We start from the raw sequence: 230,686 nt of genomic DNA, 5'->3' as shown, positions 1-230,686 counted from the left end.
AGATGGTGGAGCTGGGGGAATTTGGTGATGAGTATCTGGCCCAACAGTCCCTGCGCACGCTGACCAACGCCAGCCGTCGCGCGCCGTATGACATCAAGCTGCCGCTGACCATCTACAACACCTCCTGCTATCGCGGCATTCCGGGCAAGTACATTGCCGCCGGGCCGCTGGCGTCGCGTTGGTTACAGCAGCAGTTCACCAGCGACGCCACCCTCACCCGCTCTGGCGCGCAGGTGCTTGGCGAACCCGCCGCCGGATATCTGTCGCATACCGGTTACGCCGCATTACCGAAAGCGCCCTATCGCTATCAGGAGATGCTGGGCGTGATCTGGCGCGAAAACCCGTCCTGCTATCTGCAGGACGGCGAGCAGGCGGTGCTGATGGCGGCGCTGATGGAGACCGACAACGCCGGACGCCCGCTGATTGACGCGTGGATTGCGCATTCGGGATTAACCGCCGAAGCCTGGCTGGAAAAACTGTTCGATGCCACGGTGATCCCGTTCTATCACCTGCTCTGCCGCTACGGCGTGGCGCTCATCGCCCACGGCCAGAACGTGACGCTGGTGATGAAAGACTACGTACCGCAGCGCATTCTGCTGAAGGATTTCCAGGGTGATATGCGGCTGGTGGATGAAGATTTCCCGCAGGCGGAAAGCCTGCCGCAACAGGTGAAAGCCGTTACGGCGCGTCTGAGCGCGGAGTACATCATTCACGACCTGCAAACCGGCAACTTCGTGACGGTGCTGCGTTTTATCTCGCGTCTCACGCAGCAAAGCGGTGTCAGCGAAACCCGCTTCTACCAGATCCTGGCGCAGGTTTTGCGCCGTTATATGGCCGCGCATCCGGATCTTGCAGAACGTTTCGCGAAATTCGACCTGTTTAAGCCGCAGATCATTCGCGTGATCCTCAACCCGGTAAAACTCACCTTCTCCGAACACGACGGTGGCAGCCGCATGCTGCCGAACTACGTCTGCGATCTCGATAACCCCCTTTTTCTGGTCTCCCAGGAGTCAGCGCAATGAAAACGTATGATTTCATCGGCATTGGTATTGGCCCGTTTAACCTCAGCATCGCAGCCCTTGCAGAGGGGCTGGACGGATTTAGCTCACTGTTCCTTGAACGCAAGCCGCATTTCTCCTGGCACCCGGGGATGATGGTCCCGGACTGCCACATGCAAACCAGCTTCCTGAAGGATCTGGTCAGCGCCGTGGAGCCGACCAACCGTCACAGCTTTCTCAACTACCTGGTGCAGCGTAAAAAGTTCTACCGTTTTCTGACCACCGAGCAGCGCACCGTCTCCCGCGAAGAGTTTGCTGATTACCTGAGCTGGGCGGCGGAAAACCTCACCAACCTCGCCTTCAGCCAGCAGGTGCAGCAGGTGAGTTTTGATGAGAAAAAGGGCCTGTTTGAAGTAGTAACCCAGCGCGATCGCTTCCTGGCGCGCCATGTCTGCGTGGGGATTGGCAAACAGATCAACCTCCCCGACTGCGTGACCGCGCAGGATGACAGCTGCTTCCACGCCAGCGAGATGATGCTGCGCACGCCAGATTTGGCGGGCAAACGGGTGACCGTCGTTGGCGGCGGCCAGAGCGGTGCCGATCTGTTTTTGAATATCTTCCGCGGGGAGTGGGGTCAGCCGCTGAGCCTGAACTGGGTGTCACGCCGCAACAACTACAACGCCCTGGATGAGGCCGCGTTTGCCAACGAGTATTTCACGCCGGAGTACGTGGACAGCTTCTCCACGCTTGGTGAAGAGGCCCGTCGTCAGATGCTGCACGAGCAGAAGATGACCTCTGACGGTATCACCACCGAGTCCCTGCTGGCGATTTACCGCGCCATGTACCACCGCTTCGAAGTGCTGCGAGAAAAACCCTGGGCGCACCTGATGCCGTCCCGCTCGGTGACCGCCCTCACGCGACTGCCAAACGGGCAGCGCCTGACGCTACAGCATCACCTCGACGGCGGCCGCGAACAGCTGGAGAGCGACGTGGTGATCTTTGCCACCGGCTACCGCGCCGCGCCGCCTGCGTTTCTGGCGCCGCTCTCCCATCGTCTGCACCTGGATGCCGATGAAGCCTTCCATATCAACAACGATTTCACCCTTGAATGGGACGGCCCGCAGAGCAACCGCCTGTTTGCCGTGAATGCCGGGATGCACCGTCTCGGCATTGCCGAACCCCAGCTTAGCCTGATGGCCTGGCGCGCCGCGCGAATTCTCAATCGCGCGCACGACGACGAGCCGTTTGAGCTGGCCACCACCCCCGGCGTGATCCACTGGCGTAGCACCACCAGCGTGGATAACAGCCAGGTTTTTAAATCATTAGCACAGACCACCGAGTACTGACGCACACAATCAGGATCAACATAACAATGAAACGTTCTCATCTTTGGGTTTTAAATCCGTGCTTGCTTGCCATGCTTTCGACCTCTGCGTGGGCAGAAGAACAAAAGGAAGAAAATATCGTTGTCTCCGCCAGCCGCGCGCACCGCAGCGTGGCGGAGATGGCGCAGACCACCTGGGTTATTGAGCGTTCTGAAATTGAGCAGCAGGTTCAGGGCGGGAAAGAGATTAAAGACGTGCTGGCGCAGCTGATCCCGGGCATGGACGTCAGCAGCCAGGGGCGCACCAACTACGGTATGAACCTGCGCGGCCGTTCAATGATGGTGATGGTGGACGGCGTGCGTCTGAACTCCTCCCGCAGCGACAGCCGTCAGCTTGACTCTATCGATCCGTTCAACATCGACCGTATCGAAGTGATTTCCGGCGCCACCTCGCTGTACGGCGGCGGCAGTACCGGCGGCCTGGTGAACATCGTCACCAAAAAAGGTCAGCCGGAGACGGAAGTCGAATTCCAGACCGGGGCAAAAAGCGGGTTTAACAGCCACAACGACCACGATGAGAACGTGTCGGCGGCGGTCAGTGGCGGTAATGATAATGCGTCTGGTCGCCTGTCCGTTTCTTATCAGCGTTACGGCGGCTGGTATGACGGCAACGGCGACGAGGTGATTATCGATAACACCCAGACCGGCTTACAGTATTCCGACCGTATTGATGTGATGGGCACCGGCACCATCAACATTGACGATCACCAGCAGCTGCAGTTAACCACCCAGTACTACAAGAGCGAATCCGATGGCAAGCATGGCCTGTACCTCGGGAAGAACTTCTCGGCAGTAACGGGTGATGCCACTGCGTATAACAAAAACAACCTGGACTCTGACCGTATTCCCGGAACCGAGCGCCATCTGATTAACCTGCAGTACTCTAATACCGATTTCTGGGGACAGGATCTGGTCGCGCAGATCTACTACCGTGACGAGAGTCTGACCTACTACCCGTTCCCGACCCTGAGCAAAGGGACGGTCACCAGCATCGGAGCCTCTCAGCAGAAGACCGATTTCTACGGCGGTAAGCTGACGCTGAACAGCAAGCCGGTGGATGATTTAACCCTGACCTGGGGCGTGGATGCCGACCATGAAACCTTCGATGCCAACCAGCAGTTCTTCGACCTGAGTAAAGCGGCGGCGAGCGGCGGCATGAAGCTGGACAATGCGTACAACGTTGGGCGTTATCCGGGTTACAGCATTACCAACCTCGCCCCGTTCCTGCAGGCGAGCTATGACATTGACGCCATCACCCTGAGCGGCGGCGTGCGTTACCAGTATACCGAAAACAAGGTGGATGACTTTGTTGGTTACGCCCAGCAGCAGGCTATCGCCACCGGTAAGGCTACCTCCGCAGACGCGGTACCGGGCGGGAAGACCAATTACAACAACTTCCTGTTTAACGCCGGGATCCTTGGCCGCCTGACCGAACAGCAGCAGCTGTGGTTTAACTTCTCCCAGGGCTTCGAAATCCCGGACCTGGCGAAGTACTACGGCTCCGGCACCTATCAGCTGGTTGACGGGCACTATCGCCTGCTGAACAGCGTGAACGTTAACGACTCGACGCTGGACGGCATTAAGGTTAACGCTTACGAGCTGGGCTGGCGCTACACCGGCGATAACCTGCGCACGCAGGTTGCGGCGTACTACTCGCTCTCGGATAAAACCATCACCATCAACAAAACCGATATGACCATCAACCTGGAAGATGACAAACGTCGTATCTACGGGGTGGAAGGTCAGGTGGACTATTTCTTCACCGACAGCGACTGGAGCACCGGCGCGAACTTTAACGCCATTAAGTCTGAAACCCGTGAAAACGGTAAATGGGAGAAGCTGACGGTAGACAGCGCCAGCCCGTCGAAAGCCAGCGCCTGGGTCAACTGGGCGCCGGGCGACTGGACCCTGCGCGTGCAGAGTACCCAGACCTTTGACGTCTCTGATGCCGACGGTAAGAAGATCGATGGCTATAACACGGTCGACTTCCTGGGCAGCTACGCCCTGCCGGTGGGTAAAGTGAGCTTCAGCGTGGAAAACGTGCTGGACAAAGACTACACCACCGCCTGGGGACAGCGCGCACCAGGGCTGTATAGCCCAACGTATGGCGCTCCGGGTCTGTATACCTATAAAGGCCGTGGACGTACGTTTGGTCTGAACTACTCCGTGCTGTTCTAAACAGCTGCGCCGCCTGCCCGCAGGCGGCGCATCCTGCTGTGTAATTTCACCGCAAATTTACTATTAAATCAGCGATTTGCTGAAATTGTCGGCAAACGATCAAAAAGGGTGTTTTCACCCTTTGACAAGGCGTACCGAGGTCGCTACTATGCGCCTCGTTCACACGATTCCTCTGTAGTTCAGTCGGTAGAACGGCGGACTGTTAATCCGTATGTCACTGGTTCGAGTCCAGTCAGAGGAGCCAAATTTAAGAAGCCCGCTTAAGTAAAGTTAAGCGGGCTTCTTGTTTTGTGAATTTATCCTATCATATCAAAAATATCAGCTCAGAATGGCTTGCTATATTGCCATCACTTCATTCACGCTAGGCTCAGGTATACGTCCCACACACTTGCTAATCAAGGCTTACATATCAACACTTCTGATTTACTAACAGCGAATAACGTCCGTTTTTTATTCTTGCATCATCCAGCGAAAGGGCAAAATCCGCTACTCGAGCAAAGCTTTCTCCGCTGGTGATGGGAACGACAAAGGGCAGTCGGGTGAACTGATTAAACAGTATTGCAATTAGTGAGTAGCAGTAAATGAAGGGGCTAGAAGCAGATCACATTAGATAAAAATTCCCCATATGAGCCCTTCATAACAGAAAAGGTTTAATACTCTGCTCGCTTGTACAGCGTTATTGTGAAATGTGATGAATGTCAATAAGTTGTATAATGTGTCCAGCAGTTAATAAAACAGCCACCCAATAAAGAAAAAATGCCGTACTATCTCTGACAGAAGTTAGAAAATTCAGGTGCAGCTTTCCTTTTTGCTGGAATATTTGGGCTATTCAACACGAAGCATTTTGTAACTATGAACTCAACCTTCTATCTTGAACGTAATTTTACGTACGGTGATAAGACGTACACAGAGACAGAGTTGCTGGCGGCATCAACGCACATTGTTGTGTTAGCAGAACCCGGTGGCGGGAAAACGGAGCTGATGAAAAGCATCGCTCGTAAACTGAACACTTCTGTCTTAAATGCCAGCGTATTTGCATACGTGGGAGCAGATAAAGAAAATAGCCCACTGGTAATTGATGCCGTTGATGAGGTCGCCAGGATCGATCAATCGGGTATTCATAAACTCCTCGCGCTAGCCAGAACATCAAAACCAACTCGCGTAATCATGTCCAGCAGGTCAAGCGAATGGGGGCTGGCTTCTACCGGTATTTTTGAGAAATTTCTTGGTTTCTCCCCTATGATTGTGAGGCTGAGAGAATTCGATCAAAACGAACAACACGCCATCTTTAAGCACCATGCGCCAGAAGAAGACTTCTTTACATTCCAGAACGAAGTAGCACAGTTTAATTTAGAAATGTTGTTACCAAACCCTCAGTTTCTGAAAATGTTCACCGATGCTTATCTAGAAAGTGGCAGGCGATTTGCTAACAAACGTTCAATCTTTGCTTTAGCGGTCGAACGACTGGCTAAGGAAGTCAACCCAGATATCCCTAAAGCCTCTATATCTCTTTCAGTTGCACAGAAGATTTCATTTTCTTCCGAGGTTTATGTCAAACTTCTGTTGTCAGGCGCAGAGGGAGTCAGCACCATAGACGCGACGGCAAGCCGGATGTATCCCATGCTGCCAGCATTATTTAGCGGCAGTACTGCCTGTTACGACATATTGTCAACTCAGCTTTTCAAACCCGGAGATAAGGAAGACCAGCACCGCCCGGTTCATAAGATCGTCGCTGAGTACTGCGCAGCGGATTATCTTATTAAACGCATAACCGACCCTGGGGATGTTCTCACTTTAACAAAGTGCTTGCCTGTTATTGCACCGAACGGAACTGCCAGGGATGAGTTGAGAGGTCTGCTCGGATGGATGGCAGCATTAGGCAACAAATCAGTACAGGAATCCATTATTGAGCTTGACGCCTATGCGGTTCTCGCAAACGGCGATCCATCACAGCTTGAACGCTCATCGAAACGACAACTTCTTCATCGACTCAAAGAGATTGAAGCCGCAGACCCTTACTTTCGTCGGAGCGATTTCTGGCGTCGGTTCAGCGCGGCTGGTTTTTTCACTCAAGACGTTATTGAAGAAATAAAGCCTCTTTTAATGATGGGTAATGATGGTCATTTACGTGATTTAATTTTAGAACTTCTGACAGACTCACAGGTAAACAGTCAGTTGACGCCTGAATTAAGTCTGCTTACCTTAAACCCCAACGAGTCTGAACACATTCGTACCTTGGCAAGTAGATGCTTACTCAATGTCAAACAATACGATTTCATTGGCGCTTTAGCCGTTTTGATTTTTGAGGCAAGTAACATTTCACTCAATATTGCCGCTAAAGCCATCGAAGTCACAGGGCCAGAAAAATTTAAGCACACATATCTCTCTGGATTCTTACGCGTCTGTGCGAACCTCTACCCTGCTCAAAAAGAACAATTTGAAAGAGTTGTCGGCTCTCGTTATTTTATTAAAAAGCTCATTTCATGTTTTTCACAACATACTCTCGAATCTCTTCTGGATGAGCTGACCCATAACCTTCATTGCCACTGTGGAAAAAAACCCTATGAATGTGATTGTCGCAATGGGATAAGCAAGATCGTCGGTTCAATGGTCGATCGCTATTTTGAACTGACTCAAGCACCGTTTGACCCTGTCAGGATCTGGCAATGGATAGGTAATCTCAATTTCCATCGCCAATGCCAACCCGATCAAAGCAAATCGGTACAGGTGCTTCGGGAAAATGACACACTTCGTCAGGAGATCATTGCTTATGTATTCAGGCCATTAACGGATCGTAAAGAGATATTCAATATAAGAGTAGAAAAATTCGACGGACACCTGCATTCACATTCAGGCCTTCATTTATGGAGGAATGACTATAAATTCATCCTCAATCTGGCGTTTGAAACAGATAACGTTGACCTGTGGGCGAGTTTTCTTGTCAACCATCAACGTTACAAAAACAAGGAAGAATATGGCCCTGATGATTTGCGGACACAAATGCGTCAGCACGCCCTTTCCAAACCCGCATTTATGCGCGAATGGGCCCGATACAACAATGCAATGAAATTATCCGAACAGGAGCACCAGTTATGGAGATTCAGACATAGCCGAAGCAGGAAACGTCATGACAAGAAACAACAAGAGATTCACGCTAAAAACATACAATTTGTTAATGAAAACAGAGATCTTGTAGAACGTGGTCGTCACTGGAGTTGTCTGGTGCGTTTTGCAGAACTTGTGCTCATGCATCCAGAAAGAATTGAATTAGAATTTGGTGACGAGAAACTGGTTCGGACTGCTTTAAGAAATTGTCTGGATTTTATTACTCCCGTGGTTCCCACCCTACCCGAACTAGCGGCTCTACAATGTGAATCTAAGCACAGGTATTCTGAGACAGTTTTATATGCAGCCTGTCTGGAGATTTTACGTGCAGAAGGCGATCTTGAATGCGTCAATACCGAATTACTTATAGCATTAAGAACCAACATTCATATGGGATATGACTCAGTTTCGACGGAAGAACGTAACGCTCTACAGACTGAAATAGACCGCCTCATTTTTCCTGATAGTGAAAGTGCTGAAAAATATCTCCAGCAATACGTTGAACCCCAACTAGCTCAATCATGCCCTCACCCTGAAATCTGGATGTTAAGTGGGGAAGAGGTCTTTCGTCATTCACGCGCTAAACTTTCGATTGAATGGCTTCGTCGTTTTACTGATTTATCCCTTAATTCAGTAGATGAACTTTTTGAAATTGCTGCTCAATACGGCGATCGTGAGGATTTAAAAGAGATTATTGCAGAGCGTTGCTCAGATGTGATGTCAGGCTGGCCTAATCCGACAGAAAATGAGGATATTGAACGCAAGCGACTATTCTGGATGGTACGTGGGTTCTACTTTCTGGAGAATATTACGGATACATATTGGGCATGGCTAAAATCAGACAAAGATAATTTACTACATTTTTATGAACGTTCTGGGCGCCTGAGCCGAAGTGAGCACCGTGCCTGGCCGGAACTGACCTCAATCAAAATTGAAGCCATTTTAGATGCTTTCATTGAACAATGGTCGCGCGTTGACCTACCGGATCATTGGGACAGTGATAGTCCAGAAGAGGAAAAAGCCTACCGCTTTTTGACTGATTTAATGTGGTCAATTGAATCAGATATTCCTGACAATGCAATACCCGTACTGGGTCGCCTTCTTGCCGATCCACGTTTCACGAGCCAGCATAAAGGACTGCAAAGTATATATGCCGGTCAGCTCAGGAAAAAAGCGCTCAGGGATTTTGAACCGCCGACGCCAGATGAAATAGTTCAACATCTGGATTGTGATTCAGTGGTTACTGTTGAAAGCCTGCGTCAATTAGTTCTTCAGGAGCTTAATGATTTCCAGAAAGCGATTGCTGGCGGGGAGTTTAACTCAGCAGATCGCTTCTATGAGAAAAATGAACGCCTTGATGAGGTAAAGTCCACAGAGATTATTGCGGAACGCCTGAATTTAAGACTTCAGCCTCAGGGCATTTCTATAACTCCTGAGCATCAGTTGAAAGGGAAAAACAGGAGTGATTTCACGGCATCTAAATTGATTGGCGGAAGAAGACGACTGCTCGTTACGGAAGTCAAAGGCCAGTGGCACAGAGAGTTATATTCTGCCGCTTCAGCCCAACTCTATGACCGTTATGCCATTCATCCTGATGCCGAGCAGCAGGGTATCTTTCTTGTCATATGGTTTGGAGAAAGCGAAACCGTCGCTGGCCGCAAAACTCACGGAATTAAAACCGCGCAGGAGCTTAAAATCAGTATTGAAGCAGTATTACCGGCTGAACTTCGTAGTTTAATTGATGTTTTCGTTTTAGATGTTTCACGGCCCCGTAAGCATTAACATAAGTTACATCGAACATAAATATCCGATATCACCACAGGTGTAAGATCAGGCGTTTACCACTGGCATAAAGAAGTTGTTGAAAAGTATTGGTCATTCTGGTGGTCTTGACTGGTAGCTGATTAAGGTTTAGCTCATTTATTAGCCAGTTACTGACAAAGGCGATCCCAGTCCAGGGAGCCAAATTTGAAAAGCCTGCTTTTAAAGCAGGCTTTTTGCTTTTGTGCGTCTCTGGCGATTAACTCAAAATCGCATCCAGTCTGGCAAGCACCTCATTTACGACGGCGTCGGGCACGCGTTCCAGCCTTTTGCCGTTCCGGGCCGCCATATCGATGGTTCTGGGCTGGTCGCAGCGAATAATGCCCATTGTTTTTGTCCCTGCCCCATCCAGTGAAACGGTGAAACCTGCTGTACGAGCAAAGTTACCGCCGCTGGTGACGGGCACCACTACCGGTAGCCGGGTCACCTTGTTAAACGATGCCTTCGATACGATGAGTACCGGACGTTTTCCACTTTGCTCGTGGCCAGCAATCGGATCCAGTGAAACAAGCCAGATTTCCCCTCGGTCCATTTACAGGATCTCCTTTCCTGTTGCAGGCGCATCAATCCATTCCCGATCCTCTTCGCTCATTTCAGCATGGGGATCGCACTGCGCCAGCAGTTCCTCCAGCGAATAATGTGGCCGTTTCTGGGGTTCAATTATCAGGCAGCCATTATCAATCGTCATTCCCACTTCGCTGTCTATCGACAGCTCCAGCGTTTTCAGCACGGCGGGAGGAACCGCCAGCATGATGGAACCGCCAACCTTTTTCAGGCGAGTTGTATACATAGAGCACCTCCGGATATTATATTTTAATATAACATCCACGGCAGAATGTGCACAATTATTCATCAAATTCATGGTGATTTCCTTTGCGTAATTAAATGTGGAGAAAGCGGGCGGGAACGTAGCTCGTGGCAGGAAGGCCGATGATAGAAAATTGTTTATGTGCTTCAAAGGAATATGGCGGATCGGTTAAACGAAATGCGAGGCGGTTTCAGAATTGAAGCCGTGTCGGCGAAGTGACAGCGATCGAGCGAATGAAGAGAGCCAAAGTTGAAAAGCCTGCTTTTAAAGCAGGCTTTTTGCTTTTGTGCGTTCGGAAAAACTGCCGGGTGGCGGCTTCGCCTTACCCGTCCTACGGGACTGTAGGCCCGGTAAGCGCTGTCTTATCTTTCGACTGGCGCAAAGACCCCTGACGCTCACGGCAGCCTGGCAACCACCTTAATCTCGAACTGGAATCCGTACAGCCACGTTACGCCGATCCCGGTCAACGTTGGGTAAGGCGCTTCCCCCCAATATTCTGGCAGGATACTCCAGATAGCGTCGAGGTTTGACTCGGGATCGACGACAAAAAGGGTAACGTCAACCACGTCATCGAACGTGCAGCCCGCAGCGGCGAGGACAGCATTAAGATTATTGAATGCCAGCCTGACCTGCGCTTTTAGATCGGGCTCAGGCGAACCATCCTCACGGCTACCAACCTGCCCCGAGACAAACAAGGAACCGTTAGATTTGATGGCCGGTGAATAGCGATTGCGCTCATAGAGCGCCTGGCGTCCTGAGGGAAAAACGGCTTCGCGTGCTGTCATATTTACACCTTTGCAATGGGGCGAAATCTGCCCAATGAACTTAAAGACACTTTACAGGTGCAGGATCGGGCGGATAAACAAGCGACTTTGTCCATCATTGTTTGTAATATCCAAACAATCGGTGAAAAGAGAGGATAAGGAATGGATCGTTTCGATGCGATGCGCGCCTTTGCTCGCGTGGTAGAGGCAGGTAGCTTCACAAAGGCTGCCCAAACGCTTCATATGAGCAAAACCACGGTGACGCAGCTTATTCAGCAGCTGGAAGCGCGCCTGCGCGTCAGATTGCTCCATCGCACCACCCGCAAGCTCAGCGTCACTCCCGATGGCGCGGTCTACTACGAACGCGTCATCCGCCTGCTGGCGGACATGGAAGATGCTGAAAACAGTCTGTCCAGTGCGGCAATTACGCCCAGGGGACGGCTACGGGTGGATGTGCCCAGTCCGCTGGCCCGCCTCATCCTGGTGCCGGCGCTACCGGCGTTCCACGCACGCTACCCTGACATTCAGTTCGACATGGGAGTGAGCGACCGGGTGGTGGACCTGATTGGCGACAACGTGGATTGCGTGCTGCGCGGCGGTGCAATCCATGACCAGTCCCTGATTGCTCGCCATGTCGGTGATTTGCAAATCGGCGTCTACGCCGCCCCCGGTTATGTGGAACGCCTTGGTACCCCTGCGCATCCGCGAGAGCTGGAAAACACCGACCATCGCATCGTGGGATTCTTGTCCTCACGCACCGGTAAGATTGATCCTCTGGTACTGCGCAGTGAGAGTGAACGTATTGAAATCACGGGCAGCTATGTACTCGCCGTGGATGATGGCAATGCTTACCTCGAAGCCGGGTTAGCCGGGTTAGGCGTGATTGCGCTGCCAGTCTATATGGCGGCAGCGCATCAGGCTCGTGGTGCCTTGATTCCGCTATTTGAACACTGGCGTCTTGCTCCAATGCCCCTGTACCTGGCATTTCCGCCGAACCGCCATGTCAACGCCAGACTGCGCGTATTTATTGATTGGATCGTTGAATTGATGCAGCAGCATGTCCCCAACGTCAACATAGCCGTAAAGCTATAGCAGCGATTATCCTGAGAGAACGTGTATGTTCCATGTGTTGTTATGTGAAAGCTGACGACGTGCAGGAATATTTCGGTGAATCCCCCGTCAGGCATTCACCGTATTGCGGGCAGTATCGAAAAAAATTCAGGACTCCGTGAGCTGACGCCAGGCCGCCACTTCCTCATCGAGCCATTCGGCGAAGAGAGCCACCTCCGGTTTCGTCTCCGTTAATTGCGATGTCACCAGCCAGTAAGGCCAGGGGTATGGCGCGGTGATGGAGGTTAACTGGACCAACTCGCCCCGGGTGATGGCATCCTGAACCAGAGAACGACGCTCCAGCGCGATACCTTTCCCGAGCCGAACCGCCTCAAGGATGATATTGGAGTCGTTAATACATAACCCGCCAGGGACGATTTCTCTCTCAAGCCCTGCATTCACACACCACGTTTTCCACGACTCCATCGAAAAAATAATATGACTCTTCGCGATCTCGGCCGGGGTGGCGGGTAATTCACCGCCGTTATAGGAGGGGGCAGCCACCACGATCAGCTCATCGGAAAAAAGATAATGGCTTTTACTCTCTTCCCAGTTTCCCCTCCCCATCCGTATCGCGATATCTATTCCTTCCTGCTGCAGACTGGTGATGTTCAGGCTCGCCTGGATCCGCAGCGTGATAAGAGGATATTTCGCCCGAAAACGCTCCAGCCGCGGCAATAACCAGTGGCATCCAAAAGAGGGCACCATCGCCAGCGTCAGCTCCTGCTTTCTCGGCTTCACCTGCACGGGCCGGGTAGCATCTGCGATATGGTTCAGCGCCTCGCGTACCTGTAACGCGTAAAGCCGCCCCTCTTCGTTGATCTGTACCCCTCGGCCATGACGGATAAACAGCTTCACACCCACCATTTCCTCCAGCACTTTAATCTGCTGGCTGATGGCGGAATGGGTCACATGTAGCTCTTTCGCCGCAAGCGTTACGCTACCCAGGCGAGCCACCGCTTCAAAACTACGCAGACTGGCGATAGGTGGAAAATCCGACATGAAAAACTCCCTGAACCGAACACAATCTCAAAACGGCGGCCTGGCGATATGTCAGTAATACTAACCCTGGCAGTAAGATATTGAAGATATTCGTCATGACGAATGTATCGTAATGTCTGTTCAGAAGCTTCAAAAGCATGTCATTTCAAAGAGACAGGAAAACGGGAATTATGATTAAGCTTATTGGCATGATGGATTCACCTTACGTACGTCGCGTGGCGATTTCCCTTGAACTGTATGGCGTTGAGTTTGAAAGTCAGCCGCTGTCAGTCTTTAGCACGTTTGAGGCATTTTCCCGGATCAACCCGGTGGTCAAAGCGCCAACGTTGATTCTGGAGAATGAAATTCGCCTGATGGACTCGTCGCTGATACTCCATTATTTTGAGGCTCAGGCTTCCCCCGAGCGAAGACTCCTGCCCGTGAAGCCGGACGCGCTGGCAAGCGTTCTCCAGACGCTGGGCTTCATCCTCTCCGCCTCAGACAAAGCCGTGCAACATGTGTATGAATACCATCAGCGCCCGGCGGAAAAGCAGCACGGCTCATGGATTGAACGCATTACCATCCAGTTGCTGGCAGCCTGCAGGGAATGGAATACGCTGCTGGAGGCGCGACCGATAAGTGCGGTTCCCGATCAGGTTGCCGTCACCAGTACGGTGGTCTGGACGTTTATTCAGTCGATGATCCCACGCGTTGTCAACGCAGCGGATTTCAGGAATATTCAGGCGATTGCCGACACATTCGAAACGCAGGCGGCTTTTAAAAAATATCCTTTCAATTAACTGGCAGGCCCGGTAAGCACAGATCACCGGGCCTTATCGCACCTAAATCTGATAATCAATCGCCACTTCTTCTGGCTCCATCACCTGGCGTTTGATTTCGTCAACGGACAGCCCGGCGTTGCAGAGTTCGATAAAGCGCCACACATAGTTGCGCTGGAGCTGTCCACGCTTGAGGCCGAGCCATACGGTATTCGCATCAAACAGATGACGCGTATCCAGGCGCACCAGGTTCCCGACTTCGCGCTCGCCGCCGGACTGTTCCGCCACCAGGCCAATTCCCAGCCCCAGCTCGACGTAGGTTTTGATCACATCGGAATCCTGCGCGCTGAGCACCACATCTGGCGTTAAGCCTTTGCGGTTGAACGCCTCATCGATACGCGATCGCCCGGTAATGCCCTGGCGGTAGGTAATCAGCGGCCATTTTGCAATCTCTTCCAGCGTCAGGGGAGAGGCCTGATTCAGGGGGTGATCGACAGGGAGGAGTAAGCTGTGGTGCCAGCGGAACCAGGGGAAAGCCACCAGCAGCGGGTCGTTGCTCAGGCGCTCACTGGCGATACCGATATCTGCCCCACCGTTTTGCAGCAGAACTTCAATTTCCTGTGGCGTGCCCTGAATAAGCTCCAGACGCACCTCAGGGAAGAGTTCGCGGAAGGCTTTAATCACTGGCGGCAGGCTGTAGCGGGCCTGGGTGTGGGTGGTGGCGATGGTGAGCACGCCGGAGGCGTCATTGGTAAAGAGATCCGCCAGGCGGCGGACATTGCTGGCCTCGTTGAGGATCCGCTCAGCGATGGTCAGCAATGCTTTACCTGGCTCCGTCATGCCAAGCAGACGCTTGCCGCGACGGATAAAAATCTCAATGCCAAGCTCCTCTTCCAGCTCGCGAATATGGCGGCTGACGCCCGACTGGGAGGTATATAGCATATTGGCGACTTCGGTCAGGTTGTAGTCCCGCCTGGCCGCCTCACGGATAATTTTAAGTTGCTGGAAATTCACGATTCACTCCGGCGCATCTGACATAGCTCTATTGTTAGAGTCAGCTGAGCTGCAGAACAAATAATAAAAACCAGCATCTTATGCTTTTATGGAATATTAACTCACGAGCTGCAGTTCACGATTCTCCAGCGATGGCTTACTGACCAGCGACATCAAAATTTCTTTCACCGCCTGCGCCTGTGGCGACAGCGAGCCGCGGGCGGACATGTTCAGCGACAGCGGCAGGCTCATCGAAGGCGTGGTGATGCGTGCCATCCAGCCATTTGCGGCGCTGCAGAGCGAGCGCGCGGCGGATTCCGGCAGCACCGTGACGCCCATCCCGCTGGCAATCGCCGCGGTCAGCGTGGAGATGGAGTCAATTTCACCGATGATTTTTGCCGTCAGGCGGCGCAGGGAAAACGCTTCGTCCACGCGTACGCGCACGGCGCTGTAATCACGCGGCAGGAAAAGATTCATCTCGGCAACGGCGGTGAGATCAACGCTCTGCCCCGGACAGTCGCGGGTACCCACGAGATACAGATCTTCTTTCAGCAGCGGCTGGCTGGTGATCCCGGCAACCGGAGAACGATCGTAAAGAACCGCCATATCCAGCTGGCCATTGAGCAGTTTGTCATTCAGGACAGAGCCGCTGTTCTCGTGCAGATAAACCAGCACTTCCGGCAGTTCCGCGCGTACTGCCTGCAGCAGTGGCATCGTAATTGAGGACGCTGCGGTCCCCGGCGCCAGCCCGATGGAAACGTGTCCGCTCAGCGTCTGGCCAACATTATGCACCGCCAGCTGCGCCTGTTCGCACTGGCGAAGAATGGTGCGCGCGTGGGTATACAGGATCTTGCCTGCTTCCGTTGGGGTCACGCCACGTTTGGTACGGATCAACAGCTGCTGATCCATTTCGCCTTCCAGAGTAGCCACCTGCTGGCTCAGCGCAGGCTGCGCGATATGCAGCACTTCCGCCGCTTGAGTCAGGCTGCCGATATCGACGATTTTTACGAAGTATTTCAGTCGTCTTAAGTTCATTTTGCCCCCTGTTCGAAATGCTGTGCCGGTACTGGCTGTTGTTGTTAAACAGGTTTTGCAATATGAATGCCAGTTTTACCAGCAGGTCAGATTTGTTCGCTAAGCGCCTGAAAATAAGGAAACCTAATCATAGACGCTGGTTTTATTACTGAAACAGCGGTTTATGATCTGCCCCATAAGAGGTATATCCGCACCACAACGGTGCATTACGTTGGCAAAATCGCCACTTTGCTGAAATTGTCAGCAAACAGATGCAAAGCGTGGTTTCACCCTTTGACAAGGCGTACGCAGGTCGCTACTATGCGCCCCGTTCACACGATTCCTCTGTAGTTCAGTCGGTAGAACGGCGGACTGTTAATCCGTATGTCACTGGTTCGAGTCCAGTCAGAGGAGCCAAATTTGAAAAGCCTGCTTTTAAAGCAGGCTTTTTGCTTTTGTGCAGATGATAAAAACTGCCCGGTGGCGCTACGCTTACCCGGCAAAAGTAGCGTCACATGCCAAGCTTAACCGGCATCCCCGATCGCCGCTCCAGTTCGGCTCCGGCCCCCTCATTGATTAGCTGCGCCCGCAACGCGGGAGTCATCGGCAGCGGCACCTTATTGGTTGATTCAAATTCGGCACGGTTACGCGAGAGCGGCTCGTGCACTTCCACCCAGCGGCTGCCGTCCGGCTCCGTTGTCACTTTTACGGGCTGATCGATAAGCTGCACGCGCGTGCCTGTCGGCACATTGTCGAAAAGGTATTTGATATCGTGATTACGCAGGCGAATGCAGCCCTGACTGACGCGCAGACCGATGCCGAAATTCGAGTTGGTACCGTGAATGGCATAAAGCCTGCCAATATAGATCGCGTACAACCCCATCGGGTTATCCGGCCCGGCGGGTACGAATGCGGGCAGCGTTTTCCCCTCTTTCGCATATTCACGCCGGGTGTTTGGCGTGGGCGACCAGGTTGGCCCTTCCTGCTTGCGCTCGACGGCTGTCACCCAGTTGCGTGGCGTTTCGCGCCCGGCCTGGCCAATACCGATGGGAAACACTTCAACGGTATTGCTGCCTGGCGGGTAATAGTAAAGGCGCATTTCCGCCACGTTTACCACGATGCCTTTGCGCACCGTATCGGGAAGAATGAGCTGCTGAGGTACCACCAGTCGGGTCCCGGATTGCGGTAAAAACGGGTCAACACCCGGGTTCGCCTCCAGCATGTTACTCAGCCCCTGCCCGTGCTGCGCGGCAAACGCTTCGAGCGGCAAGGTGTTCCCCTGTGGAACGGTAACAGTTATGGGTTCCCCCACCAGACGGCCACCATCAGAGGGTAATGGATAGGTTACGGCAAACGCCTCCGGAACAACGGCGCAAAGCGTAAGAACGAACGAGGCGAATCGAATCATAATGTCCTGTGTTCAAGCCTGCCGTCAGGCAGGCTGTTTGAGTTAATGCGATTACGCCACCGTTTTACGCCACCTGCGCGTTAGCGGTTTTTCCACTTCGACAATCAGGAACATCGCAAAGCCAATCAGGAACGTGATGACCCAGTAGCGGAACGGCAGTGCTTCGGTACCGAACAGCGTCTGCATGAAAGGCGCGTAGATAATAAGCAACTGTAGCACCAGTAATACACCGCTCACCACCCAAATACCTTTATTTGCCAGTAAGCCTTTGCTCAGGGAAAAACCGTCCGACACGCGGCAGTTAAGCATATAGAACCACTGCGCCGTCACCAGCATTTGCAGCAACACTGTACGGATAAACTCCGGTGAATAACCACGCGGCTGTAACCAGGCTTCCAGCACAAAGGCACTGATGGCAATCATCAGGCCAACGAAGACCACTCGCCAGATGGCAAAGCCGTCCATCACATGCAAATTTGGTTTACGCGGCGGACGGTTCATAATGTCCTTTTCACCTGCCTCAAACGCCAGCCCAAAGGAGAGCGTTGCCGATGTCGCCATGTTCATCCACAGGATCAGCACGGGCGTTAATGGGATCAGATTCCCTGCCAACAGAGCGATGATGATGAGCAATGCCTGGGCGATGTTGCTGGGAATAATGAACAGAATGGTCTTTTTCAGATTATCATAAACGCGACGCCCTTCGTTTACGGCCCTGGCAATGGTGGCAAAGTTGTCATCCGTGAGCACCATGTCAGCGGCCTCCTTGGTGACTTCCGTGCCCTTAATCCCCATCGCAATACCCACATCCGCGCGCTTGAGCGCAGGGGCATCGTTCACGCCGTCTCCGGTCATCCCCACCACCTCCTGCTTGCTTTGCAGGGCTTGTACCAGACGGAATTTATCTTCCGGGCTGGTTCGGGCAAAGATATCGTATTGTTGAGCCGCCTCGCTCAGCTGCCGGTCATCCATAGCCTCAAGCTCACGACCCGTAATGGCGCTTGCCGCATTACCTATACCCAGCATTTGGCCAATGCTCATCGCCGTTTGCGGGTGATCCCCGGTGATCATCTTCACGCGAATACCGGCCTGCAGGCAGTCGGCAATGGCGGTTATCGCCTCGGGACGCGGTGGATCCATCATACCGGCAATTCCGAGCAGAATGACGCCCTCCTGCAAGTCTGAGTGATCCAGTTCGCGTTGCCCGCTGACGGCAGGCTTCCAGGCAGCGGCCACCATACGCAACCCCTCCCGGGCATACTCTTCAATTTTGCCTTCCCAGTAAGACTGATCAAAAGGCTGCAACCCGGTGTTGGTCTGCTGGAACTGGCACAGGCGGAAAAGGACGTCCGGCGCACCGGTGATGAGGATCACCTCCTCATCGCCCAGGCGATAGAGTGTAGACATGTATTTATATTGCGAATCAAAGGGGATTTTACTGCGCATTTCGGTGTTAAGCGGCGGGAGCGGGATTTTCGCCGCCAGCACCTTCAGCGCGCCCTCTGTCGGTCCACCGGTGATTTTCCACAGTCCCTGCTCGTCTTTGATCAATTGACTGTCATTGCAGAGGTCAATGGTACGCAGATAGCGTTCCAGCAGGGAGCCCTGCGTAACGCTGACGGGTGTTGGGTCGTCAACGGGATGAATATTACCCACCGGCTCGTAACTGTCCCCCTCCACGCGATAGGTGGTGTCAGCGGTAATCAATGCTTTGACCGTCATTTCATTCATGGTCAGGGTACCGGTTTTATCCGAGCAGATAACCGTCATCGCGCCCAGCGTTTCCACCGTCGGCAGCTTACGAATAATGGCCTTGCGACGCGCCATAGCCTGTACGCCAAGCGAGAGAATGATGGAAATGATGGCCGGCAGGCCTTCCGGTACCGCCGCAACAGCAAGGCTGATAAGCGACAGCACCAACTCGGAAACCGCCATATCACGGAAAAGCAAACTAAAGACAAAAAGCGCCACCATCATCACCAGGATGGTGATGAAGATGGTCTTTCCGAGCTTATCCATTTGTACCATCAGCGGCGTACGATGCTTTTCAATGTCGGACATCATCTGATTAATATGGCCAAGCTCTGTCTCGCCACCGGTCGCCACGACTACCCCTTTGCCACCGCCGGAACTGACGGTGGTGCCTGAATAGAGCAGGTTATACCGGTCACCTAAAGGGAGTTCTCCGGTTAACGCATCGCTGTTTTTCTCAACTACGGTGGATTCACCGGTCAGGATGGCCTCCTCCACGCGAAGGTTATGCGCTTCGATCACGCGCAGATCCGCGGGGATACGATCCCCGGCGCGGATCACCACAATGTCGCCCGGCACTAGCGCTGTAGTAGGGATCGTTTCATGATTGCCCTGACGCACCACCACGGCTTCGCTGGAGAGCATATTGCGAATACTTTGCAGCGATTTTTCAGCATTGCTCTCCTGAATATGGCCAATCAACGCGTTAATAACAGCCACGCCGAGGATCACAAACATATCGACCCAATGCCCCATAATGAGCTTGAGTAACGCTGCTACCAGCAGCACGTAAATCAGGACATCGTTAAAATGGGCCAGGAAATTCAGCCACGCGGGCTTACCCTTTTTCTGCGGTAACGCATTCTCACCATACTGCTGGAGTCGGGCGGATGCCTCAGTGCTGCTCAGTCCCTCCGCAGTGGAGTCGACATTAGCCAGGGTGTCGTCAACAGTTTGTTGATAATACGGACGATCAGATTTTCCTGTTTTCATCGTTCCTTCCTCAGGTTCTTTTCAGAAATCACCTTGCTTTCATGCTATTAACGAATAACGAAAACAGGAACATGTGCATAACGAACAATACTTGCCGCCTCTGACCCTAACAAATGGGTTTGAATATTGGGGTTGCGGGAGCCGACAATAATTGCCCCAGCGGCAAGTTCATCTGCCAGCTTAATAACTTCATCACGTACATTCCCACTCCGAACATGAAGATGAACGTGTTCCTCAGGCAGATTCAGTTTTTTGACCAGGGCAGACAGCTTTTCTTTCGAATTATTAATCATATATTCATCCATTTTGCGCGCATCTGAAATAAAACCACGCGTCAGTTCGGCTGAAAATTTGGGCATGACGTGCAGCAAATGAATGTCACCCGATGCGCTTTGCGCCAGAAAATGAGCGTGCTCTAGCGCTTTGTCTGCCAGACTTGTCTCGTAGACATCCACCGGAACCAGAATGTTTTTATACATATCGTGCATCCTTTTTGTAACTAATATGATTGTGGCTGGAGCAAAAAAAGCATTAAATGCAGGGACTTGCTCTTAATGCCCGTTACAGGGAAAAGAGATGAATGATATTAAACGTAGCACAGGAATATCAGGATTAACGTGCCCCCACTGATAATGGTTATTTAACATTTATCTTTTCTCCAACTATGCTCATTGAAAGACGCTGCTTACGGCTCATGGAGGAATGAATGTACGGTTTAAGCCTTTTTCGTCTAGGTTTGTTTATCGCGCTTGCCATTATTGCCAGCACGGCAATTGGCCTATTTACCTATATGGTCGTCACTGTTCTGGCAGAATAGTGTCACCCCCTGCCCTTCTTACGGAATAAATAAAACAGTTATTTATTAGGGGAATACAGTGAACCGCTACCTCTCTCTTTTACCGTTCGTTATGTTAACGCTCACGGCGTGCGACCCGAAACCCAGGCAAGATGCTCCCCTGCCGCGCATGGTAAAAGTGGCGGAGGTGGCTGTTCCCGGTCATGCCCGGCAGCGCGTCTTTCCCGCCCGTATTGAATCAGGTGATGCGACCGACCTCTCCTTCAAGCGCGCGGGTCAAATCGAAGCACTGGATATACGTCAGGGCGCAACCATCAAGCAGGGGCAACAGCTAGCCAGATTAAACGCCCGTGAAGCGCAGCAGCGGGTTAACGACAGACAAACGGCGGCGACGCTGGCCCAGCGGCAGTTCGATCGCTTCCAGACGCTGGCGGGCCGCCAGGCTATCTCTAAAGCAGAAATGGACATACAGCGCGCGAACCGCGATTCGGCGAATGCGGCGCTGCAGATTGCCCGTGAAGAGCTGAATCAGATGACGCTCGTCGCCCCCTTTAGTGGAACAGTGGCCAGCGTGCATGTGCGAAAGCATCAGGTGGTATCGGCCGGTCAGCCCATTGCGACCCTGACCCGCACCGACCTGCTGGACGTGGTGTTTAGTCTTCCTGAGAACCTGTTTAAGACCTTTGATATCCGTAACGCGCAATATCGTCCCGTGGTAAGAATTAACGCCTTCCCGGATCGGGAGTTTACCGCTGTCTACAAAGAGCACTCAGGCAGTAGCGACAGTAACACCCTGACCTGGCAGGTGATACTCACCATGCCGCGCCCGGATGATTTTCCCGTGGTGGGAGGCGTAAGCGGTACGGTTACCATCAATTTAACCAACCTCCCGGCCGGTGCGGGCCCTCAGGCGCTGGTTGTACCGGTTGAGGCGGTCTTTAACCCGAATAACAGCCCGCGCAATGAGCCGCACGTCTGGGTCGTGGCGGGAGAAGGCGATGCGCTCCATCTTGAAGACCGCAAGGTCAGCGTGGGGCAAGTAACCACTGAGGGCGTGATAATCACCCGAGGGCTTAAAGCAGGCGAGCGTGTCGTGGCAGCTGGCGTGGGTGAACTTCATGCTAATCAGCCGGTACGTATCTGGACGCGTGAACGGGGACTGTAATGGATATCTCTCGCCAGTTTATCAATAACCCCATTCGCGTCTGGCTGACGATCCTGCTGCTGGGCGTGGGCGGCATTTTCGCCCTGCTGAACATTGGCAGGCTGGAAGATCCCGCCTTTACCATAAAAACCGCGGTGGTGATCACCCACTATCCCGGCGCCTCCGCTCAGCAGGTTGAAGAGGAGGTCACGCTACCGCTAGAGAATGCCCTTCAGCAGCTGCCCTATCTGGACAACGTGAGCTCCATCTCTTCCAACGGCCTGTCGCAAATCACCGTGAACATCGCCTCACGTTATCATTCGAACGAACTGCCGCAGATCTGGGACGAACTGCGCCGTCGCGTGGGCGATGCTTCGCGCCAGTTCCCGCCCGGCGTCGTGACGCCCTTCGTGAATGATGATTTTGGCGATGTGTTCGGCTTTTTCTTCGCGATTTCCGGGGATGAATTCAGCAATCCTGAACTGGTGAGATATGCCGAGCAGCTGCGGCGCGAACTGATTCTGGTCCCCGGCGTCGGTAAGGTTGCCATCGGCGGGGCCATCAGCCAGCAGGTCAATATCGATATATCCCTGACCAAAATGGCGGCCCGCGGCATCACGCTGAACCAGCTTTCCGCCCTGCTCAGCAGGCTTAACGTCGTTTCCAGCGCCGGAGAAATCACCTCGGGAACGGAATCCATTCGTCTGCATCCAACCGGTGAGTTCGAAAATCTTGATGAACTGGCGGATCTCATCATTACCCCTTCCGGCACCGGGGCGGCGACGCGTCTGCGGGATATCGCCACGCTGTCGCGCGGGCTGAACGAATCGCCCGCCAGTATCTATCATGCCAACGGCAGGAAAGCCGTTACCATGGGCGTCTCGTTTATTCCCGGCGTGAACGTGATCGACGTGGGACACGCGCTGGAGGCAAAGCTCAACCAGATGTCAGCGGAAAAACCGGCAGGGATACACATCGACCTGTTCTACGATCAGGCCGCCGAAGTGGGGCACTCTGTAAATGGTTTTATCATTAACTTCCTGATGGCGCTGGCGATTGTTATCGGCGTGCTGCTGATCTTTATGGGTGTCCGCAGCGGGATCATCATCGCGTTTTCCCTCGCACTTAACGTGCTGGGCACGCTGCTCATCATGTATCTGTGGGGTATTGAGCTGCAGCGCATCTCGCTCGGCGCGCTGATTATCGCCCTCAGTATGCTGGTGGATAATGCCATCGTGATCGTTGAAGGGGTGCTGATTGCGCGTCAGCAAGGTTCCCCGCTGTTAACCGCCATTAACTACATCATCCGTCGTTCCGCCCTGCCGCTGCTGGGGGCGACGGTGATCGCCATCCTCGCGTTTGCGCCTATCGGGCTGTCCCAGGACTCTACCGGGGAATACTGTAAATCCCTGTTCCAGGTACTGCTGATTTCCCTGATGCTGAGCTGGTTCTCGGCGCTCACCATCACGCCGGTGCTGATCACATGGTGGTTGTTTAAAAACGACAGCGCGCCGGAAAAAAGTGACGAGGCAGACCCTTACGACAAACGCCTCTATCGACTTTACCGGCGCCTGCTTAACGCGCTGCTGCACCGGAAAGCGCCGACGCTCATCGTGATGGCTGCGCTGCTGGCAGCGTCAGTCTGGGGTTTTGGTGCCGTGCGGCAAAACTTCTTCCCGTCGTCAAATACGCCCATTTTCTTTGTCGACCTCTGGCTACCCTACGGCACCGATATTAAATGGACCGAGAAGATGACCGGCGATATCGAGAAAACCATCAACGGCCAGCCCGGCGTGGAAACCACCGTCTCAACCATCGGTCAGGGCAGCATGCGGTTTATTCTGACCTACAGCGGACAGCGGCAGTACAGCAACTATGCCCAAATCATGGTAAGAATGGATGACCAGCGCAACATCTCCGCATTGACGCGCCACGTCGATGAGTACATTGCGCGAAACTATCCGCAGGTAAACGCCAGCACCAAACGCGTGATGTTTGGTCCCTCTGGCGACAGCGCCATTGAGGTGCGCATCAAGGGCCCCGATCCTGACAGGTTGCGTCTGATTGCCAGCCAGGTGGACGAGATCCTGGCGCGCGACCCGGCCACGGCAAGCGTGAGAAACGACTGGCAAAACCGCAGCAAGGTGCTCCGTCCGCAGTACGTCGCCGCACTGGGACGCGAGCTTGGCGTGGATAAGCAGGACGTCGACAACGCGCTGGAGATGAATTTCTCCGGCAGCCGGGCGGGATTATATCGGGAAGGCAGTGACCTGCTTCCGGTCGTGGTACGCCCGCCGGAACGCGAACGGCTGGACGCGAATCACCTGAACAACGTGCTGGTATGGAGTCAGACCCGGCAGCAGTATATCCCGCTGAGTAATGTCGTCAGCCGCTTCTCGCTGGAATGGGAAGATCCGCTTATTTTGCGACGCGACCGCTCGCGGGTGCTGACCGTTCAGACCGACCCCGATCCGCTTAGCCAGCAAACGTCAGGCGATATTCTCGCCCGGGTGAAGCCGCGCATTGACGCCCTCGCCCTGCCCCACGGCTACAGCATTGAGTGGGGAGGCGATGCGGAAAACTCCAGCGAAGCACAACAGGGGATCTTTACCACGCTGCCGATCGGGTTCCTGGTGATGTTTGTCATCACCGTTTTGATGTTCAGCTCGGTGAAAAACGCCGTTGCCATCTGGCTGACCGTGCCGCTGGCGCTGATTGGCGTCACGCCGGGATTCTTAATCACTGGTATTCCGTTCGGCTTTATGGCGCTGATTGGCCTGCTGAGCCTGAGCGGGATGCTGATCCGCAACGGCATTGTGCTGGTGGAAGAGATCGAGCAGCAGAAAGCGCATAAAGGTCAGCACGAGGCGATTGTTTATGCTGCCACCTCGCGCCTGCGCCCCATTCTGCTCACCGCATTTACCACCGTACTGGGCCTGGCTCCGCTGCTGCTGGACGTTTTCTTCCAGAGCATGGCCGTTGTGATTATGTTTGGACTGGGGTTTGCTACAATCCTGACGCTGCTGGTACTTCCCGTAATTTACGCGTGCTTCCATCGTAAGGACAAAGCGGAACAACAATGAATGCGACAGGCCTGAACATTATCAAGACGCTGGGCTGTATGACGGCGGTAACCTTTTTCACCATCTACAATACGTGGGATCATTATGATTATGACTATCACTGGATCCTGGGGTTTTTAACCTTTATCTCGACCATCGCCACGCCGCTGTTTTTTGTGGTCGCGGGCTACCTCGACGGCCAGTCCCGGCACGGCACCCGCTGGCAACTGGGCAAAATTAAAAGCCTGGTGATTGTCTTTCTGTTCTGGATAACGATCTATTACCTGTGGGAGCCGTATCAACGCGGGTATTTAATTCAGCCGTGGTTCGTGTTTGCGTTTGTGGTTATTTACAGCTTCCACCCGGTGGTGGAGTGGCTTAGCCAGCGGCGCGCGTTGTTCTGCGGCGTAATTGCCTGTCTGCTGCTCTTCTCCTACGGGTATGATTTACTTTCAGCGCTCTATCCCGACGTCCACCTCCTTTCCCTTTCGCCACAGTACCGCCTGTGGACGTGGTTACTGTTTTACCTGACGGGGCAGCTTTTCTGCGATCCCAACATCTCCGGGTGGATTAGCCGCAAGAATGTGGTCAGGACGGCGGTAATCGCCATCCCGTTTATTTATCTCTTCACCTGGTTTTACGAGCGCCACTTCTTTTTTGCCCTGTTCAAGGCCGACAGAAACGCCTTTATTCTTACAGGTTCGCAAATCTACATTCTGATTATTGCGCTGGTGATTGCGGCGAATGGTGTGCGCTTTCGCCGCAATGCTGAGTTTAAAGAGTCGGTCCTGGCCGCCATCAGCAAAACGATGACCGGCGTGTACATTGTCCACTACTCGGTGTTTCACCTGCTGACAGCGCTGATACCGGTGACGTCTCTCGGCATGAAGCTGACGCTAATCGTCCTCACCTTCATCACCTCAGTTCTGTTTTCCATGCTGATACTGTCTAACGCGGTGGCAAAAAAGGTGATCACCCTTTAAAAGCCGAGACGCAGCCAGGCAAAGAGCACGTTACCGTTGTTATAGGTTCCAGGAATATAAGTGAACTGGACGGTAACGCGCTTATACCCGGCAGAGAACAGCGGGAAGATAAACGGCAGGGGCACATAGTTAGCAAAATCATCGCGCGCCGTGATGCCCGCTGCGGCACCGAGCCCAAGCCGGAAGTCCTGGGCATTATCCAGGTACCAGCCCTTCTCCCAGCCGTAGCCCATCGCGGGTTGCCATTCATTGTGCGAATCTTTGAACATCATGGCGAAGAGCGCGCTCCAGTTGCCCTCTTCGTTATAGCGGGACACGCCCAGTCCCCCGCCCCACGGCATTTCGTTATAATTGTCGGTTTTTTCTTTGTCGTACATAAAACGGGCGTGCCAGCTCAGAAACGGAAGGTAAAGATCGTATCGCTCTGGTTGATGCCAGGTCTGGGAAATATCCTCCGTCAGCGCATTCCACCAGCGGCTGATACGCTGCTCACCATAAACGCCGGGTTCCGCATGAAGCGGGAAAATAAATACAAACAGTGCCATCCAAAGTGCTGGAAAGAGGCGTTGCATAGATATTTCCTCAGCTTAAGTCACACAGTATCTCTAATACTTTAAACCATTCAGCACGAACCGGTGCCAAACAGACCGATTTATATTGCGGCCCGTGCAGATGAAATTTTTTTATTCAGCACCCTCAGGAAGGATAAAAACGTTTTCTCATGTCCCCTGTCGCGGTAGTCTCATATCTTCCGCCAATAACGCGGCGGCTATGTGAGTAACCTTTTCTTATACCAATAAATAAAAAATCAGTGCAGACAGGACAACTATGGACTCCACCCTCATCTCCACACGTCCCGGCGAGGGGACACCTTGCCTTAACCGTGCCCGCCGCGCTGCCTTTGGCAGCTTCGCCGGGGCCGTCGTGGACTGGTATGATTTTTTGCTCTACGGCATCACCGCCGCTCTGGTGTTTAACCGCGAATTCTTTCCGCAAATTAGCCCGGCTATGGGCACGCTCGCCGCGTTTGCCACCTTTGGCGTCGGGTTTCTGTTCCGCCCGCTGGGCGGGGTGATCTTCGGCCACTTCGGCGACCGCCTTGGCCGCAAACGTATGCTGATGCTCACCGTCTGGATGATGGGGATCGCCACTGCGCTGATCGGTATTTTGCCGTCGTTTGCCACGATTGGCTGGTGGGCTCCGGTACTGCTGGTCACCCTGCGCGCCATTCAGGGCTTTGCCGTGGGCGGCGAATGGGGCGGCGCGGCGCTGTTATCGGTCGAAAGTGCACCGAAAAACAAGAAAGCGTTCTACAGCAGCGGCGTGCAGGTCGGCTACGGCGTGGGTCTGTTGCTCTCCACCGGGCTGGTGTCGCTTATCAGTCACTTCACTACCGATGCGCAGTTTCTGAGCTGGGGCTGGCGCATTCCGTTCATCTTCAGCATCGTGCTGGTTATCGCCGCGCTGTGGATCCGTAACGGAATGGAAGAGTCCGCCGAGTTTGAACAGCAGCGGGAAAACCCCGTTGCCAGAAAACGGCTGCCGGTGATGGAGGCGCTCATCCGCCATCCTGGCGCTTTTCTGAAAATTATCGCCCTGCGCCTGTGTGAACTGCTGACGATGTATATCGTTACCGCATTTGCCCTCAACTATTCCACGCAGAACCTTGGCCTTCCCCGTGAGCTGTTCCTGAATATCGGTCTGCTGGTGGGCGGGATCAGCTGTCTGACAATCCCCTGCTTCGCCTGGCTCGCGGACCGGTTTGGCCGTCGCCGCGTCTATATTACCGGTGCGCTGATTGGATCCCTCAGCGCCTGGCCGTTCTTTATGGCACTGGAGGCGCAGTCGGTCTTCTGGATAGTCTTCTTTGCCATTATGCTCGCCAACATTGCCCACGACATGGTGGTCTGCGTGCAGCAACCGATGTTTACCGAACTGTTCGGCGCCAGCTACCGCTACAGTGGGGCGGGTGTGGGATACCAGGTGGCGAGCGTCGTGGGCGGCGGATTTACGCCGTTTATTGCCGCCGCACTGGTAACGTTCTCCGGCGGAAACTGGCACAGCGTGGCGATCTACCTGCTGGCAGGCTGCCTGCTGTCGGCCGCCACAGCGCTGGTGATGAAAGAGACACACCATCCCTGATCTCCCTTTTGTTTCACAGGCGTGTGACATACTATCGGGTATAGCAGCACACCTGTGGAACAAGGAGACAGACATGAATAATAAGGGCTCCAGCCTGACCCCGGCTCAGGCACTGGAAAAACTCGACGCGCTGTACGAACAGTCCGTCAATGCGCTGCGCAGCGCCATCAGTGAGTACATCGAAACAGGGAAACTTCCCGATGAAAAGGCCAGAACCCAGGGCCTTTTTGTTTATCCATCGCTCTCTGTCACCTGGGACGGCAGCGCCAGCACCACGCCAAAGACCCGTGCCTACGCGCGTTTTACCCACTCCGGCTGCTACAGCACCACCGTGACCCGCCCTGCGTTGTTCCGTCCTTACCTTGAGGAACAACTCACTCTGCTCTATCAGGACTACGGCGCACACATTGCCGTTGAGCCATCACAGCATGAAATCCCGTATCCGTACGTGATTGACGGTTCGGCGTTAACGCTCGATCGCTCCATGAGCGCAGGGCTGACGCGCCATTTCCCAACAACCGAGCTGTCGCAGATTGGCGATGAGACCGCCGACGGCATTTATCATCCGGCGGAATTTTCTCCCTTGTCGCATTTCGACGCCCGCCGGGTGGATTTCTCCCTGGCGCGCCTGCGCCACTACACCGGGACGCCAGCCGAACATTTCCAGCCGTTTGTGCTGTTTACCAACTACACCCGCTATGTCGACGAGTTTGTCCGCTGGGGCTGTAGCCAGATCCTGGATCCGGAGAGCCCTTATATCGCCCTCTCCTGCGCGGGCGGGATCTGGATCACCGCGGAAACCGAAGCGCCTGAGCAGGCTATCTCCGATCTGGCGTGGAAGAAGCACCAGATGCCAGCCTGGCACCTGATCACCGCCGACGGCCAGGGCATCACGCTTATCAACATCGGTGTGGGTCCGTCAAACGCCAAAACCATCTGCGACCATCTGGCGGTGCTGCGCCCGGACGTCTGGCTGATGATTGGTCATTGCGGCGGGCTGCGTGAAAGCCAGCTGATTGGCGACTACGTGCTGGCCCACGCCTACCTGCGTGATGACCACGTGCTTGACGCCGTGCTCCCGCCGGACATCCCGATCCCGAGCATCGCCGAAGTGCAGCGCGCGCTGTACGACGCCACCAAAGAGGTGAGCGGCATGCCGGGTGAAGAGGTCAAACAGCGTCTGCGTACCGGCACGGTCGTCACGACAGATGACCGTAACTGGGAGCTGCGTTACTCCGCCTCTGCCCTGCGCTTTAACCTGAGCCGCGCGGTGGCGATTGATATGGAAAGTGCCACCATTGCCGCACAAGGTTATCGCTTCCGTGTGCCTTACGGCACGCTGCTGTGCGTTTCCGATAAACCGCTGCACGGTGAAATCAAGCTTCCGGGACAGGCAAACCGGTTCTACGAAGGGGCGATATCCGAACACCTGCAAATCGGCATTCGTGCCATTGATTTACTGCGGGCGGAAGGTGACCGGCTGCACTCGCGCAAGCTGCGTACCTTTAACGAACCGCCATTCCGCTGATAACAATAAGGAAAAATAATGCACAACACATCACCGTTATCGGCCCTGCGTCAGTGGCTACAGGAAAATCAACTCGACGGGATGATCGTCCCGCGCGCGGATGCCTGGCAGAGCGAATACTGCGCACCGTATGATGAAAAACTGGCCTGGCTCACCGGCTTCGACGGCTCGGCGGGGCTGGCGCTGGTGCTAAAAGACAAAGCCCTGCTTTTTGTCGATGGCCGCTATCAGGTTCAGGCCCGCGTGCAGGTCAACATGGATGAAGTAGAGATCCACCATCTGCACAACGAGCCGCTGGCACAATGGCTGACGGCAAATGTTGAAGCTGGCACGCGTATTGGTTTTGAAGCGCTGCTGATGACCAATGCCGACTATGAGACGCTGTCTGCGACACCGTGTGAGATGGTGCCGCTTAACCAGTCACCGTTTGATACGTTATGGACCGATCGCCCTGCCGCTCCGGCGGGGCTTATCCGCGAGATGCCGGTTGAAATCAGTGGCGAAAGCAGCGCCGATAAACGTCAGCGCGTCGCCGCCGTGCTGGCCGCGAACAATGCCGATTATCTGGCCGTGACCCTGCCGGATAACATTGCCTGGCTGCTTAACGTGCGCGGTTCAGATATTCCCACCAGCCCGGTTCCGCTCTCCTTTGCCCTGCTGAGTCGGGACGGTAGCGTCGAGTGGTTTGTTAACGACAATAAACTCAGTGACCTGCCTGATAGCGTGCGAAACGCGTTCACCATTGCGCCGCAGGATGCCTTTATTGAACGCTGCCAGCACCTTTCTCACGGTAAACGGGTCATGCTAGATGCCGGTTCAGCGCCAGTGGCCCTGCGTTTTGCCATTGAGCCAGACGGTGACATTCTCTGGCAAACCGACCCTATCACCCTGATGAAGGCCAATAAAAATCCGGTAGAACTGACGGGTTACCGGGAGTGTCATCATCAGGACGGTGCCGCGTGGGTCAATTTCCTGGCCTGGCTGAGCCGTGAAGTGCCCGCACGTGCGGCAGCAGGTCAGCCGGTGACAGAGCTGGAGGCCCAGGCACAGCAACTCGCGTTTCGCGAGCGGCAGCCCGGTTTCATTGAGCAAAGTTTTGCGACCATTTCGGCCTCGTCCAGCAATGCGGCAATGTGCCACTACCACTCAAGCGAAGCCAGCAACAAGCCCATCGGCCATGACCACTTCTATCTGAATGATTCCGGTGGTCAGTACCATAACGGTACCACTGACGCCACGCGTACCCTGGCATGGGGCAAGGTCAGCCCGCAGCAGCGATTACACTACACCGCCGTGCTGAAAGGCTTTCTGTCGCTGATTACCCTGCAGTTCCCGTCCGGCACTCAGGGGCATCAGCTGGATGCCTTTGCACGTCGACCGCTCTGGGAGTTGGGGCTGGATTTCGATCACGGAACGGGTCATGGCGTGGGTCATCAATTGCTCATCCATGAGAACCCACATCGTATTGCCAAAAAGGTCAACCCATGGCCGCTGGTGGCAGGCAATATTATGACCATCGAGCCGGGATACTATCTGGCGGACAGCCATGGGATCCGCATTGAAAACCAGGTCGAGATTGTGGAGAGCCGTCCTGGATTCTGCAAGTTTGCCTCGCTGACGCTGATCCCAATCGATCTCAGCCAGGTCGAACTCAATCTGTTGAACGAGCAGGAAAAGCAGTGGCTGGATGAGTATCACCAGCAGGTGCGCGAGGCACTGTCACCGTTGGTGGAGAGCGACGCGCGTCCGTGGCTGGTGGAAGCGACAGCACCGATTCGTGTTAACCGGTAGTGCGGTTTATTGCCGGGTGGCGGCTTCCAGAACGCACAAAAGCAAAAAGCCTGCTTTAAAAGCAGGCTTTTCAAATTTGGCTCCTCTGACTGGACTCGAACCAGTGACATACGGATTAACAGTCCGCCGTTCTACCGACTGAACTACAGAGGAATCGTGTGAACGGGGCGCATATTATCGATGCTACCCGAGGTTGTCAAAGGCAGAATGCAGATTTCCGATCGTTTGCCGATTTATTCAACATTTCGCACATTTGTCAGGCATTGTGTCGCGGATATTTCCAGAGCCAGCGCCCACTTACCATCCGCCAGTAGAACAATGCCCCACGCACGGCCCAGTCAAGGAACATCCCCAGCCAGACACCGACAACCCCCATACCGAGCATGACCCCCAGCGTATAACCCGCCACCACGCGGCAACCCCACATACCGAGCATGGATACCCACATCGCAAAGCGGGCATCGCGGGCCCCTTTTAACCCGGCAGGGAGTACCCAGGAGGCCGCCCAGATGGGCATAAAGGCCGCGTTGAGCCAAATGAGGATCTTAACGACCTCTTTGACATCGTCTTCGTGGGTATAGAACGAGGCCATCAGCCCGGCAAAGGGGGCACTCCCCCAGGCAATGAGCGTCAGACCGATGGTCGACAGCCAGAAGACATGGCGCAGCTGCCGCTCCGCCTGCCCTATCTGCCCTTTACCGAGTCGTTTACCGGTGATAATGGTGGAGGCCGACCCGAGGGCGTTGCCCGGCAGGTTAATCAGGGAGGCGATGGAAAAGGCTATAAAGTTACCGGCAATCACATCTGTCCCCATACCGGCAACAAACATCTGGGTAAGCAGTTTACCGCCGTTGAACAGTACCGACTCGATACTGGCAGGAATACCAATCCCCATCACTTCCCAGATAATGGCGAAGTTAAAGGGTCGGAAGTAGCTTTTTAACGTGAGGCGCAGCGACGGCGTAATCCCCGCCATCAACACCCCGAGGATGGCTGCCGCACCAATGTAGCGGGAGATGGTGAGCCCCAGGCCTGCGCCAACAAATCCCATTCCCTCCCAGGAGAAAACACCGTAGATCAGGACACTACTGATCATGATATTCAGGATGTTCATTCCGCCGTTGATCAGCAAAGGAATTTTGGTGTTGCCTGCCCCGCGCAGCGCGCCGCTACCGATCAGCGCGATGGCCGCGGCCGGATAGCTTAAGACCGTCATTTCCAGATAGGTCAGCGCCAGATCCTTAACTTCATTCGTCGCTTCACCCGCGACAAAATCGATTATCTCTTTGCCGAAATAGTGGATCACCGCCGCCAGGATGATTGAAAAAATGGTCATGATCATCAGCGACTGCCGGGCGGCTTCGCGCGCACGCTTCGGATCCAGCTTGCCCAGGCTAAAGGCCACCACCACCGTGGTGCCAAGATCGATAGCGGCAAAGAAAGACATCACCACCATGTTAAAACTGTCCGCCAGCCCAACCCCGGCCATCGCCTCTTTACCCAGCCAGCTCACCAGGAAGGTGCTCAACACCCCCATCAGCAGAACGCAGGTATTCTCCAGAAAAATAGGTACGGCAAGCGGGGTGATTTCACGCCAGAACAGAACACGATAACTTTTACGTTTTGCATACCATGGCGTGCGCATAATCGCCTGGCGGAGAGTGGCAGTAACGTTCAAAATGGACCTTAGCGAGAAAAGTTGAAACTCCATTTCAAATGATGGGGGAGAAAAGCTCATCCTGCAAAGTATTTTCCATAAAAAGATGTCTGGATTTGCAACAAACTGATGACAGAATCGGCAATCGATCGCTAATCACTAAGATCAGGTTTGACAAAAGTTTTTTCGCCGCTAAGATAAGCCTCCACAACGATTCCTCTGTAGTTCAGTCGGTAGAACGGCGGACTGTTAATCCGTATGTCACTGGTTCGAGTCCAGTCAGAGGAGCCACATTCTGAAAAGCCCGCTTTTAAAGCGGGCTTTTTGCTTTTCTGGTGAGGAAAACATGGACTCTTTGTTTGTCTACGGTACGTTACGCCCGGGTCACTCAAATGCACATATTCTCGAAAACATCGGCGGCGAATGGCAGGCCGGTTTTGTCACCGGGACGTTTTATGCGCGTGGCTGGGGTGCTGCGGCGGATTTTCCGGGTATCGTGCTGCACGCCGATGGTCCGTGCGTAGAAGGCTATCTCTTTACCTCCAGCAACCTCCAGGCACACTGGCCGATGCTGGATGAATTTGAAGACGGTTACGATCGGGTCGAGGTCATGGTGACCACCGCCGAAGGTGACCAGGTTAAGGCCTGGATCTACCAGCTACAGCCGCGCTCTGTGTAATAAAAAAGGCTCTCTGTCACCAGAGAGCCTTTTTTTGCAATCAGCTGCGATTATTCGCTTTTGGCTTCAGCGTTTTTGATTTCGCCCATCACTTTCAGCTTCTTGGAGATGTCACGACGCTCTTTAGACAGCTCAGCGTTTTTGATGATGTAATCATCAACGCGGTCTTCGTAGTCGCTCTTCATGCTGGCGATGATACCCTGGATGGCTTCAACGCTCATACCTGGCTTGATGTAGTCGCTCAGGTTATCCAGCAGCAGAACACGTTTCTGGTTGTCACGGATCTTCTTCTCAACGTCCTGGATTTCACGCTGCAGTTTGTTTTTGCGGCGGAACAGGCGGACGAATTCCAGAACATCCTGGAACGAAGGCTTGGTAGTTTCCATTTTTACACCCCTGATAATGTGAGATTCGGATTCGTTAAAGCAACCGTTGTAACAGTAACCTTACTGACAGCGGTTGCGAATGACAATGAGTATATCGTTTAAAACTATCATAACCCCAATTGATGCTGAATCGAAGCAGCAGCCGTCACATATGGCGATAGCTGCTCTTTATTTGCGCAATGCCCGGCAAATGAGATGCGACAGCAACTCAAGCTGACGCGCCAGTTCCATGCTCAGCCAGACGTAGCCATGAATTGGGGTTTCCGCCACGTTGTCGCTCTGACGCTCGTTGATCAGCTGTTTCAGTTCGGCAACGATCTCATTCAGACGCTCGCTGTTCGCGAGGATAGGTTGCGGGTTACCTTCATAAAGGGCATGAGCGATGGTCAGCAGGGTTTGTTGCGTCATCTGCTGCGTCTCCTTCAGCGTCTGTGCGTTCAGCATCAACAGATGGCTGGGGCGTGAGGCCCAGTGTGCGTTGATTTGCAGCTCAAGCATGCAGACCAGATTGCGGCTCACGGTCTGGATAGCTTCGAAAATCGATTTCTGGATATGGGTCTCTTTGCTGGCCGGGGTAATCAGACCGCGCATTCTGACCACATCATTAAGGATCTGCTGGAGGTGCTTCTCCAGCCGGGGACGTTCTACCAGATTCGGTGAAAAACCGGCCTGGTAGACGCGGTTAAAGGCGGTGACGTAGTTTGCCATCTGGATGCGCCAGTGCAGGAAAGCGCGCTGCGGCCAGATACCGGTGAACAGCATCGCCAGCAGTGAACCAAGGATGACATCCCCGCTTCGCCACAGTGCCGTGGTCATATCACCCGCTGGCGCGCCGACCACCACGGCGAGGGTGATACCAATCAGCAGTGCCTGATAGGGCTTTTTACCCAGCGCCAGCCAGCCGCAGAGGAACATGGCGACACCGCACCAGGCCAGCATCACCGGAAATGAAATCAGCTCCAGCTTCAGGGCAATCAGCCCAAGGACTGAGCCTAAAACCGTACCGCCAATGCGCTCGAAGGCGCGGGGGACAACGTTCCCCCAAAACGAGATTGGCCCCATGACGACCACCAGCGTGATCAGCGGCCACGTTCCTTCAGGAACATCCAGCAAACGGACCAGCACAAACGTCAGAAGGAATGCCAGCGCAATACGGCACCCGTGGACCACGCGATAGTGTTTATACAGCCGAATTTCGAAAGATGTTAATGATTTGTCGGGACGCACACCCGCTCTCCAGCTACACGGCAAATCACAATTGTACTGCGTTTTCAGCCGGACGGATCACATCCGGCTGAAAAACCCTACAGTCGACAGGACTATCTCGCTTTATGCTCTACGGCGATAAACATTTCGATGTCCCAGTATCCGTCAGCGTTGCCATCATTGAGATAGCGCTCGAAGCACGGTTTAAGCGCCATCTGGTATTTATTGTCCTGCAGGAGGGAATTAAAGAACTGATACCACGGGGTGGCGAAGTCGTAGTTTTCAACACGTGCTTTCGCGACGGCGTAATCTCCGGCAGCAATTTCCGTCATCATGACGCCTTCGCTGTTTTCCGGGATCACGAAATCGTCCGGCACCGTAACGGCCGTATCGCAGCGCAGTTTTTCTGCCGGGACTTCGTCCGGATTATCGTAGTACACCGCAACCCACTCCAGTGGCTGAATGTGACGGCCATCGACCCACATGACCAGCTGTTCGAAGCCCTGTTTTACCGTGTGTTCCCATGGCCCGACCAGGTGAAAACCGGCAATCTTACGTTTCTTTTCCTGCCTGATGCTGTAATCCATACTGCCTCCATTTATTACTGTATATTTATACACTATAAAGCAGAATTTATATTATCGGCAAACGGGGAGTGTTTATTATGTGAGCAGACTCGCAACCCTGCCAGTCTGCTCAAAAAGGTTAGATTTTGTGGTGCAGATAATCACTTAGACGGGAGAAAAGGCCACCTTTATCAACACGCTCAAGCGTCACCAGCGGCCAGTGAGCGACCACCTTGTCACGGTCGTATAACTGGATTTCGCCGACCCGCTGATGCGCGGCAATCGGCGCTTCCAGCTCTTTTTTATCCAGCACGTATTTTGCCTTGATGTTCGGTACTTCAGCTTTCGGTAATGCCAGCCAGAAATCCTGGTCGGTGCCCAGGTTCACCTGTTCTTTATCGCCGTACCAGATCCGCTCGGTGCCCACTTTTTTACCGTTATGCAGGATCTGCACGGTATCAAAATTCTGTTGCCCCCAGTGCAGCAGTTTACGGGCCTGATCCTCACGTCCTTTCGGACTGTCTGCCCCCATCACCACGGCGATCAAGCGACGCTGACCGTCCACGGCGGAAGCAATCAGGTTAAATCCGGCCCCTGACGTGTGCCCCGTTTTCAGACCATCTACGTTCATGGTCTTATCCCACAGCAGGCCGTTACGGTTTTGCTGCGTGATCCCGTTCCAGGTCAGGCTCTTTTCGCTGTACATATGGTAAAACTCAGGCTCGCCGTGGATGATGGCCCTGGACAGCACGGCCAGGTCATACGCAGAACTGTGCTGGCCCGGGGCATCCAGACCATGAACGGTTTCAAAGTGCGTATCGCGCAGATTCAGCTTTTGCACATAGTCGTTCATCATCTTTACGAACTGCGGCTGACCACCGGCCACGTGATCCGCCAGCGCCACACAGGCATCGTTGCCGGAATCCACAATCAGGCCGCGGCTGAGATCGCGCACAGAAACGCGGTCACCCTCTTTCAGGAACATCAGTGACGAACCATCAAATACCGGGTTACCTTTTGCCCACGCGTCGCGCCCGACGGTGACAATGTCATCCGGGGAAATGCGGTGGCTATCAATAGCGCGGTCAACAACGTAGCCGGTCATCAGCTTGGTAAGGCTCGCCGGATTGCGTTGTTGATGTTCGTTGCCCGCCGTTAAGATTTGACCCGTAGTGTAATCCATCAGTACCCAGGAACCGGCCTGAATGGCCGGGGGCTGCGGCGAAAAATCCAGTGGATCGGCCGCAAAAGCAGATGAGACACTCGAAGCGAGTAAAGAAACAGCAATAAACAGACGGCGTTTCAACGGTATATCCTCAGGTCATTAAAAATCGATGACCTTTTTACGGGAGTTCTGTTGTCGTTACCTGGCTTAATTGCAAAAAAATGTGACAGGAAGCATGTTTTGCCCTGAAGTACGCTCGCAAATTTGCAGCATGACGGTGCTTTTTATTCGGTCTGCTCCTCACGATCGTTTACCATAGTGGTGTCACTTTTTAACAGGATGGTATTACTGGTGTCTGACTCTGCCGCACGCCCGACTTTTTTGTTCCACGACTATGAAACCTTCGGCACCCACCCGGCGCTGGATCGGCCGGCGCAGTTTGCCGCCATCCGTACCGACGACGAATTCAATATCATTGGCGAGCCAGAGGTTTTTTACTGCAAACCTGCCGATGACTACCTGCCGCAGCCCGGCGCGGTCATGGTCACCGGGATAACCCCCCAGGAAGCGCGGGAAAAAGGCGTTAACGAGGCAGAGTTCGCCCGCCGTATCCACGATCTGTTTACCGTTCCCCATACCTGCGTGGTTGGGTACAACAATATCCGTTTCGATGATGAAGTGACGCGCAACATTTTCTACCGCAACTTCTACGATCCCTACGCCTGGAGCTGGCAGAACCGCAATTCGCGCTGGGATTTACTCGACATTATGCGCGCTTGCTATGCGCTGCGTCCGGAGGGGATTAACTGGCCGGAGAACGAAGACGGATTGCCAAGCTTCCGGCTGGAGCACCTGACGCGCGCCAACGGCATTGAGCACAGTAATGCCCACGACGCGATGGCCGACGTCTACGCCACCATTGCCATGGCGAAGCTGGTCAAAACCGCACAACCTCGTCTGTTTGAGTATCTGTTGAGTCATCGCAGCAAGCAGAAACTGATGACGCTGATTGATGTGCCGCAGATGAAACCGCTGGTGCATATCTCCGGCATGTTTGGTGCCTGGCGCGGCAACACAAGCTGGGTGGCACCGCTGGCCTGGCACCCGGATAACCGTAACGCGGTCATCATGGTGGATTTAGCCGGGGATATCTCCCCGCTGCTGGAGCTCGACAGCGATACCTTGCGTGAGCGCCTCTATACCCCGAAAGATGCGCTGGGAGATCTGCCCGCGGTGCCGGTCAAACTGGTGCATATCAATAAATGTCCGGTATTGGCGCAGGCCAATACGCTGCGCCCGGAGGATGCCGACAGGCTCGGGATCAACCGTCAGCACTGCCTGGATAACCTTAAAGTACTGCGCGAAAATCCGCAGGTGCGCGAGAAAGTCGTCGCCATATTTGCCGAAGCCGAGCCATTCGTGCCGTCCGAAAACGTGGATGCGCAGCTGTATAACGGCTTCTTCAGCGATGCCGACCGGGCTGCCATGAACATCGTGCTGCAGACCGAACCGCGTAACCTGCCCGCGCTGGACATCACCTTTGCGGATAAACGCATTGAGAAGCTGATGTTTAACTACCGCGCGCGTAACTATCCCGGCACGCTGGATGAAGCTGAGCAGGAACGCTGGCTGCAGCATCGGCGTAATGTGTTTACGCCGGAATATCTGCACGGGTATGCGCAGGAGCTGGAGATGCTTTACGGCCAATACGAAGGGAATGAAGAGAAGCAAGCGCTACTGAAAGCACTGTTCAAGTACGTACAAGAGATCGTCTGAAATTCAGCGATAAAAAAACCGGAGCCGATGGTCTCCGGTTTTTTTTGCCCGGTGGCGCTGCGCTTACGCGGGCCTACGGGTTTTGTCGGTCGGGTAAGCGTAGCCGCCACCCGACACGGTATTACGCAACGTCTTCGTACTGAGGTACCGGGTTACGGAAGCTCTTCGTGACGCAGGCCAGATAAACGAGACCGATACCCGCCCAAATCAGGCCAAGCACCATTGAGCTCTCTTCCAGGTTAACCCACAGTGCACCCACAGTCAGCGCACCGCACATCGGCAGGAACAGATACTGGAAGTGATCTTTCAGCGTTTTGTTACGCTTTTCACGGATCCAGAACTGAGAGATAACCGACAGGTTAACAAAGGTGAACGCCACCAGCGCACCGAAGTTAATCAGCGCAGTTGCCATCACCAGGTCAAAGTTGATTGCCAGCAGCGCAATCGCACCTACCAGGATGATGTTCATCGCCGGCGTACGCCAGGTTGGATGCACGTAGCCGAAGAAGCTTTTCGGGAATACGCCATCACGACCCATTACGTACATCAGACGCGCAACGCCTGCGTGCGCGGCCATACCCGATGCCAGTACGGTGATGGTGGAGAAAATCAGCGCGCCAACCTGGAATGCTTTACCCGCCACGTAGAGCATAATTTCCGGCTGAGAGGCATCCGGATCCTTGAAGCGGGAGATATCCGGGAAGTACAGCTGCAGGAAATAGGTCGAGAAGATAAAGATCAGACCGCCAATCAGCGCCGTCAGGAAGATAGCACGCGGAATAACACGCTCTGCATCTTTGGTTTCTTCAGACAGGTTGCTGATACCGTCAAAACCGGTAAAGGAGAAGCACAGAATGGTTGCCCCGGTAATCATCGGGATCACATGCGCATCACCAGACCAGAACGGCTTGCTGCTCGCCAGGGTGCCTGCGCCTTCGCCATTGAATACGCCATAAATGACCATACCGAGGATCACGGCAATCAGGACAACCTGAAGCACAACGATAACGGAGTTAAAGTTGGCAACAGATTTGATGCTGCGCAGGTTAAAGGCCGTCATAAAGGCCACCAGCGCCACGACGAACATCCAGGATGGGATCGACGGCACCAGTGCTTCAAAGTAAATTTTCGCCAGCAGAATGTTGATCATCGGCGCGAACAGATAGTCGAGCAGCGACGACCAGCCCACCATAAAGCCAACGGTAGGACTGATGGATTTCTGGGCATAGGTGTAGGCAGAACCGGCAGACGGATAACGACGAACCAGTTTACCGTAGCTCAGTGCGGTAAAGAGGATCGCGACCAGCGCGAAGGCGTACGCGGTCGGCACATGACCGTCTGTGAGGCCTGATACGATACCGAATGTATCGAACAGCGTCATTGGTTGCATATAGGCAAGGCCCATCATAACAACCGGAATCAACGTAAGTGTTTTACGTAATTCCACGCGAGAGGTGTTTGGAGTTGCGTTATGCGACATAGTTATTCTCCTTTACGGTGATAACCGCCACGTAAGCGAAAAATTGCCCCATTTCTTTCTTCCTCAGCGACAACAACTGTCGGATTTTAGTAAATATCTATCCGGTACGAAGCCCGGCCTCTTGGTTTTTAGTTTCGTTTCATACATGCAAAAAAAAATAACCGACGCCTTTTATATCGTCGATTATTCATTTGGTTGCTGCGGCGCATTTTGCCCCACATCAGATACAAAACGCAATACTTTACAAAGGCATTGTAAATTTTCCTGCGCTAACTGGCTGATTTCTCGACACCACTCTGCGTGTAGACGGCAGCGATAGCACTATTTGCTAAAATTTCGTCCCGCCACCAGGCGCTGGCTAACCCCGCTGTTTGTTCATTCCAGCCAACCCACACCGATTCGTTACTGCTTTGAGCCAGCACCTGTTTTTCAACCAGCGCCCCGCTATCAAGGAACCGCTGTGCCAGGTAGCGGGGCAAATAGCCACACCCCAGCCCACTGATTTGCAATTCCAGCTTGGTTTTAAAATCAAAAACGGTGATGGCCTCTTGCTCATCAAGCAACTGCGACGAGACGGCGCATTCCGGGCGTGAGCTGTCGCCCACCACGATGGCGCGGTAACTTTTAATAATGCGCCGATTAATGGGCTCCGGCTCCCGGGCCAGCGGATGATGTGGAGCGACCGCGAAAACTTGCTCCAGTATCCCGAGGCGGGCAAATCCAAAATCGCTCAGCTGAGGTGGTTCATGTAATGCGCCGACGATGATATCCGCCCTGCCCTGAACCAGGGCCTCCCAGGAGCCGCCCAGCACACCATTAATGAAAATCAGCCGGGTTACGCTGTGGCGCTGATAAAACGCCTCAATCAGCGGCGTCAGGAGAGAAAACGGAAAGGTATCGTCAACACCAATCACCAGTTCATTTTCCCAGCCCTGATGAAGTTTGATGGCCTGTTTTTCCAGTTCGCGGACGGTGTGCAGAACTTCACGCCCTTTTTCCAGCAGCATCTGTCCGGTGCGGGTAAAGCGAGCCCGGTGGCCGGAGCGATCGAGGATCTGGATATTCAGATCGCTTTCCAGTTTATGAACGGTATAGCTCAGCGCTGAGGGGGTTTTGTAGAGCTTCGCCGAGGCAGCCGCAAAGCTGCCTTCTTTTTCCAGTGCATCCAGAATAATAAGAACATCCAGCAGCGGTTTCATGTTCGCCCCCTTCCGGTGTGCGATCGTCTCCGCTGCGGGACTTATGCCATGGGCATCACCAGCGGATCGGGATATTGATACTCAAACCCCAGCTCATGACAAATGCGATTGCCATCAACAATTTTGCCTTTACTTCCGTCCTTCGCGTCACCAAAAACGGGTGGCGCCAGGCCCAGCTGACGCGCCATTAGCGGGTAAAATGTACTACGCGCAGGATGAGAGGGCGCACATATATTATAGATGTGCCCACCCTTTGGAGCCTGTAAGAGAAGCTCAATTGCGCCAATAACGTCCTCTAAATGCACCAGATTGACAACATGTTGCCCATCAGGGGCTGACTTGCCGGCAAAAAAGCGTCCCGGATGCCGGCCTGGGCCAACCAGCCCCGCCAGACGCACGATATCGACCTGCGTACCCGGCAGGTTGTGCAGCCAGTCTTCCAGCTCTTTCAACACCTTGCCGCTCGCGGTGACAGGATGGCGCTCGGTGCCCTCTTTCACTACCCCTTCCACATCGCCATAGACCGATGTTGAGCTGGTAAAGATTATACGCGGTACATGGTGCGCCAGCGCGCTGTCGACAATCTCCTGCATCGCCTGCAGATAAAATGATTCGCCCGGACCGCTGCGTCGTGCGGGAAGCGTAATGACCAGCGCATCAACATTCATCAGCGTGTCCAGATCGTCAGCATCACACACCAGCTCAGGTTCAAGACGCAGTTCGACGCCATCAATACCGCACATGCGCGCCGCCTCTACCCCGTCCGCCGTGGTTTTGCTCCCGGTCACTTGCCAGCCTTTCGCGGCTAATGACATCGCCAGCGGCATTCCCAGCCACCCTAAACCGACAATCGCGACCTTTTTCATGCGAATTCTCCTGACTCTCACTCGTCTGTCTTAAGGCTACGCCAGCCCGGCAGAACACACAATTCATAGCGTCAATATGAAATGAATTAATGATCAAAAAAAGCCCTTGCAATCTGTCATACAACTGGTTTAGGTTAAAAGACATCAAATGAATAAGCATTCATCGAGAATATTTATATGACACGCGTTCAATTTAAACACCACCATCATCACCATCATCCTGACTAGTCTTTCAGGCGATGTGTGCTGGAAGACGTTTGGATCTTCCAGTGGTGCATGAACGCATGAGAAAGCCCCCGGAAGATCTTCTTCCGGGGGCTTTTTTTTGGACCAAATTCAGACAGGTTAACGAGGAACACAGAATGTTAGATAACTCACGTTTACGCATAGCTATTCAAAAATCAGGCCGTTTGAGTGATGATTCACGCGAACTGCTGGCCCGCTGCGGGATTAAAATCAACCTGCACACCCAGCGCCTGATTGCTCTGGCTGAAAACATGCCCATCGACATTCTGCGCGTGCGTGATGACGATATCCCGGGACTGGTAATGGACGGTGTCGTTGACCTTGGCATCATCGGTGAAAACGTGCTGGAAGAAGAGCTCCTGACCCGTCGCGCTCAGGGTGAAGATCCGCGCTATTTTACCCTGCGTCGCCTGGACTTCGGTGGCTGCCGCCTGTCGCTGGCGACACCGGTTGATGAAGCCTGGGACGGCCCGGCCGCGCTGAACGGCAAACGTATCGCGACCTCCTATCCTCACCTGTTAAAACGCTATCTGGATCAGAAAGGCGTGCAGTTTAAATCCTGTCTGCTGAACGGTTCTGTCGAAGTCGCGCCGCGTGCGGGTCTGGCAGACGCCATCTGCGACCTCGTCTCCACCGGTGCTACCCTGGAAGCGAACGGCCTGCGCGAAGTGGAAGTCATTTACCGCTCCAAAGCGTGCCTGATCCAGCGTGACGGCGAGATGGCCGATGCCAAACAGCAGCTGATCGACAAACTGCTGACCCGTATTCAGGGGGTGATTCAGGCGCGTGAATCCAAGTACATCATGATGCATGCACCAACCGAACGTCTGGACGAAGTGATTGCCCTGCTGCCAGGCGCTGAGCGCCCTACCATCCTGCCACTGGCGGGCGATCAGCAGCGTGTGGCGATGCACATGGTCAGTAGCGAAACGCTGTTCTGGGAAACCATGGAAAAACTGAAGGCACTGGGCGCCAGCTCCATTCTGGTGCTGCCAATTGAGAAGATGATGGAGTAACGGCCATGAGCTTTAACACGATCATCACCTGGAATGAGTGTACTGACGAACAGCAGCGCGAGTTGTTAATGCGCCCGGCCATCAGCGCCTCCGAAAGCATCACCCGTACCGTGACGGAGATCCTCAATAACGTCAAAACCCGCGGCGACGACGCGCTGCGGGAATACAGCGCAAAGTTTGATAAAACGGAAGTTAACGCCTTAAAGGTTACCGAACAGGAAATCATTGATGCCAGCAATCGTCTGGGTGATGACATCAAACAGGCAATGGCCGTCGCGGTGAAAAACATCGAGACCTTCCACGTCGCGCAGAAATTACAGACCGTCGATGTGGAAACGCTGCCGGGTGTGCGATGCCAGCAGGTGACCCGCCCGGTCGCCTCGGTGGGCCTCTATATCCCTGGCGGCTCCGCCCCGCTGTTCTCTACCGTATTAATGCTGGCCACCCCGGCGCGTATCGCCGGTTGCCAGAAAGTGGTGCTCTGCTCCCCACCGCCGATTGCCGATGAAATTCTGTATGCTGCAAAACTCTGCGGTGTGCAGGACGTGTTTAAAGTCGGTGGTGCGCAGGCGATTTCTGCCCTCGCGTTTGGCACTGAATCTGTTCCGAAGGTCGACAAAATTTTTGGCCCGGGCAACGCCTTTGTCACCGAAGCCAAGCGCCAGGTCAGCCAGCGTATTGATGGCGCGGCCATTGATATGCCCGCGGGTCCGTCTGAAGTGCTGGTGATTGCCGACAGCGGCGCCACGCCGGATTTTGTGGCGTCGGATCTGTTATCCCAGGCGGAACACGGCCCGGATTCGCAGGTGATTTTATTGACGCCAGATGCCGATATGGCTAAACGCGTGGGTGAAGCCGTAGAGCGTCAGCTTGCCGACCTGCCGCGCGCCGACACGGCACGCCAGGCGCTATCCGCCAGCCGCCTGATTGTGGCGCGCGATCTGGACCAGTGCATCGCTATCTCCAACCAGTACGGCCCGGAGCACCTGATTATTCAGACCCGCAACGCGCGCGACCTGGTCGACAGTATCACCAGCGCAGGGTCTGTTTTCCTCGGCGACTGGTCCCCGGAGTCCGCTGGCGACTACGCCTCCGGCACCAACCACGTTCTGCCGACATATGGTTACACCTCGACCTGTTCCAGCCTGGGCCTGGCCGATTTCCAGAAACGCATGACCGTGCAGGAGTTGTCCCGCGAAGGATTTGCCTCGCTGGCGTCCACCATCGAGACGCTGGCCGCCGCCGAACGCCTGACCGCTCACAAAAACGCCGTTACGCTGCGTGTTGCAGCCCTGAAGGAGCAAGCATGAACATTGAAGAATTAGCGCGGGAAAATGTCCGTCGACTGACGCCTTATCAGTCTGCTCGTCGCCTGGGCGGCAACGGTGATGTCTGGCTGAACGCCAACGAATTCCCGACAGCGGTACAGTTTGAGCTGTCACAGCAGACGCTGAACCGTTATCCGGAGTGCCAGCCAAAAGCAGTCATTGAAAACTATGCGCAATATGCAGGCGTGAAGCCGGAGCAGGTGCTGGTCAGCCGCGGTGCGGATGAAGGTATTGAGCTGTTGATCCGCGCGTTCTGCGAGCCGGGTAAAGATGCGGTGATGTACTGCCAGCCCACCTACGGCATGTACAGCGTCAGCGCGGAAACCTTTGGCGTGGCGTGCCGTAACGTGCTCTCCCTGGAGAACTGGCAGCTGGACCTGCAGGGAATTGCCGACAATCTGGACGGCGTGAAGGTGGTCTTTGTCTGTAGCCCCAACAACCCGACCGGGCAGATTATCAACCCTCAGGATATCCGTACCCTGCTGGAGATGACCCGCGGCAAAGCACTGGTGGTCGCCGACGAAGCCTATATTGAGTTCTGCCCTCAGGCGACGCTGGCTGGCTGGCTGGAAGAGTACCCACACCTGGTGGTGCTGCGTACGCTGTCGAAAGCCTTTGCGCTCGCAGGTCTGCGCTGCGGGTTTACGCTGGCCAATAAAGAGGTGATCGACCTGCTGCTGAAAGTGATCGCCCCGTACCCGCTTTCTACTCCCGTGGCTGACATTGCCGCTCAGGCCCTGACCCCGCAAGGGATCAATGCAATGCGTGAGCGTGTGGCACAAATCCTGGAAGAGCGACAGTACCTGGTGACCGCCCTGAAAGCGATCCCTTGTGTAGAGCAGGTGTTCGACTCTGAAACCAACTACCTCCTGGTTCGCTTTACCGCCTCCAGTGCCGTATTTAAATCTTTATGGGATCAGGGCATTATCTTACGTGATCAAAATAAACAACCTTCTCTGAGCGGCTGCCTGCGTATTACCGTCGGCACCCGTGCAGAGAGCCAGCGCGTGATTGACGCACTGAAAGCGGAGAAAGTATGAGCCAGAAGATCCTCTTTATCGACCGAGACGGCACCCTGATTTCGGAGCCACCCACCGATTTTCAGGTCGATCGTTTCGACAAACTGGCTTTTGAACCAGACGTGATCCCGGTGCTGCTGAAACTGCAGAAAGCCGGATACAAGCTGGTGATGATCACCAACCAGGACGGACTGGGTACCGACAGCTTCCCGCAGGCCGACTTTGACGGCCCGCATAATCTGATGATGCAGGTACTCACCTCTCAGGGCGTGGTATTTGATGAGGTGCTGATTTGCCCACACCTGCCTGCCGATGCGTGCGACTGCCGCAAGCCGAAGGTGAAACTGGTAGAACGCTATATGCAGGAAGATGTCCTGGATAAAGCCAACAGCTATGTCATTGGCGATCGCGCCACCGATATTACGCTTGCCGAAAACATGGGGCTAGCCGGGCTGCGCTACAACCGCGACGATCTCAACTGGGCGAAGATTGGTGAGCAGCTCACCAAACGTGACCGCTACTCGCATGTAGAACGCAACACCAAAGAGACACAGATTGACGTGAAGGTGTGGCTGGATCGCGAAGGCGGCAGCAAGATCCACACTGGGGTGGGTTTCTTCGACCATATGCTGGATCAGATTGCCACCCACGGCGGCTTCCGCATGGAGATTACGGTAAAAGGCGATCTCTACATTGACGATCACCACACCGTTGAAGACACCGGTCTGGCGCTGGGCGAAGCGCTGAAGCTGGCCCTGGGCGACAAACGTGGCATCAACCGTTTTGGGTTTGTTCTGCCCATGGATGAGTGCCTGGCGCGTTGTGCGATGGACATCTCCGGTCGTCCGCATCTGGAATATAAAGCCGATTTCACCTACCAGCGCGTGGGCGATCTCAGCACCGAAATGGTGGAGCACTTCTTCCGTTCATTGTCCTACACCATGGGCCTGACGCTGCATCTGAAGACCAAAGGCAAGAACGACCACCACCGAGTGGAGAGCCTGTTCAAGGCCTTTGGCCGTACCCTGCGCCAGGCAATTCGTGTGGAAGGTGACGCCCTGCCCTCATCAAAAGGAGTGCTGTAATGAATGTGGTGATTCTGGATACCGGATGCGCCAACCTGAACTCCGTGAAATCGGCCATTGCGCGCCACGGCTACGAGCCGGTGGTGAGCCGTGACCCGGACGTAGTGCTGCGCGCCGACAAACTCTTCCTGCCTGGTGTAGGCACCGCGCAGGCGGCGATGGATCAGATCCACGAGCGTGAACTGGTCGATCTCATCAAAGCCTGTACCCAGCCAGTGCTCGGGATTTGCCTGGGGATGCAGCTGCTCGGCCGTCGTAGTGAAGAGAGCAACGGCGTCGATCTGCTGGGTATTATTGAAGAAGACGTGCCAAAAATGGCCGATCATGGTTTACCACTGCCGCACATGGGCTGGAACCGCGTTTATGCGAAAGCGGGTGACAGACTGTTTCGCGGCATTGAGGATGGCGCTTACTTCTACTTTGTGCACAGCTACGCCATGCCGGTGAATCCCTACACCATCGCCCAGTGCAATTATGGCGAGGCGTTTACCGCGGCAGTGCAGAAAGATAACTTCTTCGGCGTGCAGTTTCACCCGGAACGTTCGGGTGCCGCAGGCGCTCAGCTGCTGAAAAACTTCCTGGAGATGTGATGATTATTCCCGCTTTAGACTTAATTGACGGCACGGTTGTTCGTCTTCATCAGGGTGATTACGGCCAGCAGCGCGACTACGGTAACGATCCGCTGCCCCGCCTGCAGGATTATGCCGCTCAGGGTGCGCAGGTGTTGCACCTGGTGGATTTAACGGGCGCGAAAGATCCGGCAAAACGCCAGATCCCACTGTTAAAAAAACTGGTGGCGGGCGTGGATGTCCCCGTACAGGTTGGTGGCGGTGTGCGCACGGAAGATGACGTTGCGGCACTGCTGGACGCCGGCGTGGCGCGCGTGGTGGTCGGCTCGACGGCGGTCAAAGACCCCGACACGGTGAAAAGCTGGTTCCGCCGCTTTGGTTCTGACGCGCTGGTGCTGGCCCTGGATGTCCGCATCGACGAACAGGGCAATAAGCAGGTTGCGGTCAGCGGCTGGCAGGAAAACTCCGGCGTGACGCTGGAAGAACTGGTCGATATGTATCTGCCCGTTGGCCTGAAGCACGTGCTGTGCACGGATATCTCCCGCGACGGCACGCTGGCAGGCTCTAACGTTTCTTTATATCAAGAAGTTTGCACCCGCTATCCGCAGGTGGCGTTTCAGTCCTCTGGCGGCATAGGTGATATTAACGACATCGCCGCGCTGCGCGGTACCGGTGTGAAGGGTGTAATTGTTGGCCGGGCCCTGCTGGAAGGAAAATTTACTGTGACGGAGGCGATTCAATGCTGGCAAAACGGATAATCCCTTGCCTGGACGTACGTGACGGCCAGGTCGTAAAAGGCGTGCAGTTCCGCAACCACGAGATCATCGGCGACATCGTCCCGCTGGCGAAACGGTATGCCGATGAAGGCGCAGACGAACTGGTATTTTACGATATCACCGCCTCCAGCGATGGCCGCGTGGTAGACAAAAGCTGGGTCGCGCGTGTCGCAGAAGTGATTGATATCCCCTTCTGCGTGGCGGGCGGGATTAAGTCTGCAGAAGATGCGGCGAAAATCCTCTCCTTCGGTGCCGACAAAATTTCAATCAACTCCCCTGCGCTGGCTGACCCGGAGCTGATTACCCGTCTGGCCGATCGCTTTGGCGTGCAGTGTATTGTTGTCGGTATCGACACCTGGTATGACGCAGCCACCGGCAAGTATCACGTCAACCAGTATACTGGCGATGAGAGCCGTACCCGCGTGACCCAATGGGAGACGCTGGACTGGGTGCAGGAAGTCCAGAAACGTGGCGCGGGCGAAATCGTACTGAACATGATGAACCAGGACGGCGTGCGTAACGGTTACGATCTGGAACAGCTGAAAAAAGTGCGTGCGGTTTGTCACGTACCGCTGATCGCCTCCGGCGGCGCGGGCACTATGAAACACTTCCTGGAAGCCTTCCGCGATGCGAACGTTGACGGTGCGCTGGCGGCGTCCGTGTTCCACAAACAGATTATCAATATTGGTGAGTTAAAAACGTACCTGGCCGACCAGGGCGTGGAGATCAGGGTATGTTAACAGAGCAACAACAGGCGCAGCTGGACTGGGAAAAAACTGACGGATTACTGCCCGTGGTTGTCCAGCATGCCGTTTCCGGTGAAGTGCTGATGCTGGGATACATGAACCAGGAGGCGCTGGCAAAAACGGTCGACAGCGGCAAAGTGACCTTTTACTCGCGCACGAAACAGCGCCTGTGGACCAAAGGGGAGACCTCAGGCCACTTCCTGAATGTGGTTAGCATTACGCCGGATTGCGATAACGATACTCTGCTGGTTCTGGCTAACCCCATCGGCCCGACCTGCCATAAAGGTACCAGCAGCTGCTTCGGAGAGGCTAGCCACCAATGGTTATTCCTGTATCAACTGGAGCAGTTACTGGCTGAGCGTAAAACGGCAGATCCTTCCAGCTCGTATACGGCGAAGCTGTATGCAAGCGGCACCAAGCGTATTGCGCAGAAAGTGGGTGAAGAAGGCGTTGAGACCGCGCTGGCCGCGACGGTACATGACCGCGAAGAGCTGACCAACGAAGCGTCTGATTTGATGTATCACCTGCTGGTGCTGCTGCAGGATCAGGAGCTGGATTTAACGGCGGTGATTGAGAATCTTCGTAAGCGGCATAAATAAAAAACCGGGGAATTTCCCCGGTTTTTTTATCTGCAAGTCAGGCTTTTGGTTTGTAGTTACGCAACGCGTTGTGACCGAGAACCACACCAGAACCGATAATCCCACCGAGCAAGACTGCCAGTATTAACGTGATGGCCTTTTTCGGGCTATCACGATAGACGGGAAGATCCGGCTTCATGACGTAACGATAGACATGGATGGTATCCGGGTTCACGTTCAACTTCTCGATATCCAGTAAGTTTTGCTTAGTCTGGTAGTAAGCGCCAGAGAAGACCAGCGGACGAGACGCTTCGTTATCAATCATTGATTTCAGCGCTTCGCTCCCCAGCAGGAACATGGTTTCCTGAGTCACATCCTGGGTTTGCTGGATCTGCGGAGTGGTAATTTTCGCCGCTTCCGCGTTCTTAAGCGCCTCAGAAATCTGTTTAATACGCAGTTCTTTCTGCTCCTGAGCAACTTTCTCCTGGTTTTCAAGGGAGTCGTTCAGGCTGGTGATCTGCTGCTTAATGTTGTCTTTGAGGTCGAGAGCAAGTTCCTTCGCCGTTTGCTCGTCTACATGTTGGATGTACTGCGCCAACTGCTTTTGCGCCGCTTCAGCCGACTCCCCGGTATAGGAGACGCTTAACGGCAGCGGTTGCCCCTTGACGGTAGCATCGATGGTCAACTTTTCTGGAATCTCCTGGTTTTCGAGCGCCTGAGCTAAAGCAGAAAACGAGGAATTGAAACGGCCAATGGCACGGTTTTGGATATCCTGCATTGAAGGAGCAGCACTACCGTAAAGGATATTCAGTGCATTCGCATAAGTGGCAATCTGTGCCGCATCAGGCTGGGAAATAATCGCCGACGAGGTCCATTTTTCTTTTGCAACGGTGATGTAAATACCCGCAATGACGATAAAAACAGCCATAAAAGCGCCAATTACCCACTTTCCACGCCACAGCTGTAGCACTAAATCAAGTAAATCAATTTGCTCCGGACCATTACTGCTATTAACCGGAGTATTGTTGTTCTGCGTCATACAATCCCTAACAGATGAAAAAGGGCAAAAATAGTGATGTCTACATAGTGTATCTGTTGCCAGCGATTTTTCTATCAGAATCCGATGAGTTATATCGGAAAGATGGGTTATATAACTCGTGGCCAACGCGCTATCATATAGGAATTCTGATGTCTCAGGCATCGACAAGAACGAAGAGTTAACGAGGAAGATATGAAATTTTTGGTTACGGGCGCGGCAGGTTTTATCGGATCCCATGTCAGCAAACGCTTGCTGGATGACGGGCATGAGGTTGTCGGTATTGATAATCTGAATGACTACTACGACGTCAATCTCAAGCTGGCACGTCTGGATTTATTGAAATCCGGGAATTTCATCTTCCACAAGATAGAGTTAGCCGATCGTGAAGCCATGGCAGCGCTGTTTGCCACTGAGAAGTTTGATCGCGTGATTCATCTGGCCGCGCAGGCAGGCGTGCGCTACTCGCTGGAAAACCCGCACGCGTATGCGGATGCTAACCTGGTCGGTCACCTTAACGTGCTGGAAGGGTGTCGTCATAACAAGGTACAGCACCTGCTGTATGCCTCATCAAGTTCAGTTTATGGTCTGAACCGCAAGATGCCGTTCTCCACTGACGACTCCGTAGACCACCCCGTGTCACTGTACGCGGCGACCAAAAAAGCCAACGAGCTGATGTCGCATACCTACTCTCATCTGTACAACCTGCCGACCACCGGCCTGCGTTTCTTTACCGTATATGGCCCGTGGGGCCGTCCGGATATGGCGCTGTTTAAGTTTACAAAGGCGATGATCGAAGGCAAAAGCATCGATGTTTACAACTACGGCAAGATGAAGCGTGACTTCACTTACATTGATGACATCGCTGAAGCCATTATGCGTTTGCAGGATGTCATTCCTCAGGCCGATGCAGGCTGGACCGTCGAAACCGGTTCCCCGGCGACCAGCTCCGCGCCTTATCGGGTTTACAACATTGGTAACAGCTCTCCGGTCGAGCTTATGGATTACATTACGGCGCTGGAAGAAGCTCTCGGCAAAGAAGCAGAGAAAAACATGATGCCGATTCAACCGGGTGACGTGCTGGAAACCAGCGCGGACACGAAAGCGTTGTATGACGTTATTGGTTTTAAACCGCAGACTTCAGTCAAAGACGGGGTGAAAAACTTTGTCGACTGGTATCGCGCGTTCTACAAGGTCTGAAAATAAAAAAACCCGGCAACATGGCCGGGTTTTTTACGCGCGTTAAAATAATCAATCGCTACCGAACAGATCGCGGGTATACACTTTATCCGCCACGTCTGCCAGTTCTGCTGCCATGCGGTTAGAGATAATCACATCCGCTTCTTGCTTGAATGCATCCAGATCGCGAATCACGCGTGAATGGAAGAACTCATCTTCCTGCATTGCAGGTTCATAAATAATGACCTGCACACCCTTGGCTTTAATACGCTTCATGATCCCCTGAATGGAAGAGGCGCGGAAGTTATCGGAACCGCTCTTCATGATCAGACGATACACACCCACAACTTTCGGCTGACGTGCGAGGATGGAATCAGAAATGAAATCCTTACGCGTGCGGTTGGCATCCACAATGGCTGAAATCAGGTTGTTTGGCACAGCCTGATAGTTGGCCAGCAGCTGCTTGGTATCTTTTGGCAGGCAGTAACCACCGTAGCCAAATGACGGGTTGTTATAGTGGTTACCAATGCGCGGATCGAGACAAACACCTTCGATGATCTGGCGGGTGTTCAACCCCAGGCTCTCTGCGTAGCTATCCAGCTCGTTGAAGTAAGCGACACGCATTGCCAGGTAGGTATTGGCGAAAAGCTTAATCGCCTCCGCTTCTGTGGAGTCGGTAAACAGTACCGGAATATCTTTCTTGATGGCGCCTTCCTGCAGCAGCGCGGCAAAACGTTCCGCGCGCTCAGAACGCTCACCAATCACGATACGGGAAGGATGCAGGTTATCGTATAACGCCCTGCCCTCGCGCAGGAACTCTGGCGAGAAGAAGACGTTATCGATGCCCAACTCTTCTTTGATGGATTTAGTGAAACCTACCGGAATGGTTGACTTAATCACCATCACCGCTTTCGGGTTGATTGCGATAACGTCTTTAATGACCGCTTCTACAGTGGATGTGTTGAAGTAGTTAGTTTTCGGATCGTAGTCGGTAGGAGTGGCAATGATGACGTAATCCGCATTACGGTATGCATCTTCTTTGTCCGTAGTGGCGCGGAAATTCAGTTCTTTGTGAGTGAGATAATCCTGGATTTCTTTGTCAACAATTGGCGATTTCTTCTGGTTAAGCATATCCACTTTGGACTGCACGATATCCAGCGCAACCACTTCATGGTTCTGGGCAATCAGAATACCGTTCGAGAGTCCAACATAGCCTGTTCCGGAGATTGTTATTTTCATTCGCTAATGACTTCTGTGAGTTAACTGTTGTGATGGCCGCCAGACCATCGCGATAAACCTGACTGTTGGGCTTTGTACCTCCTGGCCCACAGAACTGTCAAGGCAAACCAGGAGTAATCCCTGTACTCGGGATGACATTCAGACTACTTCGAATATCAGGAGCGAGATTTCACGTAAAAAAAACCCGGAGACAGGCTCCGGGTTGAGATTACAAAGCGTTATTTTATTCCATCCATTCGGTATGGAACACACCTTCTTTATCTGTACGTTTATACGTATGAGCACCGAAGTAGTCACGCTGCGCCTGGATCAGGTTGGCAGGCAGTACGGCAGCGCGATAGCTGTCGTAGTACGCTACTGCAGCAGAGAAGGTCGGCACCGGAATACCGTTCTGTACAGCGTAAGCAACCACATCACGCAGCGCCTGCTGGTATTCGTCAGCAATCTTCTTGAAGTACGGTGCCAGCAGCAAGTTCGCGATGCCTGCATTTTCCGCATAGGCATCAGTAATTTTCTGCAGGAACTGGGCGCGGATGATGCAACCTGCACGGAAGATCTTCGCGATTTCACCGTAGTTCAGATCCCAGTTGTTTTCGTCAGAAGCCGCGCGCAACTGAGAGAAACCTTGCGCGTAAGAGACGATTTTACCCAGGTACAGAGCACGACGAACCTTCTCAACGAATTCCGCTTTGTCACCAGCTGGTTTAGCCTGCGGACCAGACAGCACTTTGGAAGCCGCAACGCGCTGATCTTTCAGAGAAGAGATGTAGCGAGCGAATACGGATTCGGTGATCAGAGACAGCGGTTCGCCCAGGTCCAGAGAGCTCTGGCTGGTCCATTTGCCGGTACCTTTGTTCGCCGCTTCGTCAAGAATCACATCGACCAGGTATTTACCCTCTTCATCTTTCTTCGTGAAGATATCTTTGGTGATGTCGATCAGATAGCTGTTCAGTTCACCTTTGTTCCACTCGGTGAAGGTCTCTGCGAGTTCTTCGTTGGAGAGGTTCAGGCCACCCTTCAGCAGAGAGTAGGCTTCAGCAATCAGCTGCATATCGCCGTATTCGATGCCGTTGTGAACCATCTTAACATAATGGCCTGCACCATCCGGACCGATATAGGTCACACACGGCTCACCGTCTTCCGCAACCGCAGCGATTTTGGTCAGGATTGGCGCAACCAGTTCATACGCTTCTTTCTGGCCGCCAGGCATGATAGATGGGCCTTTCAGCGCGCCCTCTTCACCACCGGAGACACCGGTACCGATGAAGTTGAAGCCTTCAGCAGAGAGTTCACGGTTACGACGAATGGTGTCCTGGAAGAAGGTGTTACCACCATCAATGATGATGTCTCCTTTTTCCAGATAAGGTTTCAGGGAATCTATGGCTGCATCGGTACCTGCGCCCGCTTTCACCATTAACAGGATACGACGAGGCGTTTCCAGAGATTCAACAAACTCTTTAACCGTATAGAAAGGAACCAGTTTCTTACCCGGATTCTCAGCGATGACTTCTTCGGTCTTATCACGGGAGCGGTTGAAAACGGAGACGGTATAACCACGGCTTTCGATGTTGAGCGCCAGGTTGCGCCCCATCACTGCCATACCGACAACGCCGATCTGTTGCTTAGACATTACATACTCCTGTCAGGTGTTTTTTACTGCACATTAATAAAATAGTTCAACACAAAGCAATATCATAACTTATCATGGCTGGAAAATACGAAACAGACTATTTAGTTTTATATCTTTGATAAAAGCTCTTTTAGTAAAAGTCCCTTCGCATCCTTCTCCGACAGCAGCGGTTCTACTTCGGGCCAGTTAATGCCTACATCGGGATCATTCCAGAGTAAGCAACCTTCGTCTTCTGGATGATAATAGTCGGTGCATTTATATTCAAAATCAGCGATTTCGGATAACACCAGGAAGCCATGGGCTAAACCAGGCGGGATCCAGAATTGTTTTTTATTACTCTCAGAAAGAAGTACCCCTTCCCATTGGCCAAAGGTTGGTGAATCTGGGCGGATATCAACCGCGACGTCAAATACTTCCCCGCGAACGACACGGACAAGCTTACCTTGTGGAAAAGTCTTTTGGAAATGCATCCCACGTAATACGTTTTGTCTGGAGCGAGAATAATTGTCTTGCACAAAGGAGACATCCTCCCCAAGAATTTCAGCGTAGCGTTTTTTCTCAAAAACCTCTAAAAAAAAACCACGCTCATCACCGAAAACTTTAGGCTCAATGATCTTACAACCAGCCACGGAAGTATCATGCACTAACATACAATCTCCAGATTAAACAGTTAACCATCGTTTAGATTCAACGTCGTATTTTTTAATTATTTTCGCGGGAATACCGGAAATCACACAATAATCAGGAAAATCACCTTTCACAACTGAATTTGCACCAACTATACATTGTTTACCCAACGTTGTTCCTGCGAGTATTTTAGCTCCAGCCCCAATAAAACAATTTTCTCCGATAGTTGTTCTTTTGTTATTCATTGGCTGTTGATAAATAGGAACATTAATATCAGTAAAATTATGGTCAGAGTTAGTTATAAGAACATTTGCAGAAATCACAGTCCCTTTCTTTATAACCAATTCGCTTCCTAATGAAACCAGATGAAAAAACTGTCCTATTGAGACATCATCTTCAATAGTTACTGTGCCTGTGTCTAATATTTCGAATCGCCACATTGGATAAAGTCGAAATTTATGGCCCACACTAACTTTATTCAAGCCCGTAAAATAGATTGGCTTCCCAATATATCCGTATACACCTGCATTTTTGAAAAGAAAAAATTTATAGAGGAAACTCCTGAAAAACCACAATATTTTAATGTACATTTTCACTTATCCACTTGGCAATATTACGCGGTGCAGGACCTTTTATATCTCTAAAATGACCGGGTACAAAATAATGATTAAAAAGATAAATTAAATATAATTTCCTAAGAGTAAAAGCTTCTTCAGTTGGTTCAGACGCAGCATTTGCAAGAAGCTGCATAAGGTTTTCACCATTAAATTTATAGCATAAGGGAAACTGATCATAATAAGCATTACCCAGCACTACAACAGGCTTTCCTATCTCTATAGATTCTAATCCTACTGTAGAATTATTGACAACGACAACATCTGCAACATTCATCGCGTCAGCCAAACGAGCCGAGTAATCAAAATAGATATTGCTGTGCTCATTAATATAAGCATACAATTCAGATTCGTAGAGTTGCTTATATAAAGGATGTTCCCGGACAACCAAGATACTGCCTTCCGGCATCGCGCGGTGCACGGCTTTTACAATTTCAAAATGATTATTAAAATAGGGACTATGATAAATCATATTGACATCATCAGGAACCTGGAGGACGAGGAGATATATGTTCTGCATATTTCCCGCCTTACCTGGAAATCGGCTTGACGTCAGACTTTCATAAAATTGTTTCGCAACAAGTTTACGTTTCGGCCTTATATGTTCGATGGGTTGAAGAAATGGTAAAAATTTCTCTATAAAAATATCTACAATGCGGTATTTTTTATAACCAGTCCATTTCTCTTCTCTAAATGGAATAATTTCTTCATTTGCATCTATGCTATCAATATTAATAGTATCAATGTCTCTGCATGAACAGTTCGCATTAACACCATTTTTATCCAGGATAGTCCGACCTAGTGGTGCCTGTTCGAAATGCAATATCTGTAGAGTTCGCTGCTTAGCTATAAATTGCAGGATCTCGACAGGCATACGAGAATCGCCACTGGCAATAATTAAATCTGGCTCGTAATTGTTTATTAAACTTTCGAGATAAATATAGTACTTACATGCCTGTTTCAATAATTTTGTTTTATCAATACCTGGATTCAATTTTACATGATATTGGATAAACTGCTCCAACATTTCTGGTTTAATTTCATTTTGACCAGTATGAGAAAACTCCTGCGAAGCAACCCAAGGCAGATAAATCGATTTTTGCCCATGAGTTAATGAGTATATATATCCGCTCAAATGCAAATTAATATGCAGAAAAGAATAATCTGCAGATATTTTCAAAGTCTCCTCTTTGATTTCTTTAAAGAAACGTGAGAAATCGGCATAATATCCAATTGTTAATATTTTCTTCATAATTTTTAAGCTTTCACATTTATTCGACTAGCGATTCTATCCATGAACTTAATTTGTACTTTCCTATAACCTCAGGAGAATACGGTTTAAAAGGAGTAGCCAAAAAAGCAGACTCAAAGTCAATATTATAGCGATTGATGATATACACATTATCTGGATGATATAAATCATAATTAATAATATCTTTATTAGTTGTAATGAGCTTAATCCCAGAAGCAAGCACTTCGAATGTTCTCATTGTTAAACCATTTTGTTTATCATGCTCTATATCTATAACTGCTTTTGTCGAGGAAAAAATATCAAGAATTTCTTCAACTGAAAGTGACTTAAAACTAAATGTATAATCTTTGTATTGGGCAAAATTCACATCCGTTAAACGACGGACCCAATAAATAATTCGACTTTGGATGAATAGATAATAAAAAAAATTCTTTTTTTCCTGTTCTGACCAAGTTCTGAAATATTCTACTACCTTCATTCGTTGACTATGAACTGTGCCAATAAAAACAAAATCATAATCACGTTTTAATTTTAGATTAATGTTTTCATACTCATTTGAATAAAAGAGGGGCAGAAATTTAAAATTCTTGAGTTGTGCTGCATCTGAACGATCGAAAGTGAAGCATTTATTATAATATTTTAAAGTTGTCTTTATGAGTGGTTTGTTATCAATAGAATCCCACAAATATAATCTAATATCGACATCTGGTGAAATACAACGTAAAGTCTGGAAAAACCGTTCGCCAAAGCCCTCAGGGTTAACGAAAAGTATTTTCGAGAAGTTGTTATTCTTTATCAATTCAAGAATAGTTGAATGATGATTCTTCAGTTGATTACGTATTAAAAAAGTAAATCCTAAACGGATTAATAATTTTGTAAGAAAAGTGTTAGAAGGCCTTGTGTCACTGAAAGTAACATCCCATCCCTGAACTTCCAGTTCTCTTTGTATTTTTTTTTCATAGCCGAAGAATACGGGAGATATTAAAAGTATTTTTTTGCGCACAACTTCATCCATTACTCAACCTCGAACCCTAACACAGATTTATACGGTAGTAAGTTTTTCTCTAACCCTGTCATATAAACAGCAACAAAATACAAGGAAAAATACATAATCAATGACAACACGAACACTGTTCGTGATTTGTTATTACTACACAACCTAACCAATAATGGCAATGTGAATACCTTCGCGAGGATGAAATAATACTCTACGCGAAGCATGATTCTTAATTCTAAGGCCATGGTCAAAGTTATGAGAGATAAATAAGTTATATTAAAAAGGATCTGCTCATTACGTGTAATAACGACTCTATTTTTATACAGTATAAGTAATAAAATAGGTATGCATTGATATATATAACTAAAAATACCTTTGGTACTTAAAGCATTTAGGAACTCACCATCTCTAAAGTTTACATAAATGCCGCCATACCCTGGTATACTGCCTAAAAGAATAAGTAAACTGTTCTTGATAAATGGGACTTCAAGACTTAATGTCGCAACCAGTACAATGATATAAATGAGGAAATATTTTCTTGTACTGAGTTTCAGTTGTATGACAAAGTACAATGGAATCAGAATGCACGCGGACTTATGAAACAATATGCCAACAGCATTATAGCAAGAATATCGAATGAATTTTTTCTGAACGATAAACACCACTGACAAATAAAATAATGCTACTGCAATATTTTGACGTAAATAATTGAATCCCCCTTCGATTAGACCGTAAGGCATAATTATGAAAATTAGCAGATTCAACACCGCCACATTTTTATAGCGAATAAATATGCGATAGATAAAAAATATATAGATCGAAGTCAGTGAAAAATAAAATACAGAGAATGGAAAATCATTTGCTCTAAAGAAATATCCAAACTGACGAAACAAAAACTCTTGAAGAAAAAAATTCTCATTAAGTGAATCATACATAAATTTATATGATTCATAATCAGGACCAACATTAGCGCTGAAAGAAACTATGAGCCAGATTGCTATGAATGAAAAAAAGACAAGCAGCTTTTCGAATTTCTGAAAAACAGGAATTGTTGCAGTCAACAGGAGTAAAACAATAAATACACTAACTGCAATATATATAATCATGCAGCAACCTTTTTATTTTTTATTTTCTTAAGAATGTAATTTCTTATCTTTGGATCGCTTAATATAAACGCTAACCCGGTGATGCAGTATATTCCGCTTTTAATTAAAAAAGCTTGATCACGAAAATAAATAGCAATTGCGATACAAAACACAATACGTATAAGTTCAAAGGGACCTGCCACAAGTTTTAAAACTGGCCCCTTAAACATGATAAAAATAAACGCCATCATCTTAGAAATAAAAAGTCCAATGCCAAGAGCAAGAGCTGCTCCTGTTAAACCATATAAAGGAATTAACATATAACATAACGTAATATTTATCATTGCGCTTAGAAGAAGGAATGCGAGATTATATTTCGCATAGCCATTCATTGTCATCCATTCGCTTACCGCTCCCCAACAGCTGATAAGTATATAAGATACGGATACCAATAAAAAGGCATAATCGCCCCGAACGTATTCTTTACCAAATAGTGCAAGGATTTCTCGGCTGAAAATAATGAAGAAAAGGCCACCTAACGTGGTCAGCGTCATTGCCAGTGATAAATTCAAACGATAGGAATCATGTTTCTCTTGATGGTTGAAGTATTGGTATAATTTTGGCTCAAAGGATTTTGATAAGGCAATATAGGGGAACAGACAGACGATGGCCAAGGAGGTCACAATGTCATATACAGCCACATCTACAACTGAGGACAGTTTACCAAGGATTAAAACATCTATCTTGCCTGCAATGGCAAGCATAATCGAGTTAACGCCCAGACTTAATGCATACCCAAATCGTTTGACAAAACTTTTGATAGATGGAGCAGTCCACTCAACCACAGAAGATAAATAATATATCAAGATTCCTAGAAGAAGAATCTGTGACAATATCATACTCCAGGCTAACCCTGCAAAACCGTTGTAGCCTAATACAATAAATATTACTAAAAACGGAAAACGCAGAAATCGCTGTAATAAATTTGACAATATAAAACTGGAGTTAACAAAGCCCTTTAATCTGACTACTGGCGTCAATAGATTATAGGCGGCCCATAAAGGGATCATCAATAATGATAAATGATAACTGTCTTTACTAACTTGATTACTCAATAGAGTTCTAATAAAAAAACCATCGAAGATGTATAAGATGATGCAACCGATAGCAATAAGCAGCAAGCCACTCATCGCCTCTTCGAAAATAACACTGTCCTTTTGCTCTTTTTGGTAAAAATAGAGTACAGAACTGTCTCTACCTAACATTAAGGCTAATACGAGTATCGAGATCAAAGCAAAGGTTAATCTAAACTCTCCATAAACTTGCTCTGTAACATTATTCGTTATATATATTGTTGTTAGGAACATAATTATATTACCCGCAAGGTTAGTTCCTAAACCAACAACAACATTATTAACCTTTTCGATTTTAGCAAGCAAACTGTTTCCTAAACTCATGGATCATCTCAATTAAAAGGCTTTCTACTTTTCGCGGAGAGAAATTTAACGATTTATATTTGGTTATATTAATCACGGGAAAACGATCTTCGCTATTAATCGGGTGCCACACAGATTTGCATTTCGTGTATGCTTCAATGATGTCTACTAATTTCTTTGCACAAACATTTTCACCTGAAGCGATGTTATACGTACCAGTAACGTTGTTCTGAATGCCTTTGAATATAAAATCGACTAAATCATCTATATAAATATAATCCTTCTCATAATCTTGAGAAACGAAAAGGTTAATTTCCCCTTTTGTAACTGCATCGCGAACTAATGAGGGCAGGAAAAGTGGACTGTTGAACGCCTTTCCATAAACATTTGAGGGTCGAACAATCAAACAAGGTTTGTTTTGTGCGAGGGCAACACTTTCGCCCAGTAATTTTACCTGATTGAATAAGCAGCGTTTATCGTCGAACGAAAGATGCAATGTTGCTGTCTCAGATGATTCAGCATTATCAAGATAAACTCGTGTAGAAGAAACATAAACTAATGAATCATAATCTGCAGTTTTTACAATATTACGCAACGCATCAACATGAGAGTAAATAACATCATCGGTTCGCCTGCAATCACCAACACCGCAACAGTAAATTACTGTGCCCAGTGATTGACCTGAAAAATCTGAACATTGCCAATTACCCTTTGCGACGACAAATCCTGCTTTTTCGAATTTGTCATACACTGCCGAACCGATAAAACCGCCGGCCCCAAAAACAGTGATTTTATTGTTACTCATTTGATTGACCTTAAATGCTTATAAACTTTGCATTGCGTTTTATTAAGACTTCATAACTATAAATCATGTTCAACCATTCGTAAAAGATAAGCTCCGTAATCATTTTTACCTAACGGTTTAGCAAGATCACGTACTTGTTCGGCAGTAATGAACCCTTTACGATAAGCGATTTCTTCAGGGCAAGATACTTTCAGCCCCTGACGAGTCTCGAGCGTTCTGATGAAGTTACTTGCTTCGATTAAACTTTCATGTGTTCCGGTATCAAGCCAGGCATAACCACGCCCCATCAGTGCAACAGATAGTTCATCCTGCTGCATATAGATATTATTGATATCTGTAATTTCTAATTCACCGCGTGCTGAAGGCTTTAATTTTTTTGCCATCTCAATCACCTGACGATCGTAGAAATAAAGACCTGTTGCAGCATAGTTACTCTTTGGTTGAGTTGGTTTCTCTTCAAGAGAAATCACTTTGCCTTGCTTATCAAATTCGATTACGCCATACCGTTCTGGATCAGTTACATGATATGCAAAGACTGTTGCCCCCGACTGACGCTGCATAGCTATTTCAAGTTCTTTCGGCAAATCATGCCCATAAAAAATATTATCGCCAAGAATCAGGGCACAGCAATCGTCGCCGATAAATTCTTCCCCAATGATAAAAGCCTGAGCAAGACCGTCTGGACTTTCCTGTACTTTATACTGAAGATTAATTCCCCATTTACTTCCGTCACCTAATAAATGCTGAAATCGAGGTGTTTCAAGAGGAGTGCTTATGATTAATATATCACGGATACCTGCAAGCATTAATGTAGACAAAGGATAATAGATCATTGGCTTGTCGTATACTGGTAGCAATTGTTTGCTCACGGCCATTGTTACGGGATATAAACGAGTGCCTGATCCGCCAGCGAGAATAATACCTTTGCGTCTTTCCATTTTCATTTTCACTTAATTCGTTAGATTTATCTTTAAAAACGTTAAAATGCTCGTTTATCTATTATCGTAGTTCTTTTTTACCCAATTTTGATATGAGCCATTCACAACATTTTTTACCCAAACTTGATTATTCAAATACCATTCCACAGTTTTACGAATCCCACTTTCAAACGTCTCTTCCGGCTTCCATGCCAGCTCAACACCAATTTTATGTGCGTCAATCGCGTAGCGGCGGTCATGCCCTGGGCGGTCAGCAACATAAGTGATCTGGTCGCGATACGACCCCTCTTTCGGAACAATTTCATCCAGCAGATCACAAATGGTGTGCACCACGTCCAGATTTTGCTTTTCGTTATGCCCGCCGATGTTGTAAGTCTCACCCGGTTTACCCTGAGTTACGACAATGTACAGCGCACGCGCATGGTCTTCAACGTACAGCCAGTCGCGGATCTGGTCGCCTTTGCCATAAATTGGCAGCGGTTTACCGTCCAGGGCATTCAAAATCACCAGCGGGATCAGTTTCTCAGGGAAATGATACGGGCCGTAGTTATTGGAGCAGTTAGTGACGATGGTCGGGAACCCATAGGTACGCAGCCATGCGCGAACCAGGTGATCGCTGGACGCTTTAGACGCAGAATACGGGCTGCTCGGCGCATAAGCTGTGGTTTCGGTAAAGAGCGGCAGATCAGTAGAAACCGGGTACTCGTCCGGGTGCGGCAAATCGCCATACACTTCATCGGTAGAGATATGATGGAAACGAAACGCCTTCTTCGCCGCATCATCTAAAGTGGACCAGTAAGCACGAGCCGCTTCCAGCAATATATAGGTACCGACAATATTGGTTTCAATAAACGCGGCCGGGCCGGTGATGGAACGATCGACATGACTCTCAGCCGCCAGGTGCATAACGGCATCCGGCTTATGCTCAGCAAAGATACGATCCATGGCACTCTTGTCGCAAATGTCCGCATGCTCAAAGACATATCTGGCGCTATCACTCACTTCGGTAAGTGACTCCAGGTTGCCGGCATACGTCAGTTTGTCCACATTGACGACTTCATCCTGGGTATTTTTAATAATATGTCGTACCACTGCTGAGCCGATAAAGCCGGCCCCGCCCGTCACAAGAATTTTCACGTGATCTGTTCCGTCTATTGAATTTGTCGAGATATTGGCGTTCTGATACCGGATAATTAATATCGGCTTCAGAAATTTTGCACGCTACCGCCCCTGGCTTAACAGCTACCAGTGCACTGAGCGAAGTTTGAATAAATGATTTTTCTGGTCTGGATTCAGACAAAAACTGGCGTTAATTGTCGTCCTAAATGACCTCAGAAACAAGCACAAATCGTCACAAATCTGACCAGATTTAAATCAGATAAATCCATGTTATCATTAGAATTAATAACGAAAAACGGCAGTCATCATTTTGGTTATGTTGCAACATACCCAATGATGACTGCCGCTTGCGTAAATCAAGTAAGATAAAATCAGTCGTTAGCTAACAACTTCTCAATCCGGCTTCTGAACTTCGCCCCTTCCTTCAGGTTACGCAGTCCATAGTTCACAAATGCCTGCATATAGCCCAGCTTTTTACCGCAGTCGTAGCTCTCACCGGTCATCAGCATCGCGTCAACAGACTGCTTTTTCGCCAGCTCGGCAATCGCATCGGTCAACTGGATACGGTCCCAGGCGCCTGGCTCGGTTTTTTCCAGCTCGGCCCAGATATCCGCGTTCAGGACATAACGGCCAACCGCCATCAGGTCAGAATCCAGCGTCTGCGGCTGATCCGGCTTTTCGATAAACTCAACGATGCGGCTCACCTGCCCTTCTGTCTCCAGCGCTTCTTTAGTCTGGATTACAGAGTACTCAGAGAGATCGCCTTTCATGCGTTTCGCCAGCACCTGGCTGCGGCCTGTTTCGTTGAAACGCGCCACCATCGCCGCCAGGTTGTAGCGCAGCGGATCCGCAGAAGCGGTATCGATGATGATATCCGGCAGGACCACGATGAACGGGTTGTCGCCCACGACCGGACGAGCACACAGGATGGAGTGACCCAGGCCCAGCGGTTGCGCCTGACGGACGTTCATGATGGTCACGCCAGGAGGACAAATAGACTGCACTTCGGCCAGCAGTTGACGTTTAACACGCTGCTCCAGCAGCGCTTCGAGTTCGTAAGAGGTGTCGAAGTGGTTTTCTACCGCATTCTTGGACGAGTGCGTAACCAGAACGATTTCTTTGATCCCTGCAGCAACAATCTCGTCGACGATGTATTGAATCATCGGCTTGTCGACGATCGGTAGCATCTCTTTTGGAATGGCTTTTGTGGCTGGCAGCATATGCATGCCCAGTCCGGCTACCGGAATGACTGCTTTCAAATTAATCATTATTTCTTCCACCTTAAAATGGTTGACGAATTATAGCTCTTAAACCTGTTTTCGCCAGCATGATTTGCCGTAATCCTGAAGGGATATTACGCCTTAGCATCACAAATTACAGTAGTTGTAATCTGAATAGAATGCGATTCCATGCCAGGAATAGTCGCAAAAAAGCCTGCTGACGATTATCTGTGCGGAAGTGCGAAGTTCAGCCGTTCCGTATTCACCACATGCTGATCCACCCGGTCAATATCCACCGAGCTCTGCCCCTTCTCATTCACTGCTTTGATGTTTGCCAGCGACAGCAACGTCTCGTCTTTCGCCATGAATTTACCCCGTACATCCTTACGCAGGTCGAAGTTCAGCTTGAGGGCCGGCCCGATTGCCGCTTCCTGCATCACATTGATATTGCGTAAGAAAAGGTGCTGAGGTTTGTTATGCAGCTCTAGCGTCGCGCGCTGCATCTCGACGTTGGTGATGGCCACAAACGAGGTCGCATTACCGGATGAAATTTGTATGCCGCGCAACTTATAGGCAAGCTGGCTATTATTCAGACGAATATCGTTAAGCTTGAAGTTCTGCGGAATCGACAGGTAGTCGCCTTTAATCACACCGTAACCGATTAACATTCCGGCACTATTGACCATATCGACATTATCAATAACGAAATTATCACAGCCATAAATTGCTACGGTGGCATTGTCTATTCCCGCCTTTTTACTGAAATCAGGCGTAATATTTTTGGCTTTAATATTGCGAATAATAAAGTGCTTACCGTTCTCGACGTGGACCAACTGGCGGCAGTTGCTGCCGGTGATATTGGCCACCACAAAGTTCTTCACGGTCTGCTTTTCCGGGTAGTCGTTGTCGTAGGTACTGCCCGCAAGGCCAATACCAATCCCCCAGTTAATCTTCCCGTTGGTACAGTTGATGTTGTCGATCACATGGTCGGAGATCAGGATATTTCGATCATTGATGGCCACGTTCCACTCGATCGCATCGCCCTGCAGGTGGCTGAATTTGCTGTTGGTGATGCGGGCGCCGTCCACCTGGTTATGAAACCCCTGGCGCAGGATGGCGTAATTGGCCTGGCTCACGCGGATGTTATCAATAACCAGATTACGCATCACGCTGGGCTTTTTGCCGCCAATGTAGATTTGCGTTACCGGGCCAAATCCGCTCATCGCCAGCCCTTTGATCACACAGTCTGAGCCGCGAACGTCAAGGGTTATGTTTTCGGTACGGCCTTCGCCCTCACCGATGACTTTGCTGCCCTCCTGCAGGACAAAGCGCCCCCGGCCATTGCCGGTTAATGCCCCACGAATCAGCAGCGTTTTGCCGTCAGGAATGAAAATGCCCGTGTTGATGTTTTTGCAGGTGAGCCCTGCAGGGACAACGACGGTGTCGCCTTCGCTAAACGCCTGCTTAAAGGCGGCGATCCAGTCGTTGTTATTGTACTGATTAACAGAGACCGTCTTGCCGGTTGCCGCCCGCGCAACGCGGGACGACAGCAGCGGCATTGCCGCCAGGACGGACAGAGAAGAGACAAAGCTGCGTCGGGTAATCTTTTTCAGCATACAACCTCGGCGTTACAACGTTTGCAGCAGGCTCGCTAACTGGCGATTGATCACCTGCTGGTTAAAATCTGCCTCGACTTTTTGTCGGGCATTGTGCAGCACGGGCTCCAGCGTCTGCTGGTCGATATCGCTAAACGCGGCCAGCCGATCTGCCAGGGCCATGGCGTTATTTTCGGGGACCAGCCAGCCGGAATGGTCAGACTTGATCAGCTCCGGGATCCCGCTATGCAGGGTCGATACCACCGGGATCCCCACGGCCATCGCTTCCATCAGCGCCACCGGAATGCCTTCCATGTCGCCATCGGCACCGGTAACAGACGGCAGCAGAAACACGTCGGCTTCATCGAGCATGGCCTTCACCTCGTGGCTCGGCTTAAAGCCCGGCATCTCCACGTGCGCTTCCAGCTGATATTGTTCAATAAGCGTACGCAGACGTCGCTCCCACGGGCCGATACCCAGAATGCGATAGTGGAAATCCACGCCGCGCGCCTTTAACTGACGGCAGGCTTCAATCGCCACATGCAGCCCTTTCTTCTCGGTCAGTCGGGCAACGGAGATAATCTGCAGCGGTTTACCCGGCACCTTGACCGGACGGCGGGTAAAGCGCGCCAAATCCACGCCCATCCGCGAAACGGTGATTTTCTCGCCCGGGCAGCCCATGTTTTTGAGGCGTCCGGCCCACAGATCGCTGATGGGCAGCATCATGTCGCCGCGCTGGAACAGCTGCTGATACTCCGGGGTGTAATGGTTCAGCACCTCACGGCTGGAGATATCGATACCGTGGAAGATCGTGGCGATCTTCCCGTCAATGACCCCCAGCTCGCGCAGTTTGGCTGCGGTCACTCCCGCAGGGCCAAAGTGGGCGATAAACACATCAGCACGGTACGGCTGCGCCGTTTGCCCGCAGATGGCCGACAGGATCAGATTGCGCGACTCCGCGCCATAGCGGGAGATGTTCAGCGCACGCCAGGTTGACGCGCGATGGAGCCCGCGTAAGGTCTGGCTGGCGCGGTAGCGCAGTTTGTTCACTTTTCCGGAGGGCTCATCCTGCAGCCAGCGGGTTTTCGCCTCCAGCCCATACTGGGTATACGCCGCATGGGTGTTTTGTGTATCGCCCTTTTGCAGGGCGATAATTTCCACGTCATATCCCATATCGATAAACGCGGTGATTTGATTGAGTACAAAGGTTTCAGACGACAGTGGAAATTTCAGTAAGAAGAAACCAACCTTCATTTCCCCTCCCGCACGCGGTCAAGCACCGATTTCACCATCCCCATCCCCTTTTCGCGCTCGGCTTTTACCGCCACGGCCAGGCGCTCATTGACGGCGGGCAGTTGCCCAAGGGTGTCGCCCACCATTGCGCCGAGCGAGCCATCCAGCAGATGACGGATATCCACGGCCATTTCCGGCATCCCCAGTTGCTGCATAATCCCGGCAGATTTGTGCTCATAGTTAATGGCAATGGCCGGCGTGCCGAAGTTCATCGAGATGATGGCAGAGTGCAGACGGGTGCCCACGGTCAGGTCACAAGCAGAGAGCAGTTTGCCCATCTCCAGATCGTTCAGTTCGTCCATCACCACGTGATACCGTGACGGATCGTTCACCAGATGACGCAGGTTCAGTGCCACCATGCGATCGTCCTTGTTGTAGCTATCGATACCGGTACAGGTGGAGAGCGCCAGCACCTGATAACCGCTGTCCAGCACGCGGTTTACGACCTCGGCAAAGGCCTTCTCGTAGGCGGCCTGAGTCGTACCTAAACGCTTATCAAAAGGCGCCAGCTCACGCAGGGTAATGGCGACAGTTTTCTGTTTCGCCGCCACGTCCAGCCAGTGTTGCACCGCGTAGCTCGGCTGGAAGCTGTCGTCCTGGTGATCCACCAGCCACGCAGTATCCACCCCGTGCTCGACTTTCGAGGTGTCGATCTCGCTGCGCTTCATCATGTCGAGGCTGACTGACTCACGCAAAATCAGGGCATCGCAGTGGCCAAACACATAGTTTGCCAGCTGGTTGAACTGAGGTTCCTGGAATGGCCCGACGCTGTGACCAATCATAAACAGCGGCTTCTTCGCCATAAAGGTGCAGAGGGCGTGCTCAAACTGCGGCACGCCGTAGAGATCGACAAAGAACGAACCGCCCACCTGAATGATGGCGTCATAGCCGGAAAGCAAACGCACAAAATCGGTAAAGCCCTGCGCGATAGCGATGTTGCGCAGCTTGCCGGTGTCGGTTACGCGAGAAAGCAGCACCTGATGCTGGTAGCGGCGACGCAACACTTTCTTCACGCGCCCCATCACGCCCGCAGCGTTATTATGCTGTTTCATCTGGCTGTAGAGCGGGTCGCCCATCACCGGGCGGTTCAGTAACCAGGATGAGCTGACCGGGTAACGGCTCATCACGTCCACTTCTGTCTCAGGCTTAAGGGTGTTAATTGCATCCAGTAAACCGCGCAGGATGGCGCTGTCGCCACGGTTGCCGCAGGTATGGTTGCCAAGAATTAATAATTTCATAATGGCCTCTTAAATAACTAGCCTGCGCGAAGCAGCGTTTTCATTTTTTCGTTACGGCAAAACTGGCGCTTCATCTCCACCACCAGCGCATTGCGTGACAGCACAATCATCACCCCAAACGCCAGCGCGCCCGCGGCAACCTGCACTGCCAGCAGCGCGGCCAGGGGCAAATGGCCCTTCAGGAGCATGCCCAGACCGTAGCTCACCACCAGGGTCGGCAGGGAGAGATAAAACGGCAGCCACAGGCTCAGGATGTACTGACGGTAGCTGGAGCCCAGCACCGGCTTGATCATGATGAAGTAGCTCAACACGGTGTTGATGATTTGCACCAGCAGAAAGCCCAGCGTGACGCCAATGGCGCCCGCCATGTGTCCGCCGACGATAATTGCCGGAATAAACAGGAAGGTTTTAAACACATTGAACTTAAAGCTGATATCCACGCGCGCTTTCGCCATCAGCAGGGAGCCAATCGGGTTCCCCACGGAGCGCAGCAGCCCCACCACGCAGAGCAACTGCAGGATCGGGATGATGCTGTTCCATTTCTCGCCAAACACCAGCGGCACAAAGTTACTCGACACCACCATCAGCCCCAGCAGCACCGGGAAGTTGATAATCCCCACTACCGAAAGCAGCTTGTAGAAGTTGACGCGCAGCTTTTCAGTGTCGTCCTGAATCTTGGCGAACGCCGGAAACAGCACGCGGGTGATAATCGGGTTGAGCTTCATCGGCGGGACGACCGCAACGTTGTAGGCCAGGTTATAGCCCCCCGCGACGCTCGCCCCCAGAATGCGCGCCAGCACCAGCGTGGAAAGGTTGGTGTTGACGTAGTTGATGATGCTGTCGGCCGTCAGCCAGGCGCCAAAGCGCAGGTTTGAGGAGACGGACGCCAGGGAGAAATGCAGCCCCGGGCGGTAGTTCTTGCGGCCAAAGTAGCCGAACAGCAGCGTGCGCACGGCAGAGTTCACCAGATACCCCAGAATGGCGGTCATGGCCAGCGGCCAGAAATGGGCGCTCACCACCGTGAAGGTAAAGCCCGCCAGCACGGCGCTGGTTTCAATCATGCCGATCTTGTTGAATTCCAGCTCTTTTTGCATCAGCGCGCGGAACTGCTGCCCGTGTGGGATCACCACAAAGGCAAACGACAGCGTGCGCATCAGCGGGGCCAGATCCGGGTTGTGCAGCACGCTGGCGATCACATCGCTCAGCAGGAACACCAGCACAAAAACAAAAATCCCCAGCCCGACGTTCAGCCAGTAGAGCGTGGTCAGCTCCAGCTGGCTAATCTCTTTGCGCTGGATAATCGAGTTGGCGATACCGAAGTCAGACAGCGTGTCGGCCAGCGCGATAATCACCAGCGAGACGGTCAGCAGACCGAACTGGTGGTTATCGATAATGCGCGCCAGCACGGTCATCTGCACCAGACCCAGACCAATGATGACGATAGTCGCCATCGCTGACCACTTGGCGCCGCTGATGGTTTTTTCACGTAAGCTCATCTTAGTACGCCGCTTTGTTCACGAAACCTTTGAAGATGGTCAGAAAGACGATTTTGATATCGAACCAGAGGCTCCACTCACGGATGTACTCAAGGTCGAACTCAATGCGTTTTTCCATTTTTTCCAGCGTGTCGGTTTCACCGCGCCAGCCGTTAATTTGCGCCCAGCCGGTAATCCCTGGCTTCACTTTATGGCGCAGCATGTAGCCTTCAATCAGCGAACGGTACTGCTCGTTATGGGCGACCGCATGCGGACGTGGCCCGACAATCGACATACCGCCAGTAAAGACGTTGATAAACTGCGGCAGCTCGTCCAGCGAGGTGCGGCGCAGGAAATTCCCCACGCGGGTCACGCGCGGATCGTTCTGCGTTGCCTGCGTCACCACTTTGTCGTTCTCCATCACCTTCATGGAGCGGAATTTCCACACCATGATCGGCTTACCGTCCATGCCGTAGCGCGTCTGACGGAAGATAACCGGCCCGGGAGAGCTCAGCTTCACCGCCAGGGCAATGCAGCACAGCACCGGGGAGATCAGCAGAAGGATCAGCGAAGAGAGCACAATATCTTCCAGGCGTTTGAGAACACGGTTGATCCCCGACAGCGGCGTGTCGTACAGCGGCACCACCGGCACACCGTTCACCTCTTCAATACGGGAATGAAGGATATTGAAGGTAAAGACGTCCGGAATGAGGATCACGGAACAGGTGGTATCCGCCAGGTCGCGCATCAGTTTCTTAATGCGGGATTCCTCTTTCATCTGCATGGCAATGTAGACGTTGTGAATTTTGCCCGCTTTCGCATCGTCAATAAGCTGGTCGTAGTTCCCCGCCCAGTCCGACGGCACGCCACCCGGTTTCGCGTCGTGATAGATGCCCACCACTTCAAAACCTAACCACGGCTCTTTGCGGAAGCTATCAAGCAGCACCTGCCCTACCGGCAGATCGCCGGCCACGGCGACGTAGCGGCGGTTATAACCACGGTTACGCAGCCAGCCTGCGCCAAAGCGGATCAGGGAGCGGCAAACCACCATGCCGACACTGGTCAACAGATACCAGCACAGATACGTCACCAGACGATTATCAAAATCATGGCTGAACGCCACCAGGCCCGCGCTGAAGATCAGGCTTAAGGTCCAGTTCTGCAGCAACAGCATCAGTTCGGTGGTCATCTTGACGCCACGCCACGAACGATAGAAATCCGTCATCCCGCCGATCATCTGAAACACGACCAGCGCAATCAGTGCCATCAGCAGATGCATGTATAAGAACGATTGCCCGCTGATCCAACACACCGCCCACAATCCGCCGACCATGATGGTGATATCAGAAAAACGCTGCACCATAGAGATTAACGATGCATTCGTTCTCGCTCGTTCGCGCTTTTTTAGATTCGTCATCGTTGTTCCTGTATTCGGTTTCCCCTCCCACCGGGAGGGGCAAATATTACTGATTCAACAGCGCCAGAATGTCCTTCGTTCGGGCTTCCATCAGCGCGGTGTCGGCGCGTGATTCCACGTTCAGGCGCACTACCGGCTCGGTATTGGACGAGCGCAGGTTAAAGCGCCACTGCGGGAACGACATGCTGATACCGTCGGTACGGTCAATTTCCAGCGCGTGGATAGCAAAGTGCTGCTCCACGCGGGCAATGGCCTCAGCAGGCTGCGCCAGTTTGCTGTTGATCTCTCCACTTGCCGGGAAGGCTGCCATACGATCACGCACCAGCTCGCCCAGCGTCTGCCCTTTCAGGCACAGCAGCTCGGTCACCAGCAGCCACGGGATCATCCCGCTATCGCAGTAGGCAAAATCACGGAAGTAGTGGTGGGCGCTCATCTCGCCGCCATAGATGGCGTCTTCTTCGCGCATACGCTCTTTAATAAACGCATGACCGGTTTTGGACATCACCGGCGTGCCGCCTGCGGCAGATACCACGTCAACGGTGTTCCAGGAAAGGCGTGGGTCATGAATGATCTTCGCCCCCGGATTTTTCTCGAGGAACGCTTCTGCCAGCAGGCCGACAATGTAATAGCCTTCGATGAACTGCCCTTTCTCATCGAACAGGAAGCAGCGGTCGAAATCGCCGTCAAAGGCGATACCCATATCCGCACCGTGTTCAATCACCGCATTGCGGGTGTCGTCGCGACACTCTGGCAGCAGCGGGTTCGGGATACCGTTCGGGAAGTTGCCGTCCGGGGTGTTGTGTACCTTGACGAAGGTCACCGGCACGTTCAGCGCCTTGAAGCGTGCTTCCAGGGCATCTACCACCGGGCCCGCCGCGCCGTTACCGGAGTTGATGACCAGCTTCAACGGCTTAAGGTTCGCCACGTTGATGTAGCCCAGCAGGTGGTCAATGTACTCTTTACGCAGATCGATCTGCTTGTAGCTGCCGCGTGCAGACTCGTTCACCGGCGGGAAGTCGTTGGCTTCCGCCAGACGCTGCACGTCACGCAGGCCGGTGTCGCCGCTGATAGGGCGCGCGCCCTTGCGCACCAGCTTCATGCCGTTGTAATCCATCGGGTTATGGCTGGCCGTGACTTCAATCCCGCCGTCCACGCCCAGGTGGAAGGTGGCAAAATAGATCTCTTCGGTACCGGAAAGGCCGATATCCAGCACGTCCACGCCCGCGTCCTGCAGCCCTTTCGCCAGCGCCAGCTTCAGGGATTCGCTGGTCAGACGCACGTCACCGCCCAGCACGATAGTTTTCGGTTTCAGGTATTCGCCGTACGCGCGGCCGATGCGCCACGCAATGTCTTCATTCAGCTCTTCGCCCAGCTTGCCGCGAATATCGTAGGCTTTAAAACAGGTTAACTTTTCCATCATGACCCCTTTTTCAGGCAACAGTTGGCCCGCCCAATTAACAGGCAAAATATTTTTTATTCATTCGTAGGCCCGGTAAGCACAGCGCCACCGGGCATGATGCGAAGCGGTTACACCCGACCGTAGCGGTCCTGGAAACGGACAATATCGTCCTCTTCCAGATATGAGCCGGAGCGCACTTCAATTAAATCGAGAGGTATCTTCCCTGGGTTTTCCAGACAGTGTGTCGCCCCCAGCGGAATATAAATTGACTCGTTTTCGCCCAGCAGTTTGACTTCACCGTCGATGGTCACTTTGGCGGTACCCGCCACCACCACCCAGTGCTCAGCGCGATGGTGATGCATCTGTACCGACAGGCCTTCGCCCGGCTTCACGGTAATGCGCTTCACCTGATAACGTTCGCCTGCATCGATGGAGTCGTATTTGCCCCACGGGCGGTACACTTCGCGGTGAATATGGTGCTCGTGGCGACCATCGGCTTTGATCTTCTCTACCACCTTTTTAACGTCCTGCACGGCGTTACGGTCGGCAATCAGCACGGCGTCTTTGGTCTGGACGACCACCAGATCCTTCACCCCCACCGTGGTCACGAGGCCGGATTCGGCGTAGACGTAGCTGTTCTCGGTTTTGTGGCTAATCACATCACCGTGATGGACGTTACCCTCCGGGGTATGGGCGCTGATCTCCCACAGGGATGACCAGGAGCCAACATCGCTCCAGCCTGCATCCATCGGCACCACGACGGCATCCGCCGTGCGCTCCATCACCGCATAGTCAATGGACTCTTCCGGGCAGGCGAGGAACGCGGCTTCATCGACACGGATAAAGTCGAGATCCGGATCCACCACGTTCATGGCTTTCTCGCAGGCGCTCAGGATATCCGGACGATACTTTTGCAGTTCTTCCAGATAGCGACCGGCGCGGAACAGGAACATACCGCTGTTCCAGTAGTATTCACCGCTGGCAACGTAGGCCTGCGCGGTTTCCAGATTCGGTTTCTCAACGAACTGCGCCACGTCAAACGCCACGCTGTCGCCTTCGCCCGGCGTCACGCTGCCGCGGCGGATATAGCCATAGCCGGTTTCTGGCAGATCCGGCACGATGCCGAAGGTCACCAGCTTGCCGCTTTCTGCGTAAGGAATGGCCGCCCGCACTGCGTCGCGGAACGCCTCTTCCTGCTGAATGACGTGGTCTGCCGCCAGCACCAGCATCAGCGGATCGCAATCCGGGCTGCTGCGTTTTGCCGCCAGCGCCGCCAGGGCAATCGCTGGGGCGGTATTTCGTCCGGCAGGCTCCAGAATGATGTTTTCTGTGAGTTTGTTCAGCTGGCGCAGCTGCTCGGCAACAATAAAGCGGTGCTGTTCGTTACAAATCACCACCGGGCTTTCACACTCCACACCCTGCAGACGGTTAACCGTCGTTTGCAGCATGGTGAGATCCCCTTTCAGGCAGAGGAACTGTTTTGGATAGAGCACGCGGGACAGCGGCCACAACCGGCTACCAGAGCCACCTGCCATCACAACCGGATACAACGTGGTTTGACTCATGATTTATCCCCGTATATCTGCAATAAATTGGCTCAGCACGTTCTCTTTCTCGAGCGTGCGTTCGGCATATTCACGTGCCACCGTGTTCACTTTTGGCATGGCGAGTGCCTGTTCAATTCCGGTCACCAGCGCCGGTACCGATTCCGGCTCCACGCAAACGGCGATCCCCGGGTAGCTGTCACACAGCTGGCCTAATTCGGTTTCGGCTTCTGCCGTGATCACGGCGTTCCCGCCCACGGCCAGAATGTTGGTCAGCTTGGACGGCAGCACCGCATCCGCCGCGCCGCGCTTTTGCACCACCAGATGGCAGTCACCCATCTTCAGCAGCGCAGGCAGCGCCTCGTAAGACTGAAGCGGGAAGAATTTCACGTTAGTCAGGCCGCGTTCGCTTGCCATCTTCTCCAGCCGCGCTTTTCCGCCGCCCTGACCAACAATCACAAACATCCACGGATGTTCGCTAAGCTGTTGAGCCGCCTCGATAACGTTCTCCAGCCCCTGCTTTTCGCCGATGTTGCCTGAATAAAGAATGATTTTTTGGTCATCAGGCAAACCGAGCTCTGCGCGAAGCGCCTGCGCGTCGCTGTCTGTCACGTCGCGGAAACGGGCCACTTCGGACCAGTTCGGGAAAAAGATCACCTTTTCCGGCGCGACGCCCTTCTCCTGCGCTTTGTTCATCATCGAGCGCGAGATGGTGGAGACATAATCCACGTTATGCAGACCGCTGCGCTCAAAAGCGCTGGCGAGTTTCGCCACTTTGCCGCCCTTGCCTTTACCTGCCATCCCCAGGCCCAGCATGGCGTCGACTTCATAATCCTGAATGTGCAGCAACGTGCGCGCACCGGAGAGCTTACCCAGCAGGCGCATGCCCGGCGTGCAGAACAGCGTCGGCACCACGCCGATGATGCGATCCGGCTTCCAGCGACGCTGCGCCATCAATGGGAAGAAACTGCTCAGGGCAAAGCTGCCCAGATGAATTAAACGTTTCAGCGTCGAGGGCTGCTTCGGCACGTACAGCGGGCAACGCCAGACGGTCGCCGCCCCCTCTTCGCGGCGATAGCGCCAGCTGGAGTAGCGCTCGCCCACTTTCCATTCCGGGTAGTACGGCGGCGCGGTAATGACCCGCACGTCATGTCCCTGGCTCGCCATCCACTCGACCATCTCGCCGGTGTATTTCCCGATACCGGTTAATTCCGGCGAGTAGTTGATTCCATATACGAGGATCTTCATAGTCCCGGCACCTCAGACTGACGATCGGCCAGGAAATAGGCACGACTGTTGTCATGCACATTGTCGCTGGCCAGCAGCGCCTCTGGCGTCTGCCAGCGATAGTCGTCATGCTGAGAATCAGGCAGACGCAGGTCTGCCTCACTCACCTTCAGGCGGAACCCCAGCACGATGTAGTGCGTGGTGAAGCCGGTGCCTGAAAAGTTATCGTCATAGAAGTGCTGCCAGACCCCGTAAAACTGGCCTGCTGCCATCGGCAGTTGCAGACCCAGTTCCGCCAGAGTGAGACGCTCAAACGCGTTGGCCAGCGTCTCATCCTTCTGCACGCGCCCGCCGGGCACGAACCAGAAGCCCTGAGCAGGACGATTGGTTCGTTTCCCCAGCAAGAACTCGCCGCGTTCGTTCTCCACGATCAAATCAATTGAGATGAGCGGAGTGGAGCGCACTACCGTGGCAAAATCTTCCTGACTTAAAAACATTGTTACCCCCGGAAGCGGTGCTGGTTTTCCAGGAACCACTGGTAGGTACTTGCCAGCCCTTGTTCCAGCGACACCTCGTGATACCAGCCCAACTGATGCAGACGGGTGACGTCCAGCAGTTTGCGCGGCGTGCCGTCCGGTTTGGTGGCGTCAAACACCACGCGGCCCTTGTAGCCCACCACCTGAGCGATGGTCTGCGCCAGCTCGCGAATGGTGCAATCCACGCCGGTGCCAACGTTGATGTGCGACAGCATCGGCTCGGTGTTCTCCTGCCACACCTCGCGATCCAGCTCCATCACGTGAATGCTGGCCGCGGCCATGTCATCCACGTGCAGGAATTCGCGCATCGGCGTGCCGCTGCCCCACACCACCACATCCGGTGCGTTCTCGGCGGTCGCCTCGTGGAAACGACGCAGCAGCGCCGGGATCACGTGCGAGTTGCTCGGGTGGAAGTTATCGTGCGGCCCGTACAGGTTGGTCGGCATCACCGAGCGATAGTCACGGTTGTACTGACGGTTGTAGGACTCGCACAGCTTGATCCCGGCAATTTTGGCAATCGCGTACGGCTCGTTGGTTGCTTCCAGCGTCCCCTGCAGCAGTTCGCTCTCGGCGATCGGCTGTTTCGCCATTTTCGGGTAGATACAGGATGAGCCAAGGAACAACAGCTTGTTCACGTTGTGCAGATGCGCCGCGTGAATGATGTTGCTCTCAATCATCATGTTCTCGTAGATGAAATCTGCCGGGTAGGTGTTGTTGGCAACAATGCCGCCCACTTTTGCCGCCGCCAGATACACCTGATCGATACGTTCATTGGCAAAAAAGTCCTGTACCGCACGGCTATCGAGCAGATTCAGCTCGTCGCGAGTACGGACAACCACTTCCACGTCACCGCGCTGCTCCAGCTGGCGAACAATCGCGGAACCCACCATTCCGCGATGACCGGCGACAAAAATACGTTGTTTTGTCATTCTCAGGACTCCAGCGCGATGGCAACCTCATAGCCATGAGACTTGAGCAGGGAGTGTTTTTTCGCTGCTTCAAGATCTTTGGCTACCATCTCAGAGACCATCTCCTGCAGAGTGGTTTCTGGTTTCCAGCCCAGTTTCTCGTGCGCTTTGGTTGGGTCGCCCAGCAGGGTTTCCACTTCCGCAGGACGGAAGTAACGCGGGTCAACCTGCACAATCACATCACCTGGTTTCACGCCCGGTGCGTCATGGCCGGTCACAGAGACAACGATACCCTTCTCTTCCACGCCGGTGCCTTCGAAGCGCAGTTTGATACCCAGCTGCGCGGCAGCCATTTCCACGAACTGACGGACGGAGTACTGCACGCCGGTCGCAATCACGAAGTCTTCTGGCTGCTCCTGCTGCAGCATCATCCACTGCATCTTCACGTAGTCTTTGGCATGGCCCCAGTCACGCAGGGAGTCCATGTTGCCGAGGTGCAGGCAGGACTCCAGACCCTGAGCGATGTTGGCGATAGCGCGGGTAATTTTACGGGTCACGAAGGTTTCGCCACGACGTGGGGATTCGTGGTTGAACAGAATGCCGTTACAGGCGTACATGCCGTAAGATTCACGGTAGTTTACGGTGATCCAGTAGGCATACAGTTTGGCTACCGCGTAAGGAGAACGTGGGTAGAACGGGGTGGTCTCTTTCTGCGGGATTTCCTGCACCAGACCATACAGTTCAGAGGTCGATGCCTGGTAGAAACGGGTTTTCTTCTCAAGGCCGAGGAAACGAATCGCTTCCAGCAGACGCAGCGTACCCATGGCGTCAACGTCAGCGGTGTATTCCGGGGATTCGAAAGAAACCGCAACGTGGCTCATCGCGCCCAGGTTGTAAACTTCATCCGGCTGTACTTCCTGCAGGATGCGGGTCAGGTTGGAGGTATCGGTCAGGTCGCCGTAGTGCAGATGGAATTTCGGGTTGGCCGCATGCGGATCCTGGTAAATATGATCCACACGTTCCGTGTTGAAAGAAGAAGCACGACGCTTAATACCGTGAACTTCATAACCTTTTTCCAGCAGTAACTCTGCCAGGTAAGAACCATCCTGCCCGGTAACGCCGGTGATGAGAGCGACTTTAGACATGTTTATATTCCTCTACTTATGAATTTAATCAGTTTCAACGCGTTCGCGTATCACCACTGCGGGGTTGCCACGGCAAATTTTATTTGCCGGTAGCGATTTAAAAACGCTGCTGCGGGCACCGACTACCGTGCCATCGCCAACAGAAACACCAGGTGCAACAAATACATCTGTTGCCAGCCAGCATTTTTCGCCAATCACAATTGGCGAAGCGGTAATATCAAAATGCTGACTCATAAAATCGTGGCTGCCGGTACACAAATAACACTTCTGTGACACCACCGCGTTTGCACCAATCGTGATATCGCCAAGGGTATATAACACGGCGTCATCCCCTACCCAGGCGTAATCGCCAAGCGTTAATTTCCAGGGGTAAGTAATTTTTACCGATGGACGAATGACTACGTTTTTTCCGATTTTTGCGCCAAACAAACGCAATAAAAAGGCACGCCAGCGATACAGTATTTGCGGTGACCAGGCAAATAAGGTGGCCTGAACGGCCCACCATAACTGCACTTTAATACCGTTCCCGCCCCGAAAACCTTTCGGCACGGTGAACCCGTTAAGATCCTGCATTACATTTCCTTATATTCAGGCTTTGTTATATAAGGTTTTCGTTTTACCCGTGGTGCGCAGGCGGAATAAATAAGACAATTCCGCCCAGAATGCGGGCACGCGTAATATCTTACGCTGTACGTTTTTTGCATCCTGGCACAATTCCAGATTATTCGAGGTGGATACCCCGCCCATTGAAAATTCAGACACCAGCCCTTTAATTCGACGGAACGGGTAGCCTGATTTATACAGACTGGCGGCCAGTGCATAATCTGATGAAACTTTATACTGCAGATCGTAAGGCTGTTTTTTCAGACCTTTTACCGGGAAGAAAATGGCCTGATGGCTGGCCGGTAAACTGTGATAGATATACCAGCCGGGTTTCGCGCTGCGGCAAATTTTATGCCCGTCGCCAAAATCGAGCAGCGCATCGCCAATATACATCGCGTCATCTTTCTGGCGCGCCAGCTGACGGGCAAACTGCGCCACATCGTCATGGAACACATCGCCCGAGTTAAGGAAGATGGCATAACGGCCTTGCGCCATGTTAATGCCTTTGTTCATCGCATCGTAGATGCCTTTATCTTTCTCGCTAACGAAGCGTAAGTTGAACTCACCGTTGAGTTTTTCCAGAAACTCCGCCGTGCCATCGTTCGAGCCGCCATCGACCACGATCCACTCAAAGCTGAGACTTGGATCGCGCGCCAGGTTGCGCAGCGAGCGCCAGGTTTTTACCACCCCTTCGTAATTACGAAAAGCGACAGTAATGACGCTAAGAAACATAAGACCACCTCGTCATGAATTCGTAATATTAAGCGCTTTACGCAAAATAAACGGACAAACAATTAAGAACGCATATTCCGGGCTAAATATTGACCCCGTAAAAAACAGCGACACGGGCGTAAACAGATAAAGCTGCACGCGAAAGTTCTGGTTATCCCCAAACGCGTGAATCATCATTTTGAAAACTTTAAACAGATACCAGAGCGTCAACAGTACGGCGAACCACGAAAAATAAATAATTAACAGATACAGGCCATTGTCTATGGTTTTACCGACATCCGCACCGTTAAAGATTCCGAATGATGCAACATATTCGTAAAGTGAGCCGAATCTTACTACACCGTCGATATGGGTTAAGGAATAACCCACCATCACCAGCGGCCCGATAATGCGATAATAGGACGATGAACCTTCCGTTCCCAAATCCCCCAGACGCTCTGAGATATACGGGAATGCAAATATCACGCCTACTAAAAATACCGTCAGGGAGATGATCGCCAGCGGCAGTTTTTTCTTAATCGCATCTTTGTTCAGGTACTGGAATGCCCACTCCAGGAGGTAAAACAGGATAAATGTCATGACCCCTGAGAACGAACCAGACAGAACGATTCCTGCAAGAATCATAGCATCGGTCTTAGGGGTTTTGATACCAAACTGTTTGATGCTGAGCCAAATTGAGATTAACGCCAGAGCGAAAAACGCCGGTTCAAAATAGAGGGCTGTCGTACGCTTACCGCCAAACTTAATGAAGTTCAGTACATAGCTGTTACTGTAAATGAGATATTTCGAAATCATCTCCATCAGGCTGCTACCACCGGTGAGAATAATTTGCGCCATTTCCAGTGCAGCAAGCATAACAATTAACGCAACGGCAATATAAAAGAGCCTGAGGATTTTCCGATAATTGTGCGGAGAAATAGTTTTAAAACGAATACTCCAGACCATGCCAATAATAATGACAATATAAACAAACAGCATGGTAGAGGTGACGTACTTGCTGGGATCCAGCGACTGGCCAAAGATGTAGTTAAACAGCGTCAGGCCAAAACCCATCCCTAAGGCAATCATCAGCTTCTTGAGGTTGATTTTATCGACGTACAACAGAAGCAGAGCGGGCAAGAAGGTCACAATGGTTATCGGGAAGCTTTCGCCGAGCTGGGCAATCTTGACGTTGACCAGCAGATAGATCAGCGGCAGCAGCAGATAACTACAGACTCTGATAGAACGAGACATACTCCTCCAGCATCTGTTGTCCACTGTAGGCCTTGCGGCTGCGGTTGCGGAACGATTCCAGGTCAGTGCCAAAAACGGCCTGCGCAATCTGCGGCTTCGGCAGTTGCACCAGCGGCAGCACCTCCTGTTCCGCGAACGTTTTCCCGCCCGATTTTTCCAGCACTTCACGCGCCGCGTCGCTGTGGGTGGCGATCACCGGCACGCCAATCGAGAGCGCTTCACAGAGGATCAGCGGGTAGTTATCCACGCGCGAGCTGAACACCAGCGCATCCATCCCGTTGAGGGCGCTCATCAGCTTGCGCTTGTCCGTTTCAAACCCGTGATTCACCACGTTAGCGCCATCGAACGGCGAGAATTTGCCGAAGGTATGCAGTTCGATTTTGTCACCCAGCGCCATCATGTCGCGCACCAGCTGCTGGTTGGTTTTGCCGTCGTAACGCAGGTCATGCGCGACGATTGCGATTTTCGGTTTACCTGCGGTTTCCGCAACCGGGGTCAACTCGGCCAGAATCGCTTCCGTCGCCACGTCGATCCCGTTGTTGATGATCTGACACCGCCCAGCCCCATACAGACTGTTGAAGGCATCGGCCACATGCTGGCTTGGGGAGATAAACGTGCAGCCGAGCGACAGCATATCGCGGAACAGCTGACGTTTTCCGTCCACCAGCTGGTGAGCGCGATCCACTTTCACCGGCGGGTAATTGGTTAATGTCGGACACTTCTGGCAGGCGTTTTTCCAGCCTTCGCAGCCGTCGGTGAACGCGCAGCGCCCGGTCACGCTCCAGTGGTCGTGCAACGTCCAGATGAAACGGGTATCCGGCTTGTGAGCCTGTACCTTCTGGCAAAACGTCACCACCTCTTGCAGATTCAGCCAGTAGCTGTGCAGCACGTGAAAATGGAGCACAACCGGGCCGGTGGTGCGCGTGACCGTGCGATAGAGGTTATTCAGATTGCCAAACAGATCGCGGTTAAACAGACGGAACAGCGCGATATTGGCGACAGAGGTCAGACGTGGCGTCTGCTTGTGCACCTGCGGATAGATATCGTGGCTGACGCTTTTCTTACCGCCTTTGCCGTAGCCGTAGATAAAACGAGACTGAAGTCCTTTTTGCAGCGCACGCTGGTGCAGATCCAGCGCCACACCGGCTGCTCCGCCTTCGGCGAGACGGACGTTAAATTGCAGAATGTTCATTTGATCACCTTCACGCGGGCTTTTTCGCCCACTACCAGCGCGTTATCCGGAATGCTGTCCAGCACCACGCTGCCTGCACCAATCGTGACGTTGTTACCAATGGTAATGTCGCCAATGATCACCACGTTCGCCCCCAGCTCGACGTTGTTGCCGATAACCGGACAGGCCAGGCTCTCCGGCCCCCGGTTGCCGATGGTGACCGCATGGCGAATAGTGAAATCATCCCCGGCGACCACGAACTTATTGATGACCACCGCATAGCCATGGTGAATGGTAAAGCGGCGGCCGATGGTGGCCGCAGCCTGAATTTCATAACCAAAAATGCATTCGGTGATAATCCGGTACAGCACCAGAACCGGTGCCGCCCAGAGGTTGTTCAGAACATTTTTCTTACGCCACACCGAGCAGAAATGCGCGATGCGGTACGCCAGAACCATGCAGCACGGGCGCAGGCTCCAGCTGTTAGCGCGGCAATCTTCCAGAAACATTATTTCCCCCGCAGTCCATCAGCCAGTCGCTTGCCGTTGCGCACGGAAAACAGCGTCAGCAAGGTACGCCAGGTCATCCGCTTATTGCGGATCTGATAGAGGGTAAAGAGCTGGTACTTCCGGCTACCACGGTCAAACTTATCCTTGTGCTTACGGTAAAAATGGAAGTAACCCGAGAATTTTTTTGGCGAGGAGGTGATTTGCATCTCCCCGTGGTTGATGTGCAGGATCTGCGTGGCCTCTTCCACTTTCCACGGCTCGCCATACTCCACCACCATCCGCAGGAAGATGTCGTAATCCTGCGCGGCCTTCAGTTCGGTATCGAACAGGCACTCTTTAAAGCGCCACGCCCAGGTGAACACCTGATTGCCAATGATGTTGCGCTTGTAGAACAGGCGGCGAGAGTACGGTGATTTCGGGTATAGCGGCAGGCTGGCAGGCTGCGAGTAAACCTCGCCCTGACAGACATAGTCGTTGGCATACAGGAAAGCGTGCGTGACCAGTTGTTCCTTGTGCGACAGGAAAATCGACAAGCGGTTTGGCGTCCATTCGTCATCGTCATCGATGCCGGTCAGATACTGCCCTTTGGCCTGCATAATCGCCTGATTACGCACCGCACACGCCCCGGAGTTGATCGCGTTATGGGTGTAGCTGACGCGCGGGTCATTAAGGTCGGTGACAAACTTTTGCAGCTGCTCATACGAAGAGGAACAGTCATCAACAATGATCAGCTCCCAGTTATCGTAATCCTGGCGCAGCACAGATTTGATTGCACGGATCGCCAGCTGCTGACGATTCCATGTCGGCATATAAATAGAAACTAAAGGGCGTTGTGTGGTCATGGTCTTCCCCTGATCCCTCACCCCGCCCCTCTCCCAAAGGGAGAGGGAGAATAGCTGCACCGGGCAGTTCCCTCTCCCCTCGGGAGAGGGTTAGGGTGAGGGGGATTGTTATTTGCTGTCAGACTTATATTCGTACTCGTAATACCCGTAATCCTGATAACCGGTTGCGCGACGGAAGATGGAGTTCAGGATCACCCCTTTCACCTCAATGCCGTTCTGCTCGAAGCGGCTCAGGCTGGTTTCCACTTCCTTCAGGGTGTTCACCGCATAGCGCGCCACCATCAGCGTGGTTCCCGCCAGGCGGCCGACCACAGCCGCATCGGTCACGGCCAGAATTGGTGGTGTATCGATCAGCACCAGGTCGTAGTTTTTGCTCGCCCACTCCACCAGCTCGGCAAAGCGGTCACTCATCAACAGTTCGGATGGGTTTGGCGGCACCTGACCACGTGGGATGAGGTCAAATTTCGGGATGCTGGTCGGTTTCGCGCTCTGGCTAATCTCACCCTTGCCAAGCAGGATTTCCGACAGACCGTTGACGTTATTGGTCCCCAGCAGCTCGTGGGTGTAGCCCTTACGCATATCGCAGTCGATCAGCAGCACCCGTTTATTGGTCTGACTGACCACCGCCGCCAGGTTGGCGCAGACAAAGGTCTTACCTATCGACGGGCTGACACCGGTTAACATCAGTACGTTGTTTTTGGCCTGCATCATGGCGAAGTGGAGACTGGTACGCAGACTGCGCACCGCTTCAATTGCCAGGTCAGTCGGGTTACCCACTGCCAGCAGCTGGCTCTGTTTGTAACGCTTGACGCCTTTGACGCTTTTGACGCGGTCATGCGATTTCTGCCATTCGGACAGCGGAATACTGGCGTAGACGTTGATACCGTTCTCTTCCAGCACCTGCGGGCTTTCGATACCGCGGTTGAACAGCGAACGCAGCAGCACACCAACAATGGAGAGCATCAGTCCAAGGATAATGCTGCCGAGGATAATCAGCGCTTTCTTCGGCTTCAGCACGCCAGGCTGGGTAATGGCCGGGTCAACAATACGTACGTCGCCGACGGTGCTGGCTTCGGTGATTTTCAGCTCCTGCTGTTTGTTCAGCAGCTGCATATAGACCTGCTGGCCGGATTCCACGTCGCGGGTCAGACGGACAATTTCCTGCTGCGTTTTTGGCATCGCGGTGACGCGGTCATTGAGCTTCGCCTTCTCCTCTTCGAGGGTACGGCGTTTTTCCAGCAGCGTGCGATAGGCCGGATGACGTTTGGTGTAGAGCTTAGAAATTTCCGCCTCTTTGAAGGTCAACTCGTTGAGCTGCGCATCGATGTTGACCATCGAGTCCAGCACCGATTTCGCTTCCAGTGGCAGATCGACGGAGTCTTTGTCCTGACGAAACGCGTTCAGTTTGTTCTCAGCATCATCCAGACGTGCGCGCACTTCCGGGAGCTGTTTCGCGAGGAAGGCCAGGCTCTTCGCCGCTTCAGCCGACTTACGCTCGACGTTCTGCTCAAGGTAGTTGCGGGTGATGCTGTTGAGGATATCGCGGATTTGATCCTTATCTTCACCGGTAAAGGTCATGCTCAGGACACCGGTGTCCTTGCCATTTTCGGTGACCGTCAGGTTGTTTTGCAGATTGTTGATCATCCCCAGGGTAGAGAATTTGGTGACGGTAAACTCGCCGCCTTCCTGCGCATGAATAGCGCTCACCATCATGCTGACGCCATCTTTCGTCAACATCTGCCCCACTTCACCGCGCGCACTGAAGCCGGCGTCACTGGTCAACTGGTACTGCTTCGGCCCCAGAACGGTCAGGGTAAAGGTTTGATCCGCACTGCCTTTCGGCAGCACAAAGTCAGTGACTTTTACCGTGTCGTTACTGCGCCCTGTCAGGCGATCCCAGCCGGCACCAAATATCGGGAAGGTATTTTTGGTGACGGAGATATCAAGCCCCAGATCGTGAACCGTTTTGCCCAGCACCAGACGCGACTGGATCAGCTGAATTTCAGCCTCGGAGGCAGGCGGTTTGTTCGCCAGGGCAGAACCAATATCCTGCACCAGCGAGTTGCCGGTGTTCTGCTCAATCTGTACCAGCGCATCGGCACTGTAGATAGGTGTCGCAAACAGCGTATAGACGATCGCCGCGGCGGCAAACACGGCGGTGATCCCAAGTACCCACCACTTCGCCTCTATTACGGTGCCGACCAGGCGACCAATATCGATTTCATCACTGCCCGAAATCGGGGCGGCAGAAGGTTTTGTTTTTTCTGTCATTGTTATCCCTGCTGAGCTTTCAGTGCCTGCGCCCACTGACGGGCAGACTGGTCAAGTAAGGTATACACCGCCTCAAAGGCCTCACGGCTTTTGCGATACGGATCGGGGATTTCGCGTTCATTATCCCAGTGACCAAACAGCATCACTTTGCCGCGCATCTCCGGTGCGATGTCGCATAGCGAGTGAATATGGCGTTTTTCCATCGTCAGGATCAGGTCATACTCCCGGCACATGCGGCCGGTGACCTGACGGGCGCAGTGCCCGTCGAGAGAAAGGTTATGATCGCGGGCCACGCTCGCGGCGCTTTCATCGGCACCTTTACCGACCAGCGCACCCAGCCCTGCAGAATCGACGGTGAGTTCGGGCTGGTAGTGTTTCAGCAACCGCTCAGCCGTTGGGGAACGGCAAATGTTCCCCACGCATACCACCAGAATTTTATTAAACATCGCGGATTACCAGGTATGAATGTCGCGCGCCGTATCCGTCATGTAGCGAACGCCACTGATGGTTGGCAGCAACTGGTTGATCAGACGGTTCCAGCGGGCAACCGGCGCGGTGGTGACATACACCACATCATATGGCTGGAGGCGGAACTCCGTTGCCATCACCAGAGAGGTCGCATCAGACATATCCAGCTGGTAGATATTGGCAATCTTGCCTTTCGCACTGCCCTCGCCTTTCAGCGGACGGATCACGAAGATACCGGTGGCGTTAGAGGTAGTGAGATCGATGCCCTCTGCATTACCCAGTGCTTCGGTCAGTGTCATGCCGCTGAAGTCCATTTTGAGGGTGCTCTGTTTCTTCACTTCACCCATCACGAAGACTTTCAGATCGTCATTACGTGGCACGTACAGAATGTCGCCCGGATAGAGCAGACGGTTCTGGGTCAGGTCGCCGTTTTGCATCAGCGCCTGCAGAGAAATGCGTTGTTCTTTACCGTTGTGGGTCAGAACGACGTTGCGCCAGTCGGCACCGTCGGTTAAACCGCCCGCGGCGTTAATGGCATCCAGCACGGTCAGCGGCACGTTGGTGATAGCCTGCTGGCCAGATTTGTTCACCTGACCGGAGATATAGGCTTTTTGCGAGCGGAATGCGGCGATATTAACGTCCACCTGCGGATCGGCAATGTACTGCGCTAAGCGGCCGGTAATATCACTACGGATTTCGGCAAGGGTTTTCCCCGCGACATGAACTTTGCCAATATAGGGATAGAACATGGTGCCATCAGACTGGACCCAGTTACCGGTGTCGCTAGAGCTGCGATACTGGCCCGCAGGAGTGGTCAGTTCCGGGTGATCCCAGACGGTGACGTTGATGACATCACCAGGCCCCACGCGATACTGGTAGGAGGCAATTTCCTGGTCCAGCGACATATTCGGCTGCGCAACATTGGGACGTGGACGTAATTGTTCGACCAGACGTGGTGTCAGTGGATAAACATTCACCATCTTGTCGAGATCAAAATCAGCATCCTGTTGTTTGATCACATCCTTACCCATTGTTGACATATTGCTGCCGGGAAAGACTGTACAACCACTCATCAAGGTCACAGACACCAATAATGGCATCAATTTCATTTTGGATTTCATCATTGATTATTTATCACTTTGGCAGAGTAATTATCCTGTGCAATTAAATAAGCCGGGTCGATTTGGCTTTCAGCATGCAGTTGTTCAAATAGAAATATAACTGGCATCAGTCCTAAAAAAAGCTTATTCATCCATTGGCTATTGACAGAATAATCGAGGCTGATTCACACGCTTTCAGGCACGCTACCGCCCTTGGCTTTCAGTTACCAATCCACTGACTAAACAATGCGTTATGGATAGACACCCTCTTGAATAAGGTCTTCTGGAAATATATCAGCCGCTTGCGACACAAGGCGGATAATGAATAACCATCACTGAAGACCAGAACAATAATAGCAACAAGGAGTTTTAACATTTGATGCTGGGAGAATTGTTGCAGCTAACCTAATAGCAGGCAAGGAGACAACTGTCCTAATAACGGTTTTTAAGATTAATATTAAGAGCAAAGTTTTGACGTTTTAGGATTTTCTTTATATTGACAAAATTAAAATAAAAACCATTTATTGCGATATATCCTAAAATGGTTTCTTTGTAATTAAATCTACGTATTTAGCTTATTTACAGTTTCAGCAAAGCTCGTCCTTTTAAGCGGATCGTATTAAGAGAAATCTCAGCCCGGCATTGCAATTTTCCCCAGCTTTATCCATGATCGAAGTGTGACATTGCTCAAATAACAGAAGGTATTGCGATTACTATGGAATGGATTGCCGATCCATCAATCTGGGCCGGGCTGGTTACGCTGGTCGTCATCGAATTAGTGCTCGGTATTGATAATCTGGTCTTTATCGCCATCCTCGCCGAAAAACTCCCCCCGGCGCAGCGCGACCGTGCGCGCGTAACGGGCCTGCTGCTGGCGATGGTGATGCGACTGCTGCTGCTGGCCTCAATCTCCTGGCTGGTGACCCTGACAAAGCCCCTGTTCTCCGTTCACGGCCTGAGCTTTAGCGCGCGTGACCTGATCATGCTCTTCGGCGGGTTGTTCCTGCTGTTCAAAGCCACGGTAGAACTGAATGAGAGGCTCGAAGGTAAAGACAGTGAAAACCCCACCCAGCGGCGCGGGGCTAAATTCTGGCCGGTGGTCGCGCAAATTGTGGTGCTGGATGCAGTCTTCTCTCTGGACTCGGTGATCACCGCCGTCGGGATGGTCGACCATCTGGCGGTGATGATGGCTGCGGTGATCATTGCCATCACGCTGATGGTGATGGCGAGTAAAGCGCTGACCCGGTTTGTGAACAGCCACCCGACCATCGTGATCCTCTGCCTGAGTTTCCTGTTAATGATTGGCTTTAGCCTGGTGGCGGACGGCTTTGGGTTCCACATTCCGAAAGGTTACCTCTACGCCGCCATTGGCTTCTCCGTCATGATTGAGGCGCTTAACCAGCTGGCGATTTTCAACCGCCGTCGCTTCCTCTCGGCAAATCAGACATTACGTCAACGCACCGCCGACACGGTGATGCGCCTGCTCAGCGGGAAGAAAGAAGATGCGGAGCTGGATGCAGAATCCTCCGCGATGCTGGCCGATCACAGTGACGGGCAGATCTTTAATCCGCAGGAGCGGCTGATGATTGAGCGGGTGCTCAATCTTAATCAGCGCACGGTCAGCAGTATCATGACGTCGCGCCATGACATTGAGCATATCGACCTCACCGCGCCGGAAGAGCAGATCCGCGCCCTGCTGGATAAAAACCAGCATACCCGCGTGGTGGTGACAGGGGGTGAAGAGGAAGAGGAGCTGCTGGGCGTGGTGCATGTCATCGACCTGCTGCAACAGCAGTTGCACGGTGAGGCACTCAATCTGCGCGCCCTGGTGCGCCAGCCGCTGGTGTTCCCGGAGGGGCTGCAGCTGCTCTCTGCCCTTGAACAATTCCGTAACGCGCGCACGCACTTTGCCTTTGTTGTGGATGAATTTGGTTCGGTTGAAGGGCTGGTGACGCTCAGCGACGTGATGGAAACTATCGCCGGTAATTTGCCCAACGAAGTGGATGAAATCGATGCACGCCATGATATTCAGAAAAACGCGGACGGTTCATGGACGGCCAACGGCCATATGCCGCTTGAAGACCTGGTTCAGTATGTTCCCCTGCCGCTGGATGAAAAACGTGAGTACCACACCATTGCGGGTCTGCTGATGGAGTATCTGCAGCGTATTCCTCAACCGGGAGAAGAAGTTCAGGTTGGCAACTATCTGCTGAAAACACTGCAGATTGAGAACCATCGCGTGCAGAAGGTGCAGCTGATTCCGCTGCGCGATGAAGAAGAGATGGATTTTGAGGTGTAGGTAAAAAAAACGGCAACCCGATAGCTCCCTCTCCCGTGGGAGAGGGAGGGGGTGAGGGCATCAGGCCACACTGGCAGCCGCCACCCGGCACAACAAACATCAAAGCTTATCCAGCAGCTTCTTCACATCCTTCCCGGTCTGGGAATCTTTATTGCGATCCGCCCAGTCGTTCAGGCGACGTTTGGCTTCATCCTGCAGATGTTTGCGCAGGAGTTGATCCACCTGAAGGCTGTAGTTCAGCGACTGCCATTTGCCATATACGCTCAGCGGCACCGGCGTCTCTTTCAGGAAGTCGATCAGCTTGCTTTCGCCCTGCCAGCCGGACAGAACCCGTACATTGAAGCGGGTATCCGCCGTCTCTTTCACCAGATCCAGCTTGCCTTCCCCGGTTAATGACAACATGGAAGAAGCCCCCTGCATGCCGTCAAGAGAGAGCTGTCCGTCGTCGAGGGTCAGGTCACTGGTAAAGCTGTCGAGACGCGTGGCGCTGTCGTAGTTTTCCTGTGCTTTCACATCGCTGCTGCGCTCTACCGCCTGCTGCACCAGCTGCTGGAAGTTGAGCCCCTCCATACGTGCATCTTTCAGTTCAAGATGAGCCTGCCCCTGCCAGTCACGACGGAAAGCATCAGCATCGATCTTCGTGCCCGAGAAATCTCCCGCCAGCGTCAGTTGACCGGTCATGGAGATCGGGTAGTCAAAGGCTTTCAGGATGGTGCCAATCTCAACGTTGTCGAGACGGGGCTGAAACGCTGCGGTCGAGTTCTCATTACGCACGTCCAGCGTGCCCGGCAGGGAAAGGTGCCCGGCGCCCATTTTGCCGCTCAATTCCGAAATCACCAGCAAACCGTTCTGGTTGAACATCTGACTGCTCACGTCGGTGAAATCGATCCCGCGCCAGCGCAGGCTGTTGGCCTTCAGCAGAATGTCCGCCGTGAAGCCCCGCAGACCGTTATAGTCAGGCTGATCGAGATTAGACGAAATCACCGGACGCGCCTGTTTCCCCTGGCTTTGCCCGGTCTGCGCGGCACTACTGTCCGTGGCGCTCGCCGGCGGCGGTGGCAGCAGGTTTTCCAGGTTGAGCTTGTCAAACTGCAGATCGAGAACCCATTTCGGTTTCGCCGCAAGGATAACGCTCGCCTGCCCTTTCAGGCTGCTGTCATTGGCCTGCAGGTTGAGATTATTCATCTCCAGCTGTTTTTGCTCTTCACGCCAGACGGCCTGCATCGTGCCCTGGCCGGTGATCCCCTGGGCAGGGAGATCGGCCCCCGTCAGTTGCCAGTTCAGCTGCTGGATGTCTGCCGTGAGCTGATGCGGATAATCAGACGCGTTAACGCTGGCATTCAGCGACAGGGTCAAATCGCGCTGATCGCGGTTCACCCGGCCACTAAACTCCAGCGAAGCAAGATGGTGCTCATCCTGCTCCATATTGAGGTTGATATTGCGTACGGTGACCTGCTCATCATCCTCATGCTGGAAAACCAGCACGCTATCGGCCACCTTCAGTTTGCCGATATCGAATGACCAGCCCGTATCCGACGGTTCATCAGGTAAGGTATTTTCCCGCGGCGCAACCGGCGCATCTGCGTTACGCACGGCTTCAGTTTGCTGGGTAAGCTGAATCACCGCGCCTTTTAACATCACCTGGTTGACCTGCAACTGGTGCGAAAAGAGCGGAATCAGCGCCACATCAAGGCGCATGTTATCGGCAGACACCAGCGGCTGGGCAGCCCCCGGTGCAGTTAACGACATGCGGCCAGAGAGAATGCTGAGCTGGGGCCAGACGTGCCAGCGCAGCGGCCCATCCAGCTTCAGTTGGTATCCACTGCGGGCCTCGACCTGCCGCACCATATAGGCGCGGAAATCATTCGGGTTAACCAGCAGAACCAACGCTGAAAGGCCAGCCACCAGCACCACCAGCAAAATCATCAGCGTTGTCAGAACTCTTCTCATGGCATCCTCAGTGGACTAACTGATCAGTCTTTATCAATACGGCTGGCAACCGCACCCTGCTGGTCGCGATATTTTGCGTCCTGACGGCGGTTATAAGGACGATCGGCCGGGCCGGTCAGCGGTTCGAAGCTCAGTGCACCAATCATCATGCCCGGACGCAGCGCCAGCGGCAGTTTACCGGCGTTGAAAAATTCCAGAACGATACGGCCGGACCAGCCTGGATCGATACGGTGCGCGGTCACGTGTACCATCAGCCCCAGACGCGCCAGAGAAGAGCGGCCATCAAGCCAGCCCACCAGGTCCGCAGGCAGCGTCACCGATTCAAAGGTCACCGCCAGCGCCAGTTCGCCCGGATGCAGATAAAAGGCCTCGCCTTCGTCAATAACGATTTCGTCACTCATCACGCGGTCAAGCGCGGCACTGACTTCATCCTTCGGCCCGCTAAGGTCGATGAACGGTGCGGTATGGCCGCTGAAGGTGCGGAATTTATTCCCCAGCCGCACATCAACGGTAACACCATTGATACGCTCCACGGGTGGACGTGGGGTAATAGACAGGCGGCCTTCATCCAGCCAGGCTTCTATATCGCGATCACAAAGACGCATGGCACTCTCTCCTTTCGTGCATCGTGCCCTGAGGATAACGACTCAGGGCGAAGCAGGTTATCTCTGAACGGTACACAATTCGCGCGGCTTATTCAAAAAACTGGCTGATTTTCGCTTTTAAGATATCAATGGCAATGCGGTTTTTACCCCCGCGCGGCACAATAATATCGGCGTATTGTTTGGATGGCTCAATAAATTGCAGGAACATCGGGCGAACGGTTTTCTGGTACTGCGCCATGACGGAGTCCATTGAACGGCCACGTTCGTTCACGTCGCGCTTGATGCGGCGCATCAGGCAAATATCCAGCGGGGTGTCAACAAAAATGGAGAAGTTCATTGACTCGCGCAGACGCGCATCGGTCAGAAGCAGGATGCCTTCGAGGATAATGACCTTCTTCGGCTCAATACGAATCGTTTCCTGCGTGCGGGTATGTTCTACGTAACTATAAACAGGCAGTTCAATCGCCTGGCCGCTCTTCAGCGCTTCTAAATGCTGGAACAGCAAGCTGTGATCCATGGCATTAGGATGGTCATAGTTCGTTTTTACGCGTTCTTCCATCGACAGATGGGATTGATCTTTGTAGTAGCTGTCTTCGGGAATGACGCCGATGTGCTCATCACCAACTTGTTCACGCAGTTCGCGGTAAAGCGTACTGGCAATAAGACTTTTACCTGAAGCCGATGCGCCGGCGATGCCTATAATGACGCACTGATGAGACTTATCAGTCATAAATTTAGCGACCTGATTAACCTGGATGTTAAGGAAGGACGACGCCGGAGCGTCAAACGCGGCAATTATAGGGATTTCACGGACGTGATACCAGTCGAAAGCGCAGGTTATGCGAGACAGGCTGAAAAGTGGCTTAACGTTCCCTGAGTGAAATTTTTACGCGTGTTTTTTCAGCGTTTAACATGATTTTTTTACACACTAACTATTTAATAATTCTATGATGTCAAATTATGAGCAGTCGCCATATGAATTGTAAATTGTTTGTACTAGCATAAACCAAATTAGCATATTCACTCGTCCGGACTTCACTCCTGGCGGCATGGCGTCTCTGGATAAAGCGGTAATGAATAAACAACACCAACGGGTTTTGGTTACCACCCCACATCCTCTCATGCGACTTGTCTGTCTGGGCCTGGTCACCTTTATCTTTACCCTTTTTTCACTGGAACTGACCCGCTTCGGCACGCTGTTAGCACCGCTCTGGTTTCCTACCGCCATAATGATGGTGGCGTTTTATCGCCACGCCGGAAAAATGTGGCCCGGCATTGCCCTTGCCTGTTCGTTCGGCAATATTCTGGCCTCGTGGATGCTTTTTTCCTGGTCGTCGATCAATCCGACCTATACCGCCATCAACGTGGTGGAAGCGGTTATTGGTGCGCTATTACTGCGCAAACTGCTTCCCTGGTATAACCCATTACAGAACCTGAACGACTGGATCCGCCTGGCGATTGGCAGCGCGCTGATCCCCCCGCTGGTCGGCGGCGTTCTGGTGCATTTTCTGGTACCAGCTTCAGAGCCACTGCGTAATTTCCTCGTCTGGGTATTGTCTGAAGCCATCGGCGCGCTGGCACTGGTGCCATTAGGATTACTGTTTAAACCGCACTATCTCCTGCGCCATCGTGACCCGAAGCTGCTGCTGGAAACGCTGGTCACCATGGCCGTTACGCTGATGCTCAGTTGGGCGTCGATCACCTGGCTGCCGTGGCCCTTTACCTGCGTTATTGTTCTGCTGATGTGGAGCGCCGTGCGCTTGCCGCGTATGGAAGCCTTTATGGTGTTTCTGGTCACCGTAATGGTGGTTTCCCTGATGATTGCCCGCAACCCTACGGCACTTACCACCCAGCACACCAACGCCATGCTGAATGCGCCGTGGCTGCCGTTTTTGATGCTGCTTCTCCCGGCCAACGTCATGACCATGGTGATGTACGCCTTCCGGGCGGAGCGGAAACATATCACTGAAAGTGAAGAGCGCTTTCGTAACGCGATGGAGTATTCCGCCATCGGGATGGCGCTGGTCAGCATTGAAGGCCAGTGGCTGCAGGCCAACAAGGCGCTGTGTAACTTTCTCGGTTACAGCCAGACAGAGCTACAGTCGCTCACTTTCCAGCAGTTAACCTGGCCGGAAGATCTGCACACCGACCTCGAACAGCTTGAACAACTGATCAACGGGGATATCAACACCTATACCCTGGAGAAGCGTTACTACACCCGCAGCGGAGAAGTGGTCTGGGCGCTGCTTGCTGTCTCGGTGGTGCGCCATGCCGACGGCTCGCCGCTCTATTTCATTGCCCAGATTGAAGATATTAACGATCTGAAACAGACCGAATGGGTCAACAAACGGCTGATGGAACGCATCACCCTCGCCAATGAAGCGGGGGGGATCGGCATCTGGGAGTGGGATCTGGAGCCGGACATCATCAGCTGGGATAAGCGGATGTTTGAGCTGTATGAAATCCCGCCGCACATCAAGCCGACATGGCAGCTCTGGCACGAGAAGATGCTGCCTGAAGATCGCGCCCATGCGGAAAAAGTGCTCCGGGATTCCTTGATCGCGCGCTTGCCGTTTAAGCTGGAGTTCCGGATTCGCGTTAAAGAAGGTGTGCGTCATATTCGCTCTCTGGCGAACCGGGTACTCAATAAACAGGGCGAAGTCGAACGTTTGCTCGGCATCAATATGGACATGACCGAGGTTAAGCAGCTCAACGAGGCCCTGTTCCAGGAAAAAGAGCGTTTGCACATTACTCTCGACTCCATCGGCGAAGCGGTGTTGTGTACCGATGTCGACATGAATGTCACCTTTATGAACCCGGTCGCCGAGAAGATGAGCGGCTGGCTGCAAACCGAGGCCATTGGCCAGCCGGTGCTGAAGGTCCTGCATATCACCTTCGGTGAAAAAGGGCCGCTGATGGAGAATATTCACAGCGGCGATATGTCCCGCGCCGATATCGAACAGGATGTGGTGCTTAACTGCCGTACCGGTGGCTTCTTTGATATCCATTACAGCATCACTCCGCTCAGTACGCTGGACGGGCAGAATATCGGCTCGGTACTGGTTATTCAGGACGTCACCGAGTCGCGCAAAATGCTGCGTCAGCTCAGCTACAGTGCCTCTCACGATGCCCTCACCCACCTGGCAAACCGGGTCAGCTTCGAAAATCATCTCAAACGGCTGCTGCAGACCGTCCAGGAGACGCGCCAGCGTCATGCGCTGGTGTTTATCGATCTCGATCGCTTTAAAGCCGTTAACGATACGGCGGGCCATGCGGCGGGCGATGCCCTGCTGCGGGAGCTGTCGTCATTGATGCTGACCATGCTGCGTTCCAGCGACGTGCTTGCACGTCTGGGCGGAGACGAATTCGGATTGCTGCTGCCGGATTGCAATATTGAGAGCGCACGCTATATTGCGGGTCGGCTGATCCACACGATCAACGACTATCACTTTATGTGGGAAGGCCGTCTGCACCGGATCGGCGCCAGCGCGGGGATCACGCTGATTGATGAAAATAATCATCAGGCGTCGGAAGTGATGTCCCAGGCCGACATTGCCTGCTATGCCTCGAAAAACAACGGTCGCGGCGTGGTAACGGTGTACGAACCGCAGCAGGAGCGAACCCACAGCGCGCGCAGCATGATGTCGCTCGATGAACAGTGGCACATGATTAAAGACAATCATCTGATGATGATTGCCCGCAGCGTTGCCTCCCCGCGTATTCCCGAGAGCTGCAACTTCTGGCTGATTTCGTTACGCCTGTGGACCAGCCAGGGTGAAGTTCAGGAAGAGCACGCCTTTCGTTCCGGTCTGGCGGAGCCTGAGCTTTTGCATGCGCTTGACCGCCGTATTTTTAGCGAGTTCTTCCGCGCGTATGCCGCTCCTGTTGCCAGAAAAGGCCTGGGGGTCGCGCTTCCCCTCTCTGCCGCCGGTTTAGCCAGCGCCACGCTGGTTGATGAATTGCTCGACCTTCTGGATAAAGGGCCATTACCGGGTCGTCTGCTGCATCTGGTTATCGCGATCGACGTGGTGGCCGACCCGGATCAGAACATTCAGACGGGGCTGCAAAAGCTCCGCCACGCCGGCTGCCGCGTGGTGTTGAGCCAGGCGGGGCGCGACATGGCACTCTTCAGCCACCTGAGCGCCAACATGGCGGATTATCTGATGCTGGACGCGGAAGTGGTGACCAACGTTCATGGCAATCTGATGGATGAGATGATGGTGACCATCATTCAGGGTCATGCGCAGCGTCTGGGGATGCGTACCATCGCTGGCCCGTGTAACCAGCCCATCATGATGGATACGCTCTCCGGCATCGGCATTGATTTTATTTTTGGTGACACTATCGGCGAGCCACAGCCGCTGGATCTACTGCTGAATACCAGCTATTTCGCCATCAACTGATGGCGTCCAGCCGTCGGTATACCAGATGTGCAGCAGCGCGTAAGAGCGCCACGGCTGCCAGCGCAGGGCATAGCGACGAATTTGCGCGGGTGTCATGCCGGCAAAGCGCTGCTTAATCAGATAATCATCCGGCAGGAACACGTCTTTCGCCTGCCAGCCGCGCAGGGCAAGGTAATTAGCCGTCCAGCGCCCTATCCCCGGCCGCTGCTGTAACCCCTTCATCCCGGCTTCGATATCCGCAGGCGGAGACAGTGGAAACGTGCCGTCGACCACGGACCGGGCCAGGTGAATCAACGACTCCGCCCGTTTAACCGGCATGCCGAGGGCTTTCAGCGCCAGCGGATCCACCGCAGCCAGCACGTCAGGTGCAGGAAAGCACAGATAACCCGGCGCATCCTTTACCGGTTCACCGCACAGGGCCACCACCCTTGAGGCCAGCTTCGCCGCCATCGCTACGCTGACCAGTTGCCCCAGGATCGCCCGCACGCCCTGCTCGTAGGCATCCATTGCCCCCGGTAAACGCAGCCCCGGACGCGCGGCCCCCAGTTCGCCCAGCGCATTCTGAATTTGCCGGGGATCGCAGGCGAGATCAAACAGACGCCCGATGCGCTCAAGGCAGATCTGCGCAACCGGGACTAATCCCGGGCTGAGCGTCACGTTGAGCGTGTGGGTGTTCAGATCCGGGGTGACGCGAAAGATCCCCTGATGCAGCTGGCAGGTGTAACTGCGCTCGTAGTAGCTGTCGGTAACCGTCTCAATGCCCTCTACCGCACGCGCGCCAAGAAAGCCAAACATCCATTGCCAGTCGTAAGGGGGTTGCCAGGTCAGGGTATACATCGTCGCTCCTTTTTTGTTCCCCTCAGCATAAACCGAAAGACCTTGTTTCGCCTTGCTTTCATATTCCTGTTGTCGCCAGACGGGCATTCCGCTAAAGTCTCGCCCCTTCTCACTGGCATGGGGATTAAACGTGTTTATTGGATTCGACTACGGTACGGCAAACTGTTCGGTTGCGATTATGCAAAACGGACAACCACAGCTTCTGAAAATGGAAAAAGAGAGCACGCTGCTGCCGTCAATGCTCTGCGCACCCACGCGTGAAGCGGTCAGCGAATGGCTGTTCCGCCATCATCAGGTTCCGGCCACGGCGGCGGAATCACAGGCTTTGCTGCGCCGGGCAGTCAGTTTTAACCGCGAGGAAGATATCGACGTCACCCCGTCGAGCGTCCAGTTCGGCCTCTCTTCACTCGGGCATTACATTGAAGATCCGGAAGAGGTTTACTTCGTTAAATCGCCAAAGTCGTTTCTCGGTGCCAGCGGCCTGAAGCCGCAGCAGGTGGCGATGTTTGAAGATCTGGTCTGCGCCATGATGCTGCACATTCGCAATCAGGCGCAAACCCAGGTACCGGAGGCGATCGATCAGGCGGTCATTGGCCGTCCGATCAACTTCCAGGGGCTGGGTGGCGACGAGGCCAACCAGCAGGCGCAGGGGATCCTTGAACGAGCCGCACACCGCGCGGGCTTTCGCGACGTGGTATTCCAGTATGAGCCGGTGGCGGCGGGGCTGGATTTTGAAGCCACGCTGACAGAAGAGAAGCGCGTGCTGGTCGTCGACATCGGCGGGGGCACCACCGACTGCTCACTGCTGCTGATGGGGCCGCAGTGGCATAACCGTCGTGACCGCGAAAACAGCCTGCTGGGGCACAGCGGCTGCCGCGTGGGCGGTAACGATCTGGATATCGCGCTCGCTTTTAAGAGCCTGATGCCACTGCTGGGCATGGGCGGGCAAACGGAAAAAGGGATCGCCCTGCCGATCCTGCCCTGGTGGAATGCTATCGCCATCAACGACGTCCCCGCGCAGAGTGATTTTTACAGCACCGCGAATGGCCGCTTCCTGAACGATATGGTGCGCGATGCCCGGGAGGCTGACAAGGTCGCCCTGCTCTACAAAGTCTGGCGTCAGCGTCTGAGTTATCGCGTGGTGCGTACTGCCGAAGAGAGCAAAATCGCCCTCTCCGATCGCCCGGAGCACGCGGTTACCTTGCCGTTTATCAGTGAAGATCTGGCAACCGCCATTTCTCAGGAAGGACTGGAAACCGCGCTCGCTCAGCCGCTGCAGCGTATTCTGGAGCAGGTCCAGCTGGCGCTGGAGAACGGCAAAGAGAAGCCGGACGTGATTTACCTGACCGGCGGTAGCGCGCGTTCGCCGCTGATCAAGAAAGCGCTGGCAGAACAGCTGCCGGGCATTCCAATTGCCGGCGGCGATGACTTCGGCTCCGTCACGGCGGGGCTGGCGCGCTGGGCACAGGTGATGTTTAGCTAACGTTGGTGCGGTCTGGTGCCCTCACCCCGGCCCTCTCCCACGGGGAGAGGGTCAAAACCGCGGCGCTACTCTCAGACCATTCCTGACAGTCTTCCATATTTCCTCCATTTTTCCGCTGTGTTAGCTGACTAAACTAGTATCATTCCCCGAAGTGTTTCAGGATGAGAACGTATAACGATGAAAGGCAGTCATAAATCCCGCTGGGCAATCGCCGCAGGTATCATTGTGGTGGTCCTTGCCGCCGCCTGGTACTGGCACAATCAATCTGCAACGTCTTCTGCTCCGGCAGGCGCCAGCAGTCAGCCGCAACGCCCTGCGGGCGGGGGGCGCCACGGTATGCGCGGCGGCGCGCTGGCACCGGTTCAGGCAGCTACCGCGGTAAATAAAGCCGTTCCGCGCTATCTCACCGGTCTCGGGACCATTACCGCCGCTAACACCGTCACGGTACGCAGCCGCGTCGACGGTCAGCTCATGGCGATCCACTTCCAGGAAGGTCAGCAGGTGAAAGCTGGCGATTTACTGGCCGAGATCGACCCAAGCCAGTTCAAAGTCGCCCTTGCCCAGGCTCAGGGGCAACTTGCCAAAGACAAAGCCACGCTCGCTAACGCCCGGCGCGATCTGGCGCGCTATCAGCAGCTGGTGAAAACCAACCTGGTCTCTCGTCAGGAGCTGGACACGCAGCAGTCGCTGGTCAGCGAAACGCAGGGCACCATCAAAGCTGACGAAGCCGCGGTGGCCAGCGCACAGCTGCAGCTGGACTGGAGCCGCATCACCGCGCCGATTGACGGGCGCGTTGGCCTCAAGCAGGTCGATATCGGCAACCAGATCTCTAGCGGTGACACTACGGGCATCGTGGTGATCACCCAGACCCACCCGATTGATTTAGTCTTTACCCTGCCGGAAAGCGAAATTGCGACGGTGGTGCAGGCGCAGAAAGCCGGAAAGGGGCTGGTGGTGGAAGCCTGGGACCGTACCAACAAGCAGAAGTTGAGCGAAGGTTCTTTGCTTAGCCTGGATAACCAGATCGACACCACCACCGGCACCATCAAGCTGAAAGCGCGCTTTAACAATCAGGATGACGCCCTCTTCCCGAATCAGTTTGTGAATGCGCGCATGCTGGTGGCGACCGAAGAAAACGCGGTGGTGATCCCTGCCGCTGCGCTGCAGATGGGTAACGAAGGCAACTTCGTCTGGGTGCTCAACAGCGACAATAAAGTCAGCAAGCACCTGGTGAAAACCGGGATTCAGGACAGCCAGACGGTGGTGATCAGCGCAGGCCTTTCCGCAGGCGACCGCGTGGTCACCGACGGCATTGACCGTCTGACCGAAGGGGCCAAAGTCGAAGTGGTTGAACCTGCGAAACAGGGAGCGAATTCCTGATGCAGGTGATGCCCCCAGGCTCTACAGGTGGGCCATCACGCCTGTTTATTCTGCGCCCTGTTGCCACCACGCTGCTGATGGTGGCGATCCTGCTCGCCGGGATTATTGGCTATCGCTTCCTGCCCGTCTCGGCGCTGCCGGAAGTGGATTATCCCACCATTCAGGTCGTTACCCTCTATCCTGGCGCCAGCCCGGATGTGGTGACCTCCGCCATCACCGCCCCGCTGGAGCGCCAGTTTGGTCAGATGTCGGGCCTGAAACAGATGTCCTCGCAAAGTTCCGGCGGGGCATCGGTGGTAACGCTGCAGTTCCAGCTCTCGCTGTCGCTGGACGTGGCCGAGCAGGAGGTGCAGGCTGCGATCAACGCCGCCACCAACCTGCTGCCGTCAGACCTGCCTAACCCGCCGGTTTACAGCAAAGTGAACCCGGCGGATCCGCCGATCATGACCCTTGCCGTGACCTCTTCCGCCATGCCGATGACCCAGGTGGAAGACATGGTCGAAACCCGCGTGGCGCAGAAAATTTCCCAGGTCTCCGGCGTCGGGCTGGTGACGCTGGCGGGCGGGCAACGCCCGGCGGTGCGCGTGAAGCTTAATGCGCAGGCCATCGCTGCGCTGGGGCTGACCAGCGAAACCATCCGCACCGCCATCAGCAATGCCAACGTCAATTCGGCAAAAGGCTCGCTGGACGGCCCCACCCGTGCCGTGACACTCTCGGCCAACGATCAGATGCAGTCTGCCGATGAGTACCGTCAGCTGATTATCGCCTACCAGAACGGCGCGCCGGTGCGTCTGGGTGACGTCGCCACCGTTGAACAAGGCGCGGAAAACAGCTGGCTGGGTGCGTGGGCCAACAAACAGCAGGCGATTGTGATGAACGTGCAGCGCCAGCCGGGCGCCAACATCATTGAAACCGCCGACAGCATTCGCACCATGCTCCCGCAGCTGATCGACAGCCTGCCCAAATCGGTCACTGTGAAGGTGCTTTCCGACCGAACCACCAACATTCGCGCATCGGTCACCGACACCCAGTTTGAGCTGATGCTGGCGATTGCGCTGGTGGTGATGATCATCTATCTGTTCCTTCGCAACGTCCCGGCAACCATTATTCCCGCCGTTGCCGTGCCGCTCTCGCTGGTGGGGACATTTGCCGTGATGGTGTTCCTCGATTTTTCGATCAACAACCTGACGCTGATGGCGCTCACCATCGCCACCGGCTTCGTGGTGGATGATGCCATCGTCGTGATCGAGAACATCTCGCGTTATATCGAGAAAGGTGAAAAACCGCTGGCCGCTGCGCTGAAAGGAGCGGGCGAGATTGGATTTACCATTATCTCGCTGACCTTCTCGCTGATTGCGGTGCTGATCCCGCTGCTGTTTATGGGCGATATCGTCGGACGACTGTTCCGAGAGTTTGCCGTCACGCTGGCGGTCGCCATTCTGATCTCAGCCGTGGTGTCGCTAACCCTGACGCCGATGATGTGCGCCCGCATGCTGAGCCATGAATCCCTGCGCAAGCAAAACCGCTTCTCCCGCGCCTCTGAGCGGATGTTCGAGCGGATTATTGCCGCCTACGGTCGCATGCTGGCGAAAGTCCTCAACCACCCGTGGGCGACGCTCGGCGTGGCGCTCGGCACGCTGGCGCTTAGCGTCATGCTGTGGATCGTTATCCCGAAAGGCTTCTTCCCGATCCAGGACAACGGCATTATTCAGGGCACGCTTCAGGCGCCCCAGTCGGTCTCCTTCGCCAGCATGGCGCAGCGTCAGCAGCAGGTGTCTGAGATCATCATGAAAGATCCGGCGGTAGAAAGCCTGACCGCGTACGTGGGGGTCGATGGCACCAACCCGTCACTCAACAGTGCGCGTCTGCAGATCAACCTCAAGCCGCTGGACGACCGCGACGATCGGGTCAACGCCGTCATTGAGCGGCTACAAACTGCCGTGGCGCGCGTGCCGGGCATTGAACTTTACCTGCAGCCGATTCAGGATTTGACCATCGATACCCAGGTCAGCCGCACGCAATACCAGTTCACGCTCCAGGCCACCAGCCTTGACGCGCTGAGCACGTGGGTACCGCAACTGGTTAACAAACTCAAGGCGCTGCCGCAGCTTTCTGACGTCAGCAGCGACTGGCAGGACAAAGGGCTGGCGGCGTATGTGAACGTCAATCGCGATACCGCCAGCCGTCTGGGTATCACCATGTCCGACGTGGATAACGCGCTCTATAACGCCTTCGGCCAGCGCCTTATCTCCACCATTTATACCCAGGCGAATCAGTATCGCGTGGTGCTGGAACACAACACCGACAACACGCCCGGCCTGGCCGCGCTGGACTCGGTGCGCCTGACCAGCAAAGACGGCGGCATTGTGCCGTTAAGCGCCATTGCCAGCGTGGAGGAGCGCTATACACCGCTGTCGATTAACCATCTCGATCAGTTCCCGTCCACCACCATCTCGTTCAACGTACCGGACAACTATTCGCTGGGCGAAGCAGTCGAGGCCATTCTGGGCGCGGAGAAAGAACTTAACTTCCCGTCCGATATTCAGACCCAGTTCCAGGGCAGCACCCTGGCGTTCCAGGCTGCGTTGGGCAATACCATCTGGCTGATCGTGGCTGCCGTCGTGGCGATGTACATCGTCCTCGGGGTGCTGTACGAAAGCTTTATTCACCCGATCACCATCCTCTCCACCCTGCCGACCGCCGGGGTGGGTGCGCTACTGGCCCTGATGCTGGCGGGCAGCGAACTGGACGTCATCGCCATTATCGGCATCATCCTGCTTATCGGGATCGTGAAGAAAAACGCCATCATGATGATCGACTTCGCCCTTGCCGCCGAGCGCGAGCAGGGTATGTCGCCGCGTGACGCCATTTTCCAGGCGTGCCTGCTGCGTTTTCGTCCAATCCTGATGACCACGCTCGCCGCCCTGTTAGGTGCGTTGCCGCTGATGCTCAGCACTGGTGTCGGTGCGGAGCTGCGTCGTCCGCTGGGTATCGGCATGGTCGGCGGTCTGCTGGTGAGCCAGGTACTGACGCTGTTCACCACGCCGGTCATTTATCTGCTGTTTGACCAGCTGGCTCTGTGGACCAAAAGCCGCTTCCCGAAACGTGAAGAGGAGGCGTAAGTGAAGTTTTTCGCCCTCTTCATTTACCGCCCGGTGGCGACGGTTTTAATCTCGCTCGCCATTACGCTGTGCGGCGTGCTGGGCTTTCGCCTGCTGCCGGTGGCCCCCCTGCCGCAGGTGGATTTTCCGGTGATCATGGTCAGCGCATCGCTGCCGGGCGCGTCGCCGGAAACGATGGCCTCGTCGGTTGCCACGCCACTGGAACGCTCGCTCGGGCGGATTGCGGGGGTCAACGAGATGACCTCCAGCAGTTCGCTGGGCAGCACGCGCATCATTCTGGAATTTAGCTTTGACCGGGATATTAACGGTGCGGCGCGTGACGTGCAGGCCGCCATCAACGCCGCGCAAAGCCTGCTGCCGAGCGGGATGCCGAGCCGCCCGACCTACCGTAAAGCCAACCCGTCCGACGCGCCGATCATGATCCTGACGCTGACCTCAGACACCTACTCGCAGGGGCAGCTCTACGACTTTGCTTCAACCCAGCTGGCGCAAACCATTGCCCAGATTGACGGCGTGGGGGATGTGAGCGTCGGCGGCAGCTCCCTGCCCGCCGTGCGCGTCGGCCTGAACCCGGAGGCGCTGTTTAACCAGGGCGTGTCGCTGGACGATGTGCGCTCCGCCATCAGCAGCGCCAACGTGCGCAGGCCGCAGGGGGCGATAGAGAACACCAGCCACCGCTGGCAGATTCAGACCAACGACGAACTCAAAACCGCAGCGGAATATCAGCCGCTCATCATCCACTATAATAACGGCGCGGCGGTGCGCTTAAGCGACGTGGCCAGCGTCACCGACTCGGTGCAGGACGTGCGCAACGCCGGGATGACCAACGCCAAACCGGCCATTTTGCTGATGATCCGCAAGCTGCCGGAAGCCAATATTATCGAAACGGTAAACAGCATTCGCGCGCGTCTGCCGGAGTTGCAGGAGACCATCCCGGCCGCCATTGATTTGCAGATTGCTCAGGATCGTTCGCCGACCATTCGTGCCTCGCTTGAAGAGGTGGAACAGACGCTGGTGATCTCCGTGGCACTGGTGATCCTGGTGGTATTCCTGTTCCTGCGCTCCGGACGGGCAACGCTGATCCCGGCGGTGGCGGTGCCGGTATCGCTGATCGGTACTTTTGCCGCCATGTACCTGTGCGGCTTTAGCCTCAACAACCTGTCGCTGATGGCGCTGACCATCGCCACCGGTTTTGTGGTGGATGACGCCATCGTGGTGCTGGAGAATATTTCCCGCCACCTGGAAGCGGGCGTGAAGCCGCTGCAGGCGGCGCTGCAAGGGACGCGCGAGGTCGGTTTTACCGTGCTCTCCATGAGCCTGTCGCTGGTGGCGGTATTCCTGCCGCTGCTGCTGATGGGCGGGCTGCCGGGCAGATTACTGCGCGAGTTTGCCGTCACGCTCTCCGTGGCGATAGGTATCTCGCTGGTTATCTCGCTCACGCTCACGCCGATGATGTGCGGCTGGATGCTCAAGCGCAGCAAACCACATTCGCAGCCGCGTCGCAAAGGGTTTGGCCGTTTCCTGATGGCAATGCAGGAAGGGTACGGTAAGTCCCTGAAGTGGGTGCTCAACCATACGCGGATTGTCGGTCTGGTGCTTATCAGCACCATTGTGCTCAACGTCTGGCTGTATATCTCCATCCCGAAAACCTTCTTCCCGGAACAGGACACCGGGGTACTGATGGGCGGCATCCAGGCTGACCAGAGTATTTCCTTCCAGGCGATGCGCGGCAAGCTGCAGGATTTTATGAAGATCATCCGCGAAGACAAGGCAGTGGATAACGTCACCGGCTTTACCGGCGGGTCACGCGTTAACAGCGGGATGATGTTTATCACCCTTAAGCCGCGCGGCGAGCGCAATGAAACGGCGCAGCAGGTGATAGACCGGCTGCGAATGAAGCTCGCCAAAGAGCCAGGCGCCAACCTGTTTTTGATGGCCGTTCAGGATATCCGCGTGGGCGGGCGTCAGGCGAACGCCAGCTACCAGTACACCCTGCTTTCTGACGATCTGGCCGCGCTGCGCGAGTGGGAGCCGAAGATCCGTAAAGCGCTGGCCGCCCTGCCGCAGCTCGCGGACGTGAACTCAGACCAACAGGACAACGGGGCAGAAATGGCGTTGACCTACGATCGTGAAACCATGTCACGGCTGGGCATTAACGTAGAAGCCGCCAACAGCCTGCTGAATAACGCCTTTGGCCAGCGCGAGATTTCCACCATCTATCAGCCAATGAATCAGTACAAGGTGGTGATGGAAGTGGACCCGCGCTATACCCAGGACATCAGCGCGCTGGATAAAATGTTTGTGATCAACAACGACGGTAAGGCGATCCCGCTCTCTTACTTCGCCAGCTGGCGACCTGCCAATGCACCGCTCTCTGTTAACCATCAGGGGCTGTCGGCAGCATCGACCATCTCCTTTAACCTGCCCACCGGCTCGTCGCTTTCCGAGGCCAGCGAGGCCATTAACCGTGCCATGACCCAGCTCGGCGTGCCCTCGACCGTGCGCGGCAGCTTTGCCGGGACCGCGCAGGTCTTCCAGGAGACGATGAACTCGAAGGTGATTTTGATTCTGGCGGCCATTGCCACGGTCTACATCGTGCTTGGCGTACTGTATGAGAGCTACGTCCATCCGCTGACCATTCTCTCGACGCTACCGTCAGCAGGCGTGGGGGCGCTGCTGGCGCTGGAGCTGTTTGGCGCGCCGTTTAGCCTCATCGCCTTAATCGGGATCATGCTATTAATCGGTATTGTGAAGAAAAACGCCATCATGATGGTGGACTTTGCGCTGGAGGCTCAGCGTAACGGCAATCTGACGCCAGAAGAGGCGATCTTCCAGGCCTGCCTGCTGCGTTTTCGCCCGATTATGATGACCACGCTGGCGGCGCTGTTTGGCGCGCTGCCGCTGGTGATCTCCGGTGGCGATGGTTCAGAGCTGCGCCAGCCGCTGGGGATCACTATCGTCGGTGGGCTGGTGATGAGCCAGCTGCTGACACTCTACACCACGCCGGTGGTCTATCTGTTCTTTGACCGCCTGCGGCTGCGTTTTTCACGTAAAAACAGAACCACGGTGACCGGGTAAATGACTGATCTTCCCAGTAACGTTCGCTGGCAATTATGGATAGTGGCCTTCGGCTTTTTTATGCAGTCGCTGGATACGACCATCGTCAACACCGCCCTCCCCTCAATGGCAAAAAGCCTGGGGGAGAGCCCGCTGCACATGCACATGGTGATTGTCTCCTACGTACTGACGGTTGCCGTGATGCTCCCTGCCAGCGGATGGCTGGCGGACAAAGTGGGAGTGCGGAATATCTTCTTCAGCGCCATCGTGCTGTTTACCGTGGGGTCGCTGTTTTGCGCAATGGCGAATACGCTGGATCAGCTGGTGATGGCGCGCGTTCTGCAGGGCGTCGGTGGGGCCATGATGGTGCCTGTCGGACGGCTGACGGTGATGAAGATAGTGCCACGCGAGCAGTATATGGCGGCAATGACCTTTGTGACCTTACCAGGCCAGGTGGGCCCTCTGCTGGGCCCGGCGCTGGGCGGGATCCTCGTGGAGTACGCCTCGTGGCACTGGATTTTTCTCATTAACCTGCCGGTGGGCATTATTGGCGCTATCGCCACCCTGACGCTGATGCCTAACTACACCCTGCAGACGCGGCGCTTTGATGTCCTCGGTTTTCTGTTGCTCGCCACCGGTATGGCGACGTTGACCCTCGCCCTCGACGGGCAAAAAGGGTTGGGGATTTCGTCCCTGACGCTGGCCGTTCTGGTCGTCATCGGAGTGAGCGCCATTCTGTGGTATCTGTGGCACGCCAGAGGAAATGAGCGCGCGCTGTTCAGTCTGTCACTGTTTAAAAATTCCACCTACCGTATTGGGCTGCTCGGCAGCTTTGCGGGACGCGTCGGCAGTGGCATGCTGCCGTTTATGACGCCCGTCTTCCTGCAAATCGGTATGGGCTTTTCACCGTTTCACGCGGGGCTGATGATGATCCCGATGGTGCTGGGCAGCATGGGAATGAAGCGCATTGTGGTGCAGGTAGTCAACCGCTTTGGCTATCGCCACGTGCTGGTGGCCGCTACGCTGGGGCTGGCACTGGTCAGTCTGCTGTTTATGGCTGTAGCGCTGATGGGCTGGTACAACGCCCTGCCGCTGGTGCTGTTCTGCCAGGGCATTATTAACTCCATGCGCTTCTCCTCAATGAATACCCTGACGCTGAAAGACCTGCCGGATGAACTGGCAAGCAGCGGCAACAGTCTACTGTCGATTATCATGCAGCTCTCCATGAGCGTGGGGGTCACCCTTGCCGGTTTACTGCTCGGCATGTACGGTCAGCACCATCTCAGCGTCGACACGCCGGTGTCGCATCAGGTCTTTTTATACACGTATCTCAGCATGGCGGTTATCATCGCCCTGCCCGCTTTCATCTTCGCCCGCGTGCCGGATGATACCAGCAAGAACGTCGTGATTAGGCGCGGCAAAAGGAGAGGCTCATGAAATTCTGGCGTCCGGGTATTACCGGCAAGCTTTTTGTGGCGATATTTGCCACCTGTATCGTTCTGCTGGTTACCATGCACTGGGCGGTGCGGATCAGCTTTGAGCGCGGCTTTATTGATTACATCAAACACGGCAACGAGCAGCGCCTGCAGGGGCTGAGCGATGCGCTAAGCGAACAGTATGCCCTGCACGGGAACTGGCGTTTTTTACGCAACAACGACCGTTTTATTTTCCAGATCCTGCGTTCGCTGGAGCACGATAGCGGCGAAGATCGTCCCGGCCCGGGCATGCCGCCGCACGGCTGGCGCACTCAGTTCTGGGTGATTGACCAGGATATGCGCACGCTGGTTGGCCCGCGTTCACCCATCCCGCCGGACGGCACCCGGCGGGCGATCAAAGTCAATAACGCCACCGTTGGCTGGGTTATCGCCTCCCCGGTGGAGCGGCTGACGCGCAACACCGATATCAACTTTGACCGCCAGCAGCGCCGGACAAGCTGGCTGATTGTCGCCCTCTCCACCCTGCTGGCCGCGCTTGCCACCTTCCCGCTGGCGCGGGGTCTGCTCGCCCCGGTGAAACGGCTGGTAGAGGGCACGCATAAACTGGCCGCCGGGGATTTTTCCACCCGCGTGGACACCCGCAGCCAGGATGAACTGGGCAAGCTGGCGCAGGATTTTAACCAGCTCGCCAGTACGCTGGAGAAAAACCAGCAGATGCGCCGCGATTTTATGGCCGATATTTCGCACGAGCTGCGCACCCCGCTGGCGGTGCTGCGCGGCGAACTGGAGGCCATTCAGGACGGCGTGCGCCAGTTTACGCCCGAATCGGTAGCCTCCCTGCAGGCGGAAGTGGGTACGCTGACCAAACTGGTGGACGATCTGCACCAGCTCTCCATGTCAGACGAAGGGGCGCTGGCCTACCAGAAAGCACCGGTGGATGTGATCAATATTCTGGAGGTGATCAGCGGGGCTTTCCGCGAACGTTTTGCCAGCCGCAACCTGACCATTGATCTCTCCCTGCCGGACAGTGCGGTGGTGTTTGGCGATAAAGATCGTCTGATGCAGCTCTTCAACAATCTGCTGGAAAACAGCCTGCGCTACACCGACAGCGGCGGCGGACTGCATATCTCCGGCAAACAGGAAAACGGCCGCTTCGCCCTCACCTTTGCCGACTCCGCTCCTGGCGTACAGGATGCGCAGCTGGAAAAACTGTTTGAACGTTTTTATCGCACCGAAGGCTCACGCAACCGCGCCAGCGGCGGCTCCGGGCTGGGGCTGGCGATTTGCGTTAATATCGTCGAGGCGCATAATGGCACCCTCCGTGCCGCCCATTCGCCTTTTGGCGGGGTTAGCATTACAGTAGAGTTACCGCTGGAACGGGATTTATCGAGAGAAGCATGACCGAATTACCGATTGACGAAAACACGCCACGCATTCTGATTGTGGAAGACGAGCCTAAGCTTGGGCAGTTACTGATCGACTATTTACGAGCAGCCAGCTACGCCCCGTCGCTTATCAGCCATGGCGATCAGGTGTTGCCGTACGTGCGCCAGACGCCGCCGGATCTGATCCTGCTGGATTTGATGCTCCCCGGCACCGACGGCCTGACCCTGTGCCGGGAAATTCGTCGCTTCTCCGACGTGCCGATTGTCATGGTGACGGCAAAAATCGAAGAAATCGACCGCCTGCTGGGCCTCGAAATTGGCGCGGACGATTACATCTGCAAACCCTACAGCCCGCGTGAAGTCGTCGCCCGCGTGAAAACCATTCTTCGCCGCTGTAAACCGCAGCGCGAACTGCAGATGCTGGACGCCGAAAGCCCGCTGATTGTCGACGAGAGCCGCTTCCAGGCAAGCTGGCGCAGCAAGCTTCTGGATCTCACGCCTGCTGAGTTCCGCCTGCTGAAGACCCTTTCCCACGAACCGGGGAAAGTGTTCTCTCGCGAGCAGTTGCTGAACCACCTGTATGACGATTACCGCGTGGTGACTGACCGCACCATCGACAGCCACATCAAAAACCTGCGCCGCAAGCTGGAGGCGCTCGACGCCGAACAGTCATTTATTCGCGCGGTGTATGGTGTGGGGTATCGATGGGAAGCGGATGCGTGCAGGATTGCGTGACGCCCCACCTCTTAAACCCGCCACCAGGCGGGTTTTTCTTTTCTGGAATCAATTCAGGAATCAACCATACTCTTTTTACCGGTTCGTTTACTTATAACTGGTACGGATAAGTTAACTGTCGATCAAGGAGTGCCTATGTCTGGTTGGTTCGAATTAAACAAGAGCAGTGATGGTCAATTCAGGTTTGTGCTGAAAGCGGGAAACGGAGAGATTATTCTTACCAGTGAGCTTTACACCAGTAAAAGTGCCGCTGAGAACGGTATTGCTTCCGTACGCACGAACAGCCCGCAGGATGAGCGTTACGAAAAGAAAACGGCCTCTAACGGTAAGTTCCATTTCAATCTTAAGGCGGGCAACCATCAGGTGATTGGCAGCAGCCAGCTGTATGCGACCGAACAATCGCGTGATAAGGGCATCGCCTCAGTCAAAACCAACGGTTCTACCCAGACGGTAAAAGACAATACCTGACAACCCGAAGCACGCCGGGTGAGCGGTGACGCGACCCGGCGCTTTACCTCCCCGTCACGCAGCGCTACAATGCCCGCCCTTAAAGTGGGGGATCTCCCCTTACCGCTGCACCTGGTGCACGCGGATCTGACCTGTCATCAGAACGAGAACAAACATGTTTAAACCGGAACTCCTTTCCCCGGCGGGAACGCTGCAAAATATGCGTTACGCTTTCGCTTATGGTGCCGACGCCGTCTATGCGGGCCAGCCTCGCTACTCGCTGCGCGTGCGCAACAACGAATTCAACCATGAGAACCTGCAGCTCGGCATCAACGAAGCGCATGCCCTGGGCAAAAAATTCTACGTGGTGGTGAACATCGCGCCGCATAACGCCAAGCTGAAAACATTCATCCGTGACCTGAAGCCGGTGGTGGATATGGGGCCGGATGCGCTGATCATGTCGGACCCGGGTTTAATCATGCTGGTTCGGGAAAACTTCCCGGAGATGGATATTCACCTCTCCGTGCAGGCTAACGCCGTGAACTGGGCGACGGTGAAGTTCTGGAAACAGATGGGGCTGACCCGCGTCATTCTGTCGCGTGAACTGTCCCTCGACGAGATTGAAGAGATCCGCACCCAGGTGCCGGATATGGAAATCGAAATTTTTGTTCACGGTGCGCTGTGCATGGCCTACTCCGGGCGTTGCCTGCTCTCCGGTTACATCAACAAGCGCGACCCGAACCAGGGCACCTGCACCAACGCCTGCCGCTGGGAATATAACGTCCAGGAAGGCAAAGAGGACGACATCGGGAATATCGTCCACAAGCATGAGCCGATCCCGGTCACTCACGTAGAGCCTACGCTGGGCATCGGCGCGCCAACCGACAGCGTGTTTATGATTGAAGAGGCCAAACGTCCGGGCGAGTACATGACCGCCTTTGAAGACGAGCATGGCACGTACATCATGAACTCAAAAGATCTGCGCGCCGTCGCCCACGTTGAACGTCTGACCCAGATGGGCGTGCACTCCCTGAAAATTGAAGGCCGCACCAAATCCTATTACTACTGCGCGCGTACCGCACAGGTGTACCGCAAAGCGATTGACGACGCGGCAGCCGGTAAACCGTTCGACACCAGCCTGCTGGAAACCCTGGAAGGCCTGGCGCACCGCGGCTATACCGAAGGTTTCCTGCGTCGTCATACCCATGACGACTATCAGAACTACGAGCACGGCTACTCCGTGTCCGAACGTCAGCAGTTTGTCGGCGATTTTACCGGCGAGCGCAAAGGTGCGCTGGCCGCCGTGGCGGTGAAAAACAAGTTCACCAAAGGCGACAGTCTGGAGCTGATGACCCCGCAGGGCAACATGAACTTCACGCTGGAACACCTGGAGAACGGCAAAGGCGAAGCGATTGAGGTTGCGCCGGGCAATGGCCATACCGTCTGGCTGCCGGTACCGGAAGAGGTGGAGCTGGAGTTCGCCCTGCTGATGCGCAATTTCAACGGTGAAAGCACCCGAAATCCGCATAGTAAATAGTCAACAAGGGAAATTTTTTCATGCCGGGAAAATTCTTAGAATCGGATCACATACCGCTTCGTTCAATACGGGTATTATCCCCAGCGCTGAAAAACATAACCCATAAATGCTAGCTGTACCAGGAACCACCTCCTTAGCCCGCGTAATCTCCCTTACGTGGGCTTATTTTTTTGATGCTCTGTTTTTCGCCATTCTGCTGCACTTGTATTGAACATCTCCTGAGGAAATAAAATTACGCTTTTGACGCCTGTAGGCGATCGCAACACCTTGTTTCTGCAACAATCCATTTGAATCAAAAGATGTCAGGCCTTACCATCAATAACCACTCAAACAGTAATGGATTCTATATGTACACCTATAGGATGGTTCAAATACCACCAAACATTTCCATCAAGGCAAAGGATAATAAAGATGGCATTGCAGCAGCGTATTTAGAGCAAGAAGTTAATTCCTGGGCTGCCGAAGGGTGGGAATTCCAGCGCGTTGATACAATCGGTATCGAAGAGCGGCCAGGGTGCTTTGGCGGAAATAAATCAACATTGACCCACTATTATGTCATTACTTTCAGAAAAGAAGTGACAGATGCTTAAATGGCTTAGCATACATTTCGTACTCTTATACCGTAACCATGCCCCAATGAGTATGCGTAACCGCTGCCGCCATACTCCTTCCTGCTCAAAGTACACGCTAATTAGCCTGAAGCGGTTCGGTTTTCTGAAAGGGTGGAGATTGGGATTAAAACGCATTTATCGCTGTCGTCCTCCTAATGGAGGTTTCGATTATCCTCCTCATAAATGAGTCTAAATTGGCAAGGCCGCCAGATGAAATTGGCGGCCTTATTTTTCCCTTTCATCCTGTTCTTACCCGCTTTTTTCCTCACTGCTATACACTCTTACTAACGCTAAAAAAGGGAGCAGCGAGGATGGCAACCTATCCAGACAGTTTATTGATTCTCAATGGTAAAAGTGCAGGCAACGATCTGCTGCGTCAGGCAATCACTGATTTGCGGGAAAACGGGGCGCGGATCCATGTACGGGTCACGTGGGAAAAAGGCGACGCGGCACGGTATATCCATGAAGGCCTGACGTTGGGCGTCGAAACTATTATCTCCGGCGGCGGCGACGGCACCATCAATGAGATCGCCGCTGCGCTTGTCGACCTGCCCACAGAAGACCGTCTGGTGATGGGCATTTTACCGCTCGGTACCGCCAATGATTTTGCCACCAGCGCCGGCATTCCGGAGGAGTTGAGTAAAGCCCTGCAACTGGCGATCCTCGGCAAAGCTACCGCCGTGGACATTGCGCAGGTGAATGACAAAACCTGCTTTATCAACATGGCGACGGGCGGGTTCGGCACGCGGATCACCAGCGAAACGCCGGAAAAACTCAAAGCGGCGCTGGGCGGTGTCTCTTATCTGATCCACGGTCTGATGCGCATGGACACCCTCAAGCCGGACCGCTGTGAAATTCGCGGCGAGGATTTCCAGTGGCAGGGGGACGCGCTGGTGATTGGCATTGGCAACGGACGTCAGGCTGGCGGCGGGCAGCAGCTGTGCCCGGAGGCGCTAATTAATGACGGTCAGCTTCAGCTGCGTATTTTCACCGGCGACGGCCTGCTGCCCGCGCTGTTTACCACGCTGACGCAGCCCGAAGAGAGCCCAAACATTATTGCCGGAAAATCCGCGTGGTTCGAAGTGAATGCCCCGCACGGGATGACGTTTAATCTGGATGGGGAACCGTTGAGCGGGGAGCATTTCCGCATAGAGGTATTGCCCGGCGCGCTGCAGTGCCGGTTGCCGCCGGATTGTGTGCTTCTGCGCTAATCCCCTCTCCCAAAGGGAGAGGGAGCCGTCTGTGCAGGCATTATTTATGGGGATCCTTCAGCCCACCGGGAGAAGGAGTACTCAGGCGATCGTCACTTTGCTGTCCAGATAGACATCCTGAACCGCATTGATCAGCTTCACGCCATCCGCCATCGATTTTTTAAACGCTTTACGGCCGAGGATCAGCCCCATACCGCCTGCGCGTTTGTTGATAACCGCCGTGCGTACCGCGTCAGACAGGTCAGTATCTCCACCCGCCGCACCGCCGGAGTTAATCAGCCCGGCGCGTCCCATGTAGCAGTTCGCCAGCTGGTAGCGCACCAGGTCGATCGGGTTATCGCTGGTCAGTTTGCTGTAGACACGGTCATCGGTATAACCGAAGTTCACCGCCTTATAGCCGCCGTTATTCTCTGCCATTTTCTGCTTCACGATGTCAGCACCAATGGTTGCGGCCAGGTGGTTCGCCTGGCCGGTCAGGTCAGCTGAGACGTGGTAATCCACCCCGTCTTTTTTGAACGCGGAGTTACGCAGATACGCCCACAGCACGGTCACCATCCCGAGCTCATGGGCGCGTTCAAAGGCGGCGGAAATCTCTTCAATCTGACGACGGGATTGCTCAGAGCCGAAGTAGATCGTCGCCCCAACCGCTACTGCGCCCATATTGAACGCCTGCTCCACGCTGGCGTAGAGCGTCTGGTCATATTCGGTTGGGTAGCTGAGAGTCTCGTTGTGGTTCAGTTTGACGAGGAAAGGGATGCGGTGGGCATAACGCCGTGAAACAGACGCCAGCACGCCATAGGTAGAGGCCACACAGTTACAGCCCGCTTCAATCGCCAGCTCTACAATGTTCTTCGGATCAAAGTAGAGCGGATTGGCTGCAAAGGAGGCGCCTGCCGAGTGCTCAACGCCCTGGTCAACCGGCAGAATCGAGAGATACCCGGTACCGCCCAGCCGCCCGGTGTTATAGAGCGTCTGCATATTTCGCAGCACGGCCGGTGGACGGTTGTTATCCACCATCACGCGATCAACGTAGTCGTGGCCGGGCAGATAAAGCTGGTCGGCTGGAATGGTCATACAACGATGCTGTAAAAGGCTGTCGGCGTCTTTGCCAAGCAACTGCGCAATATCAGTCATAGCGATGCTCCCGTAATTCCGACGTCATGTCGGTGAGTGTTTATCCAGACCCACATTTTTATGGGCAGACTAAGCCTGGTACCGACTTAACAGATTTTCCAGCATTTGCATTTTTTTTCAGCACAATCTGCTGGCTCGATTCGTGTACAACAAAACTGTTACATTGATCAAACAATCACCACAAAGGTATTTTAAAGGTATTATTGAATGGTATGTTAAAGGCGTACTCTCACTGACATGCAGGATTAAACAATGAAAACGAAAGTCCAACTGTCATTCATGATGTTTGTTGAATGGTTTATCTGGGGAGCGTGGTTTGTGCCGCTGTGGCTATGGCTGAGCAAAAGCGGCTTTACCGCCGGGGAGATTGGCTGGTCCTACGCCTGTACGGCCATTGCGGCGATCCTGTCGCCTATTCTCGTCGGCTCGCTAACCGACCGCTTCTTTGCCGCCCAGAAAGTGCTGGCGGTGCTGATGTTTGCCGGTGCCATTCTGATGTACTTCGCCGCACAGCAAACCCAGTTCAGCACCTTCTTCCCGCTGCTGCTGGCCTACTCCCTCACCTATATGCCCACCATTGCGCTGACCAACAGTATTGCCTTCGCCAACGTCGATGACGTGGAAGCCGATTTCCCGCGTATTCGCGTGATGGGCACTATCGGTTGGATCGCCTCCGGTCTGGCATGTGGGTTCCTGCCGCAGATGCTGGGCTATAGCGATATCTCTGATACCAATATTCCGCTGCTGATGACCGCAGCCAGTTCCGCCCTGCTGGGCGTGTTTGCCCTGTTCCTGCCGAATACGCCGCCGAAAAGTACCGGCAAACTGGATTTCAAGGTGATGCTCGGTCTGGACGCGCTGATCCTGCTGCGCGACAAAAACTTCCTGGTGTTCTTCTTCTGCTCTTTCCTGTTCGCGATGCCGCTGGCCTTCTACTACATCTTCGCCAACGGTTATCTCACCGAGGTGGGGATGAAAAACGCCACCGGCTGGATGACGCTCGGCCAGTTCTCGGAAATCTTCTTTATGCTGGCGCTGCCGTTCTTCACTAAACGCTTTGGTATTAAGAAGGTCTTACTGCTGGGTCTGCTCACGGCCGCCATCCGCTACGGCTTCTTTGTTTACGGCGGCGCGGAACAGTACTTCACCTATGCGTTGCTGTTCCTCGGCATTCTGCTGCACGGGGTGAGCTACGACTTCTACTATGTAACCGCGTATATCTACGTGGATAAAAAAGCGCCGGTGCATATGCGCACCGCCGCACAAGGCCTGATTACGCTGTGCTGTCAGGGTTTTGGTAGCCTGCTGGGTTACCGCCTGGGCGGCGTGATGATGGAAAAAATGTTCGCTTACAAAGAGCCGGTGAATGGGCTGACCTTCAACTGGGCCGGGATGTGGACATTCGGGGCGATCATGATTGCCGTGATTGCCGTGCTGTTTATGCTGTTTTTCCGCGAATCGGACAAAGAGATCACCGCCATTGAGGTGGTTGATGGCGATGCTGCGCTGACACAAGGGGAAGTTAAATGAAACAAGAACGTATTCTCGGTGCTCTTTACGGGCAGGCGTTAGGTGATGCGATGGGGATGCCCTCCGAGCTGTGGCCGAGAAAGCGCGTCAAAGCGCACTTCGGCTGGATCGACCGCTTTTTACCCGGCCCGGCAGAGAATAACGCGGCCTGCTATTTTAAGCGCGCGGAGTTCACCGATGATACTTCGATGGCGCTGTGCCTGGCCGATGCAATTATCGAATGCGACGGGGAGATTGACGCGGATGTCATCGGCAAACATATCCTGAACTGGGCGCTGGATTTCGATGCCTTTAATAAAAATGTGCTGGGGCCCACCTCAAAAATCGCGCTTAACGCCATCCGCGACGGCAAACCCGTCAGCGAACTGGACAACAACGGCGTGACCAACGGGGCGGCGATGCGGGCCTCCCCGCTGGGCTGCCTGCTACCGGCGACGCGGCTGGAACATTTTGTCGGGCAGGTCGCGTTGGCCTCCAGCCCGACGCATAAATCGGACCTCGCCATCGCCGGGGCCGTGGTGATTGCCTGGGCAGTTTCGCGCGCCATCGACGGTGAGCGCTGGCAGAACATCGTCGATGCCCTGCCCGGCATTGCCCGTTACGCGCAGGAGGCGAAAACCACCACCTTTAGCGCCTCGCTGGCGGCACGTATCGAGCTGGCGCTTAAGACCGTGCGGGAAGCCCACGGCGTCGACTCCGCCAGCGAGCAGATTTATCAGCTCATTGGTGCGGGCACCAGCACCATCGAATCCGTTCCGGCGGCGATTGCGATGGTGGAGCTGGCCGGTACGGATCCGAACCGCTGCGCAATTTTGTGCGCCAACCTCGGCGGTGATACGGACACCATCGGAGCGATGGCAACGGCCATCTGCGGGGCACTGCACGGCGTGCAGGCGATTGACCCGGCGCTGAAGGATGAACTCGACACCGTAAACCGGCTCAATTTTGACCACTACTGCGAAAAACTGCTGCACTACCGGGAGCAAAGGGAGGGCGTATGAGTACGTTAGCCCAACGTCTTGAAACATTACAGGCCACACGCCCGGTTACGGTGCTGGGCGCGGCGGTGATCGACGTGATCGCCGACGCGTACGCCCTGCCCTGGCGCGGGTGCGACATCGAGCTGAAACAACAGGGGGTGAATATCGGCGGCTGTGCGCTGAATATTGCCATCGCCCTGAAGCGGCTCGGCATTGCGGCGCAAAACGCCCTGCCCGTCGGCCACGGCGTATGGGCGGAGATCATCCGTAACGCCATGGCGAGGCAGGATCTGCACAGCGCCGTGGAGGCCGAAGCAGGCGATAACGGCTGGTGTCTGGCGCTGGTAGAGCCTGACGGTGAACGCACCTTTATGTCGTTCAGCGGCGTGGAGAACCAGTGGCAGCCGCACTGGCTGGATGGGCTGAATGTCCCGCCGGGTAGCCTGGTGTATCTGTCCGGCTATCAGCTGGCATCGCCATCGGGTGAACTGCTCACACGCTGGCTGGAATCGCTGGAAAATGTCACCGCGTTTATCGATTTTGGCCCCCGCATTGCCGATATTCCCGACGCGCTGATGGCGCGGATCATGGCCCTGAAACCCATCGTGTCGCTCAATCGTCAGGAGGCGCAGATTGCCGCTGAGCGCACTGGCATGAACGTTGATACCTTAGGCGTGCAGTGGCAGCACCGTTATGATGCCGCGCTGATTATTCGTCACGACAAAGATGGCGCAGCCTGGTATGAAGGCGACGCATCAGGTTATGTTCCCGCGTTTCCCGCCACCGTCGTCGATACCATTGGCGCAGGCGACAGCCATGCGGGCGGTACGCTTGCCGGTCTGGCGGCAGGATGGCGTCTGGCGGATGCCGTAACGCTGGGGAATGCCGTGGCGGCCTGGGTGGTCAGCCACCGCGGCGGGGATTGCGCGCCGACGCGCGAGGCCTTACTCCTCGCACACAAAGACGTATAGGTCGCTGCGACAGTAGCTGATGCTGTACTCAATCGGCCGGTGCTGCTGGTCAAGCGCAACCTGCTTGATCACCAGTACCGGTATTTTGTCATCCATACTGATATGCGCCTGAAACTCGCTGTCCGGCATCCGGGCGCTGACCCGGGAGCGGGTGCGTTGCGGAAAGATATTCTGACTACGGAAGTAGTCGTAGAGCGAGATGCCAATGGCATCCGGGTCGTGAATTAACTCAACCGGAACCCAGGACTCCTCAATCGACACCGCGTCATCGTCAACGTAACGAATGCGCTTAAGCAAGAATACCTCGCTGTCCGGGGGGACCGACAGCTGGCTGGCCACCTCTTCCGGACACTTCACCACCCGTTTATTCACCCATAGCGTGTTAGGTTTTTTACCGCGCAGCACCACCTGCTGGGAAAACCCGCGCGCTTCCTTGAGCGAATATTCAAAGATGTTGTTGATCTGTGTCCCGTAACCCCGGGCACGCGTTACCACGCCCTCTTCTTCCAGCGCCTGCATCGCTTTGCGCACGGTAATGCGCGACACCCCGGTTAACTGGCTCAGATCGCGCTCGCCGGGCAGAATATTGCCGTGCTCCAGCATCCCGCTGCGTACCGCGTTTTTTACCGTTTCGGCAAATTTCAGATACAGCGGCATGTTGTCGGGCGCGGCGATCCGTTCATTCAGTTGAGCGATTAACCGGGTATGCGCTTGTTCCATCTCTGTTTTCTCAGGCGTGGTGTTTCCTGCCAGTATACTGGCTTACCACCATGCATGAAAATGATGAACCGGCCCAATACCGTGACCCACTTCCAGAGTATCGGCTTTTGCCAGCGCGGCGGAGAGCCACGTTTTGGCCTCGCGTACCGTATCGCCCCAGCTGTTGTGCCGTGGACGCAGCGCCGCCAGCGCGGCAGAGAGCGTGCACCCCGTACCGTGGGTATTTTTGGTGTGCACACGCGGGGCCGTGAAACGCAGTTCACCGTCACGGGTAAAGAGCCAGTCCGGGCTTTCATCGTCATCAAGATGGCCGCCTTTCATCAGCACCGCGCCGCACCCCATCGCCAGCAGGGCATTCCCCTGCTCTTTCATTTCACGTTCATTCTGCGCGTGCGGCGCGTCTAACAGTGCGGCCGCTTCAGGCAGATTTGGCGTAATCAGCGCCACCTGCGGCAGCAGTTTCTTGCGCAATGTCTCAACAGCAGATACAGAGAGCAGCGGGTCGCCGCTTTTAGCCAGCATCACCGTATCAAGCACCACATTTTGCACCTGATAACGTTGCAGCCGCTCAGCCACCGCCTCGACGATATCCGTTTCCGCCAGCATCCCGATTTTGGTGGTATCGATGCGCACATCGCTGAACACCGAGTCCAGCTGTGCACCGACAAAATCAGGCTCGATACGGTAGACCGATTGCACGCCGCGCGTGTTTTGCGCCACCAGCGCGGTGATCACCGAGCAGCCATAGGCGCCCAGGGCGGAGAACGTTTTCAGGTCGGCCTGGATACCGGCACCGCCGCTTGGATCGGTACCGGCAATCGTCAGAGCATTAATTCGTTTCATGCCTCCCCCTCCAGGTTGTGCAGCGCATCAAGGAACGCGCTGGCAAAGCTGCCCGGCCCGTAAGACTGCGCAACGGCGATCGTTCCGGCGCGCTTCATCCATCCGCAGGCAGCGGCAACATTATCCAGCCGATCCCCCGGCAGGGAACAACTCGCCGCCACCACCGCCGAGAGCGCACACCCGGTGCCCACCAGGCGGGTCATTAACGGATCGCCGCCCGCAACCGTTCGGGTGCGCTGGCCGTCGGTGACGTAATCCACCTCCCCCGTCACCGCCACAATGGCATTGGTCTGGCGAGCCAGCGCCTGCGCGGCGGGTAGCGCGGCGGCGGCGGTGTCGGTGGTATCCACACCGCGTCCCCCTGCGCTCATCCCCGCAAGGGCGAGAATTTCCGAAGCATTGCCGCGAATGGCGGCTGGTTTCAGGGCAAGGATTTGATGACAAAAGCGGGTACGGAACGCCAGAGCGCCCACCGCAACCGGGTCAAGCGTCCAGGGCTTGCCTGCCGCCACCGCGCTCTCGATGGCCCGCCGCATCGACTGGGCGCGGGGCGTGGTGAGGGTACCGACGTTAATCAGCAGCGCATCGGCCATCCCGGCAAACTGCTCGGCCTCTTCGGCTTCAATTACCATTGCCGGAGAAGCGCCAAGCGCCAGCAGAACGTTGGCCGTAAAGGTTTGCACGACATCGTTGGTCATACAGTGCGTGAGCGGGGAACGGGTTCGGAAGTGATGTAAAACGTGTAAATCGAGCAGGTCAGGCTGCATAGGTTCGCTCCTGCCTTGCGTGAAGAAGCGATGACCAGGGGAGGCATCTGACTTCCCTACGCTGGCATTATCCAGATCAGGTAATACGGGTATTTCTCAGCCTTCACAAAGAAGGGCACCCCGAGTCAAATAAATCAAAAGTTTACGATTAACGTCTCGTTAATCCCTGTTCCGGATCATGCCAGCGGAAAGCCAAAGACTCAACCTTAAAAAATGCTCTGTGTCCCGGTTTGCGTCTCATGTTGTGTCCCACATCCAAACGACAATAGGGCAGAAGAGGCCGGGGATATGCTCGAACTTCACATTGCAGCCTCCCCCCACGCAAGAACCTTGGCTACCACGCTCTGAAACGTGGGGAAAGCCTGCCAACGCTCACGAAACTGTATGGGCATTCATCACAGGCGGTCACGCAGGCATACTGTGGGATCATGGATCGTGATGCCTGGAATGTATATAACGGGATCGACTACTAATCCCGATATTAAAGGAGAGAATTGGTGGGTGAATTCATAGTAAACATAAGGAAGCGTTACGCAACATTCGAATATTGATACACGTTGACCAAATGGCCCTGTATCCCATAAAACCGAGAATGTCGTGACCTTACTCCTCTTAAGCTCTGAACTTCTGGGTCTTACACATAAAAAAATGAGAATTACGGCGTGGAGTCTCAAAGTTTGATCATGTGTTCTTTCCGCTAAATAAGACGTTGGGAAAGTATTTCATGTTGTCTTCGACCTTATTGCACGTAAAATGACCAGACACATTTTGGGAAGGAGTCTTTAATGGATATTGCGCTGCTCAACAGAGGCTGGAACAGAACATGGTCAGATACCATGGTGAATCTGGAAGCCCGGAAACTCGTCGAAACAGCAAATCGGTTATCAGCATTCTATTTGCAAGATGGGATAACACGTATCAAGTTTGTCGAAGAGATAAAACAGGTTGTAGAAAAGGAGTTTGAGGCAGCACGGCGAGCTAAAACAGACGAAGAATGCATTGTATGCATCAAAAATCTGCGTGCCGAAACGGATAATCTGCATGAACAAGAGCGCCTGTTAAGAACCAGAGCCGCACAACTTTATGCAAAAGTCGAGTTTGTCAGGGAAAAAAATAAAATCGTCGGATATATGATTTCGGCTGTGAATATCGTTATATCAGGGATGGTTTTCTACGGCGGAATGATTATGATCTCGACGTTGACCCCTATTGGAGTCCTCGCTGGTGCAATCTTAGTTTCTGATGGCACTAACGGTGTAACCAGAGAAGTGAATAAATTATTATCTGGAGGGAAATCTAACTCTGAAGGTGTAGTCGCCGACAAAGTGATTAGTATTGCACAGTTTATGGGGTTTAAGGCTGAATCTGGTCTGGCTTTTTATAACACTCTCACACTAAGCGCAAACATCTACAGCATTTTTGGATTAGCGAGAAAAACAGGTGCATGGCGATTGTTCCGTTGGCTTCCCCACGATTACTACCGCAAAGTCAACACAATGAGTCGCCCCAAGTTAACTATGAAAATAGTAGGATACGGTATCAAGGCTAAAGTTATTTTTGACCTGCTTTCCACCGAAGCACCGAATCATTAACCCCTGTATTTTCTCCAAAACCGCCAGGATTTGTAAGAAAGGACTGGCGGTTGAACAAAAACAGCAATCAGCATTGCTATAGATAAACCGATTCCAGTTGATATGATGTATTCTATTTCATTTGAAACAATTACCCAAAGAAACATTGCTATGAAAGCGTAAAAGATCCAAAGAACTATCCTGAATCGATTAGCCAGATCCTGAATTGCCTCTCCCAACGTGCCGCCATAGCTTTCAACGTTATTTTTTATTTTCTGCAAATCTGTTGGTGTAAAACCAGAACGTAACAAAGCTTCATCAGTAACTTTCATATTGTATCGTCCTTTATCTCTCAAAAGATGTTTCTCAATCACTGATTGTGCCAATAATCATACTGATGAATTTTATAGCAATCCAGCCGAAACTTTTCGGCACACTCTAGCGCCCTCTCCTTAGCACTGGTAGCACCTGAGCCACTCTTCTCATGACCAACGACCTGTTGCAGATGTGCCAGGTTGCCAACCCAACTGACCTGCTCCCCGTTGATTAATCCTAACACGGGCCTGGCATTCTATAATGGAGTTACACTTGGCGCCAATGTGTACAGTATAAATGAACTCGCTCTCAAAACCGGAGCCTGGAGATTATTCCGCTGGCTTCCCCACGATTACCGGGGCGGGATCAGTCCATTGATACTGTAGCATAGTCTGTAAAAAAGGGGGATCACTCCCCACCTTCTAAACCCCCTTTTTTTATAACAATCCTCTTACTAAGTTATAGCAATCAACGCTAGATACATTTCCACTTGAAATTTTCAATATAAATATTTTTATCTTGCATCTAAAACAATTGTCACAGCTTCAAAAACATTTCATTCAAAAGATGAGAAAGGTTCGATAGCAAACCATGTAGTAAATTCTATAAATTTGAATTAACTATTTTGTGCATTTCCCTTAGTTTCTGGCTGATATACTTAAGCATTTCTTATTGGTTAGTGTTTGATGCTTTTTTGAATACCCAATACCTTCCATTACCTATCTAACTGTATTTATTGCAAATAATATCTTTCCTATCACAGCAGACCACTTTAGCTTTTAATGCGAATATTGATCCACATCAATAAGCTGATGTTCACGATGAATAATAGTTTATTCACGTTACTAAAAAAGATTCGAGCAAAGATAAACCTATGTTGATTCATGCCAACAACCGGGAATTCGTTGCTCAAACAAACTTGGCTTAATACAGCCAATATATAAATCAATAATTTAATGATGAGAGTCTCTAAAATGAAATCTTTGAATAAATCTTCTATTGCTGTTTTAGTCTTTGGTGTTGTGTTTACTGGCGTTATGTCTGGTGCTCATGCTCAATCTGGCGATGTTCTTTCAACTCTGAACGGTACAGATTCAAATGGTACCGCTTCAAACTTCAATGTACGCGGTAACTATGGCGTTACTTACAATCTGCAAGATACAGAAGGTCATTTATCTAAATTGGATGCTGAAAAAGCAGACGTTACCCAGGTTAATGGCGTTGCTAGTATGGCGATTCAAAATAAAGTTGATAACTCAATTAACAAAGATGCAATAGATAACGTAAATGCTGATCTGCAAGCTAACAAAACTCTGTTTAGTGCTGGTATTCATACAGCACAAGATACGGCTAATACTGCTTTAGCTGCTGCTGGTAACGCTCAAATCACCGCTGATAACAACGCTAAAGAAATTCACGTAGTAGAAGATCAGACACGTATCAATAGCGGTTTGATTAGCACTAACGATACCCGCATTACTAAGCTTGAGAATGCGCCTAAGCCTAAAAATGGTGTTGATGGAAAAGACGGTGCAACGGGGGCGCAAGGCGTAGCAGGTCTTAACGGGCGTGATGGTAAAGATGGCTCTAATGGAGTTACTACCACCGTTACACAAGTGAAGGTAGATACGGCTACACAAGCTAAGGTAGATAGCAATAGCCAGGTTATTAGCTCTACTGCGCAAGATCTGCAAGCTGCAAAACAAACTATGCAAGCGATGAATAACACTACTAACCAGCAATTCAAATCATTGCGTGATGAAGTAGATAGCAACAAGAAACAAGCTAATGCGGGTATTTCTGGTGCTATGGCTATGGCTGGCTTACCTCAAGTACAAACCAATCAGCGTGTAATGTTCTCTGCTGGCGGTGCTACTTACAACGGTGAAAGCGCTTTAGCGGTTGGGGCGTCTGTAAACTTTAACTCTCATGTTATCGCTAAAGTGAGCTTCTCTGATGATACATCTAATAATATGGGTGCTTCTGTTGGTGTAGGCATTGGCTTTTAATTAAGTAAAAAAGAGATAATAAAAATTAAAAAATCATTATGTGCTATGCTGCTGCGTTTAATTTTCGCTCCTTTATTTGCTCAAACTTCATGTATGAGAGATCCGGCGGGTAATATCCAGTGTACAGGCTTTAATAATAACGGTGGATATATTCAAAGCACTACTACACAAACACCCGGAGGTAGCTATGAAACACAAGGATTTAATAGCGATGGCAGTATGCTTAACGAATCATGTACATAACACCAGGCGGAGCATTGATCTGTAATTAAAATTTTGAATTTTAGCCTCTTCACTAGAGGCTTTTATTAAGAGCTTTATAAAGAAGCCAGTTAACCGCCGTTAAGCAACAAACTCACCCTCGTAAATTTTAGCTAACTGGCTGTGTACGATTATACTAATGATAGCGAACATGACAAAGTACATTTTTCTTTCTGCTGTTCTGTACATTGCTCTTATTGTGTTAGGGATATGGATCGGCTTGATGTTAGACACTTATACATACAACTGTAATTTCTGAGGTAATAATGAAAATGTTAATGATAGCAGCTGCAGTAATGTCTCTTGCTGCATGTTCTTCACCAGCTCAACGTATGGCTGAATGTGAAAGCAAGGGTGTTAGTAAAGACGCATGTTATATAGCGGAGCAAAACCGCGCTACCGCTATTAACGCTGCTGCTGAGAAACAAGCTTTAGAGAATGCTGCACAACTTGCACAATCAACCCATAAAAACCTTACTGAAGGATGTAGCCAGGTAATGGAAGCAAACGGTGAATGTGAGAATGCACCCGCGAAGAAAGATAGTAGTTTTAAGCAGCTTTCTAATGAAGCAGAGCATGTTATGAACAAGCCTGTCTCTGATGCTGCTGAATACCTGCTGTCAAAAGAATGGAAACCAAACCAGGGTGTATGGAAAAAGAAAAATTACACGTTAACGCTTGTAGTTAAAAATGAGAGGGTAGTGAACGCGCAACTCTCTAAATAAATGATGCGTCCCTGTCTGCGGCTTATGCAAATGCGGCCAGAGCGACAGAGACGAATAAACACACTCACCACAACTAAGGTTTAACAATGAAAGCGCGATTAACTTTAATTGCTCTGTTGTTCACTGTCGCGGCGACGCCGGCTCATGCGATAAACGCACACTATCGTGCTCAATTAGCGCGTTCGGGATGTACTGAAATAAACGCCAACGATGGCACATGCGATATCCACAAAAGCAAAGCCCAAAACGCGGCACAGCCGTCATCCGCAGCGATCCACGATCCGATGCGTGAAGCTTCATTCTCATCGGATGCGCTTAATGCCACGATTTCAAACGGTTTTTTTAGCGCCACCGTTAATGGTAAGAAAGCAACCGTTAAGCGTGTGAACGCAAACTTCTATGAAATCCATGGCGGCGGGTTCGTTATCTCATTAAGCCTTGATGAGAACGGTATTACCGGTGCATCCTGGAATAAAACGAAGGGTCGCGACCACGGCATTTTGCAGGTTACGCAGAAATAACGATCGCAAGGAGGCCATGTGCCTCCTTTTTCTTCGACAAAAGGCACGATTTGTCACACTCTTTTCTCTGTTTTTACAGTTCTGACAATGCCCTCGTAACTGGCTGTTTTTATTGCACATAGAGCGTAATTTTCTTTCTCAAAACGGGGAGTTCCCCTCCCCTGTGCCCTCTGTCACAAAACAGTAAACAAATTAACCATTGAGCCCCGTGGCAAAAGGCTCTATATTGGCGGCGTTTTTTTCAGGCCCCCATCTGTTTTTTAACTTTTTATTCAATCGTGGCTCATAACGAAGCGGCGGTTGTAGGAGTGATATGATGACGGATAAAGTCCGTATTGACACCGTAGATGCCCACAAAAGCAACGAAACCTATCTGGCCCGTCAGGCCGAGTTTGAATCTAACGTCAGGAGTTATCCGCGCAAACTGCCTTTAGCTATTACTAAAGCAGAAGGCGTGTGGATCACCGATGCAGATAATAAAGAATACCTTGACTGTTTAGCAGGCGCAGGCACCCTCGCGCTTGGCCATAACCACCCTGATGTGCTGAAAAGCATCCAAAATGTCATTACCAGCGGCTTGCCGTTACATACTCTGGATCTGACTACGCCTCTGAAAGACGCGTTTTCCGAATACCTGCTCTCTCTGCTGCCTGGTCAGGGCAAAGAGTACTGCCTGCAGTTCACCGGTCCATCCGGTGCTGACGCCGTGGAAGCGGCGCTGAAGCTGGCGAAAAAAGTCACCGGCCGTAGCGGTATTATCAGCTTCTCTGGTGGTTACCACGGTATGACTCACGGCGCACTGTCCGTGACCGGTAACCTGTCTCCGAAAGAAGCGGTAGACGGTATGATGCCAGAAGTGCAGTTCATGCCTTATCCACACCAGTACCGTTGCCCACTGGGTATCGGCGGTGAGGCTGGCGTAAAAGCGCTGACCTACTACTTCGAAAACCTGATCAACGACGTCGAAAGCGGCGTGCGCAAACCTGCTGCGGTCATTCTGGAAGCCGTTCAGGGTGAAGGCGGCGTGAACCCGGCTCCGGTTGAGTGGCTGCAGCGCATCCGTAAAGTGACTCAGGAACACGGCATTCTGCTGATCCTCGACGAAGTTCAGGCTGGCTTTGCCCGTACCGGTAAATTCTTCGCCTTCGAACACGCTGGCATTGAGCCAGACATCATCGTGATGTCTAAAGCGGTTGGCGGCGGTCTGCCACTGGCTGTGCTGGGTATCAAAAAGCAGTTCGATGCCTGGGCACCAGGTCACCACACCGGCACCTTCCGCGGCAACCAGCTGGCGATGGCAACCGGTCTGACGACGCTGAAAATCCTGAAAGATCAGAACATCGCGGGCAAAGTTGCGGCACAGGGCGAATGGCTGAAAAGCCAGCTGAACGAGATGGCGAAACGCTATCCGGTTATCGGCCACGTTCGCGGTCTGGGCATGATGATCGGTATTGAGATCGTTAAGCCACACGAAGCGGCAGACCACATGGGTTGCTTCCCGGGTGATGGCGAGCTGTCTGCTCTGATTCAGAAGAAGTGCTTCGAAGCCGGTCTGATTCTGGAGCGTGGTGGTCGTAACGGTATCGTTCTGCGTCTGCTGCCTTCTCTGCTGATCAGCGATGATGAGCTGAAAGTCTTCCTGGATAAATTCGAGCAGGCACTGCTTGCTGCGGGCGTTCGCCCGGCGTAACCGGAGTTGTTGATTACGATGTCTGATTCAAACCCAATTTTGTTCTCCTCTGCGCAGAGCATTGAAGCTTACCAGCAGGCGATTGAACAAAGCACTCAGGCTGTGATGCAGTGGCTGAAGCAGCCTGAGATGTATCAGGGCAAAACGGTCGCGGAACTGCGCGACCGCATTAAGCTGGATTTCAACCCGAAAGGGCTGGGTAACGAAGTGGCGATTGAACGCGCCGTAGAGTTCTTCCTGAAAGACAGTTTGTCCGTTCATCACCCGCAGTGTGTGGCGCACCTGCACTGCCCGAGCCTGGTCGTTAGCCAGGCGGCGGAAGTGCTGATTAACGCCACTAACCAGAGCATGGACTCCTGGGATCAAAGCCCGTCCGCAACCATTATCGAGATCAAACTGATCGAATGGCTGCGTACCCGCGTGGGTTATCAGGCTGGCGACGCGGGTGTCTTCACCAGCGGTGGCACCCAAAGCAACCTGATGGGTCTGATGCTGGCACGTGATGCGTTCTTCGCGCGTCAGGGCCACTCCGTTCAGCAGGATGGTCTGACGGGCGATCTGCGTAAGATCCGCGTGCTGTGCTCGGAAAATGCGCACTTCTCCGTGCAGAAAAACATGGCGCTGATGGGTCTGGGTTACCAGTCCGTCGTGCAGGTAAAAACTGACGAATTCTCCCGCATGGATCTGACCGATCTGGCGGCGAAAATCGAGCAGTGCAATGCCAACGGCGAGCAGATCCTGGCGATCGTGGCGACAGCAGGTACCACCGACGCTGGTGCTATCGATCCGTTGCGCGCCATTGCTGAACTGGCGGTGAAGCAGAATATCTGGGTACACGTTGATGCGGCCTGGGGCGGCGCGCTGCTGATGTCTGAGCAGTATCGTCACTACCTGGACGGCATTGAACTGGTGGATTCCGTTACCCTGGACTTCCACAAGCAGTTCTTCCAGACCATCAGCTGCGGCGCATTCCTGCTGAAAGAAGCGCGCCACTATGAACTGATGCGCTATCAGGCGGCTTACCTGAACTCTGAGTTCGACGAAGAAGCCGGCGTGCCGAACCTGGTATCCAAATCGCTGCAGACCACGCGCCGTTTCGACGCGCTGAAGCTGTGGATGAGCCTGGAAGCGCTGGGTCAGGAGCAATACGCGGCGATCATCGATCACGGCGTGACGCTGGCACAGCAGGTTGCGGCTTATGTGAAAGAGCAGCCGGCTCTGGAACTGGTTATGCAGCCACAGCTGGCAAGCGTGCTGTTCCGCTTCCGTGGCGAGGTGCAGGCAGATGATGCAGGTATCGCCCTGCTGAACCAGAAAATTGGTGATGCGCTGCTGGAGTCCGGCCGTGCAAACGTCGGCGTGACCGAACATAACGGCGTGACCTGTTTGAAACTGACACTGCTGAACCCAACCGTGACGCTGGAGGATATTAAAATCCTGCTGTCTCTGGTTGAGCGCACTGCGCAGGAAGTTCTGGCGAAGTAATGCAAAGCCCCTCTCCCATCGGGAGAGGGGCTATTTTTATAACCCTGCCCACCACATCCTGACTTTCAATCCCCAGTAGCTTGTCCAGCCCGTTGTTGTACTGACGACATTGCCTTTGGATACCAGCACCAGCGTCGGCGTAACGCTTACCTGCCATTGCTGCGACAGCGCACCGTTTTCATCATTGACCACCGGCATTTTCAGCTGTTTCTTTTCAACCCAGCGCGCAAGCTTTGCGTCATCCCCGGAACGCAAGGCAACACTCACCACATTGCCACCCTCTTCTGCCAGTTTATTGACCGCAGGCGTGGTATAACGGCAGATGCTGCACCATGTCGCCCAGACGTAGATCAACAGCGGCCGGTCCTGACTGAGCGCCGCAATGTCGTGCAGCGTGCCATTAATGTCCTGCATCGGAGTGGCACTAAACGTGGCGGGTAAGGACGGCTTGCGGTACTGATCCACACCCCACATCACGGCCAGCGCCAGCAGAGCGAGTATGATCCCTTCCCGCGCCCAGCGGCGCAGTTTGCTGAATTTGCGGTTTTCCATTGTGACCTCGTGATTTAACGAAGGTCATCTTAGCGAGCTACGCACCGTTTCGCTGTAAAGAAGTGTCGCCCTACCTGGTGCGTAAGGTATCCACCATCAGGGTAAAGCAGGATTCAATGAGCGCAGGCAGCGCCTGCGGGGCTCGCATCAGCGCCACCGTACGCGCCAGGGCCGGTTGCTGAAGGTGGACCACCTTAAGCTGCGGGTCCTGCAGGTGCGTGGTGTACAGTTGCGGCAATATCCCCACGGCAAGCTTCGAGCGCACCAGCCCGTATAGCGTCTCGATATAGTCCACCTGATAACGGGTCTGCAGGGACAGACGGTGGCTTTCGGCAAGCGCATTGACCAGCCGCTGAATATTTCCTTTTGAGAACACGGCAATATCCCGCCCCACCAGCTGTTTCCAGGGAACATGTGCCGACGCGGCAAGCGGATCGTCGCAATGCAACACCGCCACAAACGGATCTTCCTGCAGCGGGAACACGTCCAGCTGTTCGGGTACCGAACTGTCCAGCGCCCCGATGCCAAAATCAATCTGCCCTTTCAGCAGTTGCGCCACCAGCGCATCATTGGTCTGGTCGTGAAACTCCACTCTCAGGCGCGGAAAAGCCTGCGCCAGCGTCTGCGGCAGCAGCGGGAACAGCAACGAACTGACAGAGGGTACCAGGCCAATACGCACCGTGCCGTCACCGCCGGCCTGCACAATCTGCTGCATATCATCAAACGCCAGCTGCGCCACGCTGAGCACCCGCTGGGCGTGTGGCAGAATGGCGTGACCCAGCTCGGTCAGCGTGACCGCCGACGCGGTACGATTGACCAGTTTGCCGCCGAGTACCGTTTCGATTTGCCGCAAGGCGCTACTGAGTGCCGGCTGGCTGATAGCCAGCTTACTGGCGGTATCCGTAAAATGACGCAGCTGCGCCAGAGTGACAAAATACTGTAGCTGTCGAAGGGAGAGCGCAGGCAAGCGCTGCCAGGGTTCCGTCATCATTATCCATTACACCCGTCACAGAATAACCCGGGGTTATCGGGCGATAAATTTTATCAACTGGGCAAACGTTTGCCGGGTGCATAGAGTAACGTCAATATTTCAATGCTGGAACTGTTAATTGCATGACTGCCGATACCCGACGCCGCGCCGTTATGGCTGCACGAGGCGACACGCCGTTTGATCTGTTGCTCACACATACCCGAATTGTTGATATGGCAACCGGTGAGATCCGCGACGCGGATGTGGGTATCGTCGGTTCGCTTATCGCCAGCGTCCATCCGCGCGGCAGCCGCAACGATGCGCATGAGACGCACGATCTGAACAATCAGTTCCTCTCTCCGGGGCTGATGGACACGCATGTTCACCTTGAAAGCTCGCACCTGCTGCCCGCACGCTACGCGGAGATTGTACTGGCGCAGGGCACCACCGCCGTTTTCTGGGATCCGCACGAGCTGGCGAACGTGCTGGGGATTGAGGGCGTCCGCTTTGCCATTGAGGCGAGCCGCAACCTGCCGCTGCAGGTGATGGTCGCGGCACCATCGAGCGTCCCTTCCACGCCGGGGCTGGAGATGTCAGGCGCAGACTTTGCGGGCGAAGAGATGAATACCCTGCTCGGCTGGCCGGAAGTGCGCGGCGTAGCGGAAGTGATGGACATGCACGGGGTGCTGAATGGCAGTCAGCGTATGCTGGAGATCCTGCAGGCCGGGCTGGAAAGTGGAAAGCTGATTGAAGGCCATGCGCGAGGACTCAGTGGCGCGGACTTACAGGCGTATCTGGCGGCGGGCATCACCTCTGACCATGAACTCACCTCCGCCGAGGACGCGCTGGAAAAATTGCGCGCCGGGCTGACGCTGGAGATCCGCGGCTCGCATCCTTATCTGCTGCCGGATATTGTCAGCGCGCTGAAAACGCTGCCGCATCTCTCGTCGCAAATCACGGTCTGCACCGACGATGTGCCGCCAGACATGCTGATGGAAAAAGGTGGCATCATCGCCCTGCTCAACCTGCTGATTGAACATGGTCTTCCGGCGACGGATGCGCTGCGGTTTGCCACCCTGAACGCCTCCCTTCGCCTGCAGCGTAACGATCTCGGGCTGATTGCCGCGGGCCGTCGTGCGGACCTGGTGGTGTTCGATTCACTGGATAAACTGACGGCTCGCCAGGTGTACGTCGCTGGAAAATGCATTGCCCGTGACGGAGCGATGATCGAGCCGCTTGTCGATACGCCTCTGACGCTGCCCCGTGATACCGTGCGCCTGTCGGCGCTGACCGCCAGTGATTTTTACATGCGCATCGATAACGCAAACCACGGTGTGGCGCGCCTGCGTCATATCAGCGGCGCACGCTTTACCCGCTGGGGTGAAATTGACGTTCAGGTGCGTAACGGACGCGTTGAAATACCGGCTGGTTTTAGCCTGATCTGGGTTCAGCACCGCCACGCACGCCACGCGGCAAAACCGCAAATCGCCCTGCTTGAAGGCTGGGGAGAGCTGCGGGGAGCTATTGCCACCAGCTACTCCCACGATTCACACAATCTGGTGGTACTGGGACGCGATCCAAATGACATGGCGCTGGCCGCTAATACGCTGATCCAAAGCGGCGGCGGGATGGCGCTGGTCCAGAACGGGGACGTGATTGCCCATGTGGCGATGCCCATTGCGGGGATGTTGTCAGAACTCGCCCCTGCGGAACTGGCGCGCCAGTTCCGTGAGCTGCGCGAACGCAGCAGCCAGATTGCCGACTGGGAGCCGCCATACAGAGTATTTAAAGCGATTGAAGGGACGTGCCTTGCCTGCAACGCCGGGCCGCATTTAACCGATCTTGGACTGACCGATGGCAGCACGCGCCAGATTGTCGATCCGTTGATTTCTTACCGGGAAACCCCGGACACTACACAATAATACCGAAGGAGAGCCGGATAATGGCCGACAACACCGTTAATTCGCCAGCACCAGGGAGCTGGTTTGAACGTCGTTTTGCACTGCATACGCGCGGCAGTACCGTGCGCACAGAGTGTCTGGCCGGTCTCACCGGTTTTCTTGCCGCCGCCTATTTGCTGGTGGTCATCCCGGGGCTTCTCGCCGTGGGCGGGATGGACAAAGGCGCGGCGACCACCGGCACTATTCTGGTGTTTGTGGCCGGTACGCTGCTGATGGCGTTTTACGCCAACCTGCCGTTTATTGTCGGGCCCGGCATTGGTGGCTCGGTGCTGGTCGGGGTAACGCTGGCAGGCAGTGAAGGCATCGGCTGGCAAATTGGTCTGGGCATTGCCTGCTGGTCAGGAATTTTGTTCTTCCTGCTCACCCGTTTTGGCCTGCGTGAAGTGGTGACCCGCTCCGTACCGCAGTCCATCAAGCTGGGGCTGACGGCCTCTATCGGTCTTTTTGTCGCGGTACTGGGTTTTCGCAATGCAGGGCTGGTGCTGGCCAACGCGAAAACAAACGCGCTGATGCTGGGTGATTTTCTCTCACCCGGTGCGCTGGTGGCCCTCACTGGCCTGTTCCTCGCCATTGCCCTGCAGGCGCGTCGCATACCGGGCGCCATTTTGTGGGCCATTTTATTTGCCACCCTTGTGGGTATCCCGATGGGGGTGACCCGGCTTCCCGCCAGCTTTATCGATATGCCTCACTCACTGACACCGGTGCTGGGCCATATCGACATGGTGGGTGCGCTGAATATTGCCTTCCTGCCGTTCCTGTTTGTCTTTTTCGCGTCGGAATTTTTCTCCACCATGGGCACCACGCTGGCAGTGGGGGGCGAAGCCGGACTGCTGGATGAAGAGGGCAATATGGCCAATATCAATCGTCCGTTTATGGTGGACTCGATTGCCGCCGCCATTGGACCGTGGGTGGGTATTCCTGCCGCCACGGCGCTGATTGAATCCTCGGCGGCCGCAGAAGCGGGCGGTAAAACCGGCATGACGGCACTGGCAGCAGCGGTTATGTTCCTGCTGATGCTGCTGTTTACCCCCGTTGCGCTGATGATCCCGAAAGAAGCCACAGCCCCTGCCCTGATCCTGATCGGTCTTAATATGTTCAGCGGCCTGCGCAAGGTGGATCTGGCGAACTTCACCGACGGACTGCCGGTGCTGATGATGGTGATGATTACGCTCATCGCCAACAGCTTCGGGACGGGAATTGCGGGAGGGTTGCTGTTTTACATCGTGATCAAAGCGATTGCAGGAAAATGGCGAGACATCCCTGTTGGACTTTGGATCCTCGCCATCCCGCTGGTGTATTACTTCGCCACCCTGGTAAAACATTAATCCTTGCGCGGTTGCCGTGTCGGGCTTTGGCCATACTCGTAATGGCCATAGCCTGCGCGGTAATAGAGCGCTGCGGACTTCACCACGTCGTTCAGCACGGTGCCGTTGATATAGGCCCCCGTTTGCTGCAGACGCTTGATGCTGTTTTCCATCTCTTTCAGGCTGGTTTTCGCAAAGCGGGCCACCAGCAGTGAGGTGGCGGCCACCGGGGCAGCCACGGAGGCATCGGTAACGGCCAGTACCGGCGGAGTATCCAGGATCACAAGATCGTACTGCTCATTTGCCCAGGTCATTACCGCCCTGAAGCGTTCGCTCATCAGCAGTTCAGAGGGGCGTAACGGAACCGGCCCGCAGGTCAGCACATCAATGTTGCCTTTTTCATAGCGCTGTATCGCCTCCTGACATTCACATTTCCCGTCAAGCACGCCGGACAGTCCGGTATGGTTAGTTAAACCGAATACGTTATGGACATAGCCCTCGCGCATATCCGCATCAATGAATAGCACCCTCAGCCCGGCCTGCGCCTCAATCGCCGCCAGCGACGTGCTGACAAGCGTTTTTCCGCAGTCCTGCGTCGGGCCGGAAATCATGACGATCCGGTTAGCGGCATCCTGCAACGTGAAATGGAGACTGGTACGCAGTCCGCGCACGGCCTCGACAAAAATATCCGCTGGCCGATCAACCGGCAGAAAAGGCACGTCGGTGATCCGGTGTTTCCAGCGCGTACCAAACGCGCGTTTTCTGCGCAGGTTGGTTTTTTTCCACAGCCACGCAGAACGCGGCAAGGTGGCCATCACCTGGACGCCCAGCCCTTCCAGTTGATCGGCGGTGTTGATGCCGCGTCTGAGCGCCATGCGGACCAGCACCAGGCCTACTGATAATATCAACCCCAGCAGGATGCCAAACACGATGACCAGCGCCTTTCGCGGTTTAATGGGATCGGGCTGGGTTACCGCGCTGTCGATAATTCGCACGTTACCGATGGCGCTGGAACGGGAAATGTTCAGCTCTTGCTGACGGGTAAGCAGTTGCAGATAGATAGTGCGGCCTGACTCCACGTCCCGGCTGAGGCGCAAAATGTCCTGTTGCGTCGACGGCATAGCTGCGACACGCTGATTCAGACGGATCCTCTCCTGCTCCAGCGTCTGGCGTTTTTCACGCAGGGCGCGGTAGTTCGGGTGATCTTTCTTGAAAAGCTGAGAAATCTCTGCCTCACGAAACGTCAGCTCGTTGAGCTGGTTTTCAATATTCACAATCTGCTCGAGAACCGATTTCGCTTCCAGAGAGAGATCGACCGAGTCACGCTGTTTGCGGTACTGATTCAGCCGCTCTTCGGCCAGATCCAGCTCGCTTCTGATTTTGGGCAACTGCTGCTGCAAAAACGCAAGACTGCGGGCATCCTGCGCTTCCTGGCGGGCGATATTTTGCTGCAGATAATTGTTGGCAATCCGGTTGAGCACCAGGGCAATACGGTCAGGATCGGTGCCGGTCAACGTGAGCGTTAGCACCCCGCTCTGCTTTGCCGATTCAACGACGCTAAATTGGGTACTCAGCAGATTAATTGCCTCCAGACGGGGACGGGTTTGTAGCGTGAATTGCGTACCCGTTGGGGCATTCAGTTTCGACACCAGCAGGGAAACACCCTCCTTTTCAAAAGGTTTTCCCTCCATGCCCTCAGCATAAAAATTGTCGTCTTCCAGCCGGTATGCGCCTTTTTCCAGCACAGTGAGCACAAGCGTGCGTGGTTTGTCTTTGACAGGTGGCAGTTGCAGCCAGCCAAAGTCGATCGTCGCCGGTTTGCGGCCCTGCAAGCGCGCCCAAAGCCCCCCCACAACCGGGAAAGTACGCTGCGTCACATGCTGCGCTAATCCTAATTCATCAACGGTAGCGCCCAGGATCATGCGCGATTTAAGCAGGAGAATTTCGGGTTGCACATCGGGAGACATCTCACTGCCAAACTGTTTTAAATTTTTGAGCAGGCTATTATCCTGCTTTCCCTCCACCTGAATTAAAGCATCTGCGCGATAAACGGGCGTGGCCAGAAAGGCATACAGCCCCGCCAGCAGAGTGAAAATGAACGTAATTGATAATATGACTGCACGGTGATCGATCATCTCGCCAAGGAGACGAATGAGATCGATTTCATGATTTTCCGGTGCGGCCGCACCGTAACTTTCTGATGTGTAAGACGACATTAACGCTTCATTCCTTGTTGACTCAAACGATGAGCCCATTCCTGGCTGGCTTTGCCCAGCAGCCCGAAAACATAGTCGAACGCTTCACGACTTTTACGATAGGGATCGGGGATGTCCTGCGGTTCCAGCCATTGCCCAAAGAGCAGCGATTTGCCGCGAATTTCCGGGGCCATGGCAGTGATAAAGCGAAGATGGGCAGGTTCCATCACCAGAATAAGTTCCGATTCCCGCATGAGTTGCGGAGTCAGTTTGCGCGCGCGATGTCCATCAAGTGAGATCCCATGTCGACTGGCCACATCCTGAGCGATGATATCCGCCGGGCTTCCCTCCAGGCCAAATATGCCTGCCGAGGTTATCCGTTTCCCCGGCAGCAACTGGCGCAACAGCCGCTCGCCAATCGGCGAGCGACAGATATTGCCGGTGCAGACCACTAAAATGGAATCGAACATTACTGCGGCCACGATCTGATGTAACGGACCGTTTCGGTCAGGTCATGAACACCGGTGATGGTGGGCACGAGCTGGGTAATGACGCGGTTCCAGCGCGACAGCGGCGCCGTGGTGACATACACAATGTCGTAGGGCTCAAGCTGGAATTCGGTGCCCAGCACCATCGCGGAGGCATCTTGCGCGTTAAGCTGATAAACGTTGGCGATTTTTCCCGCATTGTTGCCTTTGGCAATGGAGCGAATGACAAAAATGCCCGTCGCATCGGCCATGTCCTGATTCAGCCCGCCCGCATTGCTCAGCGCTTCGGCAAGGGTCATCCCGCTCCTGTCCATCTTCAGCGTGCTCTGCTTGATCACTTCCCCCATCACAAAGACTTTCAGGGCGTCATTGCGAGGTACAAAAAGAATATCGCCCGGATAGAGCAGTTTATTTTGCGTCAGGTCGCCGTGCTGCATCAGCGCGTAGAGAGAGAGGCGCGAATCTTTGCCCTCGTGAGTGAGAACCACATTGCGCCAGTCCGCGTCGGCAGAAAGCCCACCCGCCGCGTTGACGGCATCCATAACCGTCAGGGGAATATTGGTGATCGCCTGCTGGCCAGATTTGGCGACTTCGCCAGTGACATAGGCTTTTTGCGAGCGGAAAGCGGCCACGCTGACATCCACCTGCGGGCTTTCGATCACGCTATCCAGCCGTTTGGCGATCTCCTCCCTGACTTCAGAGACCGTTTTTCCCGCCACGGGGAGTTTTCCGACATAGGGATAAAAGAGCGTCCCGTCGGCATTCACCCAGTTGCCGGTGTCGCTGGCACTACGATACTGCCCGGCCGGTGTTGTCAGTTCAGGGTGATCCCAGACGGTAACGGTCAAAATATCACCTGCGCCAATACGGTACTCCCAGTGTCTGACCTGCTCATCCAGATTAGGATTTGGCTGAGATTTCGCGGCGGCAGGACGCAATTTCTCAATCAGGGAAGGGGTAAGAGGATAAAGATCCACGCGCTTATCTATATTATTATTTTCATCACCCGTCGTGATGATGTTTTTCCCCGATGAGCGTAATGTTTGCCCAGGAGAAAATACGCAGCCAGTCAACAGACTTATCGCTAAGAATATTACAGAGAGTGTGGTTGTGTTTTTCATTAAAATTAATTTATCAATCATGAGCGCAAAAAACGCATAACAGGCCATTCCGGAAGAATTGCCTGGCTTTACAATATGCTGTTTTTCAAGCAATTAAGTAAAAATCCCACATCATTGAACGTTGTGCAGAATTAACTGAAGGACCGGAACCACGTAGAATTGAGAATTAAACCGCTCCACTTTTTTAAGTTTAAAACGTCTTTAAATAAAATGCATGCATTTCAGGTCACAAATGTAGAGCAAATTTATATTTTCAGAATTAATTAAAAAAAACATTTCTGCACTGAATTAGTCTTAGAAAATATCATTCATAAACAAAATAGTATTAAACGTTTGATCTACACAAAACCGTCCACTTTTGTTACATTTTTTTTCGAACAGACTCTGCTGGGATACTTAAAATAGGCTGTCTGCCACACCGTCATCACAACAGCAGACTGAGAGTATCAGTAACGGTATAACTGGAGAAAAAATGGCTAAGCGTACATGGCTGCTTCTGGGTGTAGTAATGTCTCTTGCGAGCGCGGCTTATGCGGCCCCGCAAACGGCGTCAGCATCTGGCGGCATCAAAGCTTATGAAGAACAAGAGTTCATCGCTGATTTCACGAAGTTCAAAATTGGTGACACGGCTCCGGCGCAATATCAAACCCCTGAATACACCATCAAACAGTATCAACTGCGTAACCTTCCGGCACCGGATGCGGGCACACACTGGACCTATATGGGCGAGAATTACGTCCTGATCGGTGATGCTGATGGCAAAATCTACAAAGCGTATAACGGAGATATCTTCTATCATCGCTAATACCGTTCAAATCCGACCGTGGCAGGAGAGCGATCGCCCTTTCCTGCGCACGCTTTACCTGCATGCCCGCCGCGAGGCGTGGCCGTGGCTAAACGGTGCCGAATGGCAGCTCGAAGACTTTGACGAGGCCACCCGCGACGAAGTGATTTGGGTCGCCGTGCAGAACGGTCATCGTGTGGGCTTTGCGTCAGTCTGGACGAATGATAATTTTCTGCACAATCTGTTCGTTGACCCGCAGTATCAGAGCCTGGGTGTAGGCCATTTGCTGCTGGAACAGGTGCAAAAAACGTTTACCAGTACCGGGGCGCTAAAGTGCCTGGTGAGAAACGAACGGGCTATCGCGTTTTATCAGCGTCATGGCTGGCACATTGAAGCAACGGGAGATTCTCCGGACGGAGAGTACTATCTGATGCATTATCGGCTTGGGTAAAGTCAGGTGGCGCTTCGCTTACCTGACCTACAAAACCGTATTTCGTAGGCCGGGTAAGGCGAAGCCGCCACCCGGCAATCCGGCGCTGGAGATTACACCGCGCGGAAGGCGATTTCGCCAGGAATAACTTCACCCTGCCAGTAGAGCTGCGCCGCAACGCGTCCCGCCAGCTGACGATACATCTCAGCAAACTCGCTGTCCGGACGGTTGACCACCGTCGGTTTCCCGCTATCCAGATCTTCACGCAGCGTGATATGCAGCGGCATCTGTCCCAGCAGTTGGGTGTGATACTGCGCCGCCAGTTTTTCTGCGCCACCGGTGCCGAAGATAGGCTCGTGATGACCACAGTTGCTGCAGATGTGCATGCTCATGTTCTCGACGATACCGAGCACAGGCACCTCGACTTTCTCGAACATCACGATGCCTTTTTTGGCGTCGATCAGCGCGATATCCTGCGGGGTGGTTACCACAACGGCCCCCGTCACGGGAATGTTCTGCGCCAGCGTCAGCTGAATATCACCGGTACCCGGCGGCATATCCAGCACCAGATAATCCAGATCCGGCCACAGGGTCTCCTGCAGCATCTGCATCAGCGCTTTGCTGGCCATCGGACCACGCCAGACCATCGCATTGTCATCAGTCACCAGATAACCGATGGAGTTGGTCGCCAGACCGTGCGCCATGATGGGTGCCATGTGGGTTCCATCCGGCGAGGTTGGACGCTGGTTTTCTGCACCCAGCATATTTGGAATTGACGGCCCGTAAATATCCGCATCCAGAATACCCACCTTCGCCCCTTCGGCCGCCAGCGCGAGCGCCAGGTTGACAGCAGTAGAGGATTTCCCCACCCCGCCCTTACCAGAGCTGACGGCGATGATGTTTTTCACACCGTTCACGCCAGGCTGGTTTTTCACCCGCTTGAGGGTGGCGATGCTGTGGGTCAGTTTCCAGTCAATCGCTTTCGCACCGGTAATGCGCAACAGCTCAGAGCTGGTTTGCTCTTTCAGCGCATCAAAGGCGCTGGTCCAGACGAACGGCATCTGCAGCTCAACGTGCAGTGTCTCGTCCAGCCATGCGACATGGTGCAACGCTTTCAGCGTAGTGAGATTGTGCTTCAGGGTTGGATGCTGAAAGTTAGCCAGCGTCCCGGCGACCATTGCTCGTAAGGCTTCCGGTGATTTGGCCTGGGATTGAGAACTCATCCCGACTCCTTTGTTCTTGTGAATAAGACCTTAGATGAACAAGTTTACCTGAAAGGCCGTGGTTTGTGCTTACTTAATAATGCCCCTTTTGGTAATATCAAAAACCCTTTTCACAGTTAAAAGAAGTAATGCCTACTATGACTCAAGTCGCGAAGAAAATTCTGGTAACGTGCGCACTGCCGTACGCCAACGGCTCAATCCACCTCGGCCACATGCTGGAGCATATCCAGGCTGATGTCTGGGTCCGTTACCAGCGAATGCGCGGCCACGAGGTTAACTTCATCTGCGCGGACGATGCCCACGGCACGCCGATCATGCTGAAAGCCCAGCAGCTGGGTGTTTCCCCTGAGCAGATGATTGCCGAAATGAGTCAGGAGCATCAGACCGATTTTGCTGGCTTTGACATCAGCTATGACAACTACCACTCCACGCACAGCGAAGAGAACCGGGAGCTGTCTGAGCTCATCTACACCCGTCTGAAAGAGAATGGTTTTATTAAAAACCGCACTATCTCTCAGCTGTACGATCCGGAAAAAGGCATGTTCCTGCCGGACCGTTTCGTCAAAGGCACCTGCCCGAAATGTAAATCACCGGATCAGTACGGCGATAACTGCGAAGTGTGCGGCGCAACCTACAGCCCGACTGAGCTGATCGACCCGAAATCGGTGGTCTCCGGCGCCACGCCTGTGATGCGTGATTCCGAGCACTTCTTCTTCGATCTGCCCTCCTTTAGCGAGATGCTGCAGGCGTGGACCCGCAGCGGCGCGCTGCAGGAGCAGGTGGCGAACAAAATGCAGGAGTGGTTCGAATCCGGCCTGCAGCAGTGGGACATCTCCCGTGATGCGCCCTACTTCGGTTTCGAAATCCCGAATGCACCGGGCAAATATTTCTACGTCTGGCTGGACGCGCCAATCGGCTACATGGGCTCCTTCAAGAACCTGTGTGACAAGCGTGGCGACACCGTCAGCTTCGACGAGTACTGGAAAAAAGATTCCACCGCCGAGCTGTATCACTTCATCGGTAAAGACATCGTCTATTTCCACAGCCTGTTCTGGCCAGCAATGCTGGAAGGCAGCAACTTCCGCAAGCCGACCAACCTGTTTGTTCACGGCTACGTGACGGTGAACGGCGCGAAGATGTCCAAATCTCGCGGTACGTTCATTAAAGCCAGCACCTGGCTGAACCACTTCGACGCGGACAGCCTGCGTTACTACTACACGGCGAAGCTCTCTTCCCGCATCGACGACATCGACCTGAACCTGGAAGATTTCGTGCAGCGCGTGAACGCGGACATTGTTAACAAGGTGGTTAACCTGGCCTCCCGTAACGCGGGCTTTATCGCCAAGCGTTTTGACGGCGTGATGGCGGCCGAACTGGCTGACCCTGCGCTGTACAAAACCTTCACCGATGCGGCGGCTACCATTGGCGACGCGTGGGAAACCCGCGAGTTCGGTAAAGCGGTGCGTGAAATCATGGCGCTGGCAGACCTGGCTAACCGTTATGTGGACGAGCAGGCGCCGTGGGTGGTCGCGAAGCAGGAAGGCCGCGATGCCGATCTGCAGGCGATCTGCTCCATGGGCATTAACCTGTTCCGCGTGCTGATGACGTATCTGAAGCCAGTTCTGCCGCAACTGGCAGCCCGTGCAGAAGCGTTCCTCAATACCGAACTGAGCTGGGATGCCATTCAGCAACCACTGCTCGGCCACAAGGTCAACACCTTTAAGGCGCTCTACAACCGCATTGAGATGAAACAGGTTGAAGCCCTGGTGGAAGCCTCGAAAGAAGAGGTGAAAGCGGCCGCAGCACCGGTGACCGGCCCGCTGGCTGACGATCCGATTCAGGAGACCATCACCTTTGATGATTTTGCCAAAATCGACCTGCGCGTGGCGCTGATTGAGAACGCAGAATTCGTGGAAGGCTCTGACAAGCTGCTGCGCCTGACGCTGGATCTGGGCGGTGAGAAGCGTAACGTCTTCTCCGGCATCCGTTCTGCCTATCCTGATCCGCAGGTATTGATTGGCCGTCAGACCGTCATGGTCGCGAACCTGGCACCGCGTAAAATGCGCTTCGGCATCTCTGAGGGGATGGTGATGGCCGCAGGCCCTGGCGGGAAAGATATCTTCCTGTTAAGCCCTGACGAAGGCGCGAAGCCAGGTCAGCAGGTGAAATAACAAAAAAGCCGGAGATTATCTCCGGCTTTTTTGTTCTCCCTCTCCCACAGGGAGAGGGCTGGGATGAGGGCATCAGGCCGCCCCCATTCCGCAATCACGCCTTCGTGTTATGCACCCGATGGGTCAACCCGCGCAGGAAATTACGCATAAACTGGTCGCCGCACTCGCGGTAATTTTTATGGCCCGGCGCACGCATCATGGCGGTCACTTCCGGCACGGATACGCGGTATTTTTGCTCGGTCATGATCGCCACAATATCGTCCGTTTTCAGCGAGAACGCGATACGCAGCTTTTTCAGCACCGTGTTGTTGTCCACCCGACGCTCCAGCGCCAGTTCAGGTGCAGAATCATCTTTGCCACGCTTATCGTAGATCAGGCCGTTCAGGAAGCCAGACAAGATAATGTCCGGGCAGCGAACAAACCCCTCTTCGTCCTCTTTGGTCATCCAGGTGTCGAAACCGGCAGAGGTGGATTCCATGGCAGACAGCGCAAGAATGCGCACCATGTCGTTGTTGTTTGCTTTCAGGGTGTAGCGCAGGCTACGAAGAATATCATTACTAAGCATGAGTGCCTTTAACTGTCGATGATGCAATGGCGCGCAGTGTACCAGTTTTACAGGCCAATCGCCTCTTTCAAACTTTTCAGGTAGCGACGACTGACGGGTACCGTTTGACCGGCCCGCAGCACCAGCTCTGCCTGGCCGTTATCTTCCAGACGGATTTCTTTCAGATGCGCCATGTTAACCAGATACTGCCGATGGCAGCGGACAAGCGGCGTGCGGCTCTCCAGGGTGCGCAGCGTCAGCTCGGTAAAGCCTTCATTGCCCTCGGCGCTGGTGACAAACACCCCGCTCAGGCGACTGCTGACGAAAGCCACATCATCCATCTGCAGCAGGTAAATCCGGCTATGCCCGGTACACGGGATAAACTTCAGCGGCTGCTGGTTTTCCGGCAGCAGCGTGACGTCCTGTACCGTACGCTCCTGGCGTAAACGCGTCAGGGTCTTTTCGAGCCGCTTCTCTTCAATCGGCTTCAGCAGGTAATCGAACGCGTGTTCTTCAAAGGCTTTCACGGCATATTCGTCAAACGCCGTCAGAAACACGATATACGGGCGATGCTCCGGATCAAGCATGCCGACCATCTCCAGCCCGCTGATACGGGGCATCTGAATGTCGAGGAACAGCACGTCCGGGCGCAGTTTATGTACCGCGCCAATGGCCTCAATGGCGTTGGCGCACTCTCCCACAATCTCAATGTCACTCTGCTCCTGCAACAGCACGCGCAGGTTTTCCCGTGCCAACGGTTCATCATCGACTATCAGCACTCTTAACATGCGGTCTCCTCCAGCGGCAATCGTAACGTAATACGGGTAAATCGGTCCGGCTCACAGGCCACGGTAATGCCACATCCATCACCAAAGTGAGCGCGCAGACGTTTATCCACCAGGCTCATCCCCAGCCCGCCTGACGCGGACGGGACGTAAAGCCCGGCATTGTCTTCAATATTCAGCACCAGATGATGATTAAACCGGCTGGCAGAAATGGTGATCTCCCCATTCCCCAGAAGCTGCGATGTCCCGTGCTTAATGGCATTTTCCACAATCGGCTGCAGGGTAAAGGCCGGAAGATGCTGATACGCCAGTTCATCCGGCACGGATAGCGACACTTGCAGACGTGACTGGAAGCGCGCCTGCTCAATCTGCAAATAGGCGTTTACATGTTCAATCTCATCGGCCAGGGTGACAATTTCAGACGGCCGTTTCAGGTTCTTGCGGAAAAACGTCGACAGGAACTGCACCAGCTGCGCGGCCTGATCGCTGTCGCGGCGGATCACCGCTTTCAGGGTGTTGAGGGCATTAAACAGGAAATGCGGGTTCACCTGAGCGTGCAGGAGCTTAATTTCCGACTGCGTTAACAGGGCTTTTTGCCGTTCATATTGCCCCGCCAGGATTTGCGCGGAGAGCAGCTGCGCAATCCCCTCCCCCAGCGTTCGGTTGATTGAACTGAACAAGCGGTTCCTGGCTTCATAGAGCTTAATGGTCCCCATCACTCGCTGGTTTTCACCCCGCAGCGGGATGACCAGCGTAGAGCCAAGCTTACACTGCGGGTGCAGCGAACAGCGGTAGGGCACCTCGTTTCCGTCGGCATAGACTACCTCACCGGTCTCTATCGCACGAAGCGTATACGCGGACGAAATCGGTCTGCCGGGAAGGTGGTGATCGTCGCCGGTACCGGTAAAGGCCAGCAGCTTTTCACGATCGGTAATCGCAACGGCACCGATGTCCAGCTCCTGATAGAGCACCTGCGCCACCTTCATGCTGTTTTCTTCGTTAAAGCCCTGGCGCAGGATCCCTTCAGTTGAGGCGGCGACCTTCAGTGCTGTCGCAGAGAACGCCGAGGTGTATTTCTCAAACATGGCGCGTTTGTCGAGCAGAATGCGCATAAACAGCGCCGCGCCCACGGTGTTGGTGACCATCATCGGGGCGGCAATACTGTTCACCAGATGCAGCGCATCCTCAAACGGTCGGGCGATAAGGAGGATGATCGCCATCTGCGCCATTTCGGCCACAAAGGTGATCGCGCCCGCAGTAAGCGGGCTGAAGACTTTATCCGGGCGGCCACGTTTAATCATGTAGCTGTGCACCAGGCCACCAAGCAACCCCTCCACGATGGTGGAGATCATGCAACTGAGCGCCGTCATGCCGCCCATGGAATAACGGTGCAGGCCGCCGGTCAGCCCGACGAGTCCGCCGACCACGGGGCCACCGAGCAGCCCCCCCATCACCGCGCCAATCGCGCGGGTGTTGGCGATCGAGTCTTCAATATGGAGGCCAAAGTAGGTCCCCATAATGCAGAAAATGGAGAAGGTTACATAGCAGAGGAGTTTGTGCGGCAGACGGACGGTCACTTGCATCAGCGGGATGAACAGACGCGTTTTACTCATCAACCAGGCGATGACAAGAAACACGCACATCTGCTGAAGCAACAGCAGCACCAGATTAAACTCGTACATACTCAGGAACCGCACCTTCTGAAAACGCGTAACATACACTGAAGGCGCCGAAGTTTCTTTGAAGCAGTCCAAAAAAGCGGTAAATCGTGTCCGCCATCACATCTTTTGCCGAACATAACGCATGCTTCGCATTATTTGTACAAAAAAAGAGCAATTCTTCCTGGTTCGACAAACTGGGTCTACAGTTAAGCTGGGGACGCGTTAGCCAGGGGGCGATTATGGCGCTTTACACGATCGGTGAAGTGGCACTCCTTTGTGACATCAATCCCGTCACGCTACGGGCATGGCAGAGACGGTATGGTTTACTCAAACCGCAGCGAACGGACGGTGGTCACCGTCTTTTCAACGATGCCGATATCGACCGGATCCGCGAAATCAAAAGCTGGATCGACAACGGTGTACAGGTGGGCAAGGTTAAGTCGCTGCTCAGTCATGACGATCCCGACACACAACACCTCTGGCGCGAACAACAGGAAACCCTGCTGCGGCTCCTGCAGGCGGGTAACCTCCAGCGCCTGCGCGCGTGGATAAAAGAGCAAGGCCGCGATTATCCGGCGCAAACGCTAATCAGCCATCTTTTCATCCCGCTTCGTCGACGGCTGCAATGTCAGCACTCCACCCTGCAGGCGCTGCTGAGTATGCTCGACGGCGTTCTTATCAACTACATCGCCGTTTGTCTTGCCTCGGCGAGAAACAAAGGCGGAAAAGACGCGCTGGTTGTCGGCTGGAACGTGCACGACACCACGCGGCTGTGGCTGGAAGCCTGGATCGCCACCCAACAGGGCTGGCGTGTGGATGTTCTGGCGCATTCGCTTGCCCAGCTGCGGCCCGAATTTTTCGACGGCCAGACCCTGCTGGTCTGGTGCGGCGAAGTGCCCTCCGCCTCGCAGCAACAGTTGCTGACGGAATGGCGGGAACACGGTTATCCAGTTTACGCCCTCAGTCCCGACGAGCCGTAACGGCATTTAATGGTTCATTAACAGCTGCGCTTCACCGTATAATTGTTCCGTTAACAACAGGAGCAGATGATGAAGGCAACCAAACTGGCCGTAATTACCCTTTTTGTACTGATGGCCGTCAGCGGCATCGGCGGCGTGATGCTGGCCGGGTACTCATTTATTGTTCGTGGCGGTGTCGGCTGAGGAATTGAGCCAGCCGCTCAAACAGGCGATCGACGACGATGGCCGCCAGCGCGACCAGTACCGCCCCCTGGATTATATAGGCCGTATTAAACCCGCTTAAGCCGATGATGATCGGCGTTCCCAGCGTATTGGCCCCCACCGTAGACGCGATGGTCGCCGTGCCGATGTTAATAATCACCGACGTACGGATCCCCGCGATAATCACCGGTGCCGCAAGCGGCAGTTCAACCTTGCACAGTCGCTGACCGTTGCTCATGCCCATCCCTTCGGCCACGCTCAGTACCGATGCCGGTACCGACGCAATGCCCGCCAGCGTCCCCTGAAGAACAGGCAGCACGCCGTAAAGAATCAGCGCAATGATGGCCGGTTGCTGACCAAACCCGATCACCGGCACCGCAATCGCCAGGACCGCCACCGGCGGAAATGTCTGCCCGATAGCCGCAATTGTCTCCACCAGCGGGCGAAACTCTCTCCCCCAGGGCCGTGTTACCGCAATCCCGGCGCCCACGCCCAGCACCACGGCAATCGCGCTGGAGAGCGCCACCAGCCACAGGTGCGCAAGGGCAAGATTGACAAAACTCTCCTGCTGATAGACCGGTCGCGGCAGGCCGGGAAAGAGTGAGCTGAACAGCGCCGCGCTGTGCGGCATCAGAAACAGCAAGGCAACAAAAAGCCCTGTCAGCCAGAGGAGCGGATCACGCATGACCTTCACGCGTCACCTCCCCGGCCAGCAGATCGCGAAAATGCAGGGTGCCGCACGGTGCGCCTGCGGCATCCGTCACCGGCAAGACCTCGCACTGGCGCGCCACAAAGGCGGATAGCGCGTCCCGCAGGCTCATCTGTTCCTGTAACGGTTCACCGCTTATCGCCACATCCTGTCGACGCATATAATCGCTGACGGTTCGCAGGGAGAGCAGCCTGACGCCCAGTTCGCTGCGGCCAAAAAACTCGCGCACAAAATCGTTCTTCGGATGGGTCAACAGGTCAAGTGGCGTGCCCTGCTGGATCACTTCGCCGTGATCCATCAACACCAGATGGTCGGCCAGCCTCAGCGCCTCATCAATATCGTGCGTCACGAGGACGATCGTTCGGCCAAGGATCCGGTGAATGCGGGTCATCTCAGTCTGCAGCGCCCCGCGTGTGACCGGATCCAGCGCGCCAAAAGGCTCATCCATCAGCAGCACCTGCGGATTGGCCGCCAGCGCGCGCGCCACCCCCACACGCTGCTGTTGTCCGCCCGAAAGCTGATGCGGGTAGCGGTCACGCAGCCCGGGCTCTAACCCCAGCAGCGACATAAGCTCGTCCACTCGTGCGTCAGTCTTTGCCCGCGACCATTTTTCCAGCTGCAGCACGGTGGCAATGTTCTGCGCGACCGACCAGTGGGGAAACAGGCCGATGGACTGGATGGCGTAGCCCATGCGACGACGCAACTCCAGCACCGGCAGGCTGCGGATCTCTTCCCCGGCAAAACGTATTACACCGCTGTCGTGCTCCACCAGGCGGTTGATCATCTTCAGGGTGGTGGATTTCCCCGAACCCGAGGTGCCAATCAGTACCGAAAACGCCCCCTCGGCAAAATTCAGGTTCAGGTGGCTTGCCGCCGGACGGCCGGCAAACGTTTTACTGACATCGTGAAATTCAATCATTGGCTCTTCTCCCGAGCAACGCGAGCCATAAGGCAAACAGCGCATCGATGACGACCGCCAGTGCAATCGTGGGCACCACGCCCAGTAACACCAGATCCAGCGCGCTACTCAGCAGCCCCTGGAACACCAGCGCACCAAAGCCACCAGCGCCAATCAGCGCGGCGATCACCGCCATCCCGACGGTCTGGACCGCCACCACCCGCAGGCTACGCAGCAGCAGGGGCAAGGCCAGCGGGAGCTGGATCTGCCAGAAGCACTGGCGCCGGCTCATCCCCATTGCATGGGCGCTCTCCAGCACATCCGGCGCGACCTGGCTTAAGCCCGCCACCACGCCGCGGACCAGCGGCAGCAGCGCGTACAGCACCAGGGCAATCAGCGCGGGGGTTAATCCGGTTCCGGCGATACCGACTGCGGCTAAGGCCGGAAATGACTTCACCAGTCCCGCAAGCGGCGCAATCAGCAGGCCAAACAGAGCCACGGAAGGAATGGTCTGGATCACGTTGAGCACGGCAAAAACCCCGCCCTGGCGGGAAGGATGACGGTAACACCACATGCCCAGCGGTACCCCCAGCAGTAACGCCGGGAACAGCGTGCCGAAGAGGATCGTCAGGTGTTGCGCCAGTGCATCATCAAACACCTCCTGACGGTTGGCGTACTCTTTTAACAGCGAGAGATTATTCAGCTCACCGCTGAACAGCAGCAGCAACGGAACACACCAGATCTGGGCATTGAGCACCCAGCGCCAGGCAGACGACGGGATCAGGCGGCGGATCGCATCGCTGCAGGCCAGCAGACACAGCGCCAGCCACAGCCACAGTCCACTGCCCACGGTGGTTCGCGCCAGTGGACTTTCCGCCGAGGTCATGTGCGTGGCGGCAAGCCCGGCACTCCAGAACAAGGTGATGAAGAGGCCTTCACTGAGGAGTAGCGTCAGCCATTGTGCAACCCGCCCACGGCTGAGCGAGAGCACAACCAGTGCACCCAGCGCTACAACCAGCAGCAGCGGCGTAAACGGCCAGACCTGCCAGAGTGCGCGCCCTTCCCCCGACATCAGGCGGTTAGGCGCCACATTGACAAACGGTAGCGCGACCGCCGCCATGGCCACACAGGCCAACAGCAGCAGTACGCGGTTATGACATTTTATTGGCACAGCCCTGTCCTGTTACTTCACAAGCCCTTGTTGTTTCAGGAAGTCGGCGGCCACTTTTTTGGCATCCAGTCCCTCTACGGCAATGCTGGCGTTGAGCTGTTGCAGCGTTTTCTCATCCAGTTTTTCAAAGACCGGTTTGAGCCATTCAGCGATATCCGGGTAGGCTTTCAGCACCGCCTGACGCACCACGGGCGTTGGGGCATAAATAGGCTGAACGCCTTTCGGATCGGTTAAGGTTTGCAGGCCAAGCGCCGCGACCGGGCCGTCCGTACCGTAGGCCATCGCCGCATTGACGCCAGAGGTCTGCTGCGCCGCCGCCTTGATGGTCACTGCGGTGTCACCGCCCGCGAGCGAGAGCAGCTGTGCCTGGTCGAGCTTGAAGTCGTAGGCTTTTTCGAAAGCAGGCAGCGCGTCCGGACGCTCGATAAACTCCGCGGAGGCCGCAAGCTTAAAGTCGCCCTTCTCTTTCAGATAGCGGCTGAGATCCGCCAGCGAGGTCATTTTGCCTTTCTCCGCCACGTCTTTACGCACCGCGATGGTCCAGGTGTTGTTGGCCGGAGCCGGGGTCAGCCAGACCAGCTTGTTCTGTTCTGCATCGAGTTTTTTGACTTTTTCATACCCGGCTTTGGCGTTTTTCCATGCCGGATCGTTTTCATCTTTGAAGAAGAATGCCCCGTTGCCGGTATATTCCGGGTAGATATCCAGCTCGCCGGAGGTGATGGCGCCGCGTACCACTGGCGTGGTGCCCAGCTGGACTTTATTGACGGTTTTCACGCCGTGGCTTTCCAGTACCTGCAAAATGATATTACCGAGCAGCGCACCCTCGGTATCGATCTTCGAGCCCACTTTTACCGGTTCTGCCGCCTGTAGCGGCAGGCTTAGCGCCGCGAGCAACGCCGCAGAAACCATCATCCCCGTTTTAATCGTCATTCCACTATCCTCATTTTTTTGTCGCCTTTTTCAGAGGCTTGAGAGAAAAGCGTAGCTTAAAACGGCGGATTTACCCGGCAAAATGCCTTTTTAGCATAAGGTAAGACGCATCCCCCGATGAACGGGGGATGCAAAGGAAGGAAAGGTTACAGCAGCTCGAACTCGCCTTTATTGACGCGAGCGGAATCCAAACCAATAAACACATTGAACTTGCCCGGTTCCGCATCGTATTTCATCTGCTGGTTCCAGAACTTCAGGGCATCCACGTCGATCGGGAAGCTGATGGTTTTGGTTTCGCCAGGTTTGAGATTGACCTTCTCAAAGCCACGCAGCTGTTTCACCGGACGGCTCATGGAGGCAGTCACATCCTGAACGTACATCTGAAGTACCGTCGCACCTTCACGTTTGCCGGTGTTCGTCACCTCAACGCTGGCAGTCACTTTACCGTCACGCTTCAGGCGCGGGGCTGACATTTTCACGTCAGAGACCTTAAAGGTGGTATAGCTCAGACCGTACCCAAACGGATACAGCGGACCGTTCGCTTCATCGAAGTAACGGGAGGTGTACTTGTTTGGCTTATCAGCGTTATACGGACGACCGGTATTCAGGTGGCTGTAGTACACCGGGATCTGCCCGACAGAGCGTGGGAAGGACATCGGCAGTTTGCCCGACGGGTTGTAATCACCAAACAACACATCGGCGATGGCGTTCCCCCCTTCCGTACCGGCGAACCAGGTTTCCAGAATGGCGTCAGCCTGCTGCTCTTCTTTCACCAGCGCCAGCGGACGGCCGTTCATCAGTACCAGCACCAGCGGCTTGCCAGTGGCTTTCAGGGCGGCGATCAGATCACGCTGGCTTTGCGGGATCGTGATATCGGTACGGCTGGAGGCTTCGTGTGCCATCCCCTGCGCTTCACCCACCACCGCAACCACCACATCAGACTGTTTCGCGGCGTTTACCGCTTCGTCAATCATCTCTTTTGGCGTGCGCGGATCGACCTTCACCGCCTCTTCATACTGATTGAGGAAAGTCACGATATCTTTATCATCAGTGACGTTCGCCCCTTTGGCATAGATCACCTTCGCGTTTTCACCGACCGCACTCTTAATACCGGTCAGCACCGTCACGGACTGATCGGCCACACCCGCCGCAGACCAGCTACCCATCACGTCGCGCTTGCTGTCTGCCAGCGGGCCAACCACCGCAATGGTGCCGGATTTTTTCAGCGGCAGCGTGTCGAGTCGGTTTTTCAGCAGCACCAGGCTTTCACGCGCCACTTCACGGGCCTCTTTACGGTGCAGACGGCTTTCGGCGTTGGTGTCTGCCGGGTCAGACTCTTTCGGGCCCAGGTGGCTGTAAGGATCGTTAAACAGCCCCATGTCATATTTCACGTTCAGCACGTGACGCGTGGCATCGTCCAGCTCCGCCATCGTCACCTTGCCGCTCTTCACCAGCCCCGGCAGGTACTTGCTGTAATACTCGTCACTCATGCTCATGTTGATGCCGGATTTGAGCGCCACGCGCACCGCATCTTCCGGGTCCGACGCCGTGCCGTGTTTGATGAGTTCTTTAATGGCGCCGTGGTCAGAGACGGTGATGCCCTTGAAGCCCCACTGGTCACGCAGCACGTCTTTCAGCAGCCAGGAATCCGACGTGGCTGGCGTGCCGTTGAGCGAGTTCAGGGCGACCATCACCGCGCCGCTACCGGCATCCAGGCCTGCTTTGTACGGCGGCATATAGTCGTTAAACAGGCGCTGCGGGCTCATGTCGACGGTGTTGTACTCTTTACCGCCTTCCACTGCACCATAGGCCGCGAAGTGCTTGACGCTGGTCATGACCGAATAGCGATCCGCCGGGCTTTTACCCTGCATCGCTTCCACCATGGTTTTCCCCATCGTGGCGGTCAAATAAGTATCTTCACCAAAGCCCTCTGACGCGCGGCCCCAGCGCGGATCGCGGGAGACATCAACCATCGGAGCCCAGGTCATGTTCAGGCCGTCGTCGGCGGCTTCATATGCCGAGACACGCCCGACGGTTTTCACCGCGTCGAGGTTAAAGGAGGAGGCCAGACCGAGGCTGATAGGGAATACGGTACGCTGTCCGTGTACCACGTCATAGGCGAAAAACAGCGGAATTTTCAGGCGGCTAAGTTCCATCACCTGATCCTGCATTTTGCGGATATCCTGACGGGTTACGGTGTTAAAAATCGCCCCCACCTGGCTCTCTTTAATCATCTCGCGGATCGCCTCTTTCGGGTTATCCGGGCCGACGCTGATAAGACGCAGCTGGCCGATCTTCTCATCGACCGTCATTTTCTTGAGCAATTCCGTGACAAACGCGTCCCGTGCTTCAGGCGTAAGCGGGTGATTGCCAAACAGTTCATCTGCCAGCGCAGGTTGCAGTGCCAGGCTGACGGCGACACCTACAGAACATAGCCATTTCATGTCGTTTTACTCTCTCATCAATTTCCGCCGGAAGATCTCGGCCAGGGCGTGCGAAAAGCGCAGTGTGCCACAAACCCTCAGAACGTTGCAGGGTTATTCTCTGATTTTTCTCGCAAATACGCGCCCTCTAAACGGCTAATCGCGCTATGCTTTACAGCGAGAAATTTGCCCCACCACAAGGAGTGGAAGATGTCTTCTGTTCGAACTGCCGATAACACGACTTTTATTCACGAACTGTCGCGCCTGGTTGGTCACTCTCACCTGCTTACCGACCCGGCCAAAACTGCCCGCTACCGTAAGGGCTTTCGTTCCGGACAGGGCGATGCGCTGGCGGTGGTTTTTCCCGGCACGCTGCTGGAGCTGTGGCGCGTCCTGAGCGCCTGCGTCGCCGCCGACAAGATTATTTTAATGCAGGCGGCTAACACCGGCCTGACCGAAGGCTCGACGCCGAACGGCAACGATTACGACCGTGATATCGTCATCATCAGCACCCTGCGTCTCGACAAACTCCACCTGCTGGATAAAGGCGAGCAGGTGCTGGCCTTCCCCGGCACCACGCTCTACTCGCTGGAAAAAGCGCTTAAACCTCTGGGGCGCGAACCGCATTCGGTGATTGGTTCATCCTGTATTGGCGCCTCCGTCATTGGTGGGATCTGCAATAACTCCGGCGGCTCGCTGGTGCAGCGCGGACCCGCTTATACCGAAATGTCGCTGTATGCCCGTATTGATGAAAACGGCAAGCTGACGCTGGTTAACCATCTGGGAATCGATCTGGGCGTTACCCCGGAGCAGATCCTGAGCAAGCTCGACGACGATCGCGTGAAAGATGAAGACGTGCAGCACGATGGCCGTCATGCCCACGACCACGATTACGTCACCCGCGTGCGCGATATCGACGCGGATACCCCGGCGCGTTATAACGCCGACCCGGACCGCCTGTTTGAATCCTCCGGCTGCGCGGGCAAACTGGCCGTTTTCGCGGTCCGGCTCGACACCTTCCCGGCCGAGAAAAAGCAGCAGGTGTTTTACATCGGCACCAATCAGCCTGACGTGCTGACCGAAATCCGTCGTCATATTCTGGGCGAATTCACGCACCTGCCGGTGGCGGGCGAGTATATGCACCGGGATATCTACGACATCGCCGAACGCTACGGCAAAGATACGTTCCTGATGATCGACAAGCTCGGCACCGATAAAATGCCGTTCTTCTTCACCATGAAAGGCCGCACCGACGCGATGCTGGAGAAGGTGTCGCTGTTTAAACCGCACTTCACCGACCGCTTTATGCAGAAGCTGGGGAATGTCTTCCCCGCCCACCTGCCGGAGCGCATGAAAACCTGGCGCGATAAGTATGAACATCACCTGCTGCTGAAAATGGCCGGAGACGGGATCGCCGAAGCGCAGACCTGGCTGAGCGAATTCTTTAAAACCGCCGAGGGGGATTTCTTCGCCTGTACGCCTGAGGAGGGAAGCAAAGCCTTCCTGCACCGTTTTGCCGCTGCGGGTGCCGCCATCCGTTATCAGGCCGTACACTCAGAAGAGGTAGAGGATATTCTGGCGCTGGATATTGCGCTGCGACGCAACGATACCGAGTGGTTTGAACATCTACCGCCGGAAATCGACAGCAAGCTGGTGCATAAGCTCTATTACGGCCACTTTATGTGCTACGTCTTCCACCAGGATTACATCGTTAAAAAAGGGGTCGACGCGCACGCGTTGAAAGAGGAGATGCTCGCCCTTCTTCGCGAACGTGGCGCACAATATCCTGCGGAACACAACGTCGGGCATCTTTACAAAGCCCCCGATACACTTAAGCAGTTTTATCGCGAGAATGACCCTACAAACAGTATGAATCCCGGCATTGGTAAAACAACGCGGAATAAATACTGGAAGGAGAGCGTGAACGCGGAGCAGTCCATAACGCAAGCGTCTGATTAATTCATACAGCCATATTTAAGAGATTGTTAAGCACAGCTCAATCGTACTAGAGTACCTGCACTCGCCGGAGAAACGTTTCTCCGGCAATCTTTGACGAGGAGCAGGCACATCATGTCGGCTGTTGATATCTTATCCGTAACCGAAGTGGAAGTGCGCGATGCCCTTCCCGACGATGTGCATGCCATTTCGGCTATTTACGCATGGCATGTACTTCACGGACGCGCGTCGTTTGAGGAAATTCCCCCCACCGTTGATGAAATGCGTAAGCGTTTGAAAAACGTCACCGATAACGGTTTGCCCTGGCTGGTGGCGCTGTATCGCGGCATTGTGGTGGGCTATTGCTATGCCACCCCCTACCGTCCACGACACGCATATCGCTACACGCTGGAAGAATCTATTTACGTGGATGCCAGCACCACAGGACGCGGTTTTGGCAGCGCATTAATGGGCGCGCTGATTGAACGCTGCGAGCAAGGCCCCTGGCGGCAGATGATTGCCGTTGTGGGTGATGGCAATAATAACGCCGGCTCATTGCGACTGCATAAAAAGCACGGTTTTGAAGTCGTGGGTCAGTTGCGTAGCGTGGGTTACAAAAAAGGCGACTGGCGGGATACGGTGATTATGCAGCGCCCGCTCAACGACGGAGACTGGACGCTGCCGGAATAGGCCCAGTGCGGTCTGGTGCCGTCACCCCGGCCCTCTCCCACAGGGAGAGGGAGAAAACAGAAAAAAACGGTAACATAGTTACCGTTTTGCTTTTACCTAATCGTTCTGCGCCGTCGCCATCTGCTCGGCTTTCTGCTTTTTATACGTCAGCGCCGCAGCCGGAACCGGCTGCACTTTCCCTGTTTCAATCCAGGTGCGCAGTCGGCTGGCATCGGCGAAGTGAGTATATTTGCCGAAGGCATCCATCACCACCAGCGCCACCGGTTTACCGTTGAACACGGTACGCATCACCAGACAGTGACCCGCCGCGTTAGTAAAGCCGGTTTTGGTTAACTGAATATTCCAGTTCTCGCGGTACACCAGGTGGTTGGTGTTGCGAAACGGCAGCGTATAGGCCGGATTCGCAAAGGTGGCCATCTCTTCACGCGTGGTGCTGAGTTGCCCAATCAGCGGGTACTGTTTACTGGCAATCAGCAGTTTCGTCAGATCGCGCGCCGTGGAGACGTTGTGAATCGACAGACCTGTCGGCTCAACATAATGGGTATTATTCATACCCAGCGCTTTGGCTTTGGCATTCATCGCGCGAACAAAAGCGTCATAGCCACCCGGATAGTGGTGGGCGAGGCTCGCTGCCGCGCGGTTTTCAGACGACATCAGCGCCAGCAGCAGCATGTTTTTACGGCTGATTTCACTGTTCAGACGCACGCGGGAGTAAACCCCTTTCATCTCCGGCGTGTGGCTGATGTCCACTTTCAGTTTTTCATCCAGCGGCAGATGTGCATCCAGCACCACCATCGCGGTCATTAATTTGGTTATCGAGGCAATCGGGCGCACCAGATCCGGATGGCTGGCGTAGATCACCTTATTGGTGTTGAGATCAACAATCATCGCGCTGCCGGAAGCGATTTGCGGTTGGGCAGCAGCGGTGGTCACCGCGGGCGTTTTGGCGAGAGCTGGCACGCCAGCAGACGCCCCCAGCAACAGTGCCAGGCTAAGTAAAGAAACTCGGAATTTCAGCATGGTGAGACTTCTGATAATTATTCACGCACGTTATGACGTACACCGCCTGTGTCGACGGAGAAACACAGGCTGGCTCCGGCATCATAGCGGTCACCGTGCATTGTCGCCAGCGGATAATCGTGAACAGATGCTGCATTGCTGGCATTTACGCCAGCAATGCAGTGAACTCAGAAGAGACGGTATCCATAACCCCAAAGAATCACCGTCAGCGCCAGTAACGCCTCCAGCACCAGCACGCCGATGGCGAGCGTTGAACTGGAGAAGCTCAGGCCCTCTTCTTTATTGATATTCAGGAAGGTGGGTACGCCCAGATACAGCAGATAACCCGTGTAAAAGAGCGCAATAGTACCGATCAGCGCGCACAACCAGACCAGTGGATAGAGCGCAACAATACCGCTTAAGAACAGCGGGGTCGCGACATATCCGGCAAAGACCATACAGTGTGCCAGTGAAGGACGTTGCGGATAGTTACGCGCCATCCAGTGAATGACACGTCCCATGATGGCGACACCCGCCAGCATCAGACCATAAAAGAGAATGGCCAGATAAAGCCCGGTAAACCAGGAAAGCTGAACCACGGTACCATCACCAAAGTTCCAGCCGATTTGTGTTGTACCGATAAACGCGCATATCACCGGCACCGCTGCCATCAGCAGCACGTGGTGCGTGTAATGATGCGAGACCGTTTCGTTCTCACTTTTGATGACATGCATTTCACGATCGGGATGGGAAAAAAGTCCCCAGACATGGTTCATAGCGCCCCCTTGTTGTCGGCCCGTCATCGATACCTTAAGTATAATGCAGGCTTTAGATTATTTTATGTACAGTGGGAAATTTCCGTTGATTGCCCCGCGGTTGAGACAAGGGGTATATGATTAAGCGAGGCATGCTGAGGGAGATGATGTTTACGTAATGGATATCAACGGACTTATTGAACAATACGGATACGCAGCGCTGGTTGTCGGGAGCGTGGCGGAAGGTGAAACCATCACGCTGTTAGGCGGCGTCGCCGCGCATCAGGGATTACTCAAATTCCCGCTGGTCGTTGCCGCGGTTGCCCTGGGCGGGATGATTGGCGATCAGCTGCTCTACTTTCTGGGGATGCGCTTTGGGCCGACGCTGCTTAAGCGTTTCGCTAAACACAAAAAGAAGATTAACCGGGCGCAACGGCTCATTCAGCGTCATCCTTACCTGTTTGTTATTGGCACCCGTTTTATGTATGGCTTTCGGATCATCGGGCCGATATTGATTGGCGCCAGCCGCCTGCCGCCGAAAATTTTCCTGCCGCTGAACGTGATTGGTGCATTCGCCTGGGCGCTGATTTTTACCACGCTCGGTTACGTGGGTGGAGAAGTGATAGGTCCGTGGCTGCATAACCTTGACCAGCATCTGAAGCACTGGGCGTGGCTGATACTGGTGGTTGTGGCAGTGATTGGGGTCAGGCTGTGGATGCGGCACAGAGAGAAGAAGCAGGATGAGGAGTGAGTGCGGCCTGCTGCCCTCACCCTCTCCCACAGGGAGAGGGAACTTAAAACACCCTCTCCCACGGGGTGAGGGGGAAGCTAACCCGCCGGTTTAAACTGCGGATTCGCCAGCATAAACCCACCATCGACGATAAACGACTGGCCGGTGGTGTAGCTGGCGTCGCTGTCGCATAACCACGCCACCAGACTGGCGATCTCTTTGGTGTACCCCGGTCTGGCGAGCGGGATCGCTGGCATCGAGCCTTCCTTCACTTCACTCTCGTCCATATCATTCATCGGGGTGGCAATCGCCCCCGGCGCGACAGCATTCACCAGAATGTTGTGCTGCACCAGCTCCAGCGCCATGGATTTGGTTAATCCCCCCAGGGCGTGTTTTGCGGCGGTATAGGCGCTGGCCTCCGGCAGCGGCGTGTGTTCATGCACCGAGGTGATATTCACAATTCGCCCCCCTTCCCCTTGCTTTACCATGGTACGCGCGGCTATTTGCGAACAGAGAAACGCGCCGTCCACGTCGACAGTAAAGATGTTCCGCCACTCATCAAACGGCATATCCAGGAAGGGCGCTTTGGTCATCGCGCCGGCGTTGTTAACCAGCACGTCCAGGCGACCAAAACGGGCGATTAACGTTTCAATCGCCTGCGCCCCCTGCGGCAGGGTGCTTAAATCAAGCTGGATAGCTTCAGCCCGCCGTCCCTGCGCCTCTACTTCGCGGCAGGTCTCCCGCGCCCCTTGTTCATCAGAATGCCAGGTGACACCAATATCAAACCCACGTTCAGCCAGCATCAGGGCCGTGGTTTTACCAATCCCGGAGTCCGATGCGGTGACAATCGCTACTTTGGTCATACTCACCTCCTGAAAAACTGCAAAGAGGTAAGTATAGATAATGTCCTTTTTTAGCCATGATGATAACCACCGCCGAGCGCGGACGTCAGCTGCAGCGTGGCGTCAATGTACTCGCCCTGCAGCAGCAGACCGGCGAGATGTTCTTTCAGCGCGGGGATTTTGGCTTCACTGACGCGGGATCCGGCAATAATCCCGGCGCTAAAACGCGCCTGCGCCAGCGCCACCACACGCGCGGCATCTTTTTCCACCTGCTGCTGATGCTGATTTTTCGCCGTCAGCATTTCCACTTCGCTGGCCGTACGTGCCACCTGATTCACGGCATCCACCACCGCCTTGTTGTAATTCGCCACCGAGAGATTGTTCTGCGCCTGGGCGATATCCAGCTGTGCATTCAGCCTGCCGCTGTCAAAAATGGGCAAGGTCAGCCCGGCGGTCACGCCCATTTGCTGGGCTGAAGAACGGAACAGATCGCTCAGGTGCAGGGCATCCTGCTGTAAAAACGCCATCAGATTCACATCAGGATAAAACGCCGCTCTGGCGGCATCGACCTCGCTCATGGACGCTTCGATATACCAGTGGGCCTCCTGCAGATCCGGCCGTCGGGCCAGCAGTTCATACCCCAGCGTCGACGGTAACGACGCCTCAACCGTCGGTAAGGCATGCCGTGTGAGCACCAGCGCGGAGGTATTAGTCAACGCGTTCAGACGCGCCTCAACGGCTTTCATTTTGCCGTGAACCTCGGCGATTTGCTCTTCGGTTTTGCTGGCGTTGATATCGGTTTCGACACCTTCCACAGAGGAGGTGATGCCGTGCTGATACAGCTCGCGATCGGCACCAATGATATTGTCCTGTTCGGATTTTATCTGCATGAGGATATCCCCTGCGGCGGCCTGTGTTTGCCAGTCCCAGTAGAGCCGCGCCACGCTGCTGGCAAGCAGTTGAAGGGTCTGCTCAAGCTCCGCTTTTTGCGCATTCACTTTGCCTATCCGGGCCTCCACCCGGGCGCGATTTTTGCCCCACAAATCAAGATCCCAGCCCGCAGTCAGGCCGAATGTACCGTTGGTATACCAGGGGCCGGTGGTTCCCGCCGCCGGATCGGTAAGAGCAAAAGGCCCCATCAGCCCTTCGGCGGACATTTTCTGACGTTCGGCGTCAGCCGAAAAATCCATTTGCGGGCCGTCGGCTGCCAGGGTGGCTTTAGCCTGGGCTTCAGCAAGGGTAATACGCTGACGGGCAATCTGCATATCCGGTGCATCGTCCAGTGCTTTGGCAATCAGTCTGTTTAGCTGGGGATCGTTATACGCCTTCCACCATTCATTTTTCGGCCAGTCCTGATGACGCAGAACCGTATTAACCGACGCCGTGATCGGCCGGGTAGTGAGGGGGGATACCGTGGCATGTTGCGGCGCACAGCCGGCCAGACAAAATGCAAAAGAAGCACTCAGAGATAAAATAAGAAAAGGTTTCATTACGCCATTCACGCAAAAAATAAAGGCGCAAATTACGCTTGATGCTGTTTGTTTTTTTAGTAATGCGTGGCAATGTGCAAATTGTCATACACTTTTATATTCAGAAAATTATACATCACAGAAATGAATTAAATCAGTGAATTCATCTTAATGATAAATTGCCTGCTACACTTACTGTTGACATACAGACGCAGGAGACGCGAATGAAAATATTACTGTGGGTAATTTTAATTATATTTCTGATAGGACTGTTGGTCGTCACCGGTGTATTCAAGATGATTTTCTGATTCCTTTGCCCGGCATACCGCCGGGCAAATTCCCTTTATTCCGCTTTTAACGATGCGCCTTTTGTCGCAATTACCTCTTTATACCAATAGAAGCTTTTCTTACGACTGCGGGCCAGCGTGCCATTTCCGCTGTCATCGCGATCGACGTAAATAAAGCCATAGCGCTTGGAGAGTTCAGCTTTAGACGCACTCACCAGGTCGATTGGCCCCCAGCTGGTATATCCCATTACCTCAACCCCATCCTCAATGGCTTCGCGCACCTGTACCAGATGGTCGTTAAGGTAGCGGATGCGATAATCATCCTGCACCACACCATCAGCGTCCGGTTTATCCTTTGCTCCCAGACCATTTTCCACAATAAACAACGGCTTCTGATAACGGTCCCAGAGCACATTCAACAGGGTGCGCAGACCGACAGGGTCAATTTGCCAGCCCCATTCGGAACTTGCCAGATGCGGGTTTGGCACCATGCTCAGGATGTTGCCACGCGCCTGCTGGTTGAGGGCTTCATCCGCGGTGACGCAGCCCGTCATGTAATAGCTGAAGGAGATAAAATCGACGGTGGATTTCAGCGCCTCGCGGTCGGCATCCGTGACCTCAAGCTGAATCCCGTTGTCGCGGAAGAAGCGCTGCATATACCCCGGGTAGGCGCCACGGCACTGTACGTCGCCAAAGAACTGCCAGGTGCGGTTTTCCTGCAGCGTTTCCAGTACATCTTCCGGCTTACAGGTCAGCGGATACATCAGTCCGCCCAGCAGCATGTTGCCAATTCTGGCGTCAGGCACGATCTCGTGACAGGCTTTTACCGCCAGCGCGCTGGCCACCAGCTGATGGTGGATCGCCTGATACACCTCCCCTTTGCTGCTGGTTTCCGGCAGACCGACGCCCGTCATCGGGGCGTGCAGAGACATATTGATCTCATTGAAGGTCAGCCACAGCTTCACCTTCTCTTTGTAGCGCGCAAAGACGGTACGGGCATAGCGCTCAAAGAATCCAATAGTCTGGCGGCTGCCCCACCCGCCGTACTGCTTCACCAGCCCCCACGGCATTTCGTAGTGTGAGAGCGTCACCAGCGGCGTAATGTTGTGCGCAGCCAGCTCGTCAAACAATCTGTCGTAAAACGCCAGTCCCGCTTCGTTAGGCTGAAGTTCGTCGCCGTTGGGAAAAATACGCGTCCAGGCAATGGAGACGCGCAGGCAGCTAAAGCCCATCTCCGCGAACAACCTGATGTCTTCCGGATAGCGATGATAGAAGTCGATGGCGATATCCTTGATGCCGCTGTCACCCGCCACGCGCTCAACTACCGGGCCGAAGACCCCCTGCGGCTGAACGTCTGAGGTGGACAGTCCTTTTCCATCCTCCAGATACGCGCCTTCTACCTGATTCGCGGCAACCGCGCCGCCCCATAAAAAATCGTCCGGGAAAGTTTTCATCACGTTCTCCTGTTATTGTTTGCTGACGCTGAGTAACGGCGCACCCGCATTGACGGACGTCGCCGCCACGGTCACCACGTCACGATACTCATCGCTGTTACTGATAATAATCGGGGTCGCCAGGTCATATCCGGCATCAATAATCGCCTGACGATCAAACTCCAGCAGCAGGTCGCCAGGCTGAACCCTGTCGCCCACCTTCACATGGGCAGTAAACGGCCTGCCGTCGAGCTTCACGGTGTCGATACCCACATGGATCAACACTTCAATCCCGCTGTCGCTGAGCAAGCCGATGGCGTGTTTGGTCTGGAACAAAGAGGCCACCACACCGGCAAACGGGGCAACCACTTTGTTATCAGTTGGAATAATGGCGGCACCGCTGCCCAGCAGGCCGCTGGCAAACGTGGTATCCGGCACCTGGTCAAGCGCCAGAACGGTACCGGTCATGGGGGATAAGACATCGTTTTCCCCGGCAGAAAGCGCAACCTCCGGCGTGGCACGCCCGGGCATTCCGGCCACCAGGGTCAGGCCGCAGCTCATCACCAGCGCCACCACGGTACCGATGACACCGCCCCACAGCGTGGCGTTTACGCCCCCAGGCGGGATCATCTGTGCAATGGTAAAGATATTGGCGAAGCCAAAGGAGTAAACGTGGGTATCGCTGAAGCCGACAATCGCGCCGCCGATAGCCCCCGCCACGCAGCCAAAGATAAACGGACGGCGCAGAGGCAGGTTCACGCCATAAACCGCCGGTTCGGTGATACCAAAAATGCCTGCCGTCACCGATGAACCTGCCAGCATTTTCTGGCGGGCATCGCGGGTTCGCAGGAAGATCCCCAGCGCCGCCCCGACTTGCCCGAACACGGCGGGCAGCAGCATCGGCAGCATGGAGTCATGTCCCAGCACCGCCAGGTTGTTAATCATCAGCGGTACCAGCCCCCAGTGCAGACCAAAAATAACGCAGACCTGCCACAGCGCGCCCATCGCCGCCCCCGCCAGCCACGGCGCCAGAACGTAAATGCTTTGATAGCCGTTCGCCAGCATCTGGCTCAGCCAGGTCGCCAGCGGTCCAATGATGAGGAAAGTCAGCGGTACGGTCACGCCCAGACAGATCAGCGGCGCGAAGAAGTTTTTCATCGAGGAAGGCAGCAGCCTGGTGCTCTGTTTTTCCAGCCAGCAGCTGACCCACGAGGCGAGGATGATCGGGATCACCGACGCGCTGTAGTTGAACCAGGTGACAGGGATGCCGAGAAAGGCTTCCGCTACCGCACCAGGCTGCTGGCTGGCGTTAAACGCCGCAATCATCACCGGATGAGTGAGCGCCCCGCCAATCACCATGGTAATAAACGGATTGCCGCCGAATTTTTTCCCGGCGGTATAGCCCAGCACCAGCGGGAAGAAGAAGAACAGCGCGTCGCTTGCGGCAAACCAGATTTTATAGGTACCGCTCTCAGTGCTAAGCCAGCCGCACACCACCGCCAGCGCCAGCAGCCCTTTCAGAATACCGGACGCGGCAAGAATGCCGATAAACGGGGTAAAGATCCCGGAGACGATGTCGATCAGACGACCCAGCAGATTCCCCTTTTCCCCCTTGTCTTCCACAACAGGCGCGTCATCAGTCAGTCCTGCTTCGCTCCGCACCGCCTGCCAGACATCATGAACGTGGTTACCAATCACCACCTGAAACTGGCCGCCGCTTTCCACCACCATGATCACGCCCGGGTTTTTCTTGAGCCCTTCCGCATCTGCCCGTTGATTCTCTTTGAGCCTGAAGCGAAGCCGGGTGGCACAGTGGACAAGACTGATTATGTTCTCTTTTCCGCCAACGTGGCCGAGAATATCCTTCGCCAGAGCCTGGTATTCCATCTCGATTTCCTTACATCCGATGCCCGCAGGCATCTGTTGACTGAGTTCAAAAAATAAAAAAACCCGAGAACGGCCTCCTTACGAAGTCCGCGCTCAGGTTTTGCCTGCGTTATGCAGTAACAATCCCGTGTTGAGGCTTAACGCCCCTCTTTTCTCACTCGCTCGATATGAATAGCGAGGAACATAATTTCTTCGGTTGTCAGATCGCGCTGGTAGCTTTTATTCAGATGCTGCGCGATTTTCTCGGCGCATTTCCAGGCTTTCGCATAGTTGTCCTTTACCGCCGAATGCAGCGTGACATCATCATCTTCCACCACCGTGCGGGTAAGCATCCGCTGGGCAAAAAACTTCAGGTGGGTGACAAAACGCTGATAGCTGAGCGACTCTTCGTCATACTCAAGCTGCAGCTGATACTTCACCAGTTGCAGGATCTCCTGCATCACCCGCGTCACGTGCATCACGTCCGGCATTTCGCTGTTCAACTGCGCGGTCACCAGATGCAGTGCGATAAACCCCGCCTCATCCTCCTCCAGTTCGACGTTCAGGCGTCTGGCGATAATGGCCCGCGCCTCCTGCCCTAATTCGAACTCCTTCGGATATAACCGCTTGATATCCCACAGCAGCACGTTTTTGATGGCCAGCCCTTTTTTCTGGCGTTCAATCGCAAAGTAGCAGTGGTCCGTGAGTGTGATATACAAGCTGTCCTGCAGTTTTCCCAGCCGCTGTGCCGCCAGCCCAATAATCCGGTCACAGGTGGTCATCACTTCCAGCGGGATCTGGCTCAGCAACTCTCCAAGCCGACGCACCAACTCATCACTTTGCAGCGCAAACACCTTTTCAATCAACGCGGTATCCAGGTCATCACCGACGCGCTTCTGGAAAGCCAGCCCGCGCCCCATCACCACCTGTTCACCTCCGCGTTCATCCTGAACAACCACCACATTGTTATTAAGTATTTTGGCGATTTTCATCGGAACCCCAGAAACAAAAAAACCTGACCTCCGGCAGATGCCAGAAAATCAGGTTTTGCCTGCCTAAGCAGTAACAATCCAGTTCTGGCACTGTAACAGTTTCATTCGTAGCCTCAATGGGTCACGCGTCAGAAACGTGATGCGGATCGAACTTGCACCGGTGATATCAGAAGGTCACCACCGTTTTCAGCTCCGTGACCCAGGCATCCTGGGTGCGGCTGACCCCGCCGGGATGGTGCCAGTACTGAATGCCCGGCTGTAGCTCAAGCCATGGCACTGGACGAAAACGGTAGTAAAACTCGCCGTTCAGGGAATGGCCCGGCACCGGGTGCCAGGCCGGATCGTTATAGCCGGAAACGCCGCTCAGGCTGTTCAGGTAACGCTGGTTGCGCGCGTACTGGCTGCTCATATCAATCCAGGTTACGCCAAAGCCAATCCAGTCTTCCGGGCGTGCATCAAACAACCCGCGATAGCGCAGCGAGGCGGCGTAAACCTGATGCATGTAATTCGTACGCTGATCGGCAAGGCTCATGCTGAAAGAGGTGCTTAAGCCGCGATTCGGATCGTCCTGATGCTGCGTAAGCTGCTGGTTGAGGCCGGCGTACATAAACCAGGTCCGGTTGTGTTGCGCAAATCCCGCCGGGTCCGTCGCGCCTGCCCCTCCGGATTTACCGCGATAGAGATCGGTTTGCGGCGCGTTGGTAAACACCACCCCCAGGTTATACGCACCCGGCAGACCATTAATCAGCGGACGCGCTTCGATTTCAACCGGCAGCAAGACACCTTTGCTGCCCTTTGTCGACCAGCTCCAGGCGTGGCTACGGCTGGAGGCCTGCTGATTTTGCTCCATCACGCCGCCTTTTAGGGTAAGTGTCGGCGTGAATTTATACTCAAGCGTCGTGCCCCAGGTGTGTACGTTCCAGTTGTTCCAGGTTAATGAGTTGGCTGACTTGCCGCCGCACTGCGACAGCAGCTGGAAGTCACAGGGGATGATTTGATCGAAGGTCTGCACCTTGTTCATCATCCCTATGCGCCACGTCAGACGTCGGTCGTCAAAGCTGCGGGCAAAGGTCAGCCAGCCCAGACGGGTAATCGACTGCCCGCCCCAGCTTTCCTGCGTCAGATCGTTAAAATTAACGCGCGGATCCTGAACGCGTCTGGTGGTGAGATCGTCATTGTGGTTGCGGTTGACGATATTCCCTTCAATACGCGCATCGGGAATGCCGGTCCAGCGCGCCAGATCCTGATTAAAGGTCAGCGCAAACTGATCGATATAGGCCACGTGGGAGTCATGGTTATAGCCACCACCACCGTTCCAGCCGATTTCGTTTAAATAACCAAGATTGTACGTAAAGCCGTTATCGTTGAGGATCTTCCGCACGCCGAGCATCTCACCGAGAACAGGAGCCGGTGGCGCCTCAAAACCTAATACCGTTCCGTTCCAGTCTTGCGCCATGGACAGCGGGGATAACGTCAATAAGGCGAATGCGTAGAATTTATTTTTATTTGCCATAATAGCAGCCCGTGATTGAGTATTTAGTGCGTAACCAGCCGCAGGAAAATTTTCTATTTCCTGTCGATATTTAATTTTTTAAAATCAGTGAAAAGCGCTAAGCCAAATGTCTCTCCTGCGTAAACGACAGGCAAAAAAAAAACCTAAGCACTCCACAGCGATAACTGCTGTGAAACGCTTAGGTTTTGCCTGTTAACCAGTAACAATCCTGCGTTGAAAACAGTGGCACCTTAACACCGTCGCGCCACGTTGAAAACCTGTATTGTTTTTTGTTTTAAAAAAGTGTGAGCAATTTAACGCTTATTATTTTGACTGGATCACCCGCGCAATATCCGCAGAAGTCTGTAATGTCCGAATCTCCTGAAATAATCCCAGCGCTTCATCGTACTCTTTGCGTAAATAGCTGAGCCACTGTTTAATGCGCGCCACATGATATAAACCGGTGTCGCCCTGCTTTTCCAGACGGCTATATTTTTGCAGCAGCGTAACAACATCAGCCCACGGCATACGCGGCTCGTTATATTTAATCACCCGGCTAAGGTTAGGCACATTCAGCGCACCGCGGCCGATCATCACCGCCTCGCAGCCAGTGGCCTTCAGACAGGCCTGCGCGCTCTCGTAATCCCAGATTTCACCGTTGGCGATAACCGGAATAGTGAGCCTTTGGCGGATCTCGCCTATCGCCTGCCAGTTAATGCGCTCGGCTTTGTAGCCGTCTTCTTTGGTGCGGCCATGCACCACCAACTCGGTAGCGCCGGCCTGCTGCACCGCATCGGCAATTTCAAACTGCCGCGCGTCGCTGTCCCAGCCCAGGCGCACTTTGACCGTCACCGGCAGGTGCGAGGGCACGGCCTCACGCATCGCTTTCGCGCCACGGTAAATCAGCTCCGGATCTTTCAGCAGCGTCGCCCCACCGCCGCTGCCGTTCACCAGCTTAGACGGGCAGCCACAGTTGAGATCGACCCCGTAAGAGCCGAGCTCGACAGCACGGGCGGCGTTCTCCGCCAGCCATTCAGGATACTGGCCCAGCAGTTGAATACGCACCAGCGTGCCGGAGGTGGTCCGGCTCTGGCGGTGCAGCTCCGGACAGAGTCTGTAGAACGATTTTACCGGCAACAACATATCGACCACGCGCAAAAACTCCGTCACGCAGAGATCGTAATCGTTCACCTCGGTCAGAAGTTCGCGCACCAGGGAGTCGAGCACGCCTTCCATTGGGGCCAGTAAAACACGCATAGCAGTACCTGTGAAAAAAGACGCGCTATAGTATCCGCTCTCTATATCGCTGGGAAGCGGTTCTGTTCAGGGAGAAAGTCAGCCGGCGTTGCCCCGACAATGGCGCGAAACGCCGCCGCAAATGCCGCTGGGCCAGAAAACCCAAGCATCCAGGCCACCTGCTTAACCGGGTAGCCGTTTGCAAGCAGGTCCAGCGAGGCACAAATCCGTGCACGCTGTCGCCAGGCGCGGAAGCTAAAGCCAGTGTCTTTAATAAACGCGCGTGAAAATGTGCGTTCGGACATCGCGGCCCGTTCCGCCAGCATTACCATTGAAACATCCCAGAGATTATTGGCAATGATGTCACAGGCAACACGGTGTAACCGCTCATCAACGGGCATCGGTAATTCGGCTGAAATCTGCTGCGTCTCACTGAGGATCTCGAGCAGCAAAACGGCCATGCTACGCTGACTTGCCGGCCGGTATTCCGCACTGAACAGCCCGGCAATCAGCTCCTTGAACAACGCTGTCGCCATAATTACGTGAACCTCTTCTTTTCGCTCAAAGGGTTCGCATTGCGAAATCAGTGCGGGGCTAAACCAGACTGCGCGAAGCTCCGTTGCGGATAACACACTGTAGGTGTGTTCCTGAAAAGGAGGGATCCACAGCGCGCGTTGCGGTGGTATTACCCAGCGTTTGCTGCCGGTTTCAACGAGCATAACCCCTTTGATGGCAAATAAAAGTTGTCCCTGTGAATGCTGGTGAGGCGGATCGACTTCCCCGCGGGTATAGCTTATTGCCCCTCTGGACCATCCGATGGCATCGTCGTGTATTGGCGTTTTATCGATAACGGTTGGCATTTCACATTCCTCCCTCTCTCTTATGATGCTGCTTGTACACGTAACCGGAGAGAGACGCAATGCACATCCATTTTATCATTCATGAACATTTCGAAGCGCCAGGCGCCTATGAAATCTGGGGGAAAAAGCGCGGCTGTACGCTGAGCTACTCCAGGGTTTATCAGGACGATCCTTTACCCCAGGATCCGGGAAGCATAGATTTGCTCATCATCATGGGGGGGCCGCAGTCACCCGCCACCACGCTTATGGAATGTCCCTGGTTTGATGCGCAGGCGGAAATTGCACTCATTCGCCGGGCGATAGAAGCGGGTAAAACGGTAATTGGCGTTTGTCTGGGATCACAGCTTATCGGTGAAGCACTGGGTGCCACGTTTTGCCACAGTCCGGAAAAAGAGATCGGCAAATTTCCCATCAAACTCACAGATGCCGGCAAGGTGAACCCGCTGTTTGAGGACTTTGGCCGCGAGCTGAACGTCGGCCACTGGCATAACGACATGCCAGGGTTGACGTCGCAGGCAAAGATTCTCGCTTACAGCGAGGGTTGTCCCCGGCAGATCGTGCAGTACAGCGAACGGGTTTATGGTTTTCAGTGCCATATGGAGCTGACGCCGGAGGTCGTTGAACTGCTGATTGAGCATTCGCAGCACGATCTCCGGCGTGCAGGGGCATTCCGTTTTGTCGAAACGGCTGAACAACTCCGCTCGCATGATTATCGTGAAATGAACCAGGCACTGTTTTCTTTTCTCGATAAACTTACCGCCCAACACAATGTTAGACTCTAAGGTTTTTCTCTGGCTCATCACTTCGCCACTGCACTCCCTTTCCTCTAGACTGTAGCCTGTCCCTTTAGGGTGATACCAGACGTTCCATTCCGGAATGTCTGGTATGCTCAAAATTCATGATGTGATCCGTGGCACACTTTCGGGTTTAATTGTATGATGAATGCGTTTCAGCAAGGATTTTAACCATGAGAAAATCATTAAACATTATCTGGCAATATCTGCGCGCATTCGTCCTGATTTACGCCTGCCTGTACGCCGGGATTTTCATCGCTTCCCTGCTTCCTATCACCATTCCAGGCAGCATCATCGGCATGCTGATCCTCTTTGTTCTGCTGGCCCTGCAAATTCTGCCGGCGAAATGGGTCAACCCTGGCTGCTTCGTCCTCATTCGCTATATGGCGCTGCTGTTCGTGCCGATTGGTGTCGGTGTAATGCAGTATTTTGATTTGCTCAAGGCGCAGTTCGGCCCGATCGTCGTCTCCTGCGCGGTCAGTACGCTGGTGGTTTTCCTGGTGGTGAGCTGGAGTTCGCATCTGGTGCATGGCGAACGCAAAGTGGTTGGACAGAAAGGAACAAAACAATGATGGCTAATATCTGGTGGTCGCTGCCATTAACCCTGGCGGTGTTCTTCGCGGCACGCAAACTTGCCGCCCGGTTCAAGATGCCGCTGCTTAACCCGTTGCTGGTGGCGATGGTGGTGATTATCCCGTTCCTGCTGCTTACCGGTATTCCTTACGAACGCTACTTTGCCGGCAGCAAAATTTTAAACGACCTGCTGCAACCCGCCGTGGTCGCGCTCGCCTTTCCTTTATATGAACAGCTACACCAGATCCGCGCCCGCTGGAAATCCATTATTACCATCTGTTTTGTGGGGAGCCTGGTGGCGATGATCACCGGTACTTCAGTCGCACTGCTGATGGGGGCCTCTGCGCAAATTGCCGCCTCTATTCTGCCGAAATCGGTGACCACGCCTATCGCCATGGCCGTGGGCGGCAGCCTCGGGGGTATTCCGGCCATCAGCGCCATGTGCGTGATCTTCGTCGGCATACTGGGCGCCGTGTTTGGCCATACCCTGCTCAATGTCATGCGCATTAATACCAAAGCCGCACGCGGTCTGGCGATGGGTACCGCGTCGCACGCGCTGGGCACCGCCCGCTGTGCGGAGCTGGATTACCAGGAAGGGGCGTTCAGCTCGCTGGCACTGGTGATCTGCGGAATCATGACCTCGCTGATGGCGCCGTTCATTTTCCCCATTATTCTGGCGGTGATGGGCTAAAATTTGCGATGCGTCGCGCAAATTTCATTTTGTTTTCATAAGTTGCATACATAATGAGAAGTGGATCACATATAAAGCCCTGACGGCTCCGTACACTACCGATCCATTAACCTTTATGAGGCAAACGCCATGCATCCACGTTTTCAAGCGGCTTTCGCCCGGCTTGCAGAGAATTTGCAATCAGCTCTGGCCCCGATTCTGGCGGATGAGCATTTCCCCGCCCTGCTCACCGCTGAGCAGATCACCACGCTGAAACAGGCAACGGATCTAGACGAAGACGCGCTGGCTTTCGCACTGCTCCCCCTGGCTGCCGCCTGTGCGCGTGCCGATCTGTCCCACTTTAACGTGGGTGCCATCGCGCGTGGCGTCAGCGGCACCTGGTACTTCGGCGGAAACATGGAGTTCCTGGGCGCAACCATGCAGCAGACTGTTCATGCGGAACAGAGCGCCATCAGCCACGCCTGGCTGCGTGGCGAAAATGCCCTGAGCGCCATTACCGTAAACTACACCCCGTGCGGCCACTGTCGTCAGTTTATGAATGAACTGAACAGCGGGCTGCAACTGCGCATCAATCTGCCGGGTCGCGCGCCGCACACGCTGGGCGATTACCTGCCTGACGCCTTCGGCCCGAAAGATCTTGAGATCAAAACCCTGCTGATGGACGAGCAGGACCACGGTTATGCGCTGTCCGGTGATGACCTGAACCAGGCAGCCATTCGCGCTGCCAACAAGAGCCACACGCCATACAGCAACTCCCCGAGCGGCGTGGCACTGCAGTGCCGCGATGGGCGTATCTTTAGCGGCAGCTATGCGGAAAACGCCGCGTTTAACCCAACGCTGCCACCGCTGCAGGGCGCACTTAACCTGCTGAGCCTCAACGGCTACGACTACCCGGATATCCAGCGCGCCATTCTGGCAGAAATTGCCGATGCGCCGCTGATTCAGTGGGATGCTACCGCCGCCACCCTGAAAGCGCTGGGCTGCTCGTCAATCGAGCGTGTATTACTGGCGTGATCCATCCGGCGGGCAGAAATGCCCGCCAGTTTGCTGAAAAAGCCCTCAGTTGATGCGCTGTTTCTTGCGCTAACCAGACGGGTACAGTAGCCTGAGTTAAATTTCACCTTCGGTACGAGCCATCTGCATGTTAAAGCGCGTTTTTTACAGCCTGTCTGTCCTGGTCGGCATACTGCTGTTGATCGTGCTGGGTCTCGACCGCTGGATGAGCTGGAAAACGGCCCCCTACATTTTTGACGATCTGCAGGATCTCCCCTACCGCCAGGTTGGCGTGGTGCTCGGCACCGCAAAGTATTACCGCACCGGTGTTATCAATCAGTATTACCGCTACCGTATTCAGGGCGCGCTCAACGCCTACAACAGCGGTAAGGTCAATTACCTGTTGTTAAGCGGCGATAACGCGCTGCAAAGCTACAACGAACCAGTCACCATGCGTAAAGACCTGATTGCCGCCGGCGTTGATCCGGCAGATATCGTGCTCGACTACGCCGGGTTCCGCACACTCGACTCCATCGTGCGCACGCGCAAAGTGTTCGATACCAACGACTTCATCATCATTACCCAGCGCTTCCATTGCGAACGTGCGCTGTTTATCGCGCTGCACATGGGCATTCAGGCGCAGTGTTACGCCGTGCCATCGCCAAAAGATATGCTGAGCGTACGCGTGCGCGAGTTTGGCGCCCGCTTCGGGGCGCTGGCTGACCTCTATATCTTCAAACGTGAACCGCGCTTTTTAGGTCCTCTGGTGCCGATTCCGGCCATGCATGAAGTGCCTGAAGATGCACAGGGCTACCCGGCCGTCACCCCGGAACAGCTGCCTGAGATCCAGAAGAAAGAGAAAAAGTAGCCCGCTTTTATCGTTTCTTTACGCCAGGCGCCACACTTTTTATCCGACCTTTACGCCTGCCCTTTTATGCTGAGTTCACTGCCGCTACGGCTTCATTGAAGAATGACTATGAACTCGATAATGAATGCGTTTTTCCTGAAAAGTATCCGTCCATATTTTAACTTCCCGGGTTTATCCCTCCCGACCGCGCTAAATTCTGGGCTGTGGCTTGATGAAAAGCTGGATGCCTTGCAGCATAACGTGTCGGTGGAAGTGGCGGATTATCTGGCGCGTTACCCGCAGACAAAACATATTGACGTTTACCTCAACGATATCAATGGCATCATGCGCGGCAAGCGACTCTCGGTGGAGAACATGCTGAGCCTTGAAAAGGGCTGTTATTTTCCCCTCTCTGTCTATTCGATGGACCAGAAAGGAAAGATAGCCGCCGCGCTTGATGATGAGCCAGACCGTTTTTGTGTTCCGGTAGCGGGCTCCCTGCGCCCCTCTTCACACGATCCGCAGCACAACGCACAGATCCTGCTAACAATGAAAGAGAGCGACGGAACCCCCTGTTCACTTGAGCCACGCGTGATACTGCAGAACGTCCTGGCCCGCTTTCACCAGCATGGTCTCTACCCGGTGATTGCCCCGGAGATTGAGTTCTATCTCACCGGCAGAGGCCCACAGGATCCGCAGAATCAGGGCTGCTTTCATCTGGATACCTCAACGGCACACACCGCGCTATTTGACGAACTGGAACAACTGGCACACCTGCAGCGTATTCCCCTTACCGGGATCGTGGCCGAGGCCGAATCCGGTCAGTTCGAATTAAACCTCAAGCACAGCCATCACGTGGTTGAGATGTGCGATAACGTGCTGGCCCTGCGACGCTTAACCCGCTTTGTGGCAGAGAAGCACGGCCTGCAGGCCAACTTTATGGCGAAACCCTTTAGCCAGCAATCCGGCAGCGGTCTGCATTTCCATTTCAGCCTGAACAACATTCACGGCGAAAATATGTTTGCCTCGCCGGTGGATGAACTGAACAGCATGATGCGCTTATGCATTGCGGGCCAGCTGGCGCTGATGCCCGCCTCCGTCGCCATTCTGGCACCCGGCGTAAACGCGTTTCGCCGCCTGCGAAAAAACCTCACTGAGCCGTTATTCAATTCCTGGGGCTATAACACCCGCTCCGCCGCGCTACGCATCCCCTGCTCGGACGAGAGCAACCGCCGCATTGAGTATCGGCTGGCGGGGGCTGATGCCAACCCGTATCTGGTGGCGGCGACCATCCTGACCGGCATGTTGTACGGGCTGGAAAATTTCGACGAAAAGGATTTACCCGCACCGCAGCATGATGAACCGGTACTGCCGCTGTTCCAGCAACAGGCCATTGAAGAATTTGCCCGCTGCCAGTATCTCATCGACAGCCTGGGCGAGGCGTTTTCACACCAGTGGGTCGCGTGCAAACTCGCGGAGCTCGACTGGTTTGAAAGTATTGTCACCGGGCAGGAATCGGCGCTGGCGTGAGACATAAAAAAAGCCCGCTCGGTGAGCGGGCCAGATAATGCGAGAAGCGATTATTTCTTGCGGGCGTATTTCAGTGAATCCAGCGCAACCGCGAAGATGATAATGGCGCCTTTAATAATGTACTGCCAGTATGGGTTCACGCCGATATAGGTCAGACCGTAGTTGATGACCGTAAAGATGATCACACCGGTGACCACGCCGAGCACAGTGCCCACGCCGCCGCTGAAGGAGACTCCACCCACCACGCAGGCGGCAATCGCATCCAGTTCGTACATAAAGCCGAGGTTGTTGGTGGCAGAGCCGATACGGCCCGCTTCCAGCATCCCGCCGAAGGCGTAGAACACACCGGACAGCGCATAGATCATCAGCAGGTTCAGGGCCACGTTCACGCCGGACACTTTCGCTGCTTCCGGGTTACCCCCGATGGCGAAGATGTTCTTACCGAAGCGGGTTTTGTTCCACAGGATCCAGACGAAAGCCACCGCAATCAGCGCGTAGAAGGTGATGTACGACAGGCGGAAGCTGCCCAGCGCAATAAAGCCTTGCGTAAAGGTCGAGAAGCCGCTGTCGAAGCCCGAGATAGGGGACGCGCCGACGAAGTCGTAGTACAGGGAGTTGATGCCGTAAACGATGATCATCGTGCCCAGAGTGGTGATAAAGGGCGTCACGTTCAGATAAGCGATGATGATACCGTTAATCAACCCAATCACCGCACCGATGGCACAGACAATCAGGATCACCACGAAAATGGGCATGGTCGCCATTTCCGGGAACACCTTGTTGGCGTTTTCCATCGACTGCAACAGGGTTGCCGCGATCACCGCCGCCAGACCGACCTGACGCCCCGCGGAAAGGTCAGTCCCCTGGGTGACGATAAGCCCCGCCACACCCAGCGCGATGATAATACGCACGGAAGACTGAGTCAGAATGTTACTCAGGTTCAGCAGACTTAAGAACGTAGGGTCCTGGAAAATGATAATGGCCAGCAATACTAAAAGAACAACGTAAATACCGCCTTCTTTCAGATAAGTGAGAAAACTTTTTTTATTTAACGCACTCATGAGGAGCCCCTGATCTTAAAGGTGCAAAGACGCTAAACGCAAAATTTCGTTTTGCGTTGTCGTTTTCGTGTCAACAATACCGGCAACGAGACCATTGCTCATAACCAGAATACGGTCCGTGATCCCTAACAATTCCGGCATTTCGGAAGAGATGATAATGATCCCTTTATCCTTTTTCGCCAGCTCGGCAATCAGCTGATAAATTTCAAACTTCGCGCCGACGTCAATACCACGGGTCGGTTCATCCAGCATCAGAATTTCTGGCTGCGTTAATAACCAACGACCGATAATGACTTTCTGCTGGTTACCGCCCGACAACGAACCAATTTGCGTACGATGACCTGGCGTTTTTACGCGCATGGAGTCAATAACCCACTGGGTATCGCTCTTCATGCGGGAATTATCCAGCAGTCCAACTTTGTTTTTATAGTTGCGAATATTAGAAATTAACGAGTTAAAGTTAATATCCAGATAGGCATAAATACCGGTTGAACGGCGCTCTTCCGTTACCAGCGCAAAACCATTATTAATGGCCTCGTTGGCGTTGTGGTTGTTGATTTTCTTACCGTGCAGCGTGATGGTGCCTTCGGCTTTCTCACGAATACCAAACAGGGTTTCAACGATATCAGTACGTTTTGCCCCGACCAGGCCAGCAATACCCAGAATTTCGCCCTTGTGCAGGTCGAAGGAGACATCGCGAATGGAGGGCTGGCGCAACGAGGTCAGGTTACGGACCTCAAGGATCACCTCGCCTGGCTTGTTCTCTTTATCCGGGAAACGCTGGTTCAGGGAACGGCCTACCATCATGGCGATGATCTTGTCCATGTCCAGCCCTTCCAGAGGCTGGGTGGCAATCCACTGGCCGTCGCGCAGGATGGTTATCTCATCACACAGCTGGAAGATCTCTTCCATTTTATGGGAGATATAAACAATGCCGCAGCCGCGCTCTTTCAGCTTACGAATAATGGTAAAAAGGTGGTTAACCTCTTTTTCCGTTAATGACGAGGTCGGTTCATCCATGATGACAATTTTCGCATCATAGGAGAACGCTTTGGCAATTTCGATCATCTGCATTTGTGAGACGGATAATGTTCCCACGCGGGCGCGCGGATCGATATCAATATCCAGCTCATCGAAAATGGCTTTGGTGTCACGGTACATTTTGTCCTGATCGACAAAAACACCTTTGGTGGGATAACGACCCAACCACATATTATCCATTACCGAACGTTGCAGTACCAGGTTCAATTCCTGGTGAACCATTGAGATACCGTTTTCCAGTGCTTCTTTTGCTGAATGGAAATCGATCTCTTTCCCCTGAAAAAGAATACTGCCAGAATCTTTTTGATAGATCCCAAAAAGACATTTTAATAATGTTGATTTACCTGCCCCGTTTTCCCCCATTAACGCATGAATAGAGTGAGGACGAACTTTTAAATTAACATTATCGAGTGCCTTAACACCGGGAAACGACTTGTTGATGCCGTTCATTTCCAACAAGTATTCACCGGACGACTGAGTAGTTGTGCTGACCATAATTATACCTTGTTGGCCTCGCATATCGCGTTATAAAAGGGCGCAACATGTTGCGCCCTGTGGAGACATGACTAACTATCTTATTTACCGATAAACTCAGCCAGGTTGGACTGGTCTACGCCCACGTAAGGTACGCGAACGATTTTATTGTCGATTTTCCAGTTGGTGCCATCAGCCGCACCTTTACCGTCGGCCAGGTTTTTCGCCAGATCGAAGGTCGCTTTCGCCTGGTTATTGGCATCGTTCAGCACGGTACCGGCCATCGCACCCGATTTCACCAGCGCCAGGGCTTCTGGCAGCGCATCCACGCCGAACACAGGGATAGAGGATTTGTTGTGTGCTTTCAGGGCTTCTACCGCCCCCATAGCCATCGCGTCGTTGTTAGCGATAACCACTTCAATTTTGTTCGCGTTAGGACCAGACAGCCACGCGTCCATTTTGTCTTTCGCCTGAGCGGTATCCCACATTGCGGTATCTAAGGCCAGCTGCTGGGTTTTCAGGCCCTTGTCGTTCAGCTCTTTGACAACGTAAGTGGTACGCGCTTCAGCATCCGGGTGGCCCGGTTCGCCTTTCAGCAGCACAAACTGGATCTGGCCGTCTTTGTTCAGATCCCAGTTCGGGTTGGCCGCCCAGTGTTTCGCGATCAGATCGCCCTGAATAATACCGGACTCTTTGGAGTCAGTACCGACGTAATACGCTTTGTCATAGCTGTCCAGCGCTTTACGGGAAGGTTCTTTGTTGAAGAAGACGATTGGCACATTCTGGCCGCGCGCTTTCTCAATAACTGTGCCTGCAGCAGCCGGGTCAACCAGGTTGATTGCCAGTGCTTTCACGCCTTTTGCCAGCAGAACATCGATCTGGTCGTTCTGTTTGGACTGGTCGTTCTGGGAGTCATTCATCAGCAGCTGAACATCTGGCGCTGCTTTAGCATCTTTCTCGATCGCTTTACGCACAACAGACATGAAGTTGTCGTCGTATTTATAGATAGTCACACCAATACGGGTATCCGCAGCGTGCGCTGCAGCACCAAAAAGCATGCTTGCCATTACAGCAGACAGAGTCAACACCTTCTTATTCATGGTATCTCCGGTTTTTTTTATGCAGGGTAGTTCTTGTGAAAAACGATCGGCGGGCAGATGTTAATAAAACGTTACTGACAGCCGAAGTTCACTTATAAAATTTCTATCTTCCGTGTTCGGTAACGCTCCAGAAATGCGTTTTATTCGTTGTTTGCGGCACGTTGGCTATAGTGAAAGTGAATAATCACTGTTACATAGCGTTTCAGCCCCTAAAACGCTGACATCATAGTCAGCGCCTTGTTAAGATACTGTGAATTTACTCACAGATTGAAAACGGTTACATCAGCTCGCTTTATCAGTTAGTGATCGGAACCACAATTTGCCGGGCAGAGACCGAATGACGACGCACTAACGTCGGCATGAAACAGTGAGTTGCCCCCGGATCCAGCTGCCCTGCCGCGCCCTGTAACGCCAGCTCTGTCGCCAGTTTGGCCATTGAGGCAATGGGATAGCGTACCGTTGTCAGCTGCGGGTCGGTGTAACGGGCAATGGGAATATCATCAAAACCGATCAACGATAAATGCTGTGGCACCGCAATGCCGTTATCTTTTAACGCGGTCAGTGCCCCGGCGGCCATGCTGTCGTTGTACGCAAACACCGCAGAGAGCTGCAGGTTGCGGCCCAGCAGTTCGACCATCGCCGCCTCCCCTCCCTGCATGTCCGGTGTGCCGGTACCTACCCAGCTTTCAGAAGGCGCAATGCCGTGCTCTTTCAGGGCGTTTTGCCAGCCTTCGCGACGCAGTTCATCGTCCTCAATCGCGTGGCTGGACGCCAGATATCCGATCCGCTGATGCCCGTTATTAATCAGCATACGCGTGGCCATCATCGCGCCACTCACGTTATCCAGCCCTACGCAGCGGTGGGCATAGCCGGGCACAATACGGTTGATCAGTACCATGCCGGGGATCTGCTCCATAAATCCGGCAAGTTCTTCATCACTCAGGGCTTTTGAATGGACAATCAGCGCGTTACAACGCTGGCGGATCAGCACTTCGATGGCATAGCGCTCTTTTTCTGCTTCATGATAGCTGTTGCCGATCAGCACATACTTCTGGTGCTGCTGGGCGACAACATCCACCGCTTTAACCAGCGCCCCAAAAAACGCATCCGACACGTCCATCACCACCACGCCCACGGTGTCACTGACCTGGGTAGCCAGCGCCTGCGCGTTAGCATTGGGCCGGTAACCCAGTTGGGTCACGGCTTTCATCACGGTTTCACGGGTTTCAGGGCTGACCAGCGCACTATTGTTTAGCACGCGAGAGACGGTAGCCACAGAAACGCCCGCCTGACGGGCGACGTCACGAATGGTGATCATATTCACCATCCTTAAAAGGATTGCAGCAACTCACAGACACCCCCTGTGTTTAGCAAGGTGGCTATTTTGGCAGCGAGAGAAAAGGGACTACGTGAAGAAGCTCACACGGATGAAAACGGTTACATCCGTTTTGTTAATGATTGTGATCCAGATCGTTATCTGGATGTATTACTCAATGAAACGCCTGACGCTTTTGCGGTTAACTGACGCCACCCCCACTCCAGCGGCCCCTGGCGGAAATAGCGTAGCCAGATAACCGAAAACGTCAGGTTTACCATCCAGACCGGAATAACAAACGCCAGCAGCGTAAGGCGGTCGAATTTCATAAACAGGCCAAATCGGTAGAACAGCGTGGTGCAGATGAGAGTCTGCAGCAGATAATTGCTTAACGCCATGCGGCCGACGCAGGCAACAGCACTGACAATCCAGAGACGGGAGAGCTGCGGCCAGAAGCCATAGATGAGCGCGGCGTAGCCGATGGTCTGGAACGGGGCACTGAGCTCGCGCGGAACCTGCAGCAGGAAAGCGCACCAGCGGTAATCCCAGTGAAGATGCCACTGCGCGATCACCGCCGGGAGATTGATCGCCACCCCCAGTAGCACCAGCAAAGCCCCTGTGCGACGGTAGTGGCGCAGGCTAAATTCCCCTTTCAGCCAGCCGGTACGCATCAGGGATGCGCCCATCAGCATCATCCCCGCCAGTTGCCAGCCGTATTGCGCACCCAGCGCCAGCAGGTTATCGCCCAGCATATCCGCACGGTTGCTTATCGCTTCCGCACCGCCTTTTAGCTTCCAGAACTGCTCATACTGCAGGTTGGCGGCGTCCGGTATCCACGAGCGATTGGTCGCCTCGCCGGAAATCATACCCAGCAACAGCAGTACGCCAAGCCCCATGACATAGAGCATGACGCCGGTATTAAACAGGCTTTTTACGCTGTGCGCGTCGCGGATCAGCCGCCAGCAAATCAGCCCGACCAATCCATAGGCGAGAAGAATATCACCATCCCAGAAGAACAGGCCGTGAATAAAGCCAAGGAGAACCAGCAGCGTCAGACGTGATTGTATCCAGCGGGTGCCGCGTTTGAGCAGCAGGTGCAGGCCAGCACCAAACAGCAGCGCAAACAGGGTGAGGAATTTCACCTGTGCAAAGAGATCGAGGATCGCCCAGGTCCAGGCATCGCTGCGGCTGATGTCGCCATACCAGGCCGGGTTGAGATAGGCGGCCTTCGGCAAGCCGAAGGCGCTGATATTAAGCAGCAGGATACCGAGAATGGCGACGCCGCGAACAAAATCGAGCGTGACGTTTCGCTCCATGGTCCCTGCCCTGTCTGATTAGTTGTGGTGACGCACAGCGCGCAGGAACTCCTGGCGGGTGTTCTGGCTGGATTTAAACAGACCGCCCAGCGACGTGGTGGTGGTCGCACTGGTGGCATCACGCACACCGCGCGCTTTCACGCAGTAGTGAACCGCGTCAATGGAGACCGCGACATTATTGGTGCCCAGCAGCGTTTGCAGCGCGGTCAGGATCTGCTGCGTCAGACGCTCCTGCACCTGTGGGCGTTGGGCAAAGAACTGCACGATACGGTTGATTTTGGACAGACCAATCACCGTATCTTTGGGAATGTAAGCCACGGTCGCTTTACCGTCGATGGTCACAAAGTGGTGTTCACAGGTGCTGGTCAGCGTGATATCACGCACCGTGACCATCTCATCCACCTTCATTTTGTTTTCAATGACGGTGATTTTCGGGAAGTTGGCGTAATCCAGGCCGGAGAAAATTTCGTCGACATACATTTTTGCGATGCGATGCGGCGTTTCCATCAAACTGTCGTCGCTCAGATCGAGATTCAGCAGTTGCATGATCTCGGTCATGTGCCCGGCAATAAGACGTTTACGGGTTTCATTATCCACTTCCTGAACGGGTGGACGCAGTGGCGTTTCAAGACCGCGCGCAACCAGGGCTTCGTGGACAAGGGCCGCTTCTTTACTGAGTGATGACATTCTTTTCTCCTGCAGGTGTGGCGTCTTCTGCCCTCGTTGTGGCAAAAGTGTGCGCTCATTGTGCGTGAGGCGGCGCACATAATCCAGTATTCACGACGATAATTATTGCAATTGCTGTTGCCTTTCAGCCTGACGGTTCCACACCAGCGCGCCGCCAATGAACAGCGCCACGCCTGCCAGCCCCAGTGCAGGCTCAAGCTTGTGGGTAAGCCAGGTGGATAACGCTGAGGTCATCGGCCCCACTAACTGGCCAATGGCGTAACCGGTGGTCAGCAGCCCCGCCATGTAGCGGGTATGTTCGGGTGCCAGCTCGCGCCCGTAGAGTAAAGAGAGCTGAACGGCACACAGGAATCCGCCCCCCACCAGCAGACCGCCCGTCAGCAAACCGCTAATCCCCGGCAGTAGCCAGGCCGACAGCACGCCCGCCCCCTGTAACCACAGCACGATAGCCAGCCTGCGGTTCGAGGTAGAGGTGTGACGCAAAACGATGCTGAGCACGATGCCCACCACAGCGGCGATGCCAAAGATCGGCCAGACAAACTGTGCAAACAGGCTACCGGGGAAACGCACGGCCGCCATTTGCGATAAGAACGTCGCAGGCAGGATGTAGCCAAACCCGGCCAGGCTGTAGCTCCAGACCAGGCGCTTTAAATCTTGCGTCAGAATCAATGGTTCAGGCGCACTGCCCGGCCGGTGAAGTTGCCCGGCACGCGGTAAATAGCGGGCAATCAATGCGATAAGCACCAGCGCCAGCACGCCGTAGATCTGCCATGCAGCCCCGGCCGATAACGCTTTCGCCTGGATATAAACCGCAAGCAATCCGCTCAGGGCGATACCAGCACCCGGCCCGGCAAACACGGCCGCGCTCAGGCCCGGTTTACCCAGTTGCCCCAGCCGCTCGTTGGTCCAGGCGGCAATCAACACCATCGACCAGCCGCTCATGCAGCCAATCACAAAGCGCAGAAGACCATGTACCAGCGGGTTATCTGCCGCGGCGGAAAGCAGCGTCAGCGCCACCGCGCCAGTAATGCCCAGCCAGAGGCGGGTTTCAACAAAGCGATGGGCGCGCATCGCATCCCATGCGCCCACCAGATAGCCCAGATAGTTCATCGCCGCCACCAGACCTGCGCTGGTGAGCGTGAGTTGCCCGGCGGCAATCATCAGCGGCACCTGTGGGGTAAACGCGAAGCGCCCAATCCCCATCGCCACCACCAGAACCACAAATCCACTGAGCGCAATTCGCAGCGCCATGACCGCTCCAGTTGTTAACAAAAAGTAAATTTATGATGCAGTATCTCGCTGTCTTGCGAAAGTGAAAGTTGCTCACAGGTAAATGAAAACTCTGTATTATGGACTGAATGAATAGCAATTCGCATTAAGGAGCCCTGCATGGAACTGCTCGAAGAGCATCGTTGTTTTGAAGGTCGACAGCAGCGCTGGCGCCACGACTCCGCCGTACTGAACTGTGCCATGACGTTCAGCATTTTCCTGCCGCCCACTGATGAGGGTGCTAAGCCCCCGGTTCTGTTCTGGCTCTCGGGGTTAACCTGTAACGATGAGAACTTCACCACTAAAGCGGGCGCGCAGCGTGTGGCGGCCGAGCTGGGTATCGCCCTGGTGATGCCAGACACCAGCCCGCGTGGCGATGAGGTGGCGGACGATGCCGGATATGATCTGGGCAAAGGGGCCGGGTTCTATCTGAACGCCACCGAGCAGCCGTGGGCAAGCCATTACCGCATGTACGACTACATTGCCGACGAGCTGCCAGCGCTGATCCAGCGTGAGTTTGCGGTAAGCAACCGGTGTGCCATCAGCGGGCATTCTATGGGTGGACACGGCGCGTTGATCATGGCGCTAAAAAACCCGGGCAGATACACCAGCGTGTCCGCGTTTGCGCCGATTGTGAACCCCACCCAGGTCCCGTGGGGGCAGAAAGCCTTTACAAATTATCTGGGCGATGACGCGCAACGCTGGCAGGAATGGGACAGTTGCGCCCTGATGCTGGCGAGCCAGCCAGGAAGTGCGATCCCGACGCTTGTCGATCAAGGTGATGCGGATCAGTTCCTGGCAGGGCAATTACAACCTGCCGTGCTGGCTGAAGCCGCACGTCAGAAGGACTGGCCGCTGACGCTGCGCATTCAGCCAGGCTATGACCACAGCTATTACTTCATCGCCTCCTTTATTGAGGATCATCTTCGTTTCCATGCGGAGCATTTGTTCGGGTAAATCCCCTTCTCGCCCGGTGACGCTCTGCGTGCCGGGCATACCCTGCCATCGGAGTGAATCACCTCAGTAGCCTGCCCTTCACATCAAACACAAATGATTTCGATTATCATTTGTGTTTACAAATCTACATTCTTTTGTACAATTCGAGCCTCTTCTCCATCACAAAGCGTTCTTACAAGACAAAGACATAGCGTTATCAGGGTTATCCCGATGGAGTTTTTTTCATTTATACGGAATGTACAAAATGACTATACCTCGCGTTAAGGCACTGGCTATCGCCGTTGGCATCGCCACACTTCCCCACGTCGTTCACGCAGCCGAACAGGACACCGTTGTCGTCACTGCCACCGGGTTTGAACAAAAGATCCAGAATGCCCCCGCCTCGATATCCGTAATTTCGAAACAGCAAATTGAAGACAAAGCGTACCGCGACGTCACCGATGCGCTGAAAGATGTACCGGGCGTGGTCGTCACTGGTGGGGGCAGCAGCAGCGATATCAGCATTCGCGGCATGGCTTCCCAGTACACGCTGTTCCTGGTCAACGGCAAACGTATCAGTACCCGCAGCACGCGCCCAAACAGCGATAACGCGGGTATTGAACAAGGCTGGCTGCCGCCGCTGGAGTCCATCGAACGCATCGAAGTGATCCGCGGCCCGATGTCATCGCTGTATGGCTCGGACGCCATGGGCGGTGTGATCAACGTGATCACCAAAAAAGTGTCGAATACCAAAGCCTGGACCGGCTCTTTACATGGCGATGCCACGTTCCAGGAAAACAATGATTCCGGCGATATTTTCCAGACCAACGCCTATGCTTCGGGCCCACTGATTGACGGCCTGCTGGGGGCAAAAGTGACGGGACTGCTGTCACGCCGCGCGGAAGATAAAATCGTCAACGGGTATAACGAGCAGAAGATGCGTAACGGCGGCATTACCCTGAACTTTACCCCGGACGAGCAGAATGATTTCGATCTCGATTTTGCCCGTGAACTTCAGGACAGAAACAGCACGCCAGGCATGTCCAAAGCGACAGAAACCTGCCGCGGCAACACCTGCAAGCCGAACACAAAGAGTGAGACGCGCTACGAGCATACGACGTACGCATTAACCCATAACGGCTATTACAGCGACTTCAATACCACCAGCTACATTCAGCAGGAAGAGACCAACAACCCGGATCGCGACATGCGCTCCTGGAACACGACGTTCAACAACCAGAACCAGATCTTCCTGGGTGACCATACGTTGACCCTCGGCGGGCAGTATCGTTATGAGAAACTGCGCGATAACGGCAACCAGCTGCAAGCCGCTGATGGGCTCAACAAACTGACGCGCTGGAGCTGGGCGCTATTTGCCGAAGATGAATGGGCGATGACCGACAGCTTTACGCTGACCGGTGGTCTGCGGATGGATAAAGACCAAAACTACGGCACCAACTGGACGCCACGCGGCTATGGCGTGTGGCATCTGGCCGATCAGTGGACGCTAAAAGGTGGCGTCTCCGCTGGCTACCGTGCGCCGGACCTGCGTCAGTCTTCAGCCAGCTGGGGCCAGGCAACGGGCGGTGGACGTCTTGATGGCATCATTGTCGGCAATCCGGATCTGAAACCGGAGAAGAGCCTGAGCGAAGAGATCGCCCTGCTCTGGGATAACAGCGACAATCTGAATGCCGGAGTGACGCTGTTCAATACCGACTTCAAGGATAAGATCACCGAAGTGCGCCGCTGTAACAGCAGCGCCGATCCTGCCTGCACCATTGGTAATCACACCTATGATTTCGTCAGCGACCGCGTCAATGTGGACAAAGCGAACATGCGCGGTGTGGAATCCACCTTCGGCTGGAAAATTACCCGTGATGTGAACTGGACCGCCAACTACACCTACACGGAATCGGAGCAGAAAAGTGGCCAATTCTCTGGCAAGCCGCTGAACAAAATGCCGAAACACATGTTCAATACCACCCTCGACTGGCAGGCCACGCCGGATGTCGGGTTCTGGAGCCGTCTGAACCTGCGCGGTAAAACGTCTGAATACCTGAGCCGTACCTCAATGTCTCAGGGCACACCGTCCTATACCCAGGTTGATGTCGGTCTGCGCTATAACGCGAATAAAAACCTGCTGGTCACCGCCGGCGTTTACAACGTGCTTGATAAGCAGATTGATTACGATACCTACGACACCGTACTCGACGGCCGCCGCTATACCGTCGGCATGACGTACAGCTTCTAATTCCCCATAAAAAAGCCCGCTCAAATGAGCGGGCTAAAAGAGAGGAAGTGCGGTTTATTTATTAAATCGTTCCGGGAATTCCATTTCACTGTAGCGAACGAAGTGCGTTCCTTTCATCAGCTTGTAACCAAACCAGATCACCAGGAACAGCGGAATACCAATGTAGGTGGCCGTGACGGCGCCCCAGTCAATGGTGTCCGCCAGGAACGCTTCATAGTTCTGACCCAGGGTGATAATCAGACACAGAATGAAGGCGAAAATCGGCCCCAGCGGGAAGAACCCGGAACGGTATGGCAGGTTGTTCAGATCGTGTCCCTGCATCACATAGCCGCGACGGAAGCGGTAGTGGCTGATAGCAATCCCCAGCCAGGCGATAAAGCCCGTCATACCAGAGGTGTTGAGCAGCCACAGGTACACCGTCTGGTTACCGAACATGGAGGTCAGGAAGCACAGACCAGCAATGACCGTTGTGGCATACAGCGCGTTACGCGGCACACCGCCACGAGACAATTTTGCGAAAATACGCGGCGCTTTACCGTCACAGGCCAGGGTATAGAGCATACGGGTTGAGGCATACATCCCTGAGTTACCCGCAGACAGTACCGCGGTCAGGATCACGGCGTTCATCACCGCCGCCGCAGAGAGCAGACCGGCATGCTGGAAGACCAGCGTGAACGGACTGACGCTGATGTCTTTGACATCGTTACGCAGCAGGCTTGGGTCGGTGTACGGAATGATCAGGCTGATGATCAGGATCGCGAATACATAGAACAACAGAATACGCCAGAACACCTGACGCACCGCGCGCGGAATGTTCTTCTCCGGATTTTCAGATTCACCGGCGGCAATACCAATCAGCTCGGTTCCCTGGAAGGAGAAGCCAACAATCATCGCCACGCCAATCATCGCCGAGAAACCACCGGCAAACGGCGCATCACCAATTGTCCAGTTGCTCCAGCCTGCAGGTTCTGCACCTTTGAAAATACCAACGATCATCGCCACACCGACGACGATAAAGATGATGACGGTTGCCACTTTGATCAAAGAGAACCAGTATTCCGCTTCGCCAAAGCCGCGAACGGAGATGTAGTTCAGCAGGAAGATGACCGCGAGGAACAGCGCACTCCAGATCCAGCCTGGCGTGTCCGGGAACCACCAGGTCATCACCAGCTGTGCGGCGACAAGGTCAACGGCGATGGTGACCGCCCAGTTGTACCAGTAGTTCCAGCCCAGCGCGAAGCCGAACCCTTCTTCAACGTATTTCTGACCATAGGTCGAAAACGAACCTGATACCGGCATGTACGCGGCCAGTTCGCCCAGACTGGTCATCAGGAAGTAGACCATCAGGCCAATCAGGATATAAGAGAAAAGCGCCCCACCCGGGCCTGCTGCCGAAATGGTTGCCCCGGAGGCAACAAAAAGACCTGTACCGATTGAGCCGCCGATGGCGATCATCGTCAGGTGACGCGCCTTGAGTTCGCGACGTAGCGCGGGCGCTTCTGTGGTTTTAATTTCTGAAACCATGTGAAAATGCTGTCCATCTAATAAATGAGGCGCGATTGTAGCAGACGATCCGCGTTCCTTCCGGCAGAAATACTGAGTTATAAGAGACCTTCATGACTCGGCCAGGATTATAAGTAAAGCATAATTTTTCCCTCTCCTCATTGGGGAGAGGGCCAGGGTGAGGGGCGCTTTTACATGGCGCAATAGCGCAGAAAACGCTGTAACGAACTGGAGAGGTGTTTCTGACGATGGTGAATGCACCACAACGTGCGCACCAGTTTTGGCAGCGGAAGCGGAATTTCAACCAGCGTTCCGGCCTCCAGCTGTTCAGCAATGACCCGCCGCGAGAGACAGCTAATCCCCAGACCATGACGGACCGCATGCTTAATCGCTTCTGAGTTGCCAAGCTCCATACCCAGCTGGAAATGGGGCAGATGGGAGAGCAGCAGATAATCGACAATTTCCCGCGTACCGGAGCCCTGCTCACGCAGGATCCACTGCGCCTGTGCCAGTCGCTCCAGCGTCACCTCCCCCTGCAATAGCGACGAGGCCGGCGAGGCGAAGACCACCAGTTCATCTTCCAGCCAGGGTTCAGCAATGATATCGACGTTATGGCACGGCCCTTCGATAAGACCGATATCCACGCGGAAATCGATCACCGCGTTGATTACATCCTGGCTGTTACCGACGCTCATCTCCAGCGGCAGGGTCGGGAAATCCCGGCGATAGCGGGCAATCACTTCCGGCAGAATGTAGTTTCCGATGGTACTGCTGGCATATACGCGGATGGCGCCGTTTTCTTCCCGGAACAGTTGTTCAATTTCCGTCGCCTGTTCCAGCAGCGCCAGCGCACGGGGATACAGAAGGCGACCATGCTCGTTGACCACCAGCCGCTTCCCTACCCTGTCGAAGAGCTGCACGCCCAACTGACCCTCAAGATCGGTCAGGGCCGCGCTGACCGCAGACTGGGAAAGTGCCAGCATCTGTGAGGCTTGTGTCGTCGACCCGCTTTTCAGCACTTCGGCAAAGACTTCCAGCTGACGCAATGTAATGTGCATGGTTGCTTACCACTTATATAGATTAATTATAAGTATATAATCAATTTTATTTTTAAGCCAGCGCGCCGTAACCTTTAGCCAGACAAAGGAGAAGGTTATGTCAGAAATTACCTTACAGCATCATCGTACATTGTGGCACTTCGTGCCGGGTCTTGCCCTCAGCGCGGTCGTCACCGGCGTGGCACTCTGGGGCGGCAGCATTCCCGCCGTCGCCGGTGCTGGTTTTAGCGCCTTAACGCTGGCGATCTTGCTCGGCATGGTCGTGGGTAATACCGTTTACCCGCATATCTGGAAGTCCTGTGATGGCGGCGTTATTTTTGCCAAGCAGCATCTGCTGCGCCTCGGGATCATTCTTTACGGCTTTCGCCTCACTTTTTCGCAGATTGCCGATGTCGGCATCAGCGGTATCGCCATTGACGTCCTGACCCTCACCAGTACCTTTTTACTGGCCTGCTTTATCGGGCAGAAAATCTTTGGCCTGGATAAACAGACCAGCTGGCTGATTGGTGCCGGGAGCAGTATTTGCGGTGCGGCGGCGGTGCTGGCAACCGAACCTGTCGTCAAGGCGGAATCCAGCAAAGTCACGGTGGCCGTCGCGACCGTGGTGATCTTCGGTACGCTGGCTATTTTCCTCTACCCGGCCATGTACCCGCTGGTCGCCCACTGGTTTAGCCCGGAGACCTATGGCATCTATATTGGTTCAACCATGCATGAAGTGGCGCAGGTTGTGGCGGCGGGTCACGCCATTAACCCGGAAGCCGAAAACGCCGCGGTGATTGCCAAAATGCTGCGCGTCATGATGCTGGCACCGTTCCTGATTATCCTGGCCGCCCGCGTGAAACAGCTTGCGCCAGCGGGCAGTAACCAGAAGAGTAAAATCACCATTCCGTGGTTTGCGATACTGTTTATCGTGGTGGCGATTTTCAACTCTTTCCACCTGCTGCCAAAAGCGGTGGTCGATATGCTGGTGACGCTGGATACCGTGCTGCTGGCGATGGCGATGGCGGCACTGGGGGTGACCACGCACGTCAGCGCACTGAAAAAAGCCGGTGCAAAACCGCTGCTGATGGCGCTGGTGCTCTTCATCTGGCTGATTGTGGGTGGCGGCGCGATTAACCTCGTGGTCCACAGCCTGATGGCATAAACCACTACATCCTTCTCCTGTTAACCCGCTATGATACGCATTTCGGGTTAACAGGAGTCCTTTATGAAATACGTTGGAGCGCACGTCAGCGCTGCTGGTGGCCTTGCGAATGCCGCCATTCGCGCCGCCGAAATTGAGGCGACCGCTTTCGCCCTGTTCACCAAAAACCAGCGTCAGTGGCGCGCCGCACCACTTACCGCTGAAGTGATTGATGATTTTAAAGCCGCCTGTGAGAAATGCCACTACGGGCCGGGTCAAATCCTTCCCCACGACAGTTACCTGATCAACCTCGGTCATCCGGTCGAAGAAGCCCTTGAGAAGTCCCGCGAGGCGTTTCTTGATGAAGTCCAGCGCTGCGAGCAGCTTGGGCTGACGCTGCTGAACTTCCATCCCGGTAGCCACCTGATGCAGATAGACGAAGAAGCCTGCCTGGCGCGCATTGCGGAGTCCATCAACATCACGCTGGATAAAACCCGGGGTGTGACTGCGGTGATTGAGAATACCGCCGGTCAGGGCAGCAACCTCGGTTTTAGGTTCGAACATCTGGCCGCCATTATCGACGGCGTGGAAGACAAATCCCGCGTGGGCGTATGTATCGATACCTGTCACGCGTTTGCGGCCGGTTATGACCTGCGCACAACCGAGGCCACAAAAAACACCTTCGATGAGTTCGAACGCGTGGTGGGCTTTAAGTATCTGCGCGGGATGCACTTAAACGATGCCAAAAGCGCCTTTGGCAGCCGTGTAGACCGCCACCACAGCCTGGGCGAAGGCAATATCGGCCATGATGCGTTCCGCTTTATCATGCAGGACGCCCGTTTCGATGGTATCCCCATGGTGCTGGAAACCATCAATCCGGATATCTGGGCGGAAGAGATCGCCTGGCTGAAGGCACAGCAGACCGCTGAACAGGCGGCATAAAAAAAGCCGGACGCTTAACGCGATCCGGCTTTTTTGTGGTTTTATCGCTTAGGCTGCTTTCGCTACCACTTCCGCTTCAGGGCGTTTCAGCACCGCGTAAGAGAGCCCCGCCACCAGCGTACCGGCAACAATCGCCAGCAGGTAACCCAGTACCGGGGTGATGGCGCCCGGGATCAGCAGAACGAACAGACCACCGTGCGGTGCCATCAGCTTCGCGCCAATCGCCATTGAGATAGCCCCGGTCACCGCGCCGCCAGCGATACAGCAAGGCAGAACACGCATTGGGTCACGGGCCGCGAATGGAATCGCCCCTTCGGTGATAAAGCACAGGCCCAGCACCAGCGCCGCTTTACCGCCTTCCTGCTGCGCTTTGTCGAATTTACGACGCGCAATAATCGTTGCCAGCCCCAGAGCCAGCGGTGGCACCATACCGGCCGCCATAATGGCTGCCATCGGCGCGTAGGTCTGAGTACTCAGCAGGCCAACACCGAAAGCGTAGGCCGCTTTGTTTACCGGACCACCCATGTCGGTACACATCATGCCACCGAGGATGGCACCCAACAGCACCGCGTTCGCCGTGCCCATGGTTTGCAGCCAGTGGGTCAGACCCGCCAGGATACCCGCCACCGGCTTACCAATCAGGTAAATCATCGCCAGACCGACCACCAGGCTGGAAATCAGCGGAATGATCAGAATCGGTTTCAGGGCTTCCATACTTTGCGGCAGCTTCAGTTTCGAGCTGATAAGCTTCGCGACGTAACCCGCCAGGAAACCGGCAATGATACCGCCAATAAAGCCGGAGCCGGTGCTCACGGCCAGCATACCGCCGATAAGACCTGGCGTCAGACCCGGACGGTCAGCGATGGAGAAGGCGATAAAGCCCGCCAGCACCGGCACCATCAGCGCGAACGCGGAACCGCCACCAATCTGCATTAACGCCGCGGCCAGCGTCCCTTCTTCTTTAAATGCGGTGATACCAAACGCGAATGACAGCGCGATACACAGACCACCCGCGACCACCATCGGCAGCATATAAGACACACCGGTCAGCAGGTGACGATAGGCACCCGCGGATTCTTTTTTCCCTTCGGTGGCCGGTTTAGCCGCACCGGTAGCCTGATAAGGCGTGGCTTCTGCCAGCGCTTTATCAAACTCCTGCGCAGTTTTCTTCAGCGCCAGGCCGGTAGAGGTGCGGTACATCGGTTTCCCGGCAAATTTTGCCAGATCCACTTCGATATCCGCCGCAACGATCACCAGATCGGCTTCCGCCACTTCTTCCGGGGTGATGGCATTGCCCGCCCCCACCGAACCACGGGTTTCAACTTTTACCCACCAGCCGCGTTTTTTCGCTTCGGTTTCAATTGCTTCAGCCGCCATAAAGGTATGTGCGACGCCCGTCGGGCAGGCCGTCACCGCCACAATACGTTTCGGGCCCGCGGCAGCAACCGGCGCCGCTGCAACCGGTGCGCTGTAGACAGACGCGTGACCTTTCGCTTCGCTCAGGAACAGTTCCGGATGTGCCACCGCGCGATTAATATCGCCCAGCCACACTTTTTTGCCGTTCAGCGCGCTGTCAGCCGGGACCTTATCACCCAGCACAATCGCCAGTTCGGCGTCGCCCGGGTTATCGGTCATTTCCAGATGTGCTTTGTTCGCCGCCGCTCCCAGCAGGGTCTTCGCCATATAGGCGCGAGCCTGTCCGAGACCGGAGTCAATAATCAGCAGCGTTTTCATTATTCCTCTCCTGCTGTTAGTTAAAAGGTTTTAAGTCAACGCGCGCCATCATCGCGGCTAACTGGGTACGATCGGTAATGCCGACATTGCTCTGACTCACGGCCAGGGCAGCAACGGCGGTGGCAAGACGTAAAGTATGTTCACTGGATTCGCGCATCAGCAGGCCGTAGATCAGACCGCCAACCATCGAATCCCCGGCGCCAACGGTGCTGACAACGTCAACCGACGGCGGTTTGGCGATCCATTCACCAGACGCGTTAACCCACAACGCCCCTTCTGCACCAAGCGAAATCACCACGTGAGCGATACCCTGCTCGCGCAGCGCATGGGCAGCGTCAATCACATCTTTTAATTCTGGCAGCTTCCGGCCAGCCCAGATCTCCAGTTCACGGCGATTAGGCTTAACCAGCCACGGCGACGCTTTCAGACCGGCGACCAGCGCATCACGGCTGCTGTCAAAAATGATGCACGGGCACTGGCTGCGCAGGCGCGTCATCCAGTCGGTGAAGGCTTCCGGGCTTACGCCGGAGGGCAGACTGCCGCTGACGCACACCATGTCAAACTGGCCCAGCCAGGTCAGGGAATCGTTAACAAAACGCTCCCAGTCAGACGGCGTCACTTCAAAGCCAGAGAAGTTGAGATCGGTCACTTCCCCGTCTTTCTCCGTCAGTTTGACGTTGATACGGGTACGGCCCTGAACGACCTGGAAACGGTTAGCAATACCCAGCTCGCTAAACAGCTGCTGGAAACCATCCTGGTTATCTTTACCGAGGAATCCCCCCACGGTGACATCGATACCGAGATCCTTGAGCACTTTCGCGACGTTAATCCCTTTGCCCGCAGCATGCAGGCCAGTGGTACGCACAAGGTTTACTTCGCCGCGCTCAATCTCCGGGCAAAACCCTACCAGGTCATAAGCCGGGTTCAGCGTAATAGTCGCAACACGTCTGCTCATTATGCGCCCTCCCCCAGACCCGCCGCGATGGCATCGCCAATCGCTTTCAGCGCTTGTTCAGCATCCGCACCCTGCGCGGTGAAACGCAGACGGTGACCTTTCTTCACGCCCAGCGCGACAACTTTCATCAGACTACGACCATTGGCCGCTTTGCCCGTGCCATCAAGGTTAGCCACGGTGATCTCACTTTCGAATTGTTTAATGGTATTCACCAGCATGGTACCCGGACGGGCATGCAGGCCGTGCTCGTTACGCACAACGAACTCTGCGCTCAGCACATCATCAGTCAGCGCATCATCACTGGTCAGCAGTGCCAGCACGGTGGCGGCATCAGCGTTCAGCAGTTTTTCAGCTTTGTTGTTCAGCAGCAGATCGCCCAGACGCTTCAGCACGGAAACCGGCTGGTCATCGGTCATGGCGACGGTCACCAGCAGCGCAGCGCTTTCACCATCTACGTCAAAGGCGTTTGCGGCACGGCTCACCGCAATGGCGCTCCGCAGGTTGCCTTCAGCACTGTCGTTCAGCCAGATTCCCTGGCCCAGATTAAGAGGCTTATCGTTAATGACGCGGGTGACAAAGGTAGCGTCTGCCGCCCCGGCTTCTTTCAGGCGTCCTGCGTTCAGGGCCTGCAGCGTCACCAGGTCCGTCGCGGCAACATCCAGCGTCAGCGTGTCGTTATCCAGTTTCAGCGCTTCGCTCTGTTTCTCGCCCATCAGCAGAGCGCGCAGCTCTTCAGCGGTGGTGGCAGATTTAAGCTGTTCGGCCACAGAGTCATCGCTCAGCACGTGCGTCAGCTGACGCAGCAAACCTAAGTGCTCGTCGCTGCTGGCCGCAATGCCGATAGCCACGTATGCCACCTGCCCGTCACCCCACACTACGCCCTGCGGGAACTGATAAACCTTAACGCCGGTTTTCAGCACCTGGTCGCGGGTGTCAGTGGTGCCGTGCGGAATGGCGATGCCATTGCCAAGGAAGGTCGAGGTCTGCTGCTCACGCGCCAGCATGCCATTAACGTAGCCTTCAGCCACGTTTCCGGCCTGCACAAGGGCAGCGGCAACCTGGCGAATGGCCTCTTCTTTGTTCCCGGCCTGAGCGCCCGGGTGGATATCCTGTACAGATAACTGGAACATGGTTCTCCTCTCCTGCTGAAATTGAATCGTTTCAGCTTAAATGAGAAAAAATGCGCTAGCCTGCTCCGTTTGTTAAAACAAGATAGCGCTGAAACGTTTCAAAAAGTCTTGCGCTTTCTGCAAGACGTTGCAAGGAAAGTTACATTTCTGATTGCAGAATTTAGAGATGCAGCACATTTCTTCCTCGTTGAGCTGAATTTTGCTGACGGTCAGCAAATCAGTTTCAGCTAAGGTCAGCGGCATGCAAATCTGAAATGCCATTTTGATTATTCGTGGCGAAATTGACCGCACCCTCTGTTTATTTTCTGACTCGCGACGTACACTCCGCGTCTCCTTAAAACTCACCGATTGTGAAACATGCATAACACGCCCGCCGCCGTCTCGCCGAAGCCCTTTGATTTCACCTCAACGGCATTTTTGATTGTTGCCTTCCTGACCGGCATCGCCGGTGCGCTGCAGACCCCTACGCTGAGCCTGTTCCTGACCAATGAAGTCCATGCGCGCCCGGCGATGGTGGGCTTCTTCTTTACCGGAAGCGCCATTATCGGCATCCTGGTGAGCCAGTTTCTGGCGGGGCGTTCGGATAAAAAAGGCGATCGTAAAAGCCTGATCGTCTTTTGCTGTCTGCTGGGGGTGTTCGCCTGCGTCCTGTTTGCCTGGAACCGCAACTATTTTGTTCTGCTGTTTATCGGGGTGTTTCTGAGTAGCTTCGGTTCAACGGCGAATCCGCAGATGTTCGCCCTTGCCCGTGAGCATGCCGACCATACCGGGCGCGAAGCGGTGATGTTCAGCTCCATTCTGCGTGCGCAAGTGTCGCTGGCGTGGGTGATAGGCCCGCCGCTGGCTTACGCCCTGGCGATGGGGTTTGGTTTTACGGTGATGTACCTGAGTGCGGCTGTCGCCTTTGTGGTGTGTGGCACCATGGTGTGGTTCTTTCTGCCGTCGATGCGTAAAGAGCCAAAAGTGGCGACGGGTGTGCTGGAGGCACCGCGGCGTAACCGTCGTGACGCCCTTCTCCTCTTTATTATCTGTACGCTGATGTGGGGCACCAACAGCCTGTATATCATTAATATGCCGCTGTTTATTATTGACGAACTGCATCTGCCCGAGAAGCTCGCTGGCATCATGATGGGTACCGCGGCCGGGCTTGAAATCCCCACCATGCTGATTGCAGGCTATTATGCGAAGCGTTTCGGGAAACGTTTTCTGATGCGTATCGCCGCCGTCGCCGGGCTCCTGTTTTATATCGGCATGCTGACGGTACATACGCCGGGGCTGTTGCTGGCTTTACAGCTGCTGAACGCCATCTATATCGGCATACTCGCCGGGATTGGCATGCTCTACTTCCAGGATCTGATGCCGGGCCAGGCAGGCTCCGCCACCACCCTTTATACTAATACCACCCGCGTGGGCTGGATTATCGCAGGCTCAATGGCCGGTGTGGTGGCCGAGATCTGGAACTATCACACGGTGTTCTGGATTGCGCTGGTGATGTGCACCCTGACGATAGGCTGCCTGACAAAAATTAAAGACGTTTAAGGTGCGGTGAGCGCTTCCAGATCAAGCAGGTACGTCATCGCCTGCGCGCGCGTGCTGCCGCACATCTCAGCGGAGGGCTGCAGCCCGGAGCACACCTTCGGGCGCAGAGGCGAACCAAAGATCTTGCACAGGTTGGTTTCAGAGAGCTGAACGCAGCGGGTATTGGCAGGCTTGCCCTCCGGCATTCCTGGAATGGGGCTTGAAATGGACGGTGCGGTACAGCACGCGCCGCAATCGGGACGACAATCCATAAATGCTCTCTATCGGTGACGAATACCCGCGCAGTCGGGTATCGCGCGCACAGTAACACCTTTTGCGTATTGATAGCAAAAGCCACGAATTCCGCTTGCCTGAAAGGCCGCGCACGAGTAATTTGGCGCGATATTTTTTACCTCCCGTAGACAGGATTACTGCAATGCCAAGAGCGAACGAAATTAAGAAAGGTATGGTACTGAATTACAACGGCAAACTGCTGATTGTGAAAGATATCGATATTCAGGCCCCGAGCGCCCGTGGTGCAGCAACGCTGTACAAAATGCGTTTCGCCGATGTGCGTACCGGCCTTAAAGTGGAAGAACGTTTCAAAGGTGATGATATCGTTGATACCGTCACTCTGACCCGTCGCTATGTTGATTTCTCCTATATCGACGGCAACGAGTATGTATTCATGGATAAAGAAGATTACACCCCGTACATCTTCACCAAAGATCAGATTGAAGAAGAGCTGCTGTTCATTCCTGAAGGCGGTATGCCGGATATGCAGGTTCTGACCTGGGACGGCGTGCTGCTGGCGCTGGAACTGCCGCAGACGGTTGATCTGGAAATCGTTGAAACGGCACCGGGCATTAAAGGCGCGTCAGCCAGTGCACGTAACAAACCAGCGACTCTGACCACCGGTCTGGTGGTACAGGTGCCTGAGTACCTGTCCGCCGGCGAGAAAATCCGCATTCATATCGAAGAAAAACGCTATATGGGTCGTGCTGACTAAGTGGTGTATCTGCCGGGTGGCGGCTTCGCCTTATCCGGCCTACGAAAAAACCGGCCTGAGAGCCGGTTTTTTTGATTTTGTAGGCGCGGTAAGCGTAGCGCCACCGGGCAACATAACTTACAGAAGCTCAGGATACTTCGTCATCTTCAGCGCCAGCTCTACGCCGCGCACTTCTGCCATCCCTTTCAGACGGCCAATTGCCGAATAGCCCGGGTTGGTTTTCTTGCGCAGATCGTCCAGCATCTGATGCCCGTGATCCGGACGGAACGGGATTGGACGTAAATCACCCGCCTGCTTACGCCGAGACTCTTCCGCCAGAATGGCATCCACCACCGCCACCATATTCACATCACCGCCCAGGTGTGCCGCTTCGTGGAAGGTTTTCGGGTTCTCTTCGCGGCAGGTTGCACGCAGATGCGTGAAGTGAATGCGATCGCCGAAGGTTTCAATCATCCGCACCAGGTCGTTATCCGCACGCACGCCGTACGAGCCCGTGCACATGGTAAAGCCGTTATAAATGCTATCGACCGTCTCTTTCAGCCACTGCATATCTTCGAGGGTAGAAACGATACGCGGCAGACCGAGGATCGGGCGCGGAGGATCGTCCGGGTGCACGGCCAGACGAACGCCCGCCTCTTCCGCCACCGGTACAATCGCGCGCAGGAAGTAGGCCATGTTTTCGCGCAGCTGATTTTTATCGATATCACCGTACTCTGCCAGACGAGCGCGGAACTGATCCAGCGTGTAGCCCTCTTCAGCGCCCGGCAGGCCGGCGATGATATTGCGGGTCAGCTTTTCAATGTCTGCTTCACTTGCTGCGCTAAACCATGCGCGCGCCTGCTGCTGCTCTTCCGGCGTGTAATCGGCTTCCGCGCCAGGGCGCTTCAGAATGTGCAACTCAAATGCCGCAAAGGCGATCTGATCAAAACGCAGCGCTTTTGAACCGTCAGGCATCTGATACTCAAGGTCAGTGCGCGTCCAGTCCAGAATCGGCATGAAGTTGTAGCAAACGGTATCAATACCACAGGCCGCCAGGTTGCGGATGCTCTGCTGATAGTTGGCAATCCAGGTCTGATACTCGCCGGAATGAGTTTTGATATCTTCGTGAACGGGAATACTTTCTACAACAGACCAGGTTAATCCCTTTTCCGCCAGCAGTGCCTGACGCTTTTGAATTTCCTCTACCGGCCACACCTGACCATTAGGAATATGATGCAGCGCCGTGACGACACCCGTTGCGCCAGCCTGACGCACATCATCAAGAGAAACCGGATCGTTCGGCCCGTACCAACGCCAGGTTTGTTCCATTGCCCCACCCCCTCAAGTTGTTATACCAATATATGTTACTGCGATGACGACTACCATACATGTTTAACGAGAAGGGTCAATACAGCGCCACACATTGATTGATCGAACTCACATAACCGCGATAATTACGGCTTACCAATTCTTTTTGTTGTCATATAACTTTACACTGCCATTGTTAATTAATAGTTAATCAGGTGTGTATTTCATGAAGACAATTGCCTCCACCTCGCTTCCTGCCCATGTTCAGCAACCGCGCTACGATCGCACGCATCTGCGCTCGCGCATCGTCCATTTCGGCTTTGGTGCCTTTCACCGCGCACATCAGGCGTTGTTGACCGATCGCGTGCTGAATGCCAAAGGAGGCGACTGGGGCATCTGTGAGATCAGCCTCTTCAGCGGCGATGTGTTGATGCGCCAGCTCCGGGCCCAGGATCATCTCTTCACCGTGCTGGAGAAAGGCGCGGAGGGCAACCAACCCATTATCATTGGGGCCGTGCATGAATGCCTGAACGCGAAACTGGATTCGCTGGCCGCCATCATTGAGAAATTTTGCGAGCCGCAGGTGGCTATCGTTTCGCTCACCATCACTGAGAAAGGCTACTGCATCGACCCCGCCACCGGGAAACTGGATTTGCAAAACGCCCGCATCGTTCACGACCTGGAAAATCCCACCGAGCCGCATTCCGCCCCAGGGATCATTGTCGAAGCGCTCCATCGCCGCCGTGAACGCGGCTTACCCGCCTTTACGGTGCTTTCCTGCGATAACATCCCTGATAACGGCCATGTGGTGAAAAATGCCGTTCTCGGCATGGCTCAGAAACGCGCTCCTGAACTGGCCGGGTGGATTGATGACCATGTTAGTTTTCCGGGAACGATGGTTGACAGGATTGTGCCCGCCGCCACCGACGCCTCACTGGCGGAGATCGCGCAGGAACTCGGTGTAGACGATCCGTGCGCCATCAGCTGCGAGCCCTTTATTCAGTGGGTCGTGGAAGATAACTTTGTCGCCGGACGCCCGGAGTGGGAAGTGGCAGGCGTGCAGATGGTGCAGGACGTTCTTCCGTGGGAACAGATGAAGCTACGCATGCTCAACGGTAGCCACTCTTTCCTGGCGTATCTGGGCTATCTCGCCGGGTATGCGCATATTAATGAATGTATGGAAGATGAGGCGTTTCGTCAGGCCGCGCGACGCTTAATGCTGGATGAACAGGCCCCCACGCTGCGTATCACCGGCGTTGACCTGACAGCTTACGCCGACAGCCTGCTCGATCGTTTTGCTAACCCGGCACTGCAGCATCGCACCTGGCAAATCGCGATGGACGGCAGCCAGAAGCTGCCTCAGCGCATGCTGGATGGGATCCGTATTCATCTGGAGCGCAAAAGTGCATGGCCATTGCTGGCGCTGGGCGTGGCGGGCTGGATCCGCTACGTCAGCGGTACAGATGAACAAGGCAATACGATTGATGTCCGCGATCCGCTCAGCGACAAAATCCGTGCGAAGGTTGAAGCCAGCAATGACGCAAACCGCGTTACCGCTCTGCTGACGCTGAGCGAAGTTTTTGGTCATGACCTCGCGCAAAACCCCGTTTTTGTCGAGGCGGTGCGCCAGGCATACCAACGTATTGCCCGCCTCGGGGCGCGCCAGGCTGTTATCGAAACGTTAAATCTTTAACGTTTATTGCGCTTAAGGCGAACGGACATGCGCTCCGTTTGCCCTTCCTCTTCTCATTGCGCCCTTTTTTCGTCAGGATGAGAGATAATTGTTACATCATCACAATTATCTACCGGAGCGCACGTGACCAGGACCAACCTTATTACCGGTTTTCTCGGTAGCGGGAAAACCACCTCGATTCTCCACTTGCTGGCCAATAAAGATCCGGCAGAAAAATGGGCCGTGCTGGTCAATGAATTCGGCGAAGTCGGTATTGACGGCGCGTTACTGTCTGACAGCGGTGCCATGATCAAAGAGATCCCGGGCGGATGCATGTGCTGTGTGAATGGCCTGCCCATGCAGGTGGGGCTGAACACGCTGCTGCGTCAGGGTAAACCCGACCGCCTGCTGATTGAACCGACAGGGCTTGGCCACCCGAAGCAAATTCTTGATTTACTCACCGCACCGGTTTACGAGCCGTGGATAGACTTACGCGCCACGCTTTGCCTGCTCGACCCGCGACAGCTGCTGGATGAAAAAGCGGTGGCCAACGACAACTTCCGCGATCAGCTCGCCTGCGCAGATATTATCGTCGCAAATAAAGAAGATCGGGCTACGGCTGAAAGCCAGGCGGCATTCGATGCCTGGTGGCAACATTTCGGGGGCAACCGTCAGCGGGTGCAAACCACTCAGGGGAAGATGGATGTCGCCCTGCTCGACCTTCCTCGTCTGAACCTCACTGAGCTGCCAGCCAGTGCGGAGCATGCGCATAGTCATCCCGCAAAGCAGGGTCTGGCAGCGTTGAGTCTGCCTGAACACCAGCGCTGGCGGCGTAATCTGAACAGCGGTCAGGGCTATCAGGCCTGTGGGTGGATCTTCGATGCGGATACCGTTTTCGACACCATAGGCGTACTGGAGTGGGCAAGACTGGCGCCGGTCGATCGCGTTAAGGGGATTATGCGCACCCCCGACGGCCTGGTGCGTATCAACCGTCAGGGTGAAGATTTCTTTATTGAAACGCAGAATGTTGCGCCCCCGGATAGCCGAATAGAGTTAATTAGTGCGGTTAACGCCGACTGGAATGCCCTGCAGTCCAGCCTGTTGAAGCTTCGTTTAAGTTCGGGCGGCTAACGTTGCCCCTGATTTCCCTGTATGCTGAATGTTATGACAACTCGAATTCCCCTGATTTTGCTGCTCAATGTCGCCGGACTGGCGCTCTTTTTCTCCTGGTATATCCCGGTGGATCACGGTTTCTGGTTTCCGCTGGATTCTGCCATCTTCCATTTCTTTAACCAGGCTCTGGTGAAGAGTGATGCCTTCCTGTGGCTGGTGGCGATTACCAATAACCGCGCGTTTGACGGCTGTTCGCTGGTGGCGATGGGCTGCCTGATGCTCTCTTTCTGGCTGAAAGAGGACAAAACCGGGCGTCGCCGCATTATGATTATTGGTCTGATGATGCTGCTGCTTGCTGTAGCCATTAACCAGCTGGCTACGGCAATTATTCCGGTGAAGCGCTCAAGCCCAACGCTCTTCTTTACCGATATTTATCGCGTCAGCGAATTGCTGCATATTCCGACGAAAGATGCCTCAAAGGCCAGTTTCCCTGGCGATCACGGCATGATGTTGCTTATTTTTTGCGCAGTCATGTTGCGCTATTTCGGCAGAAAAGCGTTCGCAATAGCCCTGATTATTTTTGTGGTTTTCGCCTTCCCTCGCGTAATGATTGGCGCACACTGGTTCACCGATATTGCCGTGGGTTCGCTCTCCGTTGCGCTGATTGCGTTGCCCTGGTGTCTGATGACGCCACTGAGCGACCGAATAATAGCGTTGTTTGATCGCTATCTCCCCGGTAAAACGCAACAAGTATTAAACAAATAACTAACCTAAATTAACGCTCGCTATCAGGGATCATCGCGATCCCTGATAGATCTCCCGCCCACGATCGTTTCACCCTGTCATATTCCTGTCATCAGCTTCATGATAAAAATGAAGCAATTGCGTGATTAAGCGTCGGATCTGACTGCATTTTAAGCAATGACGGATTTTTACTTTCTGTATCACAATTTCTTATAAAAAAAAGGCTTTTTTTACTCGCAATAGCCCTGGCAATCGGTTAATCTCGAACTCGTTTTGCCCCATAGAGATAATTATTTCCTTGGTGAATAAATTTGTGCGCTGCGCCACAAATGTGACCAGAAAGAATTGTCTCATTGTGAACAGATAATTAGTCTCGTCACGTTTGGCATTTTTATAACGATATTTGTCGTTAAGGACTTCAAGGGAAAATAAACAAAATGGTCAAATCTCAACCGATTTTGAGATACATCTTACGGGGGATCCCGGCGATAGCAGTCGCGGTACTGCTGTCTGCATGTAGTACATCGAACACCGCAAAGAATATGCATCCTGAGACGCGTGTTGTGGGAATGGAAGATTCCTCGTCACTGCAAGCCTCTCAGGATGAATTTGAAAATATGGTGCGTAATCTGGACGTGAAGTCCCGTATTATGGACCAGTATGCTGACTGGAAAGGCGTGCGTTATCGTCTGGGCGGCAGCACCAAAAAAGGTATCGATTGTTCCGGTTTTGTACAGCGTACTTTCCGTGAGCAGTTTGGGTTAGATCTTCCGCGTTCAACCTATGAACAGCAGGAGATGGGCAAGTCGATTTCACGTACAAAACTGCGCACCGGTGATTTAGTTCTGTTCCGTGCCGGTTCTACGGGTCGACATGTGGGCATCTATATTGGTAATGACCAGTTTGTGCATGCCTCCACCAGCAGCGGTGTGACCATTTCCAGCATGAACGAGCCATACTGGAAGAAGCGCTACAACGAAGCGCGTCGCGTACTGACCCGCAGTTAATATGATGATTGTATCGCGGGTTATCCCTTGGCTGGCGATATGATGAAAAAAAGACACTGCTTCGGCGGTGTTTTTTTTTGCCCGTTACACTGAATACATCCAGCGGCAATTCAGGAATCACGACGTCTATGTTCACCCGCTACTTTTCCAGTAATCGCAAAATACTTCTCCTCAGCGTTATTACGGGTCTGGTCATTGCCCTGCTTCTCGGATCCCTGCAATTTTTCTGGAGTTACCACAAGCGGGAAGTGCGGTTCGACACCCTGATTACCGATGTGAGTCTCTATATGGAGAGCTATTTCGATGAGTTGAAAACCTCTATCGATGTCCTCCAGCCCCTCACGCTAAACAGCTGCCATGACGTGAATGCCGAGCTGACGTCGCGCGCGGCCTTCAGTCTCAATGTGCGTGCGTTCTTACTGGTCAGGGACAAAATAGCCTTCTGCTCGTCGGCCACCGGGCCGATGAATAGCCCGATGGAAGAACTTATACCCGAGCTGCACATCAACAAGCAGATTGATATGGCGTTACTGCCAGGCACCCCTATGCTGCCGAATAAACCCGCCATTGCCATCTGGTACCGAAACCCTCTGGTTAAAGACGGCGGGGTATTTACGTCAGTTAATCTCAATCTGACCCCCTATCTGCTTTATACCGCGCGTCAGGATGACTTCGCAGGGATTGCCATCATCATCGGCGACATGGCGCTGTCTACAATGTCCAGCACCCTGGTCAGGGCGAAAGATTTACATGAAGTGCCCGAGCGTACCGCCACGCTTAAAGCAGTGCCGTTGACCGTCAATCTGTACGCCGAAAAGTGGACGAGCGACGAAATCCTCTTCGCCCTGTTCTTCGGGCTGGTGTGCGGTATTGCGGCAGGATCGCTTAATTTCTATATCCTCACCATCCGCGTTAATCCCGGCAAAGAGATCCTCAGCGCCATTAAGCGCGGCCAGTTTTATGTGGTCTATCAGCCCGTGGTGGATGCAAAAGATCTTAAAATGCGGGGGGTTGAGGTCCTGATGCGCTGGAAGCACCCTACCATGGGTGAGATACCTCCTGATGCCTTTATCAATTTTGCTGAAGCCCAGAAGCTGATTGTTCCGCTCACGCTGCATCTGTTTGACCTTATCATTCACGATGCGCCGGTATTACAGACACAGTTACCGCCTGGTGCGAAACTCGGTATCAACATCGCGCCGGGGCATCTGCATGCAGACAGTTTCAAAGATGATATGCGCACGTTTAAAGATTTACTCCCGCCGGATCACTTCCAACTGGTGCTGGAAATTACCGAGCGTGACATGCTCAATCACCGTGAAGCCAACAACCTGTTCGAATGGCTGCACAACGAAGGGTTTGAGATAGCGATTGATGATTTCGGTACCGGCCACAGCGCGCTGATCTATCTTGAGCACTTCACCATGGACTACATCAAAATTGACCGGGGTTTCGTTAACGCCATTGGGACAGAAACCGTCACCTCCCCGGTGCTTGATGCCGTGCTGATGCTGGCCAGACGGCTCAATATGTCCACCGTCGCGGAAGGCGTGGAGACACCGGAACAGGCAGCCTGGTTGCGCGAACATGGCGTTAACTTCCTGCAGGGGTACTGGATTAGCCGTCCGATGCCGCTGGCGCAGTTCCGTGAGTGGCGGCCTGATCTGTCGCCCGCTGGCGAATAATTTCACATTGCCCGTGACGTCACTTATTATTCAGCTTAACTGAGCCGGTCTGTTAAAGAGGGAGCCGCCGCGAGATGTTTATGCGCTTCATACTGTTGCTGTTGGCACTGACGCCCCTGTCCAGCCAGGCGCAAACCATCAAAGAAGACGTTGCGTTTGCCGTGATTGGTGAACCGAAATACGCGGTGAATTTCACCCATTATGATTACGTTAACCCTGCTGCGCCGAAAGGCGGGAATGTAACGCTCTCCGCCACGGGCACGTTCGATAACTTTAACCGCTTTGCCCTGCGCGGTGTGGCCGCGGCGCGCACCGAATCTCTCTACGATACCCTGTTTGTCACCTCTGATGATGAGCCCGGCAGTTACTACCCGCTGATCGCCGAAAACGTGCGGTATGCGGATAATTTTGCCTGGGCAGAAATTTCACTTAACCCGCGGGCACGTTTTCATGACGGCACGCCGGTCAGGGCAAGCGATGTCGCCTTTACGTTTCATAAATTCATGACCGAAGGCGTTCCCCAGTTCCGCATTGTCTACAAAGGCGCGTCGGTCCGGGCCATCGCACCGCTCACGGTGCGCATTGAACTCAGCGAGCCAAATAAAGAGAATATGCTGAGCCTGTTCTCCCTGCCCGTGATGCCTGAATCGTTCTGGAAATCCCATAAATTGAGCGACCCGCTCTCCACTCCGCCGCTGGCAGGAGGCCCGTACCGCATCACCGACTGGCGCATGGGGCAGTATGTGGTCTACTCCCGTGTAAAAGACTACTGGGCCGCCAGCCTGCCGGTAAACCGGGGGCGCTGGAACTTCGACACCCTTCGCTATGATTACTACCTGGACGATAACGTGGCTTTTGAGGCCTTTAAGGCCGGAGCTTTCGATTTACGCCTGGAGAGCAGCGCCAAAAACTGGGCCACGCGCTATATTGGCAAAAACTTCGCCAACGGCTATATCGTCAAGGACGAGCACAAAAATAGCTCTGCCCAGGACACGCGCTGGCTGGCGTTCAATATTCAGCGTCCGGTGTTTAACGACCGCCGGGTACGTCAGGCCATTACCCTGGCCTTTGACTTTGAGTGGATGAACAAGGCGCTGTTCTATGGTGCCTACAGCCGCGCTAAAAGCTATTTTCAGAATACCGAATACGCGGCGCGCGCTTACCCCAATGCCGACGAGTTGACGCTGCTGGCCCCCTTCAAAGCACAATTGCCGCCGGAAGTTTTTACCTCCGTGTTTGATCCCCCCACCTCCGATGGCAACGGCTTTGATCGTGACAATTTGCTGAAAGCCAGCAAACTGCTGGATGAGGCCGGTTGGGTCCTGAAAAATCAAAAACGGGTCAATGCTCAAACGGGAAAACCGTTGAGCTTCGAGCTCCTGATCGCGTCAGGGGCAAACGATCAATGGGTTTTACCGTTTAAGCACAACCTGGCCCGACTGGGGATCACAATGAACATACGCCAGGTGGATATTGCCCAGCTCACCAACCGCAAACGCAGCCGGGATTACGATATGATGCAGAGCCTGTGGCCCGCGCAGCCCTGGCCCAGCTCCGACCTGCAGATCTCCTGGGCGTCCAGTTACATCGACTCCTCGTACAATGCGCCGGGGGTAAAAAGCCCGGTCGTTGACGCGCTAATTGCAAAGATCGTGGCGGCACAGGGCGATAAACAGAAGCTCCTGCCATCAGGACGCGCCCTCGACAGAGTGCTCACCTGGAACTACTACATGCTGCCCATGTGGTATATGGGTGAAGATCGTCTTGCCCGCTGGGACAAGTTTTCGCTGCCTGCCGTGCGCCCGATCTATTCGCTGGGCTTTGATACCTGGTGGTATGACGTTAACAAAGCCGCCAGACTCCCTGCTGAGCGGCGATAAGGAATCATCATGGGTGCGTATCTAATCCGCCGTCTCCTGCTGATCATCCCAACCCTGTGGGCCATCATCACCATTAACTTCTTTATTGTGCAAATCGCGCCTGGCGGCCCGGTCGATCAGGCGATTGCGGCCATTGAATTTGGCACCAGCGGCGGGATGCCCGGCGGTGGCGGAGAAGGAATGGGCGCAAGCCACGCCAGAACGGGCGTGGGGAATATCAGCGAAAGCCATTATCGCGGCGGCCGTGGGCTGGATCCGGAGGTGATTGCCGAGATCACCCATCGCTATGGCTTTGATAAACCGATTCACGAGCGCTATTTCAAAATGCTGTGGGATTATGTCCGGTTTGATTTTGGCGATAGTCTGTTCCGCAGTGCCTCGGTCTTAACCCTGATCAAACAAAGCCTGCCGGTGTCGATCACCCTGGGACTGTGGGGAACGCTGATTATCTACCTGGTCTCTATACCGCTTGGGATCCGTAAAGCGGTCTACAACGGCAGCCGCTTTGATATCTGGAGCAGTACGTTCATTATCATCGGCTATGCCATTCCGGCGTTTCTGTTCGCTGTGCTGCTGATTGTCTTTTTTGCCGGCGGCAGCTATTTCGATCTCTTCCCGCTGCGGGGGCTGGTATCCGCCGATTTCAGCACCCTGCCGTGGTATCAGAAAATCACCGACTATCTCTGGCATATCACGCTGCCGGTGCTGGCAACGGTGATTGGCGGATTTGCCGCCCTGACCATGCTGACCAAAAACGCCTTTCTTGATGAGATCCGCAAGCAGTATGTCGTCACCGCCCGCGCGAAGGGCGTGGGTGAAAAACAGATCATGTGGAAGCACGTGTTCCGCAACGCCATGCTGCTGGTGATTGCCGGATTTCCTGCCACGTTCATCAGTATGTTTTTTACCGGCTCGCTGCTCATTGAGGTGATGTTCTCGCTTAACGGTCTGGGGCTGTTGGGCTATGAAGCCACCGTGTCGCGTGATTACCCGGTGATGTTTGGCACACTCTACATTTTCACTCTGATTGGCCTGCTGCTGAATATCGTCAGTGATATCAGCTATACGCTGGTCGATCCCCGAATCGATTTTGAGGGCCGATGATGCCGCGTTTAAGCCCCGTCAATCAGGCCCGCTGGGCCCGTTTTCGCCACAACCGTCGTGGCTACTGGTCGCTGTGGATCTTTGCCGTCCTGTTTGTGTTAAGCCTGTGCTCAGAGCTGATTGCCAACGATAAACCCCTGCTGGTGCATTTTAACGACCGCTGGTATGTGCCCGTGCTTAATAACTACAGTGAAAGTGACTTTGGCGGCCCGTTTGCAACACCGGCGGAGTATCAGGATCCGTGGCTGCGCCAGCAGATTGATCAACACGGCTGGGCGCTGTGGGCCCCGATTCGTTTTGGCGCCAACAGTATCAATTTCGCCACCATGACCCCCTTCCCTTCTCCCCCGTCCACGCAAAACTGGCTGGGGACGGATGCCAACGGTGGCGACGTGCTGGCGCGCATCCTCTACGGTACCCGAATCTCGATCCTCTTTGGGCTGATGCTGACGCTCTTCTCCAGCGTGATGGGCGTGGTGGCAGGAGCCGTACAGGGCTACTATGGCGGTAAAATTGACCTCTGGGGTCAGCGCGTGATTGAGGTGTGGTCAGGTATGCCAACGCTGTTTCTGATCATCCTGCTTTCAAGCGTGGTGCAGCCAAACTTCTGGTGGCTGCTGGGGATCACCGTGTTGTTTGGCTGGATGGCGCTGGTGGGCGTCGTGCGTGCAGAATTTCTGCGCACCCGTAATTTTGATTATATTCGTGCCGCGCAGGCACTGGGTGTGAGCGACCGTGGGATCATCTTCCGCCATATGCTGCCGAACGCCGTGGTAGCGACACTGACCTTCCTGCCGTTTATTTTGTGCAGCTCCATCACCACCCTCACCTCGCTCGATTTTCTGGGCTTCGGACTACCGCTCGGCTCCCCGTCGCTCGGCGAGCTGTTGCTACAGGGCAAAAACAACCTGCAGGCGCCGTGGCTGGGCATTACAGCCTTTCTTTCCGTGGCGGTACTGCTTTCGCTGCTGATTTTTATTGGCGAAGCCGTGCGCGACGCCTTCGATCCCAACAAGGCGGTGTAACATGACGCAGCCCCTTCTCAGTATCGATAATCTGTCGATTGCCTTTTCGAAACAGGGTGAGACGCGCACCGTGGTCAGCGATCTGTCGCTGCAGATCCAGCGTGGCGAAACGCTGGCGCTGGTGGGGGAATCCGGCTCCGGCAAGAGCGTCTCGGCACTCTCCATTCTGCGCCTGCTCCCCTCTCCGCCGGTGAGCTACCCGCAAGGGGATATTCTGTTTCACGGCAGCTCGCTGCTGCACGCCGACGAACAGACCCTACGGGGCGTCCGCGGCAATAAAATTGCGATGATTTTTCAGGAGCCGATGGTCTCACTCAACCCGCTGCATACCCTGGAAAAACAGCTTTACGAAGTGCTGTCCCTTCACCGTGGCATGCGCAAAGAGGCCGCACGCGGGGAAATCCTCGACTGCCTCGACAGAACCGGCATCCGCAACGCGGCAAAACGGCTGAGCGATTTTCCGCATCAGCTTTCCGGCGGTGAGCGCCAACGGGTGATGATTGCCATGGCGCTGCTGACGCGCCCGGAACTGTTGATTGCCGATGAGCCCACCACCGCGCTGGACGTCACGGTGCAGGCACAGATTCTGCAGCTGCTGCGGGAGCTACGTAGCGAGCTGAACATGAGTCTGCTGTTTATCACCCATAACCTGAGCATTGTGAAAAAGCTGGCCGACAGCGTCGCCGTGATGCAAAACGGACGCTGTGTTGAGCAGAACACCGCCGCCTCACTGCTGAACGCGCCTCAGCACCCGTATACCCGGCGGCTGCTCGACAGCGAACCCTCTGGCGATCCGGTGCCTCTTCAGGGTGACAGCGCGCCATTGCTCAACGTCGAGGGGCTGTCTGTCTCCTTTCCCATCCGCAAAGGTATTCTGCGCCGCGTGGTCGACCAGAACGCCGTGCTGAAAAACATCCGTTTTGCACTGCGCCCGGGCGAGTCGCTGGGCCTGGTGGGCGAGTCGGGCTCGGGCAAAAGCACCACCGGCCTGGCACTGCTGCGTTTGATCGCCTCGCAGGGCGAGATCCTGTTTGACGGCATGCCGCTGCACCGCTGGAACCGTCGGCAGATGCTGCCGGTACGTCCCCGCATGCAGGTGGTGTTTCAGGATCCCAATTCTTCGCTCAATCCAAGGCTGAGTATTTTGCAGATCATCGAGGAAGGGTTACGCGTCCATCAGCCTGCCCTGACGGCTCTGCAACGTGAAAACGAGGTCACGCGGGTGATGGCGGAGGTGGGGTTAGATCCCGAAACCCGGCATCGCTACCCGGCTGAATTTTCTGGCGGACAGCGCCAGCGCATCGCCATTGCCCGCGCACTGATCCTTAAACCGGAGCTGATTATCCTGGATGAACCGACATCCTCGCTGGACAGAACCGTGCAGGCACAGATCCTGACCCTGTTAAAAGGGTTACAGGAAAAGCACCGGCTGGCCTATATCTTTATCAGCCACGATCTACAGGTGGTGCGGGCGCTATGTCATCAGGTGATCGTGTTGCGGCAGGGAGAGGTGGTCGAGCAAGGTGAGTGCCAGCGCGTATTTACTGCACCGACGCAGAGCTACACGCGCCAGCTGTTATCGGCAGACTAGCGCTCAGAAGGGATACTGGCCCGAGAAAGGCTCAGCTATGGCAACGCCAAAGTTTTTCAGGCGGCAGGTCGCGGCAAATTCATCCTGACTTTTTACAAACAGACACGGCTCGCCTTCACACTCCAGCACGGAGCTGTCCACTTCGATATCCGTCAGCGCCTGGCTTAAGCGCTCCATGACCGGCCATGCGTTTTCATCGCTCGGGCTAAGCAGTTTGAGCGCGACCAGACAATTCTCGCAACCTGCAACGTTTTGCGGAATCGGTTCAACTTTCGAACCTGCAAAACCCGCCGACCAGCGATAGCTCTGGGGCAAGCGATGGACTATGGAGAGTTGTAATGTATTCACGTTCGATCCCCGGAAGCAAATTTACTTCACAATTTATTTACATTTATAGTAACACATCATCGCCAACCTGCACTATTCAGCGCTTTTTTATAGGTATTCAGGCTCGCGTCGGCGCTATATGTACCCGTTTCTGCGATCTAACTCAACCTTTTTAAATACAATGATGTGACTTTTTACATAAATAGATTTTACATAAAAGAAACAAACAAGGGGTAAACGAACGCAGGTTTGGTTGATATGGGTCAACAAAAAGGCCCGTATCGGGCCTGATGTGCAGATTAATGCGGGGCTTTGCGTGGTCGGCTGGCGTAAAGACAGAAGAGAATAGAGCTGGTGGCGCAGAACGCCATCGCCCACAGCATTGGCCAGGCCGTGTTAAAGGTCGCCATTGAAAGTAGCGCCCCCACCACCGCACCTATCCCGAAGCGGAATGTCCCCGCCAGTGATGACGCGGTGCCTGCCATATGCGGGAACTCGTCGAGGATGACCGCCATCGCGTTGGAGGAGATCATCGAGACACAGCCAACAAAGACAGCAACCCCCACCACCAGCGCCCAGAAGCCCACGCCGAGAAACGCGCTGACCACCAGCCAGATAGCTATCACAAACTGGATCCACAGCCCGGCACGGAACATGTTCAATGCCCCAATCCGGCGAACAAAGCGGCTGTTAATGATGGTCATGATGAACAGGAACACAATGTTCAGCGCAAAGTAATACCCAAAGTGCTGCGGTGAAACGTGGTTCAGCTCAATATAGACAAACGGCCCGGCACTCAGGAAGGAGAACATCCCGGCAAAGCTGAAGCCGCTTGCCAGCATGTAGCTCAGCACCCGTTTGTGGCGAAACAGCGAGGCAAAATTCCCCATCGTGGTACGGATGTGGAATTTCTGGCGGCGCTCGACGGCCAGCGTTTCATCAATAAAGAAGAAAATCATCGCCGAGGCCAGCAGTGCGGCAAGCGCCAGTATCCAGAAAATGGCATGCCAGCTGAACCATACCAGCACCGCACCACCGGCCATCGGTGCCACCAGCGGCGCAATGGTGGTGACCAGCATGACGAATGACATCATGCGGGAGAACTCTTCTTTCGGGTAGATGTCACGCATCAGGGCGTTAATCACCACGCTTGCCGCGGCCGCCGCAAGACCGTGGAAGAAACGCATCACGATCAGCTGATCGATACTCTGTGCCAGCGCACAGGCCACAGCTGCGGCTGCAAAGATCAACGTTCCGCCCAGAATAACCGGCTTACGCCCGAGGCTGTCAGCCATCGGGCCATAAAACAGCTGGCCGAGGGCAAAACCGAGAATATAGGTGCTGAGCGTCATCTGCGCGCTGCCTGCCGGTACGCCAAACTGCGCCGAAATCACCGGCAGCGCAGGCAAATACATATCAATCGACAGCGGCATCAACATGGCCAGCAGGCCAAGAATGAACACGATTTTGAAAGACGAGTGTGGCCTGGTGGTCACAGGGTTCTCCTGAAATTAATGCGCGGGCAGCCCCACGCTGGCGATCTCTTCTTCCGTCAGCGGGCGATATTCGCCGGGCGCCAGGTCGGGATCGAGTTCAATTGCCCCAATGCGTTCGCGATGCAGACCCACAACGTGGTTACCCACCGCAGCGAACATACGTTTCACCTGATGGTAACGCCCTTCGCTGATGGTCAGACGGACTTCGGTCGGGGTAATGACTTCCAGCACCGCCGGTTTGGTGAGGTCTTTTTCATTATGCAGCTGAACGCCTTTGGCAAAGTGTTCTGCCGTGTCATCTGCCACCGGCGATTCCAGCGTCACCAGATAGGTTTTTTCACAGTGATGACGCGGAGAGGTAATGCGGTGGGACCACTGACCGTCATCGGTCATCAGCACCAGTCCCGTGGTGTCGATATCGAGGCGGCCAGCCGCATGCAGCTTGTGGGCAACCGGTTCGTCGAGGAAATAGAGCACCGTCGGGTGATCCGGATCGTCCGTAGAACAGACGTAGCCTTCCGGCTTATTGAGCATGAAATAGCGCGGACCGTGCTGCTGGGTCAGCGGATTGCCGTCATACTCCACCTGGTGGTCAGGTTGCAGTTTGAACGCGCTGTCTCTCACAATGTCGCCATCCACGGTAACGCGGCTGGCGCGGATCTCGCGCCCGGCAATAGCGCGGCTTACGCCGAGTTGCTGAGCGATAAACTTATCAAGTCGCATGAAATCTTTTTAGCCTTAATGGTGCTGGAAGTCGGACAATGCGTCCGAAAAAGAAGCAGTCAGGAACGGTTCAGTATAATGGTCTGGTTGCGCCACTCAAGGGAAAAAGTTTCGTGGCATACTATATGCGGAATAACGATACAGAGACCCCATGACTTTTACACTTCGTCCCTATCAGCAGGAAGCCGTTGACGCCACCCTGGCCTGGTTCCGCAAACACCATGAGCCAGCGGCCATTGTGCTCCCGACTGGCGCAGGCAAAAGCCTGGTGATCGCCGAACTTGCCCGCCTGGCGCGCGGCCGCGTGCTGGTGCTGGCGCACGTCAAAGAGCTGGTTGCGCAAAACCATGCCAAGTATTGCGCGCTTGGTCTGGAGGCCGATATCTTCGCCGCCGGGCTAAAGCGCAAAGAGAGCCACGGCAAAGTGGTGTTCGGCAGCGTGCAGTCTGTTGCCCGCAACCTTGACCTGTTTCGCAGCGAATTTTCGCTGCTGATTGTCGACGAGTGCCATCGCATCAGTGATGACGACGACAGCCAGTATCAGCAAATCCTCACTCACCTGAAAGAGGTGAACCCTCACTTACGCCTGCTGGGCCTGACAGCAACCCCGTTTCGCCTGGGTAAAGGCTGGATCTATCGCTTTCATTATCACGGCATGGTGCGAGGGGATGAGAAGGCGCTGTTCAGCGACTGTATCTATGAACTTCCGCTGCGCTATATGATTAAACATGGCTACCTGACACCGCCTGAACGGCTCGATATGCCGGTCGTCCAGTACGATTTCAGCCGCTTACAGGCGCAGAGCAACGGCTTATTTAGTGAAGCGGATCTGAATCAGGAGCTGAAAAAGCAGAAACGCATCACGCCGCATATTATCAGCCAGATTGAAGAGTTCGCTGAAACGCGAAAAGGGGTGATGATCTTTGCCGCCACCGTAGAGCATGCGCGCGAAATCACCGGCTTACTGCCCGCTGACGACGCGGCGCTGATCACCGGCGAGACCCCAGGCCCGGAGCGTGACAGACTGATTGAGGCGTTTAAAGCGCAGCAGTTTCGCTATCTGGTAAACGTCTCGGTGCTCACCACCGGGTTTGATGCCCCCCACGTCGACCTGATTGCCATTCTGCGTCCGACCGAATCGGTCAGCCTGTATCAGCAAATCGTCGGCCGTGGTCTGCGTCTGGCCCCCGGTAAAACCGACTGTCTGATCCTCGATTACGCCGGTAACCCGCACGATCTCTACTCGCCTGAAGTGGGTACGCCGAAAGGCAAAAGTGACAACGTGCCGGTGCAGGTCTTTTGCCCTGCCTGTGGTTTTGCCAACACCTTTTGGGGCAAAACAACGGCTGACGGCACGCTGATCGAACATTTTGGCCGCCGCTGTCAGGGCTGGTTTGAAGATGATGAAGGGCATCGCGAGCAGTGCGATTTCCGTTTCCGCTTTAAAAACTGCCCCCAGTGCAACGCCGAAAATGATATTGCCGCCCGCCGCTGTCGCGAATGTGACACGGTTCTTGTCGACCCTGATGACATGCTGAAGGCCGCGCTGAAGTTAAAAGATGCGCTGGTGCTGCGCTGCTCTGGCATGGCGCTGCAACCGGGTGCGGATGAAAAAGGCGAATGGCTGAAAATCACCTATTACGATGAGGACGGCGCCGACGTCAGCGAGCGCTTCAGGGTGCACACTCCGGCACAGCGCACGGCCTTCGAACAACTCTTTATCCGCCCGCATACCCGCACGCCGGGCGTACCGCTGCGCTGGATAACCGTCGCAGACATCGTTCACCAGCAGGTGCTGCTGCGCCATCCTGATTTTGTGGTCGCCCGTAAGAAAGGCCAGTACTGGCAGGTCCGAGAAAAGGTGTTTGACTATGAAGGTCGTTTTCGACGGGCCAACGAACTGCGGTAATGACAGGCAGGCCTTGAATAGGAAACGATTGTTTCCTATTATGCATTATCGCATTACAACAGGACTTCCTCATGTCACGTCTTCCCGGTCGCCCGCGTGAATTTGATACCGACGCCGCCATCGACAGCGCCCTGCTCGTTTTCCGCGAGCGTGGCTATCATGCTACCTCAATCAAAGAGCTGAGTGACGCGACAGGCCTTACGGCGGGAAGCCTGTATAAAGCCTTTGGCAGCAAAAATGGCCTGTTTCTCGCGGCGTTCGACCGTTACACCCGGACGCGCAGCGCCGCCCTGCGCCAGCGTACAGAGGCGGCACGCTGCGGACGAGATAAAATCGCGGCGGTGTTACGCTTCTACGCCGAGAGCAGCCACGGTCCTGAGGGCATACGCGGCTGTCTGGTGGTCGCCAGCGCGACTGAGCTGGCGGTTTTTGATGAGGCGACTGCCCGGTACATCAAAGCCGCCATGCAGCGTACCGAGCAGCTGTTGTTCGAACTGGTTCAGGAAGGCCAGCAGGACGGTAGCCTTTCCCGCGCGCTGCCCACGGAGCAAACGGCGCGTAATCTTTTCGCCCTGCTACAGGGTTACCGCGTGATCGGCAAACAAGGCCTGTCTGAGGACGAGATAAACAGCGCCGTTAACGCAGCACTCAGCCTGCTCGGCTAAGTTTTTTTAACTAATTAGGAAACGATCATTTCCTATTATTCCGGAGATTGCTATGACCACGCCCATCGCCCCGCAGCACCATTTCATGCTCATCAATGGCATCCGCACGCATTACGTCACCGCCGGGGAACAGCACGCGCAGACGGTTGTCCTGCTGGCAGGTTTCCCCGAAAGCTGGTACGCCTGGCGCCATGTTATCCCGTTGCTGGCCGAGCGTTATCATGTCATCGCCCCGGACTTACCCGGACAGGGTGATACCGATTGTCCGTCAGAGGGGTATGACACCCACACCCTCGCCAGCCATGTTCATGAACTGCTGACCCAACTTGGCGTGCATCGCTACTATCTGACCGGTCACGACGTGGGAGCCTGGGTTGCCTGGCCTTATGCGGCGATGTACAGCGATGAGGTGATAAAGCTGGCGCTGCTGGACGCCGGCATTCCGGGTATTACCTTACCCGATGCCCTCCCCGTCACCGCGGATCGCGCCTGGCGCACCTGGCATTTTGCCTTTCACGTGGTTGCCGATCTGCCTGAATTCCTCATCAGGGGCAAAGAGCGTGGCTATCTGGAGTGGTTTCTGCGTCGCAAAGCGGCAAATCCCCTCACCTTCAGCGAGGCGGATCTTGACGAGTATCTGCGCATTTTTACGCGCGAAGGTGGCTTGCGCGCGGGGCTGGCTTACTATCGCGCTGCCGCCCTCTCTGCTGCGCAAAACCGGGCGCTTAGCGAACGGGGTAAACTCTCCGTGCCCGTTCTGGCACTCAGTGCCGATCAGGGTTCGATTCCTGATATGGCCTCGCCGCTGAGGGCGTTTGCCGCGCACGTTGACGGGCGCGTTATTCCCCGGTGCGGCCATTTTCAGCCAGAAGAGCAACCTCAGGCGGTCGCCGACGCGCTAAGCGGTTTTTTTAGTGGGGATTAATTCATTGCCCTGAGGTGGATTGGGGGCTATAATGCCGCCCGCTTTTGCATCCGCAAAGCAGAACACTCACCTGCTGCTGGGTCGCCTGTAGTAGGGTTTTAAATACAGAGAGAAATCAATGTTCACTATCGAAGCAGAAGTACGTAACGTGCAGGGTAAGGGTGCGAGCCGCCGCCTGCGTACCGCTAACAAGTTCCCGGCTATCGTTTACGGTGGCGAAGCTGCTCCAGTTTCTATCGAACTGGATCACGACAAAGTGTGGAACCTGCAGACCAAAGCTGAATTCTACAGCGAAGTTCTGACCATCGTTGTTGGCGGTAAAGAAGAAAAAGTGAAAGTTCAGGCTGTTCAGCGTCACGCGTTCAAGCCAAAACTGACTCACATCGACTTCGTTCGCGCGTAATCGCAAACACGTCGAAAAAAAACCCCGCTTCGGCGGGGTTTTTTTATGGCGGTTATTTACCGCCAGTGGTGCGACGCTGCAGTTGATCGCGCAGGTTGGGTGGCGTACCTTTGATGGTCAGCGTATCGGTGGCCGGATCCCAGAAGATACGTTCCCCCAGCAGCATGGCATCAAAGTTGATGGTTAACCCGCCGCCGCTTCCGGCAAATTTGGTTAACTGGCGCAGCGTACTGCGATCCGCCGGGAAGCTCTCTTCCAGCTCATACCCTTTCTCAGCAGTAAATTCCTGGAAACTGACTTCACTGACGCCGGCCAGCTCTTTTGACAGCGACTCCAGCTCAATCTCTTCCCCCGCCTGCAGCTGTTCGTTGCAGTAGCTGTAAACCTGCTGACGCACGTTCTGGCGCTCAGATTTATCGAGCTGGGCTTCTGCCGTGAAGTCGTCCACCGCCTGCAGCAGCCCTTTGTTCTGCGCTTTGGCGTTGAGACCTTCGCTGGCGCCGAGGAAGTCCATAAAGAAATCGGCCACTTTACGCCCCACACGCCCTTTCAGGAAAGTCAGGTAGCGGGTCGACTCCGGATTGGTTTCCCACTCGGTCAAATCAATACGCGCAACGATATCCGCATGGTTGATATCCAGATAATGGGTGGAGCTGATATCCAGCTGCTCGTTCACGCGCATACTGCTTAAATTGTTCAGCACGGTGACCAGCAGATACTCGACCGCCAGGTAGCGATAGTGGCAGAACAGAACGATCCCGCCGTCGGCAAACGGGTATTTCGCCAGCTCGTCGCGCAGACGCCCGGTTGCGGCGCGGCTAAACGCCAGGAAATCTTCTTCGCCCTGACGCTGAAGACGCAGGCTATCCGCCAGTTCACTCTCGTCGCTGAACAGACCATAGGCTTTATTTTTTGCACTGTAGACGCGGTGCAACTCCGCCATCATTTCCACAACGGTCGCCGTGGGTTCCAGTAACGAATCGCGCAGCACCACTTCAAGGGTTTGCTCATCACGCTTGATAAGCTGGTGCAAGGCAATCTGGTTGATTTCCAGACTCATGATAAACTCTCCTTTTAGACCGGGCGGTATTCAACCACCACCAGTCCATGTGTGCAACAACTGATAAAAAAGGGGAAAAAAAGCTGTTGCTACGGTAATATGTTGCCCTTTCATCAACAAACTGATTTTGATTTATGCCACAACATTCCCGCTACAGTGATGAACACGTTGAACAATTGCTCAGTGAGCTGGTCAACGTACTGGAAAAACATAAAACACCGACCGATCTCTCCCTGATGGTTTTGGGAAATATGGTCACCAACCTTATCAATACCAGCGTTGCTCCGGCTCAGCGTCAGGCGATCGCAAAATCTTTCGCCCAGGCGTTACAGTCTTCCGTTAGCGACGACCAGGCCCATTAAGGGAAACGAACAACAGTTTATGGTGACGAATCGTCAGCGCTACCGTGAAAAAGTCTCCCAGATGGTCAGCTGGGGGCACTGGTTTGCCCTGTTCAACATTCTGCTGGCGACGGTCATCGGCTGTCGTTATCTGTTTGTCGCAGACTGGCCGACAACGCTAACCGGGCGTATTTACTCCTGGATAAGCGTTGTAGGGCACTTTAGCTTTTTGGTTTTCGCCACCTATCTGCTGATCCTCTTCCCGCTGACGTTTATCGTCATGTCGCAGCGTCTGATGCGATTTTTATCCGCCATCCTTGCAACGGCAGGGATGACGCTGCTGCTTATCGACAGTGAAGTGTTCACCCGCTTCCACCTGCATCTCAATCCCATTGTCTGGGAGCTGGTGATTAACCCCGATCAGAACGAAACGGCCCGTGACTGGCAGCTGATGTTCATCAGCGTCCCGGTGATCCTTCTGATAGAGATGCTGTTTGCCACGTGGAGCTGGCAAAAACTGCGCAGCCTGACCCGGCGACGCCATTACGCGAAACCGGTGGCCGCGATCTTTTTCGTCTCCTTTATCAGTTCGCACATTATGTATATCTGGGCGGATGCGAACTTCTATCGCCCAATCACCATGCAGCGCGCAAACCTGCCGCTCTCTTACCCGATGACGGCGCGTCGGTTCCTTGAAAAACACGGTCTGCTGGACGCGCAGGAGTACCAGCGTCGTCTGATTGAACAAGGTAATCCGGAAGCGGTCAGCGTGCAGTATCCGCTGAGCGAACTGCGCTATCGCGATATGGGACGCGGGCAAAACGTTCTGCTGATCACCGTCGATGGTCTGAACTATTCCCGTTACGAGAAGCAGATGCCTGCGCTGGCCGATTTCGCCAGTAAGAACGTGACGTTCACCCAGCATATGAGTTCCGGCAACACCGCCGATACGGGCATTTTTGGCCTGTTCTATGGGATTTCAGCCGCCTACATGGACGGCGTACTTTCTGCGCGCATTCCTGCAGCGCTCATCACCGGGCTCAATCAGCAGGGTTATCAGTTAGGGCTGTTCTCCTCAGACGGCTTTAACAGCCCCCTTTATCGGCAGGCGCTGTTGTCTGATTTCTCATTGCCCGCCGCAGAAAGTCAGTCGGACGAGCAGACCGCCAGTCAGTGGATAAACTGGCTGCAGCGTTATGCCCAGGAAGATAACCGCTGGTTCTCCTGGGTTGCCTTTAATGGCACCACGCTCGATGACAGCAATCAGAAAGGCTTTGCGCGCCGCTACAGCCGTGCAGCAGGCAATGTTGATGACCAGATTAGCCGCGTGCTTGATGCCTTACGCGAATCCGGCAAGCTCGAAAACACCGTGGTGATCGTGACGGCAGCCCATGGCGTACCGCTGGGTGACGAAGAGAAGAATATGAGCTGGTCGCGACCGAATCTGCATGTTCCGCTGGTGATCCACTGGCCGGGCACCCCCGCCCAACGCATTAACATGCTCACCGAACATAAAGATGTGATGACCACCCTGATGCAACGGCTGCTACACGTTAGTACGCCTGCAAATGAGTATTCGCAAGGGCAGGATCTCTTCAGCGCGACACGCCGCCACAACTGGGTGACGGCAGCGGGTAATGATACGCTTGCAGTGACCACGCCAATGCTGACGCTGGTATTGAACAGCAACGGAAATTATCAGACGTATAACCTGCAGGGTGAGCGGTTGAAAGACCAGAAACCGCAGTTGAGCCTGCTGCTTCAGGTTCTGACGGATGAGAAACGGTTTATCGCTAACTGATTAATTATAAACCAGTTAGCGACAGATTCCCTTGCATTCAAAACGGAATCGAGTAGTATTCTTGCATGCGTCGGCACGTAGCGCAGCCTGGTAGCGCACCGTCATGGGGTGTCGGGGGTCGGAGGTTCAAATCCTCTCGTGCCGACCAAAACTATTCAGAAACCAGCCATATGGCTGGTTTTTTTATTGCAGTTCATCCGGCGTTTTACGCAGATAAACCAGCGCCAGCAGGCAAATCACGCCCCCCGCATAAAATGTATATTCCGCGCCAAACGTGTCCCAGATAGCGCCCGCCCCCACGCTGGCAATCAACAGCCCAACACCACTGACCAGACTAAAAATACCGTAGGCGGTACCACGCAAATCAGCCGGTGCGGTTTTAGCTATCATGGCCGCCAGTAACCCCTGCGTCATCCCCATATGCAGGCCCCAAAGCGCGACACCGAATATAATGCCAGCCCAGTGAGTGCTCAGTGCAAGCACAACATCAGCCCCTATCAGCACCATCAGCCCCCACTGCAGTAGTCTGGTATGGCTCATGACGTCAGAAAGCTTGCCAAACGGATAAGCAGAGAGGAAATAAAGCAGGTTCATGGCCACCATCACCAGCGGTATCAGCGCCAGCGGCACCCCGGACTGCTGCGCACGAAGAACAAGAAATGCCTCACTGAAGCGCGCAAGCGTAAAGACGGCCCCCAGCCCAATCACCCACCAGCAGCCTTTCCCCAGACGCCTGAGATTCTCTTTTTTGACGGGATTTGTACGTTTTTGCCCGACTGGCGTTGTCGGTTCATGCAGACCGAAAAACAGCAATGCCACGGCAAGCACGCCGGGGATCACCGCGATCCAGAAAATGGTGCGGAAATCATTATTCCACAGCAGCATCAGGCCAACGGCCAGCAACGGACCGAGAAATGCGCCGATAGTATCCATTGACTGCCGCAGACCAAACGCCGCGCCGCGAAGCTCGTGCGGCGTAACGTCAGCAACCAGCGCATCACGCGGCGCACCGCGGATCCCCTTCCCGACCCGATCGATGAGCCGTGCGCCCAGAATCATGCCGGAAGACGTGGCGATAGCGAACAGGGGTTTACTCAGCGCCCCCAGCCCATAGCCCAACACCGCAAGCCCTTTACGCTTGCCAAGATAGTCACTGATTGCCCCGGAAAACACCTTAATAAATAACGCTGTCGCTTCAGCCAGTCCCTCGATCAGGCCGATAAAAATCACGCTGGCCCCCAGCGTGGTCACCATAAACAACGGCAGCAAGCTGTGAATGATCTCCGAAGAGATGTCCATCAACATGCTGACTCCACCGACCACCCAGACGCCTTTCGGGATCCGGCTTAGCGTGGCAAACCGGGATTGCATTAAGCCTCTCCTGCTTTCTGTAAACAAAGGTGTTCTCAACAGAATATCCTGGAAATGCGAATACACAGCGTCAGGCAAAAAAAAAGCCAACCCGCAGGCTGGCTTCGTTATCGCACGTGAACGCTTAGTGCTTGTCACGCCCGCCGAGGAAGAAAATACCCAGCGGAATAGCAAGCAGGACGGTGAACACCAGGCTGTAAACGAAGATCATCGCCGACTGCAGGACATACATGCTGGTCGTCCACGCGGAGAGCGGAATATTGTACTGTTCGATGACGCCGACAATGGTTGCCCGCCCCACGCACGCGGCCGCAATCATAAACACAACCAGCAACGCCAGGAGGAACTTACGGCCTTCAGGTGTTTTGAGCTTTGCACGAATCATCTCTCTTCCCTTTACAGATGAATAACATTATTTAGGCCTTAAAATAACACGATCTGCCGCCAGACTCCACCGCAGTACGAACAACCAAAAAATGGCGACAAATGCAGTTCATTACACTGATCATATTGAAAATGTAAGTAAATCACTCTAAAAATTCACAACCGTTATGCTAATCTTTTGAGGATCGTTTTGACATAAAGGAATGACAGTGAAAAACGCACCTAAATTTGCCCTTGCCCTGCTCGCCGCCGCGTGCGTGAGCACCAGCGCCTTCGCTACTGACAACCAGAAACCACAGCCTCTGGAAAAAGTCGCCCCTTATCCGCAAGCGGAAAAAGGAATGAAGCGTCAGGTGATCCAGCTTCCCGCTCAGCAGGACGAAGCGAATTTCAAAGTGGAACTGTTGATCGGCCAGACGCTGGAAGTGGATTGCAACCAGCACCGTCTGGGCGGCCAGCTGGAAAGTAAAACGCTGGAAGGCTGGGGTTACGACTACTTTATCTTTGATAAAGTGACGTCGCCGGTCTCCACCATGATGGCCTGCTCGGATGGCAAGAAAGAGAAGAAATTCGTGACCGCGTATCTGGGTGATAACAGCCTGTTACGCTACAACAGCAAGCTGCCAATCGTGGTGTATACGCCGGAAAACGTGGAAGTGAAATATCGCGTGTGGAAGGCGGATGAAAACATCGGACAAGCGGTAGTTCGTTAAGAATACGTCGGGTGGCGGCTTCGCCTTACCCGACCCGGAATGAGTGTGCTCTGGTGCCCTCATCCCAACCCTCTCCCATCGGGAGAGAGAGAAAACACTAAAAACGGTAACGGATGTTACCGTTTTGCTTTTACCTTACAGCGCGATATCCGCAACCGGTTTGTTTTCTGCCTGCGGCTTCAGCTCTGCTTTTGGTGCGGCATCAGCGGCCTGCGGTTTAACGTATTGCAGTTGCAGTACACGGCTCGTGTATTCCAGCTCCTGCTCCGTCGCGTCCACGTTACCGTTCAGCTTAGTACCGTAGGATGGAATGATGGTTTTCAGTTTGGCCTGCCATTCCGGCGTGGCAACTTTATCTTTGAACACTTTTTCCATCAGGTGCAGCATGATTGGCGCAGCGGTAGAGGCCCCTGGTGACGCCCCCAGCAGCGCGGCAATGGTGCCGTCTTTATCGCTTACCACTTCGGTACCCAGACGCAGCACACCGCCCTCTTTCGGATCACGCTTGATGATCTGTACGCGCTGACCCGCCTGCCACAAACGCCAGTCTTCTTTTTTGGCCTGCGGATAGTACTCTTTCAGTGCCTCGAAGCGTTCTTCATCAGAGAGCATCACCTGGCTAATCAAGTATTTCACCAGGTCGAAGTTATCCAGACCGACATCCATCATTGGCTTAACGTTAGAGGTCGTGGTTGCGCTGAGCAGATCCCACAACGAGCCGTTTTTCAGGAATTTGGTGGAGAAGGTTGCAAACGGCCCGAACAGCACCACACGTTTACCATCAAGCATACGGGTATCGATGTGTGGAACGGACATCGGTGGCGCACCGACGGAGGCCTGGCCGTATACTTTTGCCAGATGACGGTTCACCACTTCCGGGTTTTCCGATACCAGGAACTGGCCGCCTACCGGGAAGCCCGCGTAGTCGTCAGCTTCAGGGATACCGGACTCCTGCAGCAGTTTCAGCGCCGCGCCGCCCGCACCAATAAAGACAAACTTCGCCTTGATGACGTGCTCGGCTTCGTTGTTTTTCAGATCGGCAACGGTCACGCTCCAGCTGTTGTCAGCGTTGCGCTTAAAGCCACGCACTTCGGTGCTGAGCTGAAGGTTAAAGTTCTCTTTTTTCTTCAGAGAGGCCACCAGCTGACGGGTGATTTCGCCATAGTTGACGTCGGTACCAATCTCGGTGCGGGTCGCTGCCACTTTCTGGTTCGGGTCACGCCCTTCCATCACCAGCGGTGCCCACTCTTTGATCTGCGCGTGGTCTTCAGAATACTTCATGCCGCGGAACAGCGTGCTCTGCTGCAGCGCCGCGTAGCGCGCGCGCAGGAAGTTCACATTCTGCTCCCCCCACACAAAGCTCATGTGCGGCACGGTGTTGATGAACGAGTGCGGATCGTGCATCACGCCGCTGTTCACCTGGTGAGACCAGAACTGGCGAGAAATCTGGAATGCTTCGTTGATCTCTACCGCCTTCTCGATACTAATGGAACCGTCCTTTTTCTGCGGCGTATAGTTCAGTTCCATGAGTGCCGAATGTCCGGTACCGGCGTTGTTCCAGCCGTTTGAACTCTCCTGCGCGACGCCATCCAGGCGCTCGACCATGGTCATCGACCAGTCCGGCTGGAGCTCTTGCAGATAGGTTCCCAGCGTGGCGCTCATGATACCGCCACCAATTAAAAGGACGTCCGTTTCCTGCTCTTTTGGTGTGTCAGCGTTCGCCGCCATAGAGACGGTGTTCAGCCCCACGGCCAGAGAAAAGAGCATGGCAGTCATTTTTTTCATAATTTTGCCTTAGTTGAGTAGTGCTTGAAGCGTGGAAATTGCAGGTGAAAAAAGCTGCGGGGGGAACGGTAGCAACTTTTAAATATTGTTTAAAGGTTACGAAATTATTGTAATTGTGAAATTTAATGATGGATTGTTTGTAGGGAATTGCTGGATGCAACTGGCAAGACGCAGTTTTTCTGGCTACTATGCTGCACTTTGTGATCGCGCGCACGGAAGCCCGCCCCAACCTGCGAATTGTTATGTCATTACCTCCTGCTTTTTCCTCCCGTGAAGACCATGTTTCCACGGTCGTGCGCTCCCCCCACCTGTTGCTACGTGAAACCCTGGCGGGCGTCATTACCGCCCTGGCCCTCATTCCTGAGGTGATCTCTTTTTCCGTGGTCGCGGGCGTTGACCCGAAGGTAAGCCTGATGGCCTCCGTCGTGCTGTGTCTGACCCTTTCAGTGCTCGGTGGTCGTCGCGCGATGGTGACAGCGGCAGCGGGTTCCGTCGCGCTGGTCATTGGCCCGATGGTGCATCAGCACGGCGTGCAGTACATCCTGCCGGCCGTCCTGATGGCGGGGATAATTCAGATCCTGTTCGGCGTGCTCGGGATGGCGCGCCTGATGCGCTTTATTCCCCAGTCGGTGATGACCGGCTTCGTAAATGCGCTGGGATTGTTAATTTTCTTCGCGCAGGTTCCCCATTTCTGGAGCCGCAGCCCGCTGATTGTGGGCCTGTTCGTGCTGACGCTGCTGATTGTGCTGTGGGTGCCACGCTATATCAAAAGCGTCCCGTCACCGCTTATCGCGATTGTACTGCTCACCCTGTTCACCGTGACCACCGGACAGGTTCTCCCGACGGTGGGGGATGAAGGCTCTATGAGCAGTGGTTTGCCAGGGCTGACACAGCTGCTCGTTCCGCTGAACATGGAAACGCTCAGCATCATCTGGCCATGCGCGCTCAGCATCGCCTTTGTCGGCCTGCTGGAATCTCTGCTGACGGCAAAACTGGTGGATGAACTGACCGCGACATCCTCCAGCAAACGCCGTGAAAGCATCGGTCTCGGCGCAGGGAATATTCTGGCCGGGTTGTACGGCGGTATCGCGGGCTGTGCCATGATCGGGCAGACCATCGTCAACGTGGAGATGGGCAAAGGTCGCAGTCGCGTCTCAACTTTTGCAGCGGGCATGGTGCTGCTGGTGCTGGTCACCGCCCTCAGTGAGATAATGGCAAAAATCCCTATGGCCGTACTGGCCGGGGTCATGGCGATTGTTGCCATCAAAACGTTTAACTGGCATAGCCTTCAGCCTGCCACGTTAAAAAGCGCGCCCATTGCCGAAACGGTCGTGATGCTGATTACCGTTGCAGCAACGGTTTCAACCGGTAACCTGGCCATTGGCGTGATGGGCGGGATTATTGTGATGGCACTGCTTCCCGCCCGGCTCAAGCGTCGGCTTAAAGAAGAAAAATCGTTGCAAGCCCAAGAAAAATAAAGAAACCGCCGGTATCGGTGATGGCGGTGATCATCACGCTCGACCCCACCGCGGGGTCGCGCCCCAGTTTGGTCATCGTCAGCGGGATAATGACCCCCATCATGGAGGCCACCAGCAGATTCAGCACCATCGCCAGCATCATCACCCCGCCTAACGCCATATCATCGTACAGCCACCAGGTAATGCCGCCCATAATGCCGCCCCACACCAGGCCGTTAATCAGCGCTACACCCATCTCCCTGAAGATCAGGAAGGCGAAGTTTCCCGGCTGAATATTCTCCAGCGCCAGCGCGCGGACGATCATGGTAATGGTCTGGTTGCCGGTGTTGCCGCCAATGCCGGCCACAATCGGCATCAGCGAGGCCAGCGCCACCAGTTGTGAAATGGTGTGTTCAAAGCCGTCGATCACCCGGGAGGCGATAAATGCGGTACAGAGATTAATGGCGAGCCATGCCCAGCGGGTTTTCACCGCCTTGCCGACGGAGGCGTGGACGTCATCTTCGGCGCTGATCCCGCCGAGTGCACGTAAATCGTTATCGGTCTCTTCGTAGACCACATCGACGATCTCGTCGATAGTCAGACGCCCCATCAGTTTGCCGACAGAATCGACGACCGCCGCGCTCACAAGGTCGTCACGTTCGAAGGTACGGGCCGCTTTTTCCGCGTCGTCTTCCGGGGAGAAGACCATCGGCTCGGTCTCCATCACCTCACTCACCCGTCGCTGAGTGCTGTTCAGCAGGATCGTTTTAAGCTCCAGCTCGCCAAGCAGGGTTTTATCCCTCGAGGTGACAAACAATTTATCGGTGTTGTCCGGCATGCTGCCCAGACGACGCAGATAGCGCTGAACCGTACCGAGGGTGACATCCGGACGCACCATGATGACGCCAAACTCCATAATGGCGCCCACGCTGTGTTTGTCGTAGTGCATCACCTGACGCACGCGCGCCCGCTCTTCCGCAGGCAGCGAAGCCAGTAATCGCCCGGTCAGGTTTCGCGGCAGGTGCTGAACGAGATAAATCTGTTCGTCAATATCCAGCGTCTGCAGGGCATCAAGGATATCCCGGTCGCTCATCTCATCAATGAGATCGTCCCAGACATTTTCAGAGGCTTCGAGCAACACCTGCCCGCGCTCATGATCCTGCACCAGACGCCACAGAGCATGACGCTCTTCCGAGGGGAGCGCTTCCAGGGTATCCGCCAGATCCGGCGGGGGTAAATGAGCAACCAGCGCACCTACCTCAGCAATATCGTCGGCCAGTGTGCCGACATCATATTGCTCAGCCAGGGTCAGTTTGCCCAGTAACGCAGAGGTGACCGCTTTATCCGTCGTAAGGAGCCAGATGAGACGCGCACGTTCCTGGTCGCGCTGCCTGGCACTGTTTTTCTTTAAAACCGACATTAATCATAAATCCATGAAATAAGTTGGCTTTAAGCATAGCGCGGAGATATGTAAATAAGAATAAACAACGGGGCGGGATGGAGAAAAAATCGGCATAACATGCACGATTTATCCCCTCTCCCTGTGGGAGAGGGTTAGGGGGAGGGCTTCAGGCCGTGCGCGCCACCGCATCGCGAGACGCCGCATCGCGCTCTTCACCGGTCAGTTCGCTCAGCTTGCCGTCACGCATCTCCAGCAGACGGTCGGCATGAATGAAATAGTGATCGTCATGGCTGATGGCAAAGATGGTTTTGCCCATCGCCTGCATCAGCGGCAGCAGCACCTGGTAGAACTCGCGGCGGAAATGCGGGTCCTGATCCGCCGCCCACTCGTCCAGCAGAATGATGTCGCGCTCTTCCGCCAGGGCCAGCAGCAGCGCCACGCGCTTTTTCTGACCTTTCGAGAGCTTCAGGTTAAGGATCTTGCCGTCCTGCAGCTCAAGCTTGTGCGACATCTGCAGATGCGCCAGCCACTTCTCCACCAGCGCCGGGTTAGCCTGCTGCCCCTCCGGTCCCAGCAGTTGATCGAAGAGCCAGACGTCGGTGAATACCGCCGAGAAGAGCTTGCGATAATCCTCGGGCTTCTCTGCGCTGAGCGCGCGGCCATCCAGCAGAATGTCACCCGATTGCGGCTGATATAACCCCGTCAGCAACATCGCCAGCGTCGACTTCCCGCTGCCGTTACCGCCAATGAGAAACAGCAGTTCGCCGCGATGAATCGTCAGATTGACCGGCCCCACGGAAAAAGCGTTGTCCTGATAGCGGAACGTGACGTTACGCAGTTCCAGCGTTTGCCAGTTCGGGAAGGCCTGAGGGCGCGGGAATTCGGCTTTGAACGGGGCAAGGTCGAACTTTTTGAGCTTATTAAACGCCACCTGCGCACTCAGCAGGGTGGGCAATGCGCCGACGGCCGAGAGCAGCGGTGTACGCAAAAACAGCAACGTCAGGGAGTAGGTCGCCGCAACGTTAGTATCGGCCCAGCCCAGGCTGTTGGCCATCCAGAAGACCAGGCCAATCGCGCCCAGCATCATTATGTTCGACCAGTTAACCGCGCTCAGGTGGAAGGTATCGGCGCGAATAATATGATGCCGGTATTCACGCGCATCCGGAATATAGAGGTTATTGAAGATATGCTCCGCACGCTCGCGGTTCAGGGTCAGCTCTTTGCGCCCTTCCAGTACCGTCTGGTAATCGTTATAGAGTTTGTCCTCGGTTTCACGCAGTACTGCCATGTGTCTGTAGACGCGGGATACCAGCAAAAAACCGCCCCAGATGGTGATAGCAATCCACAGTGCCGTAACGGCCAGCATTTTGCTGGAGAGCCAGGCGAGATAGGCCGCCGAACCAACGGTCAAAATAATACCCTGCACCAGCTCCGGCAGGCGGACAAACGCAATGGTGATGGCGCGCACGTCGCTGGTCAGCCCTGCCAGCAAAGAGGCACTGCCGAGTTGCTCGACGCGCTCCACCTGGGTATCCAGGATCCGCTTGATAAACTCGCTGCGCAGGCGGAAGACGAAATGATGCCCCAGAGCCGTCAGCGCCAGCTGGGAACCCAGCGTGACCGCCATCAGCAGTAATAACAGCCCCAGAAATTCCGGCAGAACGGACAGCGAGGTGTCGACCATTTCAATCAAACGCACGTTGATGAAGGCGATCAGACCAATCCCTAATGCGGCGCTGGCAAGGCTTAACAGCATTACCGCAATAAAGGGCCAGCGATACTGACGCCAGACAAGAAGAAGTAGTTGCATGCAGGCAATCCGGACAATAAAAATCAGCCAGCAGTGTAAACTGCCCTGCGTTTACATCAAGAATAATTCTTATTTTTATTTGACTGGCGCGGTCTGGCGGAAAGTCAGGTTAAAGCGGAACTCGCCCGTCTGCGGATGGGCGCCAGGCTTCAGTGGCTGAATGCCGTGGTAATAGAGCCGCGACTCCCTGCCCCACACCACCACATCCCCATGCTCCAGCATCAGACGCTGGAGAGGATCGTTGCGGCGTAACCCGCCGAATTGAAACACGGCGGGCAGCCCCAGGGATACCGAGACGATCGGCGCACGCAGATCGGGTTCATCTTTATCCTGATGCAGCGAGAGTTTCGCCCCAACGCCATAGCGGTTGATAAGACAGGCATCCGGTTGAAAATCGGGATAAGTGGCCTCGACGGCGGCATCATGGCAGAGCGCCTGAAAAACCGCAGGCATGGGCGGCCAGGGCTGGCCGGTGACCGGATCATCCGCAGCATAGAGATAACCCCGTTCGTTGGTTGCCCAGCCTGCTGTGCCGCAGTTGGTCATCGCCACCGACATGGTGTAGCCGCCCGGGGTGACCATATGCCGAAAGGGCGACACCGCCGCGACGTCATGGATCCCGGCAAGCAATTCCGGTGCCCGGGAGAGCGCAAACCGGCGCAGGATCACCGCACCAGGCGCAAGCGGCTCCTGCCAGGGTTCTGCATCTGCAAAAAGATCGAGCATTATCTCTCCTGATTCTTCGCCTCACGTTTCAATAATAACGCCTTTCGTTCCGTCCCCCATCGGTATCCTGACAGCGCGCCATCATGACGTACAACACGATGACAAGGGATGACGATCGCCAGTTTATTTGCGGCACACGCTGCGGCCACCGCACGTACCGCGCCAGGTTTGCCAATCGCCTGCGCCACCTGCTGGTAGCTTGCTGTTTCACCGCAGGGAATATTGCGCAGGGCCTGCCAGACCTGCTGCTGGAAAGCGGTTCCGCGAATATCCAGCGGGAGTGCCAGCGGCACGGCGCGGTTATCGATAGAGTGAATCACCTGATGAACGCGTCGGGCGAATTCGCCTTCCAGCGGTGCGTGCTCCGCGTGCGGAAACAGAGACAAAATCTCCTGGGTAACTTTTGCATCATCATCGCCCAGCAATATTGCACAGATCCCCCGCTCGCTTTCACCCACCAGACAGCGGCCCAGGGCACACTCGCTGATGGCATAACGCACTGCGACATCCCCTTTACGGTACTGCTTTGCCGTCATGCCCAGCGCGTCGTTGGCTTTACGATAATAGCTGCTGCTGTCAGGAAACCCTGCCGCCAGCACGGCATCGGTAATTTTGTCCCCGTGGGCGAGCGCGCTGCGCAGGCGTTGTCCTCGCGCCGCCTGCTGCCAGGCTTTTGGCGTCATCCCGGTCACGGACTTAAACAGGCGGTGGAAATGGAACGGACTCATGGCAACCTGCTGCGCCAGCATTTCCAGCGTTAGCGCGGGATCCTGCTCCAGTAGACGGCAGGCAAGCTCCACTTTTGCCAGCTTCTCTTCCTGCGGGTCGCGTTTGTCCGGCCGGCAGCGCTTGCACGGACGAAAGCCGGCCTGAACAGCATGATGTACATCGGGATAAAAGTGGACATTTTTACGCAGGGCGTGACGGGCGCGACAGGACGGACGACAAACGATCCCCGTCGTCTGCACGGCAAAGACAAACTGTTCGTCAGCACGCGGATCGCGGGCCAGCACGGCCTGCCAGCGATCCTCATCGGTAGTAAAGGTCGGGTTTTTCATCATCGGCTCCTCTTACAAGCATACCTACAGCTTGCCTGAGCGCCAGCATTCAAAAACCCGCAACCTTGCTTTTTAATTTTTTTCGCTCACCAGGAAGCTGTCGAACTGTGGTGAACTCCAGGTCTTAAACCCGTCGGCCTCTTTGGTGATCATGTACACAGCCAGCCCCTGCTGGCGAACCACCTCTTTGGCTTTCTCTGTACCGAGTACCATTAACCCGGTGTCCCAGGCATCGGCTTCCAGCGCCGTCGGAGCGATCACCGTGACCGAGACCAGATTATGCGTAATGGGTCGCCCGGTCTGGGGGTCAATCACATGCGAGATACGCTTCCCGTCGAGCTCGTAATAGTTACGGTAGCTGCCGGAGGTGCTGATGCCATGGCCGTTAATATCGACAATCGCCTGCACTGCGTTTTGCTGGTCGGTCGGCTTTTGAATCGCCACACGCCACGGTTTGCCGCTGGCGTTCATCCCCCGGCTAACCAACGCGCCACCCACGGAGACC

Annotated in this window: 197 protein-coding genes, 5 tRNA genes, 2 pseudogenes, 1 riboswitch and 1 other annotated feature (2 of these 206 only partly in view); of the genes and pseudogenes, 91 read left to right on the top strand and 113 right to left on the bottom strand. The window is 54.4% G+C overall.

The genetic code is table 11. The annotated features are described in order from the left end of the window. The 4 genes from iucC to NQ842_RS09175 form a co-directional block, all read left to right on the top strand. Positions 1-1,022, top strand: the 3' portion of a protein-coding gene (iucC, locus tag NQ842_RS09190) for an aerobactin synthase IucC (RefSeq protein ID WP_306672649.1). The gene continues 721 nt to the left of window position 1, outside the view; 1,022 of the gene's 1,743 nt are visible here — the last part of the coding sequence; its start codon lies beyond the left edge, outside the window; its stop codon occupies positions 1,020-1,022. Then, the gene (locus tag NQ842_RS09185; protein WP_050860233.1) at positions 1,019-2,344 is read left to right on the top strand and encodes a lysine N(6)-hydroxylase/L-ornithine N(5)-oxygenase family protein; all 1,326 of its coding nucleotides are present in this window, start codon (positions 1,019-1,021) and stop codon (positions 2,342-2,344) included. The genes iucC and NQ842_RS09185 overlap by 4 nt, the downstream gene beginning before the upstream one ends. Before the next feature lie 26 nt (positions 2,345-2,370). Beyond that, positions 2,371-4,560, top strand: coding sequence for a TonB-dependent siderophore receptor (locus tag NQ842_RS09180; RefSeq protein ID WP_257256764.1), 2,190 nt, complete (start codon positions 2,371-2,373; stop codon positions 4,558-4,560). Positions 4,561-4,728: 168 nt separating this feature from the next. After that, positions 4,729-4,804, top strand: a tRNA-Asn gene (locus NQ842_RS09175). Between the two features lie 185 nt (positions 4,805-4,989). Here NQ842_RS09175 and NQ842_RS23390 read toward each other — a convergent pair. Further along, positions 4,990-5,113, bottom strand: a pseudogene (locus tag NQ842_RS23390) (type II toxin-antitoxin system PemK/MazF family toxin); the annotation flags it as partial. A 299-nt stretch (positions 5,114-5,412) separates the two neighbouring features. Here NQ842_RS23390 and NQ842_RS09170 point away from each other — a divergent pair. Next, the gene (locus NQ842_RS09170; protein WP_257256763.1) at positions 5,413-9,447 is read left to right on the top strand and encodes a hypothetical protein; all 4,035 of its coding nucleotides are present in this window, start codon (positions 5,413-5,415) and stop codon (positions 9,445-9,447) included. A gap of 238 nt (positions 9,448-9,685) precedes the next feature. Here NQ842_RS09170 and NQ842_RS09165 read toward each other — a convergent pair whose 3' ends face one another. From NQ842_RS09165 to NQ842_RS09155, 3 genes are all read right to left on the bottom strand, one after another. Then, the gene (locus tag NQ842_RS09165; RefSeq protein ID WP_047360978.1) at positions 9,686-10,018 is read right to left on the bottom strand and encodes a type II toxin-antitoxin system PemK/MazF family toxin; all 333 of its coding nucleotides are present in this window, start codon (positions 10,016-10,018) and stop codon (positions 9,686-9,688) included. After that, entirely contained in the window at positions 10,019-10,276 is a 258-nt protein-coding gene (locus NQ842_RS09160; RefSeq protein ID WP_020687575.1) for an AbrB/MazE/SpoVT family DNA-binding domain-containing protein, read from the bottom strand. It lies immediately after the preceding gene. Between the two features lie 413 nt (positions 10,277-10,689). Further along, on the bottom strand, positions 10,690-11,079 hold the full coding sequence (locus NQ842_RS09155) for a RidA family protein (protein WP_257256761.1): 390 nt from the start codon (positions 11,077-11,079) through the stop codon (positions 10,690-10,692). 141 nt (positions 11,080-11,220) lie between these two features. On the opposite strand from NQ842_RS09155, the gene NQ842_RS09150 reads away from it, so the two are divergent. Next, complete coding sequence (locus NQ842_RS09150) at positions 11,221-12,150, top strand: LysR family transcriptional regulator (RefSeq protein ID WP_196372580.1); 930 nt, start codon at positions 11,221-11,223, stop codon at positions 12,148-12,150. A gap of 126 nt (positions 12,151-12,276) precedes the next feature. Here NQ842_RS09150 and gcvA read toward each other — a convergent pair whose 3' ends face one another. Further along, on the bottom strand, positions 12,277-13,170 hold the full coding sequence (gcvA, locus tag NQ842_RS09145; protein WP_257256760.1) for a transcriptional regulator GcvA: 894 nt from the start codon (positions 13,168-13,170) through the stop codon (positions 12,277-12,279). Between the two features lie 170 nt (positions 13,171-13,340). On the opposite strand from gcvA, the gene NQ842_RS09140 reads away from it, so the two are divergent. Continuing rightward, entirely contained in the window at positions 13,341-13,949 is a 609-nt protein-coding gene (locus NQ842_RS09140) for a glutathione S-transferase family protein (RefSeq protein WP_257256759.1), read from the top strand. A gap of 42 nt (positions 13,950-13,991) precedes the next feature. Here the strand turns inward: NQ842_RS09140 and cbl are convergent, their stop codons facing one another. Beyond that, on the bottom strand, positions 13,992-14,942 hold the full coding sequence (gene cbl, locus NQ842_RS09135; RefSeq protein ID WP_046888385.1) for an HTH-type transcriptional regulator Cbl: 951 nt from the start codon (positions 14,940-14,942) through the stop codon (positions 13,992-13,994). 96 nt (positions 14,943-15,038) lie between these two features. Then, positions 15,039-15,956 (bottom strand): nitrogen assimilation transcriptional regulator NAC, encoded by a 918-nt coding sequence (nac, locus tag NQ842_RS09130; protein ID WP_014832573.1) that lies wholly within the window; start codon positions 15,954-15,956, stop codon positions 15,039-15,041. 320 nt (positions 15,957-16,276) lie between these two features. Here nac and NQ842_RS09125 point away from each other — a divergent pair. Further along, positions 16,277-16,352, top strand: a tRNA-Asn gene (locus NQ842_RS09125). 94 nt (positions 16,353-16,446) lie between these two features. Here NQ842_RS09125 and ldtA read toward each other — a convergent pair. From ldtA to NQ842_RS09110, 3 genes are read right to left on the bottom strand one after another with little or no spacing between them, the layout of a single operon-like run. After that, on the bottom strand, positions 16,447-17,343 hold the full coding sequence (ldtA, locus tag NQ842_RS09120) for a L,D-transpeptidase (protein WP_063424884.1): 897 nt from the start codon (positions 17,341-17,343) through the stop codon (positions 16,447-16,449). Between the two features lie 51 nt (positions 17,344-17,394). Further along, a complete protein-coding gene (locus NQ842_RS09115; protein WP_063412204.1) occupies positions 17,395-20,088 on the bottom strand; it encodes a cation-transporting P-type ATPase in 2,694 nt (897 codons plus the stop codon). Between the two features lie 47 nt (positions 20,089-20,135). Continuing rightward, positions 20,136-20,567: a universal stress protein gene (locus tag NQ842_RS09110; RefSeq protein ID WP_046888382.1), complete on the bottom strand. Its 432-nt coding sequence runs from the start codon at positions 20,565-20,567 to the stop codon at positions 20,136-20,138. Between the two features lie 396 nt (positions 20,568-20,963). On the opposite strand from NQ842_RS09110, the gene NQ842_RS09105 reads away from it, so the two are divergent. The 3 genes from NQ842_RS09105 to NQ842_RS09095 are packed head-to-tail and all read left to right on the top strand — an operon-like array spanning position 20,964 to position 26,073. After that, entirely contained in the window at positions 20,964-22,049 is a 1,086-nt protein-coding gene (locus tag NQ842_RS09105; protein WP_014832577.1) for an efflux RND transporter periplasmic adaptor subunit, read from the top strand. Then, a complete protein-coding gene (locus NQ842_RS09100; RefSeq protein WP_014832578.1) occupies positions 22,049-25,111 on the top strand; it encodes an efflux RND transporter permease subunit in 3,063 nt (1,020 codons plus the stop codon). Before NQ842_RS09105 ends, NQ842_RS09100 begins: the two co-directional genes overlap by 1 nt. Next, entirely contained in the window at positions 25,108-26,073 is a 966-nt protein-coding gene (locus NQ842_RS09095) for an acyltransferase (RefSeq protein ID WP_014832579.1), read from the top strand. Before NQ842_RS09100 ends, NQ842_RS09095 begins: the two co-directional genes overlap by 4 nt. Here NQ842_RS09095 and pagP read toward each other — a convergent pair. Further along, entirely contained in the window at positions 26,070-26,645 is a 576-nt protein-coding gene (pagP, locus tag NQ842_RS09090; protein ID WP_014832580.1) for a lipid IV(A) palmitoyltransferase PagP, read from the bottom strand. The two genes, NQ842_RS09095 and pagP, sit on opposite strands and share 4 nt — an antisense overlap. A gap of 256 nt (positions 26,646-26,901) precedes the next feature. On the opposite strand from pagP, the gene shiA reads away from it, so the two are divergent. From shiA to NQ842_RS09075, 3 genes are all read left to right on the top strand, one after another. Further along, positions 26,902-28,215: a shikimate transporter gene (gene shiA / locus NQ842_RS09085; protein ID WP_014832581.1), complete on the top strand. Its 1,314-nt coding sequence runs from the start codon at positions 26,902-26,904 to the stop codon at positions 28,213-28,215. A gap of 73 nt (positions 28,216-28,288) precedes the next feature. Further along, positions 28,289-29,743 carry an AMP nucleosidase gene (locus NQ842_RS09080; protein WP_013097832.1) on the top strand — a complete coding sequence of 485 codons (1,455 nt, stop codon included), beginning with the start codon at positions 28,289-28,291 and terminating at the stop codon, positions 29,741-29,743. Between the two features lie 18 nt (positions 29,744-29,761). Then, entirely contained in the window at positions 29,762-31,534 is a 1,773-nt protein-coding gene (locus NQ842_RS09075; RefSeq protein ID WP_257256757.1) for an aminopeptidase P family protein, read from the top strand. A 77-nt stretch (positions 31,535-31,611) separates the two neighbouring features. Here the strand turns inward: NQ842_RS09075 and NQ842_RS09070 are convergent. Together NQ842_RS09070 and emmdR are read right to left on the bottom strand one after the other, a co-directional pair. Then, positions 31,612-31,687: transfer RNA gene (locus NQ842_RS09070), tRNA-Asn, on the bottom strand. 103 nt (positions 31,688-31,790) lie between these two features. After that, on the bottom strand, positions 31,791-33,245 hold the full coding sequence (gene emmdR, locus NQ842_RS09065; RefSeq protein ID WP_014832583.1) for a multidrug efflux MATE transporter EmmdR: 1,455 nt from the start codon (positions 33,243-33,245) through the stop codon (positions 31,791-31,793). Positions 33,246-33,406: 161 nt separating this feature from the next. On the opposite strand from emmdR, the gene NQ842_RS09060 reads away from it, so the two are divergent. Beyond that, positions 33,407-33,482, top strand: a tRNA-Asn gene (locus NQ842_RS09060). 55 nt (positions 33,483-33,537) lie between these two features. Further along, on the top strand, positions 33,538-33,870 hold the full coding sequence (locus NQ842_RS09055; protein ID WP_014832584.1) for a gamma-glutamylcyclotransferase family protein: 333 nt from the start codon (positions 33,538-33,540) through the stop codon (positions 33,868-33,870). 50 nt (positions 33,871-33,920) lie between these two features. Here NQ842_RS09055 and NQ842_RS09050 read toward each other — a convergent pair whose 3' ends face one another. The 4 genes from NQ842_RS09050 to dacD form a co-directional block, all read right to left on the bottom strand. Beyond that, positions 33,921-34,256 (bottom strand): DUF496 family protein, encoded by a 336-nt coding sequence (locus NQ842_RS09050; protein WP_010432067.1) that lies wholly within the window; start codon positions 34,254-34,256, stop codon positions 33,921-33,923. A 168-nt stretch (positions 34,257-34,424) separates the two neighbouring features. After that, on the bottom strand, positions 34,425-35,483 hold the full coding sequence (locus NQ842_RS09045) for an FUSC family protein (RefSeq protein ID WP_257256756.1): 1,059 nt from the start codon (positions 35,481-35,483) through the stop codon (positions 34,425-34,427). A 92-nt stretch (positions 35,484-35,575) separates the two neighbouring features. Beyond that, the gene (gene sbmC, locus NQ842_RS09040; RefSeq protein ID WP_050860243.1) at positions 35,576-36,049 is read right to left on the bottom strand and encodes a DNA gyrase inhibitor SbmC; all 474 of its coding nucleotides are present in this window, start codon (positions 36,047-36,049) and stop codon (positions 35,576-35,578) included. 118 nt (positions 36,050-36,167) lie between these two features. Continuing rightward, a complete protein-coding gene (gene dacD / locus NQ842_RS09035) occupies positions 36,168-37,334 on the bottom strand; it encodes a serine-type D-Ala-D-Ala carboxypeptidase DacD (RefSeq protein WP_014832587.1) in 1,167 nt (388 codons plus the stop codon). A 198-nt stretch (positions 37,335-37,532) separates the two neighbouring features. Between dacD and sbcB the strand changes: the two genes are divergently transcribed. Beyond that, entirely contained in the window at positions 37,533-38,969 is a 1,437-nt protein-coding gene (gene sbcB / locus NQ842_RS09030) for an exodeoxyribonuclease I (protein ID WP_369701520.1), read from the top strand. Between the two features lie 121 nt (positions 38,970-39,090). Here sbcB and plaP read toward each other — a convergent pair whose 3' ends face one another. From plaP to NQ842_RS09010, 4 genes are all read right to left on the bottom strand, one after another. After that, positions 39,091-40,449 carry a putrescine/proton symporter PlaP gene (plaP, locus tag NQ842_RS09025; RefSeq protein WP_257256755.1) on the bottom strand — a complete coding sequence of 453 codons (1,359 nt, stop codon included), beginning with the start codon at positions 40,447-40,449 and terminating at the stop codon, positions 39,091-39,093. Beyond that, positions 40,439-40,501, bottom strand: a complete 63-nt coding sequence (gene yoeI, locus NQ842_RS09020; protein WP_099458931.1) for a membrane protein YoeI — start codon at positions 40,499-40,501, stop codon at positions 40,439-40,441. Before yoeI ends, plaP begins: the two co-directional genes overlap by 11 nt. A gap of 217 nt (positions 40,502-40,718) precedes the next feature. Next, complete coding sequence (locus tag NQ842_RS09015; protein ID WP_014832590.1) at positions 40,719-41,648, bottom strand: LysR substrate-binding domain-containing protein; 930 nt, start codon at positions 41,646-41,648, stop codon at positions 40,719-40,721. Between the two features lie 41 nt (positions 41,649-41,689). Continuing rightward, complete coding sequence (locus tag NQ842_RS09010; protein WP_014832591.1) at positions 41,690-42,514, bottom strand: SDR family oxidoreductase; 825 nt, start codon at positions 42,512-42,514, stop codon at positions 41,690-41,692. A 177-nt stretch (positions 42,515-42,691) separates the two neighbouring features. Here NQ842_RS09010 and hisL point away from each other — a divergent pair, with 177 nt between their 5' ends. From hisL to hisIE, 9 genes are all read left to right on the top strand, one after another. Continuing rightward, positions 42,692-42,742, top strand: a complete 51-nt coding sequence (hisL, locus tag NQ842_RS09005; protein ID WP_001364200.1) for a his operon leader peptide — start codon at positions 42,692-42,694, stop codon at positions 42,740-42,742. Further along, positions 42,718-42,841: a sequence feature (His leader region), on the top strand. Its footprint overlaps the gene before it by 25 nt. 35 nt (positions 42,842-42,876) lie before the next feature. Next, positions 42,877-43,776 carry an ATP phosphoribosyltransferase gene (gene hisG / locus NQ842_RS09000; protein ID WP_000886595.1) on the top strand — a complete coding sequence of 300 codons (900 nt, stop codon included), beginning with the start codon at positions 42,877-42,879 and terminating at the stop codon, positions 43,774-43,776. Positions 43,777-43,781: 5 nt separating this feature from the next. After that, entirely contained in the window at positions 43,782-45,086 is a 1,305-nt protein-coding gene (hisD, locus tag NQ842_RS08995) for a histidinol dehydrogenase (protein ID WP_257256754.1), read from the top strand. Beyond that, the gene (gene hisC, locus NQ842_RS08990; protein ID WP_046888371.1) at positions 45,083-46,144 is read left to right on the top strand and encodes a histidinol-phosphate transaminase; all 1,062 of its coding nucleotides are present in this window, start codon (positions 45,083-45,085) and stop codon (positions 46,142-46,144) included. The genes hisD and hisC overlap by 4 nt, the downstream gene beginning before the upstream one ends. Then, the gene (hisB, locus tag NQ842_RS08985; RefSeq protein WP_257256753.1) at positions 46,141-47,208 is read left to right on the top strand and encodes a bifunctional histidinol-phosphatase/imidazoleglycerol-phosphate dehydratase HisB; all 1,068 of its coding nucleotides are present in this window, start codon (positions 46,141-46,143) and stop codon (positions 47,206-47,208) included. Before hisC ends, hisB begins: the two co-directional genes overlap by 4 nt. Then, a complete protein-coding gene (gene hisH, locus NQ842_RS08980) occupies positions 47,208-47,798 on the top strand; it encodes an imidazole glycerol phosphate synthase subunit HisH (protein WP_014832595.1) in 591 nt (196 codons plus the stop codon). The genes hisB and hisH overlap by 1 nt, the downstream gene beginning before the upstream one ends. After that, positions 47,798-48,535 carry a 1-(5-phosphoribosyl)-5-[(5-phosphoribosylamino)methylideneamino]imidazole-4-carboxamide isomerase gene (hisA, locus tag NQ842_RS08975; protein WP_232943432.1) on the top strand — a complete coding sequence of 246 codons (738 nt, stop codon included), beginning with the start codon at positions 47,798-47,800 and terminating at the stop codon, positions 48,533-48,535. The genes hisH and hisA overlap by 1 nt, the downstream gene beginning before the upstream one ends. Beyond that, positions 48,517-49,293 (top strand): imidazole glycerol phosphate synthase subunit HisF, encoded by a 777-nt coding sequence (gene hisF / locus NQ842_RS08970; RefSeq protein ID WP_257256752.1) that lies wholly within the window; start codon positions 48,517-48,519, stop codon positions 49,291-49,293. The genes hisA and hisF overlap by 19 nt, the downstream gene beginning before the upstream one ends. Beyond that, a complete protein-coding gene (gene hisIE, locus NQ842_RS08965; protein WP_014832598.1) occupies positions 49,287-49,898 on the top strand; it encodes a bifunctional phosphoribosyl-AMP cyclohydrolase/phosphoribosyl-ATP diphosphatase HisIE in 612 nt (203 codons plus the stop codon). Before hisF ends, hisIE begins: the two co-directional genes overlap by 7 nt. 37 nt (positions 49,899-49,935) lie before the next feature. Here the strand turns inward: hisIE and wzzB are convergent, their stop codons facing one another. Further along, complete coding sequence (wzzB, locus tag NQ842_RS08960) at positions 49,936-50,916, bottom strand: LPS O-antigen chain length determinant protein WzzB (RefSeq protein WP_257256751.1); 981 nt, start codon at positions 50,914-50,916, stop codon at positions 49,936-49,938. A gap of 192 nt (positions 50,917-51,108) precedes the next feature. Here wzzB and NQ842_RS08955 point away from each other — a divergent pair, with 192 nt between their 5' ends. Continuing rightward, positions 51,109-52,113: an NAD-dependent epimerase gene (locus NQ842_RS08955; protein ID WP_257256750.1), complete on the top strand. Its 1,005-nt coding sequence runs from the start codon at positions 51,109-51,111 to the stop codon at positions 52,111-52,113. Between the two features lie 51 nt (positions 52,114-52,164). Here the strand turns inward: NQ842_RS08955 and ugd are convergent, their stop codons facing one another. The 32 genes from ugd to NQ842_RS08800 all read right to left on the bottom strand — a co-directional run bounded on the left by ugd (position 52,165) and on the right by NQ842_RS08800 (position 87,784). After that, positions 52,165-53,331 (bottom strand): UDP-glucose 6-dehydrogenase, encoded by a 1,167-nt coding sequence (gene ugd / locus NQ842_RS08950; protein ID WP_257256749.1) that lies wholly within the window; start codon positions 53,329-53,331, stop codon positions 52,165-52,167. Between the two features lie 223 nt (positions 53,332-53,554). Beyond that, a complete protein-coding gene (gene gndA, locus NQ842_RS08945) occupies positions 53,555-54,961 on the bottom strand; it encodes an NADP-dependent phosphogluconate dehydrogenase (RefSeq protein WP_001376067.1) in 1,407 nt (468 codons plus the stop codon). Positions 54,962-55,068: 107 nt separating this feature from the next. Next, positions 55,069-55,611, bottom strand: a complete 543-nt coding sequence (rfbC, locus tag NQ842_RS08940) for a dTDP-4-dehydrorhamnose 3,5-epimerase (protein WP_257256748.1) — start codon at positions 55,609-55,611, stop codon at positions 55,069-55,071. Positions 55,612-55,623: 12 nt separating this feature from the next. Continuing rightward, the gene (locus tag NQ842_RS08935; protein ID WP_257256919.1) at positions 55,624-56,178 is read right to left on the bottom strand and encodes an acyltransferase; all 555 of its coding nucleotides are present in this window, start codon (positions 56,176-56,178) and stop codon (positions 55,624-55,626) included. Beyond that, positions 56,168-57,454, bottom strand: coding sequence for a hypothetical protein (locus NQ842_RS08930; protein ID WP_257256747.1), 1,287 nt, complete (start codon positions 57,452-57,454; stop codon positions 56,168-56,170). The genes NQ842_RS08935 and NQ842_RS08930 overlap by 11 nt, the downstream gene beginning before the upstream one ends. Positions 57,455-57,473: 19 nt before the next feature. Further along, positions 57,474-58,469, bottom strand: coding sequence for a hypothetical protein (locus tag NQ842_RS08925; RefSeq protein ID WP_083021010.1), 996 nt, complete (start codon positions 58,467-58,469; stop codon positions 57,474-57,476). Next, positions 58,469-59,557: an EpsG family protein gene (locus NQ842_RS23385; protein ID WP_373371026.1), complete on the bottom strand. Its 1,089-nt coding sequence runs from the start codon at positions 59,555-59,557 to the stop codon at positions 58,469-58,471. Before NQ842_RS23385 ends, NQ842_RS08925 begins: the two co-directional genes overlap by 1 nt. Continuing rightward, positions 59,554-60,993, bottom strand: coding sequence for a lipopolysaccharide biosynthesis protein (locus tag NQ842_RS08920; RefSeq protein ID WP_257256746.1), 1,440 nt, complete (start codon positions 60,991-60,993; stop codon positions 59,554-59,556). The genes NQ842_RS23385 and NQ842_RS08920 overlap by 4 nt, the downstream gene beginning before the upstream one ends. Then, entirely contained in the window at positions 60,965-61,777 is an 813-nt protein-coding gene (locus tag NQ842_RS08915) for an NAD(P)-dependent oxidoreductase (RefSeq protein ID WP_257256745.1), read from the bottom strand. Before NQ842_RS08915 ends, NQ842_RS08920 begins: the two co-directional genes overlap by 29 nt. 56 nt (positions 61,778-61,833) lie before the next feature. After that, positions 61,834-62,721 (bottom strand): glucose-1-phosphate thymidylyltransferase RfbA, encoded by an 888-nt coding sequence (rfbA, locus tag NQ842_RS08910; protein WP_176216297.1) that lies wholly within the window; start codon positions 62,719-62,721, stop codon positions 61,834-61,836. A gap of 48 nt (positions 62,722-62,769) precedes the next feature. Then, entirely contained in the window at positions 62,770-63,852 is a 1,083-nt protein-coding gene (rfbB, locus tag NQ842_RS08905; RefSeq protein ID WP_083021006.1) for a dTDP-glucose 4,6-dehydratase, read from the bottom strand. A gap of 353 nt (positions 63,853-64,205) precedes the next feature. After that, positions 64,206-65,102 carry a GalU regulator GalF gene (gene galF / locus NQ842_RS08900; protein WP_013097865.1) on the bottom strand — a complete coding sequence of 299 codons (897 nt, stop codon included), beginning with the start codon at positions 65,100-65,102 and terminating at the stop codon, positions 64,206-64,208. A 176-nt stretch (positions 65,103-65,278) separates the two neighbouring features. Continuing rightward, a complete protein-coding gene (gene wcaM / locus NQ842_RS08895; protein WP_050860267.1) occupies positions 65,279-66,670 on the bottom strand; it encodes a colanic acid biosynthesis protein WcaM in 1,392 nt (463 codons plus the stop codon). A gap of 12 nt (positions 66,671-66,682) precedes the next feature. Continuing rightward, positions 66,683-67,903 carry a colanic acid biosynthesis glycosyltransferase WcaL gene (gene wcaL, locus NQ842_RS08890; RefSeq protein ID WP_046888355.1) on the bottom strand — a complete coding sequence of 407 codons (1,221 nt, stop codon included), beginning with the start codon at positions 67,901-67,903 and terminating at the stop codon, positions 66,683-66,685. Then, positions 67,900-69,180, bottom strand: a complete 1,281-nt coding sequence (gene wcaK / locus NQ842_RS08885) for a colanic acid biosynthesis pyruvyl transferase WcaK (RefSeq protein ID WP_021558691.1) — start codon at positions 69,178-69,180, stop codon at positions 67,900-67,902. The genes wcaL and wcaK overlap by 4 nt, the downstream gene beginning before the upstream one ends. A 17-nt stretch (positions 69,181-69,197) precedes the next feature. Then, positions 69,198-70,676 (bottom strand): colanic acid undecaprenyl disphosphate flippase WzxC, encoded by a 1,479-nt coding sequence (gene wzxC, locus NQ842_RS08880; protein ID WP_257256744.1) that lies wholly within the window; start codon positions 70,674-70,676, stop codon positions 69,198-69,200. Position 70,677: 1 nt separating this feature from the next. After that, positions 70,678-72,072, bottom strand: a complete 1,395-nt coding sequence (gene wcaJ, locus NQ842_RS08875; RefSeq protein ID WP_014832616.1) for an undecaprenyl-phosphate glucose phosphotransferase — start codon at positions 72,070-72,072, stop codon at positions 70,678-70,680. 46 nt (positions 72,073-72,118) lie between these two features. Next, positions 72,119-73,489: a colanic acid biosynthesis phosphomannomutase CpsG gene (gene cpsG / locus NQ842_RS08870; RefSeq protein WP_014832617.1), complete on the bottom strand. Its 1,371-nt coding sequence runs from the start codon at positions 73,487-73,489 to the stop codon at positions 72,119-72,121. 110 nt (positions 73,490-73,599) lie between these two features. Beyond that, entirely contained in the window at positions 73,600-75,036 is a 1,437-nt protein-coding gene (gene cpsB, locus NQ842_RS08865; RefSeq protein WP_014832618.1) for a mannose-1-phosphate guanyltransferase, read from the bottom strand. Between the two features lie 3 nt (positions 75,037-75,039). Continuing rightward, entirely contained in the window at positions 75,040-76,263 is a 1,224-nt protein-coding gene (wcaI, locus tag NQ842_RS08860; protein ID WP_014832619.1) for a colanic acid biosynthesis fucosyltransferase WcaI, read from the bottom strand. Further along, entirely contained in the window at positions 76,260-76,739 is a 480-nt protein-coding gene (locus NQ842_RS08855) for a GDP-mannose mannosyl hydrolase (RefSeq protein WP_013097873.1), read from the bottom strand. The genes wcaI and NQ842_RS08855 overlap by 4 nt, the downstream gene beginning before the upstream one ends. A 2-nt stretch (positions 76,740-76,741) precedes the next feature. Further along, on the bottom strand, positions 76,742-77,707 hold the full coding sequence (locus NQ842_RS08850; protein WP_013097874.1) for a GDP-L-fucose synthase: 966 nt from the start codon (positions 77,705-77,707) through the stop codon (positions 76,742-76,744). Positions 77,708-77,709: 2 nt separating this feature from the next. Then, complete coding sequence (gene gmd, locus NQ842_RS08845; RefSeq protein ID WP_003863514.1) at positions 77,710-78,831, bottom strand: GDP-mannose 4,6-dehydratase; 1,122 nt, start codon at positions 78,829-78,831, stop codon at positions 77,710-77,712. 24 nt (positions 78,832-78,855) lie between these two features. Continuing rightward, positions 78,856-79,404, bottom strand: coding sequence for a colanic acid biosynthesis acetyltransferase WcaF (gene wcaF, locus NQ842_RS08840; RefSeq protein ID WP_013097875.1), 549 nt, complete (start codon positions 79,402-79,404; stop codon positions 78,856-78,858). Between the two features lie 15 nt (positions 79,405-79,419). Then, entirely contained in the window at positions 79,420-80,166 is a 747-nt protein-coding gene (gene wcaE, locus NQ842_RS08835; RefSeq protein ID WP_013097876.1) for a colanic acid biosynthesis glycosyltransferase WcaE, read from the bottom strand. A gap of 12 nt (positions 80,167-80,178) precedes the next feature. Continuing rightward, a complete protein-coding gene (wcaD, locus tag NQ842_RS08830) occupies positions 80,179-81,399 on the bottom strand; it encodes a colanic acid polymerase WcaD (protein WP_046888352.1) in 1,221 nt (406 codons plus the stop codon). Continuing rightward, a complete protein-coding gene (wcaC, locus tag NQ842_RS08825; protein WP_014832622.1) occupies positions 81,374-82,591 on the bottom strand; it encodes a colanic acid biosynthesis glycosyltransferase WcaC in 1,218 nt (405 codons plus the stop codon). Before wcaC ends, wcaD begins: the two co-directional genes overlap by 26 nt. Next, positions 82,588-83,079 (bottom strand): colanic acid biosynthesis acetyltransferase WcaB, encoded by a 492-nt coding sequence (gene wcaB / locus NQ842_RS08820; protein ID WP_013097879.1) that lies wholly within the window; start codon positions 83,077-83,079, stop codon positions 82,588-82,590. Before wcaB ends, wcaC begins: the two co-directional genes overlap by 4 nt. Beyond that, positions 83,079-83,921, bottom strand: a complete 843-nt coding sequence (gene wcaA / locus NQ842_RS08815; protein ID WP_014832623.1) for a colanic acid biosynthesis glycosyltransferase WcaA — start codon at positions 83,919-83,921, stop codon at positions 83,079-83,081. The genes wcaB and wcaA overlap by 1 nt, the downstream gene beginning before the upstream one ends. Positions 83,922-84,029: 108 nt before the next feature. Next, positions 84,030-86,192, bottom strand: coding sequence for a tyrosine-protein kinase Wzc (gene wzc, locus NQ842_RS08810; RefSeq protein ID WP_014832624.1), 2,163 nt, complete (start codon positions 86,190-86,192; stop codon positions 84,030-84,032). A gap of 2 nt (positions 86,193-86,194) precedes the next feature. After that, the gene (gene wzb / locus NQ842_RS08805; protein ID WP_014832625.1) at positions 86,195-86,638 is read right to left on the bottom strand and encodes a low molecular weight protein-tyrosine-phosphatase Wzb; all 444 of its coding nucleotides are present in this window, start codon (positions 86,636-86,638) and stop codon (positions 86,195-86,197) included. Positions 86,639-86,644: 6 nt separating this feature from the next. Beyond that, positions 86,645-87,784, bottom strand: coding sequence for a polysaccharide export protein (locus NQ842_RS08800; RefSeq protein ID WP_014170829.1), 1,140 nt, complete (start codon positions 87,782-87,784; stop codon positions 86,645-86,647). Positions 87,785-88,475: 691 nt separating this feature from the next. On the opposite strand from NQ842_RS08800, the gene NQ842_RS08795 reads away from it, so the two are divergent. Next, a complete protein-coding gene (locus NQ842_RS08795) occupies positions 88,476-90,059 on the top strand; it encodes a TerC family protein (protein ID WP_014832626.1) in 1,584 nt (527 codons plus the stop codon). A gap of 99 nt (positions 90,060-90,158) precedes the next feature. Here the strand turns inward: NQ842_RS08795 and asmA are convergent, their stop codons facing one another. From asmA to udk, 3 genes are all read right to left on the bottom strand, one after another. Beyond that, on the bottom strand, positions 90,159-92,009 hold the full coding sequence (gene asmA / locus NQ842_RS08790) for an outer membrane assembly protein AsmA (RefSeq protein ID WP_257256743.1): 1,851 nt from the start codon (positions 92,007-92,009) through the stop codon (positions 90,159-90,161). Between the two features lie 23 nt (positions 92,010-92,032). Beyond that, a complete protein-coding gene (gene dcd / locus NQ842_RS08785; RefSeq protein WP_013097886.1) occupies positions 92,033-92,614 on the bottom strand; it encodes a dCTP deaminase in 582 nt (193 codons plus the stop codon). 88 nt (positions 92,615-92,702) lie between these two features. After that, positions 92,703-93,344 (bottom strand): uridine kinase, encoded by a 642-nt coding sequence (udk, locus tag NQ842_RS08780; protein WP_008500855.1) that lies wholly within the window; start codon positions 93,342-93,344, stop codon positions 92,703-92,705. Between the two features lie 343 nt (positions 93,345-93,687). Between udk and NQ842_RS08775 the strand changes: the two genes are divergently transcribed. After that, positions 93,688-97,017, top strand: coding sequence for a diguanylate cyclase (locus NQ842_RS08775; protein ID WP_257256742.1), 3,330 nt, complete (start codon positions 93,688-93,690; stop codon positions 97,015-97,017). Here NQ842_RS08775 and alkA read toward each other — a convergent pair. Continuing rightward, on the bottom strand, positions 96,982-97,854 hold the full coding sequence (gene alkA / locus NQ842_RS08770) for a DNA-3-methyladenine glycosylase 2 (protein ID WP_257256741.1): 873 nt from the start codon (positions 97,852-97,854) through the stop codon (positions 96,982-96,984). The genes NQ842_RS08775 and alkA overlap by 36 nt on opposite strands. A gap of 130 nt (positions 97,855-97,984) precedes the next feature. Between alkA and yegD the strand changes: the two genes are divergently transcribed. The 12 genes from yegD (at position 97,985) to yegS (ending at position 114,258) form a co-directional block, all read left to right on the top strand. Further along, positions 97,985-99,337, top strand: a complete 1,353-nt coding sequence (gene yegD, locus NQ842_RS08765) for a molecular chaperone (protein WP_257256740.1) — start codon at positions 97,985-97,987, stop codon at positions 99,335-99,337. A 177-nt stretch (positions 99,338-99,514) separates the two neighbouring features. Beyond that, positions 99,515-100,717, top strand: coding sequence for an MdtA/MuxA family multidrug efflux RND transporter periplasmic adaptor subunit (locus NQ842_RS08760; protein ID WP_163280643.1), 1,203 nt, complete (start codon positions 99,515-99,517; stop codon positions 100,715-100,717). Next, a complete protein-coding gene (locus NQ842_RS08755) occupies positions 100,717-103,839 on the top strand; it encodes an MdtB/MuxB family multidrug efflux RND transporter permease subunit (RefSeq protein WP_125364565.1) in 3,123 nt (1,040 codons plus the stop codon). Before NQ842_RS08760 ends, NQ842_RS08755 begins: the two co-directional genes overlap by 1 nt. After that, a complete protein-coding gene (mdtC, locus tag NQ842_RS08750; RefSeq protein ID WP_257256739.1) occupies positions 103,840-106,917 on the top strand; it encodes a multidrug efflux RND transporter permease subunit MdtC in 3,078 nt (1,025 codons plus the stop codon). Next, positions 106,918-108,333 (top strand): MFS transporter, encoded by a 1,416-nt coding sequence (locus NQ842_RS08745; RefSeq protein WP_257256738.1) that lies wholly within the window; start codon positions 106,918-106,920, stop codon positions 108,331-108,333. Then, entirely contained in the window at positions 108,330-109,733 is a 1,404-nt protein-coding gene (gene baeS / locus NQ842_RS08740; protein ID WP_050860275.1) for a two-component system sensor histidine kinase BaeS, read from the top strand. Before NQ842_RS08745 ends, baeS begins: the two co-directional genes overlap by 4 nt. Beyond that, the gene (gene baeR / locus NQ842_RS08735; RefSeq protein ID WP_014832636.1) at positions 109,730-110,452 is read left to right on the top strand and encodes a two-component system response regulator BaeR; all 723 of its coding nucleotides are present in this window, start codon (positions 109,730-109,732) and stop codon (positions 110,450-110,452) included. The genes baeS and baeR overlap by 4 nt, the downstream gene beginning before the upstream one ends. Positions 110,453-110,587: 135 nt before the next feature. Continuing rightward, positions 110,588-110,920: a YegP family protein gene (locus NQ842_RS08730; RefSeq protein WP_014832637.1), complete on the top strand. Its 333-nt coding sequence runs from the start codon at positions 110,588-110,590 to the stop codon at positions 110,918-110,920. Between the two features lie 154 nt (positions 110,921-111,074). Then, complete coding sequence (yegQ, locus tag NQ842_RS08725; protein ID WP_046888342.1) at positions 111,075-112,436, top strand: tRNA 5-hydroxyuridine modification protein YegQ; 1,362 nt, start codon at positions 111,075-111,077, stop codon at positions 112,434-112,436. A gap of 347 nt (positions 112,437-112,783) precedes the next feature. After that, positions 112,784-113,026: a DUF4177 domain-containing protein gene (locus tag NQ842_RS08720; protein ID WP_257256737.1), complete on the top strand. Its 243-nt coding sequence runs from the start codon at positions 112,784-112,786 to the stop codon at positions 113,024-113,026. Next, entirely contained in the window at positions 113,019-113,234 is a 216-nt protein-coding gene (gene yidD, locus NQ842_RS23380; RefSeq protein WP_373371740.1) for a membrane protein insertion efficiency factor YidD, read from the top strand. Before NQ842_RS08720 ends, yidD begins: the two co-directional genes overlap by 8 nt. Positions 113,235-113,358: 124 nt before the next feature. Beyond that, on the top strand, positions 113,359-114,258 hold the full coding sequence (gene yegS / locus NQ842_RS08715; RefSeq protein WP_014832642.1) for a lipid kinase YegS: 900 nt from the start codon (positions 113,359-113,361) through the stop codon (positions 114,256-114,258). Between the two features lie 81 nt (positions 114,259-114,339). Here the strand turns inward: yegS and fbaB are convergent, their stop codons facing one another. Then, positions 114,340-115,392 (bottom strand): class I fructose-bisphosphate aldolase, encoded by a 1,053-nt coding sequence (gene fbaB / locus NQ842_RS08710; RefSeq protein ID WP_008500869.1) that lies wholly within the window; start codon positions 115,390-115,392, stop codon positions 114,340-114,342. A gap of 252 nt (positions 115,393-115,644) precedes the next feature. On the opposite strand from fbaB, the gene NQ842_RS08705 reads away from it, so the two are divergent. The 3 genes from NQ842_RS08705 to NQ842_RS08695 are packed head-to-tail and all read left to right on the top strand — an operon-like array spanning position 115,645 to position 118,873. Beyond that, positions 115,645-116,922, top strand: coding sequence for a nucleoside permease (locus NQ842_RS08705; RefSeq protein WP_014832643.1), 1,278 nt, complete (start codon positions 115,645-115,647; stop codon positions 116,920-116,922). After that, positions 116,919-117,923, top strand: a complete 1,005-nt coding sequence (locus NQ842_RS08700) for an ADP-ribosylglycohydrolase family protein (RefSeq protein ID WP_083020992.1) — start codon at positions 116,919-116,921, stop codon at positions 117,921-117,923. Before NQ842_RS08705 ends, NQ842_RS08700 begins: the two co-directional genes overlap by 4 nt. Next, entirely contained in the window at positions 117,920-118,873 is a 954-nt protein-coding gene (locus NQ842_RS08695) for a PfkB family carbohydrate kinase (protein WP_219279459.1), read from the top strand. The genes NQ842_RS08700 and NQ842_RS08695 overlap by 4 nt, the downstream gene beginning before the upstream one ends. Here NQ842_RS08695 and NQ842_RS08690 read toward each other — a convergent pair. From NQ842_RS08690 to thiM, 3 genes are read right to left on the bottom strand one after another with little or no spacing between them, the layout of a single operon-like run. Next, positions 118,847-119,593, bottom strand: coding sequence for a GntR family transcriptional regulator (locus NQ842_RS08690; RefSeq protein ID WP_014832646.1), 747 nt, complete (start codon positions 119,591-119,593; stop codon positions 118,847-118,849). The genes NQ842_RS08695 and NQ842_RS08690 overlap by 27 nt on opposite strands. A 42-nt stretch (positions 119,594-119,635) precedes the next feature. Then, a complete protein-coding gene (gene thiD / locus NQ842_RS08685) occupies positions 119,636-120,436 on the bottom strand; it encodes a bifunctional hydroxymethylpyrimidine kinase/phosphomethylpyrimidine kinase (RefSeq protein WP_046888337.1) in 801 nt (266 codons plus the stop codon). Continuing rightward, positions 120,433-121,203, bottom strand: a complete 771-nt coding sequence (gene thiM / locus NQ842_RS08680) for a hydroxyethylthiazole kinase (protein WP_248041506.1) — start codon at positions 121,201-121,203, stop codon at positions 120,433-120,435. The genes thiD and thiM overlap by 4 nt, the downstream gene beginning before the upstream one ends. Positions 121,204-121,239: 36 nt before the next feature. After that, positions 121,240-121,336, bottom strand: a riboswitch (TPP riboswitch). 652 nt (positions 121,337-121,988) lie between these two features. Here thiM and NQ842_RS08675 point away from each other — a divergent pair. After that, complete coding sequence (locus NQ842_RS08675) at positions 121,989-122,795, top strand: DUF4225 domain-containing protein (RefSeq protein WP_163280648.1); 807 nt, start codon at positions 121,989-121,991, stop codon at positions 122,793-122,795. Here the strand turns inward: NQ842_RS08675 and NQ842_RS08670 are convergent. Beyond that, positions 122,792-123,106 (bottom strand): hypothetical protein, encoded by a 315-nt coding sequence (locus tag NQ842_RS08670; RefSeq protein WP_063412481.1) that lies wholly within the window; start codon positions 123,104-123,106, stop codon positions 122,792-122,794. The genes NQ842_RS08675 and NQ842_RS08670 overlap by 4 nt on opposite strands. Before the next feature lie 216 nt (positions 123,107-123,322). Here NQ842_RS08670 and NQ842_RS23375 point away from each other — a divergent pair. The 6 genes and pseudogenes from NQ842_RS23375 to NQ842_RS08640 form a co-directional block, all read left to right on the top strand. Beyond that, positions 123,323-123,445 (top strand): annotated as a pseudogene (locus NQ842_RS23375) (DUF4225 domain-containing protein); the annotation flags it as partial. Positions 123,446-124,063: 618 nt separating this feature from the next. After that, positions 124,064-125,098, top strand: a complete 1,035-nt coding sequence (locus NQ842_RS08660) for a YadA C-terminal domain-containing protein (protein WP_257256736.1) — start codon at positions 124,064-124,066, stop codon at positions 125,096-125,098. 527 nt (positions 125,099-125,625) lie between these two features. Continuing rightward, a complete protein-coding gene (locus tag NQ842_RS08655) occupies positions 125,626-126,084 on the top strand; it encodes a hypothetical protein (protein WP_257256735.1) in 459 nt (152 codons plus the stop codon). An 86-nt stretch (positions 126,085-126,170) separates the two neighbouring features. After that, complete coding sequence (locus tag NQ842_RS08650; protein ID WP_050861389.1) at positions 126,171-126,605, top strand: hypothetical protein; 435 nt, start codon at positions 126,171-126,173, stop codon at positions 126,603-126,605. A gap of 313 nt (positions 126,606-126,918) precedes the next feature. Further along, positions 126,919-128,295 carry a diaminobutyrate--2-oxoglutarate transaminase gene (locus NQ842_RS08645; RefSeq protein WP_047361043.1) on the top strand — a complete coding sequence of 459 codons (1,377 nt, stop codon included), beginning with the start codon at positions 126,919-126,921 and terminating at the stop codon, positions 128,293-128,295. Between the two features lie 18 nt (positions 128,296-128,313). After that, positions 128,314-129,780, top strand: a complete 1,467-nt coding sequence (locus NQ842_RS08640) for an aspartate aminotransferase family protein (RefSeq protein ID WP_257256734.1) — start codon at positions 128,314-128,316, stop codon at positions 129,778-129,780. A 36-nt stretch (positions 129,781-129,816) separates the two neighbouring features. Here the strand turns inward: NQ842_RS08640 and NQ842_RS08635 are convergent, their stop codons facing one another. Both NQ842_RS08635 and NQ842_RS08630 read right to left on the bottom strand, forming a co-directional pair. After that, positions 129,817-130,332, bottom strand: coding sequence for a protein disulfide oxidoreductase (locus tag NQ842_RS08635; protein ID WP_248041510.1), 516 nt, complete (start codon positions 130,330-130,332; stop codon positions 129,817-129,819). Between the two features lie 70 nt (positions 130,333-130,402). After that, a complete protein-coding gene (locus NQ842_RS08630; RefSeq protein ID WP_170289883.1) occupies positions 130,403-131,323 on the bottom strand; it encodes a LysR family transcriptional regulator in 921 nt (306 codons plus the stop codon). A 122-nt stretch (positions 131,324-131,445) separates the two neighbouring features. Between NQ842_RS08630 and NQ842_RS08625 the strand changes: the two genes are divergently transcribed. Beyond that, entirely contained in the window at positions 131,446-133,224 is a 1,779-nt protein-coding gene (locus tag NQ842_RS08625) for an adenine deaminase (protein WP_248062521.1), read from the top strand. Positions 133,225-133,244: 20 nt separating this feature from the next. Further along, a complete protein-coding gene (locus tag NQ842_RS08620) occupies positions 133,245-134,588 on the top strand; it encodes an NCS2 family permease (RefSeq protein WP_257256733.1) in 1,344 nt (447 codons plus the stop codon). On the opposite strand, the gene etk is transcribed toward NQ842_RS08620, so the two are convergent. From etk to NQ842_RS08605, 3 genes are read right to left on the bottom strand one after another with little or no spacing between them, the layout of a single operon-like run. Beyond that, complete coding sequence (gene etk, locus NQ842_RS08615) at positions 134,585-136,783, bottom strand: tyrosine-protein kinase (RefSeq protein ID WP_257256732.1); 2,199 nt, start codon at positions 136,781-136,783, stop codon at positions 134,585-134,587. The genes NQ842_RS08620 and etk overlap by 4 nt on opposite strands. Then, entirely contained in the window at positions 136,783-137,232 is a 450-nt protein-coding gene (locus NQ842_RS08610; RefSeq protein ID WP_063412488.1) for a protein tyrosine phosphatase, read from the bottom strand. The genes etk and NQ842_RS08610 overlap by 1 nt, the downstream gene beginning before the upstream one ends. Beyond that, positions 137,232-138,371 carry a polysaccharide export protein gene (locus NQ842_RS08605; RefSeq protein ID WP_014832659.1) on the bottom strand — a complete coding sequence of 380 codons (1,140 nt, stop codon included), beginning with the start codon at positions 138,369-138,371 and terminating at the stop codon, positions 137,232-137,234. Before NQ842_RS08605 ends, NQ842_RS08610 begins: the two co-directional genes overlap by 1 nt. A gap of 472 nt (positions 138,372-138,843) precedes the next feature. Between NQ842_RS08605 and NQ842_RS08600 the strand changes: the two genes are divergently transcribed. Continuing rightward, positions 138,844-139,176 carry an RcnB family protein gene (locus NQ842_RS08600; RefSeq protein WP_014832660.1) on the top strand — a complete coding sequence of 111 codons (333 nt, stop codon included), beginning with the start codon at positions 138,844-138,846 and terminating at the stop codon, positions 139,174-139,176. Continuing rightward, on the top strand, positions 139,127-139,606 hold the full coding sequence (locus NQ842_RS08595; protein ID WP_046888441.1) for a GNAT family N-acetyltransferase: 480 nt from the start codon (positions 139,127-139,129) through the stop codon (positions 139,604-139,606). The genes NQ842_RS08600 and NQ842_RS08595 overlap by 50 nt, the downstream gene beginning before the upstream one ends. 92 nt (positions 139,607-139,698) lie before the next feature. Here the strand turns inward: NQ842_RS08595 and apbC are convergent, their stop codons facing one another. After that, positions 139,699-140,808 (bottom strand): iron-sulfur cluster carrier protein ApbC, encoded by a 1,110-nt coding sequence (gene apbC, locus NQ842_RS08590; protein ID WP_257256730.1) that lies wholly within the window; start codon positions 140,806-140,808, stop codon positions 139,699-139,701. A 137-nt stretch (positions 140,809-140,945) separates the two neighbouring features. Here apbC and metG point away from each other — a divergent pair, with 137 nt between their 5' ends. Further along, a complete protein-coding gene (gene metG / locus NQ842_RS08585) occupies positions 140,946-142,979 on the top strand; it encodes a methionine--tRNA ligase (RefSeq protein WP_014832663.1) in 2,034 nt (677 codons plus the stop codon). 94 nt (positions 142,980-143,073) lie between these two features. Here metG and NQ842_RS08580 read toward each other — a convergent pair whose 3' ends face one another. Genes NQ842_RS08580 through NQ842_RS08570 form a run of 3 tightly spaced genes read right to left on the bottom strand, consistent with a single transcriptional unit; the run spans position 143,074 to position 145,990 of the window. Then, entirely contained in the window at positions 143,074-143,544 is a 471-nt protein-coding gene (locus NQ842_RS08580) for a DUF1456 family protein (protein ID WP_014832664.1), read from the bottom strand. 47 nt (positions 143,545-143,591) lie between these two features. Continuing rightward, positions 143,592-144,311, bottom strand: a complete 720-nt coding sequence (gene btsR, locus NQ842_RS08575) for a two-component system response regulator BtsR (RefSeq protein WP_014832665.1) — start codon at positions 144,309-144,311, stop codon at positions 143,592-143,594. Next, positions 144,305-145,990: a sensor histidine kinase gene (locus NQ842_RS08570; protein WP_014832666.1), complete on the bottom strand. Its 1,686-nt coding sequence runs from the start codon at positions 145,988-145,990 to the stop codon at positions 144,305-144,307. The genes btsR and NQ842_RS08570 overlap by 7 nt, the downstream gene beginning before the upstream one ends. Positions 145,991-146,208: 218 nt before the next feature. Here NQ842_RS08570 and mlrA point away from each other — a divergent pair, with 218 nt between their 5' ends. Both mlrA and NQ842_RS08560 read left to right on the top strand, forming a co-directional pair. After that, positions 146,209-146,949 carry an HTH-type transcriptional regulator MlrA gene (gene mlrA / locus NQ842_RS08565; protein ID WP_050861298.1) on the top strand — a complete coding sequence of 247 codons (741 nt, stop codon included), beginning with the start codon at positions 146,209-146,211 and terminating at the stop codon, positions 146,947-146,949. A 69-nt stretch (positions 146,950-147,018) separates the two neighbouring features. Then, entirely contained in the window at positions 147,019-147,132 is a 114-nt protein-coding gene (locus NQ842_RS08560) for a protein YohO (protein WP_010433613.1), read from the top strand. Here the strand turns inward: NQ842_RS08560 and NQ842_RS08555 are convergent. The 5 genes from NQ842_RS08555 to bglX form a co-directional block, all read right to left on the bottom strand. After that, positions 147,107-147,844 (bottom strand): ABC transporter permease, encoded by a 738-nt coding sequence (locus NQ842_RS08555; protein WP_257256728.1) that lies wholly within the window; start codon positions 147,842-147,844, stop codon positions 147,107-147,109. The genes NQ842_RS08560 and NQ842_RS08555 overlap by 26 nt on opposite strands. Continuing rightward, entirely contained in the window at positions 147,828-148,778 is a 951-nt protein-coding gene (locus NQ842_RS08550; RefSeq protein ID WP_046888328.1) for an ABC transporter ATP-binding protein, read from the bottom strand. The genes NQ842_RS08555 and NQ842_RS08550 overlap by 17 nt, the downstream gene beginning before the upstream one ends. Continuing rightward, positions 148,771-149,928 carry an ABC transporter permease gene (locus NQ842_RS08545; protein WP_014832670.1) on the bottom strand — a complete coding sequence of 386 codons (1,158 nt, stop codon included), beginning with the start codon at positions 149,926-149,928 and terminating at the stop codon, positions 148,771-148,773. Before NQ842_RS08545 ends, NQ842_RS08550 begins: the two co-directional genes overlap by 8 nt. Before the next feature lie 12 nt (positions 149,929-149,940). Continuing rightward, a complete protein-coding gene (locus NQ842_RS08540; RefSeq protein ID WP_050861297.1) occupies positions 149,941-150,858 on the bottom strand; it encodes an ABC transporter substrate-binding protein in 918 nt (305 codons plus the stop codon). 146 nt (positions 150,859-151,004) lie between these two features. After that, positions 151,005-153,302, bottom strand: a complete 2,298-nt coding sequence (gene bglX / locus NQ842_RS08535) for a beta-glucosidase BglX (RefSeq protein WP_257256727.1) — start codon at positions 153,300-153,302, stop codon at positions 151,005-151,007. A gap of 189 nt (positions 153,303-153,491) precedes the next feature. Between bglX and dld the strand changes: the two genes are divergently transcribed. After that, complete coding sequence (dld, locus tag NQ842_RS08530; protein ID WP_014832673.1) at positions 153,492-155,240, top strand: D-lactate dehydrogenase; 1,749 nt, start codon at positions 153,492-153,494, stop codon at positions 155,238-155,240. A gap of 111 nt (positions 155,241-155,351) precedes the next feature. After that, positions 155,352-155,906 (top strand): GNAT family N-acetyltransferase, encoded by a 555-nt coding sequence (locus NQ842_RS08525; RefSeq protein ID WP_014832674.1) that lies wholly within the window; start codon positions 155,352-155,354, stop codon positions 155,904-155,906. A 96-nt stretch (positions 155,907-156,002) separates the two neighbouring features. Here NQ842_RS08525 and pbpG read toward each other — a convergent pair whose 3' ends face one another. Continuing rightward, on the bottom strand, positions 156,003-156,926 hold the full coding sequence (gene pbpG / locus NQ842_RS08520; protein ID WP_014832675.1) for a D-alanyl-D-alanine endopeptidase: 924 nt from the start codon (positions 156,924-156,926) through the stop codon (positions 156,003-156,005). Between the two features lie 167 nt (positions 156,927-157,093). Next, positions 157,094-157,681, bottom strand: a complete 588-nt coding sequence (locus NQ842_RS08515; protein WP_014832676.1) for a Yip1 family protein — start codon at positions 157,679-157,681, stop codon at positions 157,094-157,096. Positions 157,682-157,838: 157 nt separating this feature from the next. Here NQ842_RS08515 and NQ842_RS08510 point away from each other — a divergent pair, with 157 nt between their 5' ends. Continuing rightward, positions 157,839-158,411 carry a DedA family protein gene (locus NQ842_RS08510; RefSeq protein WP_014832677.1) on the top strand — a complete coding sequence of 191 codons (573 nt, stop codon included), beginning with the start codon at positions 157,839-157,841 and terminating at the stop codon, positions 158,409-158,411. Between the two features lie 77 nt (positions 158,412-158,488). Here NQ842_RS08510 and NQ842_RS08505 read toward each other — a convergent pair whose 3' ends face one another. From NQ842_RS08505 to NQ842_RS08470, 8 genes are all read right to left on the bottom strand, one after another. Then, positions 158,489-159,253 carry an SDR family oxidoreductase gene (locus NQ842_RS08505; protein WP_014832678.1) on the bottom strand — a complete coding sequence of 255 codons (765 nt, stop codon included), beginning with the start codon at positions 159,251-159,253 and terminating at the stop codon, positions 158,489-158,491. Positions 159,254-159,303: 50 nt separating this feature from the next. Beyond that, positions 159,304-160,722 carry a multidrug resistance outer membrane protein MdtQ gene (mdtQ, locus tag NQ842_RS08500; RefSeq protein ID WP_257256726.1) on the bottom strand — a complete coding sequence of 473 codons (1,419 nt, stop codon included), beginning with the start codon at positions 160,720-160,722 and terminating at the stop codon, positions 159,304-159,306. Positions 160,723-161,044: 322 nt separating this feature from the next. Further along, positions 161,045-162,442: a glycoside hydrolase family 1 protein gene (locus NQ842_RS08495; RefSeq protein WP_046888325.1), complete on the bottom strand. Its 1,398-nt coding sequence runs from the start codon at positions 162,440-162,442 to the stop codon at positions 161,045-161,047. A 12-nt stretch (positions 162,443-162,454) separates the two neighbouring features. After that, a complete protein-coding gene (gene bglF, locus NQ842_RS08490; protein ID WP_257256725.1) occupies positions 162,455-164,308 on the bottom strand; it encodes a PTS beta-glucoside transporter subunit IIABC in 1,854 nt (617 codons plus the stop codon). A gap of 137 nt (positions 164,309-164,445) precedes the next feature. Next, positions 164,446-165,279: a BglG family transcription antiterminator LicT gene (gene licT / locus NQ842_RS08485; RefSeq protein WP_014832682.1), complete on the bottom strand. Its 834-nt coding sequence runs from the start codon at positions 165,277-165,279 to the stop codon at positions 164,446-164,448. 166 nt (positions 165,280-165,445) lie between these two features. Continuing rightward, the gene (locus tag NQ842_RS08480; protein WP_257256724.1) at positions 165,446-166,792 is read right to left on the bottom strand and encodes a carbohydrate porin; all 1,347 of its coding nucleotides are present in this window, start codon (positions 166,790-166,792) and stop codon (positions 165,446-165,448) included. Positions 166,793-167,095: 303 nt separating this feature from the next. Beyond that, positions 167,096-168,028: a tRNA dihydrouridine(16) synthase DusC gene (gene dusC, locus NQ842_RS08475; RefSeq protein ID WP_046888321.1), complete on the bottom strand. Its 933-nt coding sequence runs from the start codon at positions 168,026-168,028 to the stop codon at positions 167,096-167,098. A 41-nt stretch (positions 168,029-168,069) separates the two neighbouring features. Beyond that, a complete protein-coding gene (locus NQ842_RS08470; protein WP_046888320.1) occupies positions 168,070-168,867 on the bottom strand; it encodes a helix-turn-helix domain-containing protein in 798 nt (265 codons plus the stop codon). Between the two features lie 59 nt (positions 168,868-168,926). Between NQ842_RS08470 and NQ842_RS08465 the strand changes: the two genes are divergently transcribed. The 6 genes from NQ842_RS08465 to NQ842_RS08440 all read left to right on the top strand — a co-directional run bounded on the left by NQ842_RS08465 (position 168,927) and on the right by NQ842_RS08440 (position 174,295). Continuing rightward, positions 168,927-169,649, top strand: coding sequence for a type 1 glutamine amidotransferase (locus NQ842_RS08465; protein WP_257256723.1), 723 nt, complete (start codon positions 168,927-168,929; stop codon positions 169,647-169,649). A gap of 185 nt (positions 169,650-169,834) precedes the next feature. After that, a complete protein-coding gene (locus NQ842_RS08460) occupies positions 169,835-170,233 on the top strand; it encodes a CidA/LrgA family protein (RefSeq protein ID WP_023619766.1) in 399 nt (132 codons plus the stop codon). Beyond that, complete coding sequence (locus NQ842_RS08455; protein WP_257256722.1) at positions 170,230-170,925, top strand: CidB/LrgB family autolysis modulator; 696 nt, start codon at positions 170,230-170,232, stop codon at positions 170,923-170,925. The genes NQ842_RS08460 and NQ842_RS08455 overlap by 4 nt, the downstream gene beginning before the upstream one ends. Positions 170,926-171,054: 129 nt before the next feature. Continuing rightward, entirely contained in the window at positions 171,055-171,939 is an 885-nt protein-coding gene (gene cdd, locus NQ842_RS08450) for a cytidine deaminase (RefSeq protein ID WP_257256721.1), read from the top strand. A 127-nt stretch (positions 171,940-172,066) separates the two neighbouring features. After that, a complete protein-coding gene (sanA, locus tag NQ842_RS08445; protein ID WP_014832688.1) occupies positions 172,067-172,786 on the top strand; it encodes an outer membrane permeability protein SanA in 720 nt (239 codons plus the stop codon). 120 nt (positions 172,787-172,906) lie between these two features. Beyond that, on the top strand, positions 172,907-174,295 hold the full coding sequence (locus tag NQ842_RS08440) for a glutamine synthetase family protein (RefSeq protein ID WP_014832689.1): 1,389 nt from the start codon (positions 172,907-172,909) through the stop codon (positions 174,293-174,295). Between the two features lie 50 nt (positions 174,296-174,345). Here the strand turns inward: NQ842_RS08440 and mglC are convergent, their stop codons facing one another. The 7 genes from mglC to NQ842_RS08405 form a co-directional block, all read right to left on the bottom strand. Further along, on the bottom strand, positions 174,346-175,356 hold the full coding sequence (gene mglC / locus NQ842_RS08435) for a galactose/methyl galactoside ABC transporter permease MglC (protein ID WP_013097952.1): 1,011 nt from the start codon (positions 175,354-175,356) through the stop codon (positions 174,346-174,348). Between the two features lie 15 nt (positions 175,357-175,371). Next, the gene (mglA, locus tag NQ842_RS08430) at positions 175,372-176,892 is read right to left on the bottom strand and encodes a galactose/methyl galactoside ABC transporter ATP-binding protein MglA (RefSeq protein WP_014832690.1); all 1,521 of its coding nucleotides are present in this window, start codon (positions 176,890-176,892) and stop codon (positions 175,372-175,374) included. A gap of 80 nt (positions 176,893-176,972) precedes the next feature. Beyond that, the gene (mglB, locus tag NQ842_RS08425; RefSeq protein WP_014832691.1) at positions 176,973-177,971 is read right to left on the bottom strand and encodes a galactose/glucose ABC transporter substrate-binding protein MglB; all 999 of its coding nucleotides are present in this window, start codon (positions 177,969-177,971) and stop codon (positions 176,973-176,975) included. 295 nt (positions 177,972-178,266) lie between these two features. Then, complete coding sequence (gene galS, locus NQ842_RS08420; protein WP_014832692.1) at positions 178,267-179,289, bottom strand: HTH-type transcriptional regulator GalS; 1,023 nt, start codon at positions 179,287-179,289, stop codon at positions 178,267-178,269. A gap of 155 nt (positions 179,290-179,444) precedes the next feature. Then, on the bottom strand, positions 179,445-180,602 hold the full coding sequence (gene yeiB / locus NQ842_RS08415; protein ID WP_014832693.1) for a DUF418 domain-containing protein YeiB: 1,158 nt from the start codon (positions 180,600-180,602) through the stop codon (positions 179,445-179,447). An 18-nt stretch (positions 180,603-180,620) separates the two neighbouring features. Further along, complete coding sequence (gene folE, locus NQ842_RS08410; RefSeq protein ID WP_013097957.1) at positions 180,621-181,289, bottom strand: GTP cyclohydrolase I FolE; 669 nt, start codon at positions 181,287-181,289, stop codon at positions 180,621-180,623. A gap of 102 nt (positions 181,290-181,391) precedes the next feature. Continuing rightward, on the bottom strand, positions 181,392-182,540 hold the full coding sequence (locus tag NQ842_RS08405) for an MFS transporter (RefSeq protein ID WP_257256720.1): 1,149 nt from the start codon (positions 182,538-182,540) through the stop codon (positions 181,392-181,394). 138 nt (positions 182,541-182,678) lie between these two features. On the opposite strand from NQ842_RS08405, the gene fghA reads away from it, so the two are divergent. Together fghA and NQ842_RS08395 are read left to right on the top strand one after the other, a co-directional pair. After that, positions 182,679-183,515, top strand: coding sequence for an S-formylglutathione hydrolase (fghA, locus tag NQ842_RS08400; RefSeq protein ID WP_063412497.1), 837 nt, complete (start codon positions 182,679-182,681; stop codon positions 183,513-183,515). 244 nt (positions 183,516-183,759) lie between these two features. Further along, positions 183,760-185,745 (top strand): ligand-gated channel protein, encoded by a 1,986-nt coding sequence (locus NQ842_RS08395; RefSeq protein ID WP_257256719.1) that lies wholly within the window; start codon positions 183,760-183,762, stop codon positions 185,743-185,745. Positions 185,746-185,799: 54 nt separating this feature from the next. On the opposite strand, the gene NQ842_RS08390 is transcribed toward NQ842_RS08395, so the two are convergent. Next, positions 185,800-187,269: an amino acid permease gene (locus NQ842_RS08390; protein WP_014832697.1), complete on the bottom strand. Its 1,470-nt coding sequence runs from the start codon at positions 187,267-187,269 to the stop codon at positions 185,800-185,802. 170 nt (positions 187,270-187,439) lie between these two features. Then, complete coding sequence (yieE, locus tag NQ842_RS08385; RefSeq protein ID WP_083020973.1) at positions 187,440-188,306, bottom strand: DNA-binding transcriptional regulator YeiE; 867 nt, start codon at positions 188,304-188,306, stop codon at positions 187,440-187,442. 97 nt (positions 188,307-188,403) lie between these two features. On the opposite strand from yieE, the gene NQ842_RS08380 reads away from it, so the two are divergent. Together NQ842_RS08380 and nfo are read left to right on the top strand one after the other, a co-directional pair. Next, on the top strand, positions 188,404-189,450 hold the full coding sequence (locus tag NQ842_RS08380) for a YeiH family protein (RefSeq protein ID WP_014832699.1): 1,047 nt from the start codon (positions 188,404-188,406) through the stop codon (positions 189,448-189,450). Between the two features lie 63 nt (positions 189,451-189,513). Next, entirely contained in the window at positions 189,514-190,371 is an 858-nt protein-coding gene (nfo, locus tag NQ842_RS08375; RefSeq protein ID WP_257256718.1) for a deoxyribonuclease IV, read from the top strand. Between the two features lie 48 nt (positions 190,372-190,419). Here nfo and fruA read toward each other — a convergent pair whose 3' ends face one another. The 3 genes from fruA to fruB are packed head-to-tail and all read right to left on the bottom strand — an operon-like array spanning position 190,420 to position 194,190. Beyond that, on the bottom strand, positions 190,420-192,105 hold the full coding sequence (fruA, locus tag NQ842_RS08370) for a PTS fructose transporter subunit IIBC (protein WP_014832701.1): 1,686 nt from the start codon (positions 192,103-192,105) through the stop codon (positions 190,420-190,422). A gap of 16 nt (positions 192,106-192,121) precedes the next feature. Then, the gene (fruK, locus tag NQ842_RS08365) at positions 192,122-193,060 is read right to left on the bottom strand and encodes a 1-phosphofructokinase (protein ID WP_014170919.1); all 939 of its coding nucleotides are present in this window, start codon (positions 193,058-193,060) and stop codon (positions 192,122-192,124) included. Then, positions 193,060-194,190: a fused PTS fructose transporter subunit IIA/HPr protein gene (gene fruB / locus NQ842_RS08360; RefSeq protein WP_063412499.1), complete on the bottom strand. Its 1,131-nt coding sequence runs from the start codon at positions 194,188-194,190 to the stop codon at positions 193,060-193,062. The genes fruK and fruB overlap by 1 nt, the downstream gene beginning before the upstream one ends. Positions 194,191-194,547: 357 nt before the next feature. Here fruB and setB point away from each other — a divergent pair, with 357 nt between their 5' ends. Further along, positions 194,548-195,729 (top strand): sugar efflux transporter SetB, encoded by a 1,182-nt coding sequence (setB, locus tag NQ842_RS08355; RefSeq protein WP_257256717.1) that lies wholly within the window; start codon positions 194,548-194,550, stop codon positions 195,727-195,729. Here setB and NQ842_RS08350 read toward each other — a convergent pair. Beyond that, entirely contained in the window at positions 195,726-195,980 is a 255-nt protein-coding gene (locus NQ842_RS08350) for a YkgJ family cysteine cluster protein (protein ID WP_014832705.1), read from the bottom strand. The two genes, setB and NQ842_RS08350, sit on opposite strands and share 4 nt — an antisense overlap. Positions 195,981-196,144: 164 nt before the next feature. On the opposite strand from NQ842_RS08350, the gene yeiP reads away from it, so the two are divergent. Next, positions 196,145-196,717, top strand: a complete 573-nt coding sequence (gene yeiP, locus NQ842_RS08345; protein ID WP_008500940.1) for an elongation factor P-like protein YeiP — start codon at positions 196,145-196,147, stop codon at positions 196,715-196,717. Positions 196,718-196,834: 117 nt separating this feature from the next. Here yeiP and uxuA read toward each other — a convergent pair whose 3' ends face one another. Then, a complete protein-coding gene (gene uxuA / locus NQ842_RS08340; protein ID WP_257256716.1) occupies positions 196,835-198,025 on the bottom strand; it encodes a mannonate dehydratase in 1,191 nt (396 codons plus the stop codon). A 205-nt stretch (positions 198,026-198,230) separates the two neighbouring features. Between uxuA and NQ842_RS08335 the strand changes: the two genes are divergently transcribed. The 9 genes from NQ842_RS08335 to yejF all read left to right on the top strand — a co-directional run bounded on the left by NQ842_RS08335 (position 198,231) and on the right by yejF (position 209,825). Further along, positions 198,231-199,697: a mannitol dehydrogenase family protein gene (locus NQ842_RS08335; protein ID WP_046888309.1), complete on the top strand. Its 1,467-nt coding sequence runs from the start codon at positions 198,231-198,233 to the stop codon at positions 199,695-199,697. A gap of 123 nt (positions 199,698-199,820) precedes the next feature. Then, positions 199,821-200,807, top strand: coding sequence for a GTP-binding protein (locus tag NQ842_RS08330; RefSeq protein ID WP_014832708.1), 987 nt, complete (start codon positions 199,821-199,823; stop codon positions 200,805-200,807). A 33-nt stretch (positions 200,808-200,840) separates the two neighbouring features. After that, positions 200,841-201,554 (top strand): phosphatase PAP2 family protein, encoded by a 714-nt coding sequence (locus tag NQ842_RS08325; protein WP_139795439.1) that lies wholly within the window; start codon positions 200,841-200,843, stop codon positions 201,552-201,554. 416 nt (positions 201,555-201,970) lie between these two features. Continuing rightward, complete coding sequence (gene mepS, locus NQ842_RS08320) at positions 201,971-202,540, top strand: bifunctional murein DD-endopeptidase/murein LD-carboxypeptidase (protein WP_014170930.1); 570 nt, start codon at positions 201,971-201,973, stop codon at positions 202,538-202,540. A gap of 128 nt (positions 202,541-202,668) precedes the next feature. Then, positions 202,669-204,225, top strand: a complete 1,557-nt coding sequence (locus tag NQ842_RS08315; protein ID WP_182381259.1) for a cyclic di-GMP phosphodiesterase — start codon at positions 202,669-202,671, stop codon at positions 204,223-204,225. A gap of 74 nt (positions 204,226-204,299) precedes the next feature. Next, positions 204,300-206,105, top strand: coding sequence for an extracellular solute-binding protein (locus NQ842_RS08310; protein WP_257256715.1), 1,806 nt, complete (start codon positions 204,300-204,302; stop codon positions 206,103-206,105). A 9-nt stretch (positions 206,106-206,114) separates the two neighbouring features. Beyond that, on the top strand, positions 206,115-207,209 hold the full coding sequence (locus NQ842_RS08305) for a microcin C ABC transporter permease YejB (RefSeq protein ID WP_014832712.1): 1,095 nt from the start codon (positions 206,115-206,117) through the stop codon (positions 207,207-207,209). Next, positions 207,209-208,234, top strand: coding sequence for an ABC transporter permease (locus NQ842_RS08300; protein ID WP_248059872.1), 1,026 nt, complete (start codon positions 207,209-207,211; stop codon positions 208,232-208,234). The genes NQ842_RS08305 and NQ842_RS08300 overlap by 1 nt, the downstream gene beginning before the upstream one ends. A 1-nt stretch (position 208,235) precedes the next feature. Continuing rightward, a complete protein-coding gene (gene yejF, locus NQ842_RS08295; RefSeq protein ID WP_196372632.1) occupies positions 208,236-209,825 on the top strand; it encodes a microcin C ABC transporter ATP-binding protein YejF in 1,590 nt (529 codons plus the stop codon). Positions 209,826-209,828: 3 nt separating this feature from the next. Here the strand turns inward: yejF and NQ842_RS08290 are convergent, their stop codons facing one another. From NQ842_RS08290 to rsuA, 3 genes are all read right to left on the bottom strand, one after another. Next, complete coding sequence (locus NQ842_RS08290; RefSeq protein ID WP_014832715.1) at positions 209,829-210,173, bottom strand: YejG family protein; 345 nt, start codon at positions 210,171-210,173, stop codon at positions 209,829-209,831. 278 nt (positions 210,174-210,451) lie between these two features. Further along, entirely contained in the window at positions 210,452-211,648 is a 1,197-nt protein-coding gene (locus tag NQ842_RS08285; RefSeq protein WP_046888303.1) for a Bcr/CflA family multidrug efflux MFS transporter, read from the bottom strand. A gap of 15 nt (positions 211,649-211,663) precedes the next feature. Then, complete coding sequence (gene rsuA, locus NQ842_RS08280) at positions 211,664-212,371, bottom strand: 16S rRNA pseudouridine(516) synthase RsuA (RefSeq protein WP_196372633.1); 708 nt, start codon at positions 212,369-212,371, stop codon at positions 211,664-211,666. Between the two features lie 151 nt (positions 212,372-212,522). Between rsuA and NQ842_RS08275 the strand changes: the two genes are divergently transcribed. From NQ842_RS08275 to rplY, 4 genes are all read left to right on the top strand, one after another. After that, positions 212,523-214,280 carry a DEAD/DEAH box helicase gene (locus NQ842_RS08275; protein WP_257256714.1) on the top strand — a complete coding sequence of 586 codons (1,758 nt, stop codon included), beginning with the start codon at positions 212,523-212,525 and terminating at the stop codon, positions 214,278-214,280. A gap of 71 nt (positions 214,281-214,351) precedes the next feature. After that, positions 214,352-214,945, top strand: coding sequence for a TetR/AcrR family transcriptional regulator (locus NQ842_RS08270; protein WP_257256713.1), 594 nt, complete (start codon positions 214,352-214,354; stop codon positions 214,943-214,945). Between the two features lie 52 nt (positions 214,946-214,997). Next, the gene (locus NQ842_RS08265; RefSeq protein WP_046888300.1) at positions 214,998-215,870 is read left to right on the top strand and encodes an alpha/beta fold hydrolase; all 873 of its coding nucleotides are present in this window, start codon (positions 214,998-215,000) and stop codon (positions 215,868-215,870) included. A 118-nt stretch (positions 215,871-215,988) separates the two neighbouring features. Then, a complete protein-coding gene (gene rplY / locus NQ842_RS08260; RefSeq protein ID WP_014832721.1) occupies positions 215,989-216,273 on the top strand; it encodes a 50S ribosomal protein L25 in 285 nt (94 codons plus the stop codon). 52 nt (positions 216,274-216,325) lie between these two features. Here rplY and yejK read toward each other — a convergent pair whose 3' ends face one another. Further along, positions 216,326-217,333 carry a nucleoid-associated protein YejK gene (gene yejK / locus NQ842_RS08255; RefSeq protein ID WP_014832722.1) on the bottom strand — a complete coding sequence of 336 codons (1,008 nt, stop codon included), beginning with the start codon at positions 217,331-217,333 and terminating at the stop codon, positions 216,326-216,328. Between the two features lie 134 nt (positions 217,334-217,467). Between yejK and NQ842_RS08250 the strand changes: the two genes are divergently transcribed. The 3 genes from NQ842_RS08250 to NQ842_RS08240 all read left to right on the top strand — a co-directional run bounded on the left by NQ842_RS08250 (position 217,468) and on the right by NQ842_RS08240 (position 219,623). Beyond that, positions 217,468-217,695: a YejL family protein gene (locus tag NQ842_RS08250; protein ID WP_001135586.1), complete on the top strand. Its 228-nt coding sequence runs from the start codon at positions 217,468-217,470 to the stop codon at positions 217,693-217,695. Positions 217,696-217,714: 19 nt separating this feature from the next. Continuing rightward, a complete protein-coding gene (yejM, locus tag NQ842_RS08245) occupies positions 217,715-219,475 on the top strand; it encodes an LPS biosynthesis-modulating metalloenzyme YejM (RefSeq protein WP_047361080.1) in 1,761 nt (586 codons plus the stop codon). Positions 219,476-219,546: 71 nt separating this feature from the next. Further along, positions 219,547-219,623: transfer RNA gene (locus tag NQ842_RS08240), tRNA-Pro, on the top strand. Between the two features lie 35 nt (positions 219,624-219,658). On the opposite strand, the gene NQ842_RS08235 is transcribed toward NQ842_RS08240, so the two are convergent. Both NQ842_RS08235 and NQ842_RS08230 read right to left on the bottom strand, forming a co-directional pair. Beyond that, the gene (locus NQ842_RS08235) at positions 219,659-220,846 is read right to left on the bottom strand and encodes an MFS transporter (RefSeq protein ID WP_014832724.1); all 1,188 of its coding nucleotides are present in this window, start codon (positions 220,844-220,846) and stop codon (positions 219,659-219,661) included. A 124-nt stretch (positions 220,847-220,970) separates the two neighbouring features. Then, the gene (locus NQ842_RS08230; protein WP_013097997.1) at positions 220,971-221,231 is read right to left on the bottom strand and encodes a DUF2534 family protein; all 261 of its coding nucleotides are present in this window, start codon (positions 221,229-221,231) and stop codon (positions 220,971-220,973) included. Between the two features lie 202 nt (positions 221,232-221,433). Here NQ842_RS08230 and eco point away from each other — a divergent pair, with 202 nt between their 5' ends. Further along, entirely contained in the window at positions 221,434-221,943 is a 510-nt protein-coding gene (gene eco, locus NQ842_RS08225) for a serine protease inhibitor ecotin (RefSeq protein WP_257256712.1), read from the top strand. A 135-nt stretch (positions 221,944-222,078) separates the two neighbouring features. Here eco and mqo read toward each other — a convergent pair whose 3' ends face one another. After that, positions 222,079-223,728 (bottom strand): malate dehydrogenase (quinone), encoded by a 1,650-nt coding sequence (mqo, locus tag NQ842_RS08220; protein WP_014832726.1) that lies wholly within the window; start codon positions 223,726-223,728, stop codon positions 222,079-222,081. A gap of 188 nt (positions 223,729-223,916) precedes the next feature. Between mqo and NQ842_RS08215 the strand changes: the two genes are divergently transcribed. After that, positions 223,917-225,206 carry a SulP family inorganic anion transporter gene (locus NQ842_RS08215; protein ID WP_257256710.1) on the top strand — a complete coding sequence of 430 codons (1,290 nt, stop codon included), beginning with the start codon at positions 223,917-223,919 and terminating at the stop codon, positions 225,204-225,206. Here the strand turns inward: NQ842_RS08215 and mgtE are convergent. From mgtE to apbE, 5 genes are all read right to left on the bottom strand, one after another. Beyond that, positions 225,169-226,605 (bottom strand): magnesium transporter, encoded by a 1,437-nt coding sequence (gene mgtE / locus NQ842_RS08210; RefSeq protein ID WP_013098001.1) that lies wholly within the window; start codon positions 226,603-226,605, stop codon positions 225,169-225,171. The two genes, NQ842_RS08215 and mgtE, sit on opposite strands and share 38 nt — an antisense overlap. A 148-nt stretch (positions 226,606-226,753) precedes the next feature. Then, entirely contained in the window at positions 226,754-228,397 is a 1,644-nt protein-coding gene (locus NQ842_RS08205; protein ID WP_046888298.1) for a multidrug ABC transporter permease/ATP-binding protein, read from the bottom strand. Between the two features lie 75 nt (positions 228,398-228,472). Beyond that, positions 228,473-229,123: a DNA oxidative demethylase AlkB gene (gene alkB, locus NQ842_RS08200; RefSeq protein ID WP_257256709.1), complete on the bottom strand. Its 651-nt coding sequence runs from the start codon at positions 229,121-229,123 to the stop codon at positions 228,473-228,475. Then, positions 229,123-230,181, bottom strand: coding sequence for a bifunctional DNA-binding transcriptional regulator/O6-methylguanine-DNA methyltransferase Ada (gene ada, locus NQ842_RS08195; RefSeq protein WP_257256918.1), 1,059 nt, complete (start codon positions 230,179-230,181; stop codon positions 229,123-229,125). The genes alkB and ada overlap by 1 nt, the downstream gene beginning before the upstream one ends. 72 nt (positions 230,182-230,253) lie before the next feature. Further along, positions 230,254-230,686 carry the end of an FAD:protein FMN transferase ApbE gene (gene apbE / locus NQ842_RS08190; protein WP_013098005.1) on the bottom strand. It continues 623 nt past the right edge of the window, so only the last 433 of its 1,056 coding nucleotides appear in the window; its start codon lies off the right edge, out of view — the gene reads right to left on this strand; its stop codon occupies positions 230,254-230,256.

The organism is Enterobacter cloacae complex sp. R_G8 (genome assembly GCF_024599795.1).
In the GTDB taxonomy this organism is placed as follows: Bacteria; Pseudomonadota; Gammaproteobacteria; order Enterobacterales; family Enterobacteriaceae; genus Enterobacter; species Enterobacter dissolvens.
This window is presented reverse-complemented; position numbering and strand designations above follow the sequence as displayed.

Coding starts and splice junctions, on each gene's coding strand:
- NQ842_RS09185 (WP_050860233.1), top strand. CDS start 1,019: ATGAAAACGTATGATTTCATCGGCATTGGTATTGGCCCGTTTAACCTC.
- NQ842_RS09180 (WP_257256764.1), top strand. CDS start 2,371: ATGAAACGTTCTCATCTTTGGGTTTTAAATCCGTGCTTGCTTGCCATG.
- NQ842_RS09170 (WP_257256763.1), top strand. CDS start 5,413: ATGAACTCAACCTTCTATCTTGAACGTAATTTTACGTACGGTGATAAG.
- NQ842_RS09165 (WP_047360978.1), bottom strand. CDS start 10,018: ATGGACCGAGGGGAAATCTGGCTTGTTTCACTGGATCCGATTGCTGGC.
- NQ842_RS09160 (WP_020687575.1), bottom strand. CDS start 10,276: ATGTATACAACTCGCCTGAAAAAGGTTGGCGGTTCCATCATGCTGGCG.
- NQ842_RS09155 (WP_257256761.1), bottom strand. CDS start 11,079: ATGACAGCACGCGAAGCCGTTTTTCCCTCAGGACGCCAGGCGCTCTAT.
- NQ842_RS09150 (WP_196372580.1), top strand. CDS start 11,221: ATGGATCGTTTCGATGCGATGCGCGCCTTTGCTCGCGTGGTAGAGGCA.
- gcvA (WP_257256760.1), bottom strand. CDS start 13,170: ATGTCGGATTTTCCACCTATCGCCAGTCTGCGTAGTTTTGAAGCGGTG.
- NQ842_RS09140 (WP_257256759.1), top strand. CDS start 13,341: ATGATTAAGCTTATTGGCATGATGGATTCACCTTACGTACGTCGCGTG.
- nac (WP_014832573.1), bottom strand. CDS start 15,956: ATGAACTTAAGACGACTGAAATACTTCGTAAAAATCGTCGATATCGGC.
- ldtA (WP_063424884.1), bottom strand. CDS start 17,343: ATGATTCGATTCGCCTCGTTCGTTCTTACGCTTTGCGCCGTTGTTCCG.
- NQ842_RS09115 (WP_063412204.1), bottom strand. CDS start 20,088: ATGAAAACAGGAAAATCTGATCGTCCGTATTATCAACAAACTGTTGAC.
- NQ842_RS09110 (WP_046888382.1), bottom strand. CDS start 20,567: ATGTATAAAAACATTCTGGTTCCGGTGGATGTCTACGAGACAAGTCTG.
- NQ842_RS09100 (WP_014832578.1), top strand. CDS start 22,049: ATGGATATCTCTCGCCAGTTTATCAATAACCCCATTCGCGTCTGGCTG.
- NQ842_RS09095 (WP_014832579.1), top strand. CDS start 25,108: ATGAATGCGACAGGCCTGAACATTATCAAGACGCTGGGCTGTATGACG.
- pagP (WP_014832580.1), bottom strand. CDS start 26,645: ATGCAACGCCTCTTTCCAGCACTTTGGATGGCACTGTTTGTATTTATT.
- shiA (WP_014832581.1), top strand. CDS start 26,902: ATGGACTCCACCCTCATCTCCACACGTCCCGGCGAGGGGACACCTTGC.
- NQ842_RS09080 (WP_013097832.1), top strand. CDS start 28,289: ATGAATAATAAGGGCTCCAGCCTGACCCCGGCTCAGGCACTGGAAAAA.
- NQ842_RS09075 (WP_257256757.1), top strand. CDS start 29,762: ATGCACAACACATCACCGTTATCGGCCCTGCGTCAGTGGCTACAGGAA.
- emmdR (WP_014832583.1), bottom strand. CDS start 33,245: ATGGAGTTTCAACTTTTCTCGCTAAGGTCCATTTTGAACGTTACTGCC.
- NQ842_RS09055 (WP_014832584.1), top strand. CDS start 33,538: ATGGACTCTTTGTTTGTCTACGGTACGTTACGCCCGGGTCACTCAAAT.
- NQ842_RS09050 (WP_010432067.1), bottom strand. CDS start 34,256: ATGGAAACTACCAAGCCTTCGTTCCAGGATGTTCTGGAATTCGTCCGC.
- sbmC (WP_050860243.1), bottom strand. CDS start 36,049: ATGGATTACAGCATCAGGCAGGAAAAGAAACGTAAGATTGCCGGTTTT.
- sbcB (WP_369701520.1), top strand. CDS start 37,533: ATGGTATTACTGGTGTCTGACTCTGCCGCACGCCCGACTTTTTTGTTC.
- plaP (WP_257256755.1), bottom strand. CDS start 40,449: ATGTCGCATAACGCAACTCCAAACACCTCTCGCGTGGAATTACGTAAA.
- NQ842_RS09015 (WP_014832590.1), bottom strand. CDS start 41,648: ATGAAACCGCTGCTGGATGTTCTTATTATTCTGGATGCACTGGAAAAA.
- NQ842_RS09010 (WP_014832591.1), bottom strand. CDS start 42,514: ATGAAAAAGGTCGCGATTGTCGGTTTAGGGTGGCTGGGAATGCCGCTG.
- hisG (WP_000886595.1), top strand. CDS start 42,877: ATGTTAGATAACTCACGTTTACGCATAGCTATTCAAAAATCAGGCCGT.
- hisD (WP_257256754.1), top strand. CDS start 43,782: ATGAGCTTTAACACGATCATCACCTGGAATGAGTGTACTGACGAACAG.
- hisC (WP_046888371.1), top strand. CDS start 45,083: ATGAACATTGAAGAATTAGCGCGGGAAAATGTCCGTCGACTGACGCCT.
- hisB (WP_257256753.1), top strand. CDS start 46,141: ATGAGCCAGAAGATCCTCTTTATCGACCGAGACGGCACCCTGATTTCG.
- hisH (WP_014832595.1), top strand. CDS start 47,208: ATGAATGTGGTGATTCTGGATACCGGATGCGCCAACCTGAACTCCGTG.
- hisA (WP_232943432.1), top strand. CDS start 47,798: ATGATTATTCCCGCTTTAGACTTAATTGACGGCACGGTTGTTCGTCTT.
- hisF (WP_257256752.1), top strand. CDS start 48,517: ATGCTGGCAAAACGGATAATCCCTTGCCTGGACGTACGTGACGGCCAG.
- hisIE (WP_014832598.1), top strand. CDS start 49,287: ATGTTAACAGAGCAACAACAGGCGCAGCTGGACTGGGAAAAAACTGAC.
- wzzB (WP_257256751.1), bottom strand. CDS start 50,916: ATGACGCAGAACAACAATACTCCGGTTAATAGCAGTAATGGTCCGGAG.
- NQ842_RS08955 (WP_257256750.1), top strand. CDS start 51,109: ATGAAATTTTTGGTTACGGGCGCGGCAGGTTTTATCGGATCCCATGTC.
- ugd (WP_257256749.1), bottom strand. CDS start 53,331: ATGAAAATAACAATCTCCGGAACAGGCTATGTTGGACTCTCGAACGGT.
- gndA (WP_001376067.1), bottom strand. CDS start 54,961: ATGTCTAAGCAACAGATCGGCGTTGTCGGTATGGCAGTGATGGGGCGC.
- rfbC (WP_257256748.1), bottom strand. CDS start 55,611: ATGTTAGTGCATGATACTTCCGTGGCTGGTTGTAAGATCATTGAGCCT.
- NQ842_RS08935 (WP_257256919.1), bottom strand. CDS start 56,178: ATGTACATTAAAATATTGTGGTTTTTCAGGAGTTTCCTCTATAAATTT.
- NQ842_RS08930 (WP_257256747.1), bottom strand. CDS start 57,454: ATGAAGAAAATATTAACAATTGGATATTATGCCGATTTCTCACGTTTC.
- NQ842_RS08925 (WP_083021010.1), bottom strand. CDS start 58,469: ATGGATGAAGTTGTGCGCAAAAAAATACTTTTAATATCTCCCGTATTC.
- NQ842_RS23385 (WP_373371026.1), bottom strand. CDS start 59,557: ATGATTATATATATTGCAGTTAGTGTATTTATTGTTTTACTCCTGTTG.
- NQ842_RS08920 (WP_257256746.1), bottom strand. CDS start 60,993: ATGAGTTTAGGAAACAGTTTGCTTGCTAAAATCGAAAAGGTTAATAAT.
- NQ842_RS08915 (WP_257256745.1), bottom strand. CDS start 61,777: ATGAGTAACAATAAAATCACTGTTTTTGGGGCCGGCGGTTTTATCGGT.
- rfbA (WP_176216297.1), bottom strand. CDS start 62,721: ATGAAAATGGAAAGACGCAAAGGTATTATTCTCGCTGGCGGATCAGGC.
- galF (WP_013097865.1), bottom strand. CDS start 65,102: ATGATTAATTTGAAAGCAGTCATTCCGGTAGCCGGACTGGGCATGCAT.
- wcaM (WP_050860267.1), bottom strand. CDS start 66,670: ATGCTGAAAAAGATTACCCGACGCAGCTTTGTCTCTTCTCTGTCCGTC.
- wcaL (WP_046888355.1), bottom strand. CDS start 67,903: ATGAAGGTTGGTTTCTTCTTACTGAAATTTCCACTGTCGTCTGAAACC.
- wcaK (WP_021558691.1), bottom strand. CDS start 69,180: ATGAAATTATTAATTCTTGGCAACCATACCTGCGGCAACCGTGGCGAC.
- wzxC (WP_257256744.1), bottom strand. CDS start 70,676: ATGAGCTTACGTGAAAAAACCATCAGCGGCGCCAAGTGGTCAGCGATG.
- wcaJ (WP_014832616.1), bottom strand. CDS start 72,072: ATGACGAATCTAAAAAAGCGCGAACGAGCGAGAACGAATGCATCGTTA.
- cpsG (WP_014832617.1), bottom strand. CDS start 73,489: ATGGAAAAGTTAACCTGTTTTAAAGCCTACGATATTCGCGGCAAGCTG.
- cpsB (WP_014832618.1), bottom strand. CDS start 75,036: ATGAGTCAAACCACGTTGTATCCGGTTGTGATGGCAGGTGGCTCTGGT.
- wcaI (WP_014832619.1), bottom strand. CDS start 76,263: ATGAAGATCCTCGTATATGGAATCAACTACTCGCCGGAATTAACCGGT.
- NQ842_RS08855 (WP_013097873.1), bottom strand. CDS start 76,739: ATGTTTTTAAGTCAGGAAGATTTTGCCACGGTAGTGCGCTCCACTCCG.
- NQ842_RS08850 (WP_013097874.1), bottom strand. CDS start 77,707: ATGACAAAACAACGTATTTTTGTCGCCGGTCATCGCGGAATGGTGGGT.
- gmd (WP_003863514.1), bottom strand. CDS start 78,831: ATGTCTAAAGTCGCTCTCATCACCGGCGTTACCGGGCAGGATGGTTCT.
- wcaF (WP_013097875.1), bottom strand. CDS start 79,404: ATGCAGGATCTTAACGGGTTCACCGTGCCGAAAGGTTTTCGGGGCGGG.
- wcaE (WP_013097876.1), bottom strand. CDS start 80,166: ATGTTTCTTAGCGTCATTACTGTCGCTTTTCGTAATTACGAAGGGGTG.
- wcaD (WP_046888352.1), bottom strand. CDS start 81,399: ATGTCTCGTTCTATCAGAGTCTGTAGTTATCTGCTGCTGCCGCTGATC.
- wcaC (WP_014832622.1), bottom strand. CDS start 82,591: ATGAACATTCTGCAATTTAACGTCCGTCTCGCCGAAGGCGGAGCAGCC.
- wcaB (WP_013097879.1), bottom strand. CDS start 83,079: ATGTTTCTGGAAGATTGCCGCGCTAACAGCTGGAGCCTGCGCCCGTGC.
- wcaA (WP_014832623.1), bottom strand. CDS start 83,921: ATGACCACACAACGCCCTTTAGTTTCTATTTATATGCCGACATGGAAT.
- wzc (WP_014832624.1), bottom strand. CDS start 86,192: ATGACAGAAAAAACAAAACCTTCTGCCGCCCCGATTTCGGGCAGTGAT.
- wzb (WP_014832625.1), bottom strand. CDS start 86,638: ATGTTTAATAAAATTCTGGTGGTATGCGTGGGGAACATTTGCCGTTCC.
- NQ842_RS08800 (WP_014170829.1), bottom strand. CDS start 87,784: ATGATGAAATCCAAAATGAAATTGATGCCATTATTGGTGTCTGTGACC.
- NQ842_RS08795 (WP_014832626.1), top strand. CDS start 88,476: ATGGAATGGATTGCCGATCCATCAATCTGGGCCGGGCTGGTTACGCTG.
- asmA (WP_257256743.1), bottom strand. CDS start 92,009: ATGAGAAGAGTTCTGACAACGCTGATGATTTTGCTGGTGGTGCTGGTG.
- dcd (WP_013097886.1), bottom strand. CDS start 92,614: ATGCGTCTTTGTGATCGCGATATAGAAGCCTGGCTGGATGAAGGCCGC.
- udk (WP_008500855.1), bottom strand. CDS start 93,344: ATGACTGATAAGTCTCATCAGTGCGTCATTATAGGCATCGCCGGCGCA.
- NQ842_RS08775 (WP_257256742.1), top strand. CDS start 93,688: ATGAATAAACAACACCAACGGGTTTTGGTTACCACCCCACATCCTCTC.
- alkA (WP_257256741.1), bottom strand. CDS start 97,854: ATGTATACCCTGACCTGGCAACCCCCTTACGACTGGCAATGGATGTTT.
- NQ842_RS08760 (WP_163280643.1), top strand. CDS start 99,515: ATGAAAGGCAGTCATAAATCCCGCTGGGCAATCGCCGCAGGTATCATT.
- NQ842_RS08755 (WP_125364565.1), top strand. CDS start 100,717: ATGCAGGTGATGCCCCCAGGCTCTACAGGTGGGCCATCACGCCTGTTT.
- NQ842_RS08745 (WP_257256738.1), top strand. CDS start 106,918: ATGACTGATCTTCCCAGTAACGTTCGCTGGCAATTATGGATAGTGGCC.
- baeS (WP_050860275.1), top strand. CDS start 108,330: ATGAAATTCTGGCGTCCGGGTATTACCGGCAAGCTTTTTGTGGCGATA.
- baeR (WP_014832636.1), top strand. CDS start 109,730: ATGACCGAATTACCGATTGACGAAAACACGCCACGCATTCTGATTGTG.
- NQ842_RS08730 (WP_014832637.1), top strand. CDS start 110,588: ATGTCTGGTTGGTTCGAATTAAACAAGAGCAGTGATGGTCAATTCAGG.
- yegQ (WP_046888342.1), top strand. CDS start 111,075: ATGTTTAAACCGGAACTCCTTTCCCCGGCGGGAACGCTGCAAAATATG.
- NQ842_RS08720 (WP_257256737.1), top strand. CDS start 112,784: ATGTACACCTATAGGATGGTTCAAATACCACCAAACATTTCCATCAAG.
- yidD (WP_373371740.1), top strand. CDS start 113,019: ATGCTTAAATGGCTTAGCATACATTTCGTACTCTTATACCGTAACCAT.
- yegS (WP_014832642.1), top strand. CDS start 113,359: ATGGCAACCTATCCAGACAGTTTATTGATTCTCAATGGTAAAAGTGCA.
- fbaB (WP_008500869.1), bottom strand. CDS start 115,392: ATGACTGATATTGCGCAGTTGCTTGGCAAAGACGCCGACAGCCTTTTA.
- NQ842_RS08705 (WP_014832643.1), top strand. CDS start 115,645: ATGAAAACGAAAGTCCAACTGTCATTCATGATGTTTGTTGAATGGTTT.
- NQ842_RS08700 (WP_083020992.1), top strand. CDS start 116,919: ATGAAACAAGAACGTATTCTCGGTGCTCTTTACGGGCAGGCGTTAGGT.
- NQ842_RS08695 (WP_219279459.1), top strand. CDS start 117,920: ATGAGTACGTTAGCCCAACGTCTTGAAACATTACAGGCCACACGCCCG.
- NQ842_RS08690 (WP_014832646.1), bottom strand. CDS start 119,593: ATGGAACAAGCGCATACCCGGTTAATCGCTCAACTGAATGAACGGATC.
- thiD (WP_046888337.1), bottom strand. CDS start 120,436: ATGAAACGAATTAATGCTCTGACGATTGCCGGTACCGATCCAAGCGGC.
- thiM (WP_248041506.1), bottom strand. CDS start 121,203: ATGCAGCCTGACCTGCTCGATTTACACGTTTTACATCACTTCCGAACC.
- NQ842_RS08675 (WP_163280648.1), top strand. CDS start 121,989: ATGGATATTGCGCTGCTCAACAGAGGCTGGAACAGAACATGGTCAGAT.
- NQ842_RS08670 (WP_063412481.1), bottom strand. CDS start 123,106: ATGAAAGTTACTGATGAAGCTTTGTTACGTTCTGGTTTTACACCAACA.
- NQ842_RS08660 (WP_257256736.1), top strand. CDS start 124,064: ATGAAATCTTTGAATAAATCTTCTATTGCTGTTTTAGTCTTTGGTGTT.
- NQ842_RS08655 (WP_257256735.1), top strand. CDS start 125,626: ATGAAAATGTTAATGATAGCAGCTGCAGTAATGTCTCTTGCTGCATGT.
- NQ842_RS08650 (WP_050861389.1), top strand. CDS start 126,171: ATGAAAGCGCGATTAACTTTAATTGCTCTGTTGTTCACTGTCGCGGCG.
- NQ842_RS08645 (WP_047361043.1), top strand. CDS start 126,919: ATGATGACGGATAAAGTCCGTATTGACACCGTAGATGCCCACAAAAGC.
- NQ842_RS08640 (WP_257256734.1), top strand. CDS start 128,314: ATGTCTGATTCAAACCCAATTTTGTTCTCCTCTGCGCAGAGCATTGAA.
- NQ842_RS08635 (WP_248041510.1), bottom strand. CDS start 130,332: ATGGAAAACCGCAAATTCAGCAAACTGCGCCGCTGGGCGCGGGAAGGG.
- NQ842_RS08630 (WP_170289883.1), bottom strand. CDS start 131,323: ATGATGACGGAACCCTGGCAGCGCTTGCCTGCGCTCTCCCTTCGACAG.
- NQ842_RS08625 (WP_248062521.1), top strand. CDS start 131,446: ATGACTGCCGATACCCGACGCCGCGCCGTTATGGCTGCACGAGGCGAC.
- NQ842_RS08620 (WP_257256733.1), top strand. CDS start 133,245: ATGGCCGACAACACCGTTAATTCGCCAGCACCAGGGAGCTGGTTTGAA.
- etk (WP_257256732.1), bottom strand. CDS start 136,783: ATGTCGTCTTACACATCAGAAAGTTACGGTGCGGCCGCACCGGAAAAT.
- NQ842_RS08610 (WP_063412488.1), bottom strand. CDS start 137,232: ATGTTCGATTCCATTTTAGTGGTCTGCACCGGCAATATCTGTCGCTCG.
- NQ842_RS08605 (WP_014832659.1), bottom strand. CDS start 138,371: ATGAAAAACACAACCACACTCTCTGTAATATTCTTAGCGATAAGTCTG.
- NQ842_RS08600 (WP_014832660.1), top strand. CDS start 138,844: ATGGCTAAGCGTACATGGCTGCTTCTGGGTGTAGTAATGTCTCTTGCG.
- NQ842_RS08595 (WP_046888441.1), top strand. CDS start 139,127: ATGGCAAAATCTACAAAGCGTATAACGGAGATATCTTCTATCATCGCT.
- apbC (WP_257256730.1), bottom strand. CDS start 140,808: ATGAGTTCTCAATCCCAGGCCAAATCACCGGAAGCCTTACGAGCAATG.
- metG (WP_014832663.1), top strand. CDS start 140,946: ATGACTCAAGTCGCGAAGAAAATTCTGGTAACGTGCGCACTGCCGTAC.
- NQ842_RS08580 (WP_014832664.1), bottom strand. CDS start 143,544: ATGCTTAGTAATGATATTCTTCGTAGCCTGCGCTACACCCTGAAAGCA.
- btsR (WP_014832665.1), bottom strand. CDS start 144,311: ATGTTAAGAGTGCTGATAGTCGATGATGAACCGTTGGCACGGGAAAAC.
- NQ842_RS08570 (WP_014832666.1), bottom strand. CDS start 145,990: ATGTACGAGTTTAATCTGGTGCTGCTGTTGCTTCAGCAGATGTGCGTG.
- mlrA (WP_050861298.1), top strand. CDS start 146,209: ATGGCGCTTTACACGATCGGTGAAGTGGCACTCCTTTGTGACATCAAT.
- NQ842_RS08560 (WP_010433613.1), top strand. CDS start 147,019: ATGAAGGCAACCAAACTGGCCGTAATTACCCTTTTTGTACTGATGGCC.
- NQ842_RS08550 (WP_046888328.1), bottom strand. CDS start 148,778: ATGATTGAATTTCACGATGTCAGTAAAACGTTTGCCGGCCGTCCGGCG.
- NQ842_RS08540 (WP_050861297.1), bottom strand. CDS start 150,858: ATGACGATTAAAACGGGGATGATGGTTTCTGCGGCGTTGCTCGCGGCG.
- bglX (WP_257256727.1), bottom strand. CDS start 153,302: ATGAAATGGCTATGTTCTGTAGGTGTCGCCGTCAGCCTGGCACTGCAA.
- dld (WP_014832673.1), top strand. CDS start 153,492: ATGTCTTCTGTTCGAACTGCCGATAACACGACTTTTATTCACGAACTG.
- NQ842_RS08525 (WP_014832674.1), top strand. CDS start 155,352: ATGTCGGCTGTTGATATCTTATCCGTAACCGAAGTGGAAGTGCGCGAT.
- pbpG (WP_014832675.1), bottom strand. CDS start 156,926: ATGCTGAAATTCCGAGTTTCTTTACTTAGCCTGGCACTGTTGCTGGGG.
- NQ842_RS08515 (WP_014832676.1), bottom strand. CDS start 157,681: ATGAACCATGTCTGGGGACTTTTTTCCCATCCCGATCGTGAAATGCAT.
- NQ842_RS08510 (WP_014832677.1), top strand. CDS start 157,839: ATGGATATCAACGGACTTATTGAACAATACGGATACGCAGCGCTGGTT.
- NQ842_RS08505 (WP_014832678.1), bottom strand. CDS start 159,253: ATGACCAAAGTAGCGATTGTCACCGCATCGGACTCCGGGATTGGTAAA.
- mdtQ (WP_257256726.1), bottom strand. CDS start 160,722: ATGAAACCTTTTCTTATTTTATCTCTGAGTGCTTCTTTTGCATTTTGT.
- NQ842_RS08495 (WP_046888325.1), bottom strand. CDS start 162,442: ATGAAAACTTTCCCGGACGATTTTTTATGGGGCGGCGCGGTTGCCGCG.
- bglF (WP_257256725.1), bottom strand. CDS start 164,308: ATGGAATACCAGGCTCTGGCGAAGGATATTCTCGGCCACGTTGGCGGA.
- licT (WP_014832682.1), bottom strand. CDS start 165,279: ATGAAAATCGCCAAAATACTTAATAACAATGTGGTGGTTGTTCAGGAT.
- NQ842_RS08480 (WP_257256724.1), bottom strand. CDS start 166,792: ATGGCAAATAAAAATAAATTCTACGCATTCGCCTTATTGACGTTATCC.
- dusC (WP_046888321.1), bottom strand. CDS start 168,028: ATGCGTGTTTTACTGGCCCCAATGGAAGGCGTGCTCGACTCCCTGGTG.
- NQ842_RS08470 (WP_046888320.1), bottom strand. CDS start 168,867: ATGCCAACCGTTATCGATAAAACGCCAATACACGACGATGCCATCGGA.
- NQ842_RS08465 (WP_257256723.1), top strand. CDS start 168,927: ATGCACATCCATTTTATCATTCATGAACATTTCGAAGCGCCAGGCGCC.
- NQ842_RS08460 (WP_023619766.1), top strand. CDS start 169,835: ATGAGAAAATCATTAAACATTATCTGGCAATATCTGCGCGCATTCGTC.
- NQ842_RS08455 (WP_257256722.1), top strand. CDS start 170,230: ATGATGGCTAATATCTGGTGGTCGCTGCCATTAACCCTGGCGGTGTTC.
- cdd (WP_257256721.1), top strand. CDS start 171,055: ATGCATCCACGTTTTCAAGCGGCTTTCGCCCGGCTTGCAGAGAATTTG.
- sanA (WP_014832688.1), top strand. CDS start 172,067: ATGTTAAAGCGCGTTTTTTACAGCCTGTCTGTCCTGGTCGGCATACTG.
- NQ842_RS08440 (WP_014832689.1), top strand. CDS start 172,907: ATGAATGCGTTTTTCCTGAAAAGTATCCGTCCATATTTTAACTTCCCG.
- mglC (WP_013097952.1), bottom strand. CDS start 175,356: ATGAGTGCGTTAAATAAAAAAAGTTTTCTCACTTATCTGAAAGAAGGC.
- mglA (WP_014832690.1), bottom strand. CDS start 176,892: ATGGTCAGCACAACTACTCAGTCGTCCGGTGAATACTTGTTGGAAATG.
- mglB (WP_014832691.1), bottom strand. CDS start 177,971: ATGAATAAGAAGGTGTTGACTCTGTCTGCTGTAATGGCAAGCATGCTT.
- galS (WP_014832692.1), bottom strand. CDS start 179,289: ATGATCACCATTCGTGACGTCGCCCGTCAGGCGGGCGTTTCTGTGGCT.
- yeiB (WP_014832693.1), bottom strand. CDS start 180,602: ATGGAGCGAAACGTCACGCTCGATTTTGTTCGCGGCGTCGCCATTCTC.
- folE (WP_013097957.1), bottom strand. CDS start 181,289: ATGTCATCACTCAGTAAAGAAGCGGCCCTTGTCCACGAAGCCCTGGTT.
- NQ842_RS08405 (WP_257256720.1), bottom strand. CDS start 182,540: ATGGCGCTGCGAATTGCGCTCAGTGGATTTGTGGTTCTGGTGGTGGCG.
- fghA (WP_063412497.1), top strand. CDS start 182,679: ATGGAACTGCTCGAAGAGCATCGTTGTTTTGAAGGTCGACAGCAGCGC.
- NQ842_RS08395 (WP_257256719.1), top strand. CDS start 183,760: ATGACTATACCTCGCGTTAAGGCACTGGCTATCGCCGTTGGCATCGCC.
- NQ842_RS08390 (WP_014832697.1), bottom strand. CDS start 187,269: ATGGTTTCAGAAATTAAAACCACAGAAGCGCCCGCGCTACGTCGCGAA.
- yieE (WP_083020973.1), bottom strand. CDS start 188,306: ATGCACATTACATTGCGTCAGCTGGAAGTCTTTGCCGAAGTGCTGAAA.
- NQ842_RS08380 (WP_014832699.1), top strand. CDS start 188,404: ATGTCAGAAATTACCTTACAGCATCATCGTACATTGTGGCACTTCGTG.
- nfo (WP_257256718.1), top strand. CDS start 189,514: ATGAAATACGTTGGAGCGCACGTCAGCGCTGCTGGTGGCCTTGCGAAT.
- fruA (WP_014832701.1), bottom strand. CDS start 192,105: ATGAAAACGCTGCTGATTATTGACTCCGGTCTCGGACAGGCTCGCGCC.
- fruK (WP_014170919.1), bottom strand. CDS start 193,060: ATGAGCAGACGTGTTGCGACTATTACGCTGAACCCGGCTTATGACCTG.
- fruB (WP_063412499.1), bottom strand. CDS start 194,190: ATGTTCCAGTTATCTGTACAGGATATCCACCCGGGCGCTCAGGCCGGG.
- setB (WP_257256717.1), top strand. CDS start 194,548: ATGCATAACACGCCCGCCGCCGTCTCGCCGAAGCCCTTTGATTTCACC.
- NQ842_RS08350 (WP_014832705.1), bottom strand. CDS start 195,980: ATGGATTGTCGTCCCGATTGCGGCGCGTGCTGTACCGCACCGTCCATT.
- yeiP (WP_008500940.1), top strand. CDS start 196,145: ATGCCAAGAGCGAACGAAATTAAGAAAGGTATGGTACTGAATTACAAC.
- uxuA (WP_257256716.1), bottom strand. CDS start 198,025: ATGGAACAAACCTGGCGTTGGTACGGGCCGAACGATCCGGTTTCTCTT.
- NQ842_RS08335 (WP_046888309.1), top strand. CDS start 198,231: ATGAAGACAATTGCCTCCACCTCGCTTCCTGCCCATGTTCAGCAACCG.
- NQ842_RS08325 (WP_139795439.1), top strand. CDS start 200,841: ATGACAACTCGAATTCCCCTGATTTTGCTGCTCAATGTCGCCGGACTG.
- mepS (WP_014170930.1), top strand. CDS start 201,971: ATGGTCAAATCTCAACCGATTTTGAGATACATCTTACGGGGGATCCCG.
- NQ842_RS08315 (WP_182381259.1), top strand. CDS start 202,669: ATGTTCACCCGCTACTTTTCCAGTAATCGCAAAATACTTCTCCTCAGC.
- NQ842_RS08310 (WP_257256715.1), top strand. CDS start 204,300: ATGTTTATGCGCTTCATACTGTTGCTGTTGGCACTGACGCCCCTGTCC.
- NQ842_RS08305 (WP_014832712.1), top strand. CDS start 206,115: ATGGGTGCGTATCTAATCCGCCGTCTCCTGCTGATCATCCCAACCCTG.
- NQ842_RS08300 (WP_248059872.1), top strand. CDS start 207,209: ATGCCGCGTTTAAGCCCCGTCAATCAGGCCCGCTGGGCCCGTTTTCGC.
- yejF (WP_196372632.1), top strand. CDS start 208,236: ATGACGCAGCCCCTTCTCAGTATCGATAATCTGTCGATTGCCTTTTCG.
- rsuA (WP_196372633.1), bottom strand. CDS start 212,371: ATGCGACTTGATAAGTTTATCGCTCAGCAACTCGGCGTAAGCCGCGCT.
- NQ842_RS08275 (WP_257256714.1), top strand. CDS start 212,523: ATGACTTTTACACTTCGTCCCTATCAGCAGGAAGCCGTTGACGCCACC.
- NQ842_RS08270 (WP_257256713.1), top strand. CDS start 214,352: ATGTCACGTCTTCCCGGTCGCCCGCGTGAATTTGATACCGACGCCGCC.
- NQ842_RS08265 (WP_046888300.1), top strand. CDS start 214,998: ATGACCACGCCCATCGCCCCGCAGCACCATTTCATGCTCATCAATGGC.
- rplY (WP_014832721.1), top strand. CDS start 215,989: ATGTTCACTATCGAAGCAGAAGTACGTAACGTGCAGGGTAAGGGTGCG.
- yejK (WP_014832722.1), bottom strand. CDS start 217,333: ATGAGTCTGGAAATCAACCAGATTGCCTTGCACCAGCTTATCAAGCGT.
- NQ842_RS08250 (WP_001135586.1), top strand. CDS start 217,468: ATGCCACAACATTCCCGCTACAGTGATGAACACGTTGAACAATTGCTC.
- yejM (WP_047361080.1), top strand. CDS start 217,715: ATGGTGACGAATCGTCAGCGCTACCGTGAAAAAGTCTCCCAGATGGTC.
- NQ842_RS08235 (WP_014832724.1), bottom strand. CDS start 220,846: ATGCAATCCCGGTTTGCCACGCTAAGCCGGATCCCGAAAGGCGTCTGG.
- NQ842_RS08230 (WP_013097997.1), bottom strand. CDS start 221,231: ATGATTCGTGCAAAGCTCAAAACACCTGAAGGCCGTAAGTTCCTCCTG.
- eco (WP_257256712.1), top strand. CDS start 221,434: ATGACAGTGAAAAACGCACCTAAATTTGCCCTTGCCCTGCTCGCCGCC.
- mqo (WP_014832726.1), bottom strand. CDS start 223,728: ATGAAAAAAATGACTGCCATGCTCTTTTCTCTGGCCGTGGGGCTGAAC.
- NQ842_RS08215 (WP_257256710.1), top strand. CDS start 223,917: ATGCTGCACTTTGTGATCGCGCGCACGGAAGCCCGCCCCAACCTGCGA.
- mgtE (WP_013098001.1), bottom strand. CDS start 226,605: ATGTCGGTTTTAAAGAAAAACAGTGCCAGGCAGCGCGACCAGGAACGT.
- NQ842_RS08205 (WP_046888298.1), bottom strand. CDS start 228,397: ATGCAACTACTTCTTCTTGTCTGGCGTCAGTATCGCTGGCCCTTTATT.
- alkB (WP_257256709.1), bottom strand. CDS start 229,123: ATGCTCGATCTTTTTGCAGATGCAGAACCCTGGCAGGAGCCGCTTGCG.
- ada (WP_257256918.1), bottom strand. CDS start 230,181: ATGAAAAACCCGACCTTTACTACCGATGAGGATCGCTGGCAGGCCGTG.